This is a genomic window from Petrimonas sulfuriphila (genome assembly GCA_038561985.1).
In the GTDB taxonomy this organism is placed as follows: domain Bacteria; phylum Bacteroidota; class Bacteroidia; order Bacteroidales; family Dysgonomonadaceae; genus Petrimonas; species Petrimonas sulfuriphila.
This window is the reverse complement of record CP073276.1, coordinates 1-230,686: the sequence shown is the minus strand read 5'-3', so window position 1 is coordinate 230,686 and position 230,686 is coordinate 1. Positions and strand designations below refer to the sequence as shown.

The following is a 230,686-nucleotide window of genomic DNA, read 5'->3' as shown; positions in this document are numbered from 1 at the left end:
AGTGGTTCAACTTGTTTTCCTCAATGGGCCTTGCTTCGGGGATGCTTATGGTCAGACTGTGACTACCTGCGGACAGATTGGGCAGTTCGACCTCTATGGGGGAAACATCACTACCTGGACACCAGTTGCTTCGTGATAAATCGGATGAAGCGAGCGGCTCTTCGATTTCTTTTTCGGCACGTTTACCTTCGTTGCTAATATAAGCCATTGTCCTTTTTTGCAGCCATACACCGGATGTGGGATTGAAACGTCGAAACGAAGCACAATCCGTTCGCCAGGGCAGAAAATTCAACACCTCCGAGCCATCAATCTTCAGTATATTTCGCTGCGGACGGAACTCATCTCCGCCGGAATGACCGCCGTGTCCGGTAGCAATATATTTTAGGCGGATATTTTTTGCTTTTTCTGGAATGATAAACGGGATCTCCACATCCCTTCGTGAGAAAATATCGGGATGCCGCTGTCCGACGTAATAATTGGTATTTATCAACGGCTCAACATGCAGATGCGGTTTTTTGTCACCGCGCAAATTACTTTCGGTAAAGGAGAGTTGAACGTCAATGCGGTAACCTTCTTTTGTCCAGGTGTCAATATAAACGCCTATATAGGCTTCGTCTTCGAGCAGGGGCAGTAAATCCGATATTTCCTGTTTCCATATAACGTTTTCCGCCCATCCATCCACATAAACCGGGCGTCGTTTGACCGATACCGGATCGTCATTCCGGCTGAAGTGTCCCACTCCGAAAGGTGTCATGAATCGCATCAATTCTACAGTCGGCAAATAATCTTTTCCTTGTAAAATCCCGATCAAAGATTCATGTTTCACCGTGTCTTGCTGCGGATAGGCGGCCGAATTGCGGGCGATATCGATCATTGTGATTTTTGAAGATTTTGGAATCACAAAGCAAGACCCCGATTTGTCCCAGGGATCACCATTTGAAACGAGCGTAACGGCAATTTCGACTTCGGTATAATTTTTGAATTGGGGAACGCGAACTTTTTTCAGTACAATACGTCCGTTTCCCAAATAGATCAGTCCCTCTTTTTCTACCAGACCGTCGGGATAGTCCGCCGGATTAAAAAGAATGGGTGTCTGTTGAAAAACAGGCAGGTGAACAGTTTTTTTTGTCCTGTTCAACGCATAAAAAGCCAGCGGAAAAAGTAACAGGAGCACAACAATAGTCAATAGTTTTCTCATAAATAGATGGTTTTCGTGTTGTCTGTTTTTGAATTTTTATTTACCAATCATGGGAAATAATTCCCTGATTTCGGATTCGTTGGGTTGTCTGCCGTATTCGCATATTTCAAAGGCTTCGGCATCGGTAATCTTGTCTGCTTTTTCCTTTCCGTACCATTTCTCAAGAGCCTCTTTCACCGCGGGAATTATCGTTCTTCTTCTGCCGGATTTCAACCACTCGATCCGTTCTTTTTCTTTTTTAGGAACGTTTTGTTCTTGCGAAACGGTCCACGGCAACCACTCGAAATATTGGGATTCGTGTGCCGCCATTGCGTAAATTTTCCGGTCCAGGACGTCGGAAATATCGATGGCAATATCCGGAATAAACGGATAAGGCTTTTGAAACCGGTCTTGTGCATAAAGGAAAACGGGATTTCTTTTCAAGGGAGGAGTATCGGATGCCACGTTAGGAACAATCACCATGTAGGCTGCATCTTGCAACAAAAGGGCCGTGTTCCGGTGATCGGGATGATAATCGTACGGGCGGGGGCCGATTACTATGTCGGCCTCCCATTCACGAATCAGCCGGATTACCTGGTGACGTACTTCAAGGGTGGGGAGCAACTCGCCGTCGTGATTATCGAGAACCCTGTATGTCACTCCCAATCGCTTTCCGGCTTCCTGTGCTTCGCCTCTGCGAATTTTTGCCAACGTTCCTCCGCCCTTTGATTGATGTCCGGCGTCTCCGTTCGTGAGCGATACAAACAATACGTTGTGCCCGAGTTCTGCAAACTTTATGGCTGTTCCGCCGGCCGTTCCGTCGGGGTCATCAGGGTGCGCGCCAATTACAATGATATTTATTTTTTTATCCTGACTCAGTGCGAGGCTGAAAGGGAGAAACAGGAAAAAGGCAATGATGAGGTACTTCATGACAAGCTAATTTGTTTGTTTATCACAAAAATACGAAAATTGGAGTATATTTGCAGATAAAACAGGTATTTGTTATGCGAATAAAAGAAATAGTGCAAACGATAGAAAATCTGGCTCCCGTTCCGTTACAGGAAGATTTTGATAACAGCGGGCTTCAGGTCGGCGACATAAATCGGGAGGCCACAGCAGCCTTGCTGAGCCTCGATGTGACGGAGAGTGTGATTGACGAAGCTGTTTCACTGGGATGCAACCTGATTATTTCGCATCATCCGCTAGCCTTTAAGCCGTTTAAATCGTTGACGGGACGGACCTATATAGAGCGATGCATGATTAAGGCTATCAAGCACGACATAGTGATTTATGCCGCGCACACCAACCTCGATAACGCTTCTCAGGGAGTGAACTTCAAACTGGCAGAAATGCTAGGGTTGCAGCAACTCCGGATTTTGAGCCCTAAAAAAGACTCCTTGCTGAAACTGGTTACCTTTGTTCCTGAATCGCACGCCGAGTATGTCCGGAGCGCTTTATTCAATGCCGGTGCCGGAAATATTGGCAATTATGATTCGTGCAGTTTCAATTTACACGGCGAAGGTACTTTCCGGGCAAACGAGTTGGCAAACCCTTTTGTGGGCAATAGGGGAAAATTTCATTTCGAAAAAGAAGTAAGGATCGAAACCGTTTTACCCAGATTCAAGCAGGCAGACGTGTTACGAGCCTTGCTGTCAGTCCACCCTTATGAAGAGCCTGCTTATGATTTTTATCCGCTCAAAAATGACTGGGCACAAGTTGGGAGCGGGGTAGTGGGTGTATTACCCGAACCTATCCCGGAGCAAGAGTTTTTGTATCTGTTGAAAGATGTATTCAATTTGCCAACTATCCGTCACACCAAATTGCAGAACCGGGAAATTCATGACGTGGCTTTGTGTGGAGGTGCCGGCGCATTTCTTGTTCCCGAAGCCATTGCATACGGTGCCGATGCATTTATTACAGGGGAAGCCAGGTATAACGATTTTTACGACGTGGACAGTCATCTATTGCTCGCAGTTGTAGGACATTACGAATCAGAAATTTGCACAAAAGAAATCTTTTTCGATGTAATTTCGAAAAAATTTCCTACCTTTGTCGTACATAAATCGGCGTTCGATTCGAATCCCGTGAAATACCTGTAAAAGAAAGCGGTCAGACATTGTTCCCGCAGTTGCAGGTAATGTAGTGATGAAACGATAATCCTCGTTTGGTTACTGCATTTTTTTATAAAAGACATTAGACGCCGGACTGTCTAATATCTGAAATCTCTAAGCATGGCGGTCTGAAATCTAAAATAAATAATATAATTATGGCAACAAGAAAAAAGAGTACCGTAGAAGATATTGCAGTAGACGAAAAACTGAAATCGTTGTATAAGTTGCAATCCTATCTTTCGGAAATTGACAAAATCAAAACACTTAGGGGTGAACTTCCTCTCGAAGTAGCAGACCTTGACGACGAAATCGCTGGGTTAGGAACACGTATCAATAAGTTTGAACTCGATTTGAAAGAACTGAGTGATATGACCAAGCAGGAAAAGTTCAAAATCGAAACCAGCAAAGCAAAAATTGAGAAGTACAATAAGCAGCTCGAGAATGTTCGCAACAGCAAGGAGTTCGACCATTTATCGAAAGAGGTGGAGTTTGAAACGCTTGAGATTGAATTGGCCGAAAAGCATATCCGCGAAAATACGCAGTCTGAAAAACTGATTAAAGAACAGATCACTGCAGCGCAGGAACAACTGAAAGAAAAGAATTTCGATCTGGAAGCCAAAAAGAAGGAACTCGATGACATCGTTTCGGAAACCAAAGCTCAGGAAGAAAAGATCCGGGAAAAAGCGAAAAAGACCGAAACAACTATTGAGCCCCGCTTGCTTACCGCATTTAAGCGAATTCGTAAGAATGCGCGCAACGGCTTGGGAATAGTACCTATTCAGCGCGGTGCCTGCGGCGGTTGCTTCAATAAAATTCCGCCTCAGAAACAAATGGATATTAAGATGGGGAAGAAGATTATTGTGTGCGAATATTGCGGACGGATTATGATTGACCCTGAATTAGCAGGAGTTACGACGGAATAAATCTATACAAAACAGGGTTTGCAGATTTGAAAACCCTGTTTTGTCCTTCTTATTTTTCTACTTTCGGCAAAAGATCACGATACCATTCTTTTAATCTGTTATCCTCGAATACAAACATGTAAAATTCTTCGTCTTTATAAAAATCCCTATAAGACAGAATTTCCATTTGCTTCCCGGCTTCAATCCGTTTTTCGGCGATAGTGTATCCATTCCCTAAAATGTGGGTGACCTCTTCTTTCGACATACCCAGCTCAAGCCGGTTCATTTTGGAACTTGTCATTTCTACAACGCTTCCGCATGCGGAAAGCATCAGGACAATAAAGAGGTAAAAGATTGATTTTTTCATTGTTTTTGTCTTCGTTTGTTTTGTTTTATTTCGCTAAATACAATCCATACTGCCGTAAGCAACATCACAACTAACGCCGCAAATGCAACTGCGTCCGTAACCTTTATGCTAGCTGGCTCAAAACGGAATTCCACTTTGTGTGTTCCCGCGGAAATGGGCAAGGCTCGCAACGTATAATTAGCGCGTAGCATCTGGGCCGGTTGTCCGTCAATGGTAATTTCCCATCCCCTGGGGTAGTAAATTTCCGAAAAGACAGCCAATTCGTCTTTCTTCGCATCTACCGTGTAGGTAATAAAATTTGAATCGTAATCGGCCAACGTGATGGTGGATGCCGAATCGGCTGTCGATACGTTGAATCCCTGCAAGACAGACTCGAATTTTTTGTCGGCTACGGCTTGCCTGCTTAAATCGATCGCCGCTAACGCATCGATCTCTTCATCTGCGTTGTTTACGAACTGGATGTTATCAACAAACCAAGCATTCCCCATAGCGTAAGGATTCTCTACCGGAACGGTTCCTCCTTGAGCTGGCATAATGATCCATTTGGCGTTGAGCATATTCAATACCTTGTACCCGTCGGCATTTACGGAGTCCATAGTGCCCTGCGTACGGATGATATCTTGTTGCAACACTCCCATCTCCTTGATCAGGTGTATATCAATCAGGTCCTGGTATCGGCGTAGTTTTGCGGCATGGTAACCGCCAATGGTTTTGTGATAATAGGGCGTAACTCCGTCGTCGAATGTGCTGGTTGCCATATTCAGAACCCGATAATATTTGGTGGTGTCTTGCAAAATGTGCAGGTCGGTTGGTGTTTGTGCGAACATCTGTTGCTCATTTGATTTAGGGGTGAAGTCGTTGTCGTTGAGGTATCTTTTGTTTACCGTCCACATGTCGGCTAGACAAAGAAGTAGTATCCCGGTCACCATCCATTGGGCTTTTAATTTGCCGGACACAAAAGCGATCAGCATCAAGACCCCTCCTAGAATGATGTAAAAACTACGCCAGGCATCTGCTCTGAAGATGGATATGCGCATCTCCGTGAGGTTTCCGATAACCGTCTGAACATGTTCTGTGGGCAACGATTGCAGTTGCTGCATTTCGAAGTTGGAAATATAAGAGGGGAAAAATAATTCAGGCAACAACCAAAAGAGAAGAGCCATTCCACCCGTGAGAGCCCAGCTTATCCCTACATATTTCATGTTTTTTTTAAGGATTTCCGGCTTTTGGACAATTTCTTTTACCGCAAGGGTTGCAAGCAGGGGAATACAAAATTCAGCCACTACCAGGATTGAAGAAACCGTCCGGAACTTGTTGTACATGGGAATATAGTCGATAAAGAAATCGGTAAGTGGCATAAAATTTTTCCCCCACGAGAGCAGTATGGAAAAAAGGGTTCCTGCCAGTAGCGCCCATTTTACGGGTCCTTTCACGATAAAAAGGCCGAGAATAAACAGCATCAAAACAAAAGCCCCCACGTAAACCGGCCCCGCCGTCCACGGTTGTTCACCCCAGTATTGTGCGATTTGTTTATACAGCTCGCGGTATTCAGGGCGTGCTTTCTCCATCGCTTTGAGGTTTTCCGACATCCGGGCAGAAGAAGATCCGCCTTTGGTGTTTGGAACGAGCAGTGTCCAGGTTTCATCTACTCCGTAGCTCCATCCTGTTATGTAATCACGCTCCAATCCGTTTTTTGATTTATTTTCAGCTCCGTGGTGTGAAAGTTCTGATTTCCCGCGCATCGTTTCTTTGGAGTATTCATACGTGTGGTACAAGTTGGAGGAATTTGTCAGTACACCGATCATCCCTGCGATGACAACCACGACAGTTGATTTCAAAAAACCAGCGAGTTTTTTTTCACGAACAGCTTGCACAAGAAAGGCTGCTACCATAAAAAACATCAGGAAGAAGAAATAATAACTCATCTGAACATGGTTCGCCGAGATCTGGAATGCTACGAAAATCATGATCAACAATGCCCCTGGCAGGTATTTTTTTTGGTATACATATACCAATCCCGCAATGGTGGGCGGAATATATGCCAATGTAATAAACTTCCAGATGTGTCCGGCGGCGATAAGTATAAAAAAATACGAGGAGAATGCCCACACAATGGCTCCCAGTGCACTGACCAATGGTGATGCCCGGAATGCCCGCATAAGGATATAGAACCCCAGCAGCATGATGAAAACAAGGTAAACGTAGTTGGGCAAAAACAGCGAATAGGCTTTTTTCGCCAAATCCTGCGGTTTGCTCGAATTGTAAGTGGGACTCATCTGATACGATGGCATCCCTCCGAACATCGAGAGGTTCCAGCGCGTACGCTCACCGTCGTGGCGTTTCATAAAATCCCGTTGCTCTTGCCCTTGTCCGACAGCGGCAAGGGAATCTCCCTGTGTAATTACCCGGCCGTCCATTACGGCCGGCACAAAATAGATAAATGAGATAAGGATAAACGAAATGATTACGATCAAATCGGGTAAAAATTTCTTGAGTCGACTGGAATTTTTCATCGTTCTGTTGCTTTGTATACGTATTTAATGAGCAAATTTACAGAATAAACTCGAAAGCATTTCAATTCGCGACAAATAAAAATAGCGAAGCCGGGTTTGCTTCGCTATTTTTGACACCTGTTTATTGTAAATTATCAGAATCGTTTCCCGATAGAAATTCCCAAACGGGGATATGCCTCTGCACCGTAATCATTTTTGAGAAAATTTCGGCCTCCTCCCAAATAGATTTCTCCTACCCAGTTATTTTTGGTAAGGTATTTCCAGCCAATGGCCAATCCTAGTCCGGCTCCCATTTCTGAAACTTCATTCTCTGCTTCGGCTCCATTCAGAACGGAACCGGTGTCCATTAGTTGGGAGTACATCGACCCGTTCGCCTCGATAAAGAATCCGGCTGCAAGTTTCTGCATCGATTCCCTATTGCCTCCGAAAAACCACCGGAAATACGGCGTAAACGCGAATTGATATGGATTTCGGTCTGTATCCAAACTTGCCAATAAAGATGCTCCTACACTGATGTCGGTATTTAAAATTCGTTCGTACGAAATTTCAGGTGACGATCCAAAAATAGTAAACGGCAAGTTGACTTTCAGTTCATTCAACGGAATGTCTTTGGTGATTTTCCACCCCATGATCCGATGTGTTTTTTGAGCAAAGGCAGATATGCCCATGACAAAAATCGCAAAAAAAACAATTAATTTTTTCATAATGGGTAAGTTTTTAATTTTACAATATTCCTCCTGTATAATTGAAGATGGAAAAAACAGAAAAACGTTACTGTTTTGAAGTTAATAAACCTGAAAATAAAAAAATCGGAGACATTCAACTGATCTGGCTTCCGGGCAATACTTCTTCCGACGGTTCTATCAACGATAACGAACCGTCGGCATTTTCTGCAGAAAGGATCATCCCTTCAGACATAATGCCACGCAATTTCCTCGGTTCCAGGTTGGCAATAAAACAAACCTGTTTCCCGACCAGTTGGTCGGGATGGGGGTAGTATGCCGCAATTCCCGATAAAATGGTGCGCTTGCTGAGACCATCGTCAAGCAGGAATCTCAGCAATTTATCGGCCTTAGGCACTTTTTCACATTCCAGAACGGTTCCTATGCGGATATCCAGCTTGTCGAAATCATCGTAAATGATGTTGTCTTTGACGGGTTTAGCCCGGTACGCTTCCTGTTCGTTTGCAGCCTTGGTTGCGTGAAGTTTTTCCACTTGCTTTTCAATGGTTTCATCTTCAATTTTCTCAAAAAGGAGTTCTGCTTTTCCCAATTCGTGCCCTTCAGGAAGTAGGTCAAAACTCCCTAACTTTTCCCAATCGAATTTCTTGGCATGTATAAACGCGTAGATCTTCTTTGTCGAAAAAGGCAGGAAGGGTTCGCATACGATGGCCAGATTGGCAACGATCTGTAGCGATAGGTTCAGGATAGTGGCCGTGCGTTCGCTGTCAGTTTTTGCCGTTTTCCACGGTTCGGTATCTGCCAGGTATTTGTTTCCGATACGTGCCAGGTTCATCGCTTCTTTTTGTGCTTCACGGAAATGGTAGTTTTCGAGATTATATTCTACAGCTTGTTTCACTTTCTGGCATTCGGCAATGGTTTCGCTGTCGTAACCGGAGAGTTCTCCTGGAGCAGGAACAAGGTTGTTGAAATACTTCTGCGTAAGTACCAATGCGCGATTAATGAAATTGCCCAGAACAGCAACCAGTTCATTGTTGTTGCGTGCCTGAAAATCCTTCCACGTGAAATCGTTGTCTTTGGTTTCGGGTGCGTTTGCAGTAAGCGCATAGCGCAACACGTCCTGTTTACCCGGAAATTCTTCAAGGTATTCGTGCAGCCATACCGCCCAGTTGCGTGATGTGGATATTTTATCGTTTTCGAGGTTTAAAAATTCGTTTGCGGGAACATTTTCGGGCAAGATGTAAGAGCCTTCTGCTTTAAGCATTGCCGGGAAAACGATGCAGTGGAACACAATGTTGTCTTTCCCGATAAAATGAACCAGTTTGGTGTTTTCGTCTTTCCACCATTTTTCCCAGTCGTTGGGTAGCAGTTCCTTCGTATTGGAAATATAACCGATGGGCGCATCAAACCAGACGTAAAGCACTTTTCCTTCGGCATCTTTCAACGGAACAGGTATTCCCCAATCCAGGTCGCGGCTTACGGCACGTGGCTGCAAGCCCAGGTCGAGCCACGATTTGCATTGTCCGTATACGTTCGATTTCCACTCTTTATGCTCTGTCAAAATCCATTCACGCAGCCAAGCTTCGTGTTCATTGAGCGGTAAATACCAATGTTTGGTTGTTCGCATAACGGGTATGCTTCCGCTTAAAGCCGATTTAGGGTTAATTAAATCGGTTGGGCTGAGCGAAGTGCCGCATTGTTCACACTGGTCGCCGTAAGCGCGTTGGTTGCTGCAGTGGGGGCAGGTTCCGGTGATGTACCTGTCTGCAAGGAATTGTCCGGCCTCTTCATCGTAATACTGTTCGCTTTCAATTTCTTGAAATCCATCATTTTCATAGATTTTCAGGAACATATCCGATGCCGTTTTTTTGTGAATATCGGATGTGGTGCGTGAATAAATGTCGAATGAAATTCCAAACTCTTCAAACGATTTTTTGATAAGCTCGTGGTAACGGTCCACAATGTCCTGAGGTGTAACACCTTCCTTCCGGGCACGAATGGTAATAGGGATTCCGTGTTCATCAGAACCACCCACAAAAAGGGTCTCTTCTCCTTTCAGGCGTAAATACCTGGCGTAGATATCTGCCGGGACATAAACTCCCGCTAAGTGTCCGATGTGAACCGGGCCATTTGCATATGGTAATGCCGATGTGATAAGTGTGCGTTTAAATTGTTTTGACATAAAATAGAGTTGTGTGTTCCCTGTTCCGGATTTACAGACCGGTAATACCAAAAAGGGAATCGTTTTTTTGAAGTGCAAAGATACGAAAAATAGCTGTTTTTTGATTATCGTCTTTGAAATATAAAACAAGAACGTTGGTTTGGCGTTATTAAAGAAAAAAAGTATATGGATCTGAATATAACAGGTAAAGTGGCCATTATCGGTGGAAGCAGCAAAGGGCTGGGAAAGGCGTGTGCGGTAGCATTAGCAAAAGAAGGTGTGAACATTGTATTGTGTGCCCGCCGTAAAGAAACCTTGCAGAGAACCAAAAGCGAAATAGAGTTGCTGGGAGTTGAGGTGTTGGCTTTGTCGGTTGATATGGCTTCTGCTGAGGATAATCAGCGGATTATCGATGAAACCATTCGGAAATTTGGCAGAATCGATATTTTGGTCAACAACTCCGGTGGCCCGAAGCCGGGAACCTTTCGGGAGGTTACTTCAGATGATTTGGATGACGCATACCGTTCGGTGCTGAAATACAACATCCGGATGATTCAGGGTTGCCTCCCTTTCATGGAAAGGAACGGGTGGGGCAGAATCGTGAACATCACTTCCATCACTGTGAAGGAGCCCGCTCCTAACATGGTGTTGTCTAATATTTTCCGTTCAGCGGTAGTAAGTTTTGCTAAAACGATCAGTAAAGAGCTTGTCTCAAAGGGTATAACCATCAATAACGTTTCTCCCGGTTATTTCAAGACCGACAGGGTTATGCAACTGATGAAAGTCCGCTCCGAAGCGGAAGGGATTTCCACAAATGAGTATGAACAGAGAGCTATCCTGGACTTTCCACACAAACGCTATATGGATCCGGAGGAACTGGGCAATTTGGTTTGTTATCTGTGTTCGGAACAGGCCAGGTCGATCAACGGAACAACCATTCAGGTAGACGGTGGTATGTTGAATGGGTTGTTGTGAGGTGAAACGAGAAAAAAGCTTACCGGGATTATCTCCAAAAGACAAATCGTTTCCGCCACAGGCATAATGTGGAAACTACGGCAAACAGGGCGAAAACGATGAAGAACGTTTTTTCAAAAACTGTTCTTTCAGACGGGTTTTGAGTAAATGTAAACGCAAATATGGATAGCCAGAGAGAGTTTGCTGCAATCGCGGCAGTCCAACCCCAGGATTTCATTTTATGTAATCCCGCAATACTTAAAATGGAGGATATGGTCACCCAGATGAAAGTGATTTGAGAGAACTCGTAAACGAATGCGGATAGTGTTTGAGAGAGAAGTGAGTTCTTCGCGGGAGTTTCGGACAGGTTGAAGCGAAGGTGATTTATAAGGTTGATCGCAAAATAGATCAACCATCCTACCAATTGAATCCAGGCGATTACGGAGGCCGTTCTCGATTTTCTCTTCCGCACCCCTTGCCGAAAAGACACGACTTCTAATTTATCGTTAGGTAAAAACAACGGGCGATTGAAACCCTCCTCTGGAAAATGTAAATCACGATTGTTCATTCGAGTGTCTATTACTTTTCACCACAAAAATAAAGAATAACCGTAAATGGAGATAAAAAAAACGGTTACGTTTTTATGAAGTTTTTTTCGCCGGTATAGTCACTTCGTAAAATAAATGAATTGTAGCGAAATATAGGATTTATTTGAAATATTCTTTCCACACAATTGTTTTTCCGTTTTCAGCAGATTTTTTCGCCATTTCCAGAATTTTAACCACTACCTCATTATTGGGCAGGGCTGAAAGATCATACGGTTGAGGGTTAATATCTCCGCGGACGACACGGGCAAAATAAGAAAAAGCGTCGTTTCTGTCTTCGTTTAATGCCGGGGCGGCTTTGTCTGTGGCCTTTTTTTCTTTTGATTTAAATACAGTCATATTTTCGGTATCTCTACAGAAAACATATCCCGATTGTCCGTAAATCTTCATCTCTTTCCGGTTGTAAGGCCAGTTCCATGATGCCTGGATAATCACTTGATTATACGGATACTGTACGATGATGCTGGCCTCATCATCCACGTTTGGATAAACCTGTGGTTTATTGGTGTGCGTCACGGCCGTAACAGAAACGGGCGTTTCGCCTTTCATAAGCCAAGTGGAAAGGTTGGCTCCGTAACAGCCAAAATCGTTGAGCGCTCCGGCACCATTTAGTACAGGATCGGTAAGCCAGGCGAGGAACTCTTTGCTGCAGCCAATCTCTACTGGTCCCTGATGTCCGGTATGAAATTCAATTTTGAGGATTTCCCCGATTTGTTCTTCCTCGTTCACAACTTTATATGCTTCGGTGTTGCTTCCGTACCAGGTTGTTTCATAGTTGGTAAGTATTTGTATATTATTTTTTTTGGCGAGTTTGGCCATTTTATCGGCATGTGCCACACTCACGGCGAGTGGTTTTTCAACCATAACGTGAATACCTCTCGGGGCGCATTTCTCGACTACTTCCAGGTGCCCGAAAATATCGTTGTAAGCCATTACTGCTTCGGGTTTTGTGCTGCGGAGCATTTCATCGATACTCGAATAGACTATTTTTTTGTCGAAACCGTACCTTTTCGCTAATCTTTCCACCAGTCCGCTGTCCGGTTCCGCGATACCAACGATAACAATATCGCCTTTCTCTTTTCTCCCCAGGAGCCCGTGAATGTGATCGTGTGACAAGCCCGCGATACCAATTCTTACTGGTTTTTGCTGTGCTGGCGTGACAACAGGTAGTGTGCTTATACTTAATGCGAGTATAAGCTTTGCAATGGATTTAATCATGATCATTGAATATCTGTTTTTTTTAAAATAATTTCCCCTGTTCTCCTGCCATTTGGGGAACATGTAAGTGGAGGTTAAGCCTTTCGTTCAGTTTTTCTGTCAGGTACGCAGAAAAAAGAGGCGAAGACACTTCTACATTTTGATGGACGAAGAAGTAAAGATGTTGTAATCCTTCCTTGCGCCACTTTTCAATACGGTCAACCCAGTCGTCGATACGCTTGCGGTCAATTTCATCGACATTGCAACCCACGAAACGGATAAAGGCCGTGGGAGTAGTCAACCTCATATGCAGCATGTCGCGCCGGCCGGCAGTATCTACAATGATATTGGTGGTCTTATGCTCTTCCAGAAAATCGCAAAAACCGTTCCAGGTTACCTTATCGGAAAACCATTCCAGACCGCGCACTTCCACCGCCAGTGGGATCACTTTCGGGAAATTTTCAACGAAAACCTTCAATTTTTTCAACTCTTTGATGCCGAAATTTTCGTGCAGTTGCAGAAAACACATTCCGAGCTTTTCTTCAAAGTGTGAAATGGCATCGCAATAGATGGCCGTTAATTCGTCTACATTGTCCAACCGGCGCATGTGGCTGATGGATTGCGTCACTTTCGGAAAAAACTTGAATCCGTCCGGAGTTTTGTTTTTCCATTTCACCACCTGTTCTGCTTTCGGCATATTATAAAATATGGAGTTCATCTCAATGGAGTTAAACTGTCTTGAATAGTAGGCCAGTTCGTCTTTTGTGCCTTTTGGGTAAAAACCTTTCAGGTCAGTTTTGTTCCATTTCGCACAACCAATATACGCTTCGACCCCGCTTTCCGGTACGTTTTTAAAAACGCCCCGGGTTGCTTTGTCATCGGCGGGAATTCTAAAATCTATGCCCGTCGGGTCCTCTACTTTTCCGTATTTCATGTTGTCAATCGTTATCGGTATATCTTACAAAAGCAATTCTGCTGCCATCGGGTGACCAGCTATGCACATTGATCGTTCCCTGCCCGCCGTAAAAAACGGGAGTCAGGTCGCGGATACTTTTTGATTCTGTGTCCAGTAAACGAAGCTTTACGTTCTTGCCAAACGGATGCCCCCCTTTCTGGTCTTCGATATAGGCGATATAAGCGATGCTTTTATTGTCGGGTCCGGGATGCGGGAACCAGTTGTCGTACTCATCGAAAGTGAGTTGGGTTTGGTTACTTCCGTCGGGGCGCATCCGGTAGATATGCATTCGTCCGGTGCGGTGGCTGTTGAAATAGATCCATCGGCCGTCGTAGCTGTATTCCGGGCCGTCGTCTAGTCCATCCGTGTCTGTCAACCTGACTTCTTTATCGGTGATAACGTGGGTTTTGTAAACATCCCATTGACCGTTTCGTATGGCACAATAGGTAATCCACTGATTGTCGGGGCTGATTCCGTGCCAGTAACTCGGATAATTCGCGGTGACTAATCGGGGAATACCGCCGGATACGGGAAGGATAAAGATACGGGAACTTCCTCCCGGCGAGGTGAATCTTGAATCGTTATGGCTTATAATGAGCCATTTTCCGTCGTAAGAAAGTCCATGATCGTTGTTACACCGGTCGGCAAATCCGGTATCGATAATGCCAAGCTTTTCACCTTTAACCGATACTTTTTCTAATTTTCCATCAGAGTTGATGATCAGAAATTTCCCATCACGCGACCAGTTGGGTGCTTCAAAATGGCGTTTTTCACGCAGGATGACTTTCTCCTTTCCGGTTTTTACGTTGAGTAAGACCAATTCGCTCTCCAGGTTCTTTAAAACCTGTGAATGTGCTGAAAATGAGCAGATCGTGCACAGAAAAAGCAAATAAAAATATTTCATTGTTTTTAATTTGTGCTTAAACTCCTACGGTTATTTTCCAAATCGCTTCTATCCACTCATCGGAGTTATTGAGGGAGGGAACAAAGACAAATTTTTCTCCTCCGGCTTTCATAAACAATTCGCGAGCCTCAATGTCGATGTCGTACAGTGTTTCCAGATTATCCACCGGAAACCCAGGGGCTATTACCGCTACTTTTTTCCATCCTAGCCGGGGTAAATCGGAAATATCTTTATCTAAAAAAGGTTTCAGCCAATTGTTGCCGCGTTGTGATGCATAAAGAAGAAGCGTATATTGCAGTTGAATGTTGAGCTTTTCGCAGAATAACCGATTGGTTTCTTTCAATTGATAGACATAATCAAACTCTCTCCCTTTCTTCCAGCCTGCCTCCACCTGGTCAACCGGCAGACTGTGATAGCTAAACACCAACTTGTCGATATCTTTCAGGTAAGGCTCCGCATGTTTGGCAAGTGCATTTATAAATGCCGGATGGTCGAAATAAGGCTCAACAAGCTGCAGCCGGTACGAGTGCGGACGTTTGTAAAAAACCCGTCCGATTTCATCTATCGTCGTTTGCGTGGTAGATTGGGCATAATGCGGATACAAGGGAAATACAACAACTTCGTGCAACAGTGGACATTTTTTCTCCAGGTCTTTCAATGCTTGTTCAATCTCCGGTTCACCGTATCGCATGGCGACTTCCACCGGAATATTTTTTTTCGCCTCCAGTGACTGGGCTAGTTTTTGCATGAAATAGATCATGGGAGAGATCTCGGGATCTTCTTTTCGCCAGATTTGACTGTATTTATTAAACGACTTACCGGATGAAACCGGAGCGATAATCTTCTTTGCCAAAAAGCTGGAAACCCATTCAGGCTGGCCGGTAACAAGCGGATCGCTAAGCATATCGCCCACAAATTTCCTAACAGCTTCTTTACTGCAGCTAGCCGGAGTTCCAATATTTATCAATAAAATACCGCGCATAAACGTGTTACTTGTTAGACTTTATACGTGAAGCTATTTTATAAATGTTTCTAATATCTTTGTTGTCTCACTGGGGATAATTAAGACCGACTCGGTCTCTGCTGGAACCAGGACGGTCTCTCCCTGCCCGATAAAAACAGAATTTCCATTGTTGTCTTTCAACGTACAGTGTCCCTGCATACAAATATAGATTACAAAAGAGTCGAGAGCGTTATAGTGCCGTGCCAACGGGATATCCATTTCCAGCAGATTCGTTGAGAAGTACTCACACGTTACCAGTTCTACCGGTTGGTTAAGACGATTTGTATACTCGGTCTGATAATTACCATACACGTTGTAATCGATAGCATCTTTTGCTAATTCTGTATGTAATTCGCGTAAATTTCCCTGTGCATCCTTTCTGTTGTAATCGTAGATACGATAAGTGAGGTCAGATGTTTGCTGAATTTCTGCAATGAAGCATCCTGCACCAATAGCGTGAACCCTGCCCGCAGGCAGGAAAAATACATCGCCTGTTTTTACGTCGTATTTTTGAAGTTTATCGGTAAAGCTGTTGTTTTCTATTGTCTTGATATACTCATCGGAGGTTATCTGTGTTGAAAACCCTGAATAAAGAAAAGCATCGGAGGAGGCTTTTATTACGTACCACATTTCTGTTTTTCCGAAGGAGTTGTGTCGTTCTTTTGCTAGCTTATCGTCCGGGTGAACTTGAATGGACAGATCATCACGGGCATCGATAAACTTGATAAGAAGTGGGAAGGTATTGCCAAACTTCTCATATACTTTTTTCCCTACTAGTCGGGCTTTGCTGGTCCGAAGGACTTCATCGATCGGTTTTCCTGCCAACTCTCCATTGCCAACAATGGATATCTTGCCTTCCACCCCCGATATTTCCCAACTTTCTCCGATACCGTCTTCTGCAGGTGTAATGTTTTTAAATTTACAAATATCGGAACCACCCCAAATCATCGGTCTGAGGATGGGTTCAAACTTTAAAGGATATAACGCGACCCCTGAATCCCCTTCAGAGGATTGGGCGGCATGCTGCTTATTAGCGTAAGTATTCATTGTTTTTTAATTTGTTAAAACAGGTCTTCTTGTTTCTCCCGGATTTTCGGGATTGTATACAGAAAAAATGAACTGTTCAAGTAAAATTTGTTTTCCGGCTCCCTTAAAGGGCCGGAGTCATATTTTTTTTAAAACAAAGGCAGAACGGGCCGGCAGGTATATTTTAATCCAGCCTTTTCCGTCTTTTGCATACAACGGATCGTGATGCGTGAAATGATGAACGGTATCGTTGTTCAGACCGAAACCGCCGAACCTGAAGTTGTCGGTGTTGAGAACGATGCTGTACTCTCCTTCAGGAACCAACATGCCATAATCATTAAACGATTTTTCCGGATGGAAGTTAAAGACAAACAACAGCCTTTCCCGCATATAAGCCAGCACGTTGTCGTCGTCTTTGTCCCAGATTTTCGTGATAGTTGTGGTCTGAAAGTCGGGAACGGATTTTATGAGATTAATCATTGCTTTATCAAAGTCCCCCAAGTAATGGTACTTGAGGTTTTTGTCGTCAGCCAACTGCCATTGGCGCCGGGCGTATTTGTGAGACCAGTTGTTCCCTTCCCGCGGAAAATCAATCCATTCCGGATGGCCGAACTCGTTGCCCATAAAATTCAGGTAGCCTCCGTTTATGGTGGTGGCCGTAACCAGCCGGATCATCTTATGTAATGCCATTCCTCTGTCTACCCGGAACGAACTGCTCTTCAGTTTCGACATGAACCAATACATGTCGGCGTCTATTAGCCTGAAAATAATGGTCTTGTCTCCCACTAATGCTTGGTCATGGCTTTCCACATAAGAGATTGTTTTCTCGTCTGCACGACGATTGGTAGTTTCCCACCAAATAGCGGAGGGGTGCCACTCTTCGTCTTTTCGCTCCTTAATGGTCTTGATCCAGAAATCGGGGATATTCATCGCCATCCGGTAATCAAAACCGTATCCTCCTGATTTTATGTCCAACCCCAAGCCAGGCATGCCGCTCACTTCCTCTGCAATAGTGATAGCAGTGGGATTTACTTCGTGAATGAGCTTGTTGGCCAGTGTCAGATAACAAATGGCATCCAAGTCTTGTCTGTTGTTGTAATAATCATCATACCGGGTGAAGCTCTCTTCCAGGCCGTGACTGTAGTACAGCATGGAGGTTACACCATCGAAACGGAAACCGTCGAATCTATATTCCTCCATCCAGTATTTGCAGTTCGAAAGCAGAAAATGGAGGACTTCATTTTTGCCGTAATCAAAGCAAAGTGAATCCCAGGCTGGATGGTTTCTGCGGTTGGGATTGCTTGGGAAATACAGGTCATACGAGCCATCAAAACGGGCAATCCCTTCCAATTCGTTCTTTACTACATGTGAATGCACAATGTCCATAATCACCGCGATTCCCATTTCATGAGCTGCATCTATAAGTTGGCGAAGTTCATCGGGTGTGCCGAAGCGCGACGTTGGCGCAAAAAAATTGGATACATGGTAACCAAATGAGCCGTAATAGGGATGTTCCTGAATAGCCATTAATTGAATGGCATTGTATCCGCTGTTCTTGATCCGGGGCAACACGTTTTCCCTAAACTCGTTATAGGTTCCCACCTTTTCTTCTGCGGTAGCCATTCCAACGTGACATTCGTATATAAGGAGTGGCGACGTGTCTGGTTTAAAATTAGTTATTTTGAAGGTATATGGAGTTGCCGGCTCCCATACCTGTGCACTGAATATATGTGTCTGGGCGTCCTGCACAACCCTACGGCACCAGGCGGGAATCCGTTCCCCAGATCCACCCTCCCAGCTGACTAAAAGTTTGTATAAGTCTTGGTGACGAATGTGTTCCGGTGGAATTTTTACTTCCCAAACGCCTTTTTCAATACTTCTCAGCCGGTACGGTTCCATTCGTTGCCAGTTATTGAAGGTGCCGATAAGAAAAATTTCAGTAGCGTTTGGTGCCCACTCACGAAAAACCCATCCATCTGTTGTCTTGTGTAGTCCAAAGTATAGATATCCTGTTGCGAAGTCCGACAACCTGATCTTTCCGTTTTGAGTCAACTCCTTTTCTTTTTTCAAGAAGTAATTGTTCCGGTCTTCTATGCTTCGACTGAAAGGTTCAAGCCAAGGGTCATTTTTTACGATATCCAACATGAATTACTCAGTAATTATTTATAGTTATAAAACAGCAACTTTCAGGATGATCTTCCGGGTAATGCCTTCGCCGATAAGTGGGGCGTGTGCATCTTCGGGCGAGAATATAATAAATTCGCCCGGAAGCACGCGGATATAGGTGGACGGTTCGTCTTCAAACAACTGGAAATCATTTTGGCTGTCGTATTCCTGCGTCGGCATCTTTAGGTTTTTCAAGGATTTCCATCCGAAAATTTCTTCCCGTGTGATAGGAATCTGAATATCGATGAATTTTCTGTGAGTTTCCAGTTTAGTTTCTGTTTTGCTTTTCAAGGCGATTTTTACTGCCGACGCTTTCAGGTATACGCCTTCTATTTCGGAAGTTCCTTCTGGCAAATTGTCCACATCTAATCCTCTGACATACTCGAAAGCCTTTTCAAACAAAGGATTCAATCCAAAATAATTGGGTGCGTTTTCTATGTTGTCCAATATCATAATTATCCGTTTTTTTATCTTATTTGCACAAAGATAACGGATTTTATGAACATTTAGTTTCATTTATTCTCAAAATAAGCGACTCGCGGATTTCAATCAGAAAAAAAACGTATCTTTGTTGTTTGATAAACGATACTGCTATGAAACGAATATTACCCGCATTCATTATACTACTAATATCCGTTGCCGTTTTTTCTCAAAATGATCAGACCACCTGCAACCTGGGATTCTCGTTTAAAATAAGCAATAATTCCAACTGGGGTAATAACGAACCTGTTGTTACGGAGGTTGTTCCCGGATCTCCAGCCGAAAAAGCAGGTTTAAAAGCCAACGATATTATTCTTGAAGTGAACGGAAACGGGACTTACCTGAAGCCGTCACATACCATAATGTCGTGGTTTATGGAGAAACCTTCAGAAATGTCGATATCCATACGCAACTTCGAAGCGTCGTTCAAGCCGATGCATATTGCTAAAGATTGCAGGCCGAGAAACGGATTGAGTGAAGCACAACTGGCTCCTGTGTTTTCGTTTTATAGCCTTGAGGATATTCAGGACCGGAAATTTATTATTCCGGTAAAGACGACCATAAACCCCGATGCTGATTTTTTTAATTACCGGACCTATGATTTTGCTCCTTCTGATGTAAGTTCACGAGAAATGGACGAACGCATTAATTCAATATTTGTGAGGGTGCTGTCTCAGCTCGGTCTCAAGCGCGACAGTGAAGACCCCGATTTTATCATTCAGACCTTTTACAGTTACCAGAACAATCCCATGTTCAAAACGGAATCGCCTACGCGTGGAACCTATTCCGGAACCTGGCGATTCGATACCCGTAACAACCGGATGGTTAAGATTCCTGTATTTGATCCTACTCAACCTGTTAGAATTGATGATGTGATGTATGACCTGGAATTTGGCTACCGGTTTTATGACCGGAAGTTTACGGAACCCGGCAGGTCGATGCTGGTCTGGGAGAGCGAGGTTAAAGAAAAGCTGAGTGATAATTACGGGTTACTGGACTACCTGGAAATGAATCTCCCTTTGATATTGAGTAAATTTCCTAATTCAGGAAACCTGGAAAGAGCCACTTACCACGTGAAGTATTTGCGGTATAACTATACAGGTATTAGTTACGATTTGAATGATTTAAAAACAGTGGTTTCTGTTGATGCCGGGTCTCCAGCAGCCCGCGCAGGGATTAAACCGGGGGATGTTGTGATAAAAGTGCAAGGCCACAATTTCAACCACGATGCAGTATCGCTTACTTCCAGTTACCGGCGGTTTATTGCTGAAACAATGAAATATCGCGATCCAGCGACAAAATATACCGATTCAAACGGGTTTCAAAATGCCATGTACTGGGATATAATACATTATAACAGCATTTCTAAGGAGATTAATGACAAAAAAAGGTATAAGGCCGGATTCTCATACCTGTTCAATTTCAATCAATATATTGACTGGGACACTCCAGATACACTGAATATTGACGTTGAAAGGAAAGGAGAGAAATTGTCCTTTGAGGTGAAACCTATCATAAACAGACACTCCCATGTTTCCGTGGAATAAATTTCCTCTCCGGAGACCTGTTTGATTATAGAAACTTTTCTGAATTTTTATTTTTTCAACATAGCCCGCTATTATATGTGAGCTGAAAAGCCAGGTCCATCAAAAAAATAGACTTAAAACATGGCATGAAAAAAATCAAAACGGTTTCTTGATAAAAAAAATAAAAAAAAGCGGTAAAAAATTTGCCGATAAAATTAAATGCTCTATCTTTGTATCCCTTTCGCAATAATCGAAAGGGTTTGTTATTGAGATAACAAATAAAGTTGCAAAAGTTGAAAAATTGAAGTTGTAGAATCGACTGGAAATCAAGTTGAAAAAATTTTTTTCAAAAAAAATTCAGATTTTGTTTTGTCAATTCAAAAATAGTTTCTACCTTTGCATCCGCTTTCCGAAAACAAGTAGATGTAGAAAGCAATTGATCGTTCTTTGAAAGATTTTCATATACGTTTTTTTAATGACAAGCAGTATATAAAATATATATATTGGTACCCGTTCAATAGAACATAAAAGGAAAAGAAATAGATTCGTGAATCGAGGGTTTGAGGATCACCGGCTATTCGGTTTTTTTGTTTGTCGATGCCTTTCCTGTAGTTGACACAACAGGGGCAGGAAAAGTTCAAGACATATAACAAATATACAACGAAGAGTTTGATCCTGGCTCAGGATGAACGCTAGCGATAGGCCTAACACATGCAAGTCGAGGGGCAGCACATGAGTAGCAATACGATGGTGGCGACCGGCGCACGGGTGAGTAACACGTATGCAACCTACCTTTAACAGGGGAATAACCCGTTGAAAAACGGACTAATACTCCATAACACAGGGGTCCCGCATGGGAATATTTGTTAAAGATTTATCGGTTGAAGATGGGCATGCGTTCCATTAGCTTGTTGGTGAGGTAACGGCTCACCAAGGCTACGATGGATAGGGGAACTGAGAGGTTTATCCCCCACACTGGAACTGAGACACGGTCCAGACTCCTACGGGAGGCAGCAGTGAGGAATATTGGTCAATGGAGGCAACTCTGAACCAGCCAAGTCGCGTGAAGGATGAAGGTCTTATGGATTGTAAACTTCTTTTGCAAGGGAATAAAGTGGGGGACGTGTCCTCCTTTGCATGTACCTTGCGAATAAGGATCGGCTAACTCCGTGCCAGCAGCCGCGGTAATACGGAGGATCCGAGCGTTATCCGGATTTATTGGGTTTAAAGGGTGCGCAGGCGGGATGTTAAGTCGGCGGTGAAATTTTGCAGCTCAACTGTAAAAGTGCCTTCGATACTGGCTTTCTTGAGTGTGGATGAAGTAGGCGGAATTTGTGGTGTAGCGGTGAAATGCTTAGATATCACGAGGAACTCCGATTGCGCAGGCAGCTTACTAAACCACTACTGACGCTCATGCACGAAGGCGTGGGGATCAAACAGGATTAGATACCCTGGTAGTCCACGCAGTAAACGATGATTACTAGTTGTTTGCGATACAATGTAAGCGACTGAGCGAAAGCGTTAAGTAATCCACCTGGGGAGTACGTTCGCAAGAATGAAACTCAAAGGAATTGACGGGGGCCCGCACAAGCGGAGGAACATGTGGTTTAATTCGATGATACGCGAGGAACCTTACCCGGGCTTGAAATGCGGCGGACCGGCAGAGAGATCTGCCTTCCCTTCGGGGCCGCCGTGTAGGTGCTGCATGGTTGTCGTCAGCTCGTGCCGTGAGGTGTCGGCTTAAGTGCCATAACGAGCGCAACCCTCATCATTAGTTACTAACAGGTCATGCTGAGGACTCTAGTGAGACTGCCATCGTAAGATGCGAGGAAGGTGGGGATGACGTCAAATCAGCACGGCCCTTACGTCCGGGGCGACACACGTGTTACAATGGGTGGTACAAAGGGCAGCTACCTGGCGACAGGATGCTAATCTCCAAAACCACTCTCAGTTCGGATCGGAGTCTGCAACTCGACTCCGTGAAGCTGGATTCGCTAGTAATCGCGCATCAGCCACGGCGCGGTGAATACGTTCCCGGGCCTTGTACACACCGCCCGTCAAGCCATGGAAGCCGGGGGTACCTGAAGTCCGTAACCGTCAAGGAGCGGCCTAGGGTAAAACTGGTAACTGGGGCTAAGTCGTAACAAGGTAGCCGTACCGGAAGGTGCGGCTGGAACACCTCCTTTCTGGAGAACGTTCCCGTCCTGTTAACGGCAGGGTTTTGGGCATGGAAGGCAGAAAAGGGGCCCGTTAATCGGAGTCCCGGTCTTCAGACGCTCTTTTCACGTTTTTTTTTTTCAACCGAGAGGTACCGATTCAAAACTGCATCCGTCATTGGAACGTATATAAAACAACATAACACTCACCGGGCAGAACCGTGAGCACGGGAGGCGGGCGTGTCCTGTTTTCCTACGGCGATCGGCCGACACTGCGACCAGCACAGTCCTATAGCTCAGTTGGTTAGAGCGCTACACTGATAATGTAGAGGTCGGCAGTTCAACTCTGCCTGGGACTACAAGGAAGATAACGGGGGATTAGCTCAGCTGGCTAGAGCATCTGCCTTGCACGCAGAGGGTCAACGGTTCGAATCCGTTATTCTCCACTTTGAAACAGGCCTTCTGGCTGCCGAAGAGGAGACCGGGGACCGGTAGGAAGAGTGATGTGAGCCTTGCCGGCAGGAGAGCCGCGGGCGTGAGATTTGAGGAAACATATTGAGGTTTGATGTCCGTCGGGGACAGTGTTCAACGGTTCGACTCCGTATCAGACGGCTATCGAAGGGTGTTCGCGTTAAGCGTTTCCCCTTGGAAGCGATCTTTGACATGATGAAGTAAAAGTAAAAAGAGCAAGAAAATAGTAAGTAACAAAAAGCTAAGTATTTATCAAGCCCTGCTACCGCTGGTTCGTTTTTTCCTTTTGGGAAATTCGGGCGGTGTGGTACAGACGGCACAAATAAAGAGAAAATAAAGTACATAAGGGCACATGGGGGATGCCTAGGCTCTGGAAGGCGACGAAGGACGTGATAAGCTGCGATAAGCCGCGGGGATTGGCAAATACGAATCGATCCGCGGATTTCCGAATGGGGCAACCTGATACGAGAAGATTGTATCATTCCATCCAGTATGGAAGGCAAACGCGGGGAACTGAAACATCTAAGTACCCGCAGGAGAAGAAAACAAAAGTGATTCCCGGAGTAGTGGCGAGCGAAACGGGAATAGCCCAAACCGGTGTTGTTTCGGCAATACCGGGGTTGTAGGACCGGGAAGTGGCAAGAGACCAAGGAAGCGGAAGCGCCTGGAAAGGCGCATCGTAGAGGGTGATAATCCCGTACGCGACTCCCCTGGCGAAGCCTACCGGTATCCTGAGTAGCGCGGGACACGAGAAATCCTGTGTGAATCCGGCGGGACCATCCGCCAAGGCTAAATACTCACCAGAGACCGATAGTGAACCAGTACCGTGAGGGAAAGGTGAAAAGAACCTCGAACAGAGGAGTGAAATAGACCCTGAAACCATGTGCTTGCAAGCGGTCGGAGCCCCGTTTACGGGGTGACGGCGTGCCTTTGCATAATGAACCTACGAGTTACTCTTGTTGGCAAGGTTAAGCGCAATGATGCGCGTCAGCCGCAGCGAAAGCGAGTCCGAACAGGGCGCATAGTCAGCAGGAGTAGACGCGAAACCAAGTGATCTACCCTTGAGCAGGCTGAAGTTTTGGTAACACAACATGGAGGGCCGAACCGGTAAACGTTGAAAAGTTTTCGGATGACTTGAGGGTAGGGGTGAAAGGCTAATCAAACTTGGAGATAGCTCGTACTCCCCGAAATGCATTTAGGTGCAGCCTCGGATAATGAGCTTACATGAGGTAGAGCTACTGATTGGATGCGAGGGCTTCGCCGCCTATCAAGTCCAGACAAACTCCGAATGCGTGTAAGTGATCTCCGGGAGTGAGGGCGCGGGTGCTAAGGTCCGTGTCCGAGAGAGGAACAACTCAGACCATCGGCTAAGGTCCCCAAATATATGCTAAGTTGCATTAAACGAAGTTCTGCCGCTTTGACAGCTAGGATGTTGGCTTGGAAGCAGCCATTCATTTAAAGAGTGCGTAACAGCTCACTAGTCGAGTGGCGGAGCGTGGATAATAATCGGGCATAAGCATATTACCGAAGCCATGGAATTCTAATGAATTGGTAGGGGAGCATTCCGGTCCTGCGTTGAAGGCGTACTGCGAGGTACTCTGGAGCGTCCGGAAAAGCAAATGTAGGTATAAGTAACGATAATGCGGATGAGAAATCCGCACGCCGAAAGACTAAGGTTTCCTGATCAACGCTAATCGGATCAGGGTTAGTCGGGGCCTAAGGATAAGCCTAGAGGCGATTCCGATGGAAGAAACGGTTAATATTCCGTTACTGCTTTGATAAGTTATGTGGGGACGCAGAAGTGACACCACTGCCATCTGACGGAATAGATGGTTGAAGGGGGTAGGCTGTGACCGGTGCAGGCAAATCCGCACCGGGAGCTGAACCTGAAAGTATGGCAAGTCTTCGGATGAGCCAATAATGTGGGTAAGCAGACTGCCGAGAAAATCCGCTAAACGCCAATTATCAACGCACCCGTACCGTAAACCGACACAGGTAGTTGGGTTGAAAATACTAAGGCGCTCGAGTGATTCACGGTTAAGGAACTAGGCAAAATAGTCCTGTAACTTCGGGAGAAAGGACGCCACTGGCGACAGTGGCCGCAGAGAATAGATTCTGGCGACTGTTTAACAAAAACACATGGCTATGCGAATTCGAAAGAAGCTGTATATAGCCTGACACCTGCCCGGTGCTGGAAGGTTAAGAGGAGATGTCATCGCAAGAGAAGCATTGAATTGAAGCCCCAGTAAACGGCGGCCGTAACTATAACGGTCCTAAGGTAGCGAAATTCCTTGTCGGGTAAGTTCCGACCTGCACGAATGGTGTAACGATCAGAATACTGTCTCAACCGTGAGCTCGGTGAAATTGTAGTATCGGTGAAGATGCCGATTACCCGCGATGGGACGAAAAGACCCCGTGAACCTTTACTATAGCTTTACATTGAATTTGGGCATCCGATGTGTAGGATAGGCCGGAGGCTTTGAAGCAGGTACGCCAGTACTTGTGGAGCCGACGTTGAAATACGGCCCTTCGGGTGTTTGACTTCTAACTCCGCTCAAGCGGAGGACACTGTATGGTGGGTAGTTTGACTGGGGTGGTCGCCTCCAAAAAAGTAACGGAGGCTTCTAAAGGTGCGCTCAGGACGATTGGTAACCGTTCTAGGTGAGTATAATGGCATAAGCGCGCTTGACTGGGAGACTCACAAGTCGATCAGGTAGGAAACTAGAGCATAGTGATCCGGTGGTTTCAGTATGGAATGGCCATCGCTCAAAGGATAAAAGGTACTCCGGGGATAACAGGCTGATCATTCCCAAGAGCTCATATCGACGGAATGGTTTGGCACCTCGATGTCGGCTCGTCACATCCTGGGGCTGGAGAAGGTCCCAAGGGTTGGGCTGTTCGCCCATTAAAGTGGCACGCGAGCTGGGTTCAGAACGTCGTGAGACAGTTCGGTCTCTATCTATCGTGGGCGTTAGAGATTTGAGAGGCCCCGACACTAGTACGAGAGGACCGTGTTGGACAGACCTCTGGTTTACCGGTTGTGGCGCCAGCTGCATTGCCGGGTAGCTAAGTCTGGGCAGGGATAAGTGCTGAAAGCATCTAAGCACGAAGCCTACCTCGAGATTAGATCTCTTTATAAGGGTGGTTGTAGACGACGACCTTGATAGGCTGCAGGTGGAAGTGCGGTAACGTACGTAGCCGAGCAGTACTAATTGCCCGTACGCTTTATTTTCGTGCAAGCTCTTTGAATCGCAGGATTTGATAAATATGGCTTTTGGGTTGTTTGCCCGTGAGTATTGATCTTTTTACTTTTCATCATGTTTTATCAGCACAGGGAGAAGAAGAGCGGTCAGGAAAGACCTTTTCACTCCCGGACTTACTTAAGGTGGTTGTAGCGTTGGGGATCCACCTCTTCCCATTCCGAACAGAGAAGTTAAGCCCAATGGCGCCGATGGTACTGCACACAAAGTGGGAGAGTAGGTAGCCGCCGTCCTTTATCAGAAAAGCCTTCAGGAGAAATCCGGAAGGCTTTTTTTATTTTACTTTTTCTCATATACCTCATACCTCACTTTGTCCAAGATGACGGGTAAAATCTCCAGATCAATTCCAGCTTCACGAAGTTCATCCAGATCCTCGTCGAACAGCGATTTAAAAATGGGGAAGCTACCTGCTGATTTTACAGCTTGGATATACATCTCAACGGCTTTTTTGGTATTGGAGAGACAGAACTCTACGTGTCCGGCATTCAGGTAGTCGTGAGTATTGGGTTTGTTTTCGATGATTTGGGAATAGTACCGCTGTGCAACGTCGAATTTACGAGATAAGAATGCACACCAGGCTATGGAACGCCATGCGCGGGTATTGTCGGAACTCAATAAATCTACTTTAAAGTAATAGTTCAGTGCTTCGGCGTATTCGTCAAGTTCCAGGTAACAGTGGCCGATATTGAGCTGTATATTCAGGTCATCGGGTTTGAGTTGTTCCAGCCGACGATAATGTTGTAATGCGCTTTCGGGTTCTTTCAATAAGCGATAGCAATGAGACATGCGACGCAGAACCCAGGGGTTGTTTTCATCCATAAGGTCAGCTTTCAGATAGGCTTCCAGTGCTTCTTTTACTTTACCCTGCATCTGGTAACAATAGCCAATTTTCTGCCAGGTTTCGCTTGTAAGGGTTCCTTTTTTTGCCAGCATCAGATACGTCTCGCCTGCTTCCTGGAAGTTGTTTTTCTCGAAATAATACAAGGCTATACGTTCGAGATTCTTTGCTTCCGCAACGATAGGAAGGAACGGTTTCAGCCGATGATAGTCAAGAGGGGCTGCGAAAATATCGACAAAATCGGTTTTACGCGGATAAAGCTTGAAAAAACGGTATAAATCCTGGACATATTGTTTGCAAATAGTTTCTTCTTTTTGATACGGATTGAGTACGAGTTCCTCTTCTGCCATTTTTTTCAATTCCTCGCTTTCCGCTCCTAGTTGCGCTGCCATCATGTCGCGGTATTGTCCGGGCATAACCATTATGCTGAAGCAGAATGAGTATTTATCAGAGTTGCAAATCATTGAAGTGTTGAGCATAGCGGAAAGCAGGCTGTCACTCTCCGGTTTGTCCGAAAAGAAAGGTTGCAAGGAACTGTGTTGCTTGTCGAACGGCAGAAACCAGTTGCTCATCTCGTTGAAGAACGGGTAATTTTTAAGGTTGGAGAAAGTGGAGTGGAACACATCTGCACCGCCCATCTGCATGTCGGTAAACTCCTGCAGTTTATCCGTTAATCCGGCTTCATCCAGAATTTTTTGCCACTCGGGATTCTTTTCGTCCAAGCCGCTTTCGCCCATCCACTCTTCCAGGTTTATTTTCTTCCCGATCATCGGGCTGAGTTTCATCATTTCGGGAATGATTTCCTCCGTAAGTTTTTTAGTGATTTTTTCGGTTTCGTGTGCCTGAATAAACTGGATGATAACAGTCATGAGACGGCGCGCGAAAACCGCATCATCTGCCATTACCGACAACCTACCGGTGATTTCGGGATAATACTTCCACCGGTTTTTGTATTGTCTGAGCACGGCTACAATACCTACTATAGCCCGCAACGAGATTTCGGATTCGGCGTGGCTGCAGCTATCGAATAATAGCTCCACTTTCCGCCAGTCAAAACGTTGCAGAACGTTCATCGTAAGGGCGGAGATTAGCATGCATTTGACCGGAACGGGAATACCGGTGTGGCCTAGAAATTCGCGGTATGCCTTTACCTGTTCTTCGTTTGTTCGTGACGAAGAAAAAACTGCGTTAAAGAGATCCTGTATGGTATGCTCTTGTTTTACAGTGTTTTGTCTAGTTCGGGTCTGCCTTTCATCTTCGTCGGGCAAAAGACCGATGACTGAAAAAGTATCGATCTGGCGGATGATAATGTCCTGATATTCTTCTATGGATAATGGTTGACGTACATTAGCCATCCTTACTCTCTCGAAAAAAACGGAAGAACTGTTGCGGGTTTGCCACTGTTCCAGCAAATCATCGGCCAGTAAGTATATGTCGCGGACCAGGCGCTGGTAAATTTTTTGTTGTTCGGGATCCTTGTTACCTTCAACAAGGTAGTGGATCATATACTTGTAGTTGGTTTCAAGTTCCGATATTTTCTCCGCCGCAATCCAGTTTTGCAGACTGGCAGCCCAAGATTTTAAGCTATCGAAAGCGTCCTTCAAACGGTAACTTTCGATAAAAGCCAGAATATCGGCATGTGTTTTTGTCGCTTCATTCAAGTTCATATCAGTGTCTGTTTATTATCTTTGATAATCAAGACCGAAGGAAGACAGTGAGTCCACGAAAGTGGTGAGCCGATAAGCTTTTCCCAGCCGTTGAATCCGATGATCATCAGGTCTTGCTGTTGGATGAAGTTGAGTTCAATCTTTTTGTTATTGTCCCACAACTTTACCCGCCCATCGGTTTTCTTTGCAATAAACTGAAAAAGTTTCTGGAACTTTTGGTCGGATTCCATAAGTCCGATAGCATCCCACACGGTTACCGTCACATCTGTATTTTTTGCCATTTGATAAAAATAGGGAAACGAATAAGCATCTTCCTTATAGAGGATGGGCACGAAAAGCTGATTGGCATCCAAATAGTTGTTCTCAACAAATATTCCGGTTGAAAGCTTATTGCGGGCAAGTAGTGTGGATACATTGTTCAACGAGGAAGCTGCTTTTTCGTCGAGTTGCTGAAGAGCAGCTTCCGGAAGGTTGTTTTCCTCTCTTAATTTAAGGTATTTATGCCAAAGTGAGGAGTTGAAGACAGAACTTCCTATCCCCAACAACACCAGGTTGCAGTTATATTCGTCGGCAGTACGCAAGATATCTTCCACATAGTTTTCCGACTGTTTGACAAATGTGCGGACAGAAAGTTTGTTTGCCTCGCTCAGTTGGATGATATCGGAAAACAATTCGGATTTATACGTGTTCTCGTCCTGGATGTGTTTTGCCTGTTCGGCGTCAATTAAATTTAAAAACGTGACGGATGATTTGTCGGGCCTGAAGCGGACCATTTTATTCATGAGTGCTCCCAGTGCCTTTCCCGTCTTCACTTTTGAAAAACAGATAAGGGCATTTACTGGCCGTTTTAATTCATTTTCTCCTTCGATCCGTTTTAAAAGAATATCTACAAATTCCATACCAATGTCTTTTTAAGTTGAGAGCAAAGAACAAAGAGCAAAGATGAAAAGATTAAGATAGGTTATATTATCGGCATCGAAACCTGGGAGTAAATGTCTACTATCTCTTCTTTTCTGATTTTATTAAAATCTTCTTCACGTACCGTGATGATCAGTCCAGCCATATCAATGGCGCCCGGGCTGACAAGCAGCTGCCGTTTGCCTTCTTCATAAAATTGCCTGGGACGGTGAGCCTTACGAGGAAAAATATGCAGCACGTAGCGGTTATTTTCAACAAATGCAATGAGATTGAACAAAGGTTCTTCCTCTTCGGGCTGTCGGCTGTGCAGGTATTGGTACACATCTTCGAAACGTTCTTCCACCTCTGATTTCGAAGTACTTTCAATAACCAGACACGATCGAAGTTCGTTTTCTCCGGCCATCAGTATGGGGGACTTTAACCCTGCCTGCAAGTGAAAGTGATCGGGTGCCGATGCCCCGCACTTTGGCCCGTTATAGAAGACAATGTAGTCTGGCAGAAGCTCGGCAAGCGTCAGCATGTCGCCTGTTTTTTTACGGATACGCTGAGGAACGTGCGAGTGTAGTGTAATGGTCAGGTGGTTACGTAAGATAGGAAAGGGATTGAGGAGAATGATGTACTTATCGAGAAACGGGATTCCCGACTGAACTTTTGGACGGTTTTTCTCGCATAAGAAACAGGGCCGTTTTTCGATATTGCTCTTGTCCACCTTAGCAGATACAGATTCAATGCGAGATGGATTGAACTGGATGTCCACTTTTAGTTCGTTCCCCCAATTGAATTCTTTTACGTTTATGTGATCAAGCTGTTCTGTGCCAGCTCTCAGTTGTTCCCAATCCCTTTGCTGTTCAATAAAAAGTTGATCTATTTTTCGTTGAAGTTGCATCTTTCGGTCATTTGAATAACAAAGAGAAGGATAATTTAAATCTTCCCGCTTCCTTTTCGTTTGACATAATCGAAAGTAGGCGAAATATTGAAGTACATTTTATCCACCCCAAACCGGTTGGGGGCAAGCGTCAAGGAGTTGCAGTCGCAGTTTTTCTCGATTTTATCCTGGCCTCCGAACTTAAAACCTAAAAAGCCCAACAAGTCGTATTCGTGAGAAACCTTTATCACGTAATAAGGGGTCGACTTCAACATTCCATCGCCCGAGCTGATAATAGCTCGTTGTACAATGTTTCTTTGTTGAGCTGTTTTTTTGTATGCATCCACATTATTTTTTTGCGCATAAACCAATAATTTGGCGTTTAAGGCCCGCATGTTAAACGGATCTTCTGCCAGTAAAGCATCGGCAAACTGCAATACGTCATCATAATCCCGGTCTGAAAAATGCTGTTTGTTAAGAACGGTGGCCATCCGGGCATTGTACTGCGACGTATCAGCCGGATTGTACGATGGTTGAAAAACATAACCAAAATACAAATGACGCTGTTCATCCACTGTCATCGTAGAGTCTCCCAGTTTATAGCGTTCCATCAAATTGGAATAATTGAAGTTGGAAGAACTGTTGTTTATGTTCCGTTCAATTAATTTATAATCGGGTGCGGTTGGGCCGTCATATTGTGCAAAAAGTGTTATGCTACAAAAGGCAAGCACAGCCATGATCGTTAATTTTTTCATTTTTTCGGTTTTTTGATGAATATGCGAACAAATGTATTTTGTATTTTCGATTTTAACAAATTAGTTTCACTAACAAAACTTAAATAGACATCGGATGTCAGACCGCTTCCCTTTTAGACTCTTGGAGGTCTGTCGTCACTTTTATTGTTTCCCCGAAACAGTTACGTTTTTATCGATCTTCGATACCAAGCCTTGCAGTACGTTTCCCGGGCCAAGCTCCATAAACTCGGAGGCGCCGTCGGCAATCATGTTCTGAATCGATTGAGTCCATTTTACAGGCGCAGTCAGCTGTGCCACTAGATTTGCTTTTATAACTTCCGGGTCGGTCTCTCCGATTGTAGAAACATTCTGATAAACCGGACAACAGGGCCTGGAGAAGGAGGTCGCAGCAATTGCTTCGGATAATTCTATTTTAGCGGGATCCATGAGCGGTGAGTGGAATGCCCCACCCACTTTTAGCGGGAGAGCCCTTTTGGCACCGGCTTCTTTCATTTTCTCGCAAGCGATTTCAATCCCTTTCAGCGATCCGGAAATTACAATCTGTCCCGGACAATTGTAATTGGCAGGAACAACTACCTCGTCGATCCCGGCGCAAATTTCTTCGACCTTATCATCGGACAGGGCCAGTATGGCAGCCATGGTCGAAGGGTTCTTTTCGCATGCTTTCTGCATGGCCAACGCACGTTTATAAACCAGTTTTAATCCATCTTCGAACGACAAGGCTCCGGTGGCCACCAACGCTGAAAATTCTCCCAATGAGTGGCCTGCAGTCATACTGGGACTGAACTCGCCTCCCATAGTTTTAGCGAGAATTACGGAATGAAGAAAAATAGCCGGCTGGGTGACTTTTGTCTGGCGAAGATCTTCGTCTGTCCCTCCGAACATTAAATCCGTAATACGGAAACCCAAAACTTCGTTGGCTTTCTCGAACATTTCTTTCGCCAACGGTGATGTCTCGTACAACTCTTTTCCCATACCGACAAACTGTGCTCCTTGTCCGGGAAATACATATGCTTTTTTCATACGGTTGTTATCGTTTAATTTTTTTTATTAAAGTGGTTATGACAATTGAGCGAAGCGGGAGGCTGGTTGACTCCCATCCGGTCGTTGAAGGTGGGGTGCAAGCTGACTTACGTGCTAGTGTCATAAGAATATCATTAAAATTTTCTGTTTAACGTTTCAATAGGCATTTTGTTTTGGATCAACTGTCTTTTCCCCTGATCTCCACCCGTCGGATTTTTCCACTTATGGTTTTTGGCAGTTCATTTACGAATTCAATGATGCGTGGATATTTGTAGGGTGCTGTTACGTTTTTCACGTGCTCCTGAATATCGTGTGCCAAGTCGTCATTTGCTTTCTCTTTGTATTGTGGTGCTAAAACGATGGTGGCTTTGATCACTTGCCCTCGAATTTCATCGGGTACACCGGTAATGGCGCATTCCACAACAGCGGGGTGTGTCATAACGGCGCTTTCCACTTCAAACGGACCAATTCGGTAACCGGAACTTTTGATGATATCGTCGGTCCGTCCTACAAACCAGTAATAACCGTCTTCGTCGCGCCAGGCCATATCGCCGGTACGGTAAAGGTTATTGGTATATACGCTGCGTGTGAGTTCTTCATCGCGATAGTATCCCATAAACAGAGCCAATGGACGTCCTTCATCGGTACGAAATACAATTTCACCCTGCTCGCCGTCTTCTGCTGAACGACCGTCGTATGTAAGCAAATCCATTTTATAGAGGGGATTAGGCATACCCATTGAACCGGGTTTAGGTTCTATCCAGGGGAAAGTAATGACAGTGGGAGCCGTTTCGGTCTGCCCAAAAGCTTCCATCATCTTGATTCCGGTTTTCCGGTAAAATGTTTCGAAGACCGAAGGATTTAACGCTTCCCCTGCAGTGGTACAGTATTCCAGTGACGATAAATCGTATTTGTCCAGCTCCTCGCGAATGAGAAACCTGAAGATAGTTGGTGGAGCACAAAGTGAGGTTACTCGGTATTTCGAAATCATCGAGAGCACATCGGCAGGGATGAACCGTCCTTCAAAATCGTACACAAACACGCATGCACCCACAATCCATTGCCCGTAGAGTTTTCCCCACACGGCTTTCGCCCATCCGGTATCGGCTAAGGTCAGGTGTATGCTGTTCTCGTGCAGGTTGTGCCAGAATTTTGCGGTGGTGATGTGCCCGAGGGGATAGGTAAAGTCGTGGATGACCATTTTGGGTTGTCCTGTGGTTCCCGACGTGAAATAGAGAATCATGATATCCTCGTTCTTGTTCACCTGTTCGGGTTTCACAAACGGTACGGCATTCTCTACGCCGTTGTGAAAGTCAATCCACCCTTCGGGAATGTTCTTTCCAATCATAATCCGGTATTTTACCGACGGTGATTTTGGCATGGCTCCGTTTACGTGCTCAATCAGATTGTCGTCTTGTGAAGTAATTATCGCCTTGATGTCAGCTGCATTGGCACGATAAACAATGTCCTTGTCGGTAAGCAGGTGTGTGGCGGGAATAGCCACGGCTCCTATTTTATGAAGAGCCAGGATAACGTGCCAGAACTCGATGTTCCGTTTGAGAATCAACATCACCATATCGCCTTTCCGTATGCCCAGGGAAAGGAGGAACGATGCCGTTTTATCGGATAACTTTTTTAACTGGGAAAAGTTTAAGTCTTTGTGTTGGCCTTTATCGTTTGTCCAGCACAAAGCGCGTTTGGTGGGATGTGTTTTTGCCCATTCGTCCACCACATCGTAGGCGAAATTAAAATTCTCGGGAACTTGGATTGCATAGTTGTCTACAAAATCCTGATGCGATGAAAACGAGATTTGTTTTAAAAATTTTTCTAACATAAAATTCTGCTTCACGTAATTTGTTCGCGTAACTAATTAGCTGCACGTTATAGGTTGCGTTGTTGATCAGCCTATGGCTCGATCACCACAGCCAGGAATTTCACTGCTTTGTTGTTCAACGCTTTCATCCCATGGGGTAATGAGGAATCGAAATAAATGCTGTCGCCTTCGTTTAATGTGATGTTTTTACCGTTATGATGGAAAAGTAGGCTTCCTTCGAGCACGAGGTTGAATTCCTGTCCGGGATGAATATTTAAGAAAAAATCGGTGTCCTTTGCTTTTGGTTCTACCGTTACGATGAAGACGTCGCCCATATTGTGGGTGAATCCAGCCGTCAACGACTGATATTTATATGCTGCAACGCGTTCAACAGCGAGGCCTTGATCCTTACGGGTCACGAAGTAGGAGGTCATTCTTGGCTCCGTACCGAACATCAGCGTAGCCAGGTCCACATTAAACTCCTTCTCGATACGCTTAAGGAGCGATATGGAAATGTCGTTTTTCCCTTCTTCATAGGCTAGATAGACACTTGTTTCAAGCTCAAGGCGTTGAGCCATTTCGCCGGGCGTGAAATCCAGGGCGTCGCGCAATCCTTTTATGCGTTCTCCAATTGCTTTTATATCGGTAGTCATGTCTGATGTTGTTAAAGTGTGTATAGATAGTGTACAAAGTTAATCAATTTCTCAGCAATCGTGCTTGTCAAATAAACAAATATAAACTGACCGCCATAATAACCATTCCTGTAACCAGGCCAATGATCGAGAGGTGGTGCTTTCCGTATTTCTCGGCACTCGGAAGTAGTTCGTCCAACGATATATATATCATAACCCCGGCAATTATAGCCAGAATAAGTGCATCGAGTACGGGATTCCAGAACCTGATCAGAAAGAGGTAAGCAATAATGGCTCCTACCGGCTCTGCCAGACCCGATGAAAACGATAACCAAAAGGCTTTTTTTCGGCTTCCTGTAGCGTGATAGATGGGAACAGCAACAGCAATGCCTTCCGGTATATTGTGGATAGCAATGGCTACCGTAATGGGTATAGCGACTTCCAGCGAGTTAATCGCTGTCATAAACGTAGCAATCCCTTCGGGGAAATTGTGGATGCCAATAGTGAGTGCGGTAATGATACCGGTATGTTTTAACCGCAGCTTATTTTTCTTCATTTCTTCCACACCGTGCATCTCATGAGGGTTGCTCGATTTGGGAACCAGGAAGTCGATAAGCGCAATAAAGGCAATCCCTCCAAAAAGTGCCAGAAGCATATACAGGTTTGCTGTTTTTTCGCCAAAGGACTCCGATAGCATTTCGAGTGCCTTGGGCAACATCTCCATAAATGAAACGTAAATCATTACCCCTGCCGACAACCCTAAGGCGAAGCTCAGGAAATTGGTATTGGTACGCTTGGCGATGAGCGCAATAAGGCTTCCAATGCCGGTTGAAAGTCCGGCAAACAGCGTAAGGAGAAATGCGGTAAGAACTACTTGGTTATCCATGTCGGGTTATGGGTTAGTTTCTCCGTTATTGATGATTTTATCCATTATCTCCTGGTGGATCTTTCCGTTGCTGGCCACCAGTTCTTTGTTGAAAATATAATTGCGGCCTCCCGAAAAATCGGTGCATGTGCCTCCGGCACATTCCAGGATAAAGGTTCCGGCCGCCACATCCCAAGGTGAGAGGCCTGAATGGAAATAGGCATCGCTTCTTCCGCAGGCAACATAACAGATTTCAATGGCTGCCGAGCCTTTGATCCGAAAACTGCATTTTCGGAATTGTCCCGCGGCGTTCTTAAGTATTTTCTCTCCCCGGTCATCAAGGGAATAAGGGATCCCGAACCCGATGTATCCGTTCGTAAGCGTTTGGTGCAAACTGGTTTTAAAGGAATTCCCGTTCAGGGTAACCTTACCTTTGGCAGAAGCGGAAAACAGCTCGTCGGCAACGGGGTCGTAGACAACTCCCAGAATAATCTCCCGGTCCTTCATCAATGCGACACTTACAGAAAACGGAGTGTCACCGTGAACGTAATTGGTGGTTCCGTCCAGTGGATCGATGATCCAAGTGTACTGTCCATCAACGTAAGTGACGGTGCCCTCTTCGGTAAGGAAAGTAGCGCCGGGAATCAATTCTCCCAATTTTTTCACCAACATTTTTTCGGCTTCCGTATCGATGTGCGTTACGAAATTTCGCGTACCTTTCAGTTCAATATCCGATTGATGCAATTGTGCTTGCTGTTCTTTCAGAAATTCTCCCGTTGAACAGGCAATCTGTTCAACGTTATTGCGTATTTTATTGATGTCTATCATCTTTATTTAGATTCTTCACATTAGCTTTATAAATCTATTTCTCTCCGAACATCGAGTCCCACCAACGTGAATCACCTTTGAGCCACTTGGCGAACCACGCGTAAATGGCGTTGTTCCAGGCGATGCGTTTATCGTAATCGTAGATAGCGTGATTTTCACCCTCCACCTGGATAAATTCCACCGGCTTGTTCAACAACTTCAGAGCCGTATACATCTGAATACTTTCGCCGATGGGGACATTCGTATCGGCGGTACCGTGCAACAGTAGCAGTGGGTTTTTAATTTTATCCGCATGGAAGAGCGGGCTTTGTTCCGTGTAAAGCTTCGGATTGTTCCAGGGATAACTGCCCGCACTTGCTCCCGCGCTGTAGGAATATCCCCAATACCCTTCGCCCCAATAGCTGGTAATGTTACTGATTCCCGCGTGAGAAACCGATGCGGCAAACATATCGGTTCGGGTAATCAGGTATTGTGTCATGAATCCGCCGTATGAAGCCCCGATGTTCCCAATTTTTGTGCCATCCACAAACGGGTGTTCGGCAACAAATTTTTGTACGCCTTCAATGATTTCTTCCGCCGTTTGATCACCCCAGGCATTTACGTGGCGGGCAGAGAATTCCTGTCCGTATCCGGTGGTTCCGCTCGGTTGCAGCGTATAAACAACGTAGTCCTGTGCCGCATAAACGTGCAACGGATAAGTGCTTTCAAAACCGCGGGAGGTAGGGCTTGAGCCTCCGTAATAATATACGATAAGTGGATACTTCCTGTTCGGATTGAAGTGGGGAGGGAGGTAGTACCTGCCTTCTATTTCATCGCCAAAAGAACTGGTGAATTTCCAATCCTTCACTTCGCCCAGGACTAGGGTGTTGAGTTGTTTGGCATATGGGTCGGAAATCAATGTAGATTCGTTTGTTTTCAGGTCAAGCAGGTAACTTCTGTTGGAATTGGAAACACTCACCCCGGTATAAGCGGCCCACCGTCCGTTTCCGGAGATGCTGAACGAACGGATAACATCCTCTTTCAAGGGAAGTTTGTCGAACTTCTTGGTTTTGGGCGAGTAGCGATACACGTTGGCCCGGTCTCCTTCTTCCACGCGGTAATAGATGGAATGATCCGCAGAGTTCCATTCCTGGGCATTGATAGCGGGATCAAAATGTTTCGTTACAGGATCAACACGCCGGGTTGCCAGGTCCATAATAAAAGACTGAGTGTCGTAACTGTTGGCGATTTGTCCTTCTTTGACATTCAATCCGATACCGTTGAAAGCTTCGGGTGCGCCGTGAATCAGTAACTGCTTGCCGTCGGGAGAAAACTGCGCCGAATAGGTGTATGTTTGGTCTTTCCAGACGGTATCAACAGCCATTGTTTCGAGGTTCAGCATATACAGGCTGCTTTTGCTGAAAGGGCGTTGTGATAAGTCCTCCCCCGAAGTAGAGAAAAGCAGGTATTTCACGTCATCGGTAACGTCGTTCAACGTAGCGGTCTGCCTTCCGAAAGTGAGCTGCTGGGCAAATCCCGTTTCAAAAAAATAACGGTAGAGGTAGAACCTGTCGCGATAATGGGCCTGGCGGTCATCAATACCGATAAGCCTTCTTAGTCCACTAGGCGTAGTGACGGACAGGGTCTCTTTGGACGAGTAGAACATCGATTTTTCGTCGGGAGCCACGTGGAAATTTTCTTTCGGAAGCTGTTGAGCAATGATTTTTGTTTCCGAAGTCAACGGGTTGAGCGTGTACATTGTCCTGCCGTCGTTGTTGTCCGCTACATAATACAAAATGTCGGATTTAGGCATCCAGTTGAGTTGTGAACGATTGGCTGTCTCCGACAAAACGGTTCGTTTCTGCCGTGTATCGTAAATCTCGGTATAATTACGGTTCTCTCCGCCTTTTATTGTTTCCCTCAAACTGAGCAAAACAAACCTGCCGCTGGGGGAGACAGAAGAACTGTTTACCCTCGTCCCCTCCAGGATATCGTTGATGGAGATGCGGCGTTTGTCGATGTTGTTGAAGGAGAAATTCAACAGGGAATCTCCTTTGTCGGGTTTCAGTTCGATTTTGACGGCCGGATCGATTTTGTTTTCGGCCGATGCCAATAGTTTGATGATGATCCGAGCGTTGTTCGTAAAGCCGTTTAGGAAAGCATCAACCGACCCCGATTGATGGATGCTGTCGTTTACCTGCGTTTTGGTGGCACGCTTTACATCGTTCACGTAAAGTTCGAGCGGGTTGGGCGAGGTAACGGTTAGTTTTCCCTTTCCGTAGCGGTCACCGGTAACAAAGAACGAAAGCAACTGGAACGCGTATCCATTCTCCGGCTTCGGAAGGTGGAAAAATCCTGCCGTATCGGGTTCCAACAGTGTTGTAAATCGTTCCTGTTCGGGAAACGAAATGGAGTAGGAGAGCAGCGTTTCATCCGAAAACTTGCTGTCTTTGAGGTCGGTGCTGTCCAGCAATACCGGTCGCTGAACAGTGATGGGCACGAATGAATGGATGCCGGACGGCATGAAGTTCCGTTGCGCCGAAAGCGGTAATAGTACACTCAGTGTGATCAGAAGGAGGTTATATCTCATAATTCTTTATTTTTCCATACCCAGCAATTGTCAAACCTTATGTCCGTCTCTTTCTCAAAAAAGCCGTAAACCGATGAGCCGGAGCCGGACATGGATGCATATACTGCGCCTTTGGCGTACAATTGTTCTTTAATCCTGCAAATTTCGGGATATTTTTTGAAAATAGGCGGCTCAAAATCGTTTTTCAGCAATCCTTTCCATTCGGAAACCGGTTTTTGGATAATCTCCCCAAGCGGTATTTCCGGCGGCACAGGTGAAATCAGGGAGTAAGCCTCTTTTGTGGAAACGGTGATATCGGGTTTTACCAATACGAAAAAGTAGCTGCTCAAATCCAAATCCACTTCTTCCAGCAGATTGCCTGTCTCTTTTGCAAAAGCCGGTTTATTTTTGATAAAAAACGGGCAATCGGCACCGATTTCCGCCGCTTTTTGTTCCAATTCCGGTACGGTATAACCCAGGGAAAACGTGTCGTTCAGTAATTTCAGCATAAATGCCGCATCCGATGAACCTCCGCCCAACCCTGCCCCGAAAGGGATCTTTTTGAATAAATGAATATCAATGCCGGGAATCTTTTTTTCCTCCGAAATCAGTTTCAGGGCCTTTATGACCAGGTTGTCGTCCATATCTCCCTGTATGGTTGCTCCTGTCTGGAAGAGACGAAAATCTTCTTCCCGGCCTGACGGAACGATTTCTAATCCATCCCTTAATCCGATAGGATAAAAAAGGGTTTCCAGGTTGTGGTAACCGTCGCCACGTCTGGAAATAATGTTTAGTCCTAAATTTATTTTCGCGTTGGGGAAACAGATCATGCAAGTATGTTTATAGAGGTGCAACTTCTTCCCGGGCTTCCACCATCAACCGGTATAGACCGGCAAGATGAGTGAAATCGTCGGCAAGCAAAAGAGCGAGCGCATCGCTGTAAATTCTTTCGTCCGAAACGGGAAGCGTCTTCATCACGTAAACAGCTTTCCGGTTCATCCAGGGCTGAAAAAAGTCGGACAGGGTGTTGTGGACAGGTTTCTTGTAACTTTCGCCTTCAACCGAAAAACCTCGTCCAAACACATCTTTCTGAACCAGTTCCCGGAAAGTGTCGGGTTCGCCTTCAATCTTCTCCCGGAAAACATCCATCACTTTGCGCTTGGGTGCAAAGAGCCCCATACCCAGCATGACATGCTCCGTGTTAAGCTCCATAAAATAACCCGGAAAATTTTCCCACGATGTGCCCATGCGTTGAAAACTCATCCACAGGCAGGCGTTGTAAGGATCTTTGTTTTTTGAGAAACGGATGTCGCGGTAAATACGCGATAATACCTTGTGCGTGCGGAATTCAAACAAGGAGTCTATGTTGTGCATGGCCGGCGAGAGCGTGTTTACCAATGCCCGGAAGGGTTGTAGCAGTTCAATCTCGTAAAGCTCACGGTGATCTTCGAACCATTGGCGAAAGTTGTTCTCTTTGAGATCGACCAGAAACTGTATGGTTTCGGGTGTGAATCCCGAAAACGACGGCACGGTTTTCATTTTTTAACAATGCTGTATGAGTCGGCGGCGATGTGATAGAACGACAGGTAATCTTTTCCTTCTGAAGTTTTGCGTTCTGTTAATCGTTTACGGAATTCGTTCACGCGATCCATTTCAGAGCTGCCCACTGCTACACCTTCGGCTTTTTGCTCGGTTTCGCAACCTTCACCGCCTTCACCGTGAGTAACGGTTGTGTTTTCGACAATTTCTTTTTCCATTTTCTGAAGATCGGCTTCCGTGATCCTCTCTTCCACCAATGTGCCTTTTACCACCACCTTGTTGTCAACGCACGTTTCGTTGAATTTTCCCAGTGTACTGTTCGACTCTGCACGAATGCTCTGCGCGTCGGTACTGCCTTGTAAAAAAAGTTTCATGCCGCTTTTGGCACATACGTGCGTGGCAAGGCCTACAACCGTGACAGGTTGTCCAACATATTCCCCGGGATTCGACAACAGGTTGTCAACCGTTAACGTTCCTTTTTGTGAACTACCGGTGCAGCCCGAAAATACCAGAAATCCCGAAAATACCAGGAATGAGAAAACGACAGCAAAAGTTGTAAATGAGGTTCTCTGTTTCATCTTGATTGATTTAATTGATGATTAAACTTCAAAGGTATCTGTTTTTAGGCAGAAACGGAAAAATCAGGAAAAATATTTTCAGTCATGCGCCACTCCTGTTTTTCTTCAATTTCAGTTTGAATGTGTTAAAGATTTCTGACTTTGTGTCTTTCCACAGAAGATTCATCAGGTATTTTACTTCATTCGTCGGGAAAAATACCTCGTTTCATCGATTTTGTCTTGCCGGATGCTTCACTTTGTATGTATCTTTGTGTAAAAAAAAGTTTTAAACAATATATCTTATGGAAAATAATGAGCAACAAATGAATTTCTCGGGCAGATCGAAAGGTGGTCTTTTCGGTTTTCTACTGATTTTAGCGGGAACGTTGTTTCTCGCTTTTAATTTTGGCTGGATCGATCCGGCGTTACGTTCCGTCGTGTTTTCCTGGCCTGTTTTATTTGTCGTTTTTGCAATTATTGCCCTTTTTAAGAGAGAGTATCTGGCCCTGTTTTTCTGGTTGGCCCTGGCTGCTTTTTTCCTATTGCCCCGTATCGCTCATTTATATCCTGATGCGCTGCCGGGTATTAACGAAGGTTTTACCGCAACCTTCTGGCCTGTTCTGCTTATAGTAGTCGGAGCGGGAGTTATATTAAAAATACTTTTCGGAAAAAAAGCCTGTTGCCATCGTCATGGTCATATACAACGGCCTTTGAATGTTGATAAAATGGAAGGCACAGACGGTATCTATGTCCGGGAAGTTGTTTTCGGCGGTATCGAAGATATTTTTCTGGAACCTGTGTTCCGGGGAGGACGAATTGAAGTTGTCTTTGGGGGAGTAGAGCTCGATCTGCGCCGGGCATCACTGCCCGAAGGTGATACGTACCTTCAGGTTGAAGCCGTATTTGGCGGCATAAAATTGTACCTGCCCGATGATTGGGTGGTTGTGCCTAAGATAAGTACCGTTTTGGGGGGAGTGGATAATAAACATTTCTCAAAATCAGCGAATCACGATACTTCTCGCCGGTTGCTTATCAGTGGCGAGATAGTTTTTGGTGGTTGTGAAATTCGGTAAGTAGTTTTAGTAAAATGAATTTTTTTCTTCCGAATAATTTATCGCGTATATTGACGATATCTGTCCTGTGCGTCGTCTATGCATTTATGCAGGCGTTGGCATTCCGTTCGCTTGTAACGTTTCCTTTCCCCCAATTGATGTTGGACGGGATGATGAATGCGTTGTTTTTTACAGGTGTAAGTTTTTTGCTCTGGAAAGTGGTCAAGTACGGGAATTTTGAAACATTGGAAATTTATCAGCGTTTTATCAATTACACTGCACTTGGTTTCTTAGCCATAACCATTTGGACGGGTTTAGGTTATATTTCGGCTTTTTTGGTTTTTAATCCGAAAAACCTGATGGAAGCCATAAAGATGTTTCCGCTGAAAGCTTTCGTTGCTTTTCTCATATATCTCCTGTTGGTACAGTTTTTCAGGGTAAGACTTGCTGAAAGGGAGGCCTCTCCCCAGCCGGTAGATGAGGATACGGAAGAGGATTTGTTGAAACCAGGCGATATTGGCACAGAAGAAATCCAACCGCTCGAACGTATTGTTATCAGATCGGGACAAAAGATAAACATGATTCAGGTTTCAGAAATTGTTTATTTCCGGGCCGAAGGCGATTATGTGCGTATTTTTACCGATTCCGACAAGTTTTTGAAAGAAGAAACCATGAAGTATTTCCAACTTCATTTGCCTGATAAGCAGTTTGTAAGGGTGCATCGTTCTTATTTGGTCAACACGGTAAAAATATTGCGCATCGAATTGTACGAGAAACAAAATCAACTGCTTACCTTGAGTAACGGTGATAAAATAAAAATCAGTGCCTCCGGATACAAGCGGCTTCGGGAAAGGCTGGGCTTGTAACAAAATCTTATTGTAAAGTTTGTTAAAACCTGGAAAACCGATTTGATGTTATGAGTTTTCTGAATTACCTTTGTGGCGTTTTTTTAAATACGATGACACTAAAAGAAAGAATAGTCAGAAGAGCAGGTACTCTTTTTTACCAGTACGGTATCAAAAACGTCTCTATGGATGACCTAGCGTCTTCTTTAGGCATTTCAAAACGCACTCTTTACGAGAATTTCCGGGATAAGGAAGAGGTCTTATTGACTTACCTGGCTGGCAAGCGCGATGAAAGGAACAATAAGATTGTGGAGGTAATAAACCGGTCGGAAAATATGATTGAGGTATTTCTTTATTTGATTGAATACCATAAAAATAAGGACCTGCCTTCCATTAAATTTTACGAAGATATCTATAAGTATTATCCCCGGATCTACAAGCTGATTCAGCAAGATGTTGAAAACAATAAAATACATATAAAAACATACCTGCAGCAGGGAATCGATCAAGGTTATATCCGCGGGAACCTGAACGTGGACGTGGCGGCCTTCCTGGTGGAGGAGAGTACCTACACGTATATTCGTGCAGCGTATCTTGAGAAACCGCCTTTTTCCTTTCAGCAGCTTTTTTTTACGATGATGGTAAATTTTATTCGCGGAATTTCTACCTATAAAGGGATTCAAATTATTGATGATTATCTTACAAACAAAACAAACGAAAACAATTAATTACTGTATATGAGAGCAAAGCAATTAAGTATCGTTTTACTGATGGCTTGGGGAGGGCTGTGTTTATCCACGGCAGCTGCACAGGATTCAGACAGTTTACGAATAGATTTGAACACGGCTTTGGAGATCGCGCTCAGCGAAAATCCCAACGTAAAAGTGGCCGATATGGAAATCACCAAAAAAGAGTATGCCCGGAAATCGGCTTACGGGGCGTTGTTTCCACAGTTTGATCTTATCGGCCAATATCAACGCGCTATTAAACGGCAGACCGTATATTTTGATGAAGGTTTCGGGATGGGTGGCGGCGCTATCGATCCAACAAAATATACACCCGAAGAATTGAAGATAATGGAGACCGTGGGTAAAATGTTTGCCCCAGACCCTGAAAGTGCCGGCGAAGGCATTCAAATGGGGCGTCTGAATGTTTACACCGCCGGCCTGAACGTAAGTATGCCTTTGGTGGTGCCCTCGTTATGGAAGAATATTCAGATGAGCCGGGTGGATATTCAACTCGCTATGGAGAAAGCCCGTTCGTCGCGCATTGATTTGACGAACCAGGTAAAAAAATCGTTTTACTCCTTGTTGCTAGCTCAAGACAGTTACGATGTTTTTAAGAAAACGTATGCTACCGATTCGCTCAACCTGGAGAACATCAGGGACCGTTTTAAACAGGGTGTGGTGGCTGAATACGATGTGATTACCGCTGATGTTCGCCTCAAAAGCCTTATTCCAAGTATCTTACAGTCGGAGAACATGATGAAGATTGCCGAGTTGCAATTGAAAATGCTTATGGGAATTGATAGCGAGATACCGCTGAAAGTAGTCGGTTCGCTCGATAATTACCGGAAAGCCATGTTCGATACAATCATTCCTGCAGATACGTCGCTTCTGAACAATAGCGACATCAAGCAATTTGATCTGCAAGCTGATATGGCGAAAAAGGGCTACGAGATGCAGAAATCCCAATTCGCACCGACACTTGTCTCGTCGTTTAATTACATGTATATGAGTCAGAACAACGATTTCAAGTTCAGCACTTATCGCTGGGATCCGTATTCCATGCTGGGTGTCACGCTCTCGATTCCGTTGTTCAACGGCGGGCAGCGCTATCACAACATGAAGCAGTCCGAAATTCAGCTTTATCAGTTGAAGGAACAACGAAAAGACGTGGAACGTGGATTGAAACTCTCGATTAAAAACAATTGGGACCTGATGGCAAAGAGTATGGAACAAGTAGTGGCATCTGAATCGGCGGTGGAGCAAGCGCGCAAAGGGTATCAAATTACACAGAAGCGTTACGAAACCGGTATGGGTACCATTGTTGAGGTCAACGCAGCTGCCCTGGCAATAACAAACGCAGAACTGCAGTATCGCAACGCTATTTACGATTATCTGGCTGCTAAAGCCGATTTGGAAAAGACACTCGGATATGATATCCAGGCAACAAATTAAGAAATACAAACAAATTTAAATATGAAACGGAAAAACGTGCTGAAATTTATGCCGCTGGCAGCTCTCTTTTTTTTCGCATCTTGCGGAGGAGAAACGACAAAGAACGAAACGCAAACCGAAACAGTTAAGAAAAACGTAAAGGTGGAAGAGGTCCGGCTGACCCCCGTTGACCAATTATCGACTTTCACCGCGACGGTTGAGGCCAATACGGTAAATAACATTGCTCCGGCAATGGGTGGGCGTATCAGAAGCATTCACGTGGATGTAGGCAGCCGGGTGGGCAAAGGACAGACGGTTGTGACTATGGATGCTGCCAACTATTCACAGCAGCAAACGCAACTGGCTACACTGAAAAGGGATTATGAGCGATACCTGGAACTCTACAATGTCGGAGGGATCTCCAAACAACAACTCGACCAGGTAAAAGCCCAGCTCGACGTCGCTCAAACTGCACTGAACAATCTGGGTGAAAACACCCGCCTGACGAGCCCGATCAACGGAGTGGTGACAGTACGAAACTACGATCCGGGAGACATGGCTGGTGGTCAGCCTATTCTCACCATTGAGAACATTAATCCGGTGAAGGTTATCATCAATGTTTCTGAATCGTTCTATAGCCAGGTGGTAAAAGGAATGCCCGCAAAAGTACAGGTAGATGCGCTCTCTGACGAAGTTTTCGAGGGAAAAGTATCGTTGATCCATCCTACGTTAAATCCTGTTTCGCATACTTTTCCGGTAGAAATAGAAGTCAATAATTCTGATCAGCGGCTCCGTCCGGGAATGTTTTCTCGTGTAACCATGAATTTTGGAACAAACGATCGCCCGCTTGTACCCGATATGGCAGTGTTGAAACAAACCGGGTCAAACGACAGGTATGTTTTCGTTGAAAAAGACGGAAAGGCGGTTTACACCCTCGTTCAATTAGGAACCCGCATCGAAGATAAATACGAGATTGTTTCCGGCTTGAGTGCAGGCGACAGGGTTATTGTGCAAGGTAACGCCGGATTGATAGACGGAACCGAAGTAGAAGTTGTAGAATAAGCTAAAAGCAGAAAAATGAAAATATATGAAACCGCGGTAAAGAATCCCGTCGGAACTTCACTAATATTTATTGGAGTTGTGATTATCGGGTTTATGTTTTACCGTCAGCTTCCCATCGACTTATATCCCGAAATAGACATGAACATTATTTCGGTGATGACCTCGTACCCCGGAGCCGGATCAGACGACGTTGAAGCCAACGTCACAAGGCCGTTGGAGGACGTGCTGAACTCTACGGAGAGCATTAAAGAAATCACTTCCCAGTCGAGAGACGGAATGTCTATGCTGATGCTTGAGTTTGATTTCGGAACGAATATGGATAATGTGATGAACGACGTCCGGGACAAAGTGGACATGATCTCGGGATTTCTTCCTGAAGGTGCTGAAGATCCCATGATCCTGAAATTCAGCTCCGATATGATTCCCGTAATCATTCTCTCGGCAACGGCCCGGGAGAGTGCAGGGGCGTTGTATAAAATTCTCGACGAGCAGGTGGCCAATCCGCTCAACCGTATCCCGGGTGTAGGGACCGTAGCTGTATCAGGTGCGCCGGAGCGGGAGATTCAGGTAAATATCATGCCTGAGAAGTTAGAAGCCTACAATATCTCCCTGGAACAGATCGCTCAGGTTATTTCCGCTGAAAATGTTAACGTCCCTGCCGGAAACTTCGATATAGGATCACAAACGTATATGCTGCGTCTTGAAGGTGAATTTTCCGAAAGCCGTGAACTCAACAACATCATTGTGGGGAGTAATCAAGGCCGGCCCATTTATTTAAGAGATTTGGCCGTTGTGAAGGATACGCTGCAGGACCGTATCATGGAAAATTATACCAACGGGGAGAGAAGTGCTTCTCTTGTGGTGCAAAAGCAATCGGGTTCCAACACGGTAGCAATTGCCAATGCTGTTAAAAAAGAAATTGTGGAGTTGAAGAAAAACCTTCCGCCCGACATCGAGATTGTAACCGTGATGGATACATCGGAGTATGTGAAGGTGTCTATCAACAGTTTGCTCGAGACCATTTTGCTTGCCTTGGTAATTGTGGGGCTGGTTGTACTTTTCTTCCTCGGGCGTTGGCGGGCAACGGTCATTATCATGGTAACCATTCCTATTTCGTTGATCGGATCGTTTATTTACCTGTATCTAACAGGCAACTCGATCAATATCATATCGTTGTCGGCCCTGTCTATTACCATAGGCATGGTGGTTGACGATGCTATCGTGGTACTCGAAAACATCACCACCCACATCGAACGGGGTAGTCGTCCCAAACAGGCGGCTGTTTACGGAACCGAAGAAGTTTCGTTGTCCATTATCGCGTCCACACTTACTATCGTGGCTGTGTTCCTGCCAATGACAATGGTTGGCGGTTTTGCAGGAGTTATGTTTAAACAGCTTGGGTGGATGGTGACTATCATTATTTCACTTTCTTTGATTATTGCCATGACACTAACGCCGATGATGAGTGCGAAAATGATGAGAGCCGATAAGGATAAGAAAATGAGTATGTTTGATAGATGGTACAACAAGAATGTACTACCCTTGCTGGATAAGCTCGACAAAGGGTATTCCCGACTGGTGAAAAAGGTGGCGACCAACAGAAGAACGACCGTTACCACTGTTTTAGCCATATTTATATTGGGAGTTGTTATCAGCGCCTTAACGCTTAAAACGGAATTTATGCCTGCCTCGGACAACAACGATATAGCTATGACCGTTGAGATGCCTACGGGAACAAGAATGGAACTAGCTCGGGAAACCGGACACAAGATTGCCCAAATGATGGAGAAACAACATCCGGAGGTAGAGATAGTTTCTTTTGCTGTGGGACAGGCTAGTGACGATAATGCGTGGGCTGCCATGCAGGATAACGGATCCAACATTCTTAGCTATAACATCCGGTTGACCGAAGCCAAAAACAGGAAGAAATCCATATACGATGTTTCCGACGAACTGCGTACCGAACTCGCAGCCATGCCAGAAGTACACCGCTTCAGGGTAATGCCCGGCGGTGGGGATATGGGAATGACAGGAGGTAGCAACGTAGCCGTTGAGATTTACGGTTACGACCTGACGGAAACCGATAAATTGGCCGCCGATTTGAAACCTAAGTTGGAGGCTATTGCCGGATTACGCGATATCACTATCTCGCGTAAAGATTACCGGATGGAGTATAACATTGTTTTTGACCGGGAGAAGCTGTCGTTAAACGGGCTGAATATGGCAACAACGGCAAATGCCGTAAGGAACCGGATCAACGGGCTTATTATGTCGCGTTACCGGGAAGACGGCGAAGAGTATAACATACGTGTGCGGTACGACGAACAATACCGTCAATCGATCGAAGATATCGAAAATATAATGATCTACAATCCTATGGGTGTCGGTATTCGTGTACGCGATGTGGGACGGGTTGAAGAAAACTCGTCGCTTCCGCAAATCGACCGGAAAGACCGCCAGCGCATAGTAACCGTTCAGGGGACCATATACAAACGTGCGTTAAGCGAGATTGTAAAAGATGTAAATGCCACTCTTGCTTCACTTGATGTCCCGCCTGGTGTACAGGTAGAAATAAGCGGATCGCTGGAGGAACAGCAGGAGTCTTTCTCGCAGTTGGGATTACTGTTGATGATTGTTTCGTTGTTGGTTTACATCGTGTTGGCGTCCCAGTTCGAATCATTGACCTATCCGTTCATCATTATCCTGACCGTCCCGTTTGCGTTCATAGGCTCGTTACTTTTGCTGTCGATAACCGGCGAACCCCTCGGCATCATGGGCTTCGTGGGATTGATTATGCTGGTGGGTATGGTCGTAAAGAACGGGATTGTGCTTATCGACTATATCAACCTGAACCGAGAACGCGGTATGTCCATCATAACAGCCGTGGTCCACGGTGGAAGGTCGAGGTTACGTCCCGTTTTGATGACTACGCTGACGACCATCCTGGGTATGGTTCCGTTGGCTATCGGTACCGGACAAGGTTCGGAAATGTGGAAGTCACTCGGAATTTCCATTATCGGAGGGATGACTTTCTCTACCATCATAACCCTTATCCTTGTTCCTGCACTCTACTCCATTTTCGGAGGAAACGGCGTGAAGCGCCGGCGTCGCAAGCATCGTGAGGAAATTCACAATCAAATCGGACAGGGAGAAACAACAACTTATTTGAAAGGAGCAAAAGCATGAAAGCAGTAATGATAATATTAGACCAGGCACATTATTCACAAATAATCGATGACCTTTCCAAACTCAATATCCGGGGATTCACTTCGTGGCGCGAAGTATTCGGCAGAGGAAGCAAGGCCGGCGAGCCGCATTATGGCAGCCATGCCTGGCCATCGGTAAACAATGCTGTCCTTACTGTAGTGGAGGATCACCGGGTAGCGCCGCTGATGGATTATTTGAAGAAATTAGACAAGGCATACGAAAACCTGGGGCTCCGGGCTTTCGTGTGGAACGTGGAAGATATGATTTAAATGGGTTTACCGTCCGAGTTTTTAAAACAGCAGTTGTTTCAAAAGACAGCTGCTGTTTTGTTTGAAAAGCCGTCGACCAAATCTTCGATAAAATTTTTATCTTTGTGGCACAAAAAATAAAAAAATGATTTATATAGTCAACAAATCCAATAAACCCGATTATAATATAGCGCTGGAAGAGTACTGCTTCAAAAAAATGCTGCACCACGATAAAGTGTTTATCTTGTGGATAAACGAGCCGGCTATTATTGTGGGAAAGCATCAGAACACAATAGAAGAGATTAATTCGGAATACGTAAAACAGAACGGGATTCACGTCATTCGGCGTATATCGGGTGGGGGAGCTGTATACCACGACCTGAACAACCTCAATTACACCATTATCTCAAACGAGGATAAGGGTGCCGATTTCGATTTCAAAACATTTTCCAGACCAGTCATCGATACCTTGGCTGATTTAGGCGTTAAGGCCGAGTTTACGGGACGAAACGACCTGGTTATCGACGGGAAAAAGATTTGCGGAAATGCACAGGCATACATGCAGGGAAGGATCATGCACCATGGATGCCTGCTTTTTGATACCGACCTGACCGTTCTTTCAAAGGCTCTTGAAGTGCCTAAAGACAAGATCGAAAGCAAAAGCGTGAAGTCCGTACGAAGTGTGGTGGATAATATTTTGCCCAACCTGCCGGTAAAGATATCGGTCAATGAATTTTCCGATAAGTTGCTGGAGCACATGAAATCTAAATTCCCCGAGATGAAAGAGTACACTTTTTCGGAAGAAGAGTTGGCTGATATAGAGAAGTTGCGTGCTTCGAAATTCGGTGCCTGGGAATGGAATTATGGGCATTCTCCTAAATTTGGCATCGAAAGGCAATCCCGGTATACGGCCGGAAAAATTCAGGTTTTTGCCGATGTGAAGAACGCTCTTATTCAGCAAATCCGTTTCTACGGAACTTTTTTTGGAAACAACAGCAACCTGTCGGAAGTGGAAAATGCGCTTATCGGTGTAAAATATACCCCGGAGGATGTTCGTAAAGCGCTTTCCAACATAGAGTTCAACCACTTTTTTGCCGGATTTTCACTGGATGAACTCACGGAAGCGATTGTGGAATAAGAGTTTTGAGCCAACGATGTATCGGCTTCAGCAAGACAAATATGCTTCTGTCAATGCTACCCAATACGTAGCACCGCGTGAGAGCAGATCCTGATTAAACACATACTTGGGGTGATGCACCATAAACGTGTCGCCATTACCTATCATGCAGTAAGTACCCGCCTTCTTTTGCAGCATAAATGCAAAATCTTCGCTACCCATATACGGGTGCATTCCGTAAACGGCGTTCTCTTCGCCAAAAGTTTCCTGAGCAACCTTGTAAGCCCATTGTGTGTTTTCGGGAGTGTTGACAAGCACGGCACCAGCCACTCCTTCATGGATTTCGTATCCGCAGTTAAAGGCTTCGGCTTGCGCTTTGGTGATGCTGCGCACTTTGTCGAGTACCATCGTGCGCAGGCCGGCTTCCATGTTTCTGATGCTTAGCCGTAAAATGGCTTTCTGAGGAACAGCATTTCCGGCAATTCCCGATTGAAAAGCTCCCACGTTTACCACCGAGTTTTTCCACGGAGACACGTTGCGGCTTACGATGGTTTGCAAAGCCATCACAAGCGATGCTCCGCATACCAGCGGATCGATGCTCAGTTCGGGCATGGAGCCGTGGCTGCCTTTTCCCGTGAGTTCAATTGCCCAGTTATCTACCGCTGCCATGGTTTCACCTTCGCGGAAATGAAATTTACCCAATGGCAATCCGGGCATGTTGTGCATGCCGTAAACGGCATCCACGGGAAAACGTTCGAAAAGTCCGTCGGCAACCATCGCGGGGGCACCCTCCATTGTTTCTTCACCGGGCTGGAAAATCAGTCGAACAGTCCCATTAAAATCCCGGGTTTCTGCTAAATACCTGGCTGCGCCCAGCAACATTGTACTGTGTGCATCGTGCCCGCAGAGATGTGCTCTGCCTTCATTTCGGCTTTTGTACGGCAAATCGTTGTCTTCGGTAATCGGCAGCGCATCAAAGTCGGCACGCAACCCGATGGCTTTTTCGCCGTCGCCCACGGTCATCGAAGCCACAATTCCCGTTCCGCCAATGCCTTCTTCCACGGCGTAGCCCCACGATTTCAACTTTCCGGCAATAAATTTTGCAGTTTCGAGCGTATCCATATTCAATTCTGGATTTTGATGCATAACATCCATCCACTCTTTCATTTCATCCTGAAATGTTGAAACCCGGGATAATAATTTTTCTTTCATACTATTTAAATTTTTCAGGTTGTTTTATGACTCATTTTACGGATTACTTTATTTTCTTTTCCCACCCGATTTCGGAATGGTCACCACAATGCTGATTATCGCTAGCCCTACCATCAGCAGGTTTATGCCCAATGCAATGGTTGCAGCCTCACGAACCACCACGTTGTCTTGTCTTCCCACGAAAGTAATAACCCCTTCCAGCCAGGTGATATTTTCACCCACGTTGAGCGCCGAAAAAACTCCGGCAGAAATCGCTACGCCAAAAGCTGCACCTAGTGAAGAGGCCATTTTGTAAATCCCCGAACCAGCGCCGGCCTGTGCTTCGGGCAGGTTGGATAGTGCCGCATCGGTAGACGGTGTGGCGTAGAATGCCAGTCCAAGTCCGAACAGCGTGTAGGAAACCATCGCCAGCATCTTGTATGTGCCGGTCATCACGTTGGTAAACATCAGCAGTATAACAGCTGCACCAACAACAAATGAGCCCCAAATCATCGGTTTGCGGGCGCCGAAGCGTTGCAGCAGCTTTTCTCCCACACGGATAAATGCGACAATTGCAAGGGCGTATCCCAGTGTAAGCATTCCAGCTTCACGGGCACTCAGATCTCCTCCGATCTGTAGCAGTGCCAACGATACAATTAGCATTCCGGCAGTCCCGTTCAGCATGAAGTTTGAAATGGTTGCCCCGGTGAAAGTCATGTTTTTGAACAACCTGAAATCAATAAATGCCCCCTCTCTTCCTTTTTCAATTCTAAAGAACAGGAGTGCAAAAATCAGGGTGCCCACAATCAGCATAATGCCTGTCGGGCTCGTCCATCCAAATTCGGAACCTTTGCTTACCAGTAGTTGTAAGGCAATCATCGCCAGCATAAAGGTGATAATTCCTGCAAAATCGGCTTTTTTGTTGCCTGTGGTGCCGGCTTTGCTTTCGGGAGTACCTTTGATCATCATCAGTCCGATAACAGACAAGGCTGCAGCGGCAAAGAAAATATACCGCCAGCCAATGCCTGCCATCAATCCGCCAAAAAGCGATGCAAACCCTGATCCGCCCCACGAGCCCATAGACCAAAGGCTGATGGCGCGCTGACGTTCTTTACCTTCCCAATAGGTTTTTACGAGTGCCAGGCTTGCGGGCATTATCGCCGCACCGGAAAGTCCCTGGAAAATTCGTCCCAATATCAACACCGGGTTCGAGGCGGTTCCGGCGGGAGTTAATCCTACCAATAACGAACCGGCGATGCTGAAATAAAACCCGAATTGTATCATCCTTACCCTTCCGACCTTATCGGCCAAACCGCCGAGAACTACGATAAAAATACCGGAAAACAAGGAGGTGACTGAAACCGCAATGTTCATCATCGACGTTTCCATACCTAAATCCTTTGCCATATCCACGTTTATGTTCAACGTGGTTTGTGCGAATAACCAAAAGGCTAAAACACCCAGAATGATACCAAACAACAGTTTGTCATTCCCTTTGAACTGAACTGAATTTGTCATGGGTGAAATATTATTATGATTAAGTTATTCCTACTTCACATCAATCACCAGCACCCAGTCTTTTTGCTCTCTGTCGGGGGGGGTGAAAAGTTGTACTCCGTCTGTGTACCTTCCTTTTATCTCGTGGTATTTCCCTGTTGTAGGGTTGAACCAGGACACTTTTTTCCGACCACTGCTGAGTTTGTTCAGATCAATTTGGACAGGCTTCGGCTGAGGCAGATAAACCATGGCATAAGTAGCTTTTTGATTACGTGTGGCAATGATGATGTCGCGGTAATCGTTGCCGCGGTCGGAAACAACCAGGGTTGAATCTGTCGTACGGTTAAAATCGGGACGGGAGAGCATCAGGTCCTTAAGGTGGTGGATGTGGCCAGCGGCGTTGGCCGTTAGCGCACGGCGCCACCCGATTAGAATGTCGCCTGTCCATATGGGAGCATTGCGGGTGGTATCGAGGAACTGCCAAACCTGGTGATGTCCGTATGTAGCGCCGGCGCCACCAGCAAAAACACCGCGGTAGATGCGGGCACGAACATCGTAATCGTCAAAATATCCCCGTTCGGCACGTGTCCATTTGTTGTCCCACGGATTAACGGGATGATCTTCGTAGCAGGGCTCCAGGTCCATGGATGGACGTTTGGGCGTTTTTTTCAAATCGTTGGCTATGATGTCCCAGGGTTGGGGTACCCGGCTTCCGTGGCCACTTTGATGGGCGTGCATATCCAGCCAGTCTTCATGCTGCAGGTAAGCCGATGTCTCGGGCCATCCCGGATGATACGTGATGAAGACATCTTTCCCGCAGGTGTCTTCAATGGCTTTGGCCATGGCGCGCCAAACGGGGCGATCGTCGTGCCTTCTACCGTTCCTTTCGTAAGTGGCAGCGCGGTCGCCACCCAAAATCCAGATAATGTTCCATTGACTTTTGTATCGTTCTGCCAATTTCCGGACAAACGCATATGCCTCATCGGGCTTGTTGTTGAAAATCATGGGCCCTTCCCCCCATTGATACGCCACCTTATCTCCCCAGGCCGGCAGTAGGCCGATATAGAGGTTTCTTTTCGCAGCTTCCCGAACCACAAAATCCACATGATCCCAGTAATCGTATTCTATGGTGTTATCAGGACTATTGCCGGGAGTGACATCCCACTCGAGTGTTTCGAGGTTCTTGAAAGGCACATCGCCATACAGGTTGGGTTGGCGTATGCCGTTCGATTCGGCCAGTGCAACGGCCATAATCACATTAAAACCCTGCTTTTGTCGGGTGTTCAAGTAATAAACGGCTTCTTCGCGTGTCAGCCTGTGAAACAACTCCCACCCGGTATCGCCCATCCAGAAAAAAGGTTTTCCGTCTTTCTTGGTAACCAGGTATGTCTGGGTGGAATCAACGCCTATTTGCGCATACAAAGAAAAGGCGAGTGCGAAAACGGCAGTAAGTAAGGTCATTTTTTTCATGTTCCCGGATATTTTTGTTTTTGCAAAATTAGAAAATAATTGGATAAATATTAATTAGATTTCTTGAACGATTCCGAGAGACGATGATACGCCCTGGTGCGGAAAGCCAGCAGTGAAAGAAGAAGCATAAAGAGACCCGCTAACACAAACGTAAGCGCTATACCCCGGGCGTTTCCCTCTCCCAGCAGCCAGCCGAAGGTTTGTTTTCCGGCATCGCTTTCCATAAAAGGAATAATGGAGAATTGCGCAATCGGTCCGATCAGGTAGCTTGAAACTGGAGTGGCTGCAGACTCCACGGTCTGTGCAAAGCCAAAAACCCGACCTTGTTTGATCTTCGGTACGACGGTTTGAATGATGGTTTGTTCTGCAGCCTCGATGAACGGAACGAAAAACATATACAAAAAAATTCCCGCCAGAAACAGCCATGCCCATTCGCGAACGGTAAAAAGTAAACAGATAAGGCTTCCAATAACATAGCCGTAGAGCAACGTCCGTAACGGTTGTTTGCCCAACCCTTTTTTCGTAATGGCCATCCCCCCAAAAATAAAGCCTGTTCCGGTGATGCCGAGAACAATGCCCCACATCTCTACCGAGAACATTTCCAGCCCGTAGGGATCGAGAAGAACCATGATCACTCCGCCGATAAAGTTGTTGAACGTAGTGAAGAAGATAAGGGCCATTAACCCGGGAACGGAACGTATGGCCTTTATGGCGCCTTTAAAATCCACTTGTTTATTGAGGACTTCGGGATCGTGATGCAGGTAGTCTTCCGGTATCGGGACGAAAAGTAGGTGCAACAGAGCCAGTCCCGATAAAATAATCGTGATATACATGGCCCATTCAAGCCCTAGCCGGCCGATCACCAGTCCGCTGAAAACCGTGTTGGCTATCATTCCAACACCCTGAACCATTCCCACCATCCCATTGGCCCGGGCATAATCCTCTTTCGGTACCAGGATGGATACGGTGGTTGAAAGCGCTATCGAACGAAGATTGCTGACAAGCGCGCTCAATAAGATGGAAAGGGAGAAAATCCAGAAGGCGGATGACGATATATCGGCAATTTCTTTCCGGTCGAAAAACAAGAAGACAGAACCGGCAAGTAGCAGAAAAATAAGGGCTACAATAGATGAAATAGCAATGACCTCCTTTTTCCGGTGTTTGTCCACAATCGTGCCGAAAAACATTCCCGAAAGGGTGACGAGTGTCATGAAAGTCCCGCTGAGGATAGAGAGAATAAGTACCGAATGCGTTTCCAGGTAAAGCCAGAAAGACAATGCACTCCACAGAAAGAAAGTGGAGGTGTTGGCTACGGCTATGTTGATGAGCACATGGAGAAATCGTTTCATTCGTGTATCCCGGAGAACAGACTTTTAAACAACACAACTGATTTTTTGTTCGGACGGTAATTTTGCAGAAAATGGTTATCTTTACGCGAAAAAAATGTAAAACGTATGGTGTTTGAACATTTACCTGAGGACAATACCGGTCGTTTAGCCCCTGGAATCACCCGCCGGGAAGCTTTTGCGCTGGTGGAAAAATACAACAAGGAGTCGTTTCACATTCAGCACGCGGAGACGGTTGAAGCCGTGATGCGTTACTTCGCCACTAATCTGGGGTATGTTGGTGAGGTGGATTTTTGGGGGTTGGTGGGTTTGTTGCACGACTTGGATTTCGAACAGTTTCCGGATGAGCATTGCATCAAAGTTCGCGAAATATTCGATGACGAGGGCATTGATCCTCAGCTAAAGCGTGCAGTGGTTTCCCATGCTTACGGGTTTACGCAACACGATGTAAAGCCTGTACATCAGATGGAGAAAGTGCTGTACGCCGCAGACGAATTAACCGGGTTAATCGGCGCTGCCGTTTTGATGCGCCCCAGCAAGAGTACGCTCGATTTGACGGTACAGTCGTTAAAAAAGAAGTTCAAGGATAAAAAGTTCGCTGCAGGGTGTTCGCGTGAGGTCATCCACAAAGGAGCCGATCTCCTCGGCTGGGAGCTTGATTACCTGATGGAGGAAACCATTAAAGCGCTCCAGGGAAAAGAGAGGGCGGAGCTGCAAAAGCCCACTGTGCCCTCCCCGCTTGTTTGTTTATTTCTTTAAAAAATTGGTGAGGATAAAAATAGTTTGTCCGTCAACTTTGGCCTGCACGTGCGTAGGATCGTCTGCTGAAAGACGGATTCCTCGTGCCCGGGTTCCCCGTTTTACTACCATGGACGAACCTTTCACCTTTAAGTCTTTTATTACGGTAACATCGTCACCGTCAAAAAGTTCGTTTCCGTTGCTGTCCAGTACCTTTTTCGAATTTTCGGCTGCTGTCATGTCTTCTTGCGTCCATGCGTGAAAACATTCCGTACAATGGAATAACGTGCCGTCGAAATAAGTAACTGCACTTTGGCATATTGTACAATGGGGAGTTTGAGTCATGTTGTTCTAAATTGTTTTCCCCAAAGATAGGGCTTAACTGCCAAAATTCAAAATTACCATAATTTCTTGTCGCCGGAAGGGAACAAACGGGATACATATAGTTTGGAAGAAATGCTTTTTTTACAGGTGTGAACCGATTACTCTTTTAAGTGTTTTAAAACTAAAACTAATTATCTGCGAAAAATGGCAATTATCAAAAGTATTCTTGATACGGATTTGTATAAGTTTACCACCAGCTATGCATACAGCAAGCTTTTTCCCCGTGCCTTTGGTGAGTTTGTATTTGTGGACAGAAGTAATGGCGATTATCCCGACGGATTTGATGAACGGGTACGGCAAGAATTGGACAAGATGTCGGAACTGAGCCTGACGATAGGGGAGGAGGAGTTCGTGAGAAAAAAGATGCCGTATCTACCACCAATTTATATCGATTTTTTGAAGGGGTTCCGTTTTGATCCGTCGGAAGTGGAGGTTTCTCTCGAAGGCCGTAAATTAAAAATCCGTGCCACGGGGTTGCTTTATCGCATTACGCTTTGGGAAACGCCTATCCTCGCTACGGTATCTGAACTTTATTTCCGGGAAACGAAGCAGTATCCCGACACGCAATACATGGAAAAGGCGGCCATAGAGAAAGCACTTAGCCTGAAAGAAAACGGTATCACGTTTTCACTTTTCGGCATGCGACGCCGGTTTAGTTTCGAAGTGGAGGACCGGGTTACCGGATTGTTGAAGCAATACGCAGGAGATTCCCTGTTCGGTACCAGCAATGTATACCTGGCATATAGACACAACGTGAATGTGTCGGGAACACATCCGCATGAATGGGTACAGTTTCACGGATCAATTTACGGATATAAAATGGCCAATTACATGTCGATGGAGAACTGGATTAACGTGTACGACGGTGATCTGGGAACCGTACTCACCGATACCTATACCACCGATGTTTTTCTTCGAAACTTCAGCAAAAAGCATGCGGCGTTGTTTACCAGCCTCCGGCATGACAGTGGCGATGCTTTTGTTTTTACCGATAAAGTCATTCGACGGTATGAAGAACTGCGGATAGACCCCAAGTTGAAATACATTGTTTTTTCGGACAGCTTGAACGTAGACAAGGCGATCCTTATCAAGAACTATTGCGGAGAACGTATAGGGGCTACTTTCGGTATAGGAACGAACCTGACCAATGATGTGGGCAACAACATCAAGGGGATGAATATTGTGATGAAACTGTTCCGATGTAAAATGACTGCCAAAGAACAATGGCACGAATGTGTGAAACTGTCGGATGTGGAAGGAAAGCATACCGGAAGCGAAAAAGAAATCCGCCTGGCACAGGAAACGCTGGGACTCTGAAACGCGTTTTGGACCAGGTGATAAGTTCTCAATAACTGAATTTAGTACTCGAAGGCATACCTGTATTCCGTTGTATTTCCCGCTCCGTCGGTAGCCACAAAAACAAGTTCCTGTGTTTTGCCTTTTTCCAGCCTTGAATCGTCGAACCGGTAAGTATATAGGGAGGATTTCATATCGTGTGAAAAGAGGACGAATTTCCCGTTAATGGTTCCTTTAAAGGCGGATATTCCGCTTTTGTTATCCGATAGCCGGATTTGGATCCTGCGTGAAGCCACCCATTTTTCAGGATTTACGGGGACGATATTCGGTGGGAAGGTGTCTGAATCAACGGCATACATCCTGCCCAGCTCGCGGATGGAAACCTCCATGCCGTTCCGTTTGTAAGTACCGCCTATCCAGTTGTCGTTACCTGTTTCCGTGATTTCTACAATACCGTATTGCTGCTTGTTATCCAGGGTGTCCACGTTTAATTTTATCCATACGGTAGCGTTTTGGTGTAGCGGTACCGGTGAGTCATTCACCCGGTGTATATCGGAGTAATAGACCGTTGAGCCAGTTTTACGGTGTGAAAAACAAAAGCTATTGTATAGATTTCCAGAAGGTATGTCGAGCATAAAATCAAAGTCAACAAATGTATTGTGTAGTGTCCACGGCATAAAATTTTTGCAGGAATCCGTTTTTGCGACGGGTTGTTTCTGTCCTCCGACCACAAAAGAGTATACAAGGGTATTTCCGTTATGATCTTCAAGTTCATAGCGCATGCGGTAATCTCGCTCTTCGTTGATATCGATAAATCCGTTATTGACTGCGTCGTATAACTTGAGCGTGTTTCCCGGCTCTATAAATGACTTCATGTAAAAAGAACTTTGTTCCCGCCATTCTTCAAAGTCGATAAATGAATTCAACATGCGCGTCTTACTGAAAGGAAACCTGTCGATGGAACTGCTGAACACCTGCTTCTCATCCACAAATAATCTGACGTGCTTGACACCGTAGATGTTGGATTGACCGTTCATCCGGTCGTACGCTTTTACGGCTACACCGATTCTACCCCATGCGTTTATCGCTTGAGGCGGTGCCAGGGGTATCCCGGACTTGTTTTTCAAAATATTCATCCGTAAGGGATCACTGCTTCCGTTCACGACTCCTTTTCCCTCAACAGGATAAAACGCAATGCCCCGAATATCGGGCTTTTGCGTGTCGGGGATGGCTTGGCTGAAAAAAGGAAGCGGATCCAGTGGGTCCTGCGTCTGGGTGTCGCGCACTTCAAAGTGCAGGTGTGGGCCGCCGGAACTGCCTGTATTTCCACTCAATCCTATTTGCTGACCTTTTTTTACGATCAGCAAACCCGGTTCGGGGTAAAGCTCCACCCGGTAACTTTCTTGCTCGTACTGCTTTTCTTTCACAAAATCGGCAATAGGGCTGGAAAAACTGTTCAGGTGCGCATAAACGCTGGTATGTCCGCTGGGATGGTCGATGTAGAGTGCCAACCCATATCCTCCAGGGGAAACACTTATGCGCGAAACATAGCCGTCTTCGATGGCCGCAACCGGTTTGTTTACTGCCTGTTGTGTTTTGAAATCAATGCCTGAATGAAAGTGGTTGCTTCTCAACTCCCCGAAGTTGGCACTGAGTGCCGGAGGAATATTGAGTGGGTTGGTATAGGGGTGTTGTGTATAGACCGAGAAACAGGCCAGGGAAAAGAAAATAAAAAAGCACGAGAATTGTTTGTTGAACTTCATAAAATCTGTTTAATGTTACAAACATAGGTATAAAAGAGTAAAACGACAATAGAAATTTTAGAGCCAATCGATTTACAAACGGTTTCACAGTACATGGCATACAATGTAACTGCCGCATTTCCACGAGAAACAGCTGCGGCGGACTGTAGTCGATTTTTTCGTTAAATAATACTAAAATAAAGAAATTCATTGGTACTTTGCATTGCATATTACCTTGTTTAATTTATCTTTGTGGTGTAAATAAAAATTTATTGAAAAATGAATATTGAAAATACCCAAAGTCAAATGAGGAAAGGAGTACTGGAGTACTGCATTTTGGCGATTATCAGGCGGAACGAAGCATATCCGGGTGATATAATCGACGAAATGAAAAATGCAGGCCTGCAGCTTCTTGAAGGAACGCTATATCCTTTGCTCAATCGGTTGAAGAACGCCGAAATACTCACTTATCGCTGGGTGGAAAGTACTTCGGGCCCTCCTCGAAAATATTTTATCCTGACAGAGAAAGGTGAAAAATTTTATGATCTTTTAGAATCGACATGGACTGAACTATCCACCGGGGTAAACGCCGTTGTCAACGGCAATTATTCTAAAGAAGACACTGTTGTCAATGACAATTATTCTAAAGAAGACACTGTTGTCAATGACAATTTAAATGAACCTAACACCACAGAACAATGAAAAAAGTGATTAATATCAATTTCCAGGGGCAGGTCATCGCTATCGAAGAAACTGCTTATGAACTTTTGAAGCAATACATAGACAGTCTGAAAAAATATTTTTCGCGGGAAGAGGGCGGAGAAGAGATTGTAAACGATATAGAAAACCGTATTGCCGAATTGTTTGGAAACCGGCTGAAGCTGGGTATCAATTGCATTACCGATGAAGATGTTCAGTCCATTATCTCCAGCATAGGAAGACCGGAAGATTTTGACACGGAATATCAGGAGTCGGTTTACGCCTATGGTGAAACACCTTTTGAACAGTTTGCCTCAACTTCGGAGCAGCCGAAATCGGAACCTGACGGAAGCGAAAGGCGGCAGACCCTTTACCGCAATGCAAACGATAAAATAATTGCTGGTGTGTGCAGCGGCCTCGCTCATTACTTCAAAATAGATCCGGTGTGGATGCGTATTGTTTTTGTTGTGCTTTTCAGTGTGTTGTTTTGGGTGTACCTCATTTTATGGATTGTCTTAAAGCCCAAAGTGCTGGAGACAAATGTTGCCAGAAGGCTTTATCGGAATCCCAATGACCGTTTCCTGGGAGGGGTTTGCGGAGGAATTGCAGCGTACTTCAAAATTGACACGTGGATTCCGCGTTTGCTCTTTGCAGCTCCGTTATTTCTGAATTTGATGGGGATGATCTCCATACCTTTTTTCCCGTGGAACCGTTTTTTTGACAACGTGGATTTCAACTGGAACATCAATATGTCGGTTGTCGTGATCTATGCCGTTCTATGGGTAATTATTCCGAGGGCCACTACCGTAAAGCAGAAACTCGAAATGATGGGAGAGGAGGAATATATCAAATCCATACGTGAAACTGTAAGCGATAACGTGGCAAGTGTGAAAAGCAAAACTGACGACGGTGATAATTATACCAAGCCGTACGCTGCAACAGCTGCTGTTGCCGGTGATTCGGAAAAAGTGTCTCTGGATGCCATGCCGCCCGAGCCTCCACGGTTCCATGCCGCGAAAGCGTCAGCAAACGCAACGGCTGGTTCCGGTAATACGGGTTGTCTGAATGCTTTGGGAATCCTTTTCAAAATTATATTCTTTGCGTTCGCCGGAATTTTTGCTGTAGTTACGACGGGAATGATGATCGCTTTTCTTGTAGCCGGCACAAAATTTGTCCCTCTAAAGTCGTTATTTATTGACCAGGGTTACGAAAATACCCTGTTGTGGTTGTCTGCAGGATTACTGTTTGCAGTTCCCATTATATCCATTATCGTGTGGATCGTTCGTCGGTCAATGAAAGCAAAATCACGTCCGGTTATCGGAGTCGTGTCGATTATCTTGTGGGTCGTCGGAATCTTTTCTGCTACTATGCTCGGATTTAAAGTGGCCGAAAAATTTAGTGTGGAGTCATCTGCTGAAAATGTACAGGCTCTTTCTGCTTTTAGCGGCGACAAGTTATACGTGGATATGGCGGTTTATCCGTCAGACTACTACTCTTTCAGCCGTAACTTCGGACCGGGTTCAGATTTGGATAATTTCCCCTATTATACCATAAATGAGGACTCCCTGCTGTTTTCAAACATTAAGCTACAGATTGTTCAAAGCCAGGATTCTTTGTATTACGTGAGAACCATTTCGTCAAGTTCGGAAAGAGACCTGAAGATTGCCAGAAAGAATGCCGGAGAGTTTACTTATCCCTTACAACAACAAGATTCCCTGTTGTTTTTGCCCGAGTTTTTCTCGGCACCTATTTCACAAGGTTTCCGCTTGCAGGGGATGATCGTGGAAATAGCTGTGCCGCTTGGCAAAAAAATTGAGATCGACGAACGGTTGGACGATTACGATAATTTTACCTCAAATTCGTCTGTTCGCCGAAAATTGAAAAAAAGCCGCAACAACAAGACTTTCGATTGGGATTATGGGGAAGAATATATTCTCGAAAACGGAGGTTTAAACAAGACGGTCATACTTACGGATTCTATATAAGTTTTACTTTTGCATTAATAACTTCATGTGTTCAAAAGCAGCCGGACGTTTTTTCCGGCTGTTTTTTTGTTGAAAAAGAGGAGGGATTTTCCTTTTTTTGTAGTTTTGTAAAAACAACCGCATAGCTATGGAGAAACAAGTCCGGAAAATCGTTACAATTTTTAATCTTCGTTCAGAGTTGGAGGATTACGAAACCATTCATGCAGAAATAGAAAAAGGGATTCAGTTCAGGGGGACCAACCTCTGGATCTTGATGTTTGCCATTGTGGTAGCATCGGTGGGATTGAACATGAATTCTACGGCTGTAATTATCGGCGCTATGCTTATCTCTCCGTTGATGGGTCCAATAAACGGGATGGGGTATAGTTTGGCAACTTACGATTTTTATCTTTTCAGGCGGTCGCTTAAAAACTTTATCTATGCTGTAGGGGTAAGCCTGCTCACCTCCGCACTCTATTTTTTCCTTTCTCCGATAAATGAAGCTCATTCGGAATTGTTGGCCCGGACCAGCCCCACTATCTACGATGTTTTGATTGCTCTTTTCGGTGGGTTAGCCGGTATTGTGGCCATCAGCAGTAAGCTTAAAGGTAATGTCATTCCCGGAGTAGCTATAGCTACAGCACTTATGCCGCCTATCTGTACTGCCGGGTACGGATTGGCCACACTACAATTCAACTTTTTCTTCGGAGCCCTGTACCTCTTCACGATCAATACGGTTTTTATTGCCTTTGCGGCATTGGTTGTGTGTCAATACCTGAAGTTTCCCATCGGAAGCATTGTCGATCCCGACAGAAAGAAGCGGGTAAATCGAGCCCTTACAGCCGTAATTCTTATCACGTTAGTTCCGAGTGTCTATTTCGGATATCAACTCGTGCAGAATGAAAATTTTAGCCAGCATGCCGAATATTTCATCAGTCAGGTGTCGGTAGTGGAGGGGAATTACCTCCAAAAAAGCAACATTAATCCATCAAATAAGAATGTGGATCTGGTGTATAATGGCTACGGACTTTCCCCGAAACACATCGATTCCATTAAACTGGTGGCTTTTTTTAATAAAATCGATACAGCAAAATTAAGCATCAGTCAGGGTTTTGAGGCTTCCTTCGTACAGGAAAATACAAGAAGATATCAGTCGGAGACCGAAGTCCTTAACAACAGACTGAATGCTACAACGTTTGCCCTGAAGCAAGCTGAAAACAGAATAGACAGCATTCGGAATATTCCTGCTTTGGGAGAAAAGCTGTTATCGGAAATACAACCGCTGTATCCGCAGATAAGCGGTTGTTCGTATACGGAAACTTTTTCTTACTTTATGCGAAAAGACAGTATTCTTCGCAGCAACAGAACCCCGCTTGTTATTTTTACCGTGTCCCGAAACACATTGCGTACTGCCGATAAGAACAAGATAGGGGAATGGCTCAAAAGCCGGTTGGAGAAACCGGAAGTGCTTACCTATTACGATGAAATACGATAAACGAAAAAAAGAGTGCTTAAGTCGTTATAAACAAAAGTTTTATTGCTACATTTGCAGCAATATGTCTTAATCTTCAATGTTTAACTAATCCAAGAAATACTATGGCAAGATTACTCATCTTAGGCGCCGGTATATCCGGCCACACAGCGGCATTGTCGGCAAGACGGAAATTGGGAAAAGAACACGAAGTAGTGGTTGTCAGCCCAAATGCCTACTACCAGTGGGTTCCTTCCAATATCTGGGTTGGAATCGGTTTAATGAAAGTAAAACAAGTTATTTTCGAACTGGCTCCGGTTTATAAAAAGAACCACATTGTTTTTAAGCAGGCGCTGGCGCTCTCCATTCATCCCGAAGGAAATGCGGAAACCGATAAGGGATTTGTGAAAATCAGGTATGTTTCTGAAGATAGAAAAGACCGGGAGGAAATCCTGGAATACGATTACCTGATTAACGCTACCGGACCCAAGCTTAATTTTGGAGCCACCGAGGGTCTGGGGCCGGAATTTTACACCGATTCCGTATGTACTTATCAACATGCGGCCTTGACGTGGGAGCACCTACAAGCCTGTTTTGCCAAAATGGAAAAAGGCGAAAGGCAGCGGATAGTTGTCGGAACGGGACATCCTCTGGCCACTTGTCAGGGAGCGGCTTTTGAATTTGCGTTAAACATCGCATTTGAGGTAGCCCGGAGGAAACTCGATCATCTGGCAGAAATAAGTTGGATCTCCAACGAATATGAATTAGGCGATTTCGGTATGGGAGGGGCTTTTATAAAACGAAGCGGTTACATTACCCCTACCAAGATTCTTGCCGAGTCGCTCTTCACTGAGTATGGCATTACCTGGACTGTGGGCGCGGGAGTCAAGAAAATTGAACCGGGAATAATCCATTACGAGACACTGGCGGGAGAAGAATTGACCAAAGAGTTTGATTTTGCCATGCTCATCCCCGGTTTTGCAGGAGTTGGTTTAAAGGCTTATAACAAAAGTGGAGACGATATAACAACAGTTCTGTTTGCTGCAAACGGGTTTCTCAAGGTGGATGCCGATTATACGTTAAAACCCTACAGTGAATGGAAACCATCGGATTGGCCTTCTATCTACGAGAACCCCACTTACAACAATGTTTTTGCTACTGGGATTGCGTTTGCTCCTCCGCATGCTATTTCTAAACCCATGGTGAGCACGAAAGGAACGGCAATCTCAGCCACTGCTCCCCGTACAGGAATGCCTTCGGGGGTTATCGGAAAAGTGGTTGCTGAAAATATTGCCGACAGGATTAAAACAGGCAGACGCGAGTACAAACACAAGGCTTCCATGGCACGTATGGGGGCTGCCTGCGTTATCTCTGCCGGATTTGGAATAAAGAAAGGGAAGGCCGCATCAATGACGGTTTTTCCTATTGTCCCCGATTGGGAAAAATATCCGAAATGGGGCAGGAACCTCCGTTATACCTTAGGCGAAATAGGACTTGCTGGACATTGGTTTAAGCTGATTATGCACTATATGTTTTTATACAAGGCAAAGGCAAACCCTTTTTGGTGGCTGATTCCTGAATGATTTCGATAACCATTAGAAAACGGATATGGATAATAAAAATACAATACCCTATAGCCTGGAATCGTTTGCCACGGTTCCCACAGGCTGGACAAAATTCTGGCGAACCTGCATTTTGTATCAGACAGTGCGGTTTTTTGTCATAGGCTTTAAAGTGATGCGTATAGTAGCAGGAGGCCACTCGTAAGCAGTAGGTTACAGCTCGAAAGATGCCTTGACGCCGATTTCCCTGAATTTGGTTTTATGAAACGAGCAGAAAATCGCAGCATTTGCAGTTTTGAAAAACCGGTTGCCGACACCGTATCCAAATTCAGTGTACGAAACAATGTAGGGGGTATAAAGCTGGCTTATGTACAAACGTTCCCGGTTGATGTAATCAGAGATTAAAGGAATGTTCCGGATGATAAGAAAAGGGGTCTCAAGCATAATATGTCCCTGCACATAAGAGTCGGAAGCGTTGTACAGGTGGCGGTTCAGCAAACTGAATGTCCCACCTATGCCGTCTTGCCAGTTGTCGGGAAAGTTATTTTTGGCAAAGAAGGTAAAATCGGCAAAATATTCAGTGCTCTGGTTAACAAACCGTCCTGCACCCACTCGATACTTAAATGAACTCATCGGCCCGAGAGGAATATTTTGGCTCATGTCGAACTCCACCCGGTTGTATTGTGATGTGCTACCAAAAACATTCCGGTAGCTTCTTGAGAGTTCTATCTTGAAAGTGGGAAACCGGGAGCGGACGTAAATTTTTTGGCGTCCTTCATAACGGTAATATTGTTCCGGAGTCCAGCTGAGCCTCAGGTAAGGCGCAAACGCCTTCTTTGTGACAAGGATATTTTCTATCGGATTACTTTCTAGGGTGACAGGGGATAATAACGGTTGACCGTTTTTTTTGGGTTGTCGGATGTGGTATTCAATGCCGATCGTAGATACAAAACCGTTGAATAGTTCATAGTCGTTGAATAATTTCACGTAATAATCCTTGAAGTAATTTACGGAAATATCTTCGAACTTGATACCGCTGTTTTGCAGGTTTTTTTGTATTTCATGGATGAATAATGAACTGTAGGTGGGGTTTCCTATCCCTGCCGATAAGGAAACGTTGCCGTGATAAAAGGGTTCGTAATTCCAAGTGCTGGTTACGTCGGTGAAAAACTCTTTACGTCTGAACATATAACCGGCAAATGCATTTACTTTGAATGTTCTGCTCCTTTTCAAATCGAAATTGAAAGAGAGTTTTTGCCTGTACGTCACTCCGTCGATCGATGAATATCCCAGCATCAACGGGTTCAACAGTCCGCTATACCCGATCATGGTGGATTTTATTTTATACCGCGAATCCATAACCATCCGCTGTGCAAACTGTTGTACCCTTTTGCCGTTTTGCTGTGAAATGTCGACCTTCTCTTCGGTCGGTTTTTGCTGATTAGTTTTTTCATAATTCCTGATAACTTCCACCTCCCTGGCTTGTAGGGGTATAGCCCTGTTTTGTGCCCAAAAAACCGAATCGTTGTTGACCGGAACGGAGTCTAATCTTACCCTGAAGAAATCGCTGATGTTTAGTATCTTTTCTTTTTTCTCATTTACCCGCAGAACAACATTGTTGTAATTCATGGAGGCAAGGTGTCGGCTTGCCACTACATTTCCCAGGTAGTTTGCTGTATGATAAATCACGAAATGTACTGGTAAGTAATTGGTTATCCATGTGTTGCCCATTGTTATTTCAAACGAGAAATTAGAGAAAGATTCCACGCCTTCGGCGCTGAAATGCACAATGCGCCAGGTGCCGCTTTCAATTACAAAATGGCCCTTTAGCAGTTTTTGATTGCTGTATATCGGATTAAATTCTACGGTGTAATAAGTCTTGTTATTTTCAAACTGCATTTGCCTCAGGTGGTAGGTATAGTACCTGGCAGTAGAAAACCGGACGGGCATAAAGAAACTTTCGGTGTTTGTTGTTTCTCCGTAGACGTTGATGTTCAGCAGGTAAAAGGGAATCATGTCGATGTCTTTTTTGCCTGTCAGCGTCCCGGTCACGTTTTTGATATCCTGCAGGTAATTATTCGGATAGGTGAAGCTCAGTGTGCTTAGGGTTTCAATCAAGGCTTCGTCTGATTTCGGATCGTGAAGTACGAATCGGGGCACAAGGTGAGTGTACTTAAAGAGGAAATTTTTTTTCAATGTTTCCACATAAGTACGCATATAAACATCGGCCGTGTAATTTTCAACCAATCCGTTGTATTTTTCTGCCGCACTCATCGATCTTTTCAAAACGGTATCAAGCGGAATCGCAGTCTGGCTAAACATGCTTGAAGTTATAAAAATCGACAAAATCAATATGCCCGATCTTATTCTCATTTCTAAGTTGCAAATCTACTTAATTTTGAAAACAGAATGATTTTAATCGGGGTAAATTTTTTTACAAAGCACCCGGTTTAATTGTGCTCAAGGTGTAAATAATGTCAAAAATGACACCTTTCATCCCTTAATTCTCAAGTTTTTGACGGTTTATTTATTTTTTGAGTGAATAATTTCTTATTTTTGTGCTTTATAACATAGTTTTGTAACATGTGATGGGCAGAAAAGCAAAGGAAATAATTGATTTATCATCCACTTTGGCAGATATCTGGCGTGTGCTCTCGGAAGAGGAACGTGAACAGATCAAGAAAAATGCCCGGTTTGTTCATTATAAGAAAAATGAAACTATATACATTGAAGAGGAACAACCCCTCGATTTGATGTGTCTGCTTAAGGGGAAAGTGAAAATTTATAAGAGCGGCGTAGGTGGAAGGACGCAGATTATCCGGATGATCCGCCCCATCCAGTATTTCGGCTACCGTGCTTTTTTTGCACGGGAACCTTATGTTACTGCCGCTTCGGCCTTTGAGGCTTCAACCGTTTGTTTTATTTCGATGGAGCTGATCGAAGATATGTTGAGAGAAAACGGTAACCTGGCACTGTTTTTCATCCAGATGCTGTCTTGTGATCTGGGGGTCGCCGATAACCGGGTGGTCAATCTTACCCAAAAACACGTCAGGGGAAGGCTTGCTGAATCGCTTATCTTCCTGAAAGAAAGCTACGGCCTGGAAGAAGACGGTGCAACCATAAATATTTATCTGGCTCGCGAAGATCTGGCCAATCTTTCCAACATGACCACAGCCAATGCTATCAGAACGCTCGCCAACTTTGTGAACGAGCGCATCATTTCTCTCGACGGGAGAAAGATAAAAATAATCGATGAGGATAAATTATTGAAAATAAGCAAAATAGGATAGTGGCGCTGATGAATGCCTTTAACATACCCCTGATTAAAAAACCACAAGTTGTCGTTTTTATTTTCTCATTGTCTACCCTCTTTTTCAGCGTTTCGGCTCAGGAAAAAGTGGAATCGAAGAACGTGTTTCAGCAAGTATGGAGCCTGTTTGCAAATTCATCATTGTCGGATAAAGACCTGATAGGTGACTGGGGATATAAGGGTACTGCCTGTACGTTCGAAACCGAGAACCTGTTGAAAAAAGCCGGCGGTGCAGTAGTAGCCTCACAAGTAGAGAAAACGTTTAACGAATACTGTATGAAGATCGGGATCAGCGAGGAGAAGTGCGATTTTACTTTTAAGGAGGACAGCACTTACTCTGCGAAACTGGGTTTATTGAAGCTTTCGGGTAAGTTTAGATTAGACGAAGAAAAGAAAGTCCTTTCCATGAGTTATATGCGTGGTTTGGGACGTATGACGGCCCATGTTCACCGGTCGGGTTCGGGGTTAAAACTGCTGTTTGATGCCGATAGTTTTCTTCAAATGATGAAAACCCTGAGCATGTTCACCAAGAATAATTCCGTTGAAATTCTGGCTGCCATGGCTGATCTCTACGACGGTATGTTGTTGGGTTTTGACTTGGAGATGAAAAAACAGCCTTGACCTTCTTTTTACTTTTTTTATGTTTTCAAAATTTTTTAATGGTCAATTTTCAAAAAGTCCTTCTTACCTTTGTGCCGTCAAATCATAAACATCATTGTGGATGATCAAGCAAATTACAAGAGCCGTTTTTAAATCCTATTATAAGTCAGTCGAAAAATTCATCGACCATCCCGTCGCTACGCAAGAGAAAATATTTTCATACCTGTTGGAGCACGGACGAAATACGCTTTACGGTGCAGAAAATCAGTTTGGGGATATTCTTACGGTTTCCGATTTTCAGAAAAAAGTTCCTGTTACTTCTTATGAAGATTTACGGCCTTATCTTGATAAAATAATTAGAGACAGGCAGCAAAATGTGCTTTGGGACTCGCCTGTAAAGTGGTTTGCCATGTCGAGCGGAACCACTGAAGACAAGAGCAAATATATTCCCGTAACACAGGAGTCGTTGGAGCACTGTCATTACAGGTGCGGATATCATATGCTTGGCCTGTACACAAACAACTATCCCGATACGGAGTTTTTTCTTGGCAAAACGCTGGTGTTGGGAGGAAGTCAGCAAATTAACAATATTGGTGACAGTACGTTCACCGGTGATATTTCTGCTATCTTGATGAAAAACCTCCCTTTTATAGCCAAGCTGGCACGAACACCCGAAGAGATTGCCTTACTTCCCGATTGGGAGGAAAAATTGAAGAAACTGTCGGATTACGCAGTAAAGGAAGATATCCGGGCATTTTTGGGAGTCCCGTCGTGGATGATGGTGTTGTTGAAAAAAATTGTGGAGGATACCGGCAAGCCACTTCCCGACCTGTGGAAAAATTTAGAGGTATTCTTTCACGGGGGAGTGAGTTTCGGCCCGTTTCGCGAGCAATATGAAAAACTGATTCCTACGAAGAAAATGCGTTACTGGGAAACATACAATGCCTCTGAAGGGTTCTTTGGCGTTCAGTATTCGAGCAAATCCAACGATATGTTGCTGTTGCTGGATAATGAGGTTTTCTACGAATTTCTTCCCGCGGAAGAGTGTGACAAAGAGTGTTCTCAGGCTCTGACGCTGGCTGATGTGGAGATTGGGAAGCAGTACGCGTTGGTGATTTCAACTAGCGGGGGCTTGTGGCGTTACAAAATAGGCGACACCATCGAATTTACCTCCACCAATCCGTATTTATTCAGGATTACGGGTCGCACCAAGCAGTTTATTAACGCTTTTGGTGAAGAACTGATTGTGGATAATGCCGATCGTGCTTTGACAGAGGCCTGCCGGATTACCGGAGCTAAGGTGACCGAATACACGGTAGCCCCTATCTACTTCAGCGATAATCACGGGGGAGCACACGAATGGCTTATCGAGTTTGAAGATAAACCGTCTGATTTGAAGCAATTTGAATCTGTTTTGGATGAAAACCTGAAAAAGCTGAACTCCGATTACGAGGCCAAACGCTCATACAACCTGTCTCTTGGTAAGCCTGTAGTGCGTATGCTGGAACCGGGAGATTTTTATAAATGGATGAAATTCAGGGAGAAAACGGGTGGGCAAAATAAAGTTCCCAAACTATCGAACGACAGAAAGTATGTTGAAAGTATTTTGTCCGTGTTGGGTATAAAATCCTAAAATAGAATAAAATTGGCTTTCGATGAACTAAAACTGAGAAAGTTTCCGTAAATTTGTGCGCTAAAATCGATTTTACGAAATGAGAGTAAAACCTGTATATTTTTTATTGCTTGCTGTGTTGCTGACTTCGTGCGGCGAATACAACAAGATTTTGAAAAGTACCGATAAGGATGTGAAATACACATACGCAAAGAAGTATTTCGAAGAAGGTAAATACAGTCGCTCTATTACCTTGCTCGAGGAACTGGTGCCTTTTTTCAAAGGAACTGCCAGGGCAGAGGAGTCGTTATATCTGTTGGGACAAAGTTATTATAATTCAAAGGACTACCTGTCTGCAACGGAGATGTTTACTACTTACTACAATACATACCCCAAGGGAGAGTATGCTGAGCCGGCCTTGTTTTATGCAGCTTACGGTTTATATCTCGATTCTCCCGATTCCAAGCTGGATCAATCTAAAACATATAAGGCCATTGCCGAGTTTCAGCGCTACATGGAAGAATATCCTCAAAGTGAGCGATCGGAACAAGCCAAGAACTATATGTTTGAGTTGCAGGAGAAGTTGGCTCATAAAGAGCTGTTGGCTGCGCAGTTATACTTGAACCTGGGAAATTATATGGGTAACAATTACGAATCGGCAGTCATAACTGCTCGTGAAGCAATGAAAAGCTACCCGTTTTCGAAATACAACGAGGAGTATCAGATGATTATCCTCCGTGCCCGTTTTGAGTATGCCGAACGCAGTACATTAGGGACCCAGCCCGAACGATACCGTATGGTGCTTGATGAGTATTTCAATTACAAAAATACTTTCCCAAACGGAAAATACATGCCGGAAGCTGACAGATACTACAAGAAGGCGCAAAGTAAAATAGACGTGCTGCCGTCATAAATCAATTAATTGAACACAAGGAATATAACTAAGAATTAGCATATAAAATGGATTACAGAAGAACAAATGCACCTCAGAACACCGAAACCCGTGATGTGATGAAACTTGCCGAGCCGGTGGGGAATGTCTATGAGATGGTCCGCATAATCAGTAAAAGAGCTAATCAGCTTTCTGTCGAGATGAAGCAGGACCTGGATACCAAATTACAGGAGTTTGCTTCATATACAGACAATCTGGAGGAAGTTTTTGAAAATCACGAACAGATAGAAATTTCGCGTTTTTACGAAAAACTCCCGAAACCTTCACTGATAGCCCTGCAAGACTGGAAGGAAGGGGAAATTTATTACCGCAATCCTGCCAAAGAAAAAGAGCAGTTTTAACAGAACGGTATGCTTCAGAGAATTCAAACCCTGTTTTTACTGCTTGCCTCAGTTTGTATGCTGGTGGCTACGGTAACCCCTCTGGCTTCTTTTTTCTATAACGGTGATCCTGTTGTTTTTGAAGCGATGGGAATGTACAGGAGCGGAGACCTTGAAAGTTCCACTTGGGCACTTTTTGCTATTGGTGCCATCAGCGCTCTTTTGCCGATTGTGACAGTTTTCCTGTACAAAACCCGAATTTTACAAATCCGGATATCTATTTTTAATATCTTTCTGATGGTCGGATTTTACCTTTATTTTGGGTTTTTGATTTTCAATATCAATCCCGAAGCCGGATTACAGTTTCAAAAGATCGGTATTGGTGCAATTATGCCGGTTATTGCCATTATCTTGACCTATCTCGCCATCCGTAGGATCGGTGCCGACGAGATTTTAGTCAGATCATTCCATCGGCTGCGGAAATAACTTTTATTTTAACTTGTTTATTCTTCGAGGCCGGATCATATTTTCCGGCTTCAGTATTTCATCCAACTCCTCTTGGGCAATCAGTTTGTTTTCCAGTACGATATCATAAACGCCCTTTCCTGTTCTTAATGCTTCGGCAGCTACCCGGGTAGAGTCTTCATATCCCAGGTACGGATTTAATGCCGTAACCAAGCCAATACTATTTAACACCATATCCCTGCAGCGATCTTGGTTTGCCGTGATTCCGGAAATACATTTGCTTCTCAGTGTATTGATGCCGTTGATAAGCATTTCGATGTTCTCCATCAGCGAATAGGCGATTATGGGTTCCATAACATTCAGCTGGAGTTGTCCGGCTTCCGATGCCATGGTCACGGTTAAATCATTGCCAATGACCTTGTAGGCAATTTGATTGACCACTTCGGGAATAACCGGATTTACTTTGCCGGGCATAATGGAAGAACCAGGCTGCATGGGGGGTAAGTTAATCTCGTTCAGTCCTGTTCTTGGTCCAGAGGAAAGTAATCGCAGGTCGTTGCAGATTTTTGATAGTTTTACGGCTAACCGTTTAATAACCGATGAGTTCATGATGAAAACCCCCGTGTCGCTGGTGGCTTCGATCAGGTTATCGGCAGCAACGACGGCAATATCCGATATTTCTGCCAGGTAACGGGTGCAGATTACCGTGTATTCCGGGTCGGAGTTGATTCCTGTCCCAATAGCCGTTGCTCCCATATTGGTTTCGAGAAGTAACTGGCGGTTTTGGCTCAATCGTGATACTTCTTCCTCTAAAGTTGTGGCAAATGCATCAAACTCTTGGCCAAGTGTCATAGGAACGGCGTCTTGTAACTGCGTGCGTCCCATTTTTATGACTTCTGCAAACTCTTTCCCTTTTTCCCGGAAAACGACAATCAATTTCTCCAATGCGTTAATCAATTCGCCGATACTTCGGTATAAGGCTATTTTCAGCGCTGTGGGATAAGCATCGTTGGTAGATTGAGAAAGATTTACGTGGTTGTTGGGGTGACAATGGGTGTAATCTCCCTTCTCGAACCCTAGAATTTCCAATGCCCGGTTGGCAATTACTTCGTTGGCATTCATGTTGGTTGAGGTGCCTGCACCACCTTGTACCATATCCACCACAAACTGATCGTGGAGTTTGCCGTGTTTAATTTCCCTGCAGGCTTCCACAATGGCATCGGCAATGACGGGGTTTAACAATTCAAGTTCTTTGTTGGCCAGTGCTGCAGCTGCTTTCACATCTGCCAAACCCCGGATGAGCTGGGGGTAATGATGAAGTTTTGAACGGCTAATGTCAAAGTTTTCTACTGCCCGGAGGGTTTGAATACCGAAATAACTTGCTGTGGGGATTTCCATAGCTCCGATAAGATCGTGCTCGGTGCGTGTGTCTCTGCTAAACTTAGAGGTTGTCTTGTTCATAATAAATCGAATATTTAAAGTAATCCAAGGTGAATGGTCTATTGGTTTTTTCACATTGGCCAAAGTTAGCCATTATTTTGTATTAAAGCTACTTTATCGATCTTTAAAACATGATTTCCCCTCGCTGGTGACAGTCCCAAAAAAAGGGATCGCATAGCGACCCCTTAACTAAATTTGTCATTGAGGTATTATCCGGACTAAAACGTCCACTCTTTCGAAGTTTTTGCTTCTTCCGTTTTTGCGGGAACAGGAGCCTGGGTTTTTATGGGCTCACTCGTCGTGTTCTGAACGCCGGTTCCTTTATAGTACTGCTGTACGTTGGGCATAATTTGCTGAATGCGTGCGATGCGCTTTTCGTCCGTCGGGTGAGTGCTAAGAAATTCGGGTGGAGCACCACCTTGAGAACTTTGTGCCATTCTCGTCCAGAAGGGAACTGCTGCCTGAGGATTGTATCCTGCCAGGGCCATGACAATGAGCCCTATTTCATCGGCTTCGTATTCTTGTTTACGGGCATACGGCATCATCACTCCAAATTGAGCGCCAAGACCGAATACCTGTTGACCGATTTGTGCCCCTACCGAATTGCCTAAAAGGCCGCCGGCAACAGCTCCCCCGTATTGCAGGGCCATCTGCTGGCTGATTCTTTCCTGAGCATGCCGGGCAATGACATGGGCAACTTCGTGTCCGACCACCACTGCTAAAGCCTCCTCCGTTTGTGTCACCGGAAGTAATCCATCGTAGATAACAATTTTTCCACCGGGCATGGCAAATGCATTCACGCTTTTGTCTTTAACCAAGTTAAACTCCCACTGATAATACTGCAGCTCAGATTCATAACCGTTATTCTTGTAAAATGTTTCCACGGCGTTGGCAATCCGGGAGCCCACCCTTTTTACCATCTCGGCGTTGGTCGTACTCCTTTCAAGAGGCGCAGAACGCATAAAATCCTGGTACTGCTGCAAGCTAAGTGCAACCACCTGTTCGTTCGAAACCAGGCTTAATTGTCTTCTTCCAGTGAAGGGAACGCTTCCACAGCCTTGTAAAAGAGCGAGGGCGATGACCATTACTAAAGAAAATTTCACCGGTTGATTTAATTTTTTTCTTTCCATAGTTTTTGTTTTGTTGTTAATTTTTGAGTTTTACTTTAGCCGTATATTAATCATTAATGTATGCGAGACTAAAACAACTAGTATTTCCTTTTACTAATAACACATTTTTGGGGAAGTAGTTTACCCGGCATCAAAAAAACACACATCCACTGTAATTTTTCCGAGAATTGTCCACATGACGGAAAATAGAAATGCCCTTGGCTTTCGTTTGTAAATCACGCAAAAAAAAGGTAACTTTGAATGTTTTTTCAACCTGAAACAGTATATGTCATTAAAAGATAGCAACGAAGAAGATTTTGAAGATAAAGATATGCAAATGAATCCGGAAGAGGACGATATTCTTCTTTCCGATTCTTCGCAACACTCCAATCCCCGAATTATTACCCGGCTAGCCGAAGACTCCCCCATGAACCTTTCCCGGATGTATCAGGACTGGTTTCTGGACTATGCGTCGTATGTGATTCTGGAGCGTGCGGTTCCGCATGTTACTGACGGACTGAAGCCGGTACAGCGCCGTATTCTTCACGCTATGAAGCGAATGGATGACGGGAGGTACAACAAGGTGGCGAACATTATCGGTTTTACCATGCAGTTTCACCCGCACGGTGATGCCTCCATCGGCGATGCACTGGTTCAGCTTGGCCAGAAAGACATGCTAATCGACTGTCAGGGTAACTGGGGAAACGTACATACCGGAGATGGAGCTGCTGCACCCAGGTATATAGAAGCACGCTTGACAAAATTTGCTCTCGAGGTTCTTTTTAATGCCAAAACTACCGAATGGAAACCGTCGTACGACGGGCGAAACAAAGAGCCCGTAACACTACCGGCTAAGTTCCCGCTGCTGCTGGCGCAAGGCACGGAGGGTATTGCTGTGGGCCTGACCTCTAAAATTTTACCGCACAACTTCAACGAACTGTGCGATGCATCTGTTGCATACCTGCAGGGGAAGAAGTTCAGCCTGTTTCCCGACTTCCAAACCGGTGGATATATCGATGTGGAGAAATACAACGATGGCGAACGGGGCGGGTCGGTAAAAGTACGTGCCTCGATAAAAAAACTCGATAACAAGACATTGGTTATCACTAGCCTGCCGTATGGAAAAACAACGGCTTCTGTTGTAGAATCGATCATCAAAGCAAACGACCGGGGAAAGATAAAGATCCGAAAAGTGGACGATATTACGGCTGCAAATGTGGAGATTCATGTGCAGCTTGCTCCCGGGGTTTCGTCCGACAGGACCATCGACGCCCTATACGCATTTACGGATTGTGAGATCAATATTTCACCCAATTGCTGTATCATTGAGGACGACAAACCGCATTTTCTTACCGTCAGCGATGTGCTCCGCATCTCCACCGATCGCACTAAAGAGCTTCTCCGTTTGGAACTGGAAATTGAAAAACAGGAAAAACAGGAGGCCCTCCTTTTTGCATCACTCGAGAAAATATTTATCGAAGAGCGCATTTACAAGGACAATGAGTTTGAGAATGCCCGGAATATGGAGATTGCTGTCGCCCATATCGATAAGCGCCTGGAACCGTACAAGCCGTCATTTATCCGCGAAATAACATCGGAGGATATCCTGAGGCTGATGGAGATAAAGATGGCGCGTATCCTGAAATTCAATTCCGACAAGGCCGAAGAGAATATTGCCAGGTTCAGGGGCGAGATAGAAGAGATCAACCACCATTTGGATAACCTGACCGATTACACCATCTCGTGGTACCTGATGCTGAAAGAAAAGTACGGCAAGAATTATCCACGACGTACGGAAATTCGCAGTTTTGAGAATATCGAAGCTGTTAAGGTGGCGGAAGCCAATGAAAAATTATACATTAATCGTGAAGAAGGATTCATCGGAACCGGGTTGAAGAAAGACGAATTTGTCTGCAACTGTTCCGATATTGACGACATCATCGTTTTCTTCAAGGACGGAAAATACAAAGTGGTAAAGGTTAGCGATAAAATGTTTGTGGGAAAAGGAATTTTATATGCTAACGTCTTTAAGAAGAACGATAAGAGAACCATTTATAACGTGATTTACCGTCACGGGAAATCGGGTGCACATTACATCAAGCGTTTCCCGGTAACAGGAGTTACACGAGACAAGGATTATGATGTGACGCAGGGAAAGACTGCTTCACGCATCGTTTATTTCAGCGCAAACCCCAACGGCGAAGCTGAGACCGTGCGGGTCATCCTGAAACCCAAACCCCGTCAACGGATTTTACAGTTTGAGAAGGATTTCAGCGAGATCGCCATCAAGGGTAGGGGAGCGATGGGAAATATTCTGACAAAAGCCGACGTACATCGCATTATGCTTAAACAAAAAGGACTCTCAACACTGGGAGGACGGAAGGTTTGGTTCGATCCAGACGTGCTGCGGCTTAACTACGATGAAGAGGGCTTGTATCTGGGTGAATTTTTAGGGTCGGATAAGATATTGGTTGTCAATAGGGACGGGGATTTCTATACGTGCAATTTTGATTTGAGTAACCATTTTGAGCCCGATTTTGTCCGCATTGAAAAGTACGATGAAGGCAAGATATGGTCTGCTGCTCTTTTCGATGCCGATCAGGGATATGCTTATTTGAAGCGTTTTACGTTCGATGCAACCGATAAGGCAGCCAATTTCTTAGGAGACAATCCCGATTCGAAGTTGTTTTTGCTGACCGATGTGGTTTATCCGCGTGTGGAGGCCATTTTCGGCGGCGGTGATGATTTCCGCGAGCCGCTTGAAATTGATGTGGAAGAATTTATCGGCGTGAAAAGTTTTAAAGCCAAAGGAAAAAGGATTTCCAATTACGAGGTGAAAGAGGTGAAGGAGTTAGAGCCAACACGTTTTCCTGAACCCGAAGAGGATGAAAAAGACAAGCCGTTGAAAGTTGAGATTGAAGCGGAAGAACCTCTCAACATCAACGATGCCGACTTGCTGGATGAAATCACCGGACAGATGAGCCTGTTCGATTAACCTTGTTGTGTAAAGATGAACTCATTGAGCTTTCTTACGGTAAGAACAAAAAACTGAAAAGAATCTCTCATGACGCATTGCTTACTGGGATTCCACCAATGGGCTCCTGTTTGAGTTCATCACCAATAATATGGAACTTCCTGCAGAAGTAATCGCACAGATTTATAAAAAAAGATGGCAGATCGAGATGCTTTTCAAGCAGCTGAAACAGAACTTTCCCTTGAAATATTTTCTGGGAGACAATGAAAACGCCATTATCATACAAATTTGGTCTGTTATGCTGGCCAACTTGCTGCTGATGATACTCAAAAGCTAGATCAAGCGGAAATGGGCATTTTCAAACATGGTTTCTGTCATCAGGCAGCATCTGATGAGTTACATCGATGTCAGAAGTTTTTTTGAGAATCCAGAAAAAGCCTGGCAGGAGCTTCTTGAAGAGCAAAAGGCTCGTCAAAATGGCATAACTGATCAATATTCGCTCTTTCCACAATGGGAGGGGGCTTGCTTTTAGAAACTCACGAAAAACAGTGCGCAAAGCCACTGAATTAGTGTCAAAAATTTAAATTACCGGTTTTACCGGACAACAATGAAAAAATATCTAAACATTTGCCAGTAAAAAAAAAATGATGTTAATTTGTATTCTGCTGTTGGTTACGCCAAACATGGGAGATAAATGGAATCAATTGATAATCAATGGAAGAAATTCCTGGAAGAGGGAGATAATCTCTCTTTCTCTCTTATCTATAAAAAACATATAGATGAGCTATTCTCTTATGGAATCAGCTTGGGAATTCCGACTGAGATATGTAAAGATGCCCTGCAGAATACCTTTTACAAACTGTACATTACCAGAGAGAAGCTTCATCATGTAGAAAATATCACCGCTTATATATTCAAGACTTTCAAAAATTGCCTCATAAATTTGAATAAAAAGGAGAGGCACAGGGAGAAAATTGTCTCTTTTCCAAACTCATTTTCCATTCAAGTCACAGTACTGGATGATATCATTAGCAATGAAAAAGCCGAATTGATTAAGAAAAAAGTGGAATCATTGTTAAGCAAGTTAACACCAAATCAGCGTGAAGCTGTTTATCTGAAATATATGATCGGTTTGCAGCACAAGGAAATAGCAGAAGTTTTGAATATCAATGAGGAGTCTGCAAGAAAATTACTGTACAGAGCCATGGAGAAACTACGCGAGTATGCTTCCCAAGATAATCACCCCGAGAGCTTATTCCTATTCACTCTACTCTATCTGATACGATAGAAGCTTTTCAAATCTTCATTTTTGATACCTCTATATCTATAATGTTAAAATTGCAATTTTAACATTAAATTTTGTCCACGAATTTATTTTAATATTGTCAATATATAAAAAAGAATTGCTGTGAATAAAATAATTCATACATCTCAGCAGACTGATCACTTTCTTCAGAATGAAGATTTCATCAAGTGGAGGCTATTTCAAACGAAAGAATCAGAGGATTACTGGAAAGATTTCAAGTTAAAGAATCCACATTTGGAAGTTGCCCTACAGAATGCCATCAGCCAGTTTGATGCCATTGAAATCAACAAGTATCATCTGTCAGAACATGACAAAAAGGATATTTATGATATGGTCTTTCAAAAGATCAACCAATACAAGAGACGCAGACTGATAATATGGGTAAGTTCTGCTGCTGCCATTATGCTCCTGGGTGTTATGTCACTTTTATTTATGAATCAGATGAATAAAGAGAGTGGGTATATGTCAGAGCAGAAAAATGAAATAATTGTTGGGGAAACATTGCCAGAGGAAGAAATTTATCTTATTTCAGCTGGTAAAAAAATAAACCTGGCTCAGAATGTACAAATTGGTCTCACTGAGGATGGAAATGCCTTGGTCACGGACAGTACATCATCAAAAAAAGTGCTGACGTTAGCCAAATCAGAATTAAACAGATTAGTTGTTCCTTACGGTAAAAGATCAAAACTGATACTTTCTGACGGGACTGAAGTATGGCTTAATTCGGGGACACAACTTGATTTCCCTTCTGAATTTAATGGGAATACACGTGAGATTTTCATTGAAGGTGAGATTTTCATTGATGTTGCCCACAATGCGCAGGTACCTTTTATCGTGCATGCACAGGATATGGATATTCGAGTTCAAGGAACCTCATTTAACATCTCTGCTTATAGCGATGAAAGCAGTAAGACCGTTGTGTTGGTCGAAGGGAAAGTAAGAATAGGGAGAGGGTCGACACATATAGCCGAGCTATTACCAAACGAGAAAATCGATATCACTGAAAACAACTTTCTGAAAGAGACTGTCGATGTATCAGAGTATATCAGCTGGAGAAAGGGTGTGCTGGAATTTAACAGTACACCCATGTCTGAAATTCTGAGGAAAATCGGACGCTACTACAATGTACAATTCGACGAAAACACGGATGTGAAACTAAATGAACTAACCTGTACTGGCAAGTTATTCCTTTCGAACAATCTGGACAGTGTAATGACTTCGGTTTCTATACTTTCCTCCACGCTATACAAAAGAGAAAATAATACAATACATATCATTAAAAAAGAGATGCCTATGAAATAAATCCCTTAATAAGATATCAGAAAAAATCGGACAATGCTGTCACATTGCCCGATCATAAAAAACTTAATTTACAAATAAACCTAATCAGTAAACTAAATTCATTACAAATGTATGGAAGAATTTATTAAATCTAAACAAATTGCATATAAAAAATGCAACCGATGCTTAAAGATCATGAAGTTGTCGACTTTCTTTTTATTTGTCTGCTTATTTAGCACAATGGCAGAGAATTTACTTCCTCAGCAAAAGGAGCTTACTCTTGAGCTGAGAAATGTGACTATTTCAAAAGCGATCTCCGAGATTGAAAGAACAAGTGATTACCTCTTTTTAATTACAGATGAGGCAAAAACGGAGCTTAATAAAAGAACCTCTATCCATGTAGACAAAGAGAGTATCAGTAATATACTGAATATTATCCTGGACGAAACTGCTCTGGACTATAGCCTGGTAGAAAGACAAGTTTCACTTTATAAAAGTACAAAACTTATATCCCGGGATAAATCCGAGTTGGTTACAGACGAGGTTGCACAACAGAAAAAAGCAATCACTGGAAAAATCACTGATAAAAACGGTGAAACCGTGATCGGGGCCAACATCATTGAAATAGGCACTACCAACGGGACAGTGACAGACGTAGATGGACATTTTTCACTCAGTGTGGAAGAGAACGCAAATATTCGTGTATCATATATCGGATATTTAAGCCAGACAATCAACACATCCGGTAAAACAAGCTTTGATATTATTTTACAGGAAGATACCAAAACATTGGAAGAAATTGTTGCAGTCGGTTATGGCACTATGAGAAAATCAGATCTGACTGGCTCAGTAGCTAGTGTCAAATCACAAGATTTAACCGCCTTCCCAACAATTCAGGCAATGCAGGCTTTACAGGGAAGGGCATCAGGTGTACATGTCCAAGCCACTAACGGCGAACCTGGAGCCGACTTTAAAGTGCGTATCCGGGGTGCAAAATCCATTAGTTCGTCAAGCGACCCATTAATCGTTGTCGATGGTTTCCCTGGCGTTACGATGCCGGTGAGTGAAGATATTCAGTCTGTCGAAGTATTAAAAGATGCCTCTGCTACTGCTATTTACGGCTCACGCGGAGCAAACGGTGTTATTTTGGTAACAACCAAAAGTGGTAGAGTGGGAAAAGCCAAAATCGAATTTAACTCCTCCTATTCTGTACAGAACGTGCTTAATAAACTGGATTTACTTAAAACGGCTGATTATATCGATTATGTAAATGAAATTGAGCCTGGGAAACTGACAGGTACAGACTATGAAGATACCGACTGGCAGGACGAAGTATTCCGGCAGGGAGGTATACAAAATTATCAACTTTCTATCTCGGGAGGTAACGACGATAGTCACTATTATGTTTCAGGCGTTATTTACGATCAGAAAGGGATTGTGATTGATTCCAAATTCAAACGTTATTCGATCACCAGTAACCTTGATTTACAAGCGCTTAAGAACCTCAAGGTAGGCGTTAAACTTTTTGCATTAAGAGAGCAAAGAAATGGGACAGTGAACATGGAAGGGAGCGGTGGCGCCGGGCAGACCGGTGTCCTGTCGGCAACAGTTTTGACCGAACCTACCATTCCTGTTTATAATTCAGACGGGTCATACCACAGCTCTTTCATGACTGGTCTTGAAAGAGACAACCCCGTTGCCATTGCGAGGGAAATGGCTATTGAAAGCGAAGGCGACAACCTGCAGGCCAACTTCTTTGGAGAGTATCAAATAACAAAGAATTTAAAATTCCGGTCAACTTTTGGAGCGCAGACCTGGTCTAACCGCTACGGAAACTACTTACCCACAACCATGTATGGCGGCAGAAGTATCAATGGTCGTGGTACCATTGACGGGAACAGGGTTACAAACTTATCCAATGAAAACTATTTCACCTTCAGTGAAAAGTTCAGCGAAATTCATGATATATCTTTAATGGCCGGTTATACTTACGAGTCATCTAAATCTGAATTTTGGCGCGCCCAGAGCGAAAATTTTCTTTCAGACGCTTTTGATTTTTGGAACTTATCTGCAGGATCCAACTACAGAGCTCCTGTTTCCTCTTTAACAGAATCAGAGTTATCGTCTTTCTACGGAAGGCTTCATTATAAATTATTTGACCGTTACCTGCTTACTTTCACAGGCCGCTATGACGGATCATCAAAATTTGCTAAAAACAATAAATGGGGCTTTTTTCCATCAGGCGCTATTGCGTGGAATATTGCAGAAGAAAGTTTTATGGATGAGATACCTCAGATCAGCCAGCTAAAGTTGCGCGGCAGCTATGGTATAACAGGAAACCAATCGATTGCTGCCTACGGATCTTTGGCACTGATGAGAACAATACCCAGTGTTACAATTGGTAACGAAGTTGTAAATGCCGTCACGCCCAATACAGTAGCTAATAATAATCTTACCTGGGAAAAAACAGCTCAGCAGGATATCGGTATTGATTTGGGGTTATTTAATCAACGTATTTCAATTGTTGCTGACTATTATTATATGAAAACCACCGATCAACTGTTCCAGGTTCCCCTGGTTTCATACTCCGGTTACAATAATATGTGGAAAAACTTTGGTGCGGTCGAAAATAAAGGATTTGAATTTACCCTGTCGACCGTAAACTTTAACGGAGACTTTAAGTGGAATACCGATTTTAATTTCTCTAGAAACCGGAATAAAGTACTGGAATTACCTAATGGCGCCGACGTCTTAAGAAGCGTATTTCCAGGGCACATGGTTGGAATCGGTACTACCAATGTGTTGAGAGAAGGTTATCCCATGGGGTCGTTCTTTGGGTATATTTATGATGGGGTTTACCAGGAGGGTGATACTTTTCTTCCCGGCGGTGGCTTTGAACAGGTTGCAGGCGGTGAAAAATTCCGAGACATAAACGGAAAGCAGGATGGTGTACTTACAGGTCAGCCTGACGGTCAGTTGAACAGCGATGACAGGACGATTATCGGTGACCCCAATCCTGATTTCATTTGGGGTTTAAATAATACCTTTGAATATAAAGGATTTGATTTGAATGTTTTTGTTCAGGCATCCCAAGGAAATGATATTTATAGTTTTACTTTGTTTGAACTGGAATTAATGCAGGGATTCAACAATTCTACTACCAGGGCGCTTGACCGTTGGACACCAACAAATACCAACACCGATGTTCCAAAAGCAACAGCTTCCCGCTCAAGAATTTCGTCAAATCGTTTTGTTTATGATGGAAGCTATGCCCGGTTGAAAAATGTATCCTTAGGCTACCAGTTGCCACAGTCGTTACTTCGTGGCTCTGGTATCAGCTATGCAAGAATTTATCTGAGTGGTCAGAATCTAATAACCCTTACTGATTATCCAGGTTTTGACCCGGAGGTGAATTATTTGGGATCTACCGGTATGGGAACTACAAGTAATGTTAACTTAGGTTATGATTATGGAAGTTATCCAAGTGCGAAATCCGTTACTGTTGGAGTACAGGTAAAATTTTAATGTAGTCTGATTAATTCAATTTAAAACAATAAAAATGAAATTATCAAAATTATATATATTACCACTATTAACACTTTTCGTGTTGGGTTGTACTGATTTAGTGGAAAATCCGGTTGGAAGACTGATTCCTGATGGGTTTATCAAATCTGAGAAAGATGTGCAGACGGCAATCTACGGAGCATACGGAAAAATTGCCTCGGATAATTATTGGGGAAGAGAAATGGCAGCAGCGATTATGCTGCGCAGTGACATGGTTGATATTGGGAATCGTTCAACAGTAGCGGCAAGAATTCAAATCAACGACTTCAATGCAAACTCTACAAATGCTATGATAGGGACATTCTGGCCAATGGCATACCAATCTATAGATGCAGTTAATACAGCGATCGATGGTGCGGAGGCGCTCGAACCTACAGACGGCATAAAAGCCCTTATTGGGGAAGCAAAATTTGTACGGGCTTTTACCTATTTTAATCTTGTACGCCTTTTTGGAGACATCCCTTATATAGATGAACCCGTAAGAGATCCGGAAGCTGTAGCGACTATTTCCAGAACGTCGGAGTCAACTGTCTATCAAAATATTATTGGTGATCTAAACTACGCCAAAGAAAATCTCCCCATGGGACATCCATTGGATGATATCCGTAGCAGGCCATCAAGAGGTACTGCATATACCATGTTGGCTGATGTATATCTGACTATAGGGAACTGGCAAGAAGCTTACAATCATGCAAAATGGGTAATTGACAATGCAGGAAGTCTAAACTATTCACTAGAAGCAGATTATCAAGATCTTTTTGATTCGGGCAAACAAGACGGTATGCCGGAACATATTTTTGCTATTGAATACAAAAGAGGATCAGCATGGCCTTACGATTATGATAGTCACGCCGCATTTACGGGAATGTCAGGTAGTGATGAAGTCGCAGGCTTTGATGTTGCTGTCCCTTCGTTGGCAGTTTATTCCACCTGGGATAGCAGAGACTATCGAAAAAAAGTGGCTCTTGCCGATAGCGCACATTATAATGGCCTGCTTGTGCCATATACTAAGTTTCAGGGTACACAACGCCCGCATATTGCCAAATACTGGCGGCGAATGGGAGTTCCGCGTGACCTGGTTACTGATACTGAAAATAATTACGCCATCTACCGATTTGCAGAGGTTTTACTCACAGCAGCAGAAGCATTGAATGAGGTAAGCGGCCCTACTGCAGAAGCACAGGGATATGTAAACCAAGTGCGTGCCAGAGCACGGAACTGGGCAGGAAAAGCAACCGATTTTCCTGCAGACGTGAATACCGGAATTTCCAAAGATGATTTCAGGACCCTTGTCCTGGAGGAAAGGAGGCTCGAACTCAGCTTTGAATTTAAACGCTGGTGGGATATCAAGCGTCGGAAAATGGGAGATGATGTTTTCAAAGGGCCCAACTCCCTGGAACCTCATCCTAATTTTAATGACAACCAATATTTGTTGCCAATCATGCAGCGGGACATTGACTTGAATCAGAATCTGACTCAAAACCCCGGATACTAAAGTCATTGTGAACATATGGTTTCAACCAATGATGTTTTGAAGACGATAAAACAAATTTGTCCGGTCTAGGTTGATTCATTTCTGTTATATCTGTTTTACAGATGGAGAAATAGATCATCAGTATCTCAGACAGCGTTTTCAAATCGCCCATTGTACATTTTCATTGAGGAAAGAGTTGTATTTATCAACTCTTTCCCATAATGAAAATTTAATCACCGTAATTTTTCTCACCACATTATCCGATTATGAATATAATCGGGTGAATCGGCCTAATCACTGATTAACAAAACAGTCATATAATATTCATAAACATTCAATATGCAAAGGACTTATTTTTTCATTTTGTTCATCTTTATTTCTTCAGTTGCATTTTCAACTGAGCCTGTCAATCCTGCAGCCACTCAGGATGTAAAAAAAGTATTGAAATACATTATTGATCTGAAGGGAAATGGTGTTTTGACCGGACAACAGAATTTGGCTGACAGTGTGACTAAATGGACAAACAAGGTATTCGGGATTACTGGCAAATATCCGGCTTTACTGGGTCAAGATTTCAGTTACGGCAAAGAAGCTTTCAAAAAGCGAATGAATATTACAAACGCAGCCATTGAACAGTGGAAACTGGGAGGATTGGTTACCATATCGTGGCATCAGGTTAGCCCAGACAAATGGGATGGATCGGCAAATGAAGGAGAATTCAGCGATACTCAGGTAGCAATGACAAAGGAACGTTTCCGAGAACTTTTGCAGGAGAAAACGGTAATCCATGACAAATATATTGCCCATATTGATACTATCGCAACTTATCTGAAAACACTAAGAGACTCAGGTGTAGTTGTTTTGTGGCGACCTTATCACGAAATGAACGGAGGTTGGTTTTGGTGGGGAGCTAAACAGGATTTTAAAAGATTATGGAAATTAATGTATGATAGATATACAATTCATCATGGACTGAACAACCTGATCTGGGTATGGTCGCCAAACATTTCTAACCCGATAGTTGAGTATTATCCCGGTGATGACTATGTTGACATTGTTGGTTTTGACGGGTATCCGAGAGATGTGCGAAATTGGGACAGCGATGAAACGTTGAAAAATGAACTGGACGAAATGAAGAAATTAAGCAAAAACAAAATTATCGCATTGACAGAAGTGGGATGGTTACCCGAGATGGAGTGGATGAAGAACGAACGCCCTGAGATTGTATGGTTTTTGTGTTGGTGGACCCACCTGACAAAAGAAAACACAGAGCTTACTATTCAACAGATCTACAACCATCCATACGCAATAAACAGAGACAGGGTGAACTGGAAGTCAACACATTAAAATCAAATGTCATCATTGAACGGAACAACTTATTTTAAAGGATATTTAATGTATCATTCGAAATTGGAATGCAAGTGTATTAGAAAAAGTTACTATTCTCTATTCTGTAACATGAAGTTATTGATAAATGCATCTTTGTGTTATGTCCGCAACCAATGAAAAAAACAGCTGGATTCATGGTATCGGTCCTGGGCTGATCGTTGCCGCTCTTGTTTTTGGGCCCAGTAAACTTACCATCACTTCAAAAATTGGCGCAAACCATGAATATGGACTATTGTGGGTTATCGCTGTGGCGATCTTTTTCATGGCAGTCTATACTGTGATTGCCGAACGGATCGGGATCGCTTCAGAAAAAACGCTATTGGCCATGATAGGGGAAAGATGGGGAAAAGGATTCTCTATGCTGATAGGAATCGCGATTTTTTTAGTTTGCACCTCATTTCAGGCAGGTAATTCCGTGGGTGTGGGTATTGCAATAGGTGAATTGACCGGTACAAGCAATGTTATTTGGATTATTGTGTTCAATTGTATTGGTATCGGGCTCCTTTTTTTTAGAAAATTCTACAATGTCCTCGAGAAGGTGATGATGTTTCTGGTGGGGCTTATGTTGCTGGCATTTTTAATCACTCTCTTTGAAGTGAAGCCTAATGTCACAGGAGTGGCTAAAGGTTTTATTATTCCACATATACCGGAAGGATCAATGGGATTAATCATTGCATTTATGGCATCCTGTTTCTCAATTGTCGGCGCATTTTATACCTCTTACCTGGTACAGGAACGTAAAAAAGCGGCGAAGGGACTTGAAAGCAGATCAAAAAACAGCAGCCTGACCGGAATTATTATTCTTGGGTTACTCAGCGCGATAGTGATGATTTGTGCCGGCGCAATTCTCTTTCCCCAGGGTATCGAGGTGAAAACCGCAACGGATATGTCCATGGCTTTAGAGCCTGCCTTCGGGGTATACGCATCCGCGGTGTTCCTGATAGGGCTCTTTGCTGCAGGCTTCTCTTCCATTGTTGGCAACGCTACGGTGGGCGGCACGCTTCTAAGTGATGCATTTGGCGGCGGGGGAGCCTTCAGCTCAAGTAAAACGCGCGTTTACATCGCATTGGTTATGATCGTCGGTGCAATCATTTCAATCTTATTCGGTGGAGCACCTTTAGAGTTAATTGTTTTTGCTCAAAGTATTACAATATTTATCGTCCCTTTAATCGGCGTTACCATGTTCTTCATTGCAAATGATAAAAAGTACATGGGTGAAAATAAGATCAACCCCTTTTTAAAGATATCGGGAGCGCTCGGGTTAATTGTGATTGTTTTGCTGGCTGTGGTGAATTTCATCGATATTTTCCTAAAATAATTTGCTGTTTCTGAAACGATAACCTGTTTATTTTTGAAATAACATTCTGTTCAATATGACAAAAGAAGATGTGCTAAGCGATTATCTAAAACCTTCACGGAGGTTGGCCAATGACATTGCCAAAATAGAGGGTGATATCCTTATCCTGGGTGCCGGGGGAAAAATGGGCCCGGCAATGGCAAAGCTGGCTCAGGATGCCATCAATGAGGCTGGAATTGAGAAAAAAATTATTGCTGTATCCCGCTTCTCCGAAGATTCCGTTTTCGAAAGATTAAATAGTCAGGGGATAGAGACAATTAAGGCTGATCTGTTAAACGACAATGATCTGGATAAACTGCCCCAGATTCCGAATATAATTTATCTTGCAGGACACAAATTCGGTACGTCCGGGAACGAGTCTTATACCTGGACAATGAACTCCTATTTGCCCGGGAAAGTAGCCGAAAAATTTCACAAGTCTAATATAGTCGTTTTCTCTTCCGGAAACGTGTATCCCTTATCACCCGTCGTGAACGGGGGAATGACAGAGGATATGCAGGCTTCGCCAGTAGGCGAGTATGCTCAGTCCTGTTTGGGAAGAGAGCGCGTTTTCGCATATTTTTCCCGTAAAAACAGCACGCCTATGTTTATTTACCGCCTCAATTATGCGAATGATGTAGCGTATGGCGTTTTATTGGAAATTGCCAAATCCGTCAAGGAGGAAGGAGAGATTGACTTGAGCATGGGGAACGTGAATGTTATTTGGCAGGGTGACGCCAACGAAATCGCCATAAGAGCGCTGCTACATTGCTCAACACCCCCAAGAGTAGTAAATGTGACCGGTCCGGAGATGATTTCCGTAAGATGGCTGGCCAATGAATTTGGTAAGATATTCGGTAAATCCCCAAAATTTTCAGGCATTGAATCATCTGATGCCCTGCTGAGCAATGCCGCCGAATGTTTCAAACTCTTTGGCTATCCGAATGTCAGCCTGAAACAGATGGTTGAGCTGATTGGATGCTGGGTGGCGGAAGGTGGAAAGACAATAAATAAACCCACCCATTTCCAGGAGAGGAAAGGTGAATTCTAAACGGAAGCGGCTATGGCAGAAACGATAAAAAAAGAGGTGTTAACCAGGTTAAAAGAGGGCGGATTCATTCCTGCGCACCCCTTGGCATTAAACGAGGATTTAACTATAGATGAAGCGTCCCAGAGAAGATTAACGCGCTATTATATTTCCTGTGGTGTGGATGGAATAGCCATCGGGGTGCATACCACCCAGTTCGAGATAAGGGATCCGGAATACAGTTATTTTGAAAGAGTGCTGGCGATTGCTGCTGATGAAATCGCACGCTCCGGGGCAGGATCTTCCTTTATTAAAGTGGCAGGCATCTGCGGGCCGGTCCAACAGGCAGTCAAAGAGGCTGAAATCGCTGTAAGCCTCGGGTATGATCTGGGTCTGTTAAGCATGGGAGGATTGGATAATCTCTCTGAGGATGAGCTGATCGCCCGCGCAAAGGCTGTGGCCCGGGTAATACCCGTTTTTGGATTTTACCTCCAACCATCCGTGGAAGGAAGAGTATTCAGTTACTCTTTCTGGGAAGAGTTCTGCAAGATCGATCATATATACGCGATAAAAGCAGCTCCTTTCAACAGGTATTATACCTTGGATGTGATCAGGGCTGTGTGCAACTCTCCCAGGAACAATGAGATCGCGCTATATACGGGAAATGATGACAACATTGTTCTCGATTTGATCACGCCCTATTCAATTAAGGCGGACAACCGTTTGGTTGAAAAAAGATTCGCTGGGGGATTGCTGGGGCATTTCGCGGTCTGGACCAAAAAGTCGGTCGAACTGTTTCATTTTATCAAAGAGGGACTGAGAGAGAACAGTCTCAACCATGAAGAGATACTTAAAATTGCTGGTGAGATTACCGACATGAACGGGGCGCTCTTTGATGTGGCCAACAATTTTAAAGGTTCTATCTCCGGAATCCATGAAATTTTAAGAAGGCAGGGGTTGATGAAGGGTACCTGGTGTTTGAACCCGCGCGAACAATTGTCAAAGGGACAATCAGAGGAGCTTGACCGTGTCACCTCCCAATATGCGCGGTGGACGGATGATGAATATGTAAAGCTGTTTATTGTCAACGATAAAGGTTGACAGGTGATAACAACGAAACGTCTATGAACAAAAAGGATGATATTAAGCGTCTTGCTTCTGAAATAAAAAATGACATTATTTCTAAAAGAAGATATCTGCACCAAAACCCGGAATTATCTTTTCAGGAGTATAACACCTCGGCATTTATAAAAGACTCCTTGAATGCCTTGGGTATTACATGGGAGCCTATAGTGGGCACCGGCGTTGTGGCTACGATTCAAGGACGATATGATTCTGATCAGGTAGTCGCTGCAAGAGCCGACATGGATGCGTTGCCTGTTTCAGAAAAAACAGATCTGAGTTACATATCTTTAAATGATGGCGTTATGCATGCCTGTGGACATGATGTTCATGTTTCTTCACTTTTAGGAGTAGCGGAGATACTCACAAAACTGGACAATAACTTCAGCGGGACAGTAAAGCTGATTTTTCAGCCTGCCGAAGAGATATTGCCCGGGGGAGCAATGCGGGTCATTCAAGAGAATGCCCTGGATAACCCCAAAGTAAACGCGATGATCGGACAGCATGTAATGCCCTCCATACCGACAGGGAAAGTGGGTATTAAACCGGGAGAATTTATGGCATCCATGGATGAGATAAGAATAAAGATTTCAGGTAGGGGAGGACATGGCGCAGAACCCCATAAAAACAGCGATCCGATAGTGGCAGCTTCGGCAGTTATACTTGCATTGCAGCAGGTTGTGAGCCGGCTGAATAACCCCAACACCCCGTCGGTTCTCTCTTTTGGGAAAGTCCAGGCGAACGGATCCATAAATATTATCCCCGACGAGGTTTTGATTGAAGGAACTTTTCGTACCGTGGACGAGCAGTGGAGAAACGAGGCGTGTAAAAGAATTGAATCCATAGTCCATTCGGTCGCGGAAGGATATGGATGCCAATCCGTCATCGATATAAGAAAGGGATACCCCTCGCTTCATAACGATATTACATTAACGAAAAGGATTAAAGAACTGATGCGTGATTATTTGGGAGCGGAGAATATTATAGATCTGCCCGTTTGGATGGCTTCCGAGGATTTTGCTTATTATGCCCGGGTGACGGATGCCTGTTTCTATGCATTGGGAGTGGGATATGAAGGAACCGAAAATCCCTCGCTGCATAATCCGTTGTTCGATATCAATGAGGATTCCATCGAACTCGGTATTGGATTGATGACCTATCTGATTTTAAGTTTATTAAATAAATAATATTGTCCAAATGGCAAAAGTACAACCATTTACAAATCTACAATTAAGCGCATTGGTTATTTTACGATTTCTCGCTGGCTGGCACTTACTTTATGAAGGAGTCTCTAAACTGCTTAATCCCGGCTGGTCCGCTGCTGGCTTTCTCGGGGAATCTCAATGGATCATGTCTGGAATTTCCAATTGGATTGTCTCGAATAACAATGTATTGAATGCGGTAGATTTTTTAAATACATGGGGGCTTATCGCGATCGGATTGGGATTGATCCTGGGATTGTTCACAAGTTTTGCCGCATTTTCGGGAGCAATCCTTTTGTTCATATATTACTTCAATAATGCCCCAATCGTTGGTATAGAATACACGATTCCCTCAGAAGGAAATAATCTTCTTGTCAACAAAACCCTCATTGAAGCCATGTCACTTTTTGTTCTGGCCGTTTTTCCTACCGGTTCAATTATTGGCCTGGATGTCTTTATTAATCGTTTAAAAATTAGAAAATGAATACAAGAAAAGAGAAACCTCATCCCGATGAAGATAAAAACATCCTCTCGCGCAGAAGTGCATTGAAAGCATTGGCAGGGATACCGGTTTTGGGATTATTCGGATATGAACTGTTTGATAAAATAAGCTGGGACAAAAAAAAACAGTCCCGGTTAATTAAAGAATTGGGACTTGAAGACATCCATATCCAACAAAAAGTCCCTGCCGTTTCAAAAGGTGATCTGATCCGGATTGGAATAATAGGCTTTGGAAACAGGGCGAATGCACTTGCCAACGGACTCGGGTTTATGCATCCCGAAACAGTGGAAAGCTATACAAAAAGCGGCAGGTTAAAAAACTGGCTGGAACAGGAAAATTTAAATGTGGCAATCACCGGAATCTGCGATGTGTTTGATATGAATGCAGAAAGAGGATTGGTTACAGCCGGAAACGAACTTTTAGCAGGCGGAGCCAAACCGTCGGGATTAAAGGTCAAACGATACCGGACTTACCGGGAGATGTTGGATGATGATTCTATCGATGCAGTGGTTATTGCCACACCCGACCATCATCATGCCCGCATGACCACGGATGCGGTAAAGGCAGGAAAACATGTCTTTTGTGAAAAAAGTATTGCATTACACGAAGATGAATTACAGGAAGTATATCATACGGTAAAAAACAGCGACCGCGTATTCCAGCTTGGCCACCAGATTACCAAGAATGTTGTTTTTCAGCAAGCGAAGGAGATTATCAAAAGAGGAATTCTCGGGAAAATTGCTTTGGTTGAGACCACTACAAACCGAAATAGTGCCGAGGGAGCCTGGATCAGACACCTGGACGAATATGGCAACCCGAAACCGGGAAGCCTAAAGACAATTGACTGGGAACAATGGTTGGGTGACTGTCCGAAAGTCCCTTTTACAATTGATCGGTTTTATAATTGGACAAAGTTTTTTGATTACGACACCGGGATGTTAGGACAACTTTTTACACATGAATTCGATGCAGTAAACCAGTTGCTTAATATTGGAATCCCAAAATCGGCGGTTTCCTCCGGCGGTATTTATTTTTGGAAGGATAACCGGGAAATACCCGATCAAATCCAGTCCGTTTTTGAATATCCCGATAAAGAGCTGACTTTAATGTACAGCGGTTGCCTTGCTAACAGCCGACAGCGGGGACGTTATTTTATGGGACCCGACGCATCCATGGAGTTAAGTGGAACATTAACCATTACAGCAGACAACGACTCTGTAAAATATAAAAAACAACTTGAAGCCGGACTTTTCAATGCAAACAGTCCCATGATTCACGTGAGTCCAGGATCGGGAGAAATTGATGCTATATCAACCGCAACCGAAAAGTATTATGTCTCAAGAGGCCTCACCACCACCAAAATAAACGGAAAGGAAATTGATGTCACACACCTGCATCTCAAGGAGTGGATCGATTGTATCCGCAACGGCGGAGAGACCAGCAGCAATATCGAACGTGCATATGAAGAAGGTATAACCGTATTGATGGCACATAAATCGTATGTGGAAAAAAGAAGGGTTGAATGGGATCCGGTAAGGAATAAAATTATATAATTCTAACGAGCTACTGATTATTTAAATGGACTCAAATAAAAAAATAATGATTAATCAGGTAAATCAAATATTTCTATGTAGTTTCCTGTTTTTATCCTTATTCCCGGTGAGTTTCGCTCAACCAGCGTCGCATTGGGTATCCTACCCTTCTGCCAATCAAACAGCATACGGAGTATACCATTTCCGAAAAAGCTTTGAACTGGATAAAGTCCCCGACAAAATGGTTATCCACGTTTCAGCCGATAACAGGTATAATCTTTTTGTGAATGGCAAACGGGTTTGTTACGGACCGGCAAAAGGTGATCTTAAGACTTATAAGTACGATATAATTGATATCGCTCCATTCCTACATATCGGCGAAAACCTTCTGGCAGCACTTGTTTTTAATGGAGGCGATGATAAACCTATGGCATTTATTTCGGTACAAACGGCTTTTATGTTGCGTGTGGAAAACAGCAATTTTAGTGAATTGAATACTAACAGTAACTGGAAAGTCTATAAAAATCCTGCGTATCGGGTGATTTCCTATCATGAGATGTTATTTAAAGAACGGTGGTTTTATGGGTTTTATGCCTGTGGCGGCGGTGACGAGATCTTTGCCGAAAAATATCCATGGGGTTGGGAAACAACAGGATTTGACGACAGCGGTTGGATTGCTGCTGAACCCTTATTGTTTGACAAGCAACCGCCCTGGAACCTTGTTCCAAGAAACATCCCATTTATGGATAACCATTTGGCCTATCCTGCTAAAATCAGAAAAGTGAACAACGCCGATATCCCTATTGGCAAATGGGACGGGACATCAAGTTTGACCATTCCTGCCAACACAAAAGCCAATATTCTAATCGATTTTGAGGTGTTAACTATGGGTTACCCCGAACTAGCTGTGCAGGGAGGTAGCGGGAGCTACATTCAGGTAAAATATGCCGAGGCACTGTATGAGGCGGTTAACCTTAAGGCTCATCGTGACTCGGTGAATAATCTGAATATGTTTGGCGTATGGGATATTTTTCATGCAGATGGAGGAGAACGCGTATTCCGATTTTATTTGAATTGAATTAGTCAATCCTTAATAATTCATTTTATTGAATAAAAAGGAGTAAAAGTATATTTTTTCTTTAGGCAGAAGCCATCGAAAAATAAAAAACAAAAGATCTTTTTTAATCTTTTCTATTATTTTCTTTAAATTCCAGGCAGTTGCCGCCATGTAAGCGTTGATCTGTATCCCTTTCTCGCCTCCCAGGTAGTTCTGTTCCATCCGGAAGTCTTTTTTCAGATGTCCGATAACAAATTCTATGCCCGCCCTGGCTCAAAATTTTCTGCGTTTCTGCCTTTTTCCTGACTTTGACAATGCGCCACCCTATCCGACATCTGGCTCGATCAGAGGCTTAATTGCCTCCTGTTGTGATGTAGTGTAGATGGTCTGCGTGTATAGTTCACCGTTTGGCAACCTTATTTTCAGTGTCGTTATCGTCTTAGCGATGTCCAGCACCTTATCCACGCTCATATTGAGGCCGATATTCCGAATAGTCCTTTCAAGCTCCTTATAAACCTTATTGGCAATGAAGCAGATGCAGATGTGAGCCTCGATTCGTTTCTCTGTAAAGTGAAACATCGGACGCATCTCCAGTGAGGTCTTACCAATTCGAAATGCTCTTTCAACAACCCAAAGACCGTGATATTGGGAAATTATCTCCGTAGCGGGTAACGCCGTGTTGGTAATATACCCTTTCAATCCGTCCCAACGGCTGTCGTCTATAATCTTTTCCTCGTTGATGCTGACAGTAATGTCTTTATTGATATCAAGGAACTTGTTGAAGCCACGTTTATTCAACCTGTCCTTTGTCAGCGTTCCTTTGACAAAAGCAGTGCGTAGTCTTGCAACGCCTTTATCCCTATTCCAGGCATCTTTCCTGGCCCTGGGATCAGAATAACTGACAATCAGCCGCTGCGTCTCGTTCTTCATGCATGATTGACAATGACCATCCTTCTTCTCAATGGAAAGTATCCACTCCTTGATTCTTGGTGACTCGCTCCGGATCCGGGCACCAAGGATATACTTGTAACCGGCAGATTCCAGGAGCTTCACATTTCTCTCGCTCATTAATCCGGAGTCTGCCACGACAATGAAGTCCGTTAGCGAGAATCGTCGGACGAAGTCGTCGATGATTGGTATCATTGTTCTGCCTTCATACTGACTGCCGTTGAAGATGGAATAAGACAGTGGATATCCATCCTCGCTCACCAGAAGTCCCAGGACAATCTGCGATTCAGCGCTCTTACCACCCTTGGAGAACCCTGCCTGACGCAATTCATCGTCCGGCTTGGGTGCGGATTCAAAATATAGCGTCGTTACATCATAGAACACGAGACCGATGCAGCCGCCCAGGATCTTCAGTGTATGCTCCACGCTGATCTTGTGAACCAATTCTTGCTGGCTGGAGTATAGCCTGTCCATGTACCTGTAGATATTATGAAGGTGAACGTCCTCATCGAAGTACGACTTCAGGTACTCTACCGTGGCTACCTTGCTCAAGGGCTGACACACGCGCGCTACCACAAGATGGCGCAGGATATCGTCACCTATAGCTCCAAAACCGATACTGTCATAGATCCTGTTCAGAATCGATTGCGGTGCATTCTGTATTGTACGTTCAATACGGGATATAGTGTTCCTTGTTTCATTGATAGCCTTCTGCGGTCTCATCGAAATCTAAAAGCTGTTGACCACCGTACTTGGAAACCCAAGCTGATGCCTGACGATATAATGAGTCTATCTCATCAGTATCGGAGGAAGCCCCAAAGCTTTTGACTTCGCGGTAGATCCCGTCGCTCTTGTCTACAACTACAATACTGGTGGAACCACTCCGGTTTCTCTTCTTGCGCACGAACATACCACAAAAATAGGCATTTTCTCTCTTGCGCCACCCACGCCACCAAACCTATTCCTGTATATCGCATAATATAAACATGTTACGAGCATCGGTAATTTAGGCTGTCAAAGTCTAAAAAAGTAATTTTTACCCAAATACCCATAAGCATAATCTGATTATCTGTGTGTTATGGATTGTGAAAATCATTTTTTTATTTTAGGATAGGCTTCGTTTCAGGATACAATCATTTACAAAGATGCAAATAATCTTTGTAAAAAAAAATGGCCGGCAGGGAAACTACATTTTAGCCAGCAGGTAGTAGTCCAAAATAACCATGGCGGCCATCGCCTCAACGATGGGAACAGCGCGGGGAAGAACGCATGCGTCATGTCGCCCGCGGGCCTTAATGGTCGTGTCGTTTCCGTGGACATCCACGGTTTGCTGTTCCATTAAAATGGTGGAAACAGGTTTGAAGGCCACCCGGAAATAAATATCCTGTCCGTTGGAAATACCCGCCTGGATACCGCCGGAATAGTTGGTGCGGGTACTTATTTTCCCGTTGTCGTTGAAAAATGAATCGTTCATTTCCGAACCCCGGCGACTTACATCGAAGCCGTGTCCGTACTCAAATCCTTTCACGGCGTTAATGCTGAGCATGGCCGAGCCCAGTGCCGCGTGCAGCTTCCCAAAGACCGGCTCGCCAAGGCCTACGGGTGTCCCCTGTATAACGCAGGTAACCACCCCCCCGATGGTATCCCCTTTGTACTGGACTTCCTTGATAAGGTTGATCATCTCATTTGCCTTTTCGGTATCGGGGCATCGAACGGGCGTGTCTTCGATAGTGGTAAGGTCGTATTGTTTGTAGTTGTTGTCCAGTTTAATTTCACCTACCTGTGAAGTGTAGGCGGTAACCGATACACCGGCCTGCTTCAGGTACAATTTGGCCACAGCTCCCGCCACTACTCGGGCTATGGTTTCTCGTGCTGATGACCGGCCACCGCCGCGGTGATCGCGGATGCCGTATTTTTGAAAATAGGTATAATCGGCGTGTGAAGGGCGATAAATATCTTTCAGGTTGTTATAATCGGCCGAGTGTTGATTTTCATTCTTAATGATAAAACCGATGGAGGTTCCGGTTGTTTTGCCTTCGAAGATGCCGGACAGAAAAACCACCTTGTCCGATTCGACGCGTGGTGTGGTAATGCGCGATTGTCCCGGGCGTCGCCTGTCGAGTTCGTTTTGGATGAATTCCAAATCCAGCTCGATCCCCGGCGGGCAACCGTCAATAACTCCCCCCACGGCTTCACCGTGGGACTCTCCAAACGATGTAAGCCTGAAAATATTTCCGAAAGTATTCATTGAGTTCTTTTTTGCAAAAATACGATTAATTAACGTGAAAAAGATGAATTAGCACAATTTGTTGAGATCATCCGTTACTCAGACGGGTCGCTTTTCTTTACCGTCGAAAGGAGGGCTTCGCCAAATCCGCCGAGATTCCTGATGGAGGCAAGCAGTGAGGCGTTGGCCATGTCGTTGTGATAATTATCCGTAGTGGCCGACTGAACCGGATAGAGCAGCATGAAGTTGGTGTTCTTGAAATACTTGTTGATGTAATCGGGAACACGTTTCATGGTTTCGTGGTACGAAGCTTTGCGTAAACGGCTCATCACGATAATCAATCCCACATCTTTACCAACTTCCTTCGATAAGACCAAAAAATCGTTCCAATCGCTGAATTCTTTAAAATCAACATCAATGGGATGTGTTTTGTTGATTTGCTTTAAAATTTCAAGTATATCATTGGTGGCGTAAAAACTGAGTTTTGCTCCCGTATTTCTGCCCAAGTTCCAGATTTTCGAAAGCCAGAACGGGAACCCGATTTCCTTATCGGCGTTGGGAGGAATGATTACCAACCTCTTTTTGATTGTCGATAGCGGCTGAATGGCTTTGTAAACAAAGGTGGTTGAACGTGTTTTTTCCAGGATACCCTCGATAAGGTCGCCCAGAAACGATTCCGATATTTCCTGTTTTACATGCAAACCCATAACCACATCGGTGATGGCGTATTTTTTTACAATACCCAAAATTCCGTTCAACACATTCATGTCGTACCGGCGGAGGGGCTGAATAACGGTTTCGGCACCTGCACCCAGCCTGACGGCTTCTTCCAGTAGCTTTAGCGACTCTTTCTCCGCTTGAGGTGTTGTCCCGGTGCTCTTGATGATGTTGAGCGCATATAAATCCTGCGTGTTGGTTTTGGATTTAATAACCAGGCTCAGTTCGACCAAATCTTTCAGCGTATCCTTGTTGGCGATGGGGATGAGGATCCGTTCCTCGGTTAAGGTGTTCTCGTCTTCCAGGTTACCTTCGGCAAAAGAGAGGTCGATAGCACCTTTCTGTGCACGAAACGAAGCGATGGTGCACGTAACGAGAATCATCACGATGGTGCCGTTCAGGATGTTGTCGTCGAGTAAGCCCACTCGATGTCCTACCATGACAGCAGCCAACGTGGCTGCGGCCTGAGCGTTGCTCAAGCCGAAAATAAGCTTCCGTTCGGCGTTGGAATAACCGTAAATTTTCTGTGTGGCCCAAGCCGCCAGAAACTTTGCTGAAATGGCCACAACCGTCATCACGATGGCTACCTTGATAGTCTCAAATCCGGTAACGAACGCCCGGTAATCGATAAGCATCCCCACACTGATCAGAAATATGGGAATGAAAATGGCATTTCCTACGAAATCGATCCGGTTCATCAGCGGTGAAATGTGTGGAATAAGCTTGTTCATAGCCAATCCGGCCAGAAAGGCGCCGATGATGGCTTCAATCCCCGCCAGTTCTGCCAGGAAACCTCCCAGAAAGATCATCACCATCACGAAAATGAACTGCGACGCACTGTCCTGGAATTTTTTGAAAAACCACCTGCCTACAAGGGGAAAAAGAAAAGCAACCACCAGTGTGAAGACGATGATGGAGAGTGTCAGTTGTGCCCAGAACGCAGTTGTGACCTGGCCTTCGTTCATGCTGATGATAACTGCCAGCACCAACAATGCCAGCGTGTCGGTAATCATAGTCCCGCCGATAGCAACGGTTACCGCTCTGTTCTTCCCGGCTCCTAACTTACTGATTATGGGGTAGGCAATAAGCGTGTGTGACGCAAACATACTGGCCAGCAGCACCGAAGAGATCAAGCTTAAGCTGAGCAGGTAATATCCGGCAAAAACACCTATTGTCATAGGAATTGAAAAGGTGAGCAGGCCAAAAACCAAGCTTCTGGAGCTGTTTTTTTTAAACTCGGCAACGTCGATTTCAATGCCTGCCAGGAACATGATGTATAACAAGCCGGCATTGCCGAGCATGATCATGTTGCTGTCACGCGACATGATAAACAGTCCGAAAGGGCCAATTACAGCTCCGGCAATGATTAGTCCGATAAGTGACGGCACTTTTATTCGATTGAAAACAATGGGTGCAATCAGGACAATCGAGAACAGGAGCAGAAACTGGACCGTCGGGTTCGAAACGGGTAATGCCAGATCTAATGCCAGAATCATAAGCTTGGGCTTACAATAAACGTGTATATAAAAAAATCGCAGGCATTATCCATGTCTGTGATTTTTTACTTTTTGGGACGAAACGGTTAACAGCTACAACCGCTTCCGCAACCGCCGCTTCCACAGCCTCCGGACTCGGTTTCCTCATCGCAACCGCCACAACCTCCACTTCCGCAACCGCATCCACTTCCGGAAAACAGGGCCGCTATCTCTTCGGGAGAGGCGTCACGTACACCTTGCACAGTCCCTTCAAAATGCATGGTTTCGCCTGCCAGGGGATGGTTGAAATCCATGGTTACCGTGTCGCCGGTAATGGAGACAACCGATCCCATCAGCCGGTTTCCATCGGTATCCATCATGGGCAATGTATTGCCTTCGAAAAGCATTTCATTGTCTATCTTTCCGTCCACCTCGAAAATGTTTTTGGGGAGGTCAATGATCCTTGATTCGTCAAAATCACCGTAAGCCTCTTCAGGACTCAGTGTAAACTTAAATGGATCGCCTTCCGAAAGCCCGTAGATATTGTCTTCGAAAGCTTTCAGCATCGAGTTTGTGCCGAAAATAAATTCGAGCGGCTTTTCGGGAGTGGCCTGTTCCATGAGTTCACGTTCGTCCCCTTCGCCTACGTTTAGATCGTATGTCAGGGTTACATATTTGCTGTCAGAAATTTTCATTGAATTTGTTTTTATATGATTAAGTGTGTGAAATTTTAACAATGTGCGGGGGAAATAGTTTTAGCTGTTTAACGCTTTTCTCAGATTATCGAGTGCTTTCTCGATGTTCGAAAGGGGTGTACCCACGTTCAACCGCATAAATCCTTCTCCTTCCTTCCCGAAAACAGTGCCGTCGTTTAGCGCCAGTTTTGCTTTGTTGACAAACAGGTCAACCAGTTCCTGCTGCGTAAGGTTCAACGCCCTGCAATCCAGCCAGACGAGAAAGGTAGCTTCAGACTTCACTGCGTTGATTTGCGGAATGTATTCCTTTAGGTAATTTTCAACGAAATCGATATTTTTCTGAATGTATGCCAGTGCCTGATCCAGCCATTCCTCACCGTAATTGTATGCGGCTTCGGTAGCAGCCAGTGCGTAAATAGTTGCCTGGTCGAGTTCCCGGGGAGCCAGGTAATTCAAGTACAGCTTCCTTATCTCCGGGTTGTGGATAACGGCAAAAGAACTGACAATCCCGGCAATGTTGAAGGTTTTGCTTGGGGCCATCAGCGTGATACTGTTCTCTTTTGCCTTTTCCGACACCGTGGCAAAGGGTCGGTGCCTGAACCCGGGCAAGGTCAGGTCGGAATGAATTTCGTCGGAAACAACCAGGATGTTGTTGTCATAACAGATTTCCGCCAGTTGTATCAGTTCATCTTCATTCCATACTCTTCCTACAGGATTGTGAGGATTGCAGAGGATAAGCATCTTGCAATCGTTTTCGGCGATAATTCCCTTTAATCCTTCAAAATCGATAGAGTATTTTCCGTTCTCCAAAAGCAAAGGATTGTTTACAACCCGTCTTTCAAGCGCTTCGGGAACAATCCGAAACGGATGATAAACCGGCGGCTGAATGATTATCTTGTCGTTTTTTTTGGTAAACGCATCAATAGCAAAGGCAAAGCCTTTCACTACACCCGGAACGAAAGTGATTTCATTGCGGTAAACTTCATAACTGTGTCTGTCTTTGAGCCAGTTGATGATGGAAAGGAAATACCCGTCGTAAGGAACCGTATATCCGAAAATACCGTGTCGGGTTCTCTCGATCAGCGCTTCGGTAATTGCCGGAGGCGATAGAAAATCCATGTCGGCCACCCAGAGGGGGATGAGGTCATCGCGCCCGAAAACCGTCTTCAGCTTATTCAGCTTTACACTGTGTGAGGTTGACCGGTCGATGATTTCGTCGAAATTATATTGCATATCAATAATAGCTGCTTTTTATTAGTTTACTGTTTTTTGCCTTCAGCCCGCCAAAATTAAGCGACTCGACGGCTAACCCGACCATAAACTGGTGCGAAACAATGTTTGTAACAATATCGTTTACATCGGTTCTGTAAAAATCACCCAGGTATCCGGTACGGATAGTCAGGTTGTTGAGGGGAATATCAACGGTGAAATAGTTACGTAACGCCAACTGGTTCTGGAACGAGGCAAACCTTACCGTTCCTTTTCCGTTGCCCAGGGAGAAAATCTCGTAGTAGGATTGTCCGTATGCGGGAGAGAAGAACATGCCCAGAAACGGTGTGCTTACCTGCCAGCGAAAAGTGAGCCTTCGCCAGTTATAGCTTGCCATTGCCGAGAGGTCAAGGTTCACGGAAGCTTTCAGTGAACCCGGGTTGTTGGAGTTTCGTACATTATAAATACCTCCCAGTGATGCATCTCCTCCGCCACCAGCGAGAAGGCTAAACTTCGCGTTTTTGAAAAAGGGATAGAAAGCGTTGACGTTGTAGGAAACTTCGCCGGCATATTCCGATGCGGATGCAGAAGGATTTTTGGTAAATGCCAGTTGTATTTGAAACTGCTGCTGCAGGAGTAACTTTTCGTTGAAGTGCTTGGTGGGACTGATGCGGTCGTGCAACAAAGACATAGTCAACCCTCTGTACTCTAAAGGAGATAAATAGGTGTCAGTCAGAAAAGATTTGCCCACTCCCAGAAGCGTAGCTTGATTGGTGGATTTTGTCGTACTCTCCTGAGCAGAAAGCGAAATTGAACAAATCGTTAAAAATAAAGTGACCGTTATTGTAATTTCAGCGGGTAACCTTTTCATTCTTACTTATAATTCGATATTCAACTTACAAAAGTAAGAAAATATTTAAATAAAAGCCGTTGCCCCTGTCTAAAAGTCAGTTTATTTCCTTTATTAACGATTTGTTCAATTCAAACTACCGGTTACCGGTTGGACAGGGTATAGTTGCCTGATCCTAATTCTATTTCAACTCCCGAGTCGGTTTCCTTAAAGCTTCTTACGCCATTTTGACCCGGTTTTATGATTTGTAGCTCTTTCGGCAATTTCACCACAGCGGAAGTGTTTCCCGGAATAGAGATGTTCCAGTTAAACGACCCGTTTTCTTTTGTCCATTCGCTCTTGATTTCTCCGTAAACCGATTTGTACGAAGCTTTCACATGTGAAAGTCCTTCAGGAAACCGGGGTTCCATCCACAACTTTTTGTAAGCTACACTCCCGGGATAATTTTTAATTCCGGCCAAATCTTCGTAATACCAGATGATGAGATCTCCGAGCAACATGACGTGATTGGCGGAGTTCATTGCCGGGTCGGCTGTATCCCCGTTCCAAAGTTCCCAAATGGTGGTAGCACCTTTTTTGATCATGTACCCCCAGCTCGGATAGGTCTCATTTGTCGCAATTTTGTAGGCAAGGTCCACGTTTCCGTACTGTGTAAGTCCACGCATCAACTGCTGTATCCCCAGCACACCGGTACTGACGTGTCCGTTAAAATCGACTTCTGTTTTTTGAACGATATTTTCAAACACTTGCTGTTCCTTTCCTTCGGGAACCAGGCCCAGCCGGAGTGACAGCATGTTTGCCGTTACCGTGTTGTTGTCGTATTTTGCCGAGTCAGTGTTGAAGAACGTCGTGTTGTATGCCTCTTTTATCCGGCCTGCCAGCTCTTTAAATCCCTGAATATCCTGCTGATTTCCGGTCAATTCTGCAAACTCAACCATCAGGTTAAGCAGGCTGTAATACATGGTTGTACTCAGAATCGCTCCCGCTGTCTTGCGCGAAGGATCCTGGGAGTGGATCAGCTCCTGTTTTTCGGGAGGCATGCACCAATCGCCGTAGGTGTCTTTTGTGAGGATAAAGTCTTGCATGGATACCTGCTGGATACGCTCCAGATAACGTTTCATGGAGGGATAATGTTTTCTGATGGGTTCCGTATCACCGTATTGGTGGTAAAGCATTTTTGCTGCATAGAAATAAGCAGCCGGCCAGGTTACGTCGTCGTTGTAAATGGTCCAGTAACGGGGTGAAACCACCGAAATACTTCCTTCCGGACTTTGAGAATCCTCTATGTCCTGTGCCCATTTGCTGTACAACAAGGCGTTGTCGAAAACAAACGCTTCGCCGAAGCATCCGGTTGCCCGGTCGCCCAGCCAGCCCTGGCGTTCATCGCGTTGCGGACAGTCGGTGGGCATTCCGCGGTAGTTTCCGCGAATTCCCCAATATGCGTTTTTGAAGGTCTGGTTGATGATGTTGTTGGAAGTTTCGAACTGTCCGGTGGTCTCCATGTTGTCGTACACCACTTTCCCGGTAAAACTGGATAATTCGGGTTGTTCATTCAATCCGGATATTTCAACGAAACGGAAGCCGTGATAAACAAAGGAAGGTTCCCAGCTAAACGCTCCGTCTTTCGCAGGGGTGTAGATGTCCGTTACCTTTGCGGAGCGGATATTTGCCAGGTAAATGGTGCTGTCCGGATTGAGTATCTCAGCAAAACGCATCGTCACGGGTTGATCCTTTTTCCCGTTCAACTTGTTTATCTTCAGCCACCCGACCATGTTTTGGCCCATATCGAGGATAAATTTACCATCGGCAAGCTTGGAGATCCGGACGGGTTTTATCTCTTCCATCACCCGGATATTCGGGTTGGGTTGGGCCGTGAGTTTGCCTTCGGGAGCAGTCATTATGTCCACTTGTTGCCACGAGGCATCATCGTAGCCGGCTGTTTCCCATCCGGTCAGTTCGAGGCGGGCATCGTATTCTTCTCCGTCAAACTCATTGTTGGCCACGATGGGCCCTTTTGAAGTAACTTTCCAGGATTCATCACTGGCAATCACCTCCCTGGTCCCGTCGGCATATTCTATATCGAGTTGAGCCAGCAAACGGGGCAACCCGAACATCTGGCTGCGTGATCCCCGCATTCCGAAATACCTGCCGTTGCCCAGTTTAACGGCCAGCAGGTTTTTGTCTTTCTGCAGGAGCGGGGTTACGTCGTACGTATTGTAATAAACCCGGTTGGGATACCAGGAAACCGTTGGGGCGAAGACATCTTCCGAAACCCGATTCCCGTTCAGGTAAGCTTCATGCGCTCCGAGGCCTGCAACATAAAGGACGGCCCGATGGATTGTACTGTTTCTCGTCTCAAAGGACTTTCTCAGGTAACGTGCGGCCAGGCGTGTGTTGTCCTTATCCGTCTCACCGGGATTGGACAATGAGTCCTCACCAATCCATTTTGCCTGCCACTCCGAATCATTCAATAGAGCCATCGACCAATAATTGACTTTGCTCCAGTTGCCGTCGCCTTGATTGGTGTTGATTTTTACGCGCCAGAAGTATTTGCTTCCCGACGAGAGGGGTTGGCCCTGGTAAGGAATGAGTACCGACCCGTCGCTGCTGACGATTCCCGAATCCCACAAAAGATTTACTTCTTTTTTCAGATCATCTTCCGACCGGGCAACTTGAATCTGATACGATTGTTGGATAAGATCGGGAGAATTGGAACTAATCTGCCACGAAAACCGTGGAGTAAGTGTGCTTAATCCTTCCGGATTTTCCTGCATTTCAATTTTCAGGGAAGCTACATTCAGCTTTCCTTCTTTACATCCGGCCAACAGGACGGAAAGTAAAATTACGGTGAATAAAAGGGTGTGTCTCATAAGAAAAATTAGTTCTAGATATGTTATTAGTTCTCAAAGATATAGTTTCCCGAATTAATTTCAAACAGAACGTATCCGTTTTTTTTGCCCGTTTCGGTTGCAAAACCAGAACTTTCACGTATTTTCCTACCGGATTCATCGGGGAAATAAACGGTTGCTGCGCAATTGGGTGGAATGGTAACGGAGAGCGTCGTTTTACCGTTTTCTCTTTTCCAATGTGATTGAATCATACCGGCAGGAGAGTTGAAGCCTGCTTTTGCCCATGAAACGTGCTCTTCTGCAAATTTTGGGACGCGGATATCGAACTTTCTGAATCCAGGCGAATCGTCTCTTCTGCGGATTCCGGCTACACCGTCTATGTACCATGCGCCGGGATAGAGATAGGAGCTGTGTAAAAGTGAATGGCCGGGTAAGTCTTTCTCCCACATTTCCCACATGGTGGAAGCTCCGCTTTCACGCATCAGCCCCCAGCTGGGATAGGTGGTTTGTGATGTCATGGAGTAGATGAGGTCGTCGCGGCCTTCTTCGCGCAATACCTTGAAAAGCATCGCACCGCCGGTAATTCCCACATCGATGTGGCCGTTGCGGTTGACGAGGATTTCTTTTTCGAGCCGTTTCATTACCAACGGACGGAGTTTCACCGGCATTATGTCTCCGTATAACGCTGCAGAGAGGCTTCGCATGGTTTTATCGGAATAATTGTGGTCATCGGCGTGAAAGTATTTGTCGTGAAGGGCTTTGCCCGATACTTCAGCCTGGTGTTTCCATTTTTGCGCTTCGGCCGTTTTTCCGATTGCTTCGGCTATCTTTGCACCTGTCTTTAAGTTGTAAATCCAGTAACAGTTGTTGAAAAACAGGTTTTCGTCGGAATAGTTGTTCATCCCTTGTGTGGTTGCACCGGGCCAAAGCCAGTCGCCCAAAAAATCCCACCGGCCGCCGTATCGTTTGAGTAGATTATTTTCCACATGGGTGTCCAGAAAAGCGAGCCAGCCTTTTATCATCTCGAAATTTTCCTCAAGTACCCGCACATCACCCTGGTATTGGTACATGAACCAGGGTAGGGTAACCACAATTCCGCCCCAAGCAGGGCCGCCGCCGCCGTGATAGGTGGGTGCCGTCTGGGGCAATATACCCCCGCCGAGTCTTCTGCCGCTGCCTTCCTTCTTGCGCGCCCAGTCTGGATCGTTCATGTTTCCGACCATCGGTTCGGTCCCTTGTACATCCCGCCAATCTTCGAGCCATTTGTTGTAGAACGCGCCCAGCTGATAATTCAGCATTCCGGTTTCGGATGTGGCGTGGGCGTCACCACCGTAGCCGAACCGTTCACGTTGCGGGCAGTCAACAACGTACCCGCCGAGAGACAGATTCTCGAATGTCCAGTTTACGGTATTGTAAATCCAGTTTTGCAACGGATCGGAACATTCAAACGAGGTAGCATCCGCGAAGTTGGTACGAACCATCCAACCTTTTATGTCTTCCTTCTTCGGGGCTGATTTCAGGCCTTTAAGGGTGATCCATCTACCGGAACTGTAATTAAACCGGTTTTTGAATGTGCCTTTCCCGGAAGGGCCGATGACGTATAAGTTGTATAACCCAAAGGTCATATCGTCCTGCTGGCGTTCAGAAAATTGGAAACGAACCGTGTCGCCGGGGTTTCCGTCAACGTTGATCTGCGTCCATCCCGCAAAATTTACCCCCATGTCTACCCGGAATGTCCCATCGGGGCGGCTTACGATCTCTACGGGTTGAATTTCGTCGAACAGGGTATTTGTTTCCACGCGTTGAGCGGACAGTTTTAGTGCCGGTGTATAAACCGTTGCTTTGTTCCATACCTGATCATTATAGGTCGCCAGGTTCCAGTTGTCGATTTCTTTGTTGGCATCCCAAATTTCACCACCGTATCCGCCAACGCCAAACCCCCAGTTCCCGATGAGTTTATTGGGACTGGGATGTGTTTTCCACGACTCGTCGGTGATGATCCTCACCAGTTTTTGGTCGTTCTTTCCGAAAATATCGGTTTGGGCTGTCACAATGGGTGTCCTGGGTTTATCGGGAGTGGCGTAGGGTGCGTAGATTGCCCAGGATGCTCCCAGCCACAACGCGATGACATTTTTCCCTTGTTTTAACTGCGGAGCGATGTCGTAGGCAATGTATCGGGCGCGCTGTGTGTGGTCGGTCACAGCCGGTGCCAACACGTGATCGTCTATTTTTTGGCCGTTCACATACACTTCGTGATAACCTACCGATGCTACAAATAGGGTTGCCCTGGAGGGTTTTTGTTTTAAATCGAAAGATTTTCTGAACCACGGATCAGAAATTTTGTTGGGTCCTGCCGAAGGGTCATAGATTTCCGTGGTGCCGATCCATTTTGCTGTCCATTCAGCATCATCGAACAGCCCGGTGGTGAAAGACGCTGATTTACTGAATGCAGATGGGTTACCCTTTTCGTCTTTTACTGCAACTTTCCAAAAGTAACTCCGATCAGATTCTAGCTCTTTTCCTTTATAATCAACAAGCTGCATGTTATCTGAAGAGATCCATCCCGTATCCCAAATATTGCCCTTGTTTTTATCGAGATCCCGTTTCGTCGAGCTAACCAAAATGCGGTACGCTGTCTGCGCCTGGCCGAAAACTTGCGGGTTTGCAGTAGCCAACTTCCAGCTAAACCGTGGTTGTCGGACATCCAATCCTGTGGGGTCGACAAGGTATTCTGTGGTTAATTCCATAGGATATAAAGCACCTTGCTTCTGGGAAAATATTGAAAAACTGGCTGATAAAAAAATAACTATTAAAAGTAAGTTTCTTGTTCTCATATGATTAAAATTATTTTTTAGATTGAACCTATCCTTGTCGGTAAGTGCTGATTTTATCCAGGTCGACAAGCTGGTTTTTGCTCCGGTTCTCTATCGTTACTTCATAACCTGCGGGTATATCCAACCGATATTGTATTTGGTTGTCCACTCTTTTCCATTCGAGCCGGATTACCTCATCTTCCACAGGAATCGAACCGCTGCATTGTTCCAGGTCGAGATCGGTGAAGCGAAGAACTATTTTCTTCTTCTCATAGTCAATGTTGCTGATGCCCAGTACGTCACGGTAAAGCACATGGCCGATGTAGGAGGCAAATCCGTGGTTGCAGCTGGCCTGGCTGTGTACATTCTCCCAAAGGGTTCCGGTACGTTCGGCCATATAGAAGAAGTACTCCTCGATTTCGGAGATGAGTTGGGACTGGAGTCCGTACCGGGAAAGGATATCCATCCGGAGATAGTTACCGATAAATGCATTGGCAACGGCCACCTGGGGATAGGTGATGGCGGTGTTGCGGTGCGGCCCGAATTCATCGGTCAGTTTTTTCCACAAGGCAGGATAACTCTCCGGGGTTGCGATGTTGAAAAAGAAAGCGTAGTACTGGCAAACTTCGGTAATCTGGTCGGTTACCCGTAAAACCCCGTCTTTTCTTACTGCATTGTCCACAAAAAACTCGCCATTGAAGGATTGTTTCTGTATCTGACTGCGGATATGGTCCGCTTTCATTTGCCACGCTTCATTGTCGTAGAGACGCGCCGCACTTTGGAGTGCAGCGCTGTAGAGCATGTTCGTGGGATAGTTCACATCCTGTACGAGGCTGTTGGCTTTGGACCATTCCACAAAGATCCAGCTTTCCAGTTTTTCCAGCAGTCCGTCTTCGTTTTCGAACTTTTCGAAATATGCCAGCAGATCGGTAATCCGTGTTTTCAGGTCAGCGACCAGTTGCCTGTCGCCGCCGCGTTTGGCATAATCATCAATCTGAACGATAAACCAGAGTGACCAGTTGGGGATAAATACGCCGTCGTTGTGATCGGCGGGATAACACATCGGGATCATGCCTTCCGGAAGGAACTCAAATTTCTCCGGCAATGCATAGTTCTCGTAAAAATTATGGGCTACTTTTGAATACCCGGTGAATTCTTTCTCCATGATTGCGGTAAAGTAACTGTCACACAGCCAGCCGGCACGCTCCCGCGAGGGACAATCCATAAAAACATCCAGGGCGTTTTGCCGGTATGTCTGTTTGGCCGCATCATAGATCCGGTTTAATTTTTCGTTGCTGCTGGAGAAGGCAGCATCCGGATGTTCGGGTGCTGCAAACTCCCTAAGGAAGATTTTTTCTACCCGACAGTCACCTTGTGTAACCAGTATCTTTAGAAATTTAAAGGTGTAGGGTTCGAACGACTCGATGCGGTATTCTCCCGGCTGAAGTTCGTAGACTACTTGGTTGTTGACGTCGGCCATCCGTTTCTTGCTGATCACATCATCGTCTGTCAGCATCTCATCGAAATGAAACCACACCTCGGTGGGTTCCGTACAACGAATTACGGCTCCGATGAATCCGGTCTGATTAATGCCGAAGTCGAGGATGGAGAACTCATTCGTTTTCAGATCGATCGTGGTTGAACCAACATAAGGTGTGTTCAACGATTCTTTCGTCACCGTCTGCAACTCCTGTATGCGCTGTGACGGTACGGCCTCCAACGCTGTTTCAGGATAGCCCTTGAATTGTTCGCTGATATTTACCAGCGAACGGTCTTTGTAGTATTGCCCCGGTATCTTGCTGGCAAAAGTGCCCCTGGAGTAGAGTTGTACCGGTTTCAGCAGAGTGTAGGCAGGTTGGTCCACTCCCCGCGGTAAGAGGTTTACTAAGGGCATCGGAACGAGTTTGACCGTTTCCAGGGTCCGGGTCTTGTCCGAACGCCATTGGTCGTATCCCTCCTCCAACCGGTAATATTCGGTAAAAGGACGCTGGAAACTATAGCGCTCTACTTTCTGCAGGCGTTCCCTTATTTCGGTGGCCTCAAAACGGCCGTTTTCACCGGTATGCAGCACCACCTTGCCATCCACCGTTGCCTCTGCCTGTAGAAAGGAGGGCTGGTCGGTGGTGTAATACGTGTTTACGTTGTACCCGGCTACCTCGATCGCCACGATATTTTCTCCCGCTTTCAGGCGTTCCGAGAGGTCATACCGGTCCACCCGGAAATAACCGTGCCCGGCACGGGCCGGTCCCGATCCCACAAACTCACCGTTGAAGAAGAGCCTGTAAACAGTAGAAGCCGCAACTCGCAGGATGGCCTCTGAGTGTGGGTCTGCGTTGAAGGTACCCCGGAATCCCAGGGTGAGGTTCATCTCTTTTTCGCGGCCTTCTGCCCATACCGGGACAGCTTTGCTCATCAGCTCAGCCGATTCCTCTCCTTTAGTGTTGTTTGCGACACAGCTTCCCAGCAACAGGACGAGCACGATGACGTAAAAATAACTAATTACGCAGTGATTGCCTGTGACGGATAATTTCGTTTTTTCTTTTTTCTCCATAAAATTATTGTTGGTGTGTAGATTTATTTTAGCTGAAATATTTCCGGATATTTTCTGATGAAATAGACCGGAGTACAGCTCCAGGCATGACAATAGCTATTCACCGGAAAAAAATTGTAAGGGGAAAGAAAATCGTCATTAGGATCATAGGCCTCCCAAAAGGTATCAGCTCCCTTCTCTAGCATCCCGCCCCAATATTTTTTTAATTCTTGTTTTGCAAGACTGTGTAACCCGCTATTTATAAGCGATTGAATGTAATAGTGATAAAGATAGGGAGTTCCCGGATAACTTACATCGCGGGCATGGGAGAGATTCAATAATGCAGTTTGCGCTTCTTTTGTAGTTGCTACACCGCTTAAAATCATCCATAACTGCGACGCATAAGAAACCTGATGGTTGATTGTGCCGGCAAAAAAACCGGTTTTCTTATTGTAAAATTTTTTACGTGCCGTGCTTTTCATTTTTTTTATCAACGGAGGAACATTTTTTACTTCATCTTCCTTTCCGATCAGTTGTGCCAGCTTATACGTTTCTTGTAAAGCAAAAATGGACACTCCCTGTAAAGGCACTTCTTTGTGTAATCCTTCACGCCAGTCAATAAAGATCCACCATTCCCTGTTTGCTCTGGCAAAATCCATCAATCCATCCTTGTCTACATATTGATAGATGATGTCCAATTGTTTTTTGGCTACTGGCCATAAATCCAAAGCAGTTTGTTTGTCGTTGGTTGCCAGAAGGTAATCTTTAAGGGTTGCATTAAAGAGAAGGGCGTATTCCAATAGGAACAGCCGTTCATCACCACGGGGTTCCGGTGTTTCATAGATGCAGGGATGCAGGTAGCCATTCCGGTGGCTCAGGCCTGCTAACAAATACAGACAACGCTTTGTCAGGTCATGTTGCCCGAAAGAATAATTATTGGTCATCGCCTGTAAATACAGGTCGCCTATCCATAACCGTTGGTCTCTTTTGGGCCCGTCCTCGTAAACCGTTTGCATACATTCTTTTAGAGTGGCTAACCCTGTCTGATCGATTTTTTTTATTATTTCTTCAGTAGAGGGAGCCAGTTCTTGTGGTACAGAGGTTACTGAAGTACCGGCATTACACTTTATATCCGATACATAAAAATCATACGAAGGTGACGCGATCAGTTCAATTTTAACATACCTGAAAGAGAGGCGCCGGGGTATGGTTATCGTTTGTGGCAAGGCAGTAACCGTGACGGTTTCATCCTGAAGCCAGGCTCTACTTAAACTACCCGTGTATGGCTCAAAGGATACTGCCAGTTCCGATGGCACTTCACCGAATGTGAATTTTAACCGCAATGGAGCATCCGGGGTTATGTTGGTAGGGCGAATAGAAAACGTAAAATAACCGGTTATATGTTCCTTGAAATCGAGGATCGTCGATTGATTTTTTTTGAATGTGGTGGAGTAAAATGAATCGATAGCTGAATGAGGAACAATTTTCCAGTGTTGAAAAGAATTTTCATCGCGGACAATGTTGATTACCCGGACGGGTTTCTTTTCAGTAATCACTAGCTGGGGTTTGTTGTCTTCAGCCTTTTGGAGCCATTCTTGTCGGTACGCTTTATAGAAATCTTCCTGAGCATAGGTACTGAACAAGCTAATAGTTAAAATACAAACGATTAAAATAGGTCTCATTCTTTCTTTTAGGTCATTGGTTATTATTTCCGGGGAAAACATGTTTTACAGCTTCCAGATATCCGTATTCCCAAACAGTGTCCGGTTCCAGGTAACTCCCTTCCGACCATTCGTTCCATGCGTTTAAGGTAATTATTTTGGGTTCGATGGAGTTGTTGTCGACAAACTTTTTTGCTTTAATCAGATACTTCTCAAACTTTTGAGGTGTGGAGTTATCTATGTATCCTGCTTTAAAAAGAAAACGAGGATTGGCGTCCCAGCTGATTGTTACATTTGGGAAATAGGTCATGGAAAAGTCGTTGTTGAATTTATCCCACATACCGGTGGATGCATCTCCCCACACTTCGTAATCTCCGTCAGGATTTTGCAGGTGAGCCCAACAATAGTTTGTTAAGCTTTTGAATCCGAAAAATTCCAGTACTTTGTTCTGACTCTCTATACTGTCTCCGGGTACCCCCACAAGGGTTGAGGGTAATGCTCCCCATAAAACAGCTTGCAAATGCAGTCCTGAAAATCCGGCCTCTTTCGTTTTCCGGGTGAAATAATCCAACGCCTCTTTGGTTTTTTCAGCCCCTCCTAAACCATGGATGAGTGTATTTAACTCGTAAATGCAGAAGACAGGTTCATCGTTTATCTTTAAATAGGAAGGTTCTTTAAAATAGCGTGAAATGACCCGGTCCACCACAATGTTAAATTGTTCCCTGTTCACTTCTCCATCCCAGATAACTGAATCTATATTGGGATTATCTACGTCCCAATATGTTGTTGCATCGTGATTGGCCCACATTAAGTAGAAGTTCATCCGATTGTTGTTCGCTTTTAAAAATCCATTGTTTACGGCATCCTCCAGGAAAGGTTTATTCTCGTACCAGTACCAATCGAAAATAAAAGTATTCACTCCGTAATCGAGTGCGGCATCAATCTTTTTGCCCATATCCTCCGGATCTGCCTCGTCCAGGTATCCCCATAAAGGGACTTTCGGTTGTTGATGGCCTTCTTCTTTAGGTACAGCATTATAAATGATCTCCCATTCCCCTTTTTTATCGGGGAACAGAAATTCAGCGCGCGGTTCGTAATGGTATGCCGGCCAGTAAAAGGCTGCCAGAATATATTCTGATTCCTGACCGTTGTTTTTCCTGTTGTTGCTTGTGCACGAAGAGATAAGAAGAGCAACCAAAAACAGGAAGAGATTAAGTGAAAATTTAAATGTTCTCATTTCCTTATGCTATCATTAAATTAACTTAATGGAACAGTTGTAGAAGCATCAATTAAAAGTAAACGGACCGGACCAATCAGGCCTGATGGTATTAATGGGGATTCTCTTGTGAAATAATTATAAGTTGTGAAACAATATCTTCCTTTTGAAGGTCTTGGTTGGTTGTTCAAAAACCAATCCGGAAACTTTTTCATGTAACGAAACTTGCCGTAACCAAAGTCAGCCATACCCCATTCCATATCTTCAGGTTCCTGTTCATCTCCAATTAACCGGTTTGCCCACACATTCGTAATTTCAATTAGTATTTCGTTATTGTTCCTTTTTAATATTTCTGCAGGGATTTTTGTCATCCATGGATCACACCAGACTACTCCCAAATCTGTGCCGTTAACACGAACACGGGCAATGTGTTTGACATGACCTAAATCGACGAAAATATCTTTTCCCAAAAGCGTTTCTTCACAATCGAATAACTTGTGGTATGTAGCTGTACCGCTATAATATTTAATCCTCTTATCAGTATTTTCTGTCCAATCTTCCAATCTTGAAAAGAGGACTGGTCTCTCCGGACCACCCCATCTATGGTCAAAGGTTACCGACCAATCACGTGAGATGTCTTTCACAACCTTATGATTCGGGAAATTTTTAAGGGAAAGGGTTGAAGATTTATGAGACAGGGGTGTCCTGAATACAATGAAAAAACTCTGTGATGGTGAAAAATTGAGGGGTATATGAATTCTTCCATCTTCAATTGTGTACGCTGGTAAATCACGAATAGTGGTTGTGACAGGATCCCATAGTTCTGGTTTATTACCGGCATAAGGAAACGAACATATGACATTTCCCTGTTCCCGTGAAACATTGGCAACAAAAAAGAAGTGGATTGTTTGGTGGCTCCGTTGGATTGACTTCAGTGATATATTGCTTTCATTTGTGACTACTTTAAAAGCATTGGGGTCATCAACGTTCTTTCCGTAGAGTAACATGGCCTGACAGCGGTGCCAATATTTAAACACTGCTTTACCGTGTTCCCACCATGTTTGAGTATGGTCAAAATGTGTACCCCATTGTCCCATAGAGACACCGGGCTTGTATTTCTCCGCATAGGGTTGCTGCGTAAAACGGTGAAGAACGAATCGATTGATACCCTCACAAAAAGCCTCATCGCCAATTGCTTTGAGCCCGTGAGGTGTCTCTGACCACATACTCATGGATGGCTGGCCTGAAAAAGCTTCTGCTTCTATAAGATTTTGTCCGCTCTTCCTGGCAGCTTCGATAGTGGGTTTAACCTTGTAGGGAGTATATCGGTTATTCGTTGTCCAAAATTCTGTCATAACACGATCTACCTTCGGCAAAACATCTTCTTCTTTCCAGGGACCTCCATACGGTTCACTCGAGAAGATGAGATTGGCTTCGTGTAATTTTTTCTGAATGATAGAGAAATAGACATCTGCATGAAGGTCTCTCACTGTGGCATTAAAATCTTGCTTGAATTGTCTAGTCTTGATACTGTCTACAAAAATTTTGTCAGCAAAAGTCAATAGATAAGGCGTGAGATCGTATCCCCTTCTGGCATGAAATTCTTCTTTCATACGGGGTGTCCAGTTGGCGTTTCCTGCTTCATAGCTGTCGAAGTGAAAATGCGAGAAGGTATTACCAACAAGATCTTTTAGATGTTTCTTAGATTCACTGATAATGTGATCCAGATGAAAAGAAACAGCATCTGGATTCATTTTATCGCATTCAAATCCAGCTGCTTTCCATTGAGCTGGATAAATTAATGCCCCCATGGTAGTGTGTCCAAATCGATATATTGTCCATTTCCCTTCCGGTAACATGCAATCAACCGTATTGTTGGCATTCATTTTGTCTGTCAGATCAATGATTTGATCCGGGCTAACAGGTTTATTATCGTCAGGAATGGCTAAAAGAGCAATATCTTTGAAATAGGTGTTACGTTCCGGGATAACGGGCTTTTCCAATTTTCCGGTTTCCGGGTTGTGTACCGGACCAAGCATAACCGCTCTCGGGTCAACCGTGGGTTTGGGGATGTACAATGAGATGGGCTTTCCTCCCTCTGCTGCAGTTTCCGAATAACATATCTGCTGCATGGAATATTCAACAGGAATCCATTTTCCTCCACTTGTCTCATAGCCCGGGCAATTATTCATTCCAAAGTCCATCCCCAGTCTCTTTGATTCTTCGGCCGCGAACCGGACAAGTTCCCACCACGGTTCGGTCCATGCAACGATGTTTTTCTGAAAGGAGTTTTCGAAATCATATGCGAAAACCGTATTTACATCAGTTAAACTAAACATGGTTGTCCCGCCAAAGCCAGCCTCATGTAATGTTTCCAAGTCGCGAGTGATACCTTCTTTGCTGATGCTTGTACCCATCCACATCCACATGACTCTTGGCTTTGCATTCGCAGGTGGGGAAATGAACAAATCAACCAATTCGTCTGATAGTTTGGTATTGTGTTGATTGATTTGGAATGCAGTGTTCTCAGGGTTGGTATTTTGTGCGAAGATATTAATCAGTGATGCGAATATCAATGTTAAAAAACCAGATAATATCCTGATTATCTGCAAATTATCTATTTTCATGTGTGTGATATTAATTATGATATTCAACGGTTTCAATTGTTACCGGTCCAAAAAGACCTGATGGCTGTAACTTACTTTTTGTATTGTAAGGATTGACAAAACTCCATGTTTCTCTCTTATGGTCAGGAAGTAGCTGGTCACCTATCAGTCGGTTCATCCAGTTGTTTACCACTTCTATCTCCAGTTCGTTTTGTCCCGGTTTCACCCCTTGGGTGATATCCAGCTTGTAGGGATAGGACCATACTCCCCCTGCATAATTACCGTTGATTTTCACTTTGGCCATGGCGGTCAGGCTACCTAAGTCTAACTCAATGGTCTTATTCCCTTTGTTATCAGGAGCTTTGAATGTAATAGAATAAGTGGCTGTTCCGGAATAGTATTTTATAGAATCATTCCGGGAGGTAGTCCAGTCGTATAGAGTATCAAACACTAGTGGGCTGGCAGGCCCTCTGAAAGCGGGATCAAAGGTGACACGCCAGGGTCCTTTCAGATCAGCAATGATTTCCGGTGTCGGATAGTTCTCTTCAAGATTGTTCATTACATTTTTTCCTGCTTTGTTCCTAAATACAATAAATACACTCTCGTATGGAGCTAGTTTCAGAGGTACAACCGTAGATTCTGTTTTGGCTTTGAATGCAGGAAGAGGCCTGATGTTACCGTTGTTCGTTTCCCACAGTTCTGGTTGTTTACCGGTAACCCTGAATTCAGGCTGGATCACTGTTTCTTTATCGGTCTGGTTGCTAAGGAAATAAATGTCTATTCCCTTCATTGTCCTGTGTCCGTAGTGGATGGAATTATCCTCAGGCAGTCTGCAGTCGGGGATCTGGTTGATGCTGCGAAAGACCTCCTCCAACGTTAATCCATCCATGATCCGTCCTTTTCCGTAGGTTCTTTCTTTCACCTTTATCCCGTCCACTTCGGCCCACAGCTCGGCAGCCGTTCTCATCACTTCCCGGTCAGCCTCCGGCTGATTCTGAAGGCTGGGTGAGCGGGAAGGGGCGGGGCCGTGAACTACGGCTCCATCCTGTACCAGTTGTTTAATTTTTTTGAGAAGCTCGGGCCTCATTGTTTCGAGTTTTGGCAACACCAGCACTTTATACTGTGTGCCGTGCGGTAAGGTGAGTTTGCCATCCTTTACTTCTATGTCCCTTAGAATTACCTCGGCATTGATGTAATCGAACTGGTATCCGACGGGCAGTGGTGGATCGGTGGTCCCTGTCATTTTAGGAGCATCTTCTCCAATAAAATACGCTACGTCAGCAACGTTCAGACCCTGCTGGAGCATGAAATTTACTCTTTTCAGGTATTGTATATACACGTCCAGTTGAGAGAACCATGTATTTTTCCGGTCGAATTCGTTTCCGAACCAGGCATTCACACCCGGATTCCTATCTTCATAGGGCTGCATGATATAGACGTGAAGCAGAGTGCTGTTGATCCCTTCGGCGAAGAAACGGTCGTTCCGTTGTTTCATTTTGGCGGGATAACGCGAATAAGCCGGCCCACCCGAGGTGTTTGATTCGGCTGATATTTTGTTTTTTCCGTAAATGTGTCCGGCCGAGGTTGCGGCTCTGTTTTCGATATCTCCCAACTCTCCCTCGCTCCAGAACTCACCGCCGATCTCATCGGATTGTCCTCCATACATCAGAAATTCCCCGGGAAATCCCCAGTGTCCGTAGTTCTCGAGCCATGTTCTTAGTCCGTGCTTGTGGCTGACATCCCTTAATCCGCCCACATAATCGTACGCCACTTTGTCTGCAATCATCCTCCTGATATCCCACAGGAACCTGTCCGATTCGAGTTGGCTGTTTACTACCACTCCTTCGAATACGGGTAGGAAAGGTACAGGGTTGTACCCGTATCTCTCCCTGAACTCATCGAGGAATCCATCGGTAAAGTTTTGTCCTCCTGTTTCGTAACTATCTTGTACTACTACTTTGAATGTTTTCCTGTCCTGTTCGGGTACCCTTCTTATGATTTCTCCTATAAACCTGTCGAAATGTTCAGCTACCCACTTTTTGCTCATTTTGTCCACCTCCAGGCCGGTCGCTTCAGGAGAAGCCGGGCTGTTTGTCACACGGGTTGTCGTCATCCCCATCCGCAGTATCCTCCAGTTTCCTTCAGGTACCTCCCAGTTTAGGGTTCCATCTGTAGAAAGAGATTCCGAAATATCGATTACCTGGTCTGTTTGAACAGCCAGGCTTCTGTCATCCGCTTCGGGTTGTTCTCGCCAAAGATAAGCATCCCAATAAGGCAGAGGGGTAGGGTGCATCTTGGCCAATGTCTTTTCGCTGTATCTTTCCACCTTAGGCAGGCCGCTGATTTCCACCTCGGCCAGGTTCAAAGGCTTGCGTATGTTTTTAAGCACCAGTTTAAAGCTTTGTGATGTTGTAGCCGGAATGGAAATCACGACTGGGGCGAAAGGTTTGAAGCCCACGTTCAGGCTTATGTTCGATCGGTTGACACTGAATTCCGAAACAATCCTGTATTCCCCCCTGTCGTCCTTAGCCTGAAAGACCGCTTCTACGGAAGCCGGTGTTTCGGCCAATGTAACGGTTACGCTTCTTGCCGTAAAAGGCTGCCCGGTATCAAACGTAATAGTAAATTCACTTGCCGGAGAAATTGATAGGGAAGTAGCTCCGTTTTTGTCAACAATCCTCGACAACTGTTGGTGGGAAGGAACTGAGCTTATCGTCGCGTTCTTGTCGTTTACATCCGGTTGAACGTTACCGGGCATCCGGTATGCCAATACTTTAACATCCTGAAAAAAATCGGCAGGCGGATCAATTTTTTGCGATAATTTTTTTGGCCCTTCCACCGTTAACTGGGAAGATGTAAGATACCGCATGGATTCTTCGGGTTTTATCCACGGCCCACCCGACTGGCTCCACCCGGGGGAGTTGAATATCCCTATTTCGATACCTAAGTCAGAGGCTGTCTTTAAAGCCAAATGCATAATTTCCCACCATTCTTCAGTAAACATTTTAACGTCTCCAGAAGGGAGGTCATTGAGTCCGATGTTGCCAATAAAAGCCCTGTTTATCCCCACTTCTTTCATGGCATGGAGGTCTTTAATAACCCCTTCCCTGGAGATGTTATCGGAGATCCAGTACCAGTAAACACTGGTTTGAACCGTGTCGGGTGGGGAAATAAAACCGGATTCCAGGGATTTTGATTGTTGGAGAATGGTCTCGGTATTATTCTGTTTACACGAAGTGAAAAGTAATAGAAAGAGAGAGAGGCCACATAAAATCTTTACCATGATGTTTTGCTTAAATATAAATCTACTTGATAACGTTTATTTCTTTCGGTGCATGAACGGTGGTATTTATCTTTCCGTCAGCCTGCTTTACATGTTTAACATAAACCTTTCCGTATGGGGTAGGGTAGTTGCCTTCGGCAAATTTCAGGTTCCCCAGGTTGGGTTTTATCCGGATTGTTTTGGCGCCGGGTTCTACAACCTTAATGCCTAAAACGTGTTCCGTCAACCAGGTAGTGGGTCCTGAAGCCCAACCGTGGCACAGGCTTCCCCTCAGCCCTACGTAACAGTAGTCGCCGCCATCTGCGTGTATGTCGTATTTTGATTCGGAAACCAATTCATCAATCCGGCCTGCATTTTTTCTTTCTTCATAGATGAAATTCTCCCAAAAAGTAGTAGCTCCCAGGTCCAGCATAGCACCCCAATAGTCCGAGATGATGTCCATGGCTTCTTCGTATTTTCCGTCTTTAGCCAATGCTTCCAGCATGTAATATCCGTAGAAAGTGGCAAAATCGGTTGCCCCGTCCTTCAATATCACTTTTGATGCAGAAGCGGAAGGGAGAACGTTGGCTATGGACAGCAGGGCGGCTGCCTGTTTGCTGTCCCGGTGTGAAGGGATGTATTTCTGCATGGAGGATAAGCTGGATAGGCACATCTTTTTTAGCGCCTCATCCTTTAACCAGCCAGCAATATCTTCTCCCGCTTTCAGGCTCATGATCGTCAGGGCTTGCAACCCGGAATGAATAACATCCTTTTTCTCTGACGTGGGCCAGTCTAAAAAGCGTCCACCGTCGAGCTCTTCCTTTCCGTTTGATACCCGGGCAACAATTTGTTGAATAAGGGCGTTCAAGTATGTTTGCTGTTCTTTCAGGTATGCTAAATCTCCCTGATGCAGGTATAAGTCCCGGTGAATAATAATCCACCATAAAGAATAGGAGGAGATGGTGTTCATCCATCCGGGTAAAGGAGTTGTGTCTCGGGCAAAATCGAGGCTTTTCCTGACCACTTCATTTTTCCCGAATACCGTGTTTATTGTCATCACCTCCGGATGCATGTCGCCGACCCAAACAAGCCGGTCGCGTTTAATCCCGTCCCAGAGGTACTCCTGCATGTTCAAATGGACAGTATATGCACCGGTTTCCCATATTCTGTTTAGCCTTTCGTTGTCGCACCTGAAGGATCCGGTATAAGGAATGTCCCGGTACCGGAAGATGGCCCTGACCGCCTTTAACGGAAGATCTTCGTTCAAATCCAACAGATCAATTCGTACGAACCTGAATCCTGAATTTCCCACTTCAACACTTCCCAGCCATGGCAACTCGATGATAAAATCCCTTAATGAATGATCGTTAGTGGCAGAATTCATTCCGGGAACAGAGTTGTCAATGCTGTTACTCATCGCTTCCGAGACCGATTCTCCCAGCCTTACCCTTACCTTTAGCGGTTTTTTGTTTCCCCTGATTCCGGCTGCTAGCTGGAGACCGCCATAGAGTTCCGTCCCAAAATCCAGTAAAACCGATGCCTGTTTATCTGTATCGGAACGCATGACGCACATTCCGGCACCGCTTGTGGATAGCTGACCGTCAAATTCTTTCAAAAGAACCTCCGGGTTTTTTACATGCTCTCCCGTTTGATCGGAAGACCAGACTAGTTTGGCGGGAGTGACGTAACTTTGAGTCATATCATCCTTTTGTAATCTGTTCTCAAAAGCGTTTTTCAAAATATTGTTTTGAGAAAACAGAGTGCTTGCTCCAAGCAAAATTATTGAAAACAGTAAACTCTTGATTTTCATTTTTAAATAATTAAATGTTTATTCCGTTTTTCTCGGATCCACTAACTGCGGCATCCAGACTTTAAAAAAGGGGTAGGTGCCCATTGTATTGCCAGCAGAAGCATAGTCGCATAAATTTACTTCAACGGGTTCTGCGTTGTATTCGGTATAAGCTTCGGGCAGGAACTTAGCGGAAAAAACCATCCAAGCATCGGAATTATGGTTTTTTTGGGGAGTTAAGTGGATAAATCCGTTCTTGTCTTTTATTGGAGCGATTACGGCTTCGAGTTTAGGGCCGGCCAACCTTTCGTCTCGCGTTAAGACAACAGGTCCGCGTGTGATAGCAACGTTTACCGGGCTTTGACCCGTATAATGGAGTTCCCCTTTCATATCCAATCTGATTTGAATCTTATCACCCTCTTTCCAGGTACGGCTGATTTTCAGGTAATCGCCCCGAGTCACCTTTTCAACCGGCTGGTCGTTGATTAAAACGGTTGACTCATCACTCCAAGAGGGAATCCTTAAGGCCAACGTCATGTTTTCAGCCGTTTTCATTTCAAGCGATATATTCACATTTCCCGAAACAGGATAATCCGTATGTTGTTTTACGGTAATTACATTTTTTTGGGGTGAAGTTGTTTGATAAGAACCTTCCATGTAGAAATTTATATTCAGGCCTTCGTTGCTCGACATAACTGCTGTTAAGGGAATAGTGAATAATCCGCGAGGCCCGCTGGCATTGCAGCAGTTCAATCCCATTCCACATTGCTCCGATCCGGGTAGCCTTTGGCCGGAAAGCGGTGTATATTTTGCCCAGTCAGACCCATCGGGTCTCATTGCTCCCAACAAAGCATTGTAATATGCCCATTCAATGGCGTCGGCATACTTTGACTCGCCGGTCAGCCTGAGTAATTGTTGATTGAATTTTATCCACGTAACGGTCACGCACGTCTCCTGATAATGCGCTATGGGGACGTGCTGGATTTTTTTTCCGGAGAACCAGGCTTCCATTGCCGCACCCGAACCTGCAATATTTATTTCGGTATCCGTAATGCTTTGCCAGGTTTGCTCTGCAGCTTTTTTGTAAGATTCTTTTCCTGTAATCCGGTAGAGCTCAAGCAACCCTTCGTAGCACGACATCATTTCATATGCTTTTTGTCCCTGTTCCCATCCGTACCAATTTTCAGCCGGTTTTGCAAATCGTTGACCCACAGGAACCGATGCTTTGGAAATAAGCTGAGGCCCTTCTGGCGTTTCCCATTGACGAACAATTTCTTCCGCAAAATCCAGATACCTTTCATTCCCGGTTCGCATGTAGAGCTGACAAACCGGTTCCAGGACAGAAGAGGCAGCCATACCTCTGTGGTTACCCATTTTTACAATCAGGGCATTTTTATCCGCTAATTCCTGGATAAGAAAATCTGCTTCTTTTGCAGCCGCTTCCAATGCCTTTCTGTCTTTTGATACATCGTAATAAGCAATTAAACCCAGCATAACGTATTTTCTTCCCCAGATATCCCACGCTTTCAACCGGCTTTCGGAGGCATAATTGCCAATGTAGCCTTCGGGAGTCTGTGTTGCCATCAGTTCGTACGCTGCATTTTTAAGCTTATTGATAAGTTGCTGGTCAGGGCGGTAGGAATAAGCCAATATGGCTGAAGTGAACCATTTGCCCCAGAATTCGCTCTGCCAGCAGCTGTGCTCATCGTGGATTGTGAACGGACGGATCAACCGGTGAGCATCCTGTGCCAATACCCGGTTGTTGAAAGAAGCATCAAGCTTTTCTCCAATATGGCCTTCAATATTTGCCGTTGTTGCAGGTGAAAGTTTGTCCTGAACAGCCGATTTTACTTTTTTTTGGGGAAATAAATGAAAGCTGCTGAAAAACAAGATCAGCAACAGGTAATACTTCATGAGAATAAATTTTTATTGTAAATCTCAGTTATCTATTTTTCTGTTTTCATTCCATGAATCCAGCGTTTAGGTCCCTATACCAGACTTTCCCTGGGCAAAGCTAAGAAAAATTGCGAAGGAAAGCCGGTAAAAGGCACTAAAAACAGTCGTTTCATGAGTTGTTTACTGCAATCTCTTTTTGAAACTGTATTTTCCGCTTTTCACGGCGGTGTAATTGGTTTCCTGAGGCAGATATACTTTTGCTTCGCAATTAATGGGAACCTCGATATCCATTTCGAACTGGCCGTTATCCACCTTCCAGTCCACCTTGATGGTCCCGTATAAGGTGTTGTAAGAGGCGTTTACATACGTTAAGTCACCTACGACCTGCGGCGCGATTTTGAAGTTCTTGAATCCGGTGTATGCGTTTTCTTCTACATCAATACCTGCCAACGACCTATAGAACCACTCTTCTATCTGTCCCATCATAAAATGATTCCACGAAGCGCCTTTTCTCGGATCCCAAAGCTCCGTAAGTGTGGTGGCTCCAAACTGAAGCTGGAAGCCGTAACCTGGAACTTCGTTGTGGTTATGCATCTTGTACATCACTTCATTCAATCCGTTTCTTGCCAGTGCCTGAAACAAGTATCGGTTCCCCACATCACCGGTGGAGAGTCTGTATCCTTTTTCTTCGATATCCTTGACCAGGTTGTCGAGGACCGATTGTTTGTCTTGGGGGTTAACCAATCCTGCAAACAAAGGCATGGCGTTGGATGCCTGGCTTCCGGTTCCGTACTGTTTGGTGTCTTCGTTGAAGAACTCCTTGTTAAAAGCGGTTCTTACCTCCTCCCGGAGATTGGAATAGAATGTTATGTCTTCTTTTTTACTAAGCATCTCGGCCGCTTGCACCAAATAATCAATCACCATGAAGTAATGAGTTGTTGCGGATAATGAGATGGGGGTATTGTGTGATACGCCATAAGGCTGATCCTCCCGGTAATCGCACCAATCGCCCAACCCGTGCGAAACGATGTGGTCTTTTGCTGTTGTGGTTAGGTAGTCGACATACCTTTTCATAACATCGTAATATTCAGCTATAAGCGAGTTGTCTCCGTAAAACTCGTAGTACATAAACGGGAAAATAACGCTGGCACTTCCCCATTCGGGGGAGTCCCGAAATCCACCGTTGAAAACTACGTATTCGGGAGCAATACTTGTTACCAAACCGTTCGGTAACTGTGCATCGCGAATGTCCTGCATGATTTTAGGAGCAAACCTGGCCAAGTTGAAATTATAGTATAACCCGGGTCCATTCAGGTGCACTTCTTCCAGCCATCCGAGTTTTTCCCTGTGCGGACAATCGGTAAATACGGCTTGCATATTGCTTTTAATGGCATTCACAATCAGGTTGTGCGCGTTATTGAAGATCTCGTTGGAAGAATGAAAACTACCTGCCGGTTCGGCTGAGTTATAAACAAAACAGGATTTTATCGCTTTTATGACCGGAATATCCCTGTTGTCTTCTGATTCCGATAACTTGGCTCCATCAACTTGGATATACCGGAACCCGTAATAGGAAAAACGGGGTTGCCAGGTCTCTTCGCTTTCTCCTTTTAGTGTATATTCGTAGTAATAGGGCCCGCCAGACTGTGTTTGATTTATACTGCCGTCGTCGTTTATCCGTTCGGCAACGGTCAGACGAATTTTGTCACCCCGTTTTCCCTTTACGGTAAAGGCCGGATATCCGGAGAGGTTTTGTCCCATATCCAACACATACGATTCACCTGTTTTCATACTCTCTTTAATGGAGAAATATTCCATTTCCCTTACAGGGGTTGAAGTTTGCGGTTTTAACTCCCCATTAGGAGCATTATCCACAACAACAGGAAGCCATTGTGAATCATCAAAGCCAGGCGTGTCCCATCCCGGTTGTTCAAGACGCGCATCGTAATCTTCTCCACCATACATACTGTTAAAGACAATGGGGCTGGGAGAATATTTCCAGTTTTCATCGGATATGATCTCTTCTTTTGTGCCGTCTGTGTAGGTAATGGATATTTTTAGGAACAGGGTAGGAGGGCCGAAGCTTACCTGCATTTTCTTGTATCGTCCGCCTTGCTCGTTGTAGAATCCGTTTCCGAGGAGCACACCTACGGTATTATCTCCCTTTTTTACTCCCTCTGTGAGGTCGTATGCGTTGTAATAGACGGTTTTGTCATAATCACTCCACAGCGGATTGTACTGGTCGTTACCGATTTTCTTTCCGTTTAATGAGAGTTCGTAGTGCCCCAATCCGCTGATGTAGATAATTGCATCCTCGATCCGTTTTTGAGCTTTAAAAGACTTACGTAAATAGATGCTTCTCCTTGACAGAGGATCCGTCTCTCTCCATAGCTGTCCTTTTTCGGAGGAATCAGGTACATTGTGGTAGTTTCTTCCACCCGGAAGATTGGAGTCCTCTCTCTTTATAGCACCTATCCAAAGGGCATTAAGCTGCTTTTTATCGGGAGCGATACGAAAAAATGATTTTTCACTCCAGGACGTGCTTTTGTCGTTGTTGTCCCAGATGCGAACCCGCCATTGATATTGTTCTCCAGCACCTAACTGGTCTTTTCCCGTGTACGGGATATGCTGGCTTTCGTCGGACTGAATTTTTCCTGATAACCAAACGGTGTTGCCTTTAATGTCTAATATCTCCAGCTCGTAAGCCGTTTGTCCAAATCCATTTTCCGTTGAATGTAACTGCCATCCGAAGCGTGGAGTTTGTTCTTCAACCAGTAATGGAGATTCTTCATATTCGCATACCAGCCTGCCGAAACTTACACGGCCGGATGAATTATTCAGACTACAGCCGAAATTGATTGCAGCAATAAGCAGAATTAAGACTTTTTTCATGAGATTGTGTTTTTATTTTTTAGAAATTTCCTGGCAAACATTTACCATGGGGATATTTAACAAGAATGCCACTTTTTCAATTTTGTGCGCTATATGTCCAACCCCTATAGCACAATGGTGCGATGGCCCGTATTTACTCCAACTGTTTACGAAATCACGAATATTACACGGAAAGCTGTAACGGCTGTTTGTGTTACCTGTTTCCAGGATGGGCCCTTCAACGGAGTCGCCTTCAGCGACCAGCAAGAAGACCGAATCTTTACCTTCAACTACCGAAAGCAAAGTAACAGGCCCTTGTTTTACCGACATCTGAATGGATAGTCCATTGCCCGGTTTCCCGTGATACACAGGCAAAGGAACCAGCTTGACACGACCTTCGGCGATGTTGAAGTGAGCGGGGCCGTCGTGTCCTAAAAACGCCACGTTGTCTTTAAAATCCATAAGATAGAATTCGGAAAAAGATCCTCCGGAGCCTAATTCGCTCATGATTTTCATAGCATGTGCGTTTTTTACTTCACACTCTCCTGCAACAGGAATACTTCTGCCCGTGAGCAATGTGTTTCCTGCAATCACAGAGGTAATGATATTCTCGTAGTCATTTCCCGTCTGCCCTTCGTAATAATATGCCAATGAGCCCAGTTGATATGTTTTCACCAGTTTATCCAGCGCTACGGAGGTTTTTGCCGCACGTTCAATTTCTTTCGGATCACATTTCCGGTCAATATCGAAAACAGATTCAAATTCCGCTATTTTTTCCGTTATTTCACCGGGAGAAATATTATCGCGGATTTTCTTCAACTCACACATTTCCAACATCTCGAAATGAGTGCCGAAAGTTACACTTTGTCCGGTTAAATCGGTATACACATCGAGCATCCCTCCGTAATAATTCCCCAATACACCCATCCTGTTGTTTTGCAATGCTTTAACAGTATTTGTTGCATCTATCCATCCCCTGATTTCATTCCAGACACTGCCTTCATTCAGGTATCCCGTAACAGTGTGGTATCGGGTTTCAGCCTTATTCATCACGCAGGCAATTTCCGGTATGGCGCACGCCTGACAATGTTCAAGCCATATTCCTGTTTTTTCGGCGTAGTCGTCCAAGGCATTGAATTTTTCATAATCCAAACTTCCTACCGGTTGCAGGTTAAGTAATATAAAAGGAACCTTTGATTGTTTGGCAATCGGGAGGACAGTAGAGGACAAAGCATAGGTGGATACAAAAAGGAAAATCAGATCAACATCACTGTTGTTCAGTAACTTTGCCGAATTCTGTGCCTTGTCAATATTGTCGACCATGCCGGCATCCACGACTTCAGCGCCAAAGCTCTCTAATTTGTTTCTGATTTGATTGTGGTAACCTGTGAGGTTATTAAGCAAGGCGCCAAATTGTCCCCAATAGGTATCCAACCCAACGCTAAACAAACCAACTTTACTCATATTTTAATTTTAAATTTATGTAAATAATATAACTTTCGCATGTGTAACGGTAACAGTAGTTACGACATGCGAAAGTTAAATGAATTAATAGACCAGCTCGAAATCTTCAAACAACCCGTAATCAACCATTTTGTACGCTTCGGGTGGTATCGGAGCATTTATATTCCTCCAGTTAAAAGGTCCGGCTAAACCCTGAGAGGGATTGTTGTAATGAGGGCCTAAAAGGTTTCTTAAGCTGCCGATTACACATACGTCAATTTGATTTTTTCCTTTTTCCAGCCAGGGGGATACATCCAGCGTGTAGGGATCAAAACCAATGATTCCTGCCTTTTTGTTGTTGACATACACTTCGCAAACAGTGCCGTTCCATTTTCCGAGTTTTAGGGTGTGCTTTCTTGTTGTATCGTCAATGGAATAGGTCTTGCTGTATTTTACATCCCAGGAGTAAAAAGGTTGGCCCTGCTCCTTCCAACTTCCCAGGGTCAACTCTTTTTTGGCAGCATCAATGCTCCAGCCCACTTTTTCGGGAACAACCGTAAAGTCTCCCAACAGGTAAACGGGTTCGATTTCAGCAAAGATACTCATGGTTGGGATGCTTAACTCCACACTGTTCTCTCCGGTTTTTAAAAATTCACCCACGGAATATACTCCGAAAGATTTATCCAACCACCATTCTCCGGGTATTGCTGAAGCTTTTTTCCCGTTGACACTGACAGAAAACAGGTTGGGCCTTTCAACCACTAACTTAATGTCTTTGTCCAGATTTCCAGTAACTTTAAAACGATAGGTAACTTCAAATCCACCGCCGGAGAAGGTGTCTCTCTCGACCGTATTCTTTTTGTATTGTACCGACGAATTCCAGGGATTGCCGTTCTCAAAACCGTTTGTTTTGAAAACAATATCCGTTGCTTTGGAAACGTGCAGGTTGCTTTCGGATTTGTTGTTAATGACGAGATCGCAGAAGTCTACAATAAAGACATTGTCTTTGAGTCGCGAGACCTTTGTTTCCGTTTCGGCTTTCACCTGGTTTGTTTGTTGACCGGATTCCCTAAGCGGATAGTTTTGATTTGTTTTTTTTGAGGAAAACAAGAGCAAGCTGCCGGAAGGTTCAAGTTTAAACTCAAAAGAGAGCAGCCCTTTTTCTTCTTTTTCAGAAGGATATGTATACATGTTGCCTTCAAGTGCATCCAACTCGATCAGTGAGGCTCCCTTCAAAGAAACTTTTCCGGTTGAAACTTCGTTCAGGGAGGAGTTGACAATAAACAACATCTCACCGTCCGAATAACTTTTCCGGTAATGATACAGGTCGCCACCGACATGGGTTATTTTACACCCTTGTCCCGACAATAAACTGTTAATGATTTCGGGGTTGAGATCGGTAACATGTTGTACTGTGTTTTGATTAAGCAGATTAGTCAATTCATCATTTTCTTCGCCATCCACCCTGCTGGGTCTTGAAAAGCAGATCAGTTTGCCGCCGGATGCTACGAAGAGCTTTAACAGTTCAACGGTCGGCTTACTGAGGTTTTCGGTCAGCGGGGGGATTATCACGGTTGTGTAGTGTGCCTTGCCGATGGAAAACTTGTCATTCTGAACTTTTCCATTATCCTTGATGATGTTTTCGGAGGCCAGGTCAAACTCTACCTGACTTTTTTCCAATTTTGTAACAAAAGATTGAAAATTTTTCCCAATTTCCATCAATTGTGGATATTGTGGATTGCCACCACTGTGAGAGTAATAGCTCCACAACGTGGAGTTAGGTTCAATAATAACAATATCGTTCTTCTGGACCCCTTCGCTCAATACGTACGATAACCTGCCGAAATAATCGTTCAGATACTTGTAATTATTCCACCAGGGAGAATGATAGGTGAAAACAGGCGGGTAGTCGTATTTTCGTGCTCCGGTCAGGGTTTGATGGGATAGGTGTTGGTTCATGAAGTTTATGCCCAATACATATTCCCAGTCTCCCAAACGTTTTAAGTCCTTAAAGGTCACGTCCCATCCGCCTCCGCCATACGTCTCGCTCAAGGTCCTTTTATATCCCATTTGATTGGCAACACTTCGAACTTCTTTTACCGATCGTACATTCCCAAACTGGGCTTGTGGTGAGTCTTCATTAAACTGATTGAAAAGCATGTCAATCCCCGGCATCTGATGCCAAGCGTACATGGCCATATTGTCAGGCCCGTCGTTCATGTTGGGCCATCCGTGTTCCCAGTAGTGTCCGGTCCAAATCAGATTTTTTTCTTCCGTATATTCAAACCACGGTTTTGCCCACCTGTCAATAAATAGTTGTAGCAATGTTTCCATATAGTGGTAGCGGACTTTTTTCCAGTCCCCGGTTTCTTCACTCAGCAGGGGTAAATACTCCTTCAGGTCGTATCCCCACTTTGCTTTAAAAACTTCAAAAAGATCGGGAGTCCACCTGAAACCACCGGAGGTTACAATATTGGGTTCATCCGTGAAGATTCCTCTTACTGTCTTGTTATATTCACTTCCCAAAACCCTGTTATAGCCTTCCATGGTCACGTCGATGAATTTCTCCGTTACTCCGGGAAGCAATAAATCAACATAGGAATAGCCGGCGTACCAGGGCGAACTGCGGTAAAAGGTCTTGGCATAAAGGTAGTAATCTCCTTCTTTCCCCAGATAGTCAGTTGTTTGTGAAGTAATATCTATATACTTGCCGTTTGAGTTCATCAAACACAAATAATCTGCAGGAAGAGAATCCGGAAGGAGGGTGTATTTTGTCAATTTAAATCCTTGTCCCTGGTTATAAGACTCAGGCATTTGTGCGGGTACGTGACCTCCGGCGAATCCGCTGGGATAAGAGTTTTCATCATAAATCCAGGCCTCCATTCCCAGTTCCGAAGCTTTGTCTGTAGCGTACTTGAAAAGGTCAAACCATTCTTCCGAAAGATATTCTGTAACCAATCCGGGACGGGGGTGGACAAAAAAACCGCCAAATCCTGCTTCGTGCAATTCGCTTATCATTCTATCCAATTCGGGTTTGGTTATTACTTCATTGAACACCAGAAGGGGGCTCGACCTGAATTCACTGCCCGGATTGGAAAAATTCTTTTCAACCTCGTTAAAGTAAAATTTCTCAGGATTGTTTTTTTCATGAGTCAATGTACATCCGGAGAGGCATACAAATATGAGGATAAGTAACAGGTATAATTTTTTCATATTGGAAATTTATTTAATGGATGATCATTTTATAGAGAACGAATAGGAACCTGCTTTTAATCTTAAAATATGCATGTCCTGATCCGATTTATTTATTTCAATCAACGAATTTTTTTCGAGGGGTTTATTATTCTCCCGAATGCTCTTTCCGTTCAAATACAATGTTGCGGTACTGTTTGCAGGAACTGTCACTTTATACTCTATCGTTCTGCCTTTTCTCAGCCATGAGGAAACTACGTTACCGTAAGGGCTTTCATGAGAGGCTTCAAAATGGGTTAACCCCTTAACAAAGTTGGGCTTAAGGACAATATTTTTAAATCCGGGCTGGCTTTCATCTGGGAAAATTCCCCCCAATGCTTTGTAATACCAAGCATTTACTTCCCCAAACATAATGTGATTCAGCGAGATATCGCTTCCTGCATCGAGTGGCCAGTTTTCATAAAAAGTGGTGGCTCCGTTAACTATCCACCAGCCCCACGACGGGAAAGTTTCTTGTGATGCCACTTCATAGGCCAGTTGTGCGTATCCGTTTTCGCTCAACGCGTTTAGGATGGTTTTTGTTCCCAACAACCCCACGTCGATGTGTTTGTTGTCTTGTTCCACACGGCGTGCCAGGTTGTAGGCTACTTTGCTTCTTAGCTCTTCGGGGACCAAATTCCAATGTAGGGCCACACTTAATTCGGTTTGCAAACCGCTTCCGTAAATTCCGGTTTCGGAGTTAAGGTATTTCTTGTTGATGGCCGCTTTTATTTTCTCAGCAAGTGCGGAATAACGCTCAAAATCTGTCATTTTTCCAAACAACTTGGCTGTTTTGGCAAGGATAAGCGCATCGATATAAAAATATGTACTTGAAGTATACTCTTTCGGTGTTACCGATTTTACGGGTACCCAGTCGCCAAGTCCCCAGTCGGTTATGCCCGTAGGATATTGTTCGTCGATATAATCGACATACCGTTTAATGTTGTCGTAACACAATTCCAGTAACCGGGTATCGCCGTAAAAAAGGTAGATGTTCCACGGGATGATGGCGATGGTGCTTGTCCAGTCCGGTCCGTTTGCCCATTGGTAACCCCATCCGCTTGACGGTATAATGGCAGGAAGCACACCGTTGGGTTGTTGTTCGTCGCGATGGTCTGCCAACCACTTTTCGTACACGGTAATCCCGTCAAAGTTATACAATCCTACTTCGATGGCGATATGGGCATCGCCAGTCCATCCGTTTTTTTCCCGTTGAGGGCAATCGGTAGGATAACCGAATAAGTTGGATAAGTAAGATGCATTGGATGCCTGCCAAGCCTTGTTGAGGGTGTTGTTGGAAGAATTTATTTTTCCTACCGGCGGTACATCACTGTGCATAAAATAGGCAGTCAGGTTTTCTTCCGACAAATCCAACGGATTATCGGAGGTCACTTCAACATACTGAAATCCCTTGTAATTAAAGCGTGGCATAAAGTCATCTTCTTTTTTACCGCTCAGGATAAGGATATCCGTTTGAAAAGGGTCTGAATCGTCCGTAGGCCTGTAATGCACGTCGATGTTCGACATGTCCGCACGTCCGGCCGAGTCAAGTCGTTCCACGTGTTTCAGCCGGATTGTTGTACCCTGAGGCCCGTTTACTTTCATTCGGGTTACGCCCGACATGTTTTGCCCGAAATTGTAGAGCCAGGTGTATTCGTCAATTTTCTTCAGGCTTACCGGACGGTATTCCCTGACATTGCGGATCGGGTGCAATGCTTGTGCCACTATATTATTGGAAGGTGCTCCTGTGGTGTAAATGTTTCTCCAGCCCTTCGCGTCGAAATCCGGAGTGTCCCATCCGGGCTGTTCTTTTCGGGCATCGTAATGTTCGGCCGTGTATATACTGTTAAAGATTACAGGACTTTGTGAGGTCTTCCACCTTTCATCGGTTGCGATGATTTCTTTTGTTCCGTCGGAATACGTTATGTGCAGATCCATGCAAAATTTCGGGCGTGCACGCCATGGAGCTTTGTCGAAATACCACACGGCCGTAGATTGATGGTTGTACCAACCGTTACCCAGCAAAACACCCACCGCATTGTTTCCTTGTTGCAAATTTTCGGTAATGTCGTAGGTTACGTATAAGTTTCGCCGGTCGAAGCGTGTGTAAGTAGGGTCAAGCCGATGGTCTCCGATGCGTTTCCCATTGATGGAAAGCTCGTAAAGTCCCGCTGCTGCTATATATACGCGTGCGGACTTTATGGTTTTATCCGTTTTGAAAGCTCTGCGAAAATAAGCCGCTGGTTTCACGTTGAAATCGTATGTGTCGGTAATCCATTTTCCTTTCCACCTGAGTTGTCCCATCATTCCGGTTTCAAAAAAATGAGGGGAGGACCAGGTCGACCATTGTTGCTGTTCATCTTTCACCCGCACGCTCCAGAAATACCGGGTAAACGGGTTTAGCCCTTTTCCCCCGTAGACAACAGGGATTACAGAGCTTTCTACAACTCCCGACTGCCATACATCGCCTTTTCCTGAAGCAACATCTGTCTCTGTTGTTCCCACCGCCAACTCATATGCCGATTGGTAGTTTCCGGGTTTATGCAATTCCATCTGCCACGTAAAACGGGGATGAGTTTCGTCTAATCCGACAGGATTCTCCAGATACTCACATTTTAGGTTTTTAACGGTGACTTGAGAATAGCTTTGAAAATTAATTAGAAAAATCAAAAAGATTGAAAATACTGGTAAAAATCTGCTCATGTCAATTTATTATGTTATTTATATTCAATTTTAAAGTTGTAGACTCCTGATGCTGCATCGATGATTAATTTATCTCCTTTGTAGGCAACATTCTTTATTCCATCCGCAAGGCTTAAAGATTCGTTTTTACTCCATATTTTTTTATTGTCTTCGTAAAGATCCATATCTTTAATACCCACGGGTATGGCAATAATCGCTGAAGTGTTTGCCGGAATAGAAACGGTATGAAAAAAGGCATTGTTTTCTTTTTTCCACGAAGAAGCAACATATCCGTTAACGGTTTCTATGGATGCACTGACAGCATTCAGACTTTGTGGTACATGAGGTTCAATATAAATCTGTTTGTATCCTGTGCTAGTCCGCCCTTCCATAGGTGACTGTATTCCGGCAAGAAATTTGTAGAAATATTCCGTAATTGTACCGAACATCTGATGGTTGTGGGAGTTATCCCCTTCCCATTGTTCTAAAAGAGTGGTGGCTCCGTTTTTTATCCAGTACCCAAAACTGGGATAAGTGGTTTGTGAAGCAATGCTGTAAGCAAGCTCATTCTGACCATTTTCAACGAGGACCGGCCAAAGGTATTTCGTCCCGATTATTCCGGTATTCAGATGATCACCGCGTTTTTCAACATCGTCAATGATGGTTTGCAATACACTCTCCTTGTATTCCTCCGGCACCATATCTCCAACCAGAGCTAAAAGCTGATAGGTCTGGTAGGTCTCCTCTGTACCGTAAAGGCCTGTGCCTGGGTCAAAAAACTTTTCGTTGAACTTTTGTTTGATAGTGTCGGAAAGTGCTTTAGCGTACTCACTGTCCTGAGTATGCCCGAGTTCTTCGGCAATTTTAGAAAAGATAAGGTTGTTGTAATAATAATAAAAAGTATTTACCACTGCATGATTGGGACAATCGCTTTTTCCGTTTAGTTTCCCCGGAGCACACCATTCTCCCAAAGAATACCAGTAACCCATAAAGTTGTCAATGATGTAAGGTTCAGAAGGGTCTTCGTCTTTATTCCCCAGTTCCTTAAGATAAGTAAGGTATTTTTTTATCGCAGGATAATGGTCTTCAAGTATGCGTTTATCCTGATAATAATTATACATCCACCAAGGAATAAGAACATAAGCACTGCCCCAGGCAACTCCACCTCCCATTCCTCCGACAAGTGTTGGGGAGGTATTCGGGATTCTTCCGTTTTCTTCCTGGGAATCCCTCATATCGTTTAGCCATTTGGTGTAAAAAGGTGCCATCTGAAAATCGTGTATGGAAGTTTCTGCGATGATTTGTCCGTCACCGTTATATGCCCCTTTCTCCCGGTGCGGGCAATCTGTAGGGTAACCGTGGGTATTTCCCATCTGTGACCACAGTCCGGCCTCATGAATTTGGTTCAATAAAGAATCGGAGGAAGAGAATGTACCGTTTCGGGTTAAATCTGTCCTGACTACCCTTCCCTCTACCTTCACATGATTGAGGTTTTGGTTGTTCGTTGTGGTTACTTCAACATAGCGGAAACCGGTGTAAAAAAAGCGGGGTTCGTAAATCTCCAGTTTATCACTTTTGATGATGTAGTCCGTCCATACTTCGGAGTGATACCTTTGAGCAGTACTCAGTTTATCCCCTTCTTTAAGCGGTTCAGAAAAGAGGGAATCATTGAGTGTCTCAGCGCCGCGAACCCTGACGGTCTGGCCCGGGCTCCCCTTTACTTCAATTTTCCACCACCCTGCTATGTTTTGGCCTAAATCAAAGAGATAGACTCCGGGTTCAGGATTAATTTGCTTTATGGGCTTCAATGTTTCCGTTACTTTGATCGCGGGCATCATTTGTGATTTTAATACACCTTTTGGCTCTTCACTTAACACCGCAAACTCCCAAGCGGAGTCATTCATTCTTGTTGTGTTCCAGTTCGGAATTTCTTTGCGCGCATCGTAATCTTCTCCGCCGTATAAATTATTGAAAGTGATTGGGCCGGATTTTGTTTTCCATGTATTGTCGGTAACAATTGTCTCTTCACTTCCATCGGTATAGGTGATCATTAACTGTACCCACAAGGCCGGTTTGCCAAGAGGAGCTGAACCGTGCCAACTCCATCTTCCCGTAGTCTTTCGTAAATTCCATGCACCGTTTCCTACCATAGCACCCACCACGTTCTCTCCTTTTTTCAAGAGCGAAGCAACATCGTAAGTTGAGTATAAAACAGTTTTTCTGTAATCGGTTATTCCAGGATCAAGAACGTGGTCACCTACTTTGCTACCATTAAGGTACAGTTCATAGAATCCTGCTGCTGTCACGTATGCCACTGCATTCTTTATTTTTTTCTTCACCGGGAAAGATTTCCGGAATAAAGGAGAAGCGTCGGTAATTTCATCAGGAGATGTTATCCATCTTGCTTTCCATAACGCGTTGTTTAATACTCCTGTATGAAACGAACTTTGTTCACCCCACATCACCTTATCGTTACCGAGCGTGACACCTACTGTCCAATAATAGGTCTTGTTGCTTTCAAGCGGAATTCCCATGTAATCAATATTTACGCTTTCATCGTCTGTGATTTTTCCGGAATCCCAAACCGTGCCTTTTCTTTTTTTTATGTCTTTCTTATGTTCACTCACAATTATTTGATAAGCAACTTGTTTTACATCCCTATCCTGAGAAGCAATCTTCCAGGAAAATCGCGGTTTCTCAGTATCAACACCCAGTGGATCATTTAAATATTCCACCAACATGTCCTTAACTGAGTTTTTAACTGGCAATTGGCAAGAAACATTAAAAAGCATATTCAGGCTTAAGAACACTACCGTGAACCTACCCAACAACAGGTATTTTTTTCTCATTTTATTAATATTTTTTTAAAACGTATGGTTGTAAATGGTAACTACATATTTCCCCGCACTTAATTCAAAGTTCCCTTCGTTTAACCCTTTAATGGCATTTGGATTTAATGAAGGGTCAGAAACAGCGGTAACGGTAATCTTCTGAGAAAGATCTTTTTTAAGCTGGATCTGTACGCTTGATTGTTGCGGAATTTCAAATTCGTAGGTGGTTTTATCTTCGTCCTTCACCCAGTTGGAGACAATTGTTCCGTAAGGCGATCGGTAGTTTACCCTGATCTCGTTTAACCCGTCGGGCGTACAGGGAGAAATAATAAATTTTTCAAATCCCGGATGTTGAAGGATTGGGCGAATTCCTCCCAGCCATCTGTAAAACCATTCAGTTATAGTTCCAAACATGGGATGACAATTAGAAAATGTATCGTCACTCTCTTTCCATGTTTCCCAAATAGTGGTTGCACCCCTTGAAATCATGAAACCCCATCCCGGGAATTCCTTGCTGTTCACGATCTCGAATACTTTTTCGGGTGATACATACTCCGAAAGAGCTTCCAGAATATACTTGGTCCCAAAAATACCGGTGGTAAAGTGGCTGGCCGGAGCCTCTTTTATGGCTTGAATCAGAGAATCGACAGCCATCTTTGTTTCCTCTTCAGGAATAACTTTATGATACAATAACGTTGCAAACAGCGTTTGTTTGTTTATTTTTTCTGTTACCGGCTTGCTCCAAAACTGTTCTTTCAACTGTTTTCTCAGGGAGGCGGCAAGTTGTTCGTATTTTTTTTCGCTTGCTCTGTCATTCATGATCGAAGCAAAATGTTGCATGATCTCTGCACACATCAAATAATGGCTGGTTCCGGTTAGTTCGACAGGAACGGGTGACAAGGACTCGTGGTCCCCTAATCCGGAATCCACTACTCCCCGGGGATGAATACGTTGTGCCTTTTCCATCCATTTTTTGTTGAACTCGTACATTTCTTTAACCAATTCCTGGTCGTCGTAATAAAGGAGCAGGTAATATTGAGTTGTAAGAAAGGCAGACTCCCAACTTAATCCGCAATATTGAATTCCCACAAATGGGGCAGTATCAACAAAGATAGAATCATTAATGGCATCAACCCAATCATAGACCGTTTTTCTGTAGAACGATTTCATATCAAAATTGTAGATAAAAGACTCACTCGTTGCATTGAGATCTCCCCCATAACCAAATTTTTCCCGGGCTGCACAGTCGGATTGAACGCTCATCAGGTTAGACCTGAACGTTCTTTGTGTTGCGTCCTGGATTGAGTTGAGCAAATCGGATGAACTGTAAAAATTGTTGTCCGCCTGAACAGCGGTACTTAAAGCCAGTCCAGAGATGTCGCTTAATGCCGGCTGTGCGGATATACCCGAAACCTCCATGTATCGAAATGTATGAAAAGTAAACTCGGGTTGAAACCAAACCGGATTTTCATCTTTCAGTATATAGGTGTCTGTTTGCCAGGCGATATCCGGCGCTCCAACTCCCCCCATTCCTTTCTTTTTAATTTGTCCGCAGACAGTGGTTAACGGGTTTAAACTTCCGTCCGGGTAAACCCTTTCTCCAAAGCGGAAGACAATCGAATCTCCAGGATTTCCGGAAAGCTTTATCCGGTACGTACCCGTAAAGTTTACGCCCATATCAATAATAAAGGTATCTTTCCCGGAAGAATAAATGTTTATAGGTTTAACATAATCTGTTATCTGAATATGTGGAAAGAAAGATTTTTGGAGCTCACCTTCCGGACCGGTTGAAAATATCGCTTCAGACCAGTTAGAGTCATTAAAACCGGGTAAATCCCAACCTTCGGTTTCATTTTTGGCGTTGTAAACTTCTCCCAGATAAACGTTGTTCTTCAGTATGGGACTGGGAGAAAATTTCCAGTTTTTGTCGGTACCCATCTCTACCTTTTCCCCGTTTTCATAAAGTAAAACAATTTTGGCAATGAATGCCGGCCTGCCAACATCCAACACTTCGCGTAAGTTCCGGCGTCCCCACATTTTTAAAGGCAGCGGGTTATAGAATCCGTTTCCCAATATTACCCCTATGCAGTTGTTCCCATTATTGAGCAAATCGGAAATATCATATTCAGCGTAATATATCCGTTTTCTTGTATCTGTCCACGCTGGATCAAGGTAATTTATACCCACTCTTTGGCCGTTAATGGTCGCTTTGTAGTAACCGGCTGCCGTAATCAGTAATGTTGCGGATTTAAGTTTTTCCTTTACCTGTATTTCCTTTCTAAACATGGGCGCCGGATCATCACCGTAAAAAAGTGAATCGTGGGCCAAGGGCGTTTGCCCATCTCCAATCCAATAAACGGAAGGTGTGGTTTTTAATTCAAAAGAATCGACGTTCTTCTTATCGGTGCAATATAGGAAAGGAATAACCATTACTGCAGTGAGGGCTATTTTTTTCAGGTTTTTATATATAAGCATGATTCCAATGTTTAGTTAGCTATTTATTCTGCAACAAAATTCCAATTTCCGGATTTAATCTTAAACGTATGGTATCCGTTGTCAATACCTAAATATTCTGACCATTGGTTTCTTTTTTCCTTACCGTTCCAGATTAAGTGATTGTTCAGGTTTATTTTTTTATACGAGACGGGAATCATAACTATGGCATTGCTTTCCTGCGGCAAGAGGGTGTGAATACGATACTTGCCGTTTGATTTGTTAATTTCTACGGAAAACTTGCCGTTCACCGTTGTATTTTCAGTTGCGGCATAGGTCAGACTACCCATTTGTGGTCTTATGCGAATAGTTTTCCAGGCAGCTTCAACGGGATAAACGCCACAAACATATTGAGACAAAATGGTTAATCCTCCACCACTCCAGGCGTGATTGACGCTACCACTGCCAATATTCCACAACTCATATAGGGTAGTCCTGGCGGGATCATTAATCATTTCAGAATATCGCTCTTTCATTCTCTGAAGTCCGTACTCTTCGTAGCCCATGATGAAAAGAGCTTCCAGTACGTATTTTTCCAGATAGGGGCTGGCAAATTTTTGTGTTTTAAGTTTTTGGAGTATTTCCGGAAATTTCGCTTCATCCGCAAGTCCAGCAACTACGGCCAATGCCTGTGTCCTGTCATCGGTTTCCCCGGTGTACGTCTCCGATCTGTATTCTCCATTTTTCCACAACTGAGCGTTGAATGCTTTTTTAAATGCGTCCATTTTTTCTTGTGTCTTTTTGACCTCCCCATTGTATCCAAGAAGTTCGGACATGTTTTTAAATCCCTTGAGAGCCAGGTAATAGAACGCATTAAATATACCTTGTTTGTCTATATTGGTACCCCAGTCGCCCCAATACCAATCCCCCTCACGGTGTACGAGAATTCCTTTCTCGTCAGTTTCCCATACACTCAGGTACTTTTTAACACCATTGTATACTTTTTCTACGGTCTCTTTATCTCCGGTGTTCATGTAATAGTTCCAGAATCCATAATATCCTATACTGGCCAGCATCTGGCCAGGCAATTCACTGGTATACATTCCGGGAACAGGAGAATATATTGTCCCATCACTTCTCTGCCAGTTTATTAACTCCAACATCCCTTTTTGGGTTAAAGATGCTGCAGAAGGTGAAAGGGCATAAAAAGCTTCACCGCTTTCGTTGACCAAATCGCCCCACCACTGTGCCCTTTCACGATCCGGGCAATCCATGTAGGTGTCGCGCATAGTAACGTATAGTGTTCTGAGCGCCTTATCCCAAAGACGGTTAAAGAATGCGTCATTGCACGTGAAGCTTCCCGTAAATTCAGTGTCGTATCCTGTTTCTCTGTATTTCACATCCATTATTTCAACTCCCTCCGGAAAATAGTACCGTACCTGATGGCCGTTCATCCAGCCCAACGATTCATATTCCTGCAGTCCGGAGGAGGTAACGTATTCGGCTCTAACACTCAGTGTGTTACCAATCCGGTAGTTGTCGGTCCGGATATCAATGACTTTTCCGGCATCCGATCTGATTTTAAAATAGGGAGTAATCTGTGCGTTGTAGGGTAATGTTAGAATTAAGGTGTCTCCCTTGCTCACAAAAGGAAAGTTTATTTTGTTTTTATACTCTTTCAGTCCACTGTTTTTCCATAAAGGTATCGGCCTTTTGACTAATTTATTCCACGGGGATGATTCCGCATCTCCCAAGACCTTGGCCCGGCCAAAACCGCGAAGATTATCCTCCAGCAATATCCAGTCGAAACTCTCTTTTCGGGCATCGAACCGGACATTCGATTCAGACAAGCGATAATTCGGGTAGTCTCGTGATGTATATTCAAAAGCTTTGTTTAAACGACTTAGCCAGGTATTGTCGCTATTGATATGGAGTACATCATTTTTAAAAACAAGACCAGCCTGGCCGCTGCTCTTGTGAGAAAAGCCGTCCTTACCGAAATACCAGACGAGAATGGCAATTTTGTTTTTCCCCAGTTTTAGGTAAGAGGCTATATCTACTTCATCGTAATAGGTGTCGTTGGGTGTTGGCCCACGTTTTAACTGGCCTTCAAAAACAACCAGCTTCTCATTGATCCACAACCAGTATTTGGAATCGCAGGCGATTTGAGTCAATGATTTTTCTGGTATTTCACTCAGTTCAAACAGTTTGACAAAGTTTATCCACGAATTTGATTCGTTTTGGGATTCATTGGCCGTAATTCTTTTAATCCCTTTGAAATCATTGCCATTCATACTTAAAGGCAATGCGAGGATTAACAAAAAAGAGAAGATAACAGATTTCATTGAATAACAGGTTTCTTTATTAAGTAAAAAATTCAATTCGTAAAGAATTGATTCAGAAAATACGACATATTCTCAGTTTGTTATGAATATAAAATTATGCCGAATGATATCAAAAGAACAAAAAGGGATGGGTGTTACATCCATCCCTTTTTGTAATAAATAATTTTATTCGTATTCCGGATTCTGTTCCATTGTCGGGTCGTTTTCCAAAACCCAGGAAGGAATGGGGAACAAAATATTAATTTTATTGAAAGCAGAACTGGAAATTGCTCCTGATCCTGAACGATTTGCTTTTTCACGCGTTCCATGAGCTAACATTACTTCTTGTGCCTTACCGGTTCTGACAAGAACCCACCATCTATCCGCCTCACAATGGAATTCCACCCTACGTTCTTGGATGATGTCATCCAAAGTCACCGAAGTAAGATTTGACAATCCGGCTCTTCTTCTCACCTGATTTACCAACGGAACAGGATCACCGCCACCCTCACGCAGGTAGCATTCGGCCAACATCAATAAAACGTGTGGATACCTGTACAGTGGAAAGTCATTCCCGGCTATATATTGTACGGCGTGTCCCGGATCCCAGAATTTCTTGGTAAAGGGAACAATATTGCCCTGATATGTGCCAAAATCATTGTCTATAAAACCGAAATCAATCATGTCCTTACGTTTGTCACCTTCTTCGAAAGAATTGATAAGGTCTTCCGTTGGTATGTTCATTCCGGTTCTTGCAAGTACCTGTCCGTGGGAAATATATTTAGTTCCGGAATTCCAGGGCAAAAAAGTATACATGTTGGCCGATCCCAAACCAAAGGTTCCGACAATGAATTGAACAGAAAAAACAATCTCTTTGTTTTGTTCATTGTTGAGATCAAACACAGATGCATAATCATCCAGAACAGCATATTGATTGCCAGCAACTACAGCTTCCAATTCTGTCTTGGCTTCGTTATATTTCCCTAACCACATTTGAACATCGGCAAGCAATGTCCTGGCAGCACCTTCAGTCGCTCTGCCAAACTCTGAGGCAGAATAATTTTTAGGCAAATTTTGTTTGGCATCATTCAAATCGGATAGAATGGTTTGGAAAACCAAATCTTTCGAAACTCTCTTGTTTCCTTCAAAAGCACTATTATAGGAAGTTGCCGGTTCAGTGATCAAGGGCACATCGCCAAACACTCTAACCAAGGTATAATAATATAAAGCCCTTAGAAACTTTACTTCAGCTAAAAATTGAGCCTTTTTATCAAACTCTATGCCTTCACTGTACTTAATTACCGTATTGCATTTTCCGATTCCAACGTAACACGTATTCCACGGTTGGTTTACAATCTCATTGTTAGGGTTCATAATGAACTGATCCACATGCCAGAAGCGGTGTCCAGACTGGTCAGTCGTATTGTGTTGAAAGGTTGTATTGTCCGAACGCATTTCGCCGGCAATCCAAAAAATGCCATTAAATCCTATATCATTAGCTCCTGCCAACTCACGGAGACCTGAATATGCCCCATTAACGGCCTGTTCGAATTGAGCCTGATCCTTAAAAAATGATTTTGTACTAATCTCAGAAACCGGATACTCATTTAAAAAATCTTCGCATCCCAAAAGGCCCAAAGCCAGAAACACAATAGGCAGTATTTTAGTATAAATTTTTCTCATAATGTTTTAATATTAAAAAGTTACATTTACTCCGAAAACAATGGTGCGAGTCAATGGATAATCATAGTTATCGAAATTTCTTTGTAAAGAATTGTTCCCATAAACACTTGCCTCAGGATTTCCATAACGATAGTTTGTGAACAAAAATGGATTCTGTGCCGTGCAGTACAATCTCAATAATTTCATGAAACTAATGTTCTTTAGGTTATATCCAAGGGTAATGTTCTGCACTTTAAGAAAAGAGGCATTATGAACCCAGTCAGAGTTTTCCCACCTATCGTATGCAGTTTCGTGAAATGATGCTGCAATCCGGCCATTCCCGGGTTGTTCCGGTGATCTCCATCTGTCTTTTACTTCACTGAGTACATTGAAAACCCCATCAAGGTTTATCACGTCTTCTTCAAGCTGTGCCCAGATATCGAAATCATGTGCAAAACTCATGGCAATACCCAGATCCCAGTTTTTGTAGGTGAAATTGTTGCTAAATCCTCCCCTGAATTTGGGCCAAGGATTGCCAATAATCTGCTTGTCTCGTTGATCCAATATACCATTTTTGTCGGTGTCTTCATAATGAGGTGTTCCGGGAAGTTGTGATGAAAAATGAGGATATTTTTCCAATTCTTCATATGTGTTGATTATTCCCAGGCTCTTATATCCGTAAAACATAGCCATAGGCTGTCCTTCCATGGTGAGAGAATAAGATCTTGGTCCGGCTAAAATACGGCCAACAGCACCCATATCCAACACTTCATTTTTATTGAAAGATATGTTAAAATCTGAACTCCAGGTGAATTCAGCATTGGTAATGTTTATGGTATTTAGTGAAAATTCCAATCCTCGGTTCTGAATTTTACCAATGTTGTCTTGTACGGAGCTAAATCCCGAAGAGATGGGTATAGCAACTCCCCACAACATATCTTCAGTAATCTTGTCATAATAGTCGAAGATGAAGTTGATTCTACCTCCAAGCAAGGTTAAATCAAATCCAGTGTCAAACTCATTGGATCTTTCCCAGCCCAACATAGTGTTTTCAATGGCATTTACCCTTTTACCATTAGCTACCTTACCGCCAAAGGTATAGTTGCTATTGACAACTGTGGGAATCCACGTGTAATTACCAATCGAGTTGTTACCGCTGGCTCCATAGCTTGCTCTCAACTTTAAGTTGGTCAGCCAGTCTGTTTGTGGGAAGAATGCTTCTTTGCTGATGTTCCAACCTGCTGAAACTGAAGGAAAGTATCCCCATCTTCTATCAGATCCAAAGCGAGAACTACCATCACGCCTAATAGTTCCAGTAAATAAATATTTAGCCTGGTAGTCATAATTCAGACGTGCCATGTAGGATATCATAGACCAGTTCGATTCGCTAGTGTTTCCCCATTGTACTACTGAAGCATTGATGGTTTCAATGTCATCACTAGGAAATTGATCTCCATTGATATAGCTGGAAAAACCGTTGTAACGTTCCATCGTAAAACCGAGTAATGCATCTATTCGGTGATCCCCAAACATTTTGTCGTAGTTGGCTGTGTTTTCGAATTGCCAGTTAAAGCTTCGTCCTATACTGTAATATCCGTCGGCAGCTTGTGGAGGTGGGTTGTATAAACCGCTCACAGTGGATGGTTTGAAATAATCCCGTCCGTTATAGTCCAATTCCAGGTTATATTGAGATTTTAATGTCAGTTCCTTAACAGGTTTGATCACGACAAAAGGAGAAAACCTCAAATTGAGACGTTTTGTTTTGTCCTTGATAGCATGAAGGGCTTGCAATGCATTTTGATTACTGAAAGTTCCCGGAGACCAGATATCCAGGTCCCATTCCCCGTCGTAATAGAGCGGGTTTTCTCTTTCCCAGAGGCCGTCTTCCTTATATGGTCCATCAAGAGGAGATGACATGAATGCACTTCCAAACACTGAACCTCTGTCTCCTCCAACCTGGTGATCCCAGGTTTGGATCGTCGGGCTGACGTTCATACCCAATGTCAAGTATTCGATGGGTTCGTATGACATATTGGCTCTCATGGAAATTCTCTCGTAGCCGGTTTTGCGGATAATTCCTTGTTGGTTAAGGTAGCCCATCGAGAAAAATCCCCTAAAATTTTTGTAACCGTGAGTAACCGAAAGGTTATATTCCTGTTGAGGAGCCGTTTGTGTCATTACATCATACCAATCGGTTCCTTCGCCCAAAGCAGCAGGGTTACGGTACACTTCCGGTACGTCGGCATCCGTAACGGTACGTCCGTAAAAGGCTGCTTTATCGTAGATATCCTCTTTTCTCCATTGGGCAAACTCTTGGGCATTCATCAAATCAAGTTTTTCACTTTCGAGCATTTGATCAAACCCAAACTGGCTGTTAAAATTCAACTCCGTTTTTCCTTGCTCACCAGACATGGTATTAATGAGTATGACTCCGTTTGAACCGCGTGAGCCATAAATTGACGTGGCAGATACCCCTTTCAACACATCAATCGATTTAATATCCGCTGAATTCAACAGAGCTAAGGGCGAAACTTCCTTCCCATAGCCACCCTGCATAGGGAACCCATCTATTACTATCAGTGGCTGATTTCCCGCACCAATGGATCCGGCACCTCGAATAGTCATTTCTGCGCCTCCTCCGGGAGCACCAGTAGTTTGTCGTACACTCAATCCTGCAATTTGGCCTTCAAGTGCACGGTCAACTCCGCTGGTAACCTGAGCTTGTACTTTTTCAGGTGCGATAGAAACAATGGATGCAGAAACACGGTTTCGCTGCATACTGCCGTAACCCACTGCAACAACTTCTTGTAGACCGATTGTTTCTTCTTCCAAAACGACAGAAACTGAATTTCTGCCTGAAATATTTACCGTTTGCGTCTTCATTCCAATAAATGAAAACTGCAACGTTTGAGTTTCATTGGGAACCCTTAACGAAAAGTTTCCATCCACATCGGTTACGGTCCCCTGGGTTGTACCTGCGATAACAACAGAAACTCCCGGAAGAGGTTCTCCGCTTGTTGTCACAACCTGACCAGTAATGGCTTTGGTATTTTGCTGAACATCATACCTTAATTCAGATGCTCCATAAATGGAAAACACAGTCACTGATTGCAGGAGCAAAATAGTGACACAACAATAGAAAATTCTTTTTAGTTGATTCATAGCCATTTAAATTAGTATATTCATAGTAATTAAAAATAAAAAAATAAATAAAAAATAGAAGAATGAGCTTTCAGGATATCTGATTGAAAACTACAATTGCCTAATAATTCAAAAGTATAGAGTTATTGTCACAATAATATTCACGAAAAATATAATATTTTAGACAAAATTAATAATAGATTATTCCAGAATAACTATGTAAAATGATATTTTTACTGTAGGAATTGCGTTTACTTTTAAAATTACAGTTAAGTTTAAAGCAGGTCGGGTTTTGTGTTGATGGTAAAGCTGTATTTGTCGCCTCTGTACAATGAATATTCTATCTCAATGGTTTCAGATCGATCATTTGAGGCCACGCTCCCCAGGATAAATACAGCCATAGGAATACTGTTGCCAAAGTAATTTTCCTTCTCTTTCGGATCGACAACTTTGGTGGAAATCGTTCTTTGTATATCGCTCAGATGGATGCGGTATTTTTTTTCATATAAATTTATCAATGAGTCATTCATTTCATCCAGGTGAATGTCGGGACACAGGGTCATTGAGATATATTTGGTTTCATCTTTCATAAGAACGTCATTTGCATACCGCAGGCGATGCAGTTTGAGTACCTTACCCTCAATGACATGATTCTTGTTATTCACGTTAATTGATATCCCTTCATTTAAAATTATTTTTTCAAGTAAGATGTCTTTGGGCGTTAAGCCTTCTTTTATTAAATTGTTCCGGAAGCTTTCTTTCATGGCATCGAAAGACCCCAGAATCCGATTAAGGTGCATCTCTTTTGACCGGTTAATGACAAAAGTTCCTTTCCCTTTTATTTTTTTTACCCACCCTTGGTTTTCAACATAGGAAAGGACTTTACGTGCCGTCGTATTGCTGATTTTATATTCATTAATCAGTTCATTTTCAGAAGATATTTTGTTCCCTGGTTGTAAAATCCCCGATTCAATTTGAGAAATTATTTCCTGGCTTATTTTCAAGTATTTCGACGTACGATCCCGATTCATTGTTTTGTTTTACATTTTATTTTCCGCAAAAATAATCAAATATATTTTTTTACAAAAATAAATAATATATTTGCAATTTCAAACATAGTGCGTTAACAATGAAAATGAAAAATAAATATTCCGGTTTTATTTGGTTGGTTGTTCTGATGTGTGCTTTGGCAACCGGACTAAGTTTTTTGGACAGGCAAGTACTTTCCATATCCATTATTGAAATTAAGGGCGAGTTAAACATCAATGATACCGACTACGGACTTATCAATACTTCTTTTCTGGTTGGTTATGCTATCATGTTTACTCTCGGCGGTATCTTGATAGATCGTTTCGGAAGCCGAAAAGGGTTAGCCCTGTCGGTTGCATTGTGGTCGGTTGCTACATTTATGCACGGTTTTGCCGATAATTTTTATGAATTTGCGCTGTTTCGGTTTATTTTAGGAGTTGGGGAAGGGGGAGCCTTTCCAGGAGTAATTAAAGCGGTTGTAGAGTGGGTGCCTAAGAAAAACAGAGCCTTAGCGAACGGATTAGCTATTGGTGGTTCTGCCTTTGGAGCAGTAGTCGCTCCTCCGTTAACGGTTTCTTTAATGGATAGTGTAGGTTGGCGCGGCGTTTTTTTTATTGTAGGGGGGATTGGTATTCTGTGGACGTTGATCTGGCTGTTCTTTCCACAGGCAAAATCAGAAAATAATCATCTGAATAAAGAGTTGAGCAACAATAGGTCGGATGTTCCGCCTTTAAGAAAGCAATTGTTGGGTTTACTGAAATCTAAAGAGGCCGGGACCTTTATCCTGATCCGGTTTCTGCTTGATCCCATCATTTATTTTTACATGTTCTGGATACCTAAATTTCTGAATGAGACCAAGGGCGTCTCTTTGGAAATAATTGGGAACTTATTCTGGATACCCTATTTAGCGCTGGGTGTCTCCAATATTTTTGGAGGATTTGTGTCGGATACCGTTTTGAAAAAGACGGGGGATGTCAATCTGTCAAGAAAAGCAGTAATGGGATTTGCTGCTCTACTTACCGCTTCAGCTATTTTTGTGAGATATACAGATTCTGTCGGAGTCATCATCCTGTTATTAAGCTCAGCATTTTTTGCGCACGGCTTGTGGATTACAAATTACATTACCTCCATCGGGGATATGTTCGGCAAAAATTCAAGTTCCACCGTTGTTGGGTTGTCCGGTACAGCCGGGGCTTTATCATCCCTCATTGTTAATCCGTTCATGGGAGTGATAATATACAGATTTTCTTACAATCCGCTGTGGATTTATGCCGGAGTAATGTATTCCGTGGCATTTATTATATTCACTTTAGCTATTCCCAGAATAAAATCGATTTCAAATTCATAAACTAAAAGTATAAGAGATGAACGAGTATAAAGAATTTTTCTCTCCCCAGTTAAATAAGGAACTTCATATTGGTTTTTTTGGAGTTGGCTATGATTTTTATTGGAGTCAATTTCCCGGATTATTTGAAGAATTGATGGAGAAACATCAGGTTATCATGGGTAAAGTGCCCCCCAAAGCGGTAAAAATCATTGATTTTGGGATGGTTGACAACCCTTCTAAGGCATACGAAACCGTATTGAAAATTCAAGCAGCCAATCTTGATATGCTATTCTGCAATATGTTGACCTATGCTACATCAGGAACATTTGGCGTTATTGTAAGGGCTGTTGATGTGCCCATAATATTGGTTGCTTTACAGCCAAGAAAAGCGTTAGACTATTCAAAAGCTTCTACGTATATGCAGCTTGCGAACGATGACATATGCTCCTTGCCAGAATTTACCGGTGTTGCTGCAAGGATGGGGAAGAGGATCCCCGGTGTAATCATTGGTACCCTGTACGATGATCCCGAGGCTGACAGAAAAATAGCGGAGTATTGTCAAATAGCAAGAGTCCTCAAGGGACTGAAACAAGCTCATTTCGGGCATATTGGACATCCTATAAATGCTATGCTGGATATGCATACGGATATAACCATGCTGACATCTTTTTTCGGATGTCATGTGGTGGAGTGTGAAGCCAATGAAATTGTCGACCACTATGTCAGTTGCAGGGAGAGTGAGATAGAGGAAACGGAGAACATGATTTTAGAATTCTTTGATACACCTGATCCAGTGTCCGATCCTATTGCGGTGAAATTAAACAAAGAAGATCTGAACACCTCCGCTCGGGTAGCTGTAGCGCTAAAGAAGTTTATTGAAAGTAAGAAGATCGACGGGCTGGCTTATTATTATAATGGAAGTCCGAAAAGCACGGAAGAACTTGTCATGTCGAACCTGATAGTGGGTAATTCGCTACTCACTTCTTCCGGATTTCCGATGTGTGGAGAATCTGATTTAAAAACGTTGGTTGCTATGATGATCATGAATTTACTGGGCATAGGAGGGAGTTTTGCCGAATTTCATCCGGTGGATTTTAATGAAGGGTTCGTATTGGTTGGACACGACGGGCCACACAATATCTCCATTGCTGAAGGGAAACCCGTGTTGCGAAGTTTGATAAAATATCACGGTAAACCGGGTAGTGGGGCCGGTGTAGAGTTTAAAATCAAAGAAGGGCCTATCACTATGCTGTCCATCAATTCAACCTGTGACGGAAAATTCAAATTTGTCATTGCTGAAGGAGAATCGGTAAAGGGACCAATTCCGCCAACAGGAAACACAAATACCCGGGGATATTTTAAACCGGATGTCAGGACTTTCTTGTATAGATGGATGAACGAAGGCCCTACACATCATTTTGCTTTAGGAATTGGACATAATGCCCATCTCATACAAAAAGTGGCCAATTATTTGAATATCGAATCAGTAATAATTTCACAATAATGCCAGTAATTATACAATAACATACAAAACGGATCATGAAAAAGTTACCATTTGTTTTTTTAATTTTAGGTTGTCTGTTTGGTAGTCAACTTGTTTTGTCACAGAACAGATACGATGCTCTGAAAAAAGGGTTTGAAACGCCTCCTCAATATGCACGTCCCAAAGTTTACTATTGGTGGCTAAACGGATATATTGATACCAACAGGATCAAAGAAGAAATAAAAGCTATGCACGAGGTGGGGATAATGGGTTTTGATATTTTTGAGATAGGGGTCAATGCCTCGGATACAGTAACCCCTGCTGGGCCTGCTTTTTTAAGTTCAGAATCCTTACAAGCCATAAAAATTGCGTTGGATGAAGCAAAGAAATACGGGATGGAGGCCGGGCTAAATATGGCAAGCAGCTGGAATGCAGGCGGCAGCTGGGTAACTCCCGAATTTGCCTCGAAAGCAATTTATATGTCAAAAACAAAAATAGATAACATAAAGAAACAACAAAAAATTAAATTGCCTTTTCCGGAAGTACCCAAAAATGATAACCGGGGGCAAGAAACAATAATCAAATTCAATAGAAACGGGAAACCGGTATACTATAGAGAGATAGCCGTTGTCGCTTTGCCTTCAAAGGAGGTGATTGCTGATACGGCAAAAATTATTGACGTAACGCGGTTTTTTGATCCTCAGAGTGAAACTTTGAACTGGCAGGTTCCGGAAGGAGATTGGGATGTTTATCGTTTTATTACGTCCAACTCAACAGAAAAACTAATGCTGCCAAGTCCAAATTCAACCGGACCCATTATTGATCATTTTGATGCCAACGCCACCCAGATGCACTTTGACTACGTTATTGAAAAGCTCAGAACCATTGTGCCGGATTTTCGGGAATCTTCGTTGAAAAGCCTTTATTTAGCGAGTTATGAAGCCCGAGGAATGACCTGGACCCCTAGCTTGCCAGTCGTTTTCAGGGATATGCACCGTTACGACATATATAAATTCCTACCTTTACTTTTTAACAAAGATCTGTATCAACCTTCCCTTGCTGAAAGGTTTCAAACTGATTTCCAGAAAACATTGTCTGAACTTATGATCAATAATTTCTATCGTAAAGCTAAGGAAATCACCAACAGCTATGGATTAAAGATCAATTCAGAATCGGGAGGCCCGGGTTATCCGCTTCATAACGTTCCTGTTGAACCCTTGAAATCCCTGGGAGCAATCGATATTCCAAGGGGAGAGTTCTGGATTAACCACAACAGACTTAACAAAGACGGCATAGATGTGTTGCGTATGGTCAAAGAAGTCTCCGCAGCATCACATATCTACCAGCGAAAAATTGTTGAACAGGAAGCTTTCACGACTTTTCAGCATTGGCAGGAAGCCCCTTCCGATATGAAACCATACGGAGACCGGGCTTTTTGTGAAGGGATGAACAAGGTGGTTTTCCATGGCTTTACCCATTACCCCGGTAACATAAAAGAACCGGGAAGTGTTTATTCTGCGGGTACACACTATAACCTTAAAAATATCTGGTTTCCTAAAACCGAACCTTTTAACAATTATTTATCAAGGGTTTCCTTCATACTTCAGGAAGCTGATTTTTATGCAGATGTACTCTATTATTACGGTGACAGAACCCCCAATTTCACGGGCCACAAAAACAGCCGTTTTGCTGTAGGTCCGGGGTATGACTATGAAGTTATCAACACGGAGATTTTCACCCGGTTAACGGTGGAGAACAAAAAGCTCAAATTGCCATCAGGAGCCATTTTTGAGTTATTGTATTTAGAACCTGAAAAAGAAATGCATCCGGATGTTTTGAAGAAAATTGAAGATCTCTTACGGCAGGGCGCACAAATTATCGGAGAGAAACCTCTGCGGGTGTCGGTTAGAGACGATAACGAAACAAAACAGCTTATCGATAAATTATGGGACAAGAACAATAAAAGTGGTTTTGTGATCACTGATGCGACTCCACTGGGTTTATTGAAGAAAATGAATATTCAACCCGACGTAAGTTATCCCGGATTTGAGTTTAATGATTTTGATTATACTCATTACAAAACAAACGGTATGGATTTTTATTATATCAGAAACACAAGAAACCACTGGGTTTCCAAAAATGTGGCTTTCCGTCAACAAAATAAAATTCCTGAAATATGGAATCCCCAATCAGGTGAAACCGATTCTCCGGATATTTACAGCCTGAACAGCGCTTCCGTGAGTATACCAGTGTCTCTACCTCCATACGGGGCGATCTTTTATGTGTTTAGAAAAGGAGAAAACCGGGCGAAGTACGATCAGGTAACCAGCTTGAACCAGTCAGACAGTCGGGTATTTACATACCGCAATCGGACGTATATTTTGAACGATGGAGTATTTGAATTAAATAAAGGAAGTCAAAATTATGTGTTTGATAACCATATTTCTATGCAGCCTATTGACGGGGCCTGGGAACTTTTCTTTCCCGGAGTATTTGACACGCCCGAGAAAGTCATCTTGCCTGAATTAACCTCCTGGACAGAGTCGAAAAACGAAAAGATCAAATACTATTCCGGAACGGCCACTTATAAAAAAACATTCCAGTACGACATCAATTCAGCTTTTAAAAAAGAAGGCCAGAAAATATTTCTCGATTTGGGAGAACTGTCCAAAATAGGAAGTGTAATCTTGAACGATGTCTCCCTGGGCATTGCGTGGACGAAACCCTATTGGTTTGATGTGACCGACATAATCCGGCCGGGAGATAATACGCTGGTAATTGAAGTAGCCAATACCTGGTCCAACAGGTTGACGGGTGATGCAATCACAGGTGGAAATTATACGGATACAAACATTAACGCTACCAATATCCCCGGGTTAAACAAGGTCTATGTGCCTTGGACACAGGTTCCGTTGATTAAATCAGGATTGTTGGGGCCGGTGACACTTAAAACCGTGAATCCGGTTGAGTAATATTTTTTATCAAGTAAATTTATTTAAATATGAAAAATTTAAATATTTCACTGGGGGTTTCAGTCGGACTGGGTCTCTTTTACTCCCCTTTCTCTTCGCTGAGTGCCAAGGACCAGGACAAAAAAATGAATATTGTCTTTCTTCTGGCAGATGATCTAAGATGGAACTCGATAGGCTGTTTTGGTAACGATGTTGTTCACACGCCAAACCTCGATAGATTGGCTGAAGCAGGAGTCAAGTTTGAAAATACCTATGTGACCACTCCCATCTCCATGGTTAGCCGGGCATCGATATTAACCGGTCAGTACATGAGCAGGCATGGAATCAATCGCTTTTCGAAAGAGATAGATGAAGGGAGTTTTGCCGATACTTATCCATCTGTGCTCCGAAGAAATGGGTACTATACCGGATTTGTAGGAAAATACGGGGTAGGGAAAATACGGGAAGATGATTTTGATTATGTAAATTCGTACGAAGGGTTACACTGGATGCCATTAAATGGGGCACGGATCAATGTTTTGGGGAAAGACGAGAACGGACTTCTTTACACAAAAATTCAAGGAGATTCTATTCATGTCACCGATAAAAACCTGAACGATGCCATTAATTTTTTGGAAAACAGGCCAACTGATAAGCCTTTTTGCCTGTCGGTAAGTTTTTTTGCCACACATGCACAGGATAATCATCACGATCAGTATCGGTATAAGCCGTCGAGCGAAAAATATTATCAAGACATTGAAATTCCAATGCCTGTAACCTCTACGCCGCAACATTACTACTCATTGCCTCCTTTCATAGCCAATGAAAAGTGCGAAAGCAGGGTCCGCTGGCACTGGCGGTTTGATTCTCCGGAAAAATATCAGAAGTATATGAAAGCATACTATAGAATGGTTACCGAGATTGATCTGGCAGTCGGTGAGATTATTGAAAAATTGAAAGAGCAGGGTGAGCTGGACAATACGTTAATAATATTTACAGGGGATAACGGATATTTTCAAAGCGATTTTCAGATAGCCGACAAATGGTATGCATACGAGCAATCCATCCGTGTGCCTTTAATAGTCTTTGATCCCCGGATTCCTGCTGGCAGAAGGGGCGTTAGCTATGAGGAAATTGCCCTGAACATAGATATCGCCCCAACTCTTGTTTCTGCCTCCGGAAGCCCTGTTCCCAATGTTATGCAGGGGGAGGACTTGTCAACTATTTACTTGAAGAAAAAACATCCCCGGAGGGATGATTTTTTCTTCGAACATCCTTTTATAAACAATGAGGAGTTTATCCCCTCCTCCCAGGCGGTAATATCCATTCAGGAGAAATATATACTGTATCCTCATTACGGGTTTCAGCAATATTTCGATCTAAGAAAGGATCCGTTGGAAACTGACAATGCTTTTCTCCGGTTGAAAGACTCCCGAAAGATGAAAAAACTGAAAAAAAGATTTCAGGAATTAAAAACTATGGCAAAATAAGTTCATCAATTGCTGTTCATCTGTTTTACAACGGATATTCAATGGAATATTTTCCGCTCTGTAATTCTACTGATCCGTCTTGGGGGGAATGCAGTTGATGGTTTATTTTGATCTCCTTACCTGAAACAGGACACTTTACTTTGGCGATTGAACCGACAGGGATCTCTACTTCCATTTTCATCCGGTTGTCAACTGTTTCCCAATGCACGCTTACCCATCCTTTTGGGGTGTTTATCCGGGTTTTGGCCCAGGTTACCCCACTCGGGATCTGGGGATCGACAAGAAATTCGCTGTACGCGGTTTTTCCATCGATTTGACGGATTCCTCCCACCGATTGGTAAAACCATTGCCCCACGCCGTTATAACAATTGTGTATTCTGCTCCTGGCTCCGTTCCAGTGCTCCCAGGTGGTTGTGGCACCATTTTCTAGCATGTATAAATATCCGGGATAAGTTTTTTTCTTCAGCATGGAATAAATAAATTCCGGTTGGTTGTTTTTCGCAGCCCATTCCATCATTACGGGTATTCCTACGAGCCCGGTATTGAGATGCCCGTTATCTTCCTTTTCCGTTCTTTCCATCAATGTTTTTATCAGATCACCCTGCAGGTGTTGAGGAACTGCTTCGGCAAGCATTGGAAAAATAAGGTCAATCTGCGATCCGGTTGAATAGAGTCCTTTTTGTTCATCAAAAAACGTGTCATGAATGACCTCGTTTAGTTGACTTTTCTTTTCAGAATAGTACTTTTTGTCGTTGTCTTTACCCAGGTACCCGGCAATATCCGCCATTTGGCTGAAGCAAACAGACAGGTAGCTGTTATTCACCAGGTCAACCGATCTATCATCCAGGTGGTTGGGGTTTCCAACGCCGTCGGGTGTAGCCCAGTCCCCCAGGTACCAATTTCTATAATCGGTATTGGGCCAGCGTTTCAATAGTCCATCGACACTATGTCTTTCAACATATCCAAGCCATTTTTGCATAACCGGATAATACTTTTCCAGTACATTGATGTCTCCGTAATTCTGGTAGGTGTGCCACGATGCCGATATAATGAATCCGCACCAGTAAGGCCCGCCTCCGGCAGCGTAAGGATTAGGGGCGGTATGTGGCATGCTCCCGTCTTCCCGGATCACATCCGACCAGGCGTCCAGCCAGTTGCTGTAAAGCGGGGCGAGGTTAAACATGGTTTGGGCAGTAACGGTTGAAGCGTTACCGTCTCCTCCGTAGCCCAATCTTTCAATTTGAGGGCAGTCTACCAGGTAGCCGCCTAATCCGAGGCACTGCAGCGTGTAAAACACCATATCGTGAATGCGGTTAAGATCAGTGTCTGAGCATTCAAAACCGGAATTGAGTTCAAAATCGGTGTGGATAAGGTATGCTTTAACAGAAGCTGGATTGGGTACTTCGTAAAGATTGGATATCTTCACATACCTGAATCCGTGATAGTTGAACTTATTCCTGAAAAATTCTGTACCGCTGCCAGATGCGATGTAACGATCTGTCTGTCCTTGATGGACTATCTCTCCGTTCTCGTCCAGGTGGTCCGAATACTCCAGAACAACTTGTTGCTTGTCTTGCAATTGGGGGAAAGTTATCTCGAACCATCCGGCAAGGGTTGTTCCCATATCCACTAGAAAAGTACTGTCGTTAAGCTTGTTTATTGCCGAGGGGTTGATTTCTTTTGTAATCCTGTTGGGTTCAACCATCTGAGGGGTTACGGCGTGTTTGGGTACTTCAACAACGGACGCTTTATTCCAGGTCAGTTTTTCAGGTTCTGTGAACAGGAGGTTTTGTGTTTCCAGGTTTCCGGAAACCTCTTCTCCACCGTACCTTCCGGACATCCAGTCGCTGATCCGGGTATATTCGCTGTTTCGAGCCAGCCAGGTATTGTCTGTGACGACAATATTTTCTGCCGATTGACCCGAGAATTTTTCCAGCTGAGCTTTTACAGACGGCCCTTCCCCGACTACTCCCGGCAGCCCTTTTGAATACCAGCCGCTGCCTAACCAGATAATCAGGTTATTTTCACCTGCCGTCATGTAGGGCGTAACGTCGTAGGTATTGACCAGCGAACGTTTGTTAAACTGAGAAACTGCAGGTGAGAGGACATCATTGCCGATCTTCTGTCCGTTAATAAACACTTCGTGATAGCCCAAGCTGTTGATGTGAAGCAGATAAGTGTCGTCCTTATTCACCTTTTCTATTGAAAACACTTTCCTGAATTGGGGACAATGTTGAAATCCGTTTTCTGTAGGATAACCTATATAGGAAGCTGCCCAATCGCTTTCATCCAGTATCCCGATGCTGAATGTGCCTGTTTCACTCCATTTAGAAATGTTGCCGTTCTCATCCCACGTACGAATTTTCCAATAGAGCAATTCTCTGGAATGAAGGGGGCTACCCTGATAATCGATCAGTATATTTGACGGAGATAGCACTTTCCCGGAATTCCAGAGGTCGGCTTTTTCTTCACTTAAGTTGTTGGTGTTGCTGGCTACAAGTATCTGGTATGCAGTTTGTTGTGTGCCTTCTTTGTCCGAAATATTTTTCCAGCTAAACCGTGGATGCAACGTGTTTATCCCTAAAGGGTTGCGCAGGTTTTCACATTTCAAATCAACAATTTTTGAGATATTGCTTGGAGAGCATCCGAGAATGCTCAAAAAAATCAGTGAGCAGATTAGTTTTTCTACTGGTTTTCTTAACTTCATTTGGTATTGTGTTTGGTATGTAATTGTTACTGAAAATTTTCTTACCATAAACAAAGATAGTAAGGAGAAACACATTTCCCCTTACTATCCTTAAAATTTTTCGGATTTATTAATAACCCGGATTCTGTTCAAGCAGATTGTTGATGTCTATTTCGCGTGTTGGAATGGCATATATCATTCTGAAATCGTCAATGATATAGCAACCGTCGTTGTTGGTAGCCTTAACCCAGGGATGGAGCTCTTTTATTCTTTGTCCATGGGCTGTCATAACCTCTTTCACTAATCCTGTGCGCTTTAAGTCACTCCATCTGTGGTTTTCGTATGCAAGTTCATGCCTCATCTCGTCAGATACATCTTTCAGCGTACAACTGCTTAATGGGGGAATTCCGGCACGGGTCCTGACCTGATTGATATAAGGTAAAGCCTCCGTGTTCTTACCTTGCTTTACTAAACATTCTGACAAAAGTAATAATGCACCGGCGTACCGGTATATGGGGAAGTTCTCGGTACTTCTCAAGCTGTATGAGTACGGCGGATGAAAATATTTTTTCACCATGTAGTGATACGTTTTGCCGTCCGGTTTTTGATATCCTTTGGCTTCCTTGATGCTTTCGTAATAGAAATTATCGCCTTCAGAATATCCTTCAACCACAACAATGGATGCCGGTAGTCTGGCATCACCTGCTTCGTAGGAATCAACCATCTCTTTTGTTGGCACTACCCAGCCGCCGCTGGTCCCTGCATAGTTTGATCCTCCTATTCCCATCATATCAACCAGGTTGCTGCATTTGGGTGCAAGCCTCCATGCGAAAGTACTGTATTGGCTTGTTGATCCGTCTTCGGTAAATTGTACCTCAAGGATGGATTCCTGGTGATTTTTATTGCTCGGATCAAAAACATCTTCGTAGTTTTCCAACAGCTCGTAGTTCATGTTCGTTATGGCTACCAAATCCTGTTCGGCAGTCTTGTAATCCGGGGTTGATTTCGTCATACTGATGTAGGCACGCAACATTTTTGCGGCACCCATGGTTGCACGTCCTTTGTTGTCTTTGGAGAAATCAACAGGCACGGGTAATCCCAGTTCGATCGCCGTATTCAGGTCGGTCAGCATTTGAGTATAGCATTCTTCCGCAGTGGATCTGGGTAAAAAAGCCTGCTCGGCAGTTGTAACTTCTTGCAAACTAAGGGGCACACCACCGAAGCATTTAACCAGGTCGAAATAATAGAAGGCGCGTAGAAAAAGAGCTTCTGCTTTAACTTTGGATTTTTCAGCATCCGTCAGTTCCGAGGCGTCCACCCTGTCGAGTATGGTGTTTACTTTGGCAATGTTCTGGTAGTTAACCGTCCAACGGTCTCTTATCGGTCCCGCATTTGCAGATACCTCATCATCAATAAACAAGCACGGTTTTTCAGTTGCATTGTATGGGCCACGGTCACCGTAATAGATCGTATAGAAGGCATTGTCCGACCTCATCTCATCCATAAACAAACCGTTATTGGCAATATTCCGGAATCCGGTATATGAAGCATTTAATGCCTGATCAAAATGAGTCATGGTTTTATAAAATGAGGCAGACGTCACATTGGTTTCCGGATATAAATCCAGAAATGATTGACTGCAGGACGATAAAATAAATATTCCTGTAAGTACTATCAATAAGTTTCTTTTTGACATAATTATGTGTTTTTTTTAAATTTATTATTAAAAAGATACATTGATCCCGGCTGTGTAAATCCTTGACACAGGATATGACGTATGATCCACTCCGTAGAAAGAAAGGCCGCCTGTACCGCTGCGGCTAACTTCGGGATTCATGCCCGGATATTTAGTCAGAGTAAGCAGGTTTTGAGCCGTCAGGTAAAAACGCAGGGATTTGATGAATGGATTTGACTTCAGCGGCACTTTATAACCCAATGTTAGATTTTTAACCATAAGGTAGGAACCATCAAAAACCCATCTCGAGTTGGTATAACGGAACAGTTCCGTTGATCCCGTAAGCGTTCTGGGGATATTTCCTTTCCCTGGATTTTCTACGGATCTCCATCTCTCTGCCACTTCTTTTCTTACGTTAAATACTGCGTCAATGTTTTCAGTCCATTCGTAAGTTGCATCCATAATATCGTTACCTACAGATCCCGAAATAACCACACTTGCATCGAAGTTATTCCAGCTGAAAGAGTTGGTTAACCCATACAGGAAGTCCGGATTCGGATTACCAATAAATGTTTTATCTGCCGAGTCAATCTTTTTATCACCGTTGATGTCTTTCATACGAACTGTTCCAACGGTTGATGAGGCATGCTTGGGCTGTGAATCATACTCTTCCTGAGTCATGTAAACGCCGTCATATACATATCCATAGAACATACCCAACGGTTTCCCAACAGCTGTTCTGTTATAGTCAACCTGGTTGTTGTAACCACCTATCGGAGTATCGTTTGTTCCCAGTTTAACTGCTTTGTTTCTGTCGAAAGTGATGTTGAAGTCAGTCGACCATTTAAAAGCGCCGGTTAAATTTTTTGTCTGCAAGGTAAATTCATGCCCCCAGAAACGGAATTCACCAATGTTGGATTGTATGTTGGAGAATCCTGAAGAATAAGGGATATCTATCTGGTAAAGTAATCCGTTGGTTACTTTATTGTAATAATCATACATAAAGAAAACGCGGTCTTTGTATAGACTTACATCAGCACCAATGTTCCACGATTCAGTAGTTTCCCAGGTCAGGTTGTTGTTTCCGATATTTCCTAACTGACGGCCGGGAACAATTGTTCCGTCTAGCACATAGTTATTGTTGTTTACAGAGGCGATGGATGTATAATTACCGATATTGTTGTTACCAACTTTACCCCAGCTGGCCCGCAATTTTAGAAAACTCAAGTTGTTGACATCTTTTAAGAAGCCTTCTTCGCTGGCCACCCAACCCGCAGAAAATGAGGGGAAGTTGGCCCATCTGGCGTTTGCTCCAAAACGAGAACTTCCATCCCGTCTGTAAGAGAAGGAGAGGATGTAGCGGTTCATGTACTCGTAGTTGAACCTCGACAGCCACGACAACATGCTCCATGCAGATTTTCCGCCGCTTCCAACTTTTGTTTGTGCAGCATTGAAAAAACCAATTTCGTCGCTGGGATAGTTGGATGCATTTATAGTGGAGGAGATATCTTTGGATTTTTGAGCTGAATAACCTAAGAGAACGTCGAAATCGTGAACTTCGTTAAATGTTTTTTGATAGGTTAATGTATTTTCAACCAGCCAGTTTTCGTAGTTGAAAGTGTTGTACGAGCCATATGCCGGATTGGGGGGCGCAGAAAACATACCACCACTTACGTATGACGGTACCCATCTTTCCTGCCTGAAGTTACCCATATCGGCGTTTGCACTGATACGGTATTTCAGTCCTTCTGCCAGTTCAACCTGCGCGTAAGTGTTTACTGTTCCGCGAATAGTTTTGGCGGGGTTCTGCCTGTCTCTGAGAACTAAGTAATAATTCGCGTTACCAAACATTCCCGGAGGAGAGTAGGAAATGGGATAGGTACCATCTTCGTTCTTGTATTTCAACGCCGGATCCATTAAGAAAGCAGATCCAATGATTTGCCTGTCAATACCGATTCCGTCCTGCACCTGGCGATCGATGTAAGATGCAGATAAATTCATCCCGAAAATAATGCGGTCAGACGCTTTAAATTCATTGTTTGAACGAACAGAGAACCTGTTTGCATAAGAGTTTATGATAGTTCCTTCAGTGCTGTTGTAATTCAAATTCACAGACGATTTAACCACATCCGTGCCGGTTTGTAAACCCAAATTGTAGTTTTGGGAATTTGCTGTTCTCAATAACACTTTATACCAGTCGGTGCCTTCCGATACCGAAGCAGGATTTGCATATTGTTCAGGTACAGGAGTTGTTTTTCCTTCGTATTTTTGTGCATCTTCATAATACTCCTTTTTGAATTGGGCGAACTCGCGGGCGTTCATTACATCAGGCATTCCTCTGCTGGACACATCCTGAATCCCGTAATTTGCATTAAACGTGATTTCCGTTTTTCCGGATCTTCCCTGCTTTGTAGTGACAAGGATGACGCCATTCGCTGCGCGTGAGCCATACAATGTGGTTGAAGCGGCATCTTTCAAAATTGAAATAGATTCAATTTCATCGGGAGACAGTGTTTCTAATCCTGAACTGCTGGGGAATCCATCTATTACAACTAGCGGGTTATTACCTGCATTAATCGAAGCTTGTCCCCTGACCCTGATGGACAGGTTTCCGTTGGGTTCTCCGGAGTTGTTCAGAATTTGAACACCTGCAAATTTACCTTGCATTTTTTGAGTAATATTGGAAACAGGCATGTCAACCAATTCGTCAGTATTTATTCTGCTCATGGCGCCAGTCACTGAACGTGCCTTTTGTGTACCGTAGGCAACAACAACCACTTCGTCAAGCAGTTCGGTATCTGTTTCTAAAATAACGTCTATCGATGTTCTTCCTCCAACCTCGATAATTTGTGATTTCATCCCCACATAGGACACTTCCAGTTTAGCATTAGACGGTACGTTGGGTAATATATAGTTACCGTCAATATCAGTTATTGTTCCAACTGATGTGTTTTGTACTTGAATAGTTACGCCTATCAAAGGCTCTTTGTTTACGTCGATCACTTTTCCCTTTACCGTAATATTCTGGGAAAAGATTAAAAAAGAGGACAACATACACATGATGGTTACTGCCATCGTCCGTCTAAATAAAATTGCAAAATTCTTCTTTTTCATCCGTTGTTTATTAAATTTAAATTGTTCATGATTAAATTAAATTTCAAATTAGAGTATTTCAATTAAATGGAATTGCCGTTTATCGCACATTAGATTTTTTATAAATTTTTACAAATTTAGATCCGCAAAAATAATGGATGTGATCGGGGGAAACCTAATTAAAATGACACTTGTACTGTCTTTTTTGATATAAATTTTGAATTTAATGTGACAAAATTCTTGTTTATTTCAATATTATTGAGTGTAAGGTGTTGTCGATTAATTATATAATGCGATTTTTCTCTCAGCAGGTTAATTGTTTTTTTTATTTATAGGTTCTGTAAATATTTCACAAAACACCTTAAGTTTATTTAGTTAATGCTATATTTTTAGTTAAAATTAACTTCACAGTTCCTCCCAGGCCAGACTTTCTGAAAAAGGTCTCTTTGTTGTCTCGTTCAAATTTTTGGATGTTAGTTTGGGTAAAGCGTTCTTCTTTTGAGAGATAACTGTCTCCGATCAATCTGTTTACCCATGAATTTGTTACAGTAATCACAATTTTATTGTTCCCCTCCTTAATATAGGGTGTTATGTCAACGGTAAAAGGGGCAATCCAGCAAACACCCGCATTTTTTTCGTTTATACTTACAGAGGCAATATCTTGAACATTCCCCAAATCGAGACATATGCTTTTCCCTTTAATGTTGTCTTCATTCAGGTTAAAAGTACTTGAATATTCTGCCGAACAGGAATAGTATTTACTGAGTTCATCGGGTAAATCACTCCAGAACATCAGGCTGTCCATAACAATCTTTTGTTTGGGGGCCCATTCTCTGTTAAAACTCAATTCCCACGGGTTATCAAGAATTTTTTCTACGTACGAGCTCTTTTCAGTAAAAGAGGACGTCTCATTGTCAGACCAGGAAAGTGTATACGTTCCCGTGTGCAGAACCTGGCCGGAAATTTTTTTATGTTCCTGCTGAAATTTAAAGTTTGGGGAGGTGGAAGCAGACAGGCTCAATTCAGGAAAAATTTCTATTCCATTTCTTTCTATTTTTGTAATGTGTCTGTCTTGTTTCTTTTTTCTGAAAACAATAATTTTGGAGCCTTCAGGGGTAAAATGCAAAGGCACATGTGTATATCCGTTCTTTTCGTAATAAACGGGAATTTCCTGAACGTTGCCTGTTATGGGATCCCATAACTCAGGAACTTTACCGCTGACCCTGAATTTACAGACGGTTTCTTCGTATCGATCAGGCAGATCTGTAAAATAATGATATTCATTATGATCTATCCCGTGCCGTGATAGACGATTCGCTATGAAATAAATGTCCTCAGAGGGTGTATACCGGTGAATATAGTCCAGATGAGTGTCGGGATATACGCTCTCATACCCAAAGTCCGGAGGTATGTTCTGTAATTGAAGCACTTTTTCCGGCGAAATTCCCCAGAATACCTTCCCTTTACCGAAATTGTTGACAACAATTTCTTTTCCGTCAATATCTCCCCACATCTTGTCAGCAAGGAGTTTTACCGTTTTATCAGACATGGGATAGTTCTTTAAACCGGTGGCTTTCCCGGGTTTTGGCCCTACCAGAATCATCCCGTCTTCCACAAGTTCCTGAAGTTTTACTAACAGTTCAGCCTTGATTGATGTGGCATTGGGGAGTACTAATATTTTATAGTTCATCCCATCGGGAAGAAAAATCATCCCGTCTTTTATTTTTACATCATTCATCAACACGTCAAAGCTGCATTTATCCCAATCGTAGCCTTTCCCCAGATCATTAACCTCTTCTTTTAGAAATATAAAATTTGGCGCATCATCTCCATAATAATACAGGGCATCGGCTCTGAATAAGCCTTTCGACAATACAGATGATACCCGGTTCATGTATTCAACAAATGATTTTGACTCTTTCCACCATGTAGCGTGACGATTCAGATGAGTGCCTGCAAAGTACTCGTTCCCGGGTTCGCCATATTCATCAGGAGAAGCAGTATATGTATGCCATACAATCCTGTTAACACCCGAACAAAAGATCCTGTCGATATCATTCTTGCAATCTTTAGGAGGACGTTCCCAATGTGGGCCAATGCTTGTGGGACCTTCAGCAGCAACAAACCGTTTTCCATAAATGTGAGCAACGCTCGCACTTTGTTTTACGGAAAGACGTTGGTCTTCTTTAGTAAAAAAAGTCTGAGACCGTATCCAAAATTCACCCATAGGCACATCATTAAACTTCATGGTTTGAACCGCATCAATCGGAGCTGCATGTGGGCCTCCTGACTCGGGGTGAGTTCCCAGTTTGTTCGAGTGGGCAATATCTCTGAATGTTTGATAAAATTCCTCAGCCACCAGATCTGCAACGGTGCGACGAAAATCGTGGAGAAACCTGCTTGAAACCTCCCGGTTAATTACAATGCGGTCCGTAAGAACAGGTAGAAAGGGAGTCATGTCATAGCCGTTTCTTTTTTCAAATGTTTGCATAAAGTGATCTGTCCAATTTGCAACACCCATTTCCCAGCTATCAGTATGGATGAATTTTAATGAGTTTCCCGCTTTTCCTGCAGTCTGAATCAGCTTGGATATAACATCTTGATTGTATTTCAACAAAGCCTCCTTATTCAGGTGGTCCATTGCCAATCCTTCCCATCCGTCACTGGCAGTAGATACTCCTTTGCCGGTATTTATCATTACAAAACGAAGAACAGACCATGTTCCGTCAGGTGCATTCCATTTAAGGTTTTCTCCATCAAAGTATTCCGTAATATCTATTATATCACTCTTATTTATCGGATTTCCTTTTCCCTCAAAGTCCTCTCTCAGCAGATGTAGGGGATAAATGCCGGCAGAGCCGAGTCTCTGTTCCAAAGTTTTGAGTTTTATGTTTTTGATTCTGTCGGATTGCGGAACGGTATCACCTGATTGCTTTACGGCAATAATTTTTACATCCTCAAGGATATTTTCTCCGGGAGGGAGAGGCAATTCCCTGTTAACAGCTTCCGGGCCATTTATCGTCATTTCGCTCCAGGTTATTTTTTTTAAAGCAAGTTCAGGTGTTACGGAAGGCCCGCCCGGATTCCATCCGCTTTGGACATTTATCGATAGTTCCAATTCAAGCCGGTCTGCCTCACTGACGGCGTGCTCAAAAAGTTCGAGCCATTCTTTGCTTAGAAACGCCGGCCCCGCTTCTGTTTTGTGTGCCACATCATAAGCAGAAGACCCGGCATCGAAGATCATTGCTCCGCCGTAGCCATTATTCTTCATGGCTTCCAGGTCTTTGGTTATACAATCTTTCGTCACATTGCTGTTGAGCCACCACCAATAAGCCCTTATTTTTGCATCGTTAGGTGGAGACTTAAAATCATCCAATAACTCAGAGTATGAAGTTTTAAACGTTGTCTTGTAAATATCTCTTTCGGTTTTGCAACCATTGATCAAGAAAAAAGTAATGAGGATAATTAGGAATTTTGAATCGAACAGCATCTGTTTACTTGGGTTTGTGATTGCTGCTTTGTTATTTATTTTCATGTTGCAAGAGTTTTGGATGAGTAACTTTTCTTTTACAGGATATTAGTATAATAACTATCCGAATTTCATAAATGCCGGATTTGAAAGTCACAAAAATAAAATATCCTCCAACTGGAAAACTGACTAAAATGACACATAAGCTGTCTTTTTTGATATTTTATCTTTCGAACTTTTATGTTAATGATGTAGCGAGATGCGATATTGCCCTTCTTTATAACCCGAAAGGCAATTAAAAAAAGTTAGAAATACAAAACTACAATTGGAAGTTTTTTGCAATAGGATAAATTTGCCCGGAAATCTGTAGGGGGATACAATAATTCCTTATTAAAAATATGAAAACTGTGAAAAATGATATAGTAATTGAATGTTTTTGCTGGCCGGATCCAAGGTTTATTGCTGTAAATATGTGTTAAAAATAGAGGGGTGGATCATTTTACTTTTAGTTCGAATACGCGTACGCCAGTGTGCGTTTGGATATGAAACCGGAAAGGGGTGGGGGAACCGTTGGGGGATTTAATGGCGGAAAGTGAGAAAGAAGCATAAAGTTTCTGGGTGTATCCAGGTGGATCGTTTTCTTTTGAATGGCTGAAGTGCAGATCGATAGTGGAAGATTGCGTATCGCGAAACAATCCGATAACGTGAGTTTTGTCGAAGTATTCTATTTCGAGGATCAGATTCAGGTAGTTTCCGCCCACCCAAACGCTTTGCACTTTTACAGGGTCTTTGATGAGGTTGGTCACGGCGTTGCTTTCCTGGACTACCCCCGTGAAAATATCGTTAACGCTGTTGATTTTCACCGTGTCGCCGCGTAAAGGCGTGTAGTTGAGAATGACACGTTGCCCGTTTTTGCCCGAATAATCTTTCAATTCAATCGGGACAAGGGTCTTGAAGTTATCCAGTTGAAACATTATCCGCTCAACTGGTTTTACTACTGTGGCAAACTCTACGAAGAAGTCATCGATACGCTCCGGTTCTTTCTCACATGCACTTGCAAGGAGAAAAAAAACCGTCAGGTATACAACATAATTCCTCTTCATTGTTTTAGCTTACTGCCATTATTTTTACTTATATTTTTTCCGCCGAAACAAAATTCTTCACTGTATTCCCATACATCCCGATTAGCTTTTCACGCAGAAAACGGTAGTCTTTGCCGGGGATATCAATTTTTGCAATCTGCCCGTCGATATAGTTATCGAAAGCTGCCTTGTCTTCATCGGTATATCTGGCGGCAAACAAGTTGCTATTTTCCATCAGATCGTAGGCAATGTAGTTCATCGGAAAAAAGACGTAGTTTTTGTAAATCTCCCTGTCGATGGCCTGGGTTACAGTTTCCAGTACCTGTGCCCGGCTGGTCTTTTCATCGATACGTGATAATGTGTCGTTGATCCGGTTTCCGAACTTGAAAAAAACTTTCCCTTTATAACCCAAAATGCCCGTTCGCATATTTTCGATATCGTCGGCTTGGCTTTTTTTATATCCGGGGTTGTCTCTTTTAAGCTGGTATTCTTTGGCTTTGAGGTAATCGCACGGATCAAATTCGTAGGTGATGGAAAGAGGTATTATGTCAAGCGACCTGAGTGCCTCAGCCGGCTTTGAGCTGTTGTACAGTGTCAGCATCTTCAGCAGGCTTGCCTGGGTCTTATCGTCCGAATCTTTTGCGCGGCCTTCGCGTTGGGCAATCCAAGCAGATTGACGGCGACGGGTGATGGTGTCGAAAATATACTCCGACAGGTGTCTGGAGGTATCCAGCATCTCACGGACTGAAACGCGGCGTTTCACGATAAAACTTTTGTTAAGCCTTACCAAATCAGTAATCCAGTTATATATCAGCAAATTATCTCCGATGGCAATTTCCGACGTATCTATTCCTTTATCGAAAAAGAGAATATTGAGGAAAGCTGCATCCAGTACAATATCACGGTGGTTGGAAATGTAAATGTGGCTTGAGCCGTCTTTGAATTCTTCAAATCCTATACCGGTAAGTTCTGATGTAGTTTTGGCAATAAGCTGTTTCATAAAAGGATAAATGATGGTTCGCTGAAAATCGTTAATCGATTTGCAAGCGAGCATGGCTCCACTAAACATTTCCCACGTTATTGGCTTAATCAGGGGTTCGGCCGCTCTGCGAAAGTAGGGATCGTTGATAAGGGACCGAATAACTGAAGGGACTTCGCCGTCGTACAAAGGGCGGATATCATCGAAATTTTGCATAGTTTATTTTTTTAGCCGGTTATATTCGTATTCAATAATATCGGTCATCACGTCAGAAATATCGAGCCCGGCGGCGCGTACCTGTTGAGGAATAAAACTGGTCTCAGTCATTCCGGGTGTAGTATTTACCTCGAGCAGAAAGGGGATACTGCCGGAAATGATGTAATCTGCCCTGATGATACCTTTTGCACCGATAAGGCGATAGATCCGTTCGGTCTGTTCCTGAATTTGTGCTGCCATGTCGTCCGGGATCCGCGCCGGAGTAATTTCTTCAACTTCTCCTTTGTATTTAGCATTATAATCGAAAAACTCATTCCGGGTAACCACTTCGGTGAGGGGTAATTGCTGAAACCCCTTTCCTGCTCGATAGCATCCGCAGGTCACCTCTGTTCCTGCAATAAAACTCTCGACCATCACTTCAGAGGCTTCATCAAAAGCCTTTTCTATGGCTTGTTGCAGGAGTGATGCCTCTTTTACCTTGGTCGTTGCAAAGCTAGATCCGCCGATATTGGGCTTTACAAATAGAGGAAGTCCTAATTGATGAACGATCGATTCGGTATTGTGCGATTCCCTGGAACGAAGTATCACCGATTCGGCCATGTTGAACCCGAAGCTCTTCAGGAAGTGGTTACATGTGAATTTACTGAAAGTCAATGCAGATGCTAGCACTCCACAATTGGAGTAGGGAATGTTGAGCATATCGAGATAGCCCTGTAAAACACCATCTTCCCCCGGGGTGCCGTGAATAGTGATGTATGCAAAGTCAAACGCTGTTTTCGTTCCGTTCGCCGTGAAGCTGAAGTCGTTCTTGTCGATGGGGAAGGTTTCGTTTCCGCATTCCGCTTCCCAGACTTCTTTATCAATTTTTACCTTATAAAGGTTATACCTGCTTTTATCAATAAAAGAGTAAATGCCCCGGGCGCTTCTCTCTGAAACTTCCTTTTCAGACGAATAGCCTCCCCAAATGATGGCAATGTTCTTTTTCATATTTTTTTGTTGTGGTTTGAGGTGTGAGTTATTATGCATTTATATCTGGTGTTCTCCCGTTTCCCTTGCAGCCGTATATGTGCGCCAACGACCAATAACCTCCTGCATATCCTGCGGCAGTTCGCTCTCAAAAAACATCTCCCTTCTGGTACGGGGATGTATGAATCCGAGTGTTTGTGCGTGCAGGCATTGTCGCGGACAAACGGCAAAACAATTGTACACGAACTGTTTGTATTTTGCAAAATGTGTTCCGCGCAGTACTTCGTTTCCCCCGTAACGTTCGTCGTTGAACAGCGTGTGTCCGATGTGTTTCATGTGCACACGTATCTGATGTGTGCGGCCTGTTTCCAGCTCGCACTGAACAAGCGTTACGTAACCAAATCGTTCCAGTACCTTGTAGTGAGTAACCGCAGGCTTTCCTTGTTCGCCATCGGTGAAAACGCGCATCTGCATCCGGTCTTTTGGGTCACGACCGATATTCCCGGTAACGGTGCCTTCATCGCTGGTGACGTTTCCCCACACCAGTGCCGTATATCTCCTTTTAGTGGTTTTGTTGAAAAATTGTGCGGAAAGGTATGTTTTGGCATCGGGTGTTTTAGCAATAAGTAACAAGCCCGATGTATCCTTGTCGATGCGGTGTACCAGTCCCAGGCGCGGATCGGTCATATCCATGCCGTGTTCGTATTTTAAATGAAACGCTATCGCGTTAACCAATGTACCTGTATAGTTACCGTGCCCCGGGTGCACTACCATACCGGGAGGTTTGTTAATAACCATGAGGTCGTCATCTTCGTAAACGATGTTGAGAGGAATATCTTCCGGAAGTATTTCCAGCTCCCTTCGCGGGCGATCCATAACAACCGTGACTACATCCAGCGGTTTAACCCTGTAACTTGATTTTACGGTAATCCCGTTCACTAGGATGCATTGAGCATCGGCAGCCTGCTGAATCCGGTTTCGTGAAATTCCTTCGATACGGTCTGATAAAAACTTGTCGATCCGCAGTAAACTTTGTCCTTTATCGGCTACAAATCGAAAATGCTCAAATTTTTCTTCCTGCGAGGAAATGCCGGTCAGCTCATCTTCATCTTCCGGAAAATCCTGAATATCGTATAGATCTTCTTCTTTCACGTGTACATGTTTTAGCTCTTCGCAACTTGTCGCACCTCTTTTAAAAGAACGATTCATCCATTTTGGACGGTTTTACGGGAACATTTCGCGAAGAATCGGGAATCGTTGCAGTGACTCCGGGAGAAACCACGATTTCCCTGTTTATGCTTAGCGAATCTTCTGACATCCCGCTTCCTACCACCAATTTCAAAGGTGATCCGGCAGGAATTTGTTCGTCGGGTATCAGTTTTTTCCCCCGATATTCAACCGAAATGACCAATCCGCTGTATTGAGCGGGGATTTCTTCTATGGTTATTTGTTTGAATCCGATGGAGTTGAGTAGCGCTATAGCTTGTCGCGCGGAAAAATCCACCAGTCCCGGAACGGAAACCTGTTGCGGGTTTCGGGCGTAAATGGTGACATATATATCCCGGCCTTCCTTTACTTTGTTGTTCGGCTTGGGAGTTTGATCGATAATCGAACCGGGAACGGCGTCCTTTTTGTAAATAGAGTCAACAACCTGAATGTCCAACCCTTTGGATTTCAGAATAGCTTCGGCTTCCTCTTCCTGAAATCCCTGTAGCTGAGGAACCACCACGTTTTGTCCGTGACGGGTGTATACATTCAGAAAAAGTAGGGTGAGGACGAACAACAAAATAGCTACAACGCCAATGGCTACTACGTTGAGGAGAATGTTGTTGCCCGGAAATTTTTTACTAGTTGGTTTTGTGCTCATATAGTTGAATATGATGTTGAAATTTCATTGCAAAAGTACAAAAAAAATGGTTGCCTTTGTCTTTTCCGGACAAAGAGTTTGGAGTATATGCGGAACACAACAAAAAAAGCAGGAATATGCATCACATATTCCTGCTTCCCATAAAAGGCCTTTTTCGGATTAATCGGATACGGTCAATCTTACTCTTCCTTTAGCACGGCGAGAGGCCAATACTTTTCTTCCGTTCTTGGTCGCCATTCTCGAAAGGAACCCGTGTTTGTTTCTTCTCTTTCTGTTTGAGGGTTGAAATGTTCTTTTCATTTTATCTGATGTTTTATTTGTTGCTTAAATATTGGGGTGCAAAATTAGAAAATATTTTTTTAATATCCAATTTATTGGGCTTAAAATTCTGTATAGCTTTGTTTTTTTATAATCAAGGTATAAATTTGTTGCTTTTTTGAGAAAAAAATCGGGCAAAATTTTGTCGGTCTCAAAAAAGGTTCTATCTTTGCACTCGCAATTTGAGGAAAGGTTAATTTTTCTTTCGGGTTCGCAACTCAAATGGCCCATTCGTCTATCGGTTAGGACGCAAGATTTTCATTCTTGAAAGAGGGGTTCGATTCCCCTATGGGCTACAATAAAAAAGATTTAAACAAGTCAAACAATAATGGCAAATCACAAATCAGCAGAAAAAAGGATCAGACAAACAAAAGTTCGTCGTTTATCAAATCGTTACGTTTCACGCACAACCAGAAATTCGGTACGCGCGTTGCGCGCTTTGACCTCAAAGGAAGAGGCTGCAGCCATGTATCCGGGGGTTTGCTCAATGTTGGATAAACTGGCAAAAAAGAAAGTTATTCATCAAAACAAAGCCAATAATTTAAAGGCTAAATTAGCTGCTCACATCAGCAAGTTGAACTGATTTTTTTATCTGTTAAGAATAAACGGAGCCGGTCACAAGTGTGTCCGGTTTTTTTTTAGCCTATACCTGATAATGGCAGTTGCTTTTCATTGCGTTTACTTTCTGCCTTTGTATTTTCGCCTTCTTTTCTTGCTGGCATTGTAGTATTGATAAAACGCCAATGCGATCACTGCGATGCCTACGATGGTGATAATTGTTCCTATATTCATAGCTGTTTAATTGATTTGTGATTGAAACAAAGTTACGAAAAAACGAGAAACTTTTTCGATTTTCTCAGGCAATATTTTTTTAGTAATTTTGAGTTTTGTCTAAGCTCCAGATTTTGCTAGGATGACAGGATAAATTAAAGCACCCAATTTATGATTAAGCACATTGTACTCTTTAAGTTGGCTGAAGAAGCCGAAGGTAACTCAAAAGCCGCAAATGCGGTAATAATCAAGCAGCGCCTCGAGGCACTGAAAGATTTAATTCCCGAAATTTTAAAAATGGAGGTATCGATAAATCATGCCGATGCTCCTGCGGGTAACTACGATATTATGCTCGACAGCGAGTTCAGGAACCTGGATGATTTACATACCTATATTTCGCATCCGGAACACCAGAAAGTAGGGGCGTTTATTGGTAAGGTGCGGATTGGCCGTGCAGCTATCGATTGCGAATTTTAAACGGCTTTTCAATGGCTTTTCCTCTGCTAAAAAAACGAAAAACGGTTGGCTAGACGGCAAATTTTTCGTATATTTGTTCGGTTTTTTAACCAAAAAACGGACAGGGATAAATTATAAATTCTCAGAGAGATATTTAAAAGATAAAAATGACAGAAGAAGAAAAAAAATCGGCAAGCGGAAATTATTCCGCGCAAAACATTCAGGTACTTGAAGGGTTGGAAGCGGTTCGCAAACGCCCGGCTATGTATATCGGAGACGTAAGCGAAAAAGGATTTCATCACCTGGTTTACGAGGTGGTTGATAATTCCATTGACGAAGCACTTGCCGGATATTGTAATGAAATAAACGTGACCATCAACGAAGATAACTCCATTACCGTTACTGATAATGGACGCGGAATTCCGGTGGATTACCACGAAAAGGAAAAAAAATCGGCGTTGGAGGTAGTGCTTACCGTGCTTCACGCCGGGGGAAAGTTTGACAAGGGAACGTACAAGGTTTCTGGAGGCTTGCACGGTGTGGGCGTATCGTGTGTGAATGCCCTTTCGATGCATCTCAAAGCCGAAATTCATCGGGACGGAAAAATTCATGTGCAGGAATATTCGCGCGGAAAGCCTTATTCCGATGTGCAAGTGATCGGGCAGACCGATAAAACCGGGACCATAATCACCTTTAAACCCGATGATACTATCTTTATCGTTTCAGAATACCGCTATGACATTTTGGCGACACGACTTCGTGAACTGGCTTTTTTGAATGCCGGGGTAACGCTTACCCTTACCGACAAGAGAACGCCCCGCGAAGACGGTACTTTCAAAACAGAACGTTTCTATTCTGAAAACGGGTTGGAAGAGTTTGTTCGTTATATCGACAAGGCCAAGGAACCGCTCATTTCGGAGCCCATTCACATTGTAACCGAAAAACAGGGCATTCCCATCGAAATAGCGATGACGTACAATTCTACGTACAACGAAAACATATTCTCTTACGTAAATAACATCAACACCATCGAAGGAGGTACACACCTTACCGGCTTCAGAAGAGGACTTTCGCGCACACTGAAGAAATATGCCGAGGATTCCAAGATGCTGGAAAAGGTAAAGGTGGAAATCAGCGGTGATGACTTTCGTGAAGGGCTTACAGCCGTGTTGTCGGTAAAAGTAGCCGAACCACAATTCGAGGGGCAAACAAAAACCAAATTGGGAAATAGTGAGGTGATCGGTGCTGTAGATCAGGCTACTGGAGAAGCATTGAACAATTACCTGGAGGAGCACCCAAAAGAAGCAAAAATTATTGTGGAAAAGGTTATTCTTGCTGCTACGGCACGCCACGCTGCACGTAAGGCACGCGAGTTGATTCAGCGGAAATCACCGTTGTCGGGTGGAGGACTTCCCGGAAAACTGGCCGACTGTTCCGACAAGGATGCTGAGAAATGCGAAATTTTTATCGTCGAAGGAGATTCTGCAGGGGGAACAGCTAAACAGGGCCGAGACCGTATGTTTCAGGCCATCCTTCCGTTACGTGGAAAAATCCTAAACGTGGAGAAGGTGATGACCCACCGGGTTTTCGAAAATGAAGAGATCCGGAACATATATACTGCCTTGGGGGTAACTATCGGAACGGAAGAAGATTCCAAAGCGTTGAATATCGAAAAACTCCGGTACCATAAGGTGGTAATCATGACCGATGCCGACGTGGACGGAAGCCACATTGCCACACTTATCCTGACTTTCTTTTTCCGGTATATGAAACCGCTTATCGAGAACGGTTACGTCTATATTGCCACTCCGCCACTTTACCTGTGCAAGAAAGGTAAAATCGAAGAGTATTGCTGGGATGACCGTCAACGCCAGGCATTTATCGATAAATATGCCGACGGGAATGAAAATGCGGTTCATTCGCAACGATACAAAGGGCTGGGAGAGATGAATGCCGGGCAGCTTTGGGAGACAACAATGAATCCCGAAAAGCGTACGCTCCGTCAGGTGACCATCGAAAATGCGGCGGATGCCGATATAATCTTCTCCATGCTGATGGGTGAAGATGTTGCTCCACGCCGGGAGTTTATCGAAGAGAATGCTACTTACGCGCACATTGACGCATAAAACTGGGATTGTATGCTCCAACCCCCAATATTACAAACCGGTGATAAGGCAGTTATCCTTTCACCTGCCGGGAAGATAGATGCCGGGCTGGTGGCAAAGGCAGCAGACTTACTTTGTGATTGGGGATTGGGGGTGGAGATTTCCGAAAATGCATTGTGCAGGACCGGACGTTTCAGCGGCTTCGTGGAGCAACGGCTAGCAGACCTGCAGCGAGCCATGGACGACCCTGAGGTGAAGTTGATTTTCTGTTCGCGCGGAGGATACGGAACTGTACATCTGTTGGATAAACTCGACTTTACAGGTATAAGACAGTACCCGAAATGGGTTGTCGGTTATAGCGATATTACCGTTTTGCATGCAACGTTGCAGCAACATGGGATTATGTCTGTCCACGGGCCTATGGCCAAGCATTTTGCCGAGGAAGGCCCGGGTGACATTTCTGTTCGTTTCACCAAAACCATACTTGCCGGAGAACCCGTTTTCTACGATATTCCCGTCGCAAAGTATGCTTACCTCAACCGGAAAGGCAAAGCCTCCGGAAGGTTATTTGGCGGAAACCTTTCGGTTTTTTGCGGTATTCTAGGTACACGATTTGCCTATTTACCCAAAAACGGCATTTTGTTTATCGAGGATATTGGCGAAGAGCCTTACAAGATCGACCGGTACATCAATCAACTTAAACTTGCAGGTATCTTCGACCGGATATCGGGATTGATCGTAGGTCAGTTCAGCGATTATACCGAAGACAACGATATGTATTCAGCGCTTTACGAATCCATCGCATCCGTTGTGACGGGATATGATTTTCCGGTTTGTTTCGACTTCCCGGCAGGACACGTGAAGCACAACTTCCCGCTTGTGATGGGAAAGACGGCAAAGCTTGTTGTCAAAGAGGATCAACTTATATTCAAACAATCTTAAAGCAAAAAGATGGAGGTTTCAACTGAACTTATATTGCTTATTGGTTCTTTTCTTTTTTTCGTAAGTATGCTGGTGGGAAAAGCCGGGCATAAATTCGGTGTTCCGGTTTTGCTACTCTTCCTGTTGGTAGGAATGATTTTCGGAGGGGATGGATTCGGACTTAATTTCGAGAACATTCAAATAGCACAGGCCATCGGAACCGTTTGTTTGACAATTATCCTTTTTTCCGGAGGCCTGGACACAAAATTCAGAGAAATAAAACCGGTTATTCAGCCTGGGGTTGTTTTGGCTACGCTGGGCGTATTTATTACGGCCATTATTACGGGTATTTTTACCTGGTGGCTGTCTGATCAGGTTTACACAGGATTGGGAGTGGGTTTTTTAACAGCTATGTTGCTGGCTTCCACGGTTTCTTCTACCGATTCTGCGTCCGTTTTCGGCATTCTCCGTTCTAAAGGACTTATGCTGAAGAATAATCTTCGTCCGTTACTTGAGTTGGAAAGTGGGAGTAACGACCCTATGGCTTATATGCTGACGGTTACCTTTATCAGTCTTATCAATTCGGGCAACGACCCCAATTATGTGATGGTAGCCGTCAATATCGTTGTTCAGCTTGTGGTTGGAGCGTTGCTGGGATACTTCCTTGGGAGATTTTCGGTAGTCATTATCAACCGTATCCGAATGGACAATACTTCGCTCTATCCGGTCTTGCTCCTTATTACCGGAATATTTATTTTTGCAGTGACCTACTACCTGAAAGGCAACGGATACCTGGCGGTTTATATCGCGGGGTTGGTCATCGGGAACTCAAAGTTTGCACATAAACGCACATCGATGAGTTTTATGGATGGATTTGCCTGGATGAGTCAGATCCTCCTGTTCCTGACGCTGGGATTGTTGGTTAATCCCAGTGAATTGGTGCCGGTGTTGATTCCGGGCATTATCATTGCCCTTTTTATGATCTTTATTGCGCGTCCCATCACGGTTTACCTCTGCCTTATTCCTTTCAAAAGAATTTCATTTCGCGACAAAGCCTACATTTCATGGGTGGGATTACGCGGAGCCGTACCTATTATTTTTGCCATATTGCCGTTGGCAGCAGGAGTGCCCGGGGCAAGAACAGTGTTTAATATCGTCTTTGTGATTACCATCGTTTCCTTGTTGTATCAGGGTACTTCACTTCCCATAGTGGCCAAATGGCTTGGGCTGGCGGAAAAACCGAGCAAGTACAAAAGTTTTGAGGATTTCGACGTTGAGTTCTCCGAAGAAATAAAATCGGCCATGACTGAGATCAGCATTACTGAAGAGACGCTAAAACACGGCAAGAACCTTATGGAGATGCCGTTGCCCGACAATACGCTGGCGGTGATGGTGAAGAGAGGTGAACGGTTTTTTGTCCCTACCGGACAAACGGCTCTCATGGATGGAGATAAGCTGTTGGTTATTTCGGACGACGAGGAGGCGCTGAAAGAAACGTACAAGAACATCGGAATTTCCAACTTCACCTATCAGAAAAACGACTGATGGAAAAATTAAATTCACTGTTCATCGTGTTGCTAGTGGGAGTTGGCCTTGTTTTTTCTGCATCGTGCAACTCTTGCCAGTCACAGAAGATCGCAGGTAAAGAAATGCCAGCAATCGCATATGCAAAAGTATCCCCCGATTTTAATTCCGACAGCGCATACCGTTTTGTTGAAAAGCAAGTCAGCTTCGGACCACGGGTTCCAGGAACGACCGCACATAAAGCTTGTGGTGACTACCTATCGGAAAAACTGGCTGCCTTCGGTGCGGATATTTTTGAACAAAAAGCCCACGTAACGCATTATAACGGACAGAACATTCAGATCCGTAACATTATCGGGAGTTTTCAGCCCGAAAAAGAGAAACGTATTTTATTGTTTGCCCATTGGGACAGTCGCCCGTTCGCCGATGAAGAGCCTGACCCCAACACACAAGACAGCCCTATTCCCGGTGCAGACGACGGAGCAAGTGGAGTAGGGGTGCTTTTGGAGATTGCCCGGCAACTGCAGCTGCAGCCTCCCGGGATAGGAGTTGACATCATCTTTTTTGATTTGGAAGACTGGGGGCAGCCCGCATTCGATAAAAATTATCTTTCGGGTGAATGGTGGTGTGTGGGATCCAGGTATTGGTCGGAAAATCCACACAAAAACAATTATAAGGCTTCGTACGGAATTTTACTCGATATGGTGGGTGCAGCAAACGCTACATTCTTGCGCGAAGGCTATTCAATGCAGCATGCGTCGAATGTCGTGTCAAAGATATGGAGCATCGCTTCCCACATGGGATACGGGAAATTTTTCGTACAACGGAACGGCAGTTATATCACCGACGATCACGTGTCGGTAATTGAGAAACGGGGTATTCCGTGTGCAAACATCATTAATTTAAAGGATACTGACAATGGCTTTGCGCCACACTGGCACACGCACAACGACGATATGCGCAACATCAGTAAGGCAACGCTCCAGGCTACCGGACAAATGGTGCTGGAAGTGGTTTACCGGGAATTAGACGAAAACAACATATGACAATCAACGAAACAGAACAAGAGATTATCGATGAATTCAGCATCTACGATGACTGGATGGATAAATACGCTTATATCATTGAGCAGGGAAATCAACTGGCACCACTTGACGAGAAGTACAAGGTGCCCGAAAATATTATTCAAGGCTGTCAGAGTCGTGTTTGGCTGCAGACTGACTACCGGGACGGGAGATTGTACCTCCAGGCAGAAAGCGACGCTGTAATTGTGAAAGGCTTGTTAGCGTTGGTATTGCGTGTGTTTAATCACCGTACTCCCGACGAAATCCTTGCTTCCGACCTACGCTTTATGAAGGAAATCGGACTTACTGAACACCTTTCTCCTACCCGGTCGAATGGGTTGCTTTCCGTGATCAAACAAATCCGGTTTTATGCTATGGCATATAAAGCAAAGAGCGATTCGGAAAAAAGATGACTCAACCCTCAAAACCCAATATATGAAACAACTCTTATTCTTATTATTATTTATGACGACTATGACCACCGCTTCAATGGCGGATGAAAATCCTTTTTTTAAACCGTACGATACTCCATACGGCACGCCACCGTTCGATAAAATCAAGATTGAGCATTATGAGCCGGCTTTCGATGAAGCTATCCGGCAGCACAAGGTTGAAATTGAAACCATTGCTGCTAATCCGTTTACTCCGACTTTTCAGAATACCATTGCTGCAATGGAATATTCAGGCGAAATGTTGAACCGTGTGAGCGGTGTCTTCTTCAATCTGCTGAGTGCCGAGAGCAACGACGAGATGATGATGATTTCGCAGCGGTTGAGCCCGAAATTATCGGAGCATTCCAACAACATTAACTTGAATGAAAAATTATTTGCCCGGGTAAAAACAGTTTACGATAACCGCCTGACTTCGGGTTTACTCCCTGAACAGATCCGTTTGGTGGAAAAATACTACGAACAGTTCGAGAATAGCGGCGCAACACTTTCTGCTGAAGACAAGGAAACCTACCGGAAGCTGTCGATGGAGCTGAGCAAAATCACCCTCGATTTTGGACAAAACAACCTGAAAGAAACCAATCGGTTCGAAATGCTGCTCACCGATGAAGCCGATCTGGCCGGGCTGCCAGGGAGCGTTCTGGAAGCAGCTGTTGCCAAGGCAAAATCGAAAGGAAAAGAAGGATGGATGTTCGATTTGTCGGCTCCTAGCTACATCGGTTTTATGAAATATTCTACCCGTCGTGACTTGCGCGAGAAGCTTTACATGGCTTACAACACCAAAAGTGTTATGGGTGGAGAGTTTGACAATAAAGAAAACATTAAAAGAATCGTAAACTTACGCCTGCAGATTGCCAATTTGCTGGGTTACCGGAACTACGCCGCCTACGCCCTGAAAAATAGGATGGCAAAGAACGAGGAAGGGGTTTACAGCCTGCTCGAAGAGCTGGCCCGGGCTTACGGAGAAACAGCTCGCCGGGAGGTGAAAGAGGTGGAGGCCTTTGCTGTCAAAATGGAAGGGAACCCGACCGAAATTCAGCCGTGGGACTGGAGTTTCTACTCCGATAAGTTGAAAGACGAGCGTTTCGACCTTAACGACGAAATGACGCGTCCCTATTTTGAACTCGAGAACGTGAAGAAAGGAGTTTTTGGACTGGCTACCGACCTGTACGGGCTGACCTTTGTGAAAAATAGCCAAACGCCTGTCTATCATCCCGAAGTCGAGGCGTTCGACGTGATGGATGCCAACGGCGATTTTCTTGCTGTCCTGTTTACTGATTTTCATCCGAGAGAGGGAAAACGTTCGGGTGCCTGGATGTCGTCGTTTAAGTCGCAATTCGTGAAGAACGGAGTGGATAGCCGTCCGCACATCACCATCGTGATGAACTTCACCCGCCCCACCGAAACAAAGCCAGCACTGCTCACTTTCGACGAAGTGGAAACATTCCTGCACGAGTTCGGACATGCCTTACACGGCATGTTGGCGAAATCAACGTATGAAACCTTGTCGGGAACAAGTGTTTATCGTGATTTTGTGGAACTTCCGTCACAAATTATGGAGAATTGGTTAGTAGAAAAAGAATACCTCGATAAATTTGCATTCCATTATCAAACGGGTGAAAAAATGCCTGCGGAGTTAGTGCAGAAGATCATCGATGCCGCCAATTACAATACTGGCTACTTGACACTTCGTCAGCTTTCGTTCGGATACTTGGATATGGCATGGCACACATTAAAACAACCGTTTAACGGAGATGTCCGTGAATTTGAACAAGAAGCAATGCGACCGGTACAATTACTTCCTGTCGTGCCCGAAACAAGTATGTCTACAGCGTTTGGGCATATATTCTCCGGTGGTTATGCTGCTGGGTATTATAGTTATAAATGGGCGGAAGTGCTTGATGCAGATGCTTTTGCATCCTTTAAGGAAAATGGGATCTTTGACAAGAAAACGGCTCGGTCTTTCCGGGTAAATATCTTGGAAAGAGGAAACACCGAAGAGCCAATGACACTGTACAAACGCTTTCGCGGGCATGAACCCACTGTTGATGCCTTGCTTGAAAGGAACGGAGTGAAACAGTGAAAATTAGCCTTCGGCAAGCAAATAATGACCGAAGGCTAATTTTTTTTTGTTTTTTTTGCTAATTTGTTTTGCAGCAACAAATTTATTCCTACCTTTGTCGCTGCAAAAGTTTTTTATAGCAGAAACGGGTATTTGGTTATTTTCTTCCTTCTCAGGGGCAAATCAATTCTTTAACCTTATCTTTTATACAATATCTTCTGCACCAATTAATTTTTTATTTATTTTATTTTTATTTTTACATGAACATTTTTGTTGCAGGCTTGAGTTATCAAATTAACGACGCCGATTTAAAAGAATTGTTTGAGGAATACGGAGAGATTACCTCAGCTAAAATTATTACTGACAGAGAAACACGCAGATCGAAAGGTTACGGTTTTGTTGAAATGGCTGACGAAGATGGTCAGCGCGCTATTGAAGAATTGAATGGAGCTGAGTACGACGGTCGTACACTGTCTGTCTCAGAGGCTCGTCCCCGTGCCGAAGGAGATAATCAACGCAGCAATAGAGGCGGTGGTAACAGAGGCGGTTACGGAAATCGTGAAAGAAGATATTGATATTTCTCAATAGGTCAAAAAAAGGAGACTGCGCGTTTATGTGCAGTCTTTTTTTATGAACCATTGCTATCATCAAGCGTTATACCAGGCAGTTTATAAACTCACAACCCCTATGCCTACTATCATACATATAGAAACAGCTACAGAAGTTTGTTCATGTGCTTTATCGTCCGGAGGAAAAGTTTTGCTGAACAGGGAAAACCTGAACGGACAATCACACGCTACGTCCTTGGGCGTTTTTGTGGAAGAAATGATACAGTTTGTCCGCGATAACGGTATGAAGATCGATGCTGTGTCGGTAAGTAGCGGCCCCGGTTCTTATACCGGATTACGCATCGGAGTATCGGAAGCCAAAGGATTGAGCTATGGATTGGAAGTCCCCCTTATTGCTATTCCCACCCACAAGATTATGGCTTGGATGATGAGAACGGGAATTGAACCTGACCACTTGCTCTGCCCTATGATTGATGCCCGGCGGATGGAGGTCTATGCTACCATCTTCAACGCAAACCTGGAGGTTGTTCGTGCCACCTCGGCAGATATCGTGGATAGAGAGAGTTATGCCGCTTTACTGGAAAAGCAAAAAGTCCTTTTTTTTGGCAACGGTGCCGAAAAGTGCAAGGATATTATCCTGCATCCAAACGCTTCGTTTATTCCGGATGTAAAACCAAAGGCAGAAGCCATGACCGCCTTGGCAGAAAACGCATTTGCTGCCGCTGATTTTGTTGACTCTGCCTATTTCGAGCCTTTTTACCTGAAAGAGTTTGTTGCTACTGTTCCCAAGAACAAAATAATCTAAATACCCGTCCGTTTCTCTTCCTTTCTTTCAAACACTATCGCTTTGACAGGGTTTGTCAGGTGCTTTTGTGTCCTTTTTTTGTAATATATGCTTGTAACAAGCTATAATTTAATTCTTTTCCTTCTTTTTTTACAAAAATACCCCCAATTTCCCTCAAAAGACTTTTTTTTTGAAAAAATGTCCAAAAAAAACCGATAAATCTTGCTAAATAAAAAAATTAGAATAATTTTGACAATAAACGGACATAAAGTAAATATTGTTGCGTAAGATAAAAGATTTTGGTATCCTAAATGGATAATAAAGTGTCCTTTTTCTGTAAAGACTTTTTTTAACAAAAAATTGGAAGTATTATCCGGCTTGAACACATAATTGATTCATGCCGGATAATTAATCTACACAATCTGTAAACTATAAAAATGGAAAAAATGAAAAAGATTTTATTTGTGCTTTTAGCGGTGGCTTTTCTATTGACTAGCTGTGCCGAAATGGATGTAGGGCTTGCGGGCAACAACCGTTTTTCGTTCGAAGGAGCAACCTGTTCCATTGAACAGGCCGTTGTTCTCCGTGCCCACTGCTTAATACTTTGAAAAATGTATAAACTTGCAAGAAGATGTGAAATCATGAAACAACTTATTTTAACACTAAAAGCAATGAAAAAAGTAATTTTATTATCCCTATTGGCGGTATTATTCGCCTGTGAAAAAGACGATACTGTTGTCTCCGCGTACGAATTAAGATCCTTGACAAACACAGAATGGATTGGTGTAATGTTGGATTACTATAATGGCATGGTTGTTGTCAAAGTTATATCTAACACAGAGGCCACGATGACTGCCGGCGTTTTAACAATGTCATTCAACTACACTTTCGATTCATCATTAAAAACGGGAACCCTTACTTCCGAAGGGAACACATTCATCTATGAAGTAATGGAGAATACGTTGATCCTTTCTGACTCTTATGGTGATAAATACTATTTCACTCAAAGAAAGTAAATAGTTGTTCCCAAAAATTACTTGGCCGAATCGTAGTGATTCGGCTTTTTTTCTGCTTATCTAAATTGATGCCCAGGCAGTCTACCAGTAGCAAAAGTCTGCGAGATTTGATGTTTACCGTTGCTAGAGAAGCATATTGTAGAAAGTCATAGAATTTCCCCGCCCCATTAACAAACAGGTTAAATCTTATCTGAAGAAACAACATAAATAAAATAGACTCAAATTATTTATTAACACATTGGTTATATTGTAGATAATGATTAAAAATGCCTGCAGGGTCATAATTTACAAATGTTAATGTTCCTATTGTCCAAAAAAATGTCTGTTTAGTTATAACCAAAAATGAGGAACCTGTTTATTTTTGACAACGGAAGAAATCTTTTTCTTTTTTAATGTTTAATCATTTTAAAATTATTATTTATGAGAAAAATTGTTTTGTTTTTCGCAGTTATTACCGTGTCGGCAATTGCCATCACTCACTCTTCCTGTTCCAATGACTTGAATCTTGCTGAGGAAGAAGGTATTGTTGCCGTTACTGCCGGTACCCGAGCAGTAGAAGTTCCCGCTTGCGTAGATCCCTGTCGTGATGTACAAGAAGTTCGCCTCATGGCTGGACAACATTACGAAGCCGGGAAAGTATATGTAGTTAACAACAAAGAAAAATTGTATGTTGCTTACGAAACTACCGGGGAATGGAAAATGAAAGCAATTCATCTTTTTGTGGGCGCTTGCGACAAGTTACCGGTGAACAAACAAGGCAATCTTGTTCCGGGACAATTCCCCTATAAAGTTGAATTTAACGGCTTGCAAACCTTCTATTATGTTGAAATTCCACTGGACACACTGCCCGAAGGCTGTGTATGTGTTGCCGCTCATGCCGAAGTGGTTAAAGTGGTTGACGGCGAAATAGTTCAAAGTGAAACAGCCTTTGGAGAAGGCGGAAAAGTGGGTAAAAACTGGTTTATGAAATTTGAATATTGCATAGCCGTTTGTGAAGATGAACCGCCGGTAGAGGTGTGTTATCAGGACGAAACAGCTTGGGCAGCAGGTTCCCGTTACGTAACTCAAGGCAATTGGGCTACCTATACTCCTTATGTAGCCAATACTCCCGTTAATGTTTTTGCCGGTCAAAACTACTTGGTTGGAACCGTAACTTTTTCCGAAGTGGTGGATGGTAAAGTAACCATCACTCTTGCCGCGCTTAACGGAGCCCGGTTGCAGAGTGTTGCAGAGTCGGTAAAAATTCAGGGATATGAAACGGCTCCCAGCGGTAACCCGGCCCCCGGCCTGTTTACTACGTATAAAGGCAACGAGACAACCGTAATAGTTGATGCATATGCATATTACGGAATTCACTTAGACGTGCAGCGTGTTGTGGATTGTATGGAGTGATGAGATGTAATGTTTTAGCCATTAACGGCTAAAACATTACATCTATGCTGTTTATAAATACCTGGAGAAATACCTTTTTTATTTTTAAACACCCGGTAGAAGGAACTTTCACTTGAAAATCCCGACATCTCCGCAATTTCCGCGATCGAAAGTGAATTGGCTTGTTCCGGCGAACAAAGCAATTCTTCGGCATAATTGACCCGGTAACTGTTCACCAAATCACAAAAGTTGGTATTGAGTTCTTCATTGACTACCTTTGAGACGTAAGTACGGTTAGTTTTTAACAACAAAGAAACATCGGAAATCTTTAGTTCGGGATTTTTAAAAATCTCTATTTTCTCCAACAAATAAATCAACCGGTCCCGCAGTGATTTCAGGTTATCCATACCTGGAATATAATAGTGGGCAACGGGTTTTTTAACTGTAAATACTCTACTTAATTCATATTCATTTACATTTTTGGTAAAATGTTCAATGGTAAACCGTTGCATGTAGCTCACATAAGCACTGAAAAAAATACAGACAGAATAAATAGTGAAAGGTATAAAAAGAAGCTGGGGGTGTGTGATAAAGTAGCTTTTACCAATACTGTTCGCCAGCACCGAAACCATTGATGCCAGTAGTAATGCCGCAACTGCCCATTTCATAGGAGTTAAGTCTTTCCCTCCCAGGTTCGAGTAAAACGTCTTTACTTTTTTGTTGTACTTATCGATAAGCCTGAAACCAAAATAAACCGATAAAATGACCTGAACTGAAAACAGGACTTTAAAGAGGTGTTCACGCAAAATTTGCAAACGAACTAACCGGGGGTAAGGCTCATATCCACTTTTTTGATACATAATACCCTGTATAAATGATTCCATTTCTGCCGGTGTCATCAACAGGTAGATCACTGCGCTGTATATGGCCAGCAGAAAGGATGGTAAAGCAAGCCAGGACCACTTATACTGTATCGCCGGATCCGTCGTCAATATCCTTATGTAATAGTAGTACAGTGGAAAGATAAGCAATGAAGTAAACACCCATATGCTGTCTAGCACGGTATATAATTCATATTTATGATTGAAAAAAGCGGCATGAGCAATAAAGTTGACCAGTATAAAGATCAGTAGTAGGATAAAAAACTTTTTCGACCTGTTTTTTTGCTTATCAACGAGCAGTAAAAATATCCAAAACACACATACAGCTGCGGGCAGGATAGTAAAAATAGGGTATAACATGGCAACAAATTTAGGACAAAATTAAAAAAAGAATCTATCTGCTGCAAATTTCATCTTCTTTTATTCTTTTATTTTTTACCGTTTGAGAATTTTTTTGACGATTTGGGAATATTTTATGAAATAGGAAAAAAAGATTGTCTTCAAAAAAAGCTGTCAATTATGAAGAAAAAACATCAAGAATCTAATATATAAACACTTGTGTTTTAACGGTCATTTTCGCTGATTTTCTCGAATGTGTCCTTTTTATTAAATATTTTGACTTTTTTTCGTTATCGGATTTGTATAAAAAGTTACTTTTTAACCTTGTCATTATCAGAAGTATGATTTTTTCATCACGCTCGTTTAGTCCAAATTTAACTTCCTGGAGTGTCTCAAAAGTGCAAAAAAAAGTCGTTTTAGTTATAACTTTTTCTTTTGGGCTATCCTAATTTTGCATCAACAAAAAAATGAATTCTCAATAAAAAACCCTATTTAAAATTATTTAGACCTTTCCCGCCTTTATTCATAAAGGTAAAAAATAAGGTGACTAAAAGGGTTCATTTATGAGAAAAAAATGTGGAAAAGATACACTATTTTATAAAATAGGAGATTTATCAGTCATTTATGAGTCCGAGAAATACAACTTTGTGTCTGTTTTTTGCAGCTTCACATATTTACAAACTCAATATTACAAATAAAATGCTCAAGCATAATAAATTAATTCTGATTATAGTATTGATACTGGGAACGTATCAATTACATGCCCAGACAGTCGGAGTCAAAACCAATTTCGCTCATTGGGCGGCAGCAGGTACACCAAATGTTGGTTTAGAATTTGCCCTTAATCGTAAGTACACACTCGAAGTAGGAGGAGGATTCAACCCTTTTGTATTTAACGACAACAAAAAAGCAAAACACTGGATTGTTCAGCCTGAGCTGAGGTATTGGCTTTGCGAAAGTTTCAACGGCCATTTTTTTGGATTGCATGCATTGGCAGGCGAATACAACATCGGCGGAATAGATATTCCAGTAGGTCGTTTATCCAATTTAAACGAATTCCGCTACGAAGGTTTTGCTTACGGAGCTGGCATCAGTTACGGGCATCAGTGGTTAATCTCACCCAGGTGGAATTTTGAGCTCAGCATCGGCGCAGGCTATGCTTACCTGACGTACGACAAGTTTACCTGTGTGAAGTGCGGAAGCAAAATATCCAGCGATACCCAAAACTATTTGGGTGTAACTAAAGCGGCAATATCCCTTATTTATCTTATAAAATAAAAAAATGGAAGTACGTATGAAACGGAAAAGTATATACAGATTGCTTGTTACGATGACTGCCTTGTTCGTAAGCCATGAGGTAGTAACGGCTCAAGTCAACTACACGGATCAGATAGTTATTGAAAACCAGGCTATATCTAAGAAAGGGGGCGTAACAAGCGTGACCATGGATATGAACCTCGACAACTTGAGGCTCAACAAAAATGATATGCTGATTATCACACCTGTAATAGTCTCCAATCAAAATGAAGTAGAATTAGAATCTATAGCCGTGAAAGGGACACTACGGAATAAAGTACTCCAAAGGCCGTTTGAGTGGAATGGGAAAACACACCTTTCCATGCCGGTGGAAAAACAATTGGTGCGCCGGAACGGTACGGCCCAGTCGATGCATTATACCGCCACCCTGCCATATTCGGACTGGCAACGAAATGCACGGTTGCTACTGAGAACGGAAGTAGTGGGTTGTGCCGATTGTTCGGACATGCAACCCGATAAATTGGTTTCGCAGAGGATACTGGCCGACAAGTTCTTTCCCGACTTCCGCATGTCCTATATCGTACCCGAAGTGGAAGAAGTAAAAGTGCGAAGCGAAATATTCAGCGCACACCTCAACTACATCGTGGGACGTTACGATTTACTGCCGGACTTCCAGAACAATGCTGAGCAACTGGCCAGAGTAGACAGTGTAGTTCATGCACTGAAAGCCGATTCTGATCTCTCAATTACTAATTTCACTATCTCCGGCTATGCTTCCCCTGAAGACACGTACGAGCGCAATATGCTCCTCTCTCAACGCCGTGCTGAAACGTTTGCCCGTTATATGGAGAAGAAATACGGCTATGCACGGGACCGGTTTAACGTACAGTGGTTCGGCGAAGACTGGGAAGGATTACGGAAAGCTGTTGAAGGTTCCTCTTTGACCGATAAAGAAGCTGTCCTTGACATTATCGACAACGTAGGTATAAACGAGGGCCGCGAAAAACGACTCATGGAGTTGAACGGCGGTTCAACCTACAGGCTCATGCTCAGGGAGTATTTTCCACCGCTTCGCCGCAACGATTATGAGGTGACGTTCGTTTCACGTACGTTTAACGTTGAGGAAGCCAAAGAACTTATTAAAACAAAACCTAAGGTATTAAGTCTCAATGAGATGTATCTGGTGGCCAATACCTATCCAGCAGATAGTCCGCAATACAGGGAAGTATTTGATATTGCCTGTCGAACTTTTCCCGATGCCGAAGTTGCCTGCTTAAACGCTGCTGTAGGTGAGTTACGTGCAAACAGGCCCGACGCAGCCTTGGCCTATCTGGAGCAGTATAACGAGAGCCCTGCAGCAATGAATCTGATGGGGGTAGCATATGCCCAAAAAAGAGATACTGCCCGAGCCAAACAATACTTCAACAGAGCTATTCAGGCAGGCAATGCCGATGCAGAGTACAACGCAAAACAACTCCAACAATATATAGAGGATAACTTGTAGAGAGCTAGAAGATGAGAGTCTTAAGAATAAACATTAAAAGTAAACAAACGTATTAAACAGATCAAATTAAACTAAATTATTCACTTTTTAAATTATCAACTTATGAAAATCGGAAAATTATTTTTAGCAGGAGTCATAGCTTTAGGCTTAGTGGCTTGTAACAAGGAAGAAATGCCAGATCTCAAAACAGGTGCGGAAGCAACTGTTTCGGTAAAAGTATTCCCCAGCAGCAAAGCACCTGTAACGCGTCTGGCCGGAGATTTAAGCGGAGACGGTATTGCCCCCGCGGGATTGGCTGCCGAGAGTGCTATCAAAAACGTGGAAGTTTGGCTGTTTATCGGCGAAACACCTGATGGTTATAAAAAAGGAGATGTCGGCGAAGCCTTTGTGGAAGGTATTGAAACAACCGCCGGTCCCAAAACCATGGTGGTAGCAGCAAATGCCAATATTGGGGCAGTAGCCAACAAAGCGGCCCTATTGGCTCAACTTAAAAGCCTTTCTCAGGACATATCTACCGGCTTGGTAATGACATCGGAACCGATAGAGATCACGCTGGTCGGTGGAAAGAACCAATACGGATTTAAAACTGACGATACAAATTACGATGCAGACGCTGCTCAGCAACTGTCTCTTGGCACCCGCTTGCCCATCACCCGTGTCAACGCACGTGTAGCCTTGGTAGGTCTGACGTATGATTTTAATAATCCTTTTTACGACAGGTTCGAACTGACGGAAGTTGCCCTGTTCAACGCACGCAAATCGTCCACGCTCTTCGGCGCATCGCTGGTTAACGGCACTGAGTTTTTGTATGGATCAGCCTATCCTTCCACATCGCATTCGTATGTAGGAAGTGCAGGATACACCGGTGCAACTTTCACCGCAACAGCTGACTCTACCTTATTACAGGCCTTTACGTTGAATGCGGCTCTCACTTCCCCGACACTGGTAAATGCCGCAAATGCGCATTATTTCTATGCATTCGAAAATACGGCAGATACTCCGGCAAACAGGGAAGGGACGTTTATCGTGTTGAAAGGTAAATTATTTAAAGGAAATGTTGAATACAAAGCTCCTGGATTAGCAACGGACGCTGATGGTTTTACCTATTATGCTATTTGGGTGAACGCTGATAAGGAGGGCTATACATACAATGAAGACCATACTGCTAACGGAAAAATTATCCGCAATACCCAATACAATATTACGGCTACCCTGAAAAAAGCAGGTAATCCGACCATCGATCCGCCGGTTGAAGCTCAACTGGACGTATATGTGGAAGTGGCTCCCTGGATTGTAGTAACACAAAATGTGGAATGGTAAAATTCTTTTGCAACATACATGCAAATAAACGGTAGATACCGCTAAAATGGATCTATTACTCCGGGTGGGAGTGATACCCTCCCGGGGAACAAGAAGAAACTATAAAACAACAAAAGATGAATAGCACGAACAAATACAGCTTTATACTTGTAGCAGTATTGCTGACAGTAATGCTGAGCAGTTGCCTGAAAGAAGACTTGTCGGTATGTCCACGTCCGTTCCAGATAACTGTTAAGGTAGTGGATGCCGACGGAAATGACATCACTGAATCGGGAGATGTGGAGCAAGTGATTATGTTTGTGTTCGACGAGGAGGAAAAGATATTCAAGAGCTTCTATCTCTCCGCCAGCGAGGTGAAACAGCGTAAGGCATTGCAGATTGTGATGGATTATCCCGGCCACTCTTTACTCAAGTTTGTCGCTTGGGGCAACCTGGATGAAAACGTCGACTATTCGAATATAAGCGACGTAAAAGAACTGAAAGACCTCTACGTGAGGCTGAGATCAGCGGATTCCGAACAAACAGATCAACGCATGGCGTATTCGCCCAGTGATCTTTTCTACGGAACCATCAGCGTACCGGTAGAGTATGGAGGAACAACATCCGGCACATCGCATGTGTTGGAAATCACCCGAAAAACCGCAGGAGTAACCATTACCTCCCTAAACTTGAAGCAATGGAACGGCAATGGGGAAGGCTCCTACTCCTATTCAGTGCGCGAATCGCTCGATACCTATGACATGAACGGCAACCTGACAGGAACTCGTTCTTTTTACTCGCCGCCGGCAACATTTAACAAAAACGGCAATTTCGTAGCACCCATTTTCTATATTTTTCCTGCGGCATTTGGAAAATCGATAGTGGTGGACATTCTTTATAACGGGGAGGTGATCTTCACGGCCGACAGGGACAGCATGGGAAAACCGTTCAATGCGGAGGTAGGCCGGACACTGAACATCCTTATCGATTTCAAGGCAACATTAAGCATCAATGTCAATGTCACTCCTTGGAATCAAGTCTTCCAGTACGTAGAATATCTATAAATTCGAGACAATGAAAAAAACAGCATATCCATTCAGCTTAAAGGCAATTGTCGCTATAACAGTACTTATGGCCTTATTGACATCATGCCTCTCCGACGACCTGACGGTCAACGAAGAACCGGGTATTATAGTCGTGTCACTTGATGGAGTGACAACTCGTGCAGCTGGCGATCCCCTCTTTACCGGCGATGAAGCTATCGATAAGGTGCGTGTCTTTGTATTCGCAGGTGAATACGTTGAGAAAAACAAGTTTTATGCATCCGGAAACAGTGATTTTGTTAATCCTTTCGTGTTGGAAGTAGCCACAGGCAACAAAGAGGTTTATGTAGTGGCCAATGAGAGTAATGCACTGACTCCTCTGCTGGAATCCATCACTACCAAAACCGGACTGATGGAAATACTTGGCGATCAGATCAGCGCACCGCTGACACTTCCACTTTTGATGACTGGAAAATCTGTGGGTGTGTCGGTTGCCAACATAGAGGATCCCTTAAGAAACAATACTTCCGTCACCCTTACACGGGTAGCGGCAAAAATAAGCCTGCAATTCAAGAAAGCCGATGAAAACGACAATGTGAAGATCACCAAAATATCGCTTTTGAGCAACACCGGTAAGACCACACTTTTTCCCGTACCTCCGGCAACTGCCGTTTCACCGCAATCGTACTGGAATTATTCCAAACCCTTGAATACACCGTTGGAACTGCTTACAGTACCCACTCCCGTCAATGAAATAGGCGATATCTATGTTTATGAAAACCTCACCGGGGGTGATAAAACTCACGCCACACAGTTGGAAGTGGAAGCACTGTTCAACGATGTGATTACCACTTACCGGGTATATATCAACGAAAACGTTACCGCGCCGGGAACCGGAACACCGGGTGATCCCAACTCTTCGGTAACGGACCCCGATGACCATTTGTATTCCATTAAACGAAACCATCATTATAAATTGAACGGAACTATCGTTAATTTGGGCGAATACAGCAGCCTGTTGCTTAATACCGAAGTGCTGCCATGGAATCTGCTGCAAAGCACTTTTAACTACGAGAAGGTAAACGCGGTGTTTCAAGTAGCTCCCAAACCGCCTGTTGGTACTCCGATGAAAATTACTGCAGGTACCTCAAACATTAATCTGAATTTCAAAATTACCGCACCCGCGGGCGGAGTATGGTCGGTATCACTTACCAATATTGCCGATTTTACACTGATTAAAGATGCTACAACAAACGCATATACGTGGGGTACCATAACCGGAGGCTCGGGTAGTTGGCCGGATATCCGAATTACAACAAAACCGGGTGCAGTTGCCGGCGCTTCAACCGAAGTGATTGTGCGTGTAAACGGGGTGGAAATAGATTTTGACAAAAGCGGTGCAACCGGACCCGGCAACCGACTGAGAATTATCTATCAACCGTAAAAAAGGAGGAAAAGCTATATGAAAAAAATAAACAAAATAAATTTTGCGGTTATACTCGCGTTCGTGTTAGCGGGATTATACTCTTGCATGGGTGACGATTATTGCGACTGCGACAATTCGCCCGAAGGCTTAACCATGAGTTTTTCGTTGTCATCGACACAAACATTACGCTCGTCCACTCGAGCGCTACCCACCGAACCGGGTGATCACGACGGAAGTTTTAACGAAAATATCGTCTCCACAATAGACCTGTTCTTTTATCAGGGAGGGGAGTTGAAACACCATGTTCCGAACAATCGATTGCTTATTGAGGATGCGCAACCCGTTGACCCGATAAAGAAAAACATAACCGTTCCCATTACTACCGGCTTGCAAGCGTTGATTGATGCCGCGAACCCCGTGTACGACGTTTATGTAGTAGCAAACAATACTGCCGATCTGAGTACGATAACTGTGGGCAGCAACCTTACCACCTTGCAAAACCTGTTGTTTACCACAGCCGACTTTGCCGGCAAAGGGGGATTCCAACCGCAAACATCGTTTGTGATGGACGGTAAACTGTTGGGGAAAAACATCAAAACAACTCCCGATATGGGAAAAGTGGATCTGAAACGCGCTGCCTCCAAAGTACGTCTGCGCATCCTCGAGATTCAAGACACCTCGGGTGAAGGATACGTTCAAGACGGCAACCCTCAAGCACGTTTGGTACATTTAACGGACCAATCAGTACTGTTGGAAGATGGAACAACAGTAACGCCCGTTGCTCCAGCCGAATGGAAAAACTCACCGTGGCGAGACGTAATAACTCCGGTGGGCGGTAGTGTAGGGTTACCCGGAAACACTACCTCGGCTCCCTTTTATGCCTATTCCAACAATTGGGGCCAGGATGTAACCCGTGAAACCTATATCGAATTGAAAGTGCCTTTCAGAAAAGACGGCGTTACACGCGATTATTTCTATCACGTCCCCGTTACGCCCTATATGCTTGTACCACCCAACCCCGAAGTAGAACCGCATCTTCACAAAATGGAGCGAGACTTCCTCTACGATATAGCGGTAAAAATAAACTACGTGGGGGTGGCGGATAACCCGCCGGTAACGCTTCAAGGCAATTACGTTATTTCGGACTGGGGCGAGCAGAACGTTGCTGTAGAGGTATTTATGTTCCATTACCTAATGGTTACACCCAACAACACCGTAATGCCAAACACTAACACGATAACGCTGGACTTCCTCGCGTCCGTTTCACCGGTGAATTACAAAGATTTGAAAGTATCTTACACCTACGTTGACAACAACACGGGACAAGAAACAACCGTACCCATTACAAGCGGAGCGCAATACGCGACGGTAAATATCAATAACGATACGAAAGAAATCACCGTCACCAGCGCGGTTCCGGAAAACTATATTCCCAAAGACATCACCTTCACGGCCTATACCCATCCGTCGGCATCGCTTACCATAGAACAGAAAGTCGTTATCCGGCAGTTGCCGGCCACCTATTTCACGTCAGAAAGGGGAAACATATCTTATCAACGTCCCGATGGCACATTAGCCAGCAGTGGCCTGGTAAACCGCTACATGTATTGCATCACAACGCTGGCTCCGGATGAATCCAGCAACTACCGGTGGGGATTTCCTCCGGTGGACGGAAACGGCAATACACTGGATAACGCCATTGTGGCCAACATGATCTCACCTAAGTTTATGATGGCCTCACAGTTGGGTGCGACATCCACGATGGGGTACAACAATGCGAAAACCCAATGCCAGAACTATTGGGAGGAAACCACCATCAACGGAGTTAAAGTGAGATACGACGACTGGCGGTTACCCACAGAAGCGGAGATCAAATACATAGACGACTTGCAGCGAGTGGGTGGAGTAACCCAAATAATGACCGGTAAATACTATTGGGATGCTTATAGTGGAAATAATGCCTACCGGATGAGACAGGACAATAGCCCTCCTTATTATTCGGGAAACGCCACTGCCACCAATGCCCATGTCCGCTGTATACGCGATGTAAAAGATTAACGAACCGATAAAAGATTTTACGATATGAAAAAGATAATCTATAGTATATTCACAGTTGTCCTGCTTGCCTTTGCAGGTTGCGTGCAAGACAATATCTTGCAGCCCGACCCCCCCACACAGGCGGGCGATGAAGTGGCGGTTCGTTTCTCGGTCAATATCCCGGAGTATAAAACCGTCACCACACGCGCCACCGGCGGGGTAAACGATCTGATTCTCCTAGTATTTGACGAGCAAGGCAAATTTATCTACTCCCGTACCGCGACACTCGCCTCCCAAAACGAAACAAGCGGTATCTTCACGGTAATGATGCAGCCCACGACACAAAAACGCACGATTCACTTTATTTCCAATTATGTTTTTCCCGACAATTTCCACGACCAATCGACGGGTAAAACCGAACAGGAAGTCATAACCGCCCTGGAAAGCAGCCACCTCCTTTTCTGGAACCGTACGGTGTTGGCAGGCGGCATCAGCGAAACCCCCAACCCGGGGGAATTCAACGGCGGGCAAGCGATCGAACTGTTGCGTAATCAGGCAAAGATAAGCGTAATGAGTACGGAACCGAAGTTCGAAATGCAGGGTTTCGCACTCTACAAGGTTCCCGACAAGGGTACGGCTGCTCCTTTCGATGCCTCGGAACAAGCCTTTACCATAGGGAGTGTAACCCAAGCCGCAGGAGCCGCACTGTCGGGCGAACCGGCTCCCCTGGATTTCACGTCGGACGAAAAATACCTGTTCGAGCGGGTTCACAAATCGAACACCGACTACACGGCAGTCATCGTCAAAGGGCTTTACAAAGAAACCCCTTCCTCTCCGGGTGAACTTTGTTATTATAAAATAGATTTGCTGGACAAATCTCTAACACCGGCCGTGCGTTACGACATAGAACGAAACTACCACTACAAGGTGACCGTGAATAAAGTAAATATGGTGGGTGTAGACGGGATATCGAGCGCGGTAAACGGTGCCGCAGCCAATAACGTGGTGCTTGACGCCTCGCTGGATAAATTTCCGATGATCTCCGACGGCAAAGAGAAAATGGAAATCGAAAAAACGGTGGTATTGTTTACGGAACCCGGAAAACCGCTGTCCGTACAAACAAATTACTGGCCCGATATCACCGCCGATCCCGAACATATTGATAACAGCGGCATGACGCTTTACGTGGAAGGCGAAACCTCCATTTTCGGGACGCAGCCGGCGATAAGCGCTTCGGGACTTATCACGGCAACCATTGCTAACACCCTGCCGGTTACGCTAGTCGAAGCTTCCATCGTGGTGTCGAAAGGCAATATGTCTCGCAAACTACGCGTAGTGGCTACGCCGCCATTTACTTTCGATCCGAAAATCAACAATGCCAATCCAGGAACGGTGGGAGCAGGGCAGGACGCCGTTGCCAACTTGACTTTCACCATTCCCGCAGACTTTCCGGAAGGCCTTTTCCCGTTCGATGTAAAAATATACACACAGGGTCTGTACTACAGCAAGTCATCGGGCGCTCCCGATTTGCAAATGAAAGTGGAGAACGGTGTTATCTATTATATCTACACCGCGGCATCACCGGGTTTGAAAACGTTGCCCTTTAAAACCAATAATGCCGGTAATGCCGAAACTGTGGTGCTAAAAGCCGACGGATTTACCGACGGACCGGTGGCATACAATTCTCTCAAACGAGAGGGAACTATCAATTATGTACAAAGTGGCGTTTCAACGCCCGTTCCTTATGCCGACAGAGACAACCTCTCTTCCACCAATGGATATATTACCATCAAACAAGGGCAAGACGGACAGTTTATCTGGAACTACACTTCCGGTACGGCGGCAACCGTGGAAGCCGTAAAATGGGAAGGGAACAAAGGCTACCTTTACCGGGCAACGAATGTAGCCACATCGGCCACGACCATCAACCTCAATTATGTGGGACTGAAACAGGCAACCGGAACCATTACCTACGGCGCCAACAACCCCGTTCCTGCCGGAACAACGCTTGAAGTTACCGCTAACATGGGACAAATAAAAGTAACGGAAAACGGCAGGTATCTTTATACGCTACCCGCCACCTATAATAATTCGGATGCGGTAACGATGCGGTACTACAAAGCAATTGGGACTACCACCAACGGAACGGTTTCCGAAATTTACGAAACGACCACCACCGTGGGTAACCTTACCAACGGGACGATAAACATAGGAACAAAATTAAGCGATATCGTCATTGCCGGGACAATACAGTATAACTACACGAGCTGGGGCACTTCGGAATGGCGTGACGTACCTGTTGACGGTAACGTGACAAAAACAGCCGGCCCCGGTACATTTGCCATGACCGGAGGGGGGAGTTACAGATTAACCATACCGGCAAATACAGGAGATGCCACCAACATTACAATAAGGTATCAATCGGGTTGGTCATCATCCTGGTCGCAAACCAAAACATTCGGCGCATTAAAAACCGATGCCGGATGGCAACTGAATTAGATATCACACTTATTATCCATACGAAAGCGCCCTCTTAAACCGGGCGCCTTCGTTTAACTATTTATGACAAGGACTATTTTTCCGGAACCTTACGATGTTCCCATACAGGAAGACCCCGAAAACAACTTCTACAACGGTGTCGCGCAATGTGTGCTTCATTTCAGCAACGGTAAGTACAAAGTTATCACAAACGAAAACCCGAATGATCTGCTTGCAGTGAACGTGGTAAGCTACAATAAGACCGAACAGGGATTTGTGGAGCTGGTATTGAAACACTACAAGGAGGCCACGTCACTTGACGACCTGGCAATCCGGTGTGATTACAAATCTACCAAAACATTCACGCGCCATTTCAAGCAAAAATTCAACACCACTCCCAAACAATGGCAGTTGTCAATCCGAAAGAATGAAGTCATCGATTACTTGGAGAATACCGATTACCCGTTAAAAAAAATTGCATCCCTTTTGGGTTTTTCCAATGTATCACACCTGCGCGATTTCTGTCTCAAAAAAATCGGCTTGCCGCCCGAGAAAATAAGAAAACTTGATAAATGAAAAGAGCGAACTGTCCCACACGACAGTTCGCTCTCTGTTTAAATTTCGGCTAAAAACTGTTTCCTCTAATTCAACTACGGGGAAATACTGTCTTTATAAATATCTCAAAATATTAGACCAAAAGTTAGTTAAAAATATAGTTTCGAGTCATGTAGCATAGTTGTTGATTCAATAAGTTCTTTGTTAAATTTATTATTCAATTTTCTGTTCGGTTTAAACCAGACCAGTCAATAAATCGAACGAGTGGTCAAGAAACTGTATATAAAGTGTTTATATGGTTTTTTTCTTTCCTGTGCTAGCTTAAAAGAGTTAAAGTATACATTGAGGTTAAACAATAGCTTTGCAATATTCCTTGCCTCAGATCACATTGATCTGGTGTAATTTTTAGCGTCTTCGAAGCGTTTCATTTAAGAATAGTTACGGTGTTAGTATTTCAATCTTTTTCTTCAGAAAAATAGAAAACCGGTATTCTTTTAAGGATTATGAATGAAATTTAATTTGATAGGTGGGGCATGCGCTGATATTTGGAAGGGGTGATTCCAAATTCCTTTTTAAATGTTCTTGAGAAATAGGCAAAATCATTGAACCCACAATCCATCGCAATTTCTCCGATAGGTTTCTGGGAAGTGGTCAGGAGTTTTTTGGCACGGTTCAGCCGTACCTTCAGGATGTAATTTGTGGCATTCAATCCCGATATGGATTTGATTTTCCGGTTCAACTGAGACGGGCTCACACACATTTCTGAAGCCAGCCCCTGCGGGAAGAAGTCAATGTTTTTCATTTCCCGGTAAATAATATCAGTAACCTTTTGCAAAAATTCGAAGTTGGAATCGTTCGTCAGTTCAGGTGAGGCGTTTTGACTGTCTAAAACAACCTGGCCGTATTTTTCCCTTAATTCTTTCCTGCTTTTTAAGAGTTGGTTGATTTTCGCTTTTAGCTCTTCCTCAATGAACGGCTTAGTCATGTAAGCATCCGCTCCCGCTTTAGTTAATTGAATTCTGTCTTCATCAGAAGCTTTGGCTGTAAGCACGATTATAGGAATGTGGCTGGTCATAACGGAGCTTTTGATGTGTGAACAGAGCTTATTTCCATCCACTACCGGCATCATCAAGTCGGAAATGATGAGATCGGGAGTTTTTTCTTCCGCAAAATCCATTGCTTGCTGGCCGTCGTGCGCCACTACGATATTGTATTCATCACGAAGGACGGTAGTCAGATAAAAAATCATGTCGCGATTATCTTCAGCAATCAGAATCAACGGTTTGCCGGAGTCTTCCTTCTCTTCTTCCAACTCTAGCGGGTCGTATTCAAAGCGACGTGGAACGGGTACTGTCTCTTCTGTTGCTGGGTTATCCGACGCACGCCTATGGTTGATAATGGGTATTTCGACGGTAAAGACGGTTTCTTTAAAGGGGATGCTGCGTACATGTATTTCTCCTTCCAGGCTTTCCACAACCTGTTTTGTGAAGGCAAGCCCGATTCCTACCCCCATTTGCTCCCGCAGGTCGGATTCTCCCTGATAGAAAGTTTTAAATATGTGTGGTAGGTCTTTGGCGGTTATGCCTTCGCCGTTATCTGCCACTTCAATAATGCATTTCTTTTGTTTTTTGTCTTCCCTTACCATCAGGAGTATCTTGTTCCCGGCAGTGCAATGTTTGATGGCGTTCGTCAGCAGGTTGTTGACAATCACCCTGATTTGTTCACGGGAGTAATCCATGATAATTTCATCCGTACTGCTGTGGAAGAGGTAGGTTATTTTTTTTGTCTCGGCAAAATCAACATAACAGCTGTGTAGATACCTTAAATGACTCACGATGTTCCCATTCACCCAATGAATACTGTTCCGGGTTTGAATTTTAGAAACAGTAAGTATCTCGTTAACAAGAAACAAGAGATTCTCGGATTGCCTTCCAATTATATCCAGGTCTATCAGGTTGTGGGCCGATTTGCTTTCTCCTATCGTTTTCTTCAGTTTCTCGGCCAGCCCGATAATGATGCTTATGGGCGTTTTAAATTCATGGGTAATGTTCGTGTAAAAGTCAGACTTCAATTTTGTTATTTCCACCAACGATTTCTCTTTCTGTTTTTTCATCGTTGTGTAGCGGTTGTGAATCAAAAAAATGAGGATCAACAGTATAATTATTACGATAAAGGCGACAATGAGGATCCTTTGCTGATTCGTTTTGGCATCAAACACCGTTTTAAGGCCTGTGAGTTGTTTTTTGCTCTCCGCTTTTTCATAATCGGCAAAAGCATTGAACAGAATGGTTTGTGTTTCGTTTCGGTTAATCAGGTTGTCGAAACTGTGCGATACAACATGGTATTGTTGGGCAAGTGCCGGCCTGTTTTGTAAATAATAGAGCTCTGATAAATCGGAGTAAGCATTCTTCAGGTAAAAGGGCAGGTTCAGCTGTTTGGCAATTTCCAGTCCTTCCACAAGGTACTTTTCAGCTTCGGCGTATTGGGAAAGCTTTTTATATGTATTTCCTAAAGTAAAACATACCTCCATCCAGTTTAATTTGTCACTTGTTTCTTTCAATGTGTTGTATGCATTGTTCAGGAAGATGAGTGCTTCCTGATAACTGCCCTGCTTCGCACTTAGCTGTCCAAAACAGAAAAATGTTAAACCAAGGCCTGTTCTGGAATTTATTTCAATAAATAAATCGGCTGATTTATTGAAATAAACCCTGGCCGAATCATACATCTTTTTATCCCGGTATGCAACGCCGATTCCCATTAAGTCGTCGGCTAGCAAATCAGTTTGGTTTACCCTTTCGGCGTATTGATACGATTGCCTGAAGGAGTTCAATGCTTCGTCAGGATATTCCAGCATGGAATATATCCAGCCAATTCCATTAAGCGAGAGGGCTTTTTCCCTGAGGACCGTGGTGTCCGAATTTTGCAGGTTGTCGGCCGTTTTTCGTGCGCGAAAAGAATACCGTATGGCATTATCCATCTGGTAGGATTTCCTGTAATCGATGGCCAATACGTTCAGTGCTTTTACTATCTGAAGGGAGTCGGCAAGTTCTTCCGATAGTTTAAGGTATTCCCCGTGGTTTTTGATAGCGCTTGTAAAATGGAAATTTTTAAGGTGAAGATCTCCCAAGCTTCGATAGAGCACTAATTGATTAATCTTGTCGTTTGAGGACAGGCTTTGTTCCAATATGGTCTGGAGGTGGTTGGAATCGTTTCTTATTTTATCAATGGATTGGTTGATTTTGCTAATGGAATCCTGAATGGAAAAGTGATTGCCTCCAAAATAATTTTCTGAATCCGAACCCCGGACACATGAACTTGCAACCGTTAAAAGAACGATTAGGGGCAAGCTGATGAATATGTATAAGGAACGAACAATTGACATAATACCACTTACTTATAAATAAACTAAATATATGTGCGGCAACTCCGAAGGACGCTGATTGCTAAATAATTCAATAAAGAGTTAACTGTGATTTATATCCTTTTAATTCTTGTCAACTTGCAAATGTAGCTTAAATATTTAATAAATTGTCCTTTTTTTGTTATTTTTTTTGAGTTTAATGAAAAAAATGATAATGGGTGAAATATTAACCGCATTACACTATCGTTTTCTTTCCAGCCAGGAGGGTGTTTTTTAACAGGGAAACAATGGTCATCGGCCCGACTCCCCCCGGCACCGGTGTGATATAACTGCACTTGGGAGCTACCTCATGGAAAGCAACATCGCCGGTAAGTTTAAATCCCGATTTGGTTTTGTCACTCGGAACACGGGTTGTACCCACATCAATAACCACAGCCCCTTCTTTCACCATATCGGCTTTTAAAAATTCGGGGACACCCAGTGCCGCGATAATGATATCTGCTTGGAGACATATTTCTTTGATGTTTTTTGTGCGGCTATGGCACACGGTTACTGTACAATCGCCGGGATATCCCTTTTGCATCATTAATAATGCGGCCGGTTTGCCCACGATATTGCTTCTGCCCAAAATTACACAATGCTTACCCCTGGTTTCAATTTCGTACCGCTTAAGGAGTTCCATTATTCCCGAAGGGGTAGCCGAAAGAAAGCAGGGGAGCCCGATGGCCATACGGCCTACATTGACCGGGTGGAATCCATCCACATCCTTACGGTAATTGATGGCTTCCGTGATCCTGCCTTCCGAAATATGGCCGGGTAACGGCAGCTGAACAATAAATCCATCCACATCGGCATCGTTATTAAGCTGATCTACGCACGCGAGCAGTTCTTCTTCGGTAACATCATCCTCGTAACGAATCAGGGTCGATTGAAACCCTACTTCTTCGCAGGCGCGGACTTTACTGGCCACATAGGTCTCACTACCCCCGTCATGTCCAACCAATACCGCTGCTAGATGAGGTGCTTTTCCGCCTTGTGCCTTGATCCGTGCCACCTCTTCGGCGATCTCTTTTTTGATTTGTGCCGCTACGGCTCTTCCGTCAATTAATTGCATATCTCCTGTGTTCCTTGACTTTTATCTTCTTCTCATGTTTCTCATCATCGCCTTTCCTCCGCCTGATGTCATTGCACGCATCATCTTCCGGGTCTGGTCGAACTGCTTGATCAGGTTGTTGACCTCCTGCACGTTAGTCCCGCTCCCTTTAGCTATACGTGCTCTACGGCTTCCGTTCAGAATCTCAGGATTGGTCCTTTCTTGAGGAGTCATGGAGCGGATGATGGCTTCGATGTTTTTGAAAGCGTCGTCATCGATATCCAGGTCCTTTATCTGTTTTCCTACACCCGGGATCATCGAAGCCAGGTCTTTCAGGTTGCCCATCTTTTTGATCTGTTGAATCTGTGCGATAAAATCGTTGAAGTCGAACTGATTTTTGGCGATTTTCTTTTGCAAGCGGCGGGCTTCTTCTTCGTCGTATTGCTCCTGCGCTTTTTCAACCAACGAAACAATATCACCCATACCGAGAATCCTATCGGCCATACGTTCCGGATGGAAAACATCAATAGCATCCAGTTTTTCTCCCGTTCCTACAAATTTGATGGGTTTGTTTACCACCGAACGGATGGATAAGGCTGCACCTCCGCGAGTGTCTCCGTCGAGCTTGGTAAGGACAACGCCGTTGAAATCCAACCGGTCGTTGAATTCTTTTGCCGTATTCACGGCGTCCTGACCGGTCATGGCATCTACCACGAACAGTATCTCTTGCGGATTTACTGCATTTTTGATGGCGGTAATTTCCGTCATCATCGCCTCATCTATAGCCAGCCGGCCAGCGGTATCTATGATCACCAGGTCTTTTCCGTGTTGCTTGGCATACTGAACGGCGTTCTGAGCAATCTTAACCGGATTCTTATTCTCTTCTTCGGAATAAACCGGCACGCCGATTTGTTCTCCCAGTATCTTCAACTGTTGAATGGCAGCAGGGCGATATACGTCGCCGGCAACCAAAAGCGGATTTTTTCCCCGTTTCGATTTCAGCAAGCTGGCAAGCTTCCCCGAGAAAGTGGTTTTTCCGGAACCCTGTAGTCCAGACATCAAAATGATAGCCGGACTGCCTTTGATGTTGATGTCGATAGCGGTTTCACCCATTAAAAGGGCCAATTCATCGTGAACGATCTTTACCATCAACTGATGCGGCTTCACTGCTGTCAGCACGTCCTGCCCAAGGGCTTTTTGACGGACACTTTCAGTAAACTCCTTGGCGGTCTTGTAGTTTACGTCGGCATCGAGCAGGGCACGGCGAACATCTTTCAACGTTTCAGCAACGTTAATTTCGGTGATTTTTCCTTCACCTTTCAGTATCTTAAACGACCTTTCCAGTCTGTCACTCAAATTTTCGAACATAGCCATTTATCCTGTTTTTTTATTGGGATACAAAGATAAGGAAAAAAAGTAAAATTTTTTTCTGTTCCCTGAATCAAAAGAAATTGCGGTCATTTTTTGGAAATAACACTTTCTCTTATTATCTTGTTGCTTTAACACTTAAGTATTTAGAATTATGAAAACAAATCATCTGCTCTTATTTCTTATGCTTCCGTTTTTACTTGCCTGTGAAGGCGAAAGAATCGATTTTTCAATCATAAACAGAAGCATCAGGGTGAATGCCTGCATTGACGGCGTGAGGACACGGGTTTCTAACGATACCTGGACTGAAGGGGATGCTATCGGGATTTATATGGTTACGGCCGGAAATGGGCTTACCGAAGGATCCGTTCGAGCAAAAAATGCGAAATACGTAACGGAGGGCGACGGAACTTTCAACCCTATTGCCGTTTCACACGATGTGAAGTTTCCAATTGACGGGACAAACGTGGATTTTATTGCCTATTACCCCCACGGAACTGTTAGCGCGGCTTTTGAATATGCAGTCGATGTGACTGATCAGACTGACCCGTCTGCGATTGACTTGTTGTATGCAGACAATGCCACAGATTTAAATAAGAACTCTCCATCCGTCGATCTTTCTTTCACTCATCAGTTATCGAAGCTGGTCGTTTATCTTAAAACCATCGACGGATCGGCTTTGATGAACACTGCAGTAACGATAAAAGGAACCAATACCCAGGGAGTGTTCTCCCTGGCGGACAAGTCGCAAACAGCTTCAGCAAAAGGAGATATTGCGATGAGAATGAGTGACGACGGAGCATCTGCCGAAGCCATTGTCTTGCCTGCTGAAAGCCTGGCGGATGCAACCCTGGAGATCATTAACGGGGAATATGGTTATGTTTATGATTTGAACAGCTCAACAATCATCACCTCATTCAAGTCGGGATATAAATACACCTATACGATTGAGTTGGATACACGTTATCCGCTCAGCGCAACGGCCACCATCGCCAATTGGCTGGATGTGCCAGGTGAAACGGCAACGGTGTCAAAAGATTTTAAGGTCTATAAACCCGTGGGGGAGGGAACCTTGGAAAATCCATATACCCTTGAAGATGCCCGAAATGTATCACCGTCAAGCGGGGTTTGGGTAAAAGGATTTATCGCGGGTGGTTATGCCGGCACTACCGTCGGTACTTTTACCAACGACCTGACGAATAACACCAAAGTTAAAGATACTTCACTCGCTTTAGCCGAATCACCCGGTGAAACGATCGGTGCAAAGACATTTCCTGTATCCCTTCCTTTGGGAGAAATCAGAGATAACTTGAATCTGAAAACAAATCCGGGAAATCTGGGCAAAGAGGTAAAAATAAAAGGAAAAATTGGTACTTATTACGGTGCGATGGGTATACCTGATGCTACTGCTTATGTGTTTATTGTTGATCAATAGTATATACAGCTAAATATGAGATCTGTAAATGTCTTGTGGAGAGACTGTGTTCTAAAACAGGCATGATTCGGATATGCTGTCCGATAAAACTTAATTATTTCGGTTTTCAAAACAAAAACAGGTTTTTGGCTGTTTTATCGGGTAAAAAAATATCTGTATGGGCAAGACTGCTTGCAAAGAAAAAGATTTTGAAGAAGCCAAAGAGCCGAAATACGTTTGTAAGAAATGTGGAGCAAAGGTTAAGAAGGAAAAACAAGCCTGTAAACCCAGGAAAATTTAGCGGGCTCTCGAGTTTGATTTATTGATTTTCGTCGATGGATTTGTCCGGTCTGTCGATTTTGAATTTTAAAAAAGACTAAAAAGAACGTCCGCTTCCTCTTGTTGTGGCTTTTAATCGCTAAATTTGGCCAAATTTGGACTGAAAAATGAAAAAAAACGCCAAAATTTCACTATTTACAGTTATTGGTTTACTGATTTTGGGAATGGCTTTTTTCCCGAAAATAAAATCGCTTTTTTCTTCCGGTAATCCACAAACAGAAAATCAGGGACCGCCTAGAGGGGGTGGCGGAGGAGGAGCAGGAAGGCAGCAGTTGAGTGTGACTGCCATGGTCTTACAACCGCAGGTCCTGCGAAGTGACCTCTATATTGCCCGGGGCATTTTATTGCCCGAGGAAGAAGTTGACCTCACTTTTGAAACCTCCGGTAAGATTACCCATATTTATTTTCGAGAAGGGTCGTTTGTTACTCAGGGAGCCTTGCTCGCCAAGGTAAACGATGCCCCTTTACAAGCCGAATTAAGAAAACTTCAGACGCAGCTTCCTTTGGCGCAGGATCGGGTTTACAGGCAGGGGACACTGCTCGAAAAAGATGCCATCAGCCAGGAGACGTATCAGACGGTAACCACTGAACTGGAAAAGCTGAAGGCCGATATCGACCTGATTGAATCTAGAATTGCTCAAACCGAGTTAAGGGCGCCGTTCAGCGGAGTTATCGGATTGCGCCAGGTAAGTGTGGGAGCATATGCATCACCTGCAGTGATCGTTTCAAAACTGACGAAAATTTCGCCGTTGAAGCTGGAATTCTCCATGAACGAAAATCAAGTCAGTCAGATACCTCCCGGAGCAAAAATAACCTTTACGGTAGCCAACGACCTAACGACATATGAGGCAGAGGTATATGCCGTGGAATCGCAGTTGGATCCCAAGACGCTGACGTTGAAAGCCCGCGCACGCTATGCTAATCCGGGCGGAAAGCTGAAACCGGGCATTTCTGCCTCCATTCAGACATTAATAAGCGAAATTCCCGATGCCATAGTTATTCCGAGCATCTCAAGCATTACCGAAATGGGAAGGGATATTGCCTACATTTATAAAAACGGGCAGGCACAGGAAGTAGAGATAACCAAAGGGTACCGGACAGCATCTTCCGTACAGGTGCTTTCCGGACTATCTGCCGGAGATACATTACTTACAACCGGTGTGATGCAGTTGAGAAATGGATTGCCGGTAAAAATTTCAGAAATAATTTCCAAACCAACGGACTAACAGTATGACCTTATCCGAACTCAGTATAAATCGTCCGGTTTTAGCCACGGTGTTGGTGCTGATCATCATCATTTTCGGGGTGATCGGATATACCAGCCTGGCCGTACGCGAGTATCCCAACGTGGATAATCCCATCATTACGGTATCCGTGGGGTATCCCGGTGCAAATGCCGAAGTGATCGAGAACCAGATTACAGAGCCGTTGGAACAAAACATCAACGGGATCCCTGGTATTCGCTCGCTGATGAGCCAAAGCAGCCAGGGAAACTCGAGAATAACTGTTGAGTTTGAATTGAGTGTTGATTTGGAAACGGCGGCCAACGATGTACGCGACAAGGTTTCCAGGGCTATGCGATATTTGCCTCGTGATGCGGATCCTCCAACGGTTGCCAAAGCCGATGCCGATGCCGACCCGATTATGCAGGTTACGGTCGAAAGCCCCACACGCTCGCTGTTGCAATTGTCCGAAATAGCCGAGCTTACCGTAAAGGAACGTTTGCAGACCATCTCCAACGTGAGTGCGGTGGAGATTTGGGGAGAAAACCGGTATTCGATGCGCTTGTGGCTCGATCCGGTAAGAATGGCATCCTATAACATTACCCCCATGGATGTGAAAAATGCCCTGGACAGGGAAAATATTGAACTGCCGGCCGGAAGCATCGAGGGAGACCATATTGAGCAATCTATCCGCACCATGGGGCTGATGCAGACCCCTGAAGAGTTTAACAACATGGTGATTATCGAGGACGATTACCGGATCGTAAGGTTTGGCGATATCGGAACGGCAGAACTGGATACGGAAAACCGGAAAAATATCCTCAGGCGTAACGGTATACCTATGGTCAGCTGTGTGATCATTCCGCAACCCGGGGCCAATCAGATTGTGATTGCCAACGAGGCTGCATTGAGAATAGATCAGATGCGCAAGGACTTGCCTGAAGATATTAAGCTCGATGTCGCTTTCGATAATACACGGTTTATCCGTGCGTCCATCTCCGAAGTGCAAACGACGGTTTTGGTTGCTTTTGTGCTGGTGGTGCTGGTAATCTTCCTCTTCCTGAGAAATACCCGTGTAACGCTTATTCCCACACTGGTTATCCCCATCTCGCTTATCGGGACATTCTTTATCATGTATTTGGCGGGATTTTCCATCAACGTGCTTTCCATGCTTGCGGTGGTGCTTTCCGTGGGACTGGTGGTGGACGATGCCATCGTGGTAGTAGAAAACATTTATGCGAAAGTGGAACAGGGAATGTCTCCCAGGGATGCGGCTGTGGAAGGTTCGAAAGAGATATTTTTTGCCGTTATATCCACGACTATTACGCTGGTCGCCATATTCTTTCCGATAATCTTCCTGGAAGGAATGACGGGACGCTTGTTCAGGGAGTTCAGTATCGTTATTTCGGGAGCGGTAATAATTTCGTCTTTTGTTGCACTGTCCTTTGTTCCGATGCTCTCGTCGAAACTGCTGAAAAAGAAAGAAAAACACGATAGGATCTATGAAAAGACCGAGAAGTTCTTCCAGGGAATGAATGCTTTTTACAATAGGTCGCTGAAGGCGTTTCTTCACCGCAGGTGGTTGATTTATCCGGTTATTGGGGTGGCATTGGTACTTATTGTGGTTTTGTGGAATACCATTCCGGCCGAGATGGCTCCCCTGGAAGACCGATCACAAATTATGATCCGGACTTCTACCCCAGAAGGGGCGACTTTTGAGTTTACAAGAGATTATACCGAAGGTATTTCACGAATTGCAGATTCCGTGGCCTGGGAAAGAGAATCAAACATTACCATGATCAGGGGTACTTTCGGAATGGTCCGGCTTGTTTTACCGGACATTAAGGAGCGCGAAAGAAGCCAGATGGAAGTGGCCGATGCGTTGTCTGCTGCGGTTAGAAACCAGACTGCAGCCCGTGCGTTTGTGCAGCAGCAGTCCACTTTTGGCGGCCGTCGTGGCGGGATGCCTATCCAGTATATCTTGCAAGCGCCCAACATCGAAAAACTTCAGGAGTTTATCCCTCCATTTATGGAAAAGGTGAATCAAAGCCCTTATTTTCAGATGGCCGACGTCAACCTGAAGTTCACCAAGCCCGAAACCCGGATCGTGATCGACAGGGATAAGGCAGCTTTGCTGGGCGTAAGCACCCGCGATATCGGGCAAACCTTGCAATATGCATTAAGCGGCCAGCGCATGGGTTACTTTTACATGAACGGAAAACAATATCAGGTGCTGGGAGAAATAAACCGCCAGCAACGGAACACACCGCTTGATCTGAAAACCATCTACCTGAAAAATTCCTCGGGACAGATGATCCAAATGGACAACCTGGTCAAACTCGAAGAAACCGTTGCTCCCCCGCAGTTGTACCGATACAACCGGTTTAACTCAGCAACCGTTTCAGCCGGCTTGGCACAAGGGTATTCGCTGGGCGAAGGGTTGGAAGAGATGGACAGGATCGCGGCAGAAGTGCTGGACGAAACCTTTCGGACGGCGCTGGAAGGCGAATCGAGAAACTTTCGTGAAAGCTCTTCCAGTTTGCTTTTCGCTTTCGGGCTGGCCATCATACTTATTTTCTTGGTATTGGCCGCACAATTCGAGAGTTTCAAAGACCCGTTCGTAATTATGCTTACCGTTCCGTTAGCTGTTTTTGGCGCCTTGCTCTTTATGTGGTTGTTTGGGGTTACCATGAATATTTACAGCCAGATCGGGATCATTATGTTGATCGGTTTGGTCGCCAAGAACGGAATCCTTATCGTTGAGTTTTCCAACCAGCGCCAGGCAGCGGGAATGAATAAGTACGACGCGGTGATGGGCGCCTCCATCCAGCGTTTACGCCCGATATTAATGACAAGTATATCCACGATACTGGGATTGTTGCCGCTGGCAATGGCTACCGGAGAAGGAGCCAACGGACGTATTGCAATGGGTGTTGCCGTAGTTGGCGGCATGCTTATTTCCACACTGTTGACGTTGTTTGTCGTTCCGGCCATGTACATGTATGTATCCACCAGTAGAAAATCGAAAACAAAAGAAAACATCGAAGTTCAACATGTTTAAATTAAAGAGATTCGTTCTTCCGGCTATTGTGCTTCTGCTCCCTTTTTTATCGGCTGCACAGGCAGTTATAGATTTAAATGAAGTGATACGTATCGGGTTGGAGAACAACTACGACCTGAAAATCAGCAGGAACGAACAACAGATTTCCGACAACAACCTGACGTTGGGTAATGCCGGATTCCTTCCTTCAGTGGGACTGAATTCAGGGTATAGTGTACGGGAAAACAACTCCGATCAGTTTCCGGCCGATGGAGGCGAGGCAGTCACGACAAGAAACTCCGTGACACAAACGCTTGATGCCGGATTAAACCTGAATTGGACCATTTTTGAAGGATTCAAGGTCCAGACAAACTATAAACGCCTGCAGGAACTGAAATCGGTGGGCGAACTGAATACTCAGCTGGCGGTGGAGAACTTTATTGCTGATATTTCGGCTGAATACTACAACTATGTTCAGCAAACGTTACGCATGCGGAATTTACGCCAGGCGCTGAACCTGTCACGTGAGCGGCTGCGAATAGTGGAAGCGCGTTACCAGATAGGTTCACTCTCCCGGCTCGACCTGCAGCAGGCGCGCGTGGATTTTAATGCCGACAGCTCGCAATTGATTCAGCAATACGAGGTTTTGCACAGTTCGCGCATTCTGTTGAATGAGATGATGGGTACAGGTAATGTTGAACAGCATTTTATGGCTGCCGATACAACCATCTCGTTTGACCCGATGCTATCTAAACTGGCACTTTACGACAACATGATGAAAGTAAATACCGCACTGCTCCTGACCGAAAAAAACAAGGTGCTGAGCGAATTCGATTTGAAAACGCTGCAAAGCCAGAATTATCCTTACCTGAGGCTGAACGGCGGATACGGATTCACACACTACGACTACACCAAAGGGAATTTCGACAAGCAGCGGACCTGGGGCCCTACGGTAGGGGTTACGCTTGGTTTTACCATTTTCGACGGGTTTAATAGGAGTCGTGAACAGAAAAATGCACGGATCCGGATAGACAACCGAGAACTTCAGGTGGAAAGGCAGAAGCTTATGCTGCAAAGCGATTTTGCCAATATGTGGCTTGCCTATCAAAACAATATACAACTCACTAACCTCGAAAAGGAAAGCCTGGAAAATGCGCAGATCAACTACGAGATTGCGATGGACAGGTACAAGCTGGGCGACCTTTCGGGGATTCTGTTGCGTGAAGCACAGGTAAGCCTTCTTCAGGCCGAGCAGCGATTACTCACCGCACAGTACCGCACCAAACTTTACGAAATTTCATTGTTACAGATCAGCGGAAGGATAGGGGAGTACCTGTCAACTCATTGATGCGTGCATCGCCTTGGCTGCTTTTCTGCCGTCACCCATGGCAAGGATCACTGTTGCTCCGCCCCGGACAATATCGCCGCCGGCAAAAATGGTCTCATCGGCAGTTTGCATGGTGTCTGAATTTACCACAACGGTTCCCCACGAAGTGATCTCCAGGCCCGAAAAAGAGGATGGGATCAGTGGGTTGGGCGATACTCCCACACTCACGATAACTTCGTCTACGTCCACCCAGACCGTATCCCCTTCGATCACCACCGGCTTTCTCCTGCCGGAAGAATCGGGGTCACCCAACTTCATCCGTTGCAGCAGCATCCGCTGTACATGTCCTCGCTCGTCCCCTTCGTAACGAATAGGATTGTGTAATGTCAGGAAATTTATTCCTTCTTCTTTGGCATGCTTCACTTCTTCCAGACGTGCAGGCATCTCTTCTTCCGAACGGCGGTAAACAATCATTGCTTTTTCCGCACCCAGCCGGCGAGCTGTTCGTACGGCATCCATCGCGGTATTGCCTCCTCCGATAACGGCGACTTTTTTCCCCATTTGTACGGGGGTATCGCTTTCGGGGTCTGCTGCTTGCATCAGGTTTACCCGCGTGAGGTATTCGTTACACGACATCACTCCGATCAGATTTTCGCCCGGAATATTCATGAAATTCGGCAATCCCGCACCGCTTCCGATGAAGATACCCCGATAGCCGTCGGCTTTCAACTCTTCCTGTGAAATGGTTTTCCCGATGATGCAGTTGGTGATGAACTTAACACCCATTTTTTTCAAAACATCAATCTCTATATCCACGATATCGTTGGGCAGGCGAAACTCGGGGATCCCGTAGCGGAGAACGCCCCCCAGTTCATGCAATGCTTCAAAAACCGTAACGTCGTAACCCAGTTTAATCATGTCGCCGGCAAAAGCCAGCCCGGCAGGGCCGGATCCCACGACGGCAATCTTTATACCGTTTGCCGGAGCAATCTCGGGAATGGAAATGTTGCCGCTTTTGCGTTCAAAGTCAGCGGCAAACCGTTCCAGATGACCAATAGCTACAGGCTCCTTGCCCAGTTTCAGGGTGTAAAAACATTGGCTTTCACACTGCCTTTCCTGTGGACAAACCCTACCGCAAACCGCAGGTAAGGCGCTGGTCTCTTTTAGCGCTTTAGCCGCTTCCAGCACCTCTCCACGTTCGATGTTCTTGATGAACTTGGGGATGTTTATTTCAACCGGACAACCGGTAATACAGGTGGGATTAACGCAGTCGAGGCACCGTTGAGATTCGGCTTGCGCTTGTTCCGGAGTCAGTCCCAGATTGACCTCATCGTATGTGCGGCTTCTGATTGTCGCATCCACTTCCGGCATTTTTACGCGAACGAGGTTGGTTCTCTCCTTGTTTTTTAGCGTTTTGCGCAACTCTTCGCGCCACAACTGTGCTCTTTCTGCTTGCAGATATTCTTGTGTAGGCATTTATTCTCTGTTCTTTGCTCTTTGTTACTTGTTCTTTGTTCTTTGTTCTTTGTTCTGATCAATTATACGCTTTCAGCCGCATCAGCATCTCATCGAAATCTACTTGATGGGCGTCAAACTCCGGCCCGTCCACGCAGACGAACTTGGTGACCCCACCCACTGTCACCCGGCAGGCACCGCACATCCCGGTGCCGTCAACCATAATCGTGTTGAGCGAGGCAACGGTGGGCACACTGTATTTTTTCGTCAGCTCCGATACGAACTTCATCATGATTGCCGGGCCGATAGTCACGCACAGGTCAACCGGTTCGCGCAGGATTACCTGCTCCACTCCGGCAGTGATCAATCCCTTTTGTCCGTATGAGCCGTCGTCGGTCATAACGATCACTTCGTCTGAAAATTTTCGTACCTGATCTTCCAGGATGATCAGGTCTTTGTTTCTGGCGGCAAGGACGGTAATTACCCGGTTGCCCGCATTTTTCATGGCTTCAATTATCGGAAGCATGGGGGCAACACCCACACCTCCTCCGGCACAAAGGACCGTACCGAAATTTTCAATGTGCGTGGCCTTTCCCAACGGGCCGACCAAATCCGTGATGTAATCTCCCGGCTCCAGTTGACAAACCTTTTCCGAAGATTTTCCAACCCGCTGAATCACCAGGGTTATGGTACCTTTCACGGGGTCTGATGAGGCGATGGTGTAAGGCACCCTTTCCCCTTTCTTGCCCACCCTGACCATCACAAAGTGACCGGCTTTTCGGCTTCTGGCAATCAACGGGGCTTCAATCTCAAACTTGACAACTTTGTCGGAAAAATTCTCCTTCGCTATAATTTTGTTCATTCGATCTGGTAATTTTTTACAAAAATATAGATTTTAATTCAAAAAACGAGGAGATTACCCTTCAAATTGTGGTCGAAAATGTGGCAACTCCTCTTTCCCTTGCATGCTTGAACTTATATAGGTGTTATAAAAACCGCTAAACCGTTCACTGAGGTTGGATGTTTGCTGTTGATAAGTACATGCGTATTTGCGGGGCAATATGGGTTGCAAAGAAAAATTTGTTCGTTTTAAACCAATTCATTAACTTTGTATCGAATTACGTGACTTATGGGGTTGACCGGTTTTGACAGCGGGCAGAAGTGGTTTGTAAGCATGCAGTGCGTTGTTGGTTCGCACTTTAATATCAATCCTCAAAGCTATAACTGGCAATAATAACAATTACGCTCTTGCTGCGTAACCGAAGTACAGTAGGTTAATCGCTTAATCCCGGCCAAGGTGTCGGGACAGGACATCACCCGGAAGCTGTGGCTTCGAAGCGTGCCGATCAGGTGGTGCAGGTAAATCGGAGATAGGAGGGGAGAAGCTTTGGCTCCTTTCCGAAATTAAAAAGCTAAGGATGGAGTTTGGTGGTTTCAGTCGCGCTCTTTCCCTACAATTAAAATGAGACTAAGCATGTAGAAAGCAAATTAATTCCTCGTTTGGACGAGGGTTCGAGTCCCTCCAGCTCCACTGGAAATTGAATGAAATGAAGAAAAGAGGTTGTTCGTGAACAACCTCTTTTCTAATTGTAAAGAAAAACTCAGCTGTTATTCCGAAAGTAAACTATCGATTAGTGAATTAAAATCTTTCTTGAATTCTTCGTAAAATAAACCGGTGGCCGGCCCGGTAAATCCGGTATGTATTTTACGGACTTTTCCTTTTTTGTCGATAAAAAAAGTCGTGGGATAACTGGAGAGTTTATCAATCTCGGGAAGAACTTTTTGAACCGTGGCATCCCCCAATTGTCCGGCGAAGAGAATTTCATAATCAACATTGTATTTATTTATCAATCGGGAGAGCGTGCTTTTCGCGTAATTCAAATCATCTTTACGCTCAAATGCAAGTCCGATGATTTCCACTCCACGGTTTTTATTTTCCGTATACCAGGGAGACAAGTATTCCATTTCATCAAGACAGTTTGGACACCAGCTACCTAAAATAGAAACAATAACCACTTTGTCTTTATAGCGGTTATCATCTACAGAAACCAGTTCTCCATCGAGATTTGGAAGTGAAAAATGTAATGATTCATAGCCAGGCTTCATGTTAGTAAGCGTATAGGGGTCTGCTAAAGACGCTTGGTCATTTCTTACTCCAATCAATTTCGTAATACCGCGTGTTGTATAAAACTGGCCATCAAAATTATCGTTATCACGAAAAGAAATTTCAATCAAATAAGGACTTAAACCGCTAAACGCCGAAAGTTGGAGGCCAGTATCGGTATAATTCCCTTCCAGAAAACGCAAGTCTCCTGCGTTTGTCAGAACTGAACCGGTTACTGTGTTATTATCGGTCTTGAATACACCAACATTGCGTGTGGTATCGCTTTTCTCGTCAATGAAATGGATATCCCATTTGCCATCAATTCCAATTTCAGACGGATTGGAGACAACCGGAAATCTTTCTGTCTGATTAAACTCTGCTCTAAAAGGAACTCCCTGATCGTTTTCAATGTAATTTTTCAGGAATCTCCCTTCGAGATTCTCTCCATTTAGTTTTGCCTTGATAAAAGCGTCGTATGCTTCAATCGGAATGGTTACTGAATCGTTGGAGAAAGTAACATTGGAAAGTTCAACTCTTTCATCTCCATTCTTAAGAACTACCGCGACAGAGTCATTCTCCATCGTTTTTACCTCGAAAATAAACGGCGCCCATTTATCCTGCACGGCCAATTCACCTTTCCAGACTCCCTCCTTTAATTTTGGAGTGTCTTGTAATGTGCACGATGCAATCAACGTGCCGATTACAATTGGTATAACTATTAATCTTCGCATAATTTTCAATTTTATTTAAATATCCACAATTTGGTTTCAATCACATCTCCGCCTTGTGAAGCAATGGCGTCCTGATAACTTTCTTTATTTACAGTTTGTTCCTTTACCGGGTAATACAATCGCGAAGGCACACCCCCATCTCCAAACAACGGATTAAAAGTGTAAGAAACATTTTCACCTTCGACGATTCCGTTGAATACTACGTCATTTCTTTTAACCAGAAAATTCGGATACCCCGTACGGCGATATTCGCTCCAACTTTCCAAAAATTGAGTAAACAGTGCTATATACTTCTGGTTTAATACGTTTCGCTGATTTGCCGCAGGTAATGCATTTACATAATTTTGGATATCTGCCGACGGTATTCCCCATTTTTCCAACGATGCCTTAACCGCTTTTTCATAGTCGGATTGACTCCATTCATTAAATTCTGAAATCAGAAAAGCAACTTCGCTGTATTCCTGCAAAACTTCCCCGTAGTTTGCTGCGTTGTACAACGCGCCCGGCAAACTTATGTTTTGAGCCGAGAATTTACCTGCCTGGGCTTCAGTCATTCCGTAAGGTAGCCCTACAAAATTACCGGCACTGTTTTTTAGTGCATAAACGCTTAATCGCGGATCAGCTACTGGCAGTTGGGAATTTTCCCCTTTCAACAAATTGACAAAAATGTGAGAAATAGCAAAATCTTTCCGATTTGCGGTAACGGTTGCTCTATATAACGGAGCTTCGTTCGGAGCGACAGTGGAGTATTTATAAACGGCGTTATCGTCATTCGAGGTGAACACCCCCTTGTTCAACGCATCGGAAAAATGCGACTGATACAGATCCGGATTTTTAGCCTTTAGCCGGGTAGAGAAACGAAGACGAAGCGAATTCGCAAATTTTGCCCACTTACCATTATTTCCGGCATATATTATATCTGATTTACCAAAAGTTACTTCATTTGAATACTTGAGTAATGTGTCGGCGGCTTGTTTTAATTCGTTCAAGATATCCGGATAAATTTTTTCCTGAGAAGCATATTTGGGCGTAATATTATCGGGATTTTGTTGCAACGCCTGAAAGTCGGGGTCGTTATTTCCATAAGAATTGTATGGAATATTTCCAAAAACATCGGTTAAGGCATAATACGCATACGATTTCAGGATGCGGCTAATAGCAATTTGATTAGCGTTTCGTCCGGCTCCGCTGGCAGTTACAATATCTTTCGTAGATGGATCGGTGTTCAAATCTATAATCTCCTGTAAATTATTCAGTACTTTATACAATTCACTCCAATATTCGGCCGAATAACCAAAAGGAATATCGTATCTTGATTGACTTGTATAGGTGTTTTGACTTAATTGCTGAACAAACAGTGCCGAACCACGCAACGAAACACTTTCGTTTCGAAGATTATCCACTAATTTTTTTTCTGCAGTTACAATCAACGATGTTGTTGGCACAAAAGTAGGACGATTGGGATCGATGTTTAAATCCTCGTTGATACACGACGTTAAAACAATCAAGATCAACCCTGTTATAACAGAATATATTTTTGTTACTTTCAAAGGTATCGTATGTAACTCACTTTTAATCGTGTTCTTGGGTGTAAATAATTTTGATGCTCGTTTCATATCAATAGTTATTTTTTCGTTAGAAATCAGAATCTAAAATTTAAGTTCAAACCATAAGTGATGGGGGTTGGCAGGTTTCCACCTTCAATACCTTGTACGTTTCCTCCGCTGTTAGTCAGCTCGGGATCAATGATCTTGCTTGTTCTGTATATATAAAACAGATTGCGTGCGTAAAGCGATGCATTGATGTTTTGTATAAAACTTCCTTGTGGTAATTTAAAGTCATAACCCAACGTTAACTCCCTGAATTTAATAAATGTTGCATCGAAAATGTCGAACGTGGTCGGGCCGTTATAATGATTTCGTGCCCAAGCTTGTGCCGATACTTTTGTGGTGTTTTCTGCCATGTTCGAAACTGTGTATGTTCCGTCGGCATTGAATGCCACATCAGCTTTGACTCCGTCTATTATCACACCGGTTTCGCGAATACCGTTTGCAGCAGTTTCAGGCAATATGCCGGAATACATGGCAACTTTATAGGTTTGAGAAAAGAATTTTCCGCCCACACGCGAATCGATGAGAAAACCTAGATTGAAATTCTTGAATCTGAACTGATTTTGAAAACCCCAAAGATAATTCGGCAAAACGCTTCCTAGGGGTTGTAATTGTTGGGTGCGCATGTAAAGACCATCCGAACCTACGACTTTTCGTCCATCGGGTGCAAACACGAAGTCGTAACCGAATAATTGTCCGTAACTTTCACCTTCTTGCGCAGACAAACTAACCAGGGTGGTACTTAAGTCTAGCTTTGAAACAGCATCGGAAAGCTTGACAATTTTGTTTTTATTTTTTGAGAAATTAATGATCGAGCTCCAGCCGAAATTCTTTGTTTGTACAGGATTTGCTGTAAGTGTCACTTCGAAGCCCCGGTTATTTATCTCACCGGCATTGATCAGTTTCGTTGTGTAGCCAAACGCGTCGGAAGTAGGAAGTGAAATAATCTGGTTGCGGCTTGTGTTGTTATAATACGTAACGTCCAGTCCGATCAGATTCCCGAGAAACTGCAACTGTAATCCTGTTTCAACCGACGACGTAATTTCGGGTTTCAGGTTCAGATTATTCAACTGGCTCGGTAACGTATAAGCTATATTTCCGTTTATGGCAGGAAGCGATTCGTAAACTTTATACAGTTGATAAGGATCAGTATCGTTACCTACCTGTGCCCAACCCAATCGAAGTTTTGCAAACGAAAGCCAATTGCTGTTTTTCAATCCCGATAACTCACTCAAAATAACGGAAGAGGTTAGAGAAGGATATAAATAGGAGTTGTTTCCCTTAGGCAAGGTAGATGACCAATCGTTTCGCAAAGTTCCTTCTACATAAACTGTGCTTCGCCACCCATACGAAGCGCTGCCGTAAACTGAAGCGAGAGCTTTGTCGTAAAAACCGGTTATAGGATTAATGATAGTTGACGTAGCGTTGGTTAAGCTGTAGAAATTCGGCACGATCAATCCACCCGAAGTTACCACGTCGCTTATTCTTCTCTTTCTCTGCAAGTAATTTGTTCCGATATTGGAAACAAGCGAATGGTCACCCCAGTTTTTTGTTATTGTAGCCAATAATTCATAATTAAACTCGTTGTACTTTTGACTGTACTCAGAATAGGATGATTGAGAACGCGAATAAACGGCGATACGGTCTTGTGAGTTGTATTGATATACGTCGCCATTAATTCGTCCGGTAACAGATAACCAATCCGAGGGCGTAATTTCTATCCCTACATTACCGTACAACCTGTCGCGATCTTCTTCCAGATAACTTTCATATGCCGACCAATACGGATTATCGATATACTTTGTCCGTTCATCTTCAACGGTGTTTCTGTATCCGGTTCGGTTCCATGCACGAGGTGTGCCATCGGGACGCTTATATTCCTGTAACTTTTTATAATCAATTTGTACCATTCCCCACTGGTATGCTTCAAGTATGATGTTTCGGTTGGAAGCTCCTGTCCACGGACGCCCCAGTGACTTGTTTTTTAAATAATTAAAAGTACCAAAGAACGACACATACTTTCCATTGGTTGAACCCGAAATATTTACCGAGTTTCTGTCTAAAGATGAATTGGGAACCGTTCCGGTTACATTCCTGTTTGTCAACGACAAACGAATGGAGTGCTTGTCGGAAGACTGTGACAGTGAAATGTTGTTGGTATTGGAAACGCCGGTTTTAAAGAAATACGTCACATCGTGCTTTGGATAAACCCAAGGTTCAGGTTTTAAATAATCGCTTGGATATTCCGGATCAAGATTATACCAATGCAATACAGGCGTACCGTCTAATTTTGGCCCCCAGCTTTCGTCTGAAGCATAATCCACAATTTTGTATTCCCGCCCATCAATCGTTGCTGTAGAAAAAGTTGTATTGTAACCTCCTCCGTAAAGCTTCTGGCGCTCGGGCAAACGTGCGATATTCTCGAATTCTATTCCGGTGTTCAGTTCAATATTTATCTTCCCTTGTTCGGTTGTTCCTCTTTTGGTAGTAATGAGTATTACTCCGTTAGCAGCTCTGGAACCGTACAAGGCCGCAGCGGAAGGCCCTTTCAGTACGCTTACTTCGGCAACATCATCGGGATTGATATCCTGAATGGTACTTCCCACATCTTTTCCCGCGCTTCCGTTAATGGTTAACGAGGTGTTCAAATCGGTATTGTCGAGCGGTACGCCATCAATAACATAAAGAGGCTGGTTGTTACCCGTAATTGAGTTGATTCCTCGCAATGTAACGCGCGACGATCCACCCATATTGCCTCCGCTTGAAATTACCTGAAGACCGGATACAACACCTGCCAGCGCGCTCAACGTATTGGTAGGGCGTGTTTTGAACACATCGCTTGATACACCCTGGACTGCATATCCCAAAGCTTTTTTATCTCTTTTGATCCCCAGCGCAGTAACCACCAGTTCGTCCAATAATTCACTGTCTTCTGCCATGACAACATCAATAACTGTACGGCCATTGACTTGAACCGACTGCGTTTTCATTCCAACATAACTAAACTCTAATGTTCCGTTTGTAGGAGCATTGTTCAATACGTAATTTCCATCAACACCGGTTACCGTGCCTGAACCTGTCGCGCTTTCCACGCGGACAGTAGCCCCGATAACGGGATCTCCGGATGTTGCGTACGTTACGGTACCCCTTACCGTGATATTCTGAGCAGAAATAGATAAGACAAAAATACCCAACAACAACGTAAGGGTATTCTTGATTGTAAGAATTTGATTGCTTTTCATTTTTTTTGTTTTAAGTGATTTTAAAATGTTGAATTTGATACAAAGTTTTCTTTTAGTTTACATTTCAATTATTATGATTTTATCATCCATATATCTTTAATTTTAATTTATTTATGTTTAGTAACTTAAATGATAAATACTTCTCTAATGGATATTTACCAATAAGTTATGCCTGATTAGGGCACGACAAAGTTTGAGAATAAGAAAGGGGTAGGGGAGAATTGTCAGAGACACATTCGGGAGAATACAGATAACCTACAACAACAGCACGAAGTTTCGTGCAACTTGAACGTTTTTTTATTGTTGACTTGATGGATATTCACGATCATCTGTTTTTTTGACAGTACAAAGGTAAAACATTTTTTTTATTTACAAAATATCATTGATACAATGTTTTTGGTGTCAATTGTGTATTTTTTCTTTAGGGAAATTTTTTTAACTTATGAGTCTAAAAAAAATATTGTTGTTTGTTGAAGTATTTCACACGAAGAAAACGATTGCGAAACTGCGCAGATAATTCTGTGGTATTAGGCGTGGATGCCCCTTGTCATTACTGGAATTACTAACATAGCCGGGACACAGAGTTAAGCATAAACGCTTATTTTTGTGTAATATGAGAAAACAAAGAACCCATTTTGACAAGGCATTCAAAGAGAATGCGGTCAAACTCAGTTTAGAACGCAAGAATATTTCCGAGCTTGCACAGGAATTGGGTATTGCCCCCTTTCTTTTATATCGTTGGCGGAAAGAATACCAGCAGAAAGGAGAAGCCAGTTTCCCCGGACACGGTGTCCAGTCATTAAGTGAAGATACCAAAAGGATTGCTGAACTGGAAAAACGCCTTGGCGAGGCTGAAACGGAGCGGGACATATTAAAAAAAGCTTTGAGCATCATCTCCAAGAGAGATCGTTGATCTATCTCTTTATAAAGGAATATAACTCGAAACGAAGGACGGTCGAGGTGATGTGCAGAGTACTGAAAGTCCCCAGGAGCAGTTATTACCGCTGGCTTAAAGATCCGGAGGGCCAACGTAAGCGCAAATATATGGAGCTGGACGAAAAGATCAGGGATGCATATTTTGCAGCCAGGGGGACGCAATGGAAGCCCCCCGGCTGGCAAAGGATTTGCAGGTATCCGGAACTCCTGTCTCGAGAACCACTGTAGCATGCCACATGAGGAAAATGGGCTTGCGCAGCAAACTCTCGAGACGATTCAAAGTGACGACGGATGCCTCTCACAACTATAAGGTTGCTCCAAATCTGTTGAATCGCGAATTTAATCAGAATGAGCCTGTGAAAGCGTGTGTCTCTGACCTGACGTATATTCCGTGTAAGGATGGATTTCTTTATCTGACCTGTGTGCTGGATCTTTTTGACCGCAAACTGATCGGATGGTCCATAAGCGATCATATGAATGCATCCCATACCGTAGTTCCGGCCATCAGGATGGCCAATAGGAACAGACCTTTTGGAGAAGGAATGATATTTAATTCTGACCGGGGCATACAATATGCTTGCAAACAGACTGTCAATCTGTTGAAATCCTTGAAGCTGGAACAAAGTATGAGTGGAAAGGGAAATTGTTGGGATAATGCCGTGGCTGAAAGCTTTTTCAAAACTTTCAAATCTGAATTGGTCTATGGTACCAAACTCAAAACAAGAGAGCAAATGCGCTTGTATGTATTTGAATATATTGAATCCTGGTATAATCATAAAAGAAGATTCTCAGCATTGGGAAACTTAACCATTGATGAATTTTGGAATCAGTATAATATTAAAAAAGAATCAATTAAAAATGTCGCTTAACTTTTTGTCTCAATTAAGTTTGCAAGTCCAGGGTATTCTTTCCTGATTTGGTTATATAACTGGGATCAATGGCAATTGCCTTGCGATCTCCGGTTAATACCCTATCAGACAAGGACAAGTTAAACTCCAGCCAATCAAAATCCTTCGAGAAGTTCTGGCGAAATCGCTGTTCACACGACTTGCCATATCTCCCCAATTGTAGGAAATTAATCCTGCCGGGAATGACCAGATACAAAATAAGCGTCTCCATAAGGAATGATTTGAAACTTTTGTTTAACTTCGTGGTTAGTTCACCAAGAACATCACTACAGATACCTCTATATTGGTTAAGTATGCTGGTTCTATCCATCTTTATTAGGTTTTGATTAGCTATAAAAATACTGATAATCAGCTACTTAACCATCTTTTTTATGTTAAACTATGTTATGTAAATCATTGAATTTTAATTGGTTAATTGAATATTTACCGAAGTATTATTATAAAACAATGAAAGAATTCCGCATTATTTTACGCAAAAAAACAATACATTTGTAGAAAATAATATGACCTATGGAGAAAGAACTAAACGTTTATATCTGGTATAAATCAGCAGATAAACATAAGGAATACAAAGGTATACGATGCGCTACTGAAGATGAGCACAAGTCTGACTCCGGTTATCTTTTTCCAGGAGAAGTTGAGCAAAAGCTAATGAGCTACGAGACTCTTGTCAACAAGTCGCATGAAGAAATATGCGACACAATATTGTTGAATATTTTAACGCCGGAATGGAATTTTTCGGATGATGACAAAGAACAGATTACCGGGGATGTGCGTTTACTTGCGGAAAGCCTGATATAAATGAAGAAAATTATTTCATCTTCAAATTTAGATTTTTACTCACCCGAGATAAGTGAACTGGAACTTCCACTTGTGGGTGAGGTAACTTGCGGGTTTCCCTCACCTGCGGACGATTTTCTTCAAGACAGCATCGATTTGAATAAGCTACTTGTCAAGCATCCCGATGCTACTTTTTATGCCATTGCCCGTGGCTACTCGTTGTCTCCGCTTGTATATCCCGGCAGTATTCTGGTGATCGATAAATCGGTTGAATGGTCGTCCGACTTGCTCGCCTGTTGCTATATCAATGGCGAATTCACAGTGAAATGGATCGAAAAAACGGATGATAAGATACGACTGATTTCGCTCAACAAGGATTTCCCGGTACTCGAATACACCCACGAGCAAGCGGAGGTTTTTATTTGGGGAATTGTAACAGCTATCGTAAACAAAAATGTACGCCTTAGTAGATTGCAATAATTTCTATGCATCGTGCGAGAGGGTTTTCAACCCTTCACTTAACGGTAAGCCCATTGTCGTGTTGAGCAACAATGACGGGTGTGTTATTGCCCGTTCCAACGAGGCAAAAGCGTTGGGTATTAAAATGGGTGCCGTGGCTTTTCAAATCCAACACATCATCCGGCAGCACGACATTCAGGTCTTTTCCTCCAATTTTTTATTGTACGGTGATATGAGCCGCAGGGTGATGAATATTCTATCGGCCTACTCACCAAACTGTGAGGTGTATTCCATCGATGAGTGTTTTCTCGACCTTACCGGCTTCGACATCAATTTTAGAGAATACGGTTCTTCAATTCGTAATCGGGTCAGAAAATGGACGGGATTACCCGTGAGCGTAGGTATTGCACCCACTAAAGCCCTTGCAAAAGCGGCTAACCGGATTGCCAAGAAGTTTTCAACACTGGATGGTGTTCACGTCATAGACACTGAAGAAAAACGGATAAAAGCCCTCAAATGGTTGCCAATCGAAGACGTATGGGGAATCGGAAGAAGGTATGCCCGAAAACTACAGGCAATGGGTGTAAAGACCGCATATGACTTCACGCAATTACCGGAATCGCTGGTTCGTTCGTTTATGACCGTTGTGGGATGGAAACTTCAAAAAGACCTGCAGGGAGTACCCAGCATCGAGATGGAAGTGCCGGAGAAGAAACAAAGCATTGCAACAACCCGCTCTTTCGACAGGGATTACAGTATTTTTGACGATCTCCACGAGCGGATCTCCACCTTTACGATGATGAGTGCGGAAAAGCTCCGGGAACAGAAATCAATGTGCCAACGTCTGGTTGTCTTTATTGAGACGAACCGTTTTAATGAGAAAGAAGATTTTTATTCGAATAGTATTTTATTGAAGCTGCCTTTTCCCACTTCTTCATCGCTCGAACTGGTGAACTTCGCAGTTAATGGATTAAAGGGCATTTTCAGGGAGAACAAGCATTACAAGCGTGCAGGAGTAATTCTTATGGATTTTGTGGATGCAAACGAATATCAACCCTCCTTGTTTTTCAATTCGAACCCGAAGCATAAAAACCTGATGGAAGCTGTTGACAAGCTGAACAGCAAGTACGGCAAAACGCTTGTTCGCCTGGCATCCCAGGATGAGCTTATGCACAAGATGCGACGTCGTCACCTCTCGAAAGCTTATACAACGAATTTTGATGAACTAATTGAAATTAATATCTGATCATGTGTTTCACCATATCCCTCGAGAAAAAGGCTAAGGAAGCTATCCGTGAATACCTGAAATCAAATGAAGGTGTTCAGATGAAGTTTGATTTTGATGAAGATTTCTATTTGGTTTCTGGATTCTCTCACCCTAAGCTTCCTATCATTAAACAAGGTGCTATCACATTGTCGGAATGGGGACTAATCCCGTCATTTGCGGTTCAGGATAAAGCGGACGAATTGCAAAACATGACGCTGAATGCACGTTCGGATACCATATACGAAAAGCCATCTTTCAGGAAATCAATAGTCAGTCAGCGATGCATCCTTGTTGTCGATGGTTTCTTCGAATGGAGGCACGAAAACAACAAGAAATTACCTTTTTATGTTTACCCAAAGGATAAAACCGTTTTTTACTTAGGATGTATTTATAATTCGTGGGTTAACAAAATAACTGGAGAAGTTCGTGATACTTTCTCAATTATCACCACCGATGCCAACCCGTTGATGGAGTATGTTCACAATTCCAAGAAGCGGATGCCTCTCATTATTGGCAAATCAGACATCCAAGCCTGGATCAATCCTGAGACCAGTAAACAAGTGATTGATAAATTAATGATTCCGTTTCCTGAAAGTGAAATGAGTTTTCATGCCATTTCCACAGATGCCGGAAATTCTCGTAAAAACCGGAATGTTCCTGATATTAAAAATGAGGTGTCGAATAATTCAAATCTTTTGATTTGAAATATTTTACTATCTTTTTAAACTAAGAGTTAGCCCCATTAATCACTACACTAAATCATTTTTCGTAATAAATCACTTGGATAACGTATAATACACTCTTTTGCAGGTTTTGGTTTTAGCGTTGGCTCGTGGGGCTTGGCAATGTGTGTGGCTGTTGAGCGTTGGCTTGTCCTTTCATTTCAGATTAATTCTTCATATTGTCAAAATGTAGTTTGTCTTTGTCTTGAATAAGTCTCATTAGATATTTTGCTGATTTATGAATTTCCTGTGGATTCATTGAGCCATTTATTGAATGAGAGAGAATATTACAAACCTTAATCAATACACCAAGTTTTGCTTTTTCGCTGTTGCTTGTAATATTAAAAACACTCGCAATTTGATTTTGAATGTTACTTGTAAATTTTACATTTTTCCCAACTTTAAAACTGTACCATTCTTCAAAAATTCGCCTCATTACATTTGGATAGTGATATATCTGACACTCATTTTTTATATCCTCTTCACTTTTCTCTGAAAAATCATAAATCTCTTTGAATAAATAGTTGTATGGCTTTTCTTTACTACTTAATTTCACCAAATTGCTTATACCATTGGTTTTCCTTAATTCAAAAGTTGCAACATCTTGTTTGTTTTCTAAATTGTATGAAAGATTACAATAGTCATCCCAAGAATGAGTCAATACAAAAATTTGTTGATTTGGGAGTTCCAAAAGATTTTTCATAAGTTCCAGAATATAAAACCTATTCGAATCATCCATACTTGAGATTGGATCGTCAACTATGATAAGTTCAATTTCAGATTTTACGTTCTGTTGTTTGTTGTCTGCAAAAAGTTCGTAATAGAAAAACAGCAATGCTAAAAGGTTTTTCTCTCCTTCGCTAATATCCTTAATTGTAAGAGTTGCGTTTTCGTTGGTGCTTTTGATAATGTAATTTTTGTTGTCTGTATCAAGCTCAACCTTTAATGAAATATTTATGTCATTCAGAATGTGAGTAACAAAATCAGCAAAATCTTTTGTTTGACTTTTCTGTTGTTTCAAATCTTGAATTTCTTGCTGTTTTTTCATGTTGTTCTCTCGCTTTTCCTTGAGTTCAGCTTCTTTGTCTTTAACCTCCTGTAGCTTATCTTTTATAGTAGCTGATTGCTGTATTTCCAAACCAATTGCACCTTTTACTAAAGTGGTCAGGTTGTTTTGTTTCTTTTTTAACTCAGATAGTTGGTCGTTTTTGGCATTTGAGATAATTGAAATAGATTCTTCAAGCTCTTTTAGAGTTTCTGCTAAAAGTTCAAAATCAAAATTTTCTTGAACTTCAATGTTATCAATTTTCTTTTGACACGAATTTATAATAGCTTCAATAGTGTTTTTCTTTGCAGAAATTGCTGCAAAATGTTGCTCTATTTCATTGCCAATGTTGGTGGTGTAAGTTTTAGATTCTTTCTCAATAGCTATAATACTCTCTAAAAGACTTTGAAGCTGTTCTTTAAATTGCTTTAGTTTTTCAGTTGCTTTATGACGTTTGTTATCTTTGAATTCGACTATTTTTGCTTTGACATCTAAATAATCTAATTGGCCATTGCAGAATTTACAGTTATCGCCATCTTTATGAAGTTTCAAACCTGTTTCAATCCATTGAACAACTTCAAATTCCGGGATTGATATATCTTCTCCGAATTTTTTTTTGAATATTACTTTTACTTCTTCGATTAATGTTGTTTGAATTTTAGATAAGATTAATGGTCTCAAATTTTCGTTTTGTGCAATTTGTTTCTCAATTGCATTGTCGCCATTAATCTTTATCAGTTTATCGTCATCTGCTTCTATTTTTTTTGCATCCTGAAAATCTTTTTTGTAAAGTTCAATTACTCGCTCAACTGATTCATCTTTAGACTTTCTTTGAATATTGGCTTCGCCTTTTCGTCTATCGTGAATTTTGTCAATTTCAACTCTAATTTCTTTGCGTAATTTGGCGATATCTATTTCAAGTTTTCCAATTTCATCTTCTTTGATAATTAGCTTTTCAAGTTCTTTAATCTTGATTTCTATATCAACGTCACCTTTACTAAAACTTGCCTCAACGCCTTTAATTTTATCCTCAGAATTTTCAAGTAACAATGACTTTGAGATGTAATCTCTATCGAAAATTCTAAGATTCTCAGGCTTTTTGGTTGTGTCTTTTAGAAATTCATCTTTTATGCCAATAGCAATAGCACTTTTCCCTTTACCATTGTATCCAAATAGAATGTTTTTGGCACGAAAAAGTAAGTCGTTGGGATTTGTATAGCCAACAAAAGATTTAAGAGTAAAGTTATTTAGCTTAGTTATCATTTTACTTCAATTTTGCTAAAACACAATCTTCACATCTTCTTTATAGTTCTGTAAAGTTCCGTTTAGGCTGGCTGTCCAACCGTCAATAAATACTTTGCCGTTTTTAATGGCGTTTGAATAATCGTCACTCGTAATTTTCTCGCTGTTGGTTATGTAAAAGTGGTTGCCGATTTTGTAAATGCAATCTTTTACCACTTCTTCGGGAACTTGTGTCGGCTCGTCTAAACCAACGGTGAAAATCATATTGTAAATACGACTTAAAGCATCTGTATCATTTTCAGGAAATGAAATTTGTCCTTTGTCGTCAACTTTCAGTTTTGGTGCTTCTACACTGTCAAACACTTTAAAACCAATATCAGGAACTTGTTTTTTGTCTTCCTCAAACAATCCTGTCTTGCTGTTGTCAGCTTCTATGGCATTGGCAATTTTTTCTCCTGCTCTTTTCAAACGTTCTATTGTTATACTTGAAATTACTGGAGGTAAATTATTATCAATGCAAAACTTGTAAGCAGGTTTATCTTCTTTGATTGGCTCGTCTATTTGGCACAAAATAAATTTGCGGTTGCCACCATCTTCTGCATTTAATTGCATTACTGCGTGTCCTGTTGTTCCTGAACCTGCGAAGAAGTCAAGAATAATTGAGCTATCATCATCATAGGTTACGGATTTAATTATCGTATTGATAAGTTTTACAGGTTTAGGATTTGTAAAAATTTCATCACCCATAAGTTCTACTAATTGAGCTGTTCCATCTTCATTGGTTTCCATTTCGTAATGGACAGGTGAAAACATATTTTTCATTTTTTTTATTTCACCACCCTTTTTAATGTGATTGGGTCTAAATGGAATTTTTGAAACTACAATACCTTCTTTGTTTTTTATTATTTCATTTAGTGTGTCTTGGGAATATCTAAACTCACCTTCGAGAATAAATTCATTTTTATTAACTCCTTTTTCAATAATCAATTGGGTTTTTAATCTTGTTTTAATATTTCCTTCAGACATATCCTGCGGTTCTACAGTAGAATCTGGCATTTTAAACTGAACCGAGCCTGCGGGAAAAACAAGTTCTCCCATTGAATTACCTGCATTATTAAAAGGATATTTTTTACCTTTAGTTGTGCTTTCTACAGAAAACGGAAATGTTTCAGTGCTATTTTTCAAATAACATATAATATACTCCGATAATTTACCAACATTGTTATGAAGAAATGAAGGCTTCTTTTTCTTTTCCCATATAAATTCACTAACAAAATTTTCCTCACCAAAAATATCATCCATTAATAATCGTAATTGAGCTACTTCATTATCATCAATGCTTATAAAAATAACTCCGTCTTTACTCAAAAGGTCTCTTGCCAATAATAGGCGAGGATACATAAAAGCTAACCAACCATTATGGCTCTTTTTAGTTTTGAAGCTAAAATCCATTCTTGCAAAATCGCTCTCACTCAAATTTGCCAAGCCTAAAACTTCCGCTTCTTCTTTGTCGAATTTATCAGGGTAAATAAATTCTTCGCTTGTTGTATTGTAAGGTGGGTCAATGTAGATACACTTGATTTTTCCGCTGTAATGATTTTTCAGGATTTTCAAACTGTCTAAGTTATCGCCTTTCAGTACCAAGTTTTCTGTTGTGTCAATATTCTTGCTCAATGTATTATTAAGGCGTAATTCCTTTTCTGTCTTTTGAGCATATTTAGCCCTGGCAAAGTTTCTGCCTACAAAGTTCAATCCGTAACCGTTTACCTTTTCATCAACGGGCAAACCTAAAACGGCTTTCAGTTCTTCTAAATTTATTTCGGTGTCTCGTATTACGTTAGGGTAGTTCTCTTTCAGAAAACTCAACAATTTGTTTTCGTTGTTTTCTGTGCCAACAACCGTAAATCCTGCTTTTATAAAATCTTGTTCTGCCATTGTCTTATGCGTTGTTTATCAATGCCGCTAATTGCGTTTTATTGATACGTTCTTTAAATGAAATTTTAATGTTTTGGTGTTTGTAGTGTTCGCCTAATGCCTCAAAATACTTTTTGGCAAAGTCAATCTTGCCTTTTTCATCTACCGGAATTTCGGTTGACGATTTATAGCCTTTGGCTTCCACTACAAGAAATATTTTGTTGCCTTCGGTGCTTTTGATAGCATAGCAAAAATCGGGGTTGTAATCACCCAATGGTGTTTTGATTTTTAGGCGTGGAAGTTTGCCGAAAATTTCAATGCTGTCAATGTCGGGGTCTTGCTCCACAATTTCCAATTCAAAATCACTGTCATATTCAATCACTTCTTCAAATACCCATTTTGTTTTTAAACTGAAATCGCCTGAAATGTCTTTTTGAAATTTGCCTACGCTTCCTGTATCTAAATAGGTTTTCCCCCGTGTTGAGCCTGCCGAAACATCGGTTTTGAATACATTGGGCAAACCTGTTCCGTTAATACCGTCATACTTAATGTTTGCCTTGAGCATAGCAATTAAGTTCTTGTTGATTATTTCGGAAATTTCCCTTTGTGCCTGTTCAGGATTGTTGCAGAGCATTTTGGTTTTGAAATCATCACTCAAAGCATTGAAAATCTTTACAACAAATGAAATAGGGGTTTTGGTATTGTTTGATAAAGTGCGAACCAATTCTAAATAGTCAACTTTGCTTTTGTATGAAACAGTATCGGTTAGCCTTTCTGTAATTTCTCCTTGTTCGCCAATTTTGTTCACGTTTAGTTCTGCACGAATGGTTTGCAATAGAATCTCTTCAATGTTTACGGCTTCAATTTGTGTTTTTATGTTTTGTATCAGTTGACTTTCCTGCTCTGCGGTCAAAGTTTCTAAAACATAGAAAGCATTTTTATTGATAGCGTTCCAAAGATTTTGAAACTCTTGTAAGTGGGTTGCTTTTATGAAAACTTTCTTTTTCTCTTTTTTCTTATCAGCTTTCTGAACATAAGTGTTTGTGTCGGTAGCAAACAGGCTTTCAATGGCTTTCACTTGTTCTTCGGGCAAATTTTGTTCTTTTAGAATAGCTGT

At 43.8% G+C, this 230,686-nt stretch carries 158 protein-coding genes, 3 tRNA genes, 3 rRNA genes, 1 other RNA gene and 1 pseudogene (1 of these 166 cut by a window edge); 81 read left to right on the top strand and 85 right to left on the bottom strand.

The annotated features are described in order from the left end of the window. Together KCV26_00830 and KCV26_00825 are read right to left on the bottom strand one after the other, a co-directional pair. Positions 1 to 1,198: the 5' portion of an N-glycanase gene (locus tag KCV26_00830; GenBank protein WZX36964.1), read on the bottom strand. The gene continues 35 nt to the left of window position 1, outside the view; 1,198 of the gene's 1,233 nt are visible here — the first part of the coding sequence; its start codon is at positions 1,196 to 1,198; its stop codon lies off the left edge, out of view. Between the two features lie 36 nt (positions 1,199 to 1,234). After that, positions 1,235 to 2,107, bottom strand: coding sequence for a PIG-L family deacetylase (locus KCV26_00825; protein ID WZX36963.1), 873 nt, complete (start codon positions 2,105 to 2,107; stop codon positions 1,235 to 1,237). A 74-nt stretch (positions 2,108 to 2,181) separates the two neighbouring features. Here KCV26_00825 and KCV26_00820 point away from each other — a divergent pair, with 74 nt between their 5' ends. Together KCV26_00820 and KCV26_00815 are read left to right on the top strand one after the other, a co-directional pair. Then, positions 2,182 to 3,276: a Nif3-like dinuclear metal center hexameric protein gene (locus KCV26_00820; GenBank protein WZX36962.1), complete on the top strand. Its 1,095-nt coding sequence runs from the start codon at positions 2,182 to 2,184 to the stop codon at positions 3,274 to 3,276. A 167-nt stretch (positions 3,277 to 3,443) separates the two neighbouring features. Then, positions 3,444 to 4,211, top strand: a complete 768-nt coding sequence (locus KCV26_00815) for a hypothetical protein (protein ID WZX36961.1) — start codon at positions 3,444 to 3,446, stop codon at positions 4,209 to 4,211. Between the two features lie 49 nt (positions 4,212 to 4,260). On the opposite strand, the gene KCV26_00810 is transcribed toward KCV26_00815, so the two are convergent. The 4 genes from KCV26_00810 to metG all read right to left on the bottom strand — a co-directional run bounded on the left by KCV26_00810 (position 4,261) and on the right by metG (position 9,932). After that, the gene (locus KCV26_00810) at positions 4,261 to 4,557 is read right to left on the bottom strand and encodes a lipoprotein (GenBank protein WZX36960.1); all 297 of its coding nucleotides are present in this window, start codon (positions 4,555 to 4,557) and stop codon (positions 4,261 to 4,263) included. Beyond that, positions 4,554 to 7,070 (bottom strand): YfhO family protein, encoded by a 2,517-nt coding sequence (locus KCV26_00805; protein WZX36959.1) that lies wholly within the window; start codon positions 7,068 to 7,070, stop codon positions 4,554 to 4,556. Before KCV26_00805 ends, KCV26_00810 begins: the two co-directional genes overlap by 4 nt. A gap of 134 nt (positions 7,071 to 7,204) precedes the next feature. Beyond that, positions 7,205 to 7,774 carry a hypothetical protein gene (locus KCV26_00800; protein WZX36958.1) on the bottom strand — a complete coding sequence of 190 codons (570 nt, stop codon included), beginning with the start codon at positions 7,772 to 7,774 and terminating at the stop codon, positions 7,205 to 7,207. A 115-nt stretch (positions 7,775 to 7,889) separates the two neighbouring features. Beyond that, the gene (metG, locus tag KCV26_00795) at positions 7,890 to 9,932 is read right to left on the bottom strand and encodes a methionine--tRNA ligase (GenBank protein WZX36957.1); all 2,043 of its coding nucleotides are present in this window, start codon (positions 9,930 to 9,932) and stop codon (positions 7,890 to 7,892) included. Between the two features lie 165 nt (positions 9,933 to 10,097). Between metG and KCV26_00790 the strand changes: the two genes are divergently transcribed. Continuing rightward, complete coding sequence (locus KCV26_00790; GenBank protein WZX36956.1) at positions 10,098 to 10,886, top strand: SDR family oxidoreductase; 789 nt, start codon at positions 10,098 to 10,100, stop codon at positions 10,884 to 10,886. 28 nt (positions 10,887 to 10,914) lie between these two features. On the opposite strand, the gene KCV26_00785 is transcribed toward KCV26_00790, so the two are convergent. From KCV26_00785 to KCV26_00750, 8 genes are all read right to left on the bottom strand, one after another. Beyond that, positions 10,915 to 11,433 (bottom strand): hypothetical protein, encoded by a 519-nt coding sequence (locus KCV26_00785; protein ID WZX36955.1) that lies wholly within the window; start codon positions 11,431 to 11,433, stop codon positions 10,915 to 10,917. Between the two features lie 139 nt (positions 11,434 to 11,572). Beyond that, complete coding sequence (locus KCV26_00780; protein ID WZX36954.1) at positions 11,573 to 12,694, bottom strand: Gfo/Idh/MocA family oxidoreductase; 1,122 nt, start codon at positions 12,692 to 12,694, stop codon at positions 11,573 to 11,575. Positions 12,695 to 12,710: 16 nt separating this feature from the next. After that, complete coding sequence (locus tag KCV26_00775; protein WZX36953.1) at positions 12,711 to 13,601, bottom strand: DUF72 domain-containing protein; 891 nt, start codon at positions 13,599 to 13,601, stop codon at positions 12,711 to 12,713. Between the two features lie 4 nt (positions 13,602 to 13,605). Beyond that, positions 13,606 to 14,526 carry a TolB family protein gene (locus tag KCV26_00770; protein WZX36952.1) on the bottom strand — a complete coding sequence of 307 codons (921 nt, stop codon included), beginning with the start codon at positions 14,524 to 14,526 and terminating at the stop codon, positions 13,606 to 13,608. A gap of 16 nt (positions 14,527 to 14,542) precedes the next feature. Then, positions 14,543 to 15,508 carry a ferrochelatase gene (gene hemH / locus KCV26_00765; GenBank protein ID WZX36951.1) on the bottom strand — a complete coding sequence of 322 codons (966 nt, stop codon included), beginning with the start codon at positions 15,506 to 15,508 and terminating at the stop codon, positions 14,543 to 14,545. A 33-nt stretch (positions 15,509 to 15,541) separates the two neighbouring features. After that, complete coding sequence (locus KCV26_00760) at positions 15,542 to 16,576, bottom strand: class I mannose-6-phosphate isomerase (protein ID WZX36950.1); 1,035 nt, start codon at positions 16,574 to 16,576, stop codon at positions 15,542 to 15,544. 117 nt (positions 16,577 to 16,693) lie between these two features. Further along, on the bottom strand, positions 16,694 to 18,700 hold the full coding sequence (locus KCV26_00755) for an alpha amylase C-terminal domain-containing protein (protein ID WZX36949.1): 2,007 nt from the start codon (positions 18,698 to 18,700) through the stop codon (positions 16,694 to 16,696). A gap of 24 nt (positions 18,701 to 18,724) precedes the next feature. Further along, positions 18,725 to 19,174 (bottom strand): YhcH/YjgK/YiaL family protein, encoded by a 450-nt coding sequence (locus KCV26_00750; GenBank protein WZX36948.1) that lies wholly within the window; start codon positions 19,172 to 19,174, stop codon positions 18,725 to 18,727. A 140-nt stretch (positions 19,175 to 19,314) separates the two neighbouring features. On the opposite strand from KCV26_00750, the gene KCV26_00745 reads away from it, so the two are divergent. From KCV26_00745 to rrf, 6 genes are all read left to right on the top strand, one after another. After that, on the top strand, positions 19,315 to 20,748 hold the full coding sequence (locus KCV26_00745) for a PDZ domain-containing protein (protein ID WZX36947.1): 1,434 nt from the start codon (positions 19,315 to 19,317) through the stop codon (positions 20,746 to 20,748). 636 nt (positions 20,749 to 21,384) lie between these two features. Continuing rightward, positions 21,385 to 22,913 (top strand): 16S ribosomal RNA (locus KCV26_00740). Between the two features lie 255 nt (positions 22,914 to 23,168). Beyond that, positions 23,169 to 23,242: transfer RNA gene (locus KCV26_00735), tRNA-Ile, on the top strand. 13 nt (positions 23,243 to 23,255) lie between these two features. Further along, positions 23,256 to 23,329: transfer RNA gene (locus KCV26_00730), tRNA-Ala, on the top strand. 356 nt (positions 23,330 to 23,685) lie between these two features. Continuing rightward, positions 23,686 to 26,587 (top strand): 23S ribosomal RNA (locus KCV26_00725). Positions 26,588 to 26,735: 148 nt separating this feature from the next. Beyond that, positions 26,736 to 26,847 (top strand): 5S ribosomal RNA (gene rrf / locus KCV26_00720). The 16S, 23S and 5S rRNA genes sit together here with 2 tRNA genes alongside, the layout of an rRNA operon. A gap of 46 nt (positions 26,848 to 26,893) precedes the next feature. On the opposite strand, the gene KCV26_00715 is transcribed toward rrf, so the two are convergent. The 13 genes from KCV26_00715 to KCV26_00655 form a co-directional block, all read right to left on the bottom strand. Continuing rightward, positions 26,894 to 29,119, bottom strand: coding sequence for a hypothetical protein (locus KCV26_00715; protein WZX36946.1), 2,226 nt, complete (start codon positions 29,117 to 29,119; stop codon positions 26,894 to 26,896). Beyond that, complete coding sequence (locus KCV26_00710; GenBank protein WZX36945.1) at positions 29,116 to 30,018, bottom strand: hypothetical protein; 903 nt, start codon at positions 30,016 to 30,018, stop codon at positions 29,116 to 29,118. The genes KCV26_00715 and KCV26_00710 overlap by 4 nt, the downstream gene beginning before the upstream one ends. Positions 30,019 to 30,080: 62 nt before the next feature. Then, positions 30,081 to 30,923, bottom strand: a complete 843-nt coding sequence (locus KCV26_00705; protein ID WZX36944.1) for a DUF4922 domain-containing protein — start codon at positions 30,921 to 30,923, stop codon at positions 30,081 to 30,083. Positions 30,924 to 30,958: 35 nt separating this feature from the next. Then, on the bottom strand, positions 30,959 to 31,657 hold the full coding sequence (locus KCV26_00700) for a DUF4919 domain-containing protein (protein ID WZX36943.1): 699 nt from the start codon (positions 31,655 to 31,657) through the stop codon (positions 30,959 to 30,961). Positions 31,658 to 31,798: 141 nt separating this feature from the next. Beyond that, complete coding sequence (gene fabD, locus KCV26_00695) at positions 31,799 to 32,680, bottom strand: ACP S-malonyltransferase (GenBank protein ID WZX36942.1); 882 nt, start codon at positions 32,678 to 32,680, stop codon at positions 31,799 to 31,801. A 178-nt stretch (positions 32,681 to 32,858) separates the two neighbouring features. Next, positions 32,859 to 34,514, bottom strand: a complete 1,656-nt coding sequence (locus KCV26_00690) for an AMP-binding protein (GenBank protein WZX36941.1) — start codon at positions 34,512 to 34,514, stop codon at positions 32,859 to 32,861. A gap of 71 nt (positions 34,515 to 34,585) precedes the next feature. Next, the gene (locus KCV26_00685) at positions 34,586 to 35,146 is read right to left on the bottom strand and encodes a helix-turn-helix transcriptional regulator (GenBank protein WZX36940.1); all 561 of its coding nucleotides are present in this window, start codon (positions 35,144 to 35,146) and stop codon (positions 34,586 to 34,588) included. Positions 35,147 to 35,213: 67 nt separating this feature from the next. Beyond that, positions 35,214 to 36,011, bottom strand: a complete 798-nt coding sequence (zupT, locus tag KCV26_00680) for a zinc transporter ZupT (protein WZX36939.1) — start codon at positions 36,009 to 36,011, stop codon at positions 35,214 to 35,216. Between the two features lie 6 nt (positions 36,012 to 36,017). Then, positions 36,018 to 36,818 (bottom strand): inositol monophosphatase, encoded by an 801-nt coding sequence (locus KCV26_00675; GenBank protein WZX36938.1) that lies wholly within the window; start codon positions 36,816 to 36,818, stop codon positions 36,018 to 36,020. Positions 36,819 to 36,852: 34 nt separating this feature from the next. Continuing rightward, complete coding sequence (locus KCV26_00670; protein ID WZX36937.1) at positions 36,853 to 39,387, bottom strand: S9 family peptidase; 2,535 nt, start codon at positions 39,385 to 39,387, stop codon at positions 36,853 to 36,855. Beyond that, the gene (locus tag KCV26_00665; GenBank protein WZX36936.1) at positions 39,384 to 40,196 is read right to left on the bottom strand and encodes a 4-(cytidine 5'-diphospho)-2-C-methyl-D-erythritol kinase; all 813 of its coding nucleotides are present in this window, start codon (positions 40,194 to 40,196) and stop codon (positions 39,384 to 39,386) included. Before KCV26_00665 ends, KCV26_00670 begins: the two co-directional genes overlap by 4 nt. A 10-nt stretch (positions 40,197 to 40,206) precedes the next feature. Then, the gene (locus tag KCV26_00660; protein ID WZX36935.1) at positions 40,207 to 40,905 is read right to left on the bottom strand and encodes a DUF2461 domain-containing protein; all 699 of its coding nucleotides are present in this window, start codon (positions 40,903 to 40,905) and stop codon (positions 40,207 to 40,209) included. Next, positions 40,902 to 41,483: a hypothetical protein gene (locus tag KCV26_00655; GenBank protein ID WZX36934.1), complete on the bottom strand. Its 582-nt coding sequence runs from the start codon at positions 41,481 to 41,483 to the stop codon at positions 40,902 to 40,904. Before KCV26_00655 ends, KCV26_00660 begins: the two co-directional genes overlap by 4 nt. 281 nt (positions 41,484 to 41,764) lie before the next feature. On the opposite strand from KCV26_00655, the gene KCV26_00650 reads away from it, so the two are divergent. From KCV26_00650 to KCV26_00615, 8 genes are all read left to right on the top strand, one after another. Continuing rightward, on the top strand, positions 41,765 to 42,535 hold the full coding sequence (locus KCV26_00650) for a hypothetical protein (GenBank protein WZX36933.1): 771 nt from the start codon (positions 41,765 to 41,767) through the stop codon (positions 42,533 to 42,535). A 14-nt stretch (positions 42,536 to 42,549) separates the two neighbouring features. Further along, positions 42,550 to 43,380, top strand: coding sequence for a LytTR family transcriptional regulator DNA-binding domain-containing protein (locus KCV26_00645; protein ID WZX36932.1), 831 nt, complete (start codon positions 42,550 to 42,552; stop codon positions 43,378 to 43,380). A gap of 92 nt (positions 43,381 to 43,472) precedes the next feature. After that, positions 43,473 to 44,087, top strand: a complete 615-nt coding sequence (locus KCV26_00640; GenBank protein ID WZX36931.1) for a TetR/AcrR family transcriptional regulator — start codon at positions 43,473 to 43,475, stop codon at positions 44,085 to 44,087. Between the two features lie 42 nt (positions 44,088 to 44,129). Then, positions 44,130 to 45,539: a TolC family protein gene (locus tag KCV26_00635; GenBank protein ID WZX38287.1), complete on the top strand. Its 1,410-nt coding sequence runs from the start codon at positions 44,130 to 44,132 to the stop codon at positions 45,537 to 45,539. Between the two features lie 48 nt (positions 45,540 to 45,587). Further along, a complete protein-coding gene (locus tag KCV26_00630) occupies positions 45,588 to 46,580 on the top strand; it encodes an efflux RND transporter periplasmic adaptor subunit (protein WZX38286.1) in 993 nt (330 codons plus the stop codon). Positions 46,581 to 46,595: 15 nt separating this feature from the next. Beyond that, a complete protein-coding gene (locus KCV26_00625; protein ID WZX36930.1) occupies positions 46,596 to 49,766 on the top strand; it encodes an efflux RND transporter permease subunit in 3,171 nt (1,056 codons plus the stop codon). Beyond that, on the top strand, positions 49,763 to 50,056 hold the full coding sequence (locus KCV26_00620; protein WZX36929.1) for a hypothetical protein: 294 nt from the start codon (positions 49,763 to 49,765) through the stop codon (positions 50,054 to 50,056). The genes KCV26_00625 and KCV26_00620 overlap by 4 nt, the downstream gene beginning before the upstream one ends. A 124-nt stretch (positions 50,057 to 50,180) precedes the next feature. After that, a complete protein-coding gene (locus KCV26_00615; protein WZX36928.1) occupies positions 50,181 to 51,173 on the top strand; it encodes a lipoate--protein ligase in 993 nt (330 codons plus the stop codon). A gap of 27 nt (positions 51,174 to 51,200) precedes the next feature. On the opposite strand, the gene KCV26_00610 is transcribed toward KCV26_00615, so the two are convergent. From KCV26_00610 to KCV26_00595, 4 genes are read right to left on the bottom strand one after another with little or no spacing between them, the layout of a single operon-like run. Continuing rightward, positions 51,201 to 52,364: an amidohydrolase gene (locus KCV26_00610; protein WZX36927.1), complete on the bottom strand. Its 1,164-nt coding sequence runs from the start codon at positions 52,362 to 52,364 to the stop codon at positions 51,201 to 51,203. Between the two features lie 48 nt (positions 52,365 to 52,412). Further along, the gene (locus KCV26_00605) at positions 52,413 to 53,861 is read right to left on the bottom strand and encodes an MFS transporter (protein WZX36926.1); all 1,449 of its coding nucleotides are present in this window, start codon (positions 53,859 to 53,861) and stop codon (positions 52,413 to 52,415) included. Positions 53,862 to 53,891: 30 nt separating this feature from the next. Next, positions 53,892 to 55,310 (bottom strand): glycoside hydrolase family 140 protein, encoded by a 1,419-nt coding sequence (locus tag KCV26_00600; protein ID WZX36925.1) that lies wholly within the window; start codon positions 55,308 to 55,310, stop codon positions 53,892 to 53,894. A 50-nt stretch (positions 55,311 to 55,360) separates the two neighbouring features. Then, positions 55,361 to 56,659: an MFS transporter gene (locus tag KCV26_00595; GenBank protein ID WZX36924.1), complete on the bottom strand. Its 1,299-nt coding sequence runs from the start codon at positions 56,657 to 56,659 to the stop codon at positions 55,361 to 55,363. Positions 56,660 to 56,764: 105 nt separating this feature from the next. Here KCV26_00595 and KCV26_00590 point away from each other — a divergent pair, with 105 nt between their 5' ends. Beyond that, entirely contained in the window at positions 56,765 to 57,415 is a 651-nt protein-coding gene (locus KCV26_00590; GenBank protein WZX36923.1) for a hydrolase, read from the top strand. Here KCV26_00590 and KCV26_00585 read toward each other — a convergent pair. Next, positions 57,404 to 57,739, bottom strand: coding sequence for an alkylphosphonate utilization protein (locus KCV26_00585; GenBank protein ID WZX36922.1), 336 nt, complete (start codon positions 57,737 to 57,739; stop codon positions 57,404 to 57,406). The two genes, KCV26_00590 and KCV26_00585, sit on opposite strands and share 12 nt — an antisense overlap. 183 nt (positions 57,740 to 57,922) lie before the next feature. Here KCV26_00585 and pncB point away from each other — a divergent pair, with 183 nt between their 5' ends. After that, positions 57,923 to 59,095 (top strand): nicotinate phosphoribosyltransferase, encoded by a 1,173-nt coding sequence (gene pncB / locus KCV26_00580; protein WZX36921.1) that lies wholly within the window; start codon positions 57,923 to 57,925, stop codon positions 59,093 to 59,095. Positions 59,096 to 59,136: 41 nt separating this feature from the next. Here the strand turns inward: pncB and KCV26_00575 are convergent, their stop codons facing one another. Continuing rightward, complete coding sequence (locus tag KCV26_00575; protein ID WZX36920.1) at positions 59,137 to 60,837, bottom strand: M23 family metallopeptidase; 1,701 nt, start codon at positions 60,835 to 60,837, stop codon at positions 59,137 to 59,139. Positions 60,838 to 61,095: 258 nt separating this feature from the next. On the opposite strand from KCV26_00575, the gene KCV26_00570 reads away from it, so the two are divergent. From KCV26_00570 to KCV26_00550, 5 genes are all read left to right on the top strand, one after another. Continuing rightward, positions 61,096 to 61,518: a PadR family transcriptional regulator gene (locus KCV26_00570; protein WZX36919.1), complete on the top strand. Its 423-nt coding sequence runs from the start codon at positions 61,096 to 61,098 to the stop codon at positions 61,516 to 61,518. Next, complete coding sequence (locus tag KCV26_00565) at positions 61,515 to 63,500, top strand: PspC domain-containing protein (protein ID WZX36918.1); 1,986 nt, start codon at positions 61,515 to 61,517, stop codon at positions 63,498 to 63,500. Before KCV26_00570 ends, KCV26_00565 begins: the two co-directional genes overlap by 4 nt. A gap of 127 nt (positions 63,501 to 63,627) precedes the next feature. Continuing rightward, the gene (locus tag KCV26_00560; protein WZX36917.1) at positions 63,628 to 64,974 is read left to right on the top strand and encodes a TIGR00341 family protein; all 1,347 of its coding nucleotides are present in this window, start codon (positions 63,628 to 63,630) and stop codon (positions 64,972 to 64,974) included. Positions 64,975 to 65,075: 101 nt separating this feature from the next. Further along, positions 65,076 to 66,533 (top strand): FAD-dependent oxidoreductase, encoded by a 1,458-nt coding sequence (locus KCV26_00555; GenBank protein ID WZX36916.1) that lies wholly within the window; start codon positions 65,076 to 65,078, stop codon positions 66,531 to 66,533. Positions 66,534 to 66,558: 25 nt separating this feature from the next. Then, a complete protein-coding gene (locus tag KCV26_00550) occupies positions 66,559 to 66,717 on the top strand; it encodes a hypothetical protein (protein ID WZX36915.1) in 159 nt (52 codons plus the stop codon). Between the two features lie 8 nt (positions 66,718 to 66,725). Here KCV26_00550 and KCV26_00545 read toward each other — a convergent pair whose 3' ends face one another. Beyond that, the gene (locus KCV26_00545; protein ID WZX36914.1) at positions 66,726 to 68,834 is read right to left on the bottom strand and encodes a hypothetical protein; all 2,109 of its coding nucleotides are present in this window, start codon (positions 68,832 to 68,834) and stop codon (positions 66,726 to 66,728) included. 266 nt (positions 68,835 to 69,100) lie between these two features. Here KCV26_00545 and KCV26_00540 point away from each other — a divergent pair, with 266 nt between their 5' ends. From KCV26_00540 to KCV26_00515, 6 genes are all read left to right on the top strand, one after another. Further along, positions 69,101 to 69,802, top strand: a complete 702-nt coding sequence (locus KCV26_00540) for a Crp/Fnr family transcriptional regulator (protein WZX36913.1) — start codon at positions 69,101 to 69,103, stop codon at positions 69,800 to 69,802. Positions 69,803 to 69,810: 8 nt separating this feature from the next. Then, positions 69,811 to 70,443: a DUF4923 family protein gene (locus KCV26_00535; GenBank protein WZX36912.1), complete on the top strand. Its 633-nt coding sequence runs from the start codon at positions 69,811 to 69,813 to the stop codon at positions 70,441 to 70,443. A gap of 100 nt (positions 70,444 to 70,543) precedes the next feature. Beyond that, on the top strand, positions 70,544 to 72,055 hold the full coding sequence (locus KCV26_00530; protein WZX36911.1) for a GH3 auxin-responsive promoter family protein: 1,512 nt from the start codon (positions 70,544 to 70,546) through the stop codon (positions 72,053 to 72,055). Between the two features lie 79 nt (positions 72,056 to 72,134). Further along, positions 72,135 to 72,947, top strand: coding sequence for an outer membrane protein assembly factor BamD (gene bamD, locus KCV26_00525; protein WZX36910.1), 813 nt, complete (start codon positions 72,135 to 72,137; stop codon positions 72,945 to 72,947). A gap of 47 nt (positions 72,948 to 72,994) precedes the next feature. Beyond that, the gene (locus KCV26_00520) at positions 72,995 to 73,327 is read left to right on the top strand and encodes a DNA-directed RNA polymerase subunit omega (GenBank protein WZX36909.1); all 333 of its coding nucleotides are present in this window, start codon (positions 72,995 to 72,997) and stop codon (positions 73,325 to 73,327) included. A 9-nt stretch (positions 73,328 to 73,336) separates the two neighbouring features. Then, positions 73,337 to 73,792 (top strand): DUF4293 domain-containing protein, encoded by a 456-nt coding sequence (locus KCV26_00515; protein ID WZX36908.1) that lies wholly within the window; start codon positions 73,337 to 73,339, stop codon positions 73,790 to 73,792. A gap of 3 nt (positions 73,793 to 73,795) precedes the next feature. On the opposite strand, the gene aspA is transcribed toward KCV26_00515, so the two are convergent. Both aspA and KCV26_00505 read right to left on the bottom strand, forming a co-directional pair. Beyond that, positions 73,796 to 75,232 carry an aspartate ammonia-lyase gene (aspA, locus tag KCV26_00510; protein WZX36907.1) on the bottom strand — a complete coding sequence of 479 codons (1,437 nt, stop codon included), beginning with the start codon at positions 75,230 to 75,232 and terminating at the stop codon, positions 73,796 to 73,798. A gap of 197 nt (positions 75,233 to 75,429) precedes the next feature. After that, positions 75,430 to 76,341 (bottom strand): M48 family metallopeptidase, encoded by a 912-nt coding sequence (locus tag KCV26_00505; protein ID WZX36906.1) that lies wholly within the window; start codon positions 76,339 to 76,341, stop codon positions 75,430 to 75,432. A gap of 265 nt (positions 76,342 to 76,606) precedes the next feature. Between KCV26_00505 and KCV26_00500 the strand changes: the two genes are divergently transcribed. The 14 genes from KCV26_00500 to KCV26_00435 all read left to right on the top strand — a co-directional run bounded on the left by KCV26_00500 (position 76,607) and on the right by KCV26_00435 (position 96,107). Next, positions 76,607 to 79,315, top strand: a complete 2,709-nt coding sequence (locus KCV26_00500; GenBank protein WZX36905.1) for a DNA gyrase/topoisomerase IV subunit A — start codon at positions 76,607 to 76,609, stop codon at positions 79,313 to 79,315. A 130-nt stretch (positions 79,316 to 79,445) separates the two neighbouring features. Then, positions 79,446 to 79,631: a transposase gene (locus KCV26_00495; protein ID WZX36904.1), complete on the top strand. Its 186-nt coding sequence runs from the start codon at positions 79,446 to 79,448 to the stop codon at positions 79,629 to 79,631. Positions 79,632 to 79,988: 357 nt separating this feature from the next. Further along, complete coding sequence (locus tag KCV26_00490; protein WZX36903.1) at positions 79,989 to 80,582, top strand: sigma-70 family RNA polymerase sigma factor; 594 nt, start codon at positions 79,989 to 79,991, stop codon at positions 80,580 to 80,582. A gap of 120 nt (positions 80,583 to 80,702) precedes the next feature. Continuing rightward, positions 80,703 to 81,902 (top strand): FecR domain-containing protein, encoded by a 1,200-nt coding sequence (locus KCV26_00485; GenBank protein WZX36902.1) that lies wholly within the window; start codon positions 80,703 to 80,705, stop codon positions 81,900 to 81,902. Positions 81,903 to 82,013: 111 nt separating this feature from the next. Then, a complete protein-coding gene (locus tag KCV26_00480) occupies positions 82,014 to 85,406 on the top strand; it encodes a TonB-dependent receptor (GenBank protein WZX36901.1) in 3,393 nt (1,130 codons plus the stop codon). A gap of 34 nt (positions 85,407 to 85,440) precedes the next feature. Then, positions 85,441 to 86,940, top strand: a complete 1,500-nt coding sequence (locus KCV26_00475; protein ID WZX36900.1) for a RagB/SusD family nutrient uptake outer membrane protein — start codon at positions 85,441 to 85,443, stop codon at positions 86,938 to 86,940. Between the two features lie 318 nt (positions 86,941 to 87,258). Further along, positions 87,259 to 88,266, top strand: coding sequence for a hypothetical protein (locus KCV26_00470; protein ID WZX36899.1), 1,008 nt, complete (start codon positions 87,259 to 87,261; stop codon positions 88,264 to 88,266). A 142-nt stretch (positions 88,267 to 88,408) separates the two neighbouring features. Next, positions 88,409 to 89,626 (top strand): Nramp family divalent metal transporter, encoded by a 1,218-nt coding sequence (locus KCV26_00465; GenBank protein WZX36898.1) that lies wholly within the window; start codon positions 88,409 to 88,411, stop codon positions 89,624 to 89,626. 55 nt (positions 89,627 to 89,681) lie between these two features. Beyond that, complete coding sequence (locus tag KCV26_00460) at positions 89,682 to 90,695, top strand: NAD(P)-dependent oxidoreductase (GenBank protein WZX36897.1); 1,014 nt, start codon at positions 89,682 to 89,684, stop codon at positions 90,693 to 90,695. A gap of 12 nt (positions 90,696 to 90,707) precedes the next feature. Next, complete coding sequence (locus KCV26_00455) at positions 90,708 to 91,772, top strand: dihydrodipicolinate synthase family protein (protein WZX36896.1); 1,065 nt, start codon at positions 90,708 to 90,710, stop codon at positions 91,770 to 91,772. Between the two features lie 23 nt (positions 91,773 to 91,795). Continuing rightward, positions 91,796 to 92,980 (top strand): amidohydrolase, encoded by a 1,185-nt coding sequence (locus KCV26_00450; GenBank protein ID WZX36895.1) that lies wholly within the window; start codon positions 91,796 to 91,798, stop codon positions 92,978 to 92,980. A 10-nt stretch (positions 92,981 to 92,990) separates the two neighbouring features. Further along, a complete protein-coding gene (locus tag KCV26_00445) occupies positions 92,991 to 93,479 on the top strand; it encodes a DoxX family membrane protein (GenBank protein WZX36894.1) in 489 nt (162 codons plus the stop codon). Beyond that, positions 93,476 to 95,050 carry a Gfo/Idh/MocA family oxidoreductase gene (locus KCV26_00440; protein ID WZX36893.1) on the top strand — a complete coding sequence of 525 codons (1,575 nt, stop codon included), beginning with the start codon at positions 93,476 to 93,478 and terminating at the stop codon, positions 95,048 to 95,050. Before KCV26_00445 ends, KCV26_00440 begins: the two co-directional genes overlap by 4 nt. 46 nt (positions 95,051 to 95,096) lie before the next feature. Further along, positions 95,097 to 96,107, top strand: coding sequence for an alpha-L-rhamnosidase N-terminal domain-containing protein (locus KCV26_00435; protein WZX36892.1), 1,011 nt, complete (start codon positions 95,097 to 95,099; stop codon positions 96,105 to 96,107). 12 nt (positions 96,108 to 96,119) lie between these two features. On the opposite strand, the pseudogene KCV26_00430 reads toward KCV26_00435, so the two are convergent. From KCV26_00430 to KCV26_00305, 26 genes and pseudogenes are all read right to left on the bottom strand, one after another. Then, positions 96,120 to 96,404 (bottom strand): annotated as a pseudogene (locus tag KCV26_00430) (IS5/IS1182 family transposase). A gap of 6 nt (positions 96,405 to 96,410) precedes the next feature. Beyond that, positions 96,411 to 97,718 carry an IS1634 family transposase gene (locus KCV26_00425; protein ID WZX38285.1) on the bottom strand — a complete coding sequence of 436 codons (1,308 nt, stop codon included), beginning with the start codon at positions 97,716 to 97,718 and terminating at the stop codon, positions 96,411 to 96,413. 502 nt (positions 97,719 to 98,220) lie between these two features. Continuing rightward, complete coding sequence (aroC, locus tag KCV26_00420; protein ID WZX36891.1) at positions 98,221 to 99,282, bottom strand: chorismate synthase; 1,062 nt, start codon at positions 99,280 to 99,282, stop codon at positions 98,221 to 98,223. A gap of 74 nt (positions 99,283 to 99,356) precedes the next feature. Beyond that, positions 99,357 to 101,474 (bottom strand): cation:proton antiporter, encoded by a 2,118-nt coding sequence (locus KCV26_00415; GenBank protein WZX36890.1) that lies wholly within the window; start codon positions 101,472 to 101,474, stop codon positions 99,357 to 99,359. Between the two features lie 86 nt (positions 101,475 to 101,560). Continuing rightward, positions 101,561 to 102,148, bottom strand: a complete 588-nt coding sequence (locus tag KCV26_00410) for an FKBP-type peptidyl-prolyl cis-trans isomerase (protein ID WZX36889.1) — start codon at positions 102,146 to 102,148, stop codon at positions 101,561 to 101,563. A 60-nt stretch (positions 102,149 to 102,208) separates the two neighbouring features. Continuing rightward, entirely contained in the window at positions 102,209 to 103,381 is a 1,173-nt protein-coding gene (locus KCV26_00405) for a PatB family C-S lyase (protein ID WZX36888.1), read from the bottom strand. A gap of 1 nt (position 103,382) precedes the next feature. Then, entirely contained in the window at positions 103,383 to 104,228 is an 846-nt protein-coding gene (locus tag KCV26_00400) for a DUF3316 domain-containing protein (GenBank protein ID WZX36887.1), read from the bottom strand. Positions 104,229 to 104,350: 122 nt separating this feature from the next. Then, the gene (locus tag KCV26_00395) at positions 104,351 to 107,077 is read right to left on the bottom strand and encodes a family 78 glycoside hydrolase catalytic domain (GenBank protein ID WZX36886.1); all 2,727 of its coding nucleotides are present in this window, start codon (positions 107,075 to 107,077) and stop codon (positions 104,351 to 104,353) included. A gap of 26 nt (positions 107,078 to 107,103) precedes the next feature. After that, complete coding sequence (locus KCV26_00390; protein WZX36885.1) at positions 107,104 to 109,890, bottom strand: family 78 glycoside hydrolase catalytic domain; 2,787 nt, start codon at positions 109,888 to 109,890, stop codon at positions 107,104 to 107,106. A gap of 28 nt (positions 109,891 to 109,918) precedes the next feature. Next, positions 109,919 to 112,420, bottom strand: a complete 2,502-nt coding sequence (locus tag KCV26_00385; protein WZX36884.1) for a hypothetical protein — start codon at positions 112,418 to 112,420, stop codon at positions 109,919 to 109,921. A 23-nt stretch (positions 112,421 to 112,443) separates the two neighbouring features. Beyond that, positions 112,444 to 114,081 carry a glycoside hydrolase gene (locus KCV26_00380; protein WZX36883.1) on the bottom strand — a complete coding sequence of 546 codons (1,638 nt, stop codon included), beginning with the start codon at positions 114,079 to 114,081 and terminating at the stop codon, positions 112,444 to 112,446. Between the two features lie 13 nt (positions 114,082 to 114,094). Next, a complete protein-coding gene (locus KCV26_00375; GenBank protein WZX36882.1) occupies positions 114,095 to 115,297 on the bottom strand; it encodes a glycoside hydrolase family 99-like domain-containing protein in 1,203 nt (400 codons plus the stop codon). Between the two features lie 20 nt (positions 115,298 to 115,317). Further along, the gene (locus KCV26_00370; GenBank protein WZX36881.1) at positions 115,318 to 117,903 is read right to left on the bottom strand and encodes a hypothetical protein; all 2,586 of its coding nucleotides are present in this window, start codon (positions 117,901 to 117,903) and stop codon (positions 115,318 to 115,320) included. 10 nt (positions 117,904 to 117,913) lie between these two features. After that, a complete protein-coding gene (locus tag KCV26_00365; GenBank protein ID WZX36880.1) occupies positions 117,914 to 121,165 on the bottom strand; it encodes a glycoside hydrolase family 2 in 3,252 nt (1,083 codons plus the stop codon). A gap of 22 nt (positions 121,166 to 121,187) precedes the next feature. Beyond that, the gene (locus KCV26_00360; GenBank protein WZX36879.1) at positions 121,188 to 122,954 is read right to left on the bottom strand and encodes an alpha-L-rhamnosidase; all 1,767 of its coding nucleotides are present in this window, start codon (positions 122,952 to 122,954) and stop codon (positions 121,188 to 121,190) included. Positions 122,955 to 122,972: 18 nt separating this feature from the next. Next, positions 122,973 to 124,847 (bottom strand): glycoside hydrolase family 127 protein, encoded by a 1,875-nt coding sequence (locus KCV26_00355; protein WZX36878.1) that lies wholly within the window; start codon positions 124,845 to 124,847, stop codon positions 122,973 to 122,975. 162 nt (positions 124,848 to 125,009) lie between these two features. Beyond that, a complete protein-coding gene (locus tag KCV26_00350) occupies positions 125,010 to 127,721 on the bottom strand; it encodes a glycoside hydrolase family 78 protein (GenBank protein ID WZX36877.1) in 2,712 nt (903 codons plus the stop codon). A gap of 12 nt (positions 127,722 to 127,733) precedes the next feature. Beyond that, positions 127,734 to 129,164 (bottom strand): L-fucose/L-arabinose isomerase family protein, encoded by a 1,431-nt coding sequence (locus KCV26_00345; GenBank protein ID WZX36876.1) that lies wholly within the window; start codon positions 129,162 to 129,164, stop codon positions 127,734 to 127,736. Positions 129,165 to 129,248: 84 nt separating this feature from the next. Next, entirely contained in the window at positions 129,249 to 132,356 is a 3,108-nt protein-coding gene (locus tag KCV26_00340; GenBank protein WZX36875.1) for a hypothetical protein, read from the bottom strand. Positions 132,357 to 132,380: 24 nt separating this feature from the next. Next, the gene (locus KCV26_00335; GenBank protein ID WZX36874.1) at positions 132,381 to 135,077 is read right to left on the bottom strand and encodes a glycoside hydrolase family 78 protein; all 2,697 of its coding nucleotides are present in this window, start codon (positions 135,075 to 135,077) and stop codon (positions 132,381 to 132,383) included. A 14-nt stretch (positions 135,078 to 135,091) separates the two neighbouring features. Beyond that, complete coding sequence (locus tag KCV26_00330; GenBank protein ID WZX36873.1) at positions 135,092 to 137,905, bottom strand: family 78 glycoside hydrolase catalytic domain; 2,814 nt, start codon at positions 137,903 to 137,905, stop codon at positions 135,092 to 135,094. Positions 137,906 to 137,920: 15 nt separating this feature from the next. Further along, positions 137,921 to 140,362, bottom strand: coding sequence for a family 78 glycoside hydrolase catalytic domain (locus tag KCV26_00325; GenBank protein ID WZX36872.1), 2,442 nt, complete (start codon positions 140,360 to 140,362; stop codon positions 137,921 to 137,923). A gap of 23 nt (positions 140,363 to 140,385) precedes the next feature. Further along, a complete protein-coding gene (locus tag KCV26_00320; GenBank protein WZX36871.1) occupies positions 140,386 to 142,665 on the bottom strand; it encodes a glycoside hydrolase in 2,280 nt (759 codons plus the stop codon). A gap of 165 nt (positions 142,666 to 142,830) precedes the next feature. Next, on the bottom strand, positions 142,831 to 144,327 hold the full coding sequence (locus tag KCV26_00315; GenBank protein ID WZX36870.1) for a RagB/SusD family nutrient uptake outer membrane protein: 1,497 nt from the start codon (positions 144,325 to 144,327) through the stop codon (positions 142,831 to 142,833). 12 nt (positions 144,328 to 144,339) lie between these two features. Beyond that, complete coding sequence (locus tag KCV26_00310) at positions 144,340 to 147,468, bottom strand: TonB-dependent receptor (GenBank protein ID WZX36869.1); 3,129 nt, start codon at positions 147,466 to 147,468, stop codon at positions 144,340 to 144,342. A 254-nt stretch (positions 147,469 to 147,722) separates the two neighbouring features. Continuing rightward, on the bottom strand, positions 147,723 to 148,478 hold the full coding sequence (locus KCV26_00305; GenBank protein WZX36868.1) for a GntR family transcriptional regulator: 756 nt from the start codon (positions 148,476 to 148,478) through the stop codon (positions 147,723 to 147,725). Positions 148,479 to 148,582: 104 nt separating this feature from the next. Here KCV26_00305 and KCV26_00300 point away from each other — a divergent pair, with 104 nt between their 5' ends. From KCV26_00300 to KCV26_00285, 4 genes are read left to right on the top strand one after another with little or no spacing between them, the layout of a single operon-like run. Beyond that, on the top strand, positions 148,583 to 149,824 hold the full coding sequence (locus tag KCV26_00300) for an MFS transporter (GenBank protein WZX36867.1): 1,242 nt from the start codon (positions 148,583 to 148,585) through the stop codon (positions 149,822 to 149,824). A 16-nt stretch (positions 149,825 to 149,840) separates the two neighbouring features. Further along, on the top strand, positions 149,841 to 151,307 hold the full coding sequence (locus tag KCV26_00295; GenBank protein ID WZX36866.1) for an L-fucose/L-arabinose isomerase family protein: 1,467 nt from the start codon (positions 149,841 to 149,843) through the stop codon (positions 151,305 to 151,307). Positions 151,308 to 151,342: 35 nt separating this feature from the next. Continuing rightward, positions 151,343 to 154,258: a hypothetical protein gene (locus KCV26_00290; GenBank protein WZX36865.1), complete on the top strand. Its 2,916-nt coding sequence runs from the start codon at positions 151,343 to 151,345 to the stop codon at positions 154,256 to 154,258. 29 nt (positions 154,259 to 154,287) lie between these two features. Beyond that, positions 154,288 to 155,727 (top strand): sulfatase-like hydrolase/transferase, encoded by a 1,440-nt coding sequence (locus KCV26_00285; GenBank protein ID WZX36864.1) that lies wholly within the window; start codon positions 154,288 to 154,290, stop codon positions 155,725 to 155,727. Between the two features lie 25 nt (positions 155,728 to 155,752). Here KCV26_00285 and KCV26_00280 read toward each other — a convergent pair whose 3' ends face one another. The 10 genes from KCV26_00280 to rpmH all read right to left on the bottom strand — a co-directional run bounded on the left by KCV26_00280 (position 155,753) and on the right by rpmH (position 172,060). Beyond that, positions 155,753 to 158,434: a family 78 glycoside hydrolase catalytic domain gene (locus tag KCV26_00280; GenBank protein WZX36863.1), complete on the bottom strand. Its 2,682-nt coding sequence runs from the start codon at positions 158,432 to 158,434 to the stop codon at positions 155,753 to 155,755. 109 nt (positions 158,435 to 158,543) lie between these two features. Further along, positions 158,544 to 160,109 carry a RagB/SusD family nutrient uptake outer membrane protein gene (locus tag KCV26_00275; protein ID WZX36862.1) on the bottom strand — a complete coding sequence of 522 codons (1,566 nt, stop codon included), beginning with the start codon at positions 160,107 to 160,109 and terminating at the stop codon, positions 158,544 to 158,546. A 27-nt stretch (positions 160,110 to 160,136) separates the two neighbouring features. Further along, entirely contained in the window at positions 160,137 to 163,202 is a 3,066-nt protein-coding gene (locus tag KCV26_00270; protein ID WZX36861.1) for a TonB-dependent receptor, read from the bottom strand. Positions 163,203 to 163,548: 346 nt separating this feature from the next. Beyond that, positions 163,549 to 166,716, bottom strand: a complete 3,168-nt coding sequence (locus KCV26_00265) for a glycoside hydrolase family 2 (GenBank protein ID WZX36860.1) — start codon at positions 166,714 to 166,716, stop codon at positions 163,549 to 163,551. A 428-nt stretch (positions 166,717 to 167,144) separates the two neighbouring features. Next, a complete protein-coding gene (locus KCV26_00260) occupies positions 167,145 to 167,753 on the bottom strand; it encodes a NigD-like N-terminal domain-containing protein (protein WZX36859.1) in 609 nt (202 codons plus the stop codon). 28 nt (positions 167,754 to 167,781) lie between these two features. Continuing rightward, on the bottom strand, positions 167,782 to 168,927 hold the full coding sequence (locus KCV26_00255) for a 1-acyl-sn-glycerol-3-phosphate acyltransferase (GenBank protein WZX36858.1): 1,146 nt from the start codon (positions 168,925 to 168,927) through the stop codon (positions 167,782 to 167,784). A gap of 3 nt (positions 168,928 to 168,930) precedes the next feature. Further along, on the bottom strand, positions 168,931 to 169,914 hold the full coding sequence (locus KCV26_00250) for a D-alanine--D-alanine ligase (GenBank protein ID WZX36857.1): 984 nt from the start codon (positions 169,912 to 169,914) through the stop codon (positions 168,931 to 168,933). Between the two features lie 39 nt (positions 169,915 to 169,953). Continuing rightward, entirely contained in the window at positions 169,954 to 171,102 is a 1,149-nt protein-coding gene (locus tag KCV26_00245) for an RluA family pseudouridine synthase (protein ID WZX36856.1), read from the bottom strand. Further along, positions 171,086 to 171,760: a PASTA domain-containing protein gene (locus KCV26_00240; GenBank protein WZX36855.1), complete on the bottom strand. Its 675-nt coding sequence runs from the start codon at positions 171,758 to 171,760 to the stop codon at positions 171,086 to 171,088. The genes KCV26_00245 and KCV26_00240 overlap by 17 nt, the downstream gene beginning before the upstream one ends. Before the next feature lie 159 nt (positions 171,761 to 171,919). After that, complete coding sequence (gene rpmH / locus KCV26_00235) at positions 171,920 to 172,060, bottom strand: 50S ribosomal protein L34 (GenBank protein WZX36854.1); 141 nt, start codon at positions 172,058 to 172,060, stop codon at positions 171,920 to 171,922. Between the two features lie 242 nt (positions 172,061 to 172,302). Between rpmH and KCV26_00230 the strand changes: the two genes are divergently transcribed. The 14 genes from KCV26_00230 to KCV26_00165 all read left to right on the top strand — a co-directional run bounded on the left by KCV26_00230 (position 172,303) and on the right by KCV26_00165 (position 185,191). Continuing rightward, a tRNA-Glu gene (locus tag KCV26_00230) sits at positions 172,303 to 172,374 on the top strand. 32 nt (positions 172,375 to 172,406) lie between these two features. Further along, positions 172,407 to 172,661, top strand: a complete 255-nt coding sequence (locus KCV26_00225) for a 30S ribosomal protein S20 (GenBank protein ID WZX36853.1) — start codon at positions 172,407 to 172,409, stop codon at positions 172,659 to 172,661. A gap of 359 nt (positions 172,662 to 173,020) precedes the next feature. Further along, positions 173,021 to 173,326 carry a Dabb family protein gene (locus KCV26_00220; protein WZX36852.1) on the top strand — a complete coding sequence of 102 codons (306 nt, stop codon included), beginning with the start codon at positions 173,021 to 173,023 and terminating at the stop codon, positions 173,324 to 173,326. Positions 173,327 to 173,472: 146 nt separating this feature from the next. Then, positions 173,473 to 175,431 carry a DNA topoisomerase (ATP-hydrolyzing) subunit B gene (gene gyrB / locus KCV26_00215; GenBank protein WZX36851.1) on the top strand — a complete coding sequence of 653 codons (1,959 nt, stop codon included), beginning with the start codon at positions 173,473 to 173,475 and terminating at the stop codon, positions 175,429 to 175,431. Between the two features lie 12 nt (positions 175,432 to 175,443). Further along, entirely contained in the window at positions 175,444 to 176,352 is a 909-nt protein-coding gene (locus tag KCV26_00210; protein ID WZX36850.1) for an LD-carboxypeptidase, read from the top strand. Positions 176,353 to 176,361: 9 nt separating this feature from the next. Continuing rightward, entirely contained in the window at positions 176,362 to 177,876 is a 1,515-nt protein-coding gene (locus KCV26_00205) for a potassium/proton antiporter (protein WZX36849.1), read from the top strand. Between the two features lie 29 nt (positions 177,877 to 177,905). Further along, entirely contained in the window at positions 177,906 to 178,901 is a 996-nt protein-coding gene (locus KCV26_00200) for a M28 family peptidase (protein WZX38284.1), read from the top strand. Then, the gene (locus KCV26_00195) at positions 178,898 to 179,332 is read left to right on the top strand and encodes a SufE family protein (protein WZX36848.1); all 435 of its coding nucleotides are present in this window, start codon (positions 178,898 to 178,900) and stop codon (positions 179,330 to 179,332) included. Before KCV26_00200 ends, KCV26_00195 begins: the two co-directional genes overlap by 4 nt. A gap of 61 nt (positions 179,333 to 179,393) precedes the next feature. Beyond that, positions 179,394 to 181,451 carry a M3 family metallopeptidase gene (locus KCV26_00190; protein WZX38283.1) on the top strand — a complete coding sequence of 686 codons (2,058 nt, stop codon included), beginning with the start codon at positions 179,394 to 179,396 and terminating at the stop codon, positions 181,449 to 181,451. 239 nt (positions 181,452 to 181,690) lie between these two features. Then, positions 181,691 to 182,005 carry an RNA-binding protein gene (locus tag KCV26_00185; GenBank protein WZX36847.1) on the top strand — a complete coding sequence of 105 codons (315 nt, stop codon included), beginning with the start codon at positions 181,691 to 181,693 and terminating at the stop codon, positions 182,003 to 182,005. Between the two features lie 112 nt (positions 182,006 to 182,117). Then, positions 182,118 to 182,804 carry a tRNA (adenosine(37)-N6)-threonylcarbamoyltransferase complex dimerization subunit type 1 TsaB gene (gene tsaB / locus KCV26_00180; GenBank protein ID WZX36846.1) on the top strand — a complete coding sequence of 229 codons (687 nt, stop codon included), beginning with the start codon at positions 182,118 to 182,120 and terminating at the stop codon, positions 182,802 to 182,804. Positions 182,805 to 183,229: 425 nt separating this feature from the next. Beyond that, positions 183,230 to 183,391, top strand: coding sequence for a hypothetical protein (locus tag KCV26_00175; GenBank protein WZX36845.1), 162 nt, complete (start codon positions 183,230 to 183,232; stop codon positions 183,389 to 183,391). Positions 183,392 to 183,454: 63 nt separating this feature from the next. After that, the gene (locus KCV26_00170) at positions 183,455 to 183,799 is read left to right on the top strand and encodes a hypothetical protein (protein WZX36844.1); all 345 of its coding nucleotides are present in this window, start codon (positions 183,455 to 183,457) and stop codon (positions 183,797 to 183,799) included. Positions 183,800 to 184,219: 420 nt separating this feature from the next. Beyond that, a complete protein-coding gene (locus tag KCV26_00165; protein ID WZX36843.1) occupies positions 184,220 to 185,191 on the top strand; it encodes a hypothetical protein in 972 nt (323 codons plus the stop codon). 14 nt (positions 185,192 to 185,205) lie between these two features. Here KCV26_00165 and KCV26_00160 read toward each other — a convergent pair whose 3' ends face one another. After that, positions 185,206 to 186,411 (bottom strand): helix-turn-helix transcriptional regulator, encoded by a 1,206-nt coding sequence (locus KCV26_00160; GenBank protein WZX36842.1) that lies wholly within the window; start codon positions 186,409 to 186,411, stop codon positions 185,206 to 185,208. A gap of 678 nt (positions 186,412 to 187,089) precedes the next feature. On the opposite strand from KCV26_00160, the gene KCV26_00155 reads away from it, so the two are divergent. The 8 genes from KCV26_00155 (at position 187,090) to KCV26_00120 (ending at position 198,010) form a co-directional block, all read left to right on the top strand. Continuing rightward, positions 187,090 to 187,668 carry a DUF3575 domain-containing protein gene (locus KCV26_00155; protein WZX36841.1) on the top strand — a complete coding sequence of 193 codons (579 nt, stop codon included), beginning with the start codon at positions 187,090 to 187,092 and terminating at the stop codon, positions 187,666 to 187,668. 16 nt (positions 187,669 to 187,684) lie between these two features. Beyond that, on the top strand, positions 187,685 to 189,151 hold the full coding sequence (locus KCV26_00150; GenBank protein ID WZX36840.1) for a DUF3868 domain-containing protein: 1,467 nt from the start codon (positions 187,685 to 187,687) through the stop codon (positions 189,149 to 189,151). Between the two features lie 102 nt (positions 189,152 to 189,253). After that, positions 189,254 to 190,471 carry a fimbria major subunit gene (locus KCV26_00145; GenBank protein ID WZX36839.1) on the top strand — a complete coding sequence of 406 codons (1,218 nt, stop codon included), beginning with the start codon at positions 189,254 to 189,256 and terminating at the stop codon, positions 190,469 to 190,471. A gap of 116 nt (positions 190,472 to 190,587) precedes the next feature. Further along, on the top strand, positions 190,588 to 191,514 hold the full coding sequence (locus KCV26_00140; GenBank protein WZX36838.1) for a FimB/Mfa2 family fimbrial subunit: 927 nt from the start codon (positions 190,588 to 190,590) through the stop codon (positions 191,512 to 191,514). 10 nt (positions 191,515 to 191,524) lie between these two features. Next, positions 191,525 to 192,937 carry a DUF4906 domain-containing protein gene (locus tag KCV26_00135; protein WZX36837.1) on the top strand — a complete coding sequence of 471 codons (1,413 nt, stop codon included), beginning with the start codon at positions 191,525 to 191,527 and terminating at the stop codon, positions 192,935 to 192,937. 18 nt (positions 192,938 to 192,955) lie between these two features. Beyond that, positions 192,956 to 194,977, top strand: coding sequence for a hypothetical protein (locus KCV26_00130; GenBank protein ID WZX36836.1), 2,022 nt, complete (start codon positions 192,956 to 192,958; stop codon positions 194,975 to 194,977). Positions 194,978 to 195,001: 24 nt separating this feature from the next. Next, a complete protein-coding gene (locus KCV26_00125; protein ID WZX36835.1) occupies positions 195,002 to 197,455 on the top strand; it encodes a hypothetical protein in 2,454 nt (817 codons plus the stop codon). A 63-nt stretch (positions 197,456 to 197,518) separates the two neighbouring features. Beyond that, positions 197,519 to 198,010, top strand: a complete 492-nt coding sequence (locus tag KCV26_00120; GenBank protein ID WZX36834.1) for a helix-turn-helix transcriptional regulator — start codon at positions 197,519 to 197,521, stop codon at positions 198,008 to 198,010. 493 nt (positions 198,011 to 198,503) lie between these two features. On the opposite strand, the gene KCV26_00115 is transcribed toward KCV26_00120, so the two are convergent. The 3 genes from KCV26_00115 to ffh form a co-directional block, all read right to left on the bottom strand. Then, entirely contained in the window at positions 198,504 to 201,371 is a 2,868-nt protein-coding gene (locus KCV26_00115; protein ID WZX36833.1) for a response regulator, read from the bottom strand. A 214-nt stretch (positions 201,372 to 201,585) separates the two neighbouring features. Further along, a complete protein-coding gene (gene folD, locus KCV26_00110; protein ID WZX36832.1) occupies positions 201,586 to 202,464 on the bottom strand; it encodes a bifunctional methylenetetrahydrofolate dehydrogenase/methenyltetrahydrofolate cyclohydrolase FolD in 879 nt (292 codons plus the stop codon). Positions 202,465 to 202,485: 21 nt separating this feature from the next. Next, a complete protein-coding gene (gene ffh, locus KCV26_00105) occupies positions 202,486 to 203,811 on the bottom strand; it encodes a signal recognition particle protein (protein ID WZX38282.1) in 1,326 nt (441 codons plus the stop codon). Between the two features lie 154 nt (positions 203,812 to 203,965). Here ffh and KCV26_00100 point away from each other — a divergent pair, with 154 nt between their 5' ends. The 4 genes from KCV26_00100 to KCV26_00085 all read left to right on the top strand — a co-directional run bounded on the left by KCV26_00100 (position 203,966) and on the right by KCV26_00085 (position 211,175). Beyond that, the gene (locus KCV26_00100) at positions 203,966 to 205,246 is read left to right on the top strand and encodes a fimbrillin family protein (GenBank protein WZX36831.1); all 1,281 of its coding nucleotides are present in this window, start codon (positions 203,966 to 203,968) and stop codon (positions 205,244 to 205,246) included. 425 nt (positions 205,247 to 205,671) lie between these two features. Continuing rightward, positions 205,672 to 206,790, top strand: a complete 1,119-nt coding sequence (locus tag KCV26_00095; protein ID WZX36830.1) for an efflux RND transporter periplasmic adaptor subunit — start codon at positions 205,672 to 205,674, stop codon at positions 206,788 to 206,790. A gap of 4 nt (positions 206,791 to 206,794) precedes the next feature. After that, positions 206,795 to 209,848, top strand: a complete 3,054-nt coding sequence (locus KCV26_00090) for an efflux RND transporter permease subunit (protein WZX36829.1) — start codon at positions 206,795 to 206,797, stop codon at positions 209,846 to 209,848. Next, positions 209,841 to 211,175, top strand: a complete 1,335-nt coding sequence (locus KCV26_00085; protein ID WZX36828.1) for a TolC family protein — start codon at positions 209,841 to 209,843, stop codon at positions 211,173 to 211,175. The genes KCV26_00090 and KCV26_00085 overlap by 8 nt, the downstream gene beginning before the upstream one ends. Here KCV26_00085 and gltA read toward each other — a convergent pair. Then, positions 211,164 to 212,630, bottom strand: a complete 1,467-nt coding sequence (gene gltA / locus KCV26_00080) for an NADPH-dependent glutamate synthase (GenBank protein ID WZX36827.1) — start codon at positions 212,628 to 212,630, stop codon at positions 211,164 to 211,166. The two genes, KCV26_00085 and gltA, sit on opposite strands and share 12 nt — an antisense overlap. A 58-nt stretch (positions 212,631 to 212,688) precedes the next feature. Beyond that, a complete protein-coding gene (locus KCV26_00075; protein ID WZX36826.1) occupies positions 212,689 to 213,471 on the bottom strand; it encodes a sulfide/dihydroorotate dehydrogenase-like FAD/NAD-binding protein in 783 nt (260 codons plus the stop codon). A gap of 269 nt (positions 213,472 to 213,740) precedes the next feature. Here KCV26_00075 and ssrA point away from each other — a divergent pair. Further along, positions 213,741 to 214,143, top strand: a transfer-messenger RNA (tmRNA) gene (gene ssrA, locus KCV26_00070). A 74-nt stretch (positions 214,144 to 214,217) separates the two neighbouring features. Here the strand turns inward: ssrA and KCV26_00065 are convergent. The 3 genes from KCV26_00065 to KCV26_00055 all read right to left on the bottom strand — a co-directional run bounded on the left by KCV26_00065 (position 214,218) and on the right by KCV26_00055 (position 220,296). After that, a complete protein-coding gene (locus KCV26_00065) occupies positions 214,218 to 215,444 on the bottom strand; it encodes a TlpA family protein disulfide reductase (protein ID WZX36825.1) in 1,227 nt (408 codons plus the stop codon). Between the two features lie 11 nt (positions 215,445 to 215,455). Then, a complete protein-coding gene (locus KCV26_00060; protein ID WZX38281.1) occupies positions 215,456 to 216,994 on the bottom strand; it encodes a SusD/RagB family nutrient-binding outer membrane lipoprotein in 1,539 nt (512 codons plus the stop codon). Between the two features lie 92 nt (positions 216,995 to 217,086). Continuing rightward, positions 217,087 to 220,296 carry a SusC/RagA family TonB-linked outer membrane protein gene (locus tag KCV26_00055; protein WZX36824.1) on the bottom strand — a complete coding sequence of 1,070 codons (3,210 nt, stop codon included), beginning with the start codon at positions 220,294 to 220,296 and terminating at the stop codon, positions 217,087 to 217,089. A 613-nt stretch (positions 220,297 to 220,909) separates the two neighbouring features. Between KCV26_00055 and KCV26_00050 the strand changes: the two genes are divergently transcribed. Next, positions 220,910 to 221,209: a transposase gene (locus KCV26_00050; GenBank protein ID WZX36823.1), complete on the top strand. Its 300-nt coding sequence runs from the start codon at positions 220,910 to 220,912 to the stop codon at positions 221,207 to 221,209. Between the two features lie 184 nt (positions 221,210 to 221,393). Beyond that, the gene (locus tag KCV26_00045; GenBank protein WZX36822.1) at positions 221,394 to 222,101 is read left to right on the top strand and encodes an IS3 family transposase; all 708 of its coding nucleotides are present in this window, start codon (positions 221,394 to 221,396) and stop codon (positions 222,099 to 222,101) included. Positions 222,102 to 222,114: 13 nt separating this feature from the next. Here KCV26_00045 and KCV26_00040 read toward each other — a convergent pair whose 3' ends face one another. Further along, complete coding sequence (locus KCV26_00040) at positions 222,115 to 222,351, bottom strand: hypothetical protein (GenBank protein ID WZX36821.1); 237 nt, start codon at positions 222,349 to 222,351, stop codon at positions 222,115 to 222,117. Positions 222,352 to 222,650: 299 nt separating this feature from the next. Here KCV26_00040 and KCV26_00035 point away from each other — a divergent pair, with 299 nt between their 5' ends. The 4 genes from KCV26_00035 to KCV26_00020 are packed head-to-tail and all read left to right on the top strand — an operon-like array spanning position 222,651 to position 225,350. Beyond that, on the top strand, positions 222,651 to 222,941 hold the full coding sequence (locus KCV26_00035; GenBank protein ID WZX36820.1) for a hypothetical protein: 291 nt from the start codon (positions 222,651 to 222,653) through the stop codon (positions 222,939 to 222,941). Next, the gene (locus KCV26_00030; protein ID WZX36819.1) at positions 222,942 to 223,400 is read left to right on the top strand and encodes a peptidase S24; all 459 of its coding nucleotides are present in this window, start codon (positions 222,942 to 222,944) and stop codon (positions 223,398 to 223,400) included. Next, complete coding sequence (locus KCV26_00025) at positions 223,375 to 224,625, top strand: Y-family DNA polymerase (protein ID WZX36818.1); 1,251 nt, start codon at positions 223,375 to 223,377, stop codon at positions 224,623 to 224,625. Before KCV26_00030 ends, KCV26_00025 begins: the two co-directional genes overlap by 26 nt. A gap of 2 nt (positions 224,626 to 224,627) precedes the next feature. After that, on the top strand, positions 224,628 to 225,350 hold the full coding sequence (locus tag KCV26_00020; protein WZX36817.1) for an SOS response-associated peptidase: 723 nt from the start codon (positions 224,628 to 224,630) through the stop codon (positions 225,348 to 225,350). A gap of 184 nt (positions 225,351 to 225,534) precedes the next feature. Here the strand turns inward: KCV26_00020 and KCV26_00015 are convergent, their stop codons facing one another. The 3 genes from KCV26_00015 to KCV26_00005 are packed head-to-tail and all read right to left on the bottom strand — an operon-like array spanning position 225,535 to position 230,662. Then, complete coding sequence (locus tag KCV26_00015) at positions 225,535 to 227,676, bottom strand: AAA family ATPase (protein ID WZX36816.1); 2,142 nt, start codon at positions 227,674 to 227,676, stop codon at positions 225,535 to 225,537. A gap of 15 nt (positions 227,677 to 227,691) precedes the next feature. Next, positions 227,692 to 229,590 (bottom strand): site-specific DNA-methyltransferase, encoded by a 1,899-nt coding sequence (locus tag KCV26_00010; protein WZX36815.1) that lies wholly within the window; start codon positions 229,588 to 229,590, stop codon positions 227,692 to 227,694. Between the two features lie 4 nt (positions 229,591 to 229,594). Further along, complete coding sequence (locus tag KCV26_00005; protein ID WZX36814.1) at positions 229,595 to 230,662, bottom strand: hypothetical protein; 1,068 nt, start codon at positions 230,660 to 230,662, stop codon at positions 229,595 to 229,597. Between the last annotated feature and the right edge of the window lie 24 nt (positions 230,663 to 230,686).

Coding starts and splice junctions, on each gene's coding strand:
- KCV26_00825 (WZX36963.1), bottom strand. CDS start 2,107: ATGAAGTACCTCATCATTGCCTTTTTCCTGTTTCTCCCTTTCAGCCTC.
- KCV26_00820 (WZX36962.1), top strand. CDS start 2,182: ATGCGAATAAAAGAAATAGTGCAAACGATAGAAAATCTGGCTCCCGTT.
- KCV26_00815 (WZX36961.1), top strand. CDS start 3,444: ATGGCAACAAGAAAAAAGAGTACCGTAGAAGATATTGCAGTAGACGAA.
- KCV26_00810 (WZX36960.1), bottom strand. CDS start 4,557: ATGAAAAAATCAATCTTTTACCTCTTTATTGTCCTGATGCTTTCCGCA.
- KCV26_00805 (WZX36959.1), bottom strand. CDS start 7,070: ATGAAAAATTCCAGTCGACTCAAGAAATTTTTACCCGATTTGATCGTA.
- KCV26_00800 (WZX36958.1), bottom strand. CDS start 7,774: ATGAAAAAATTAATTGTTTTTTTTGCGATTTTTGTCATGGGCATATCT.
- metG (WZX36957.1), bottom strand. CDS start 9,932: ATGTCAAAACAATTTAAACGCACACTTATCACATCGGCATTACCATAT.
- KCV26_00790 (WZX36956.1), top strand. CDS start 10,098: ATGGATCTGAATATAACAGGTAAAGTGGCCATTATCGGTGGAAGCAGC.
- KCV26_00785 (WZX36955.1), bottom strand. CDS start 11,433: ATGAACAATCGTGATTTACATTTTCCAGAGGAGGGTTTCAATCGCCCG.
- KCV26_00780 (WZX36954.1), bottom strand. CDS start 12,694: ATGATCATGATTAAATCCATTGCAAAGCTTATACTCGCATTAAGTATA.
- KCV26_00775 (WZX36953.1), bottom strand. CDS start 13,601: ATGAAATACGGAAAAGTAGAGGACCCGACGGGCATAGATTTTAGAATT.
- KCV26_00770 (WZX36952.1), bottom strand. CDS start 14,526: ATGAAATATTTTTATTTGCTTTTTCTGTGCACGATCTGCTCATTTTCA.
- hemH (WZX36951.1), bottom strand. CDS start 15,508: ATGCGCGGTATTTTATTGATAAATATTGGAACTCCGGCTAGCTGCAGT.
- KCV26_00760 (WZX36950.1), bottom strand. CDS start 16,576: ATGAATACTTACGCTAATAAGCAGCATGCCGCCCAATCCTCTGAAGGG.
- KCV26_00755 (WZX36949.1), bottom strand. CDS start 18,700: ATGTTGGATATCGTAAAAAATGACCCTTGGCTTGAACCTTTCAGTCGA.
- KCV26_00750 (WZX36948.1), bottom strand. CDS start 19,174: ATGATATTGGACAACATAGAAAACGCACCCAATTATTTTGGATTGAAT.
- KCV26_00745 (WZX36947.1), top strand. CDS start 19,315: ATGAAACGAATATTACCCGCATTCATTATACTACTAATATCCGTTGCC.
- KCV26_00715 (WZX36946.1), bottom strand. CDS start 29,119: ATGAACTTGAATGAAGCGACAAAAACACATGCCGATATTCTGGCTTTT.
- KCV26_00710 (WZX36945.1), bottom strand. CDS start 30,018: ATGGAATTTGTAGATATTCTTTTAAAACGGATCGAAGGAGAAAATGAA.
- KCV26_00705 (WZX36944.1), bottom strand. CDS start 30,923: ATGCAACTTCAACGAAAAATAGATCAACTTTTTATTGAACAGCAAAGG.
- KCV26_00700 (WZX36943.1), bottom strand. CDS start 31,657: ATGAAAAAATTAACGATCATGGCTGTGCTTGCCTTTTGTAGCATAACA.
- fabD (WZX36942.1), bottom strand. CDS start 32,680: ATGAAAAAAGCATATGTATTTCCCGGACAAGGAGCACAGTTTGTCGGT.
- KCV26_00690 (WZX36941.1), bottom strand. CDS start 34,514: ATGTTAGAAAAATTTTTAAAACAAATCTCGTTTTCATCGCATCAGGAT.
- KCV26_00685 (WZX36940.1), bottom strand. CDS start 35,146: ATGACTACCGATATAAAAGCAATTGGAGAACGCATAAAAGGATTGCGC.
- zupT (WZX36939.1), bottom strand. CDS start 36,011: ATGGATAACCAAGTAGTTCTTACCGCATTTCTCCTTACGCTGTTTGCC.
- KCV26_00675 (WZX36938.1), bottom strand. CDS start 36,818: ATGATAGACATCAATAAAATACGCAATAACGTTGAACAGATTGCCTGT.
- KCV26_00670 (WZX36937.1), bottom strand. CDS start 39,387: ATGAGATATAACCTCCTTCTGATCACACTGAGTGTACTATTACCGCTT.
- KCV26_00665 (WZX36936.1), bottom strand. CDS start 40,196: ATGATCTGTTTCCCCAACGCGAAAATAAATTTAGGACTAAACATTATT.
- KCV26_00660 (WZX36935.1), bottom strand. CDS start 40,905: ATGAAAACCGTGCCGTCGTTTTCGGGATTCACACCCGAAACCATACAG.
- KCV26_00655 (WZX36934.1), bottom strand. CDS start 41,483: ATGAAACAGAGAACCTCATTTACAACTTTTGCTGTCGTTTTCTCATTC.
- KCV26_00650 (WZX36933.1), top strand. CDS start 41,765: ATGGAAAATAATGAGCAACAAATGAATTTCTCGGGCAGATCGAAAGGT.
- KCV26_00645 (WZX36932.1), top strand. CDS start 42,550: ATGAATTTTTTTCTTCCGAATAATTTATCGCGTATATTGACGATATCT.
- KCV26_00640 (WZX36931.1), top strand. CDS start 43,473: ATGACACTAAAAGAAAGAATAGTCAGAAGAGCAGGTACTCTTTTTTAC.
- KCV26_00635 (WZX38287.1), top strand. CDS start 44,130: ATGGCTTGGGGAGGGCTGTGTTTATCCACGGCAGCTGCACAGGATTCA.
- KCV26_00630 (WZX38286.1), top strand. CDS start 45,588: ATGCCGCTGGCAGCTCTCTTTTTTTTCGCATCTTGCGGAGGAGAAACG.
- KCV26_00625 (WZX36930.1), top strand. CDS start 46,596: ATGAAAATATATGAAACCGCGGTAAAGAATCCCGTCGGAACTTCACTA.
- KCV26_00620 (WZX36929.1), top strand. CDS start 49,763: ATGAAAGCAGTAATGATAATATTAGACCAGGCACATTATTCACAAATA.
- KCV26_00615 (WZX36928.1), top strand. CDS start 50,181: ATGATTTATATAGTCAACAAATCCAATAAACCCGATTATAATATAGCG.
- KCV26_00610 (WZX36927.1), bottom strand. CDS start 52,364: ATGAAAGAAAAATTATTATCCCGGGTTTCAACATTTCAGGATGAAATG.
- KCV26_00605 (WZX36926.1), bottom strand. CDS start 53,861: ATGACAAATTCAGTTCAGTTCAAAGGGAATGACAAACTGTTGTTTGGT.
- KCV26_00600 (WZX36925.1), bottom strand. CDS start 55,310: ATGAAAAAAATGACCTTACTTACTGCCGTTTTCGCACTCGCCTTTTCT.
- KCV26_00595 (WZX36924.1), bottom strand. CDS start 56,659: ATGAAACGATTTCTCCATGTGCTCATCAACATAGCCGTAGCCAACACC.
- KCV26_00590 (WZX36923.1), top strand. CDS start 56,765: ATGGTGTTTGAACATTTACCTGAGGACAATACCGGTCGTTTAGCCCCT.
- KCV26_00585 (WZX36922.1), bottom strand. CDS start 57,739: ATGACTCAAACTCCCCATTGTACAATATGCCAAAGTGCAGTTACTTAT.
- pncB (WZX36921.1), top strand. CDS start 57,923: ATGGCAATTATCAAAAGTATTCTTGATACGGATTTGTATAAGTTTACC.
- KCV26_00575 (WZX36920.1), bottom strand. CDS start 60,837: ATGAAGTTCAACAAACAATTCTCGTGCTTTTTTATTTTCTTTTCCCTG.
- KCV26_00570 (WZX36919.1), top strand. CDS start 61,096: ATGAATATTGAAAATACCCAAAGTCAAATGAGGAAAGGAGTACTGGAG.
- KCV26_00565 (WZX36918.1), top strand. CDS start 61,515: ATGAAAAAAGTGATTAATATCAATTTCCAGGGGCAGGTCATCGCTATC.
- KCV26_00560 (WZX36917.1), top strand. CDS start 63,628: ATGGAGAAACAAGTCCGGAAAATCGTTACAATTTTTAATCTTCGTTCA.
- KCV26_00555 (WZX36916.1), top strand. CDS start 65,076: ATGGCAAGATTACTCATCTTAGGCGCCGGTATATCCGGCCACACAGCG.
- KCV26_00550 (WZX36915.1), top strand. CDS start 66,559: ATGGATAATAAAAATACAATACCCTATAGCCTGGAATCGTTTGCCACG.
- KCV26_00545 (WZX36914.1), bottom strand. CDS start 68,834: ATGTTTAGCCAGACTGCGATTCCGCTTGATACCGTTTTGAAAAGATCG.
- KCV26_00540 (WZX36913.1), top strand. CDS start 69,101: ATGGGCAGAAAAGCAAAGGAAATAATTGATTTATCATCCACTTTGGCA.
- KCV26_00535 (WZX36912.1), top strand. CDS start 69,811: ATGAATGCCTTTAACATACCCCTGATTAAAAAACCACAAGTTGTCGTT.
- KCV26_00530 (WZX36911.1), top strand. CDS start 70,544: ATGATCAAGCAAATTACAAGAGCCGTTTTTAAATCCTATTATAAGTCA.
- bamD (WZX36910.1), top strand. CDS start 72,135: ATGAGAGTAAAACCTGTATATTTTTTATTGCTTGCTGTGTTGCTGACT.
- KCV26_00520 (WZX36909.1), top strand. CDS start 72,995: ATGGATTACAGAAGAACAAATGCACCTCAGAACACCGAAACCCGTGAT.
- KCV26_00515 (WZX36908.1), top strand. CDS start 73,337: ATGCTTCAGAGAATTCAAACCCTGTTTTTACTGCTTGCCTCAGTTTGT.
- aspA (WZX36907.1), bottom strand. CDS start 75,232: ATGAACAAGACAACCTCTAAGTTTAGCAGAGACACACGCACCGAGCAC.
- KCV26_00505 (WZX36906.1), bottom strand. CDS start 76,341: ATGGAAAGAAAAAAATTAAATCAACCGGTGAAATTTTCTTTAGTAATG.
- KCV26_00500 (WZX36905.1), top strand. CDS start 76,607: ATGTCATTAAAAGATAGCAACGAAGAAGATTTTGAAGATAAAGATATG.
- KCV26_00495 (WZX36904.1), top strand. CDS start 79,446: ATGGAACTTCCTGCAGAAGTAATCGCACAGATTTATAAAAAAAGATGG.
- KCV26_00490 (WZX36903.1), top strand. CDS start 79,989: ATGGAATCAATTGATAATCAATGGAAGAAATTCCTGGAAGAGGGAGAT.
- KCV26_00480 (WZX36901.1), top strand. CDS start 82,014: ATGGAAGAATTTATTAAATCTAAACAAATTGCATATAAAAAATGCAAC.
- KCV26_00475 (WZX36900.1), top strand. CDS start 85,441: ATGAAATTATCAAAATTATATATATTACCACTATTAACACTTTTCGTG.
- KCV26_00470 (WZX36899.1), top strand. CDS start 87,259: ATGCAAAGGACTTATTTTTTCATTTTGTTCATCTTTATTTCTTCAGTT.
- KCV26_00465 (WZX36898.1), top strand. CDS start 88,409: ATGTCCGCAACCAATGAAAAAAACAGCTGGATTCATGGTATCGGTCCT.
- KCV26_00460 (WZX36897.1), top strand. CDS start 89,682: ATGACAAAAGAAGATGTGCTAAGCGATTATCTAAAACCTTCACGGAGG.
- KCV26_00455 (WZX36896.1), top strand. CDS start 90,708: ATGGCAGAAACGATAAAAAAAGAGGTGTTAACCAGGTTAAAAGAGGGC.
- KCV26_00450 (WZX36895.1), top strand. CDS start 91,796: ATGAACAAAAAGGATGATATTAAGCGTCTTGCTTCTGAAATAAAAAAT.
- KCV26_00445 (WZX36894.1), top strand. CDS start 92,991: ATGGCAAAAGTACAACCATTTACAAATCTACAATTAAGCGCATTGGTT.
- KCV26_00440 (WZX36893.1), top strand. CDS start 93,476: ATGAATACAAGAAAAGAGAAACCTCATCCCGATGAAGATAAAAACATC.
- KCV26_00435 (WZX36892.1), top strand. CDS start 95,097: ATGATTAATCAGGTAAATCAAATATTTCTATGTAGTTTCCTGTTTTTA.
- aroC (WZX36891.1), bottom strand. CDS start 99,282: ATGAATACTTTCGGAAATATTTTCAGGCTTACATCGTTTGGAGAGTCC.
- KCV26_00415 (WZX36890.1), bottom strand. CDS start 101,474: ATGATTCTGGCATTAGATCTGGCATTACCCGTTTCGAACCCGACGGTC.
- KCV26_00410 (WZX36889.1), bottom strand. CDS start 102,148: ATGAAAATTTCTGACAGCAAATATGTAACCCTGACATACGATCTAAAC.
- KCV26_00405 (WZX36888.1), bottom strand. CDS start 103,381: ATGCAATATAATTTCGACGAAATCATCGACCGGTCAACCTCACACAGT.
- KCV26_00400 (WZX36887.1), bottom strand. CDS start 104,228: ATGAAAAGGTTACCCGCTGAAATTACAATAACGGTCACTTTATTTTTA.
- KCV26_00395 (WZX36886.1), bottom strand. CDS start 107,077: ATGAGACACACCCTTTTATTCACCGTAATTTTACTTTCCGTCCTGTTG.
- KCV26_00390 (WZX36885.1), bottom strand. CDS start 109,890: ATGAGAACAAGAAACTTACTTTTAATAGTTATTTTTTTATCAGCCAGT.
- KCV26_00385 (WZX36884.1), bottom strand. CDS start 112,420: ATGGAGAAAAAAGAAAAAACGAAATTATCCGTCACAGGCAATCACTGC.
- KCV26_00380 (WZX36883.1), bottom strand. CDS start 114,081: ATGAGACCTATTTTAATCGTTTGTATTTTAACTATTAGCTTGTTCAGT.
- KCV26_00375 (WZX36882.1), bottom strand. CDS start 115,297: ATGAGAACATTTAAATTTTCACTTAATCTCTTCCTGTTTTTGGTTGCT.
- KCV26_00370 (WZX36881.1), bottom strand. CDS start 117,903: ATGAAAATAGATAATTTGCAGATAATCAGGATATTATCTGGTTTTTTA.
- KCV26_00365 (WZX36880.1), bottom strand. CDS start 121,165: ATGGTAAAGATTTTATGTGGCCTCTCTCTCTTTCTATTACTTTTCACT.
- KCV26_00360 (WZX36879.1), bottom strand. CDS start 122,954: ATGAAAATCAAGAGTTTACTGTTTTCAATAATTTTGCTTGGAGCAAGC.
- KCV26_00355 (WZX36878.1), bottom strand. CDS start 124,847: ATGAAGTATTACCTGTTGCTGATCTTGTTTTTCAGCAGCTTTCATTTA.
- KCV26_00350 (WZX36877.1), bottom strand. CDS start 127,721: ATGAAAAAAGTCTTAATTCTGCTTATTGCTGCAATCAATTTCGGCTGT.
- KCV26_00345 (WZX36876.1), bottom strand. CDS start 129,164: ATGAGTAAAGTTGGTTTGTTTAGCGTTGGGTTGGATACCTATTGGGGA.
- KCV26_00340 (WZX36875.1), bottom strand. CDS start 132,356: ATGAAAAAATTATACCTGTTACTTATCCTCATATTTGTATGCCTCTCC.
- KCV26_00335 (WZX36874.1), bottom strand. CDS start 135,077: ATGAGCAGATTTTTACCAGTATTTTCAATCTTTTTGATTTTTCTAATT.
- KCV26_00330 (WZX36873.1), bottom strand. CDS start 137,905: ATGAGAAAAAAATACCTGTTGTTGGGTAGGTTCACGGTAGTGTTCTTA.
- KCV26_00325 (WZX36872.1), bottom strand. CDS start 140,362: ATGCTTATATATAAAAACCTGAAAAAAATAGCCCTCACTGCAGTAATG.
- KCV26_00320 (WZX36871.1), bottom strand. CDS start 142,665: ATGAAATCTGTTATCTTCTCTTTTTTGTTAATCCTCGCATTGCCTTTA.
- KCV26_00315 (WZX36870.1), bottom strand. CDS start 144,327: ATGAGAAAAATTTATACTAAAATACTGCCTATTGTGTTTCTGGCTTTG.
- KCV26_00310 (WZX36869.1), bottom strand. CDS start 147,468: ATGAATCAACTAAAAAGAATTTTCTATTGTTGTGTCACTATTTTGCTC.
- KCV26_00305 (WZX36868.1), bottom strand. CDS start 148,478: ATGAATCGGGATCGTACGTCGAAATACTTGAAAATAAGCCAGGAAATA.
- KCV26_00300 (WZX36867.1), top strand. CDS start 148,583: ATGAAAAATAAATATTCCGGTTTTATTTGGTTGGTTGTTCTGATGTGT.
- KCV26_00295 (WZX36866.1), top strand. CDS start 149,841: ATGAACGAGTATAAAGAATTTTTCTCTCCCCAGTTAAATAAGGAACTT.
- KCV26_00290 (WZX36865.1), top strand. CDS start 151,343: ATGAAAAAGTTACCATTTGTTTTTTTAATTTTAGGTTGTCTGTTTGGT.
- KCV26_00285 (WZX36864.1), top strand. CDS start 154,288: ATGAAAAATTTAAATATTTCACTGGGGGTTTCAGTCGGACTGGGTCTC.
- KCV26_00280 (WZX36863.1), bottom strand. CDS start 158,434: ATGAAGTTAAGAAAACCAGTAGAAAAACTAATCTGCTCACTGATTTTT.
- KCV26_00275 (WZX36862.1), bottom strand. CDS start 160,109: ATGTCAAAAAGAAACTTATTGATAGTACTTACAGGAATATTTATTTTA.
- KCV26_00270 (WZX36861.1), bottom strand. CDS start 163,202: ATGAAAAAGAAGAATTTTGCAATTTTATTTAGACGGACGATGGCAGTA.
- KCV26_00265 (WZX36860.1), bottom strand. CDS start 166,716: ATGAAAATAAATAACAAAGCAGCAATCACAAACCCAAGTAAACAGATG.
- KCV26_00260 (WZX36859.1), bottom strand. CDS start 167,753: ATGAAGAGGAATTATGTTGTATACCTGACGGTTTTTTTTCTCCTTGCA.
- KCV26_00255 (WZX36858.1), bottom strand. CDS start 168,927: ATGCAAAATTTCGATGATATCCGCCCTTTGTACGACGGCGAAGTCCCT.
- KCV26_00250 (WZX36857.1), bottom strand. CDS start 169,914: ATGAAAAAGAACATTGCCATCATTTGGGGAGGCTATTCGTCTGAAAAG.
- KCV26_00245 (WZX36856.1), bottom strand. CDS start 171,102: ATGAATCGTTCTTTTAAAAGAGGTGCGACAAGTTGCGAAGAGCTAAAA.
- KCV26_00240 (WZX36855.1), bottom strand. CDS start 171,760: ATGAGCACAAAACCAACTAGTAAAAAATTTCCGGGCAACAACATTCTC.
- rpmH (WZX36854.1), bottom strand. CDS start 172,060: ATGAAAAGAACATTTCAACCCTCAAACAGAAAGAGAAGAAACAAACAC.
- KCV26_00225 (WZX36853.1), top strand. CDS start 172,407: ATGGCAAATCACAAATCAGCAGAAAAAAGGATCAGACAAACAAAAGTT.
- KCV26_00220 (WZX36852.1), top strand. CDS start 173,021: ATGATTAAGCACATTGTACTCTTTAAGTTGGCTGAAGAAGCCGAAGGT.
- gyrB (WZX36851.1), top strand. CDS start 173,473: ATGACAGAAGAAGAAAAAAAATCGGCAAGCGGAAATTATTCCGCGCAA.
- KCV26_00210 (WZX36850.1), top strand. CDS start 175,444: ATGCTCCAACCCCCAATATTACAAACCGGTGATAAGGCAGTTATCCTT.
- KCV26_00205 (WZX36849.1), top strand. CDS start 176,362: ATGGAGGTTTCAACTGAACTTATATTGCTTATTGGTTCTTTTCTTTTT.
- KCV26_00195 (WZX36848.1), top strand. CDS start 178,898: ATGACAATCAACGAAACAGAACAAGAGATTATCGATGAATTCAGCATC.
- KCV26_00190 (WZX38283.1), top strand. CDS start 179,394: ATGACCACCGCTTCAATGGCGGATGAAAATCCTTTTTTTAAACCGTAC.
- KCV26_00185 (WZX36847.1), top strand. CDS start 181,691: ATGAACATTTTTGTTGCAGGCTTGAGTTATCAAATTAACGACGCCGAT.
- tsaB (WZX36846.1), top strand. CDS start 182,118: ATGCCTACTATCATACATATAGAAACAGCTACAGAAGTTTGTTCATGT.
- KCV26_00175 (WZX36845.1), top strand. CDS start 183,230: ATGAAAAAGATTTTATTTGTGCTTTTAGCGGTGGCTTTTCTATTGACT.
- KCV26_00170 (WZX36844.1), top strand. CDS start 183,455: ATGAAAAAAGTAATTTTATTATCCCTATTGGCGGTATTATTCGCCTGT.
- KCV26_00165 (WZX36843.1), top strand. CDS start 184,220: ATGAGAAAAATTGTTTTGTTTTTCGCAGTTATTACCGTGTCGGCAATT.
- KCV26_00160 (WZX36842.1), bottom strand. CDS start 186,411: ATGTTATACCCTATTTTTACTATCCTGCCCGCAGCTGTATGTGTGTTT.
- KCV26_00155 (WZX36841.1), top strand. CDS start 187,090: ATGCTCAAGCATAATAAATTAATTCTGATTATAGTATTGATACTGGGA.
- KCV26_00150 (WZX36840.1), top strand. CDS start 187,685: ATGAAACGGAAAAGTATATACAGATTGCTTGTTACGATGACTGCCTTG.
- KCV26_00145 (WZX36839.1), top strand. CDS start 189,254: ATGAAAATCGGAAAATTATTTTTAGCAGGAGTCATAGCTTTAGGCTTA.
- KCV26_00140 (WZX36838.1), top strand. CDS start 190,588: ATGAATAGCACGAACAAATACAGCTTTATACTTGTAGCAGTATTGCTG.
- KCV26_00135 (WZX36837.1), top strand. CDS start 191,525: ATGAAAAAAACAGCATATCCATTCAGCTTAAAGGCAATTGTCGCTATA.
- KCV26_00130 (WZX36836.1), top strand. CDS start 192,956: ATGAAAAAAATAAACAAAATAAATTTTGCGGTTATACTCGCGTTCGTG.
- KCV26_00125 (WZX36835.1), top strand. CDS start 195,002: ATGAAAAAGATAATCTATAGTATATTCACAGTTGTCCTGCTTGCCTTT.
- KCV26_00120 (WZX36834.1), top strand. CDS start 197,519: ATGACAAGGACTATTTTTCCGGAACCTTACGATGTTCCCATACAGGAA.
- KCV26_00115 (WZX36833.1), bottom strand. CDS start 201,371: ATGTCAATTGTTCGTTCCTTATACATATTCATCAGCTTGCCCCTAATC.
- folD (WZX36832.1), bottom strand. CDS start 202,464: ATGCAATTAATTGACGGAAGAGCCGTAGCGGCACAAATCAAAAAAGAG.
- ffh (WZX38282.1), bottom strand. CDS start 203,811: ATGTTCGAAAATTTGAGTGACAGACTGGAAAGGTCGTTTAAGATACTG.
- KCV26_00100 (WZX36831.1), top strand. CDS start 203,966: ATGAAAACAAATCATCTGCTCTTATTTCTTATGCTTCCGTTTTTACTT.
- KCV26_00095 (WZX36830.1), top strand. CDS start 205,672: ATGAAAAAAAACGCCAAAATTTCACTATTTACAGTTATTGGTTTACTG.
- KCV26_00090 (WZX36829.1), top strand. CDS start 206,795: ATGACCTTATCCGAACTCAGTATAAATCGTCCGGTTTTAGCCACGGTG.
- KCV26_00085 (WZX36828.1), top strand. CDS start 209,841: ATGTTTAAATTAAAGAGATTCGTTCTTCCGGCTATTGTGCTTCTGCTC.
- gltA (WZX36827.1), bottom strand. CDS start 212,630: ATGCCTACACAAGAATATCTGCAAGCAGAAAGAGCACAGTTGTGGCGC.
- KCV26_00075 (WZX36826.1), bottom strand. CDS start 213,471: ATGAACAAAATTATAGCGAAGGAGAATTTTTCCGACAAAGTTGTCAAG.
- KCV26_00065 (WZX36825.1), bottom strand. CDS start 215,444: ATGCGAAGATTAATAGTTATACCAATTGTAATCGGCACGTTGATTGCA.
- KCV26_00055 (WZX36824.1), bottom strand. CDS start 220,296: ATGAAAAGCAATCAAATTCTTACAATCAAGAATACCCTTACGTTGTTG.
- KCV26_00050 (WZX36823.1), top strand. CDS start 220,910: ATGAGAAAACAAAGAACCCATTTTGACAAGGCATTCAAAGAGAATGCG.
- KCV26_00045 (WZX36822.1), top strand. CDS start 221,394: ATGGAAGCCCCCCGGCTGGCAAAGGATTTGCAGGTATCCGGAACTCCT.
- KCV26_00040 (WZX36821.1), bottom strand. CDS start 222,351: ATGGAGACGCTTATTTTGTATCTGGTCATTCCCGGCAGGATTAATTTC.
- KCV26_00035 (WZX36820.1), top strand. CDS start 222,651: ATGGAGAAAGAACTAAACGTTTATATCTGGTATAAATCAGCAGATAAA.
- KCV26_00030 (WZX36819.1), top strand. CDS start 222,942: ATGAAGAAAATTATTTCATCTTCAAATTTAGATTTTTACTCACCCGAG.
- KCV26_00025 (WZX36818.1), top strand. CDS start 223,375: ATGTACGCCTTAGTAGATTGCAATAATTTCTATGCATCGTGCGAGAGG.
- KCV26_00020 (WZX36817.1), top strand. CDS start 224,628: ATGTGTTTCACCATATCCCTCGAGAAAAAGGCTAAGGAAGCTATCCGT.
- KCV26_00015 (WZX36816.1), bottom strand. CDS start 227,676: ATGATAACTAAGCTAAATAACTTTACTCTTAAATCTTTTGTTGGCTAT.
- KCV26_00010 (WZX36815.1), bottom strand. CDS start 229,590: ATGGCAGAACAAGATTTTATAAAAGCAGGATTTACGGTTGTTGGCACA.